The 224,467-nt window shown below is 71.7% G+C and carries 221 protein-coding genes, 1 tRNA gene, 5 pseudogenes and 1 riboswitch (2 of these 228 running past the window's edge); of the genes and pseudogenes, 99 read left to right on the top strand and 128 right to left on the bottom strand.

The annotated features are described in order from the left end of the window. Positions 1-2,370 carry the 5' portion of a putative bifunctional diguanylate cyclase/phosphodiesterase gene (locus tag AC3CF1_RS15950; RefSeq protein ID WP_354982863.1) on the bottom strand. The gene continues 159 nt to the left of window position 1, outside the view, so only the first 2,370 of its 2,529 coding nucleotides appear in the window; its start codon is at positions 2,368-2,370; the stop codon falls past the left edge of the window. Between the two features lie 733 nt (positions 2,371-3,103). Here AC3CF1_RS15950 and AC3CF1_RS15955 point away from each other — a divergent pair. Then, on the top strand, positions 3,104-3,457 hold the full coding sequence (locus AC3CF1_RS15955; RefSeq protein WP_488450737.1) for a hypothetical protein: 354 nt from the start codon (positions 3,104-3,106) through the stop codon (positions 3,455-3,457). Between the two features lie 285 nt (positions 3,458-3,742). On the opposite strand, the gene AC3CF1_RS15960 is transcribed toward AC3CF1_RS15955, so the two are convergent. After that, positions 3,743-3,826 (bottom strand) — tRNA-Tyr (locus tag AC3CF1_RS15960). A gap of 147 nt (positions 3,827-3,973) precedes the next feature. Here AC3CF1_RS15960 and AC3CF1_RS15965 point away from each other — a divergent pair. Continuing rightward, positions 3,974-4,468 (top strand): YajQ family cyclic di-GMP-binding protein, encoded by a 495-nt coding sequence (locus AC3CF1_RS15965; RefSeq protein WP_088950253.1) that lies wholly within the window; start codon positions 3,974-3,976, stop codon positions 4,466-4,468. A 165-nt stretch (positions 4,469-4,633) separates the two neighbouring features. Then, the gene (locus tag AC3CF1_RS15970) at positions 4,634-5,272 is read left to right on the top strand and encodes an SAM-dependent methyltransferase (RefSeq protein ID WP_488450738.1); all 639 of its coding nucleotides are present in this window, start codon (positions 4,634-4,636) and stop codon (positions 5,270-5,272) included. A gap of 99 nt (positions 5,273-5,371) precedes the next feature. On the opposite strand, the gene AC3CF1_RS15975 is transcribed toward AC3CF1_RS15970, so the two are convergent. From AC3CF1_RS15975 to AC3CF1_RS16020, 10 genes are all read right to left on the bottom strand, one after another. Further along, the gene (locus tag AC3CF1_RS15975; protein WP_355160219.1) at positions 5,372-5,635 is read right to left on the bottom strand and encodes a zinc finger domain-containing protein; all 264 of its coding nucleotides are present in this window, start codon (positions 5,633-5,635) and stop codon (positions 5,372-5,374) included. Positions 5,636-5,863: 228 nt separating this feature from the next. Next, positions 5,864-6,391 carry a dihydrofolate reductase family protein gene (locus AC3CF1_RS15980; RefSeq protein ID WP_088950256.1) on the bottom strand — a complete coding sequence of 176 codons (528 nt, stop codon included), beginning with the start codon at positions 6,389-6,391 and terminating at the stop codon, positions 5,864-5,866. 197 nt (positions 6,392-6,588) lie between these two features. After that, positions 6,589-7,848 (bottom strand): MFS transporter, encoded by a 1,260-nt coding sequence (locus AC3CF1_RS15985; RefSeq protein WP_488450739.1) that lies wholly within the window; start codon positions 7,846-7,848, stop codon positions 6,589-6,591. A gap of 147 nt (positions 7,849-7,995) precedes the next feature. Continuing rightward, positions 7,996-8,871 carry a zinc metalloprotease HtpX gene (gene htpX / locus AC3CF1_RS15990; RefSeq protein ID WP_328370095.1) on the bottom strand — a complete coding sequence of 292 codons (876 nt, stop codon included), beginning with the start codon at positions 8,869-8,871 and terminating at the stop codon, positions 7,996-7,998. A gap of 114 nt (positions 8,872-8,985) precedes the next feature. Beyond that, the gene (locus tag AC3CF1_RS15995) at positions 8,986-10,488 is read right to left on the bottom strand and encodes an NADH-quinone oxidoreductase subunit N (RefSeq protein WP_099848704.1); all 1,503 of its coding nucleotides are present in this window, start codon (positions 10,486-10,488) and stop codon (positions 8,986-8,988) included. 55 nt (positions 10,489-10,543) lie between these two features. Further along, entirely contained in the window at positions 10,544-12,052 is a 1,509-nt protein-coding gene (locus AC3CF1_RS16000; protein ID WP_488450740.1) for a complex I subunit 4 family protein, read from the bottom strand. Continuing rightward, positions 12,049-13,980 (bottom strand): NADH-quinone oxidoreductase subunit 5 family protein, encoded by a 1,932-nt coding sequence (locus tag AC3CF1_RS16005; RefSeq protein ID WP_488450741.1) that lies wholly within the window; start codon positions 13,978-13,980, stop codon positions 12,049-12,051. Before AC3CF1_RS16005 ends, AC3CF1_RS16000 begins: the two co-directional genes overlap by 4 nt. Next, positions 13,977-14,339, bottom strand: coding sequence for an NADH-quinone oxidoreductase subunit NuoK (gene nuoK, locus AC3CF1_RS16010; protein WP_488450742.1), 363 nt, complete (start codon positions 14,337-14,339; stop codon positions 13,977-13,979). Before nuoK ends, AC3CF1_RS16005 begins: the two co-directional genes overlap by 4 nt. Continuing rightward, the gene (locus AC3CF1_RS16015) at positions 14,336-14,902 is read right to left on the bottom strand and encodes an NADH-quinone oxidoreductase subunit J family protein (RefSeq protein ID WP_488450743.1); all 567 of its coding nucleotides are present in this window, start codon (positions 14,900-14,902) and stop codon (positions 14,336-14,338) included. The genes nuoK and AC3CF1_RS16015 overlap by 4 nt, the downstream gene beginning before the upstream one ends. Before the next feature lie 25 nt (positions 14,903-14,927). Next, on the bottom strand, positions 14,928-15,545 hold the full coding sequence (locus AC3CF1_RS16020; protein ID WP_099848712.1) for a NuoI/complex I 23 kDa subunit family protein: 618 nt from the start codon (positions 15,543-15,545) through the stop codon (positions 14,928-14,930). A gap of 95 nt (positions 15,546-15,640) precedes the next feature. On the opposite strand from AC3CF1_RS16020, the gene AC3CF1_RS16025 reads away from it, so the two are divergent. Further along, the gene (locus AC3CF1_RS16025) at positions 15,641-16,216 is read left to right on the top strand and encodes a Uma2 family endonuclease (RefSeq protein WP_354982836.1); all 576 of its coding nucleotides are present in this window, start codon (positions 15,641-15,643) and stop codon (positions 16,214-16,216) included. Here the strand turns inward: AC3CF1_RS16025 and AC3CF1_RS16030 are convergent. Beyond that, on the bottom strand, positions 16,197-16,625 hold the full coding sequence (locus AC3CF1_RS16030; protein ID WP_355162040.1) for an ester cyclase: 429 nt from the start codon (positions 16,623-16,625) through the stop codon (positions 16,197-16,199). The genes AC3CF1_RS16025 and AC3CF1_RS16030 overlap by 20 nt on opposite strands. Positions 16,626-16,714: 89 nt before the next feature. Between AC3CF1_RS16030 and AC3CF1_RS16035 the strand changes: the two genes are divergently transcribed. Then, on the top strand, positions 16,715-17,734 hold the full coding sequence (locus AC3CF1_RS16035) for a glutathione S-transferase family protein (protein WP_354982834.1): 1,020 nt from the start codon (positions 16,715-16,717) through the stop codon (positions 17,732-17,734). 9 nt (positions 17,735-17,743) lie between these two features. Here the strand turns inward: AC3CF1_RS16035 and AC3CF1_RS16040 are convergent, their stop codons facing one another. Both AC3CF1_RS16040 and AC3CF1_RS16045 read right to left on the bottom strand, forming a co-directional pair. Next, the gene (locus tag AC3CF1_RS16040) at positions 17,744-18,706 is read right to left on the bottom strand and encodes a complex I subunit 1/NuoH family protein (RefSeq protein WP_088950268.1); all 963 of its coding nucleotides are present in this window, start codon (positions 18,704-18,706) and stop codon (positions 17,744-17,746) included. Between the two features lie 242 nt (positions 18,707-18,948). Continuing rightward, positions 18,949-19,545, bottom strand: a pseudogene (locus AC3CF1_RS16045) (NADH-quinone oxidoreductase subunit C); the annotation flags it as partial. 106 nt (positions 19,546-19,651) lie between these two features. Between AC3CF1_RS16045 and AC3CF1_RS16050 the strand changes: the two are divergent. Beyond that, the gene (locus tag AC3CF1_RS16050; RefSeq protein ID WP_354982832.1) at positions 19,652-20,698 is read left to right on the top strand and encodes a glucose 1-dehydrogenase; all 1,047 of its coding nucleotides are present in this window, start codon (positions 19,652-19,654) and stop codon (positions 20,696-20,698) included. 16 nt (positions 20,699-20,714) lie between these two features. On the opposite strand, the gene AC3CF1_RS16055 is transcribed toward AC3CF1_RS16050, so the two are convergent. Both AC3CF1_RS16055 and AC3CF1_RS16060 read right to left on the bottom strand, forming a co-directional pair. Further along, positions 20,715-22,031 carry a DUF2252 domain-containing protein gene (locus AC3CF1_RS16055; protein ID WP_354982831.1) on the bottom strand — a complete coding sequence of 439 codons (1,317 nt, stop codon included), beginning with the start codon at positions 22,029-22,031 and terminating at the stop codon, positions 20,715-20,717. A 285-nt stretch (positions 22,032-22,316) separates the two neighbouring features. Further along, positions 22,317-22,898, bottom strand: coding sequence for an NADH-quinone oxidoreductase subunit B (locus tag AC3CF1_RS16060; protein WP_141911216.1), 582 nt, complete (start codon positions 22,896-22,898; stop codon positions 22,317-22,319). Positions 22,899-23,090: 192 nt separating this feature from the next. Here AC3CF1_RS16060 and AC3CF1_RS16065 point away from each other — a divergent pair, with 192 nt between their 5' ends. Next, a complete protein-coding gene (locus AC3CF1_RS16065) occupies positions 23,091-23,651 on the top strand; it encodes an RNA polymerase sigma factor (RefSeq protein WP_488450744.1) in 561 nt (186 codons plus the stop codon). After that, positions 23,644-24,852, top strand: a complete 1,209-nt coding sequence (locus AC3CF1_RS16070) for a hypothetical protein (RefSeq protein ID WP_354982829.1) — start codon at positions 23,644-23,646, stop codon at positions 24,850-24,852. Before AC3CF1_RS16065 ends, AC3CF1_RS16070 begins: the two co-directional genes overlap by 8 nt. Before the next feature lie 54 nt (positions 24,853-24,906). Here AC3CF1_RS16070 and AC3CF1_RS16075 read toward each other — a convergent pair whose 3' ends face one another. Together AC3CF1_RS16075 and AC3CF1_RS16080 are read right to left on the bottom strand one after the other, a co-directional pair. Then, positions 24,907-26,388, bottom strand: a complete 1,482-nt coding sequence (locus AC3CF1_RS16075) for a pyridoxal phosphate-dependent decarboxylase family protein (RefSeq protein ID WP_488450745.1) — start codon at positions 26,386-26,388, stop codon at positions 24,907-24,909. A gap of 27 nt (positions 26,389-26,415) precedes the next feature. Continuing rightward, positions 26,416-27,828 (bottom strand): MFS transporter, encoded by a 1,413-nt coding sequence (locus tag AC3CF1_RS16080; protein ID WP_355161497.1) that lies wholly within the window; start codon positions 27,826-27,828, stop codon positions 26,416-26,418. Between the two features lie 184 nt (positions 27,829-28,012). Between AC3CF1_RS16080 and AC3CF1_RS16085 the strand changes: the two genes are divergently transcribed. Both AC3CF1_RS16085 and AC3CF1_RS16090 read left to right on the top strand, forming a co-directional pair. Then, positions 28,013-28,576: a SigE family RNA polymerase sigma factor gene (locus AC3CF1_RS16085; protein ID WP_355161495.1), complete on the top strand. Its 564-nt coding sequence runs from the start codon at positions 28,013-28,015 to the stop codon at positions 28,574-28,576. After that, complete coding sequence (locus AC3CF1_RS16090) at positions 28,569-29,783, top strand: hypothetical protein (protein ID WP_488450746.1); 1,215 nt, start codon at positions 28,569-28,571, stop codon at positions 29,781-29,783. The genes AC3CF1_RS16085 and AC3CF1_RS16090 overlap by 8 nt, the downstream gene beginning before the upstream one ends. Positions 29,784-29,875: 92 nt before the next feature. On the opposite strand, the gene AC3CF1_RS16095 is transcribed toward AC3CF1_RS16090, so the two are convergent. Continuing rightward, positions 29,876-30,190: an MGMT family protein gene (locus tag AC3CF1_RS16095; RefSeq protein WP_141911225.1), complete on the bottom strand. Its 315-nt coding sequence runs from the start codon at positions 30,188-30,190 to the stop codon at positions 29,876-29,878. A gap of 13 nt (positions 30,191-30,203) precedes the next feature. On the opposite strand from AC3CF1_RS16095, the gene proB reads away from it, so the two are divergent. Both proB and AC3CF1_RS16105 read left to right on the top strand, forming a co-directional pair. After that, on the top strand, positions 30,204-31,361 hold the full coding sequence (gene proB / locus AC3CF1_RS16100) for a glutamate 5-kinase (protein ID WP_088950280.1): 1,158 nt from the start codon (positions 30,204-30,206) through the stop codon (positions 31,359-31,361). Positions 31,362-31,451: 90 nt separating this feature from the next. Continuing rightward, positions 31,452-32,693 (top strand): glutamate-5-semialdehyde dehydrogenase, encoded by a 1,242-nt coding sequence (locus tag AC3CF1_RS16105; RefSeq protein WP_488450747.1) that lies wholly within the window; start codon positions 31,452-31,454, stop codon positions 32,691-32,693. 56 nt (positions 32,694-32,749) lie between these two features. Here AC3CF1_RS16105 and AC3CF1_RS16110 read toward each other — a convergent pair whose 3' ends face one another. The 6 genes from AC3CF1_RS16110 to AC3CF1_RS16135 form a co-directional block, all read right to left on the bottom strand. Further along, positions 32,750-33,712, bottom strand: a complete 963-nt coding sequence (locus AC3CF1_RS16110; RefSeq protein ID WP_488452087.1) for a prenyltransferase/squalene oxidase repeat-containing protein — start codon at positions 33,710-33,712, stop codon at positions 32,750-32,752. Positions 33,713-33,749: 37 nt separating this feature from the next. Next, positions 33,750-34,931, bottom strand: coding sequence for an adenylyltransferase/sulfurtransferase MoeZ (gene moeZ / locus AC3CF1_RS16115; protein ID WP_088950282.1), 1,182 nt, complete (start codon positions 34,929-34,931; stop codon positions 33,750-33,752). A 123-nt stretch (positions 34,932-35,054) separates the two neighbouring features. Further along, positions 35,055-35,876 (bottom strand): DUF3152 domain-containing protein, encoded by an 822-nt coding sequence (locus AC3CF1_RS16120; protein WP_355161490.1) that lies wholly within the window; start codon positions 35,874-35,876, stop codon positions 35,055-35,057. A gap of 103 nt (positions 35,877-35,979) precedes the next feature. After that, entirely contained in the window at positions 35,980-36,834 is an 855-nt protein-coding gene (locus AC3CF1_RS16125; protein ID WP_354982822.1) for a DUF3152 domain-containing protein, read from the bottom strand. A gap of 5 nt (positions 36,835-36,839) precedes the next feature. Then, positions 36,840-37,814: an alpha/beta fold hydrolase gene (locus AC3CF1_RS16130; protein ID WP_354982821.1), complete on the bottom strand. Its 975-nt coding sequence runs from the start codon at positions 37,812-37,814 to the stop codon at positions 36,840-36,842. A 23-nt stretch (positions 37,815-37,837) separates the two neighbouring features. Next, on the bottom strand, positions 37,838-39,991 hold the full coding sequence (locus AC3CF1_RS16135) for a hypothetical protein (RefSeq protein WP_488452088.1): 2,154 nt from the start codon (positions 39,989-39,991) through the stop codon (positions 37,838-37,840). Positions 39,992-41,502: 1,511 nt separating this feature from the next. Between AC3CF1_RS16135 and AC3CF1_RS16140 the strand changes: the two genes are divergently transcribed. Then, a complete protein-coding gene (locus AC3CF1_RS16140; RefSeq protein WP_088950287.1) occupies positions 41,503-42,141 on the top strand; it encodes a TetR/AcrR family transcriptional regulator in 639 nt (212 codons plus the stop codon). Between the two features lie 64 nt (positions 42,142-42,205). Further along, positions 42,206-42,433 (top strand): DUF3107 domain-containing protein, encoded by a 228-nt coding sequence (locus tag AC3CF1_RS16145; RefSeq protein ID WP_088950288.1) that lies wholly within the window; start codon positions 42,206-42,208, stop codon positions 42,431-42,433. Here the strand turns inward: AC3CF1_RS16145 and AC3CF1_RS16150 are convergent. Then, positions 42,420-43,025, bottom strand: a complete 606-nt coding sequence (locus AC3CF1_RS16150) for a ferritin-like fold-containing protein (protein WP_488450748.1) — start codon at positions 43,023-43,025, stop codon at positions 42,420-42,422. The genes AC3CF1_RS16145 and AC3CF1_RS16150 overlap by 14 nt on opposite strands. Positions 43,026-43,112: 87 nt before the next feature. Here AC3CF1_RS16150 and AC3CF1_RS16155 point away from each other — a divergent pair. Next, positions 43,113-44,824 (top strand): annotated as a pseudogene (locus tag AC3CF1_RS16155) (DEAD/DEAH box helicase). An 86-nt stretch (positions 44,825-44,910) separates the two neighbouring features. Continuing rightward, a complete protein-coding gene (locus AC3CF1_RS16160; RefSeq protein WP_488450749.1) occupies positions 44,911-46,071 on the top strand; it encodes a class I SAM-dependent methyltransferase in 1,161 nt (386 codons plus the stop codon). Here the strand turns inward: AC3CF1_RS16160 and AC3CF1_RS16165 are convergent. Further along, on the bottom strand, positions 46,068-46,526 hold the full coding sequence (locus AC3CF1_RS16165) for a hypothetical protein (RefSeq protein WP_355162616.1): 459 nt from the start codon (positions 46,524-46,526) through the stop codon (positions 46,068-46,070). The genes AC3CF1_RS16160 and AC3CF1_RS16165 overlap by 4 nt on opposite strands. A gap of 244 nt (positions 46,527-46,770) precedes the next feature. Between AC3CF1_RS16165 and AC3CF1_RS16170 the strand changes: the two genes are divergently transcribed. Continuing rightward, entirely contained in the window at positions 46,771-47,187 is a 417-nt protein-coding gene (locus tag AC3CF1_RS16170; RefSeq protein WP_088950292.1) for a helix-turn-helix domain-containing protein, read from the top strand. Between the two features lie 28 nt (positions 47,188-47,215). Here AC3CF1_RS16170 and AC3CF1_RS16175 read toward each other — a convergent pair whose 3' ends face one another. The 9 genes and pseudogenes from AC3CF1_RS16175 to AC3CF1_RS16215 form a co-directional block, all read right to left on the bottom strand. Continuing rightward, positions 47,216-48,142 carry a hypothetical protein gene (locus AC3CF1_RS16175; protein ID WP_488450750.1) on the bottom strand — a complete coding sequence of 309 codons (927 nt, stop codon included), beginning with the start codon at positions 48,140-48,142 and terminating at the stop codon, positions 47,216-47,218. Between the two features lie 201 nt (positions 48,143-48,343). After that, on the bottom strand, positions 48,344-50,467 hold the full coding sequence (locus AC3CF1_RS16180) for a DEAD/DEAH box helicase (protein ID WP_488450751.1): 2,124 nt from the start codon (positions 50,465-50,467) through the stop codon (positions 48,344-48,346). A 154-nt stretch (positions 50,468-50,621) separates the two neighbouring features. Then, positions 50,622-51,368, bottom strand: a complete 747-nt coding sequence (locus tag AC3CF1_RS16185) for an SDR family NAD(P)-dependent oxidoreductase (RefSeq protein WP_488450752.1) — start codon at positions 51,366-51,368, stop codon at positions 50,622-50,624. 129 nt (positions 51,369-51,497) lie between these two features. Then, on the bottom strand, positions 51,498-52,601 hold the full coding sequence (locus AC3CF1_RS16190) for a branched-chain amino acid ABC transporter permease (protein WP_488450753.1): 1,104 nt from the start codon (positions 52,599-52,601) through the stop codon (positions 51,498-51,500). Continuing rightward, positions 52,598-53,488, bottom strand: a complete 891-nt coding sequence (locus tag AC3CF1_RS16195; protein ID WP_088950297.1) for a branched-chain amino acid ABC transporter permease — start codon at positions 53,486-53,488, stop codon at positions 52,598-52,600. Before AC3CF1_RS16195 ends, AC3CF1_RS16190 begins: the two co-directional genes overlap by 4 nt. Further along, positions 53,488-54,213 carry an ABC transporter ATP-binding protein gene (locus AC3CF1_RS16200; RefSeq protein WP_172862113.1) on the bottom strand — a complete coding sequence of 242 codons (726 nt, stop codon included), beginning with the start codon at positions 54,211-54,213 and terminating at the stop codon, positions 53,488-53,490. The genes AC3CF1_RS16195 and AC3CF1_RS16200 overlap by 1 nt, the downstream gene beginning before the upstream one ends. Then, complete coding sequence (locus tag AC3CF1_RS16205) at positions 54,213-54,956, bottom strand: ABC transporter ATP-binding protein (protein WP_088950298.1); 744 nt, start codon at positions 54,954-54,956, stop codon at positions 54,213-54,215. The genes AC3CF1_RS16200 and AC3CF1_RS16205 overlap by 1 nt, the downstream gene beginning before the upstream one ends. Before the next feature lie 3 nt (positions 54,957-54,959). Then, the gene (locus AC3CF1_RS16210) at positions 54,960-56,159 is read right to left on the bottom strand and encodes a substrate-binding domain-containing protein (protein ID WP_355161597.1); all 1,200 of its coding nucleotides are present in this window, start codon (positions 56,157-56,159) and stop codon (positions 54,960-54,962) included. A 443-nt stretch (positions 56,160-56,602) separates the two neighbouring features. Next, a pseudogene (locus tag AC3CF1_RS16215) lies at positions 56,603-57,726 on the bottom strand (glycerophosphodiester phosphodiesterase). Between the two features lie 141 nt (positions 57,727-57,867). Between AC3CF1_RS16215 and AC3CF1_RS16220 the strand changes: the two are divergent. After that, complete coding sequence (locus AC3CF1_RS16220) at positions 57,868-59,202, top strand: TrkH family potassium uptake protein (protein WP_088950301.1); 1,335 nt, start codon at positions 57,868-57,870, stop codon at positions 59,200-59,202. Between the two features lie 17 nt (positions 59,203-59,219). Then, positions 59,220-59,891, top strand: coding sequence for a potassium channel family protein (locus AC3CF1_RS16225; RefSeq protein ID WP_308159361.1), 672 nt, complete (start codon positions 59,220-59,222; stop codon positions 59,889-59,891). 41 nt (positions 59,892-59,932) lie between these two features. Here AC3CF1_RS16225 and AC3CF1_RS16230 read toward each other — a convergent pair whose 3' ends face one another. From AC3CF1_RS16230 to AC3CF1_RS16260, 7 genes are all read right to left on the bottom strand, one after another. Further along, positions 59,933-61,582 carry a protein kinase domain-containing protein gene (locus AC3CF1_RS16230; protein ID WP_488450754.1) on the bottom strand — a complete coding sequence of 550 codons (1,650 nt, stop codon included), beginning with the start codon at positions 61,580-61,582 and terminating at the stop codon, positions 59,933-59,935. A 71-nt stretch (positions 61,583-61,653) separates the two neighbouring features. After that, positions 61,654-63,216 carry a fused MFS/spermidine synthase gene (locus tag AC3CF1_RS16235; protein WP_488450755.1) on the bottom strand — a complete coding sequence of 521 codons (1,563 nt, stop codon included), beginning with the start codon at positions 63,214-63,216 and terminating at the stop codon, positions 61,654-61,656. 36 nt (positions 63,217-63,252) lie between these two features. Continuing rightward, positions 63,253-64,257 (bottom strand): coiled-coil domain-containing protein, encoded by a 1,005-nt coding sequence (locus tag AC3CF1_RS16240; RefSeq protein ID WP_088950304.1) that lies wholly within the window; start codon positions 64,255-64,257, stop codon positions 63,253-63,255. A 248-nt stretch (positions 64,258-64,505) separates the two neighbouring features. Continuing rightward, the gene (locus AC3CF1_RS16245) at positions 64,506-65,315 is read right to left on the bottom strand and encodes an inositol monophosphatase family protein (RefSeq protein WP_327646841.1); all 810 of its coding nucleotides are present in this window, start codon (positions 65,313-65,315) and stop codon (positions 64,506-64,508) included. Then, complete coding sequence (locus AC3CF1_RS16250) at positions 65,308-65,760, bottom strand: response regulator (RefSeq protein WP_088950306.1); 453 nt, start codon at positions 65,758-65,760, stop codon at positions 65,308-65,310. Before AC3CF1_RS16250 ends, AC3CF1_RS16245 begins: the two co-directional genes overlap by 8 nt. Next, positions 65,757-67,481, bottom strand: a complete 1,725-nt coding sequence (locus tag AC3CF1_RS16255; protein ID WP_354982807.1) for a sensor histidine kinase — start codon at positions 67,479-67,481, stop codon at positions 65,757-65,759. Before AC3CF1_RS16255 ends, AC3CF1_RS16250 begins: the two co-directional genes overlap by 4 nt. Further along, a complete protein-coding gene (locus AC3CF1_RS16260) occupies positions 67,478-68,722 on the bottom strand; it encodes a PP2C family protein-serine/threonine phosphatase (protein ID WP_488450756.1) in 1,245 nt (414 codons plus the stop codon). Before AC3CF1_RS16260 ends, AC3CF1_RS16255 begins: the two co-directional genes overlap by 4 nt. Before the next feature lie 245 nt (positions 68,723-68,967). Here AC3CF1_RS16260 and AC3CF1_RS16265 point away from each other — a divergent pair, with 245 nt between their 5' ends. Further along, a complete protein-coding gene (locus tag AC3CF1_RS16265) occupies positions 68,968-71,388 on the top strand; it encodes a M28 family peptidase (protein ID WP_488450757.1) in 2,421 nt (806 codons plus the stop codon). 52 nt (positions 71,389-71,440) lie between these two features. Here the strand turns inward: AC3CF1_RS16265 and AC3CF1_RS16270 are convergent, their stop codons facing one another. The 3 genes from AC3CF1_RS16270 to AC3CF1_RS16280 all read right to left on the bottom strand — a co-directional run bounded on the left by AC3CF1_RS16270 (position 71,441) and on the right by AC3CF1_RS16280 (position 74,267). After that, the gene (locus tag AC3CF1_RS16270) at positions 71,441-72,382 is read right to left on the bottom strand and encodes a threonine/serine dehydratase (RefSeq protein ID WP_488450758.1); all 942 of its coding nucleotides are present in this window, start codon (positions 72,380-72,382) and stop codon (positions 71,441-71,443) included. Positions 72,383-72,486: 104 nt separating this feature from the next. Then, positions 72,487-73,503, bottom strand: coding sequence for a hypothetical protein (locus AC3CF1_RS16275; protein WP_488452089.1), 1,017 nt, complete (start codon positions 73,501-73,503; stop codon positions 72,487-72,489). Positions 73,504-73,646: 143 nt separating this feature from the next. Continuing rightward, a complete protein-coding gene (locus AC3CF1_RS16280) occupies positions 73,647-74,267 on the bottom strand; it encodes a GNAT family N-acetyltransferase (RefSeq protein WP_488450759.1) in 621 nt (206 codons plus the stop codon). Positions 74,268-74,371: 104 nt separating this feature from the next. Between AC3CF1_RS16280 and AC3CF1_RS16285 the strand changes: the two genes are divergently transcribed. Then, positions 74,372-74,728: a hypothetical protein gene (locus tag AC3CF1_RS16285; protein ID WP_488450760.1), complete on the top strand. Its 357-nt coding sequence runs from the start codon at positions 74,372-74,374 to the stop codon at positions 74,726-74,728. A 228-nt stretch (positions 74,729-74,956) separates the two neighbouring features. On the opposite strand, the gene AC3CF1_RS16290 is transcribed toward AC3CF1_RS16285, so the two are convergent. After that, entirely contained in the window at positions 74,957-75,496 is a 540-nt protein-coding gene (locus AC3CF1_RS16290; RefSeq protein WP_488450761.1) for a GNAT family N-acetyltransferase, read from the bottom strand. Positions 75,497-75,794: 298 nt separating this feature from the next. Here AC3CF1_RS16290 and AC3CF1_RS16295 point away from each other — a divergent pair, with 298 nt between their 5' ends. From AC3CF1_RS16295 to AC3CF1_RS16345, 11 genes are all read left to right on the top strand, one after another. Beyond that, positions 75,795-76,268 carry a protease complex subunit PrcB family protein gene (locus AC3CF1_RS16295; protein WP_488450762.1) on the top strand — a complete coding sequence of 158 codons (474 nt, stop codon included), beginning with the start codon at positions 75,795-75,797 and terminating at the stop codon, positions 76,266-76,268. Between the two features lie 271 nt (positions 76,269-76,539). Continuing rightward, positions 76,540-76,809: a tyrosine-type recombinase/integrase gene (locus AC3CF1_RS16300; RefSeq protein WP_488452090.1), complete on the top strand. Its 270-nt coding sequence runs from the start codon at positions 76,540-76,542 to the stop codon at positions 76,807-76,809. A gap of 559 nt (positions 76,810-77,368) precedes the next feature. Beyond that, positions 77,369-77,995: a hypothetical protein gene (locus AC3CF1_RS16305; RefSeq protein ID WP_488450763.1), complete on the top strand. Its 627-nt coding sequence runs from the start codon at positions 77,369-77,371 to the stop codon at positions 77,993-77,995. Continuing rightward, positions 77,995-78,261, top strand: a complete 267-nt coding sequence (locus AC3CF1_RS16310; RefSeq protein ID WP_488450764.1) for a hypothetical protein — start codon at positions 77,995-77,997, stop codon at positions 78,259-78,261. Before AC3CF1_RS16305 ends, AC3CF1_RS16310 begins: the two co-directional genes overlap by 1 nt. Then, positions 78,258-78,467, top strand: a complete 210-nt coding sequence (locus tag AC3CF1_RS16315; protein WP_488450765.1) for a hypothetical protein — start codon at positions 78,258-78,260, stop codon at positions 78,465-78,467. Before AC3CF1_RS16310 ends, AC3CF1_RS16315 begins: the two co-directional genes overlap by 4 nt. After that, positions 78,464-79,423 carry an ABC transporter permease gene (locus AC3CF1_RS16320; protein WP_488450766.1) on the top strand — a complete coding sequence of 320 codons (960 nt, stop codon included), beginning with the start codon at positions 78,464-78,466 and terminating at the stop codon, positions 79,421-79,423. Before AC3CF1_RS16315 ends, AC3CF1_RS16320 begins: the two co-directional genes overlap by 4 nt. Further along, on the top strand, positions 79,420-79,617 hold the full coding sequence (locus AC3CF1_RS16325) for a hypothetical protein (RefSeq protein ID WP_488450767.1): 198 nt from the start codon (positions 79,420-79,422) through the stop codon (positions 79,615-79,617). The genes AC3CF1_RS16320 and AC3CF1_RS16325 overlap by 4 nt, the downstream gene beginning before the upstream one ends. After that, positions 79,614-79,778 carry a hypothetical protein gene (locus tag AC3CF1_RS16330; protein ID WP_488450768.1) on the top strand — a complete coding sequence of 55 codons (165 nt, stop codon included), beginning with the start codon at positions 79,614-79,616 and terminating at the stop codon, positions 79,776-79,778. The genes AC3CF1_RS16325 and AC3CF1_RS16330 overlap by 4 nt, the downstream gene beginning before the upstream one ends. Beyond that, positions 79,775-80,218, top strand: coding sequence for a DUF3307 domain-containing protein (locus AC3CF1_RS16335; protein ID WP_488450769.1), 444 nt, complete (start codon positions 79,775-79,777; stop codon positions 80,216-80,218). The genes AC3CF1_RS16330 and AC3CF1_RS16335 overlap by 4 nt, the downstream gene beginning before the upstream one ends. A gap of 18 nt (positions 80,219-80,236) precedes the next feature. Then, on the top strand, positions 80,237-80,407 hold the full coding sequence (locus tag AC3CF1_RS16340) for a hypothetical protein (RefSeq protein WP_488450770.1): 171 nt from the start codon (positions 80,237-80,239) through the stop codon (positions 80,405-80,407). 95 nt (positions 80,408-80,502) lie between these two features. Beyond that, entirely contained in the window at positions 80,503-82,242 is a 1,740-nt protein-coding gene (locus tag AC3CF1_RS16345; RefSeq protein ID WP_488450771.1) for a helicase HerA domain-containing protein, read from the top strand. Between the two features lie 413 nt (positions 82,243-82,655). Here AC3CF1_RS16345 and AC3CF1_RS16350 read toward each other — a convergent pair whose 3' ends face one another. From AC3CF1_RS16350 to AC3CF1_RS16385, 8 genes are all read right to left on the bottom strand, one after another. Beyond that, entirely contained in the window at positions 82,656-83,195 is a 540-nt protein-coding gene (locus AC3CF1_RS16350; RefSeq protein WP_488450772.1) for a hypothetical protein, read from the bottom strand. After that, positions 83,192-83,641, bottom strand: coding sequence for a hypothetical protein (locus AC3CF1_RS16355; protein ID WP_488450773.1), 450 nt, complete (start codon positions 83,639-83,641; stop codon positions 83,192-83,194). The genes AC3CF1_RS16350 and AC3CF1_RS16355 overlap by 4 nt, the downstream gene beginning before the upstream one ends. 134 nt (positions 83,642-83,775) lie before the next feature. Further along, complete coding sequence (locus tag AC3CF1_RS16360) at positions 83,776-84,081, bottom strand: hypothetical protein (RefSeq protein WP_488450774.1); 306 nt, start codon at positions 84,079-84,081, stop codon at positions 83,776-83,778. Next, positions 84,078-84,344 (bottom strand): hypothetical protein, encoded by a 267-nt coding sequence (locus tag AC3CF1_RS16365; protein ID WP_488450775.1) that lies wholly within the window; start codon positions 84,342-84,344, stop codon positions 84,078-84,080. Before AC3CF1_RS16365 ends, AC3CF1_RS16360 begins: the two co-directional genes overlap by 4 nt. Then, complete coding sequence (locus AC3CF1_RS16370) at positions 84,341-84,610, bottom strand: TubC N-terminal docking domain-related protein (protein WP_488450776.1); 270 nt, start codon at positions 84,608-84,610, stop codon at positions 84,341-84,343. Before AC3CF1_RS16370 ends, AC3CF1_RS16365 begins: the two co-directional genes overlap by 4 nt. Further along, positions 84,607-85,869, bottom strand: coding sequence for an AAA family ATPase (locus AC3CF1_RS16375; protein ID WP_488450777.1), 1,263 nt, complete (start codon positions 85,867-85,869; stop codon positions 84,607-84,609). The genes AC3CF1_RS16370 and AC3CF1_RS16375 overlap by 4 nt, the downstream gene beginning before the upstream one ends. Further along, the gene (locus tag AC3CF1_RS16380) at positions 85,866-86,288 is read right to left on the bottom strand and encodes a hypothetical protein (protein WP_488450778.1); all 423 of its coding nucleotides are present in this window, start codon (positions 86,286-86,288) and stop codon (positions 85,866-85,868) included. Before AC3CF1_RS16380 ends, AC3CF1_RS16375 begins: the two co-directional genes overlap by 4 nt. Then, a complete protein-coding gene (locus AC3CF1_RS16385) occupies positions 86,285-86,476 on the bottom strand; it encodes a helix-turn-helix transcriptional regulator (RefSeq protein ID WP_488450779.1) in 192 nt (63 codons plus the stop codon). The genes AC3CF1_RS16380 and AC3CF1_RS16385 overlap by 4 nt, the downstream gene beginning before the upstream one ends. Before the next feature lie 89 nt (positions 86,477-86,565). Between AC3CF1_RS16385 and AC3CF1_RS16390 the strand changes: the two genes are divergently transcribed. Beyond that, positions 86,566-87,027 carry a helix-turn-helix domain-containing protein gene (locus AC3CF1_RS16390; RefSeq protein ID WP_488450780.1) on the top strand — a complete coding sequence of 154 codons (462 nt, stop codon included), beginning with the start codon at positions 86,566-86,568 and terminating at the stop codon, positions 87,025-87,027. Beyond that, positions 87,014-88,168 carry a tyrosine-type recombinase/integrase gene (locus AC3CF1_RS16395; RefSeq protein ID WP_488450781.1) on the top strand — a complete coding sequence of 385 codons (1,155 nt, stop codon included), beginning with the start codon at positions 87,014-87,016 and terminating at the stop codon, positions 88,166-88,168. Before AC3CF1_RS16390 ends, AC3CF1_RS16395 begins: the two co-directional genes overlap by 14 nt. A 43-nt stretch (positions 88,169-88,211) precedes the next feature. On the opposite strand, the gene AC3CF1_RS16400 is transcribed toward AC3CF1_RS16395, so the two are convergent. The 3 genes from AC3CF1_RS16400 to AC3CF1_RS16410 all read right to left on the bottom strand — a co-directional run bounded on the left by AC3CF1_RS16400 (position 88,212) and on the right by AC3CF1_RS16410 (position 89,855). Further along, on the bottom strand, positions 88,212-88,466 hold the full coding sequence (locus tag AC3CF1_RS16400; RefSeq protein WP_007465523.1) for a Smr/MutS family protein: 255 nt from the start codon (positions 88,464-88,466) through the stop codon (positions 88,212-88,214). Positions 88,467-88,604: 138 nt separating this feature from the next. Further along, entirely contained in the window at positions 88,605-88,973 is a 369-nt protein-coding gene (locus tag AC3CF1_RS16405; protein WP_099848795.1) for a tetratricopeptide repeat protein, read from the bottom strand. Between the two features lie 111 nt (positions 88,974-89,084). After that, positions 89,085-89,855 (bottom strand): ROK family protein, encoded by a 771-nt coding sequence (locus tag AC3CF1_RS16410; protein WP_088950313.1) that lies wholly within the window; start codon positions 89,853-89,855, stop codon positions 89,085-89,087. A gap of 62 nt (positions 89,856-89,917) precedes the next feature. Here AC3CF1_RS16410 and AC3CF1_RS16415 point away from each other — a divergent pair, with 62 nt between their 5' ends. The 3 genes from AC3CF1_RS16415 (at position 89,918) to AC3CF1_RS16425 (ending at position 92,846) form a co-directional block, all read left to right on the top strand. Beyond that, on the top strand, positions 89,918-91,555 hold the full coding sequence (locus AC3CF1_RS16415; protein WP_088950314.1) for an ABC-F family ATP-binding cassette domain-containing protein: 1,638 nt from the start codon (positions 89,918-89,920) through the stop codon (positions 91,553-91,555). 38 nt (positions 91,556-91,593) lie between these two features. Then, entirely contained in the window at positions 91,594-91,902 is a 309-nt protein-coding gene (locus tag AC3CF1_RS16420) for a hypothetical protein (protein ID WP_088950315.1), read from the top strand. 218 nt (positions 91,903-92,120) lie between these two features. Beyond that, a complete protein-coding gene (locus AC3CF1_RS16425) occupies positions 92,121-92,846 on the top strand; it encodes a methyltransferase domain-containing protein (RefSeq protein WP_488450782.1) in 726 nt (241 codons plus the stop codon). 17 nt (positions 92,847-92,863) lie between these two features. Here the strand turns inward: AC3CF1_RS16425 and AC3CF1_RS16430 are convergent, their stop codons facing one another. After that, complete coding sequence (locus AC3CF1_RS16430; RefSeq protein ID WP_488450783.1) at positions 92,864-93,871, bottom strand: LacI family DNA-binding transcriptional regulator; 1,008 nt, start codon at positions 93,869-93,871, stop codon at positions 92,864-92,866. 146 nt (positions 93,872-94,017) lie between these two features. Between AC3CF1_RS16430 and arfA the strand changes: the two genes are divergently transcribed. The 5 genes from arfA to AC3CF1_RS16455 are packed head-to-tail and all read left to right on the top strand — an operon-like array spanning position 94,018 to position 99,788. Further along, complete coding sequence (gene arfA / locus AC3CF1_RS16435) at positions 94,018-95,532, top strand: arabinosylfuranosidase ArfA (protein WP_088950318.1); 1,515 nt, start codon at positions 94,018-94,020, stop codon at positions 95,530-95,532. 59 nt (positions 95,533-95,591) lie between these two features. Continuing rightward, positions 95,592-96,923 (top strand): ABC transporter substrate-binding protein, encoded by a 1,332-nt coding sequence (locus tag AC3CF1_RS16440; protein WP_088950319.1) that lies wholly within the window; start codon positions 95,592-95,594, stop codon positions 96,921-96,923. Positions 96,924-96,929: 6 nt separating this feature from the next. Further along, positions 96,930-97,895 carry a carbohydrate ABC transporter permease gene (locus tag AC3CF1_RS16445; RefSeq protein ID WP_354981695.1) on the top strand — a complete coding sequence of 322 codons (966 nt, stop codon included), beginning with the start codon at positions 96,930-96,932 and terminating at the stop codon, positions 97,893-97,895. A gap of 10 nt (positions 97,896-97,905) precedes the next feature. Beyond that, positions 97,906-98,763, top strand: coding sequence for a carbohydrate ABC transporter permease (locus tag AC3CF1_RS16450; protein ID WP_172862114.1), 858 nt, complete (start codon positions 97,906-97,908; stop codon positions 98,761-98,763). Next, complete coding sequence (locus AC3CF1_RS16455) at positions 98,760-99,788, top strand: glycoside hydrolase family 43 protein (protein WP_488450784.1); 1,029 nt, start codon at positions 98,760-98,762, stop codon at positions 99,786-99,788. The genes AC3CF1_RS16450 and AC3CF1_RS16455 overlap by 4 nt, the downstream gene beginning before the upstream one ends. A 50-nt stretch (positions 99,789-99,838) precedes the next feature. Here the strand turns inward: AC3CF1_RS16455 and AC3CF1_RS16460 are convergent, their stop codons facing one another. Further along, positions 99,839-101,335 (bottom strand): amino acid permease, encoded by a 1,497-nt coding sequence (locus tag AC3CF1_RS16460; RefSeq protein ID WP_488450785.1) that lies wholly within the window; start codon positions 101,333-101,335, stop codon positions 99,839-99,841. A gap of 206 nt (positions 101,336-101,541) precedes the next feature. Here AC3CF1_RS16460 and AC3CF1_RS16465 point away from each other — a divergent pair, with 206 nt between their 5' ends. Both AC3CF1_RS16465 and AC3CF1_RS16470 read left to right on the top strand, forming a co-directional pair. Then, positions 101,542-103,212 carry a glycoside hydrolase family 10-like protein gene (locus tag AC3CF1_RS16465; RefSeq protein WP_354981699.1) on the top strand — a complete coding sequence of 557 codons (1,671 nt, stop codon included), beginning with the start codon at positions 101,542-101,544 and terminating at the stop codon, positions 103,210-103,212. Between the two features lie 180 nt (positions 103,213-103,392). Then, on the top strand, positions 103,393-103,932 hold the full coding sequence (locus tag AC3CF1_RS16470) for a phospholipase (RefSeq protein WP_354981700.1): 540 nt from the start codon (positions 103,393-103,395) through the stop codon (positions 103,930-103,932). Positions 103,933-104,064: 132 nt separating this feature from the next. On the opposite strand, the gene AC3CF1_RS16475 is transcribed toward AC3CF1_RS16470, so the two are convergent. Beyond that, on the bottom strand, positions 104,065-106,905 hold the full coding sequence (locus tag AC3CF1_RS16475; protein WP_488450786.1) for an ATP-binding protein: 2,841 nt from the start codon (positions 106,903-106,905) through the stop codon (positions 104,065-104,067). Between the two features lie 152 nt (positions 106,906-107,057). Next, positions 107,058-107,273 (bottom strand): FmdB family zinc ribbon protein, encoded by a 216-nt coding sequence (locus tag AC3CF1_RS16480; RefSeq protein ID WP_088950326.1) that lies wholly within the window; start codon positions 107,271-107,273, stop codon positions 107,058-107,060. A gap of 55 nt (positions 107,274-107,328) precedes the next feature. Here AC3CF1_RS16480 and AC3CF1_RS16485 point away from each other — a divergent pair, with 55 nt between their 5' ends. The 3 genes from AC3CF1_RS16485 to AC3CF1_RS16495 all read left to right on the top strand — a co-directional run bounded on the left by AC3CF1_RS16485 (position 107,329) and on the right by AC3CF1_RS16495 (position 113,155). Further along, positions 107,329-108,690 carry a lytic transglycosylase domain-containing protein gene (locus AC3CF1_RS16485; protein WP_488450787.1) on the top strand — a complete coding sequence of 454 codons (1,362 nt, stop codon included), beginning with the start codon at positions 107,329-107,331 and terminating at the stop codon, positions 108,688-108,690. Between the two features lie 75 nt (positions 108,691-108,765). Next, positions 108,766-109,782: a GNAT family N-acetyltransferase gene (locus AC3CF1_RS16490; RefSeq protein WP_354981867.1), complete on the top strand. Its 1,017-nt coding sequence runs from the start codon at positions 108,766-108,768 to the stop codon at positions 109,780-109,782. 94 nt (positions 109,783-109,876) lie between these two features. Further along, the gene (locus AC3CF1_RS16495; RefSeq protein ID WP_488450788.1) at positions 109,877-113,155 is read left to right on the top strand and encodes a lamin tail domain-containing protein; all 3,279 of its coding nucleotides are present in this window, start codon (positions 109,877-109,879) and stop codon (positions 113,153-113,155) included. 59 nt (positions 113,156-113,214) lie between these two features. Here the strand turns inward: AC3CF1_RS16495 and AC3CF1_RS16500 are convergent, their stop codons facing one another. The 6 genes from AC3CF1_RS16500 to AC3CF1_RS16525 all read right to left on the bottom strand — a co-directional run bounded on the left by AC3CF1_RS16500 (position 113,215) and on the right by AC3CF1_RS16525 (position 120,023). Next, positions 113,215-113,736, bottom strand: a complete 522-nt coding sequence (locus AC3CF1_RS16500) for a helix-turn-helix transcriptional regulator (RefSeq protein WP_141911296.1) — start codon at positions 113,734-113,736, stop codon at positions 113,215-113,217. A 576-nt stretch (positions 113,737-114,312) separates the two neighbouring features. Further along, positions 114,313-115,296, bottom strand: coding sequence for a porphobilinogen synthase (gene hemB, locus AC3CF1_RS16505; protein ID WP_488450789.1), 984 nt, complete (start codon positions 115,294-115,296; stop codon positions 114,313-114,315). A gap of 20 nt (positions 115,297-115,316) precedes the next feature. Beyond that, positions 115,317-116,897 carry a bifunctional uroporphyrinogen-III C-methyltransferase/uroporphyrinogen-III synthase gene (locus AC3CF1_RS16510; RefSeq protein ID WP_141911299.1) on the bottom strand — a complete coding sequence of 527 codons (1,581 nt, stop codon included), beginning with the start codon at positions 116,895-116,897 and terminating at the stop codon, positions 115,317-115,319. Next, positions 116,894-117,862 carry a hydroxymethylbilane synthase gene (hemC, locus tag AC3CF1_RS16515; protein WP_355160101.1) on the bottom strand — a complete coding sequence of 323 codons (969 nt, stop codon included), beginning with the start codon at positions 117,860-117,862 and terminating at the stop codon, positions 116,894-116,896. Before hemC ends, AC3CF1_RS16510 begins: the two co-directional genes overlap by 4 nt. Continuing rightward, the gene (locus AC3CF1_RS16520) at positions 117,859-119,256 is read right to left on the bottom strand and encodes a glutamyl-tRNA reductase (protein ID WP_354981706.1); all 1,398 of its coding nucleotides are present in this window, start codon (positions 119,254-119,256) and stop codon (positions 117,859-117,861) included. Before AC3CF1_RS16520 ends, hemC begins: the two co-directional genes overlap by 4 nt. After that, complete coding sequence (locus tag AC3CF1_RS16525) at positions 119,253-120,023, bottom strand: redox-sensing transcriptional repressor Rex (RefSeq protein ID WP_088950335.1); 771 nt, start codon at positions 120,021-120,023, stop codon at positions 119,253-119,255. Before AC3CF1_RS16525 ends, AC3CF1_RS16520 begins: the two co-directional genes overlap by 4 nt. Before the next feature lie 372 nt (positions 120,024-120,395). Here AC3CF1_RS16525 and AC3CF1_RS16530 point away from each other — a divergent pair, with 372 nt between their 5' ends. After that, complete coding sequence (locus AC3CF1_RS16530; protein ID WP_099848826.1) at positions 120,396-121,700, top strand: sensor histidine kinase; 1,305 nt, start codon at positions 120,396-120,398, stop codon at positions 121,698-121,700. Positions 121,701-121,812: 112 nt separating this feature from the next. Then, positions 121,813-122,466 (top strand): response regulator transcription factor, encoded by a 654-nt coding sequence (locus tag AC3CF1_RS16535; protein WP_088950337.1) that lies wholly within the window; start codon positions 121,813-121,815, stop codon positions 122,464-122,466. On the opposite strand, the gene AC3CF1_RS16540 is transcribed toward AC3CF1_RS16535, so the two are convergent. Genes AC3CF1_RS16540 through AC3CF1_RS16550 form a run of 3 tightly spaced genes read right to left on the bottom strand, consistent with a single transcriptional unit; the run spans position 122,447 to position 123,575 of the window. Next, the gene (locus AC3CF1_RS16540) at positions 122,447-123,109 is read right to left on the bottom strand and encodes an HAD family hydrolase (RefSeq protein ID WP_354981707.1); all 663 of its coding nucleotides are present in this window, start codon (positions 123,107-123,109) and stop codon (positions 122,447-122,449) included. The genes AC3CF1_RS16535 and AC3CF1_RS16540 overlap by 20 nt on opposite strands. Positions 123,110-123,129: 20 nt before the next feature. Further along, a complete protein-coding gene (locus AC3CF1_RS16545) occupies positions 123,130-123,384 on the bottom strand; it encodes a glutaredoxin family protein (RefSeq protein WP_030329740.1) in 255 nt (84 codons plus the stop codon). Then, on the bottom strand, positions 123,357-123,575 hold the full coding sequence (locus AC3CF1_RS16550; protein ID WP_488450790.1) for an AMP-binding enzyme: 219 nt from the start codon (positions 123,573-123,575) through the stop codon (positions 123,357-123,359). Before AC3CF1_RS16550 ends, AC3CF1_RS16545 begins: the two co-directional genes overlap by 28 nt. A 571-nt stretch (positions 123,576-124,146) precedes the next feature. Here AC3CF1_RS16550 and AC3CF1_RS16555 point away from each other — a divergent pair. The 3 genes from AC3CF1_RS16555 (at position 124,147) to AC3CF1_RS16565 (ending at position 127,258) form a co-directional block, all read left to right on the top strand. Beyond that, complete coding sequence (locus AC3CF1_RS16555; protein ID WP_354981708.1) at positions 124,147-125,100, top strand: ECF subfamily RNA polymerase sigma factor, BldN family; 954 nt, start codon at positions 124,147-124,149, stop codon at positions 125,098-125,100. 281 nt (positions 125,101-125,381) lie between these two features. After that, positions 125,382-126,260: a DUF5667 domain-containing protein gene (locus AC3CF1_RS16560; protein WP_374224941.1), complete on the top strand. Its 879-nt coding sequence runs from the start codon at positions 125,382-125,384 to the stop codon at positions 126,258-126,260. A 128-nt stretch (positions 126,261-126,388) separates the two neighbouring features. Further along, on the top strand, positions 126,389-127,258 hold the full coding sequence (locus tag AC3CF1_RS16565) for an HAD family hydrolase (RefSeq protein WP_354981710.1): 870 nt from the start codon (positions 126,389-126,391) through the stop codon (positions 127,256-127,258). A gap of 1 nt (position 127,259) precedes the next feature. Here the strand turns inward: AC3CF1_RS16565 and AC3CF1_RS16570 are convergent, their stop codons facing one another. The 10 genes from AC3CF1_RS16570 to AC3CF1_RS16615 all read right to left on the bottom strand — a co-directional run bounded on the left by AC3CF1_RS16570 (position 127,260) and on the right by AC3CF1_RS16615 (position 137,188). After that, positions 127,260-128,117, bottom strand: a complete 858-nt coding sequence (locus tag AC3CF1_RS16570) for a lysophospholipid acyltransferase family protein (protein ID WP_088952038.1) — start codon at positions 128,115-128,117, stop codon at positions 127,260-127,262. Between the two features lie 296 nt (positions 128,118-128,413). Beyond that, complete coding sequence (locus tag AC3CF1_RS16575; protein ID WP_328369914.1) at positions 128,414-129,487, bottom strand: NAD-dependent epimerase/dehydratase family protein; 1,074 nt, start codon at positions 129,485-129,487, stop codon at positions 128,414-128,416. A 122-nt stretch (positions 129,488-129,609) separates the two neighbouring features. Continuing rightward, a complete protein-coding gene (locus AC3CF1_RS16580) occupies positions 129,610-129,711 on the bottom strand; it encodes a 30S ribosomal protein bS22 (RefSeq protein ID WP_007465623.1) in 102 nt (33 codons plus the stop codon). Between the two features lie 270 nt (positions 129,712-129,981). Continuing rightward, positions 129,982-130,191: a helix-turn-helix domain-containing protein gene (locus tag AC3CF1_RS16585; RefSeq protein WP_007465625.1), complete on the bottom strand. Its 210-nt coding sequence runs from the start codon at positions 130,189-130,191 to the stop codon at positions 129,982-129,984. A gap of 212 nt (positions 130,192-130,403) precedes the next feature. Continuing rightward, positions 130,404-131,588, bottom strand: coding sequence for an ABC transporter permease (locus tag AC3CF1_RS16590; RefSeq protein ID WP_088950342.1), 1,185 nt, complete (start codon positions 131,586-131,588; stop codon positions 130,404-130,406). Continuing rightward, positions 131,585-132,553, bottom strand: a complete 969-nt coding sequence (locus AC3CF1_RS16595; protein WP_488450791.1) for an ABC transporter ATP-binding protein — start codon at positions 132,551-132,553, stop codon at positions 131,585-131,587. The genes AC3CF1_RS16590 and AC3CF1_RS16595 overlap by 4 nt, the downstream gene beginning before the upstream one ends. Further along, a complete protein-coding gene (locus tag AC3CF1_RS16600; protein ID WP_488450792.1) occupies positions 132,550-133,941 on the bottom strand; it encodes an efflux RND transporter periplasmic adaptor subunit in 1,392 nt (463 codons plus the stop codon). The genes AC3CF1_RS16595 and AC3CF1_RS16600 overlap by 4 nt, the downstream gene beginning before the upstream one ends. Before the next feature lie 84 nt (positions 133,942-134,025). Further along, positions 134,026-135,318: a hypothetical protein gene (locus tag AC3CF1_RS16605; RefSeq protein WP_354981713.1), complete on the bottom strand. Its 1,293-nt coding sequence runs from the start codon at positions 135,316-135,318 to the stop codon at positions 134,026-134,028. A gap of 44 nt (positions 135,319-135,362) precedes the next feature. Then, a complete protein-coding gene (locus tag AC3CF1_RS16610; RefSeq protein WP_354981714.1) occupies positions 135,363-136,163 on the bottom strand; it encodes an alpha/beta fold hydrolase in 801 nt (266 codons plus the stop codon). A 104-nt stretch (positions 136,164-136,267) separates the two neighbouring features. Continuing rightward, complete coding sequence (locus tag AC3CF1_RS16615) at positions 136,268-137,188, bottom strand: proline dehydrogenase family protein (protein WP_088950347.1); 921 nt, start codon at positions 137,186-137,188, stop codon at positions 136,268-136,270. A 149-nt stretch (positions 137,189-137,337) separates the two neighbouring features. Between AC3CF1_RS16615 and AC3CF1_RS16620 the strand changes: the two genes are divergently transcribed. From AC3CF1_RS16620 to AC3CF1_RS16630, 3 genes are read left to right on the top strand one after another with little or no spacing between them, the layout of a single operon-like run. Further along, complete coding sequence (locus tag AC3CF1_RS16620; RefSeq protein WP_231927149.1) at positions 137,338-137,610, top strand: hypothetical protein; 273 nt, start codon at positions 137,338-137,340, stop codon at positions 137,608-137,610. Between the two features lies 1 nt (position 137,611). Further along, a complete protein-coding gene (locus tag AC3CF1_RS16625; protein ID WP_141911314.1) occupies positions 137,612-138,778 on the top strand; it encodes a glutathionylspermidine synthase family protein in 1,167 nt (388 codons plus the stop codon). Between the two features lie 19 nt (positions 138,779-138,797). Then, positions 138,798-139,385: a CGNR zinc finger domain-containing protein gene (locus tag AC3CF1_RS16630; RefSeq protein WP_088950349.1), complete on the top strand. Its 588-nt coding sequence runs from the start codon at positions 138,798-138,800 to the stop codon at positions 139,383-139,385. Between the two features lie 29 nt (positions 139,386-139,414). Here AC3CF1_RS16630 and AC3CF1_RS16635 read toward each other — a convergent pair whose 3' ends face one another. Beyond that, positions 139,415-140,221 (bottom strand): sugar phosphate isomerase/epimerase family protein, encoded by an 807-nt coding sequence (locus AC3CF1_RS16635; RefSeq protein WP_354981715.1) that lies wholly within the window; start codon positions 140,219-140,221, stop codon positions 139,415-139,417. Between the two features lie 75 nt (positions 140,222-140,296). Beyond that, positions 140,297-141,241, bottom strand: a complete 945-nt coding sequence (locus AC3CF1_RS16640) for a Ppx/GppA phosphatase family protein (RefSeq protein ID WP_088950351.1) — start codon at positions 141,239-141,241, stop codon at positions 140,297-140,299. 80 nt (positions 141,242-141,321) lie between these two features. On the opposite strand from AC3CF1_RS16640, the pseudogene AC3CF1_RS16645 reads away from it, so the two are divergent. From AC3CF1_RS16645 to AC3CF1_RS16655, 3 genes and pseudogenes are all read left to right on the top strand, one after another. Further along, positions 141,322-142,118, top strand: a pseudogene (locus AC3CF1_RS16645) (DUF3109 family protein). A 35-nt stretch (positions 142,119-142,153) separates the two neighbouring features. Continuing rightward, positions 142,154-142,354 (top strand): ribbon-helix-helix domain-containing protein, encoded by a 201-nt coding sequence (locus tag AC3CF1_RS16650; protein WP_145790112.1) that lies wholly within the window; start codon positions 142,154-142,156, stop codon positions 142,352-142,354. Beyond that, positions 142,354-142,737 (top strand): type II toxin-antitoxin system death-on-curing family toxin, encoded by a 384-nt coding sequence (locus tag AC3CF1_RS16655; protein WP_210791041.1) that lies wholly within the window; start codon positions 142,354-142,356, stop codon positions 142,735-142,737. The genes AC3CF1_RS16650 and AC3CF1_RS16655 overlap by 1 nt, the downstream gene beginning before the upstream one ends. A 15-nt stretch (positions 142,738-142,752) precedes the next feature. Here AC3CF1_RS16655 and AC3CF1_RS16660 read toward each other — a convergent pair whose 3' ends face one another. After that, positions 142,753-143,331, bottom strand: a complete 579-nt coding sequence (locus tag AC3CF1_RS16660) for a TetR/AcrR family transcriptional regulator (protein ID WP_112674345.1) — start codon at positions 143,329-143,331, stop codon at positions 142,753-142,755. A 527-nt stretch (positions 143,332-143,858) separates the two neighbouring features. Here AC3CF1_RS16660 and AC3CF1_RS16665 point away from each other — a divergent pair. Next, the gene (locus AC3CF1_RS16665) at positions 143,859-144,512 is read left to right on the top strand and encodes an NADPH-dependent F420 reductase (protein WP_355160109.1); all 654 of its coding nucleotides are present in this window, start codon (positions 143,859-143,861) and stop codon (positions 144,510-144,512) included. Between the two features lie 61 nt (positions 144,513-144,573). Here the strand turns inward: AC3CF1_RS16665 and AC3CF1_RS16670 are convergent, their stop codons facing one another. Both AC3CF1_RS16670 and AC3CF1_RS16675 read right to left on the bottom strand, forming a co-directional pair. Further along, on the bottom strand, positions 144,574-145,257 hold the full coding sequence (locus tag AC3CF1_RS16670; protein WP_030329696.1) for a response regulator transcription factor: 684 nt from the start codon (positions 145,255-145,257) through the stop codon (positions 144,574-144,576). A gap of 23 nt (positions 145,258-145,280) precedes the next feature. Then, positions 145,281-146,564 (bottom strand): sensor histidine kinase, encoded by a 1,284-nt coding sequence (locus tag AC3CF1_RS16675; protein WP_355160110.1) that lies wholly within the window; start codon positions 146,562-146,564, stop codon positions 145,281-145,283. A gap of 204 nt (positions 146,565-146,768) precedes the next feature. Between AC3CF1_RS16675 and phoU the strand changes: the two genes are divergently transcribed. Further along, complete coding sequence (gene phoU, locus AC3CF1_RS16680; RefSeq protein WP_088952041.1) at positions 146,769-147,422, top strand: phosphate signaling complex protein PhoU; 654 nt, start codon at positions 146,769-146,771, stop codon at positions 147,420-147,422. Positions 147,423-147,487: 65 nt separating this feature from the next. Here the strand turns inward: phoU and AC3CF1_RS16685 are convergent, their stop codons facing one another. Further along, on the bottom strand, positions 147,488-148,255 hold the full coding sequence (locus AC3CF1_RS16685) for a phosphoglyceromutase (RefSeq protein ID WP_141911319.1): 768 nt from the start codon (positions 148,253-148,255) through the stop codon (positions 147,488-147,490). A 152-nt stretch (positions 148,256-148,407) separates the two neighbouring features. Here AC3CF1_RS16685 and AC3CF1_RS16690 point away from each other — a divergent pair, with 152 nt between their 5' ends. Both AC3CF1_RS16690 and AC3CF1_RS16695 read left to right on the top strand, forming a co-directional pair. Continuing rightward, the gene (locus tag AC3CF1_RS16690) at positions 148,408-149,694 is read left to right on the top strand and encodes an MDR family MFS transporter (protein ID WP_488450793.1); all 1,287 of its coding nucleotides are present in this window, start codon (positions 148,408-148,410) and stop codon (positions 149,692-149,694) included. Positions 149,695-149,792: 98 nt separating this feature from the next. Beyond that, a complete protein-coding gene (locus AC3CF1_RS16695) occupies positions 149,793-151,088 on the top strand; it encodes an MFS transporter (RefSeq protein WP_488450794.1) in 1,296 nt (431 codons plus the stop codon). A gap of 372 nt (positions 151,089-151,460) precedes the next feature. Here AC3CF1_RS16695 and AC3CF1_RS16700 read toward each other — a convergent pair whose 3' ends face one another. The 3 genes from AC3CF1_RS16700 to mshA all read right to left on the bottom strand — a co-directional run bounded on the left by AC3CF1_RS16700 (position 151,461) and on the right by mshA (position 154,657). After that, on the bottom strand, positions 151,461-152,360 hold the full coding sequence (locus AC3CF1_RS16700; RefSeq protein ID WP_488452091.1) for a hypothetical protein: 900 nt from the start codon (positions 152,358-152,360) through the stop codon (positions 151,461-151,463). Between the two features lie 359 nt (positions 152,361-152,719). After that, complete coding sequence (locus AC3CF1_RS16705) at positions 152,720-153,235, bottom strand: type III secretion system chaperone family protein (protein WP_355163627.1); 516 nt, start codon at positions 153,233-153,235, stop codon at positions 152,720-152,722. 57 nt (positions 153,236-153,292) lie between these two features. Beyond that, on the bottom strand, positions 153,293-154,657 hold the full coding sequence (mshA, locus tag AC3CF1_RS16710; protein WP_488450795.1) for a D-inositol-3-phosphate glycosyltransferase: 1,365 nt from the start codon (positions 154,655-154,657) through the stop codon (positions 153,293-153,295). 203 nt (positions 154,658-154,860) lie between these two features. On the opposite strand from mshA, the gene AC3CF1_RS16715 reads away from it, so the two are divergent. Then, positions 154,861-155,628, top strand: coding sequence for an SDR family oxidoreductase (locus tag AC3CF1_RS16715; protein ID WP_355159701.1), 768 nt, complete (start codon positions 154,861-154,863; stop codon positions 155,626-155,628). 201 nt (positions 155,629-155,829) lie between these two features. Beyond that, a complete protein-coding gene (locus AC3CF1_RS16720) occupies positions 155,830-156,630 on the top strand; it encodes a class I SAM-dependent methyltransferase (protein ID WP_327646995.1) in 801 nt (266 codons plus the stop codon). Here AC3CF1_RS16720 and AC3CF1_RS16725 read toward each other — a convergent pair. Beyond that, a complete protein-coding gene (locus AC3CF1_RS16725; RefSeq protein ID WP_488450796.1) occupies positions 156,627-157,709 on the bottom strand; it encodes a UDP-N-acetylmuramate dehydrogenase in 1,083 nt (360 codons plus the stop codon). The two genes, AC3CF1_RS16720 and AC3CF1_RS16725, sit on opposite strands and share 4 nt — an antisense overlap. A 69-nt stretch (positions 157,710-157,778) precedes the next feature. Here AC3CF1_RS16725 and AC3CF1_RS16730 point away from each other — a divergent pair, with 69 nt between their 5' ends. The 6 genes from AC3CF1_RS16730 to AC3CF1_RS16755 all read left to right on the top strand — a co-directional run bounded on the left by AC3CF1_RS16730 (position 157,779) and on the right by AC3CF1_RS16755 (position 164,346). Beyond that, a complete protein-coding gene (locus AC3CF1_RS16730; protein ID WP_354981722.1) occupies positions 157,779-158,537 on the top strand; it encodes a maleylpyruvate isomerase family mycothiol-dependent enzyme in 759 nt (252 codons plus the stop codon). Between the two features lie 184 nt (positions 158,538-158,721). After that, positions 158,722-160,029, top strand: coding sequence for an ABC transporter substrate-binding protein (locus AC3CF1_RS16735; RefSeq protein WP_396683593.1), 1,308 nt, complete (start codon positions 158,722-158,724; stop codon positions 160,027-160,029). 69 nt (positions 160,030-160,098) lie between these two features. Next, on the top strand, positions 160,099-161,088 hold the full coding sequence (locus tag AC3CF1_RS16740) for a carbohydrate ABC transporter permease (protein WP_088950362.1): 990 nt from the start codon (positions 160,099-160,101) through the stop codon (positions 161,086-161,088). Then, entirely contained in the window at positions 161,085-161,918 is an 834-nt protein-coding gene (locus AC3CF1_RS16745) for a carbohydrate ABC transporter permease (RefSeq protein ID WP_355159705.1), read from the top strand. Before AC3CF1_RS16740 ends, AC3CF1_RS16745 begins: the two co-directional genes overlap by 4 nt. Continuing rightward, positions 161,915-163,318 carry a GH1 family beta-glucosidase gene (locus tag AC3CF1_RS16750; RefSeq protein ID WP_488450797.1) on the top strand — a complete coding sequence of 468 codons (1,404 nt, stop codon included), beginning with the start codon at positions 161,915-161,917 and terminating at the stop codon, positions 163,316-163,318. The genes AC3CF1_RS16745 and AC3CF1_RS16750 overlap by 4 nt, the downstream gene beginning before the upstream one ends. Before the next feature lie 20 nt (positions 163,319-163,338). Next, a complete protein-coding gene (locus tag AC3CF1_RS16755) occupies positions 163,339-164,346 on the top strand; it encodes a LacI family DNA-binding transcriptional regulator (RefSeq protein ID WP_488450798.1) in 1,008 nt (335 codons plus the stop codon). 139 nt (positions 164,347-164,485) lie between these two features. On the opposite strand, the gene AC3CF1_RS16760 is transcribed toward AC3CF1_RS16755, so the two are convergent. Continuing rightward, entirely contained in the window at positions 164,486-165,019 is a 534-nt protein-coding gene (locus AC3CF1_RS16760; protein WP_328369837.1) for a hypothetical protein, read from the bottom strand. 254 nt (positions 165,020-165,273) lie between these two features. Here AC3CF1_RS16760 and AC3CF1_RS16765 point away from each other — a divergent pair, with 254 nt between their 5' ends. Both AC3CF1_RS16765 and AC3CF1_RS16770 read left to right on the top strand, forming a co-directional pair. Continuing rightward, positions 165,274-165,687: a RidA family protein gene (locus AC3CF1_RS16765; protein ID WP_088950366.1), complete on the top strand. Its 414-nt coding sequence runs from the start codon at positions 165,274-165,276 to the stop codon at positions 165,685-165,687. Position 165,688: 1 nt separating this feature from the next. Continuing rightward, positions 165,689-166,585 carry a GNAT family N-acetyltransferase gene (locus tag AC3CF1_RS16770; protein WP_355159711.1) on the top strand — a complete coding sequence of 299 codons (897 nt, stop codon included), beginning with the start codon at positions 165,689-165,691 and terminating at the stop codon, positions 166,583-166,585. 27 nt (positions 166,586-166,612) lie between these two features. Here the strand turns inward: AC3CF1_RS16770 and AC3CF1_RS16775 are convergent, their stop codons facing one another. The 5 genes from AC3CF1_RS16775 to AC3CF1_RS16795 all read right to left on the bottom strand — a co-directional run bounded on the left by AC3CF1_RS16775 (position 166,613) and on the right by AC3CF1_RS16795 (position 170,533). Then, positions 166,613-167,197 carry a TetR/AcrR family transcriptional regulator gene (locus tag AC3CF1_RS16775; RefSeq protein ID WP_354981725.1) on the bottom strand — a complete coding sequence of 195 codons (585 nt, stop codon included), beginning with the start codon at positions 167,195-167,197 and terminating at the stop codon, positions 166,613-166,615. Positions 167,198-167,267: 70 nt separating this feature from the next. Continuing rightward, the gene (locus AC3CF1_RS16780; protein ID WP_088950368.1) at positions 167,268-167,996 is read right to left on the bottom strand and encodes an ABC transporter ATP-binding protein; all 729 of its coding nucleotides are present in this window, start codon (positions 167,994-167,996) and stop codon (positions 167,268-167,270) included. Beyond that, positions 167,993-169,123 (bottom strand): ABC transporter permease, encoded by a 1,131-nt coding sequence (locus AC3CF1_RS16785; protein WP_488450799.1) that lies wholly within the window; start codon positions 169,121-169,123, stop codon positions 167,993-167,995. Before AC3CF1_RS16785 ends, AC3CF1_RS16780 begins: the two co-directional genes overlap by 4 nt. A gap of 101 nt (positions 169,124-169,224) precedes the next feature. Then, the gene (locus AC3CF1_RS16790) at positions 169,225-169,740 is read right to left on the bottom strand and encodes an O-acetyl-ADP-ribose deacetylase (RefSeq protein ID WP_488450800.1); all 516 of its coding nucleotides are present in this window, start codon (positions 169,738-169,740) and stop codon (positions 169,225-169,227) included. A 1-nt stretch (position 169,741) separates the two neighbouring features. After that, positions 169,742-170,533: an EI24 domain-containing protein gene (locus AC3CF1_RS16795; protein WP_099848883.1), complete on the bottom strand. Its 792-nt coding sequence runs from the start codon at positions 170,531-170,533 to the stop codon at positions 169,742-169,744. 199 nt (positions 170,534-170,732) lie between these two features. On the opposite strand from AC3CF1_RS16795, the gene AC3CF1_RS16800 reads away from it, so the two are divergent. Genes AC3CF1_RS16800 through AC3CF1_RS16820 form a run of 5 tightly spaced genes read left to right on the top strand, consistent with a single transcriptional unit; the run spans position 170,733 to position 175,298 of the window. Further along, positions 170,733-171,641, top strand: a complete 909-nt coding sequence (locus AC3CF1_RS16800; RefSeq protein WP_488450801.1) for an ABC transporter ATP-binding protein — start codon at positions 170,733-170,735, stop codon at positions 171,639-171,641. An 11-nt stretch (positions 171,642-171,652) separates the two neighbouring features. Further along, positions 171,653-172,387: an ABC transporter permease gene (locus AC3CF1_RS16805; protein ID WP_354981728.1), complete on the top strand. Its 735-nt coding sequence runs from the start codon at positions 171,653-171,655 to the stop codon at positions 172,385-172,387. An 11-nt stretch (positions 172,388-172,398) separates the two neighbouring features. Then, entirely contained in the window at positions 172,399-173,667 is a 1,269-nt protein-coding gene (locus AC3CF1_RS16810; protein ID WP_172862115.1) for a sensor histidine kinase, read from the top strand. Next, on the top strand, positions 173,664-174,305 hold the full coding sequence (locus AC3CF1_RS16815) for a response regulator (protein WP_210791083.1): 642 nt from the start codon (positions 173,664-173,666) through the stop codon (positions 174,303-174,305). Before AC3CF1_RS16810 ends, AC3CF1_RS16815 begins: the two co-directional genes overlap by 4 nt. A gap of 24 nt (positions 174,306-174,329) precedes the next feature. Beyond that, positions 174,330-175,298, top strand: a complete 969-nt coding sequence (locus AC3CF1_RS16820) for a helix-turn-helix transcriptional regulator (protein WP_488450802.1) — start codon at positions 174,330-174,332, stop codon at positions 175,296-175,298. Here the strand turns inward: AC3CF1_RS16820 and AC3CF1_RS16825 are convergent. From AC3CF1_RS16825 to AC3CF1_RS16850, 6 genes are all read right to left on the bottom strand, one after another. Continuing rightward, positions 175,289-176,203: an SDR family oxidoreductase gene (locus tag AC3CF1_RS16825; protein ID WP_488450803.1), complete on the bottom strand. Its 915-nt coding sequence runs from the start codon at positions 176,201-176,203 to the stop codon at positions 175,289-175,291. The genes AC3CF1_RS16820 and AC3CF1_RS16825 overlap by 10 nt on opposite strands. 218 nt (positions 176,204-176,421) lie before the next feature. Further along, complete coding sequence (locus AC3CF1_RS16830; RefSeq protein WP_141911352.1) at positions 176,422-177,159, bottom strand: alanyl-tRNA editing protein; 738 nt, start codon at positions 177,157-177,159, stop codon at positions 176,422-176,424. Between the two features lie 11 nt (positions 177,160-177,170). After that, entirely contained in the window at positions 177,171-178,058 is an 888-nt protein-coding gene (locus AC3CF1_RS16835) for an alpha/beta fold hydrolase (RefSeq protein ID WP_088950379.1), read from the bottom strand. Further along, a complete protein-coding gene (locus AC3CF1_RS16840) occupies positions 178,055-178,369 on the bottom strand; it encodes a DUF2516 family protein (RefSeq protein WP_088950380.1) in 315 nt (104 codons plus the stop codon). Before AC3CF1_RS16840 ends, AC3CF1_RS16835 begins: the two co-directional genes overlap by 4 nt. Before the next feature lie 71 nt (positions 178,370-178,440). Next, the gene (locus AC3CF1_RS16845; RefSeq protein WP_488450804.1) at positions 178,441-179,181 is read right to left on the bottom strand and encodes a hypothetical protein; all 741 of its coding nucleotides are present in this window, start codon (positions 179,179-179,181) and stop codon (positions 178,441-178,443) included. Then, entirely contained in the window at positions 179,178-179,810 is a 633-nt protein-coding gene (locus AC3CF1_RS16850) for a helix-turn-helix domain-containing protein (protein ID WP_488450805.1), read from the bottom strand. Before AC3CF1_RS16850 ends, AC3CF1_RS16845 begins: the two co-directional genes overlap by 4 nt. 111 nt (positions 179,811-179,921) lie before the next feature. On the opposite strand from AC3CF1_RS16850, the gene AC3CF1_RS16855 reads away from it, so the two are divergent. Continuing rightward, entirely contained in the window at positions 179,922-180,719 is a 798-nt protein-coding gene (locus tag AC3CF1_RS16855; protein WP_354981731.1) for an alpha/beta fold hydrolase, read from the top strand. A gap of 7 nt (positions 180,720-180,726) precedes the next feature. On the opposite strand, the gene AC3CF1_RS16860 is transcribed toward AC3CF1_RS16855, so the two are convergent. The 4 genes from AC3CF1_RS16860 to AC3CF1_RS16875 all read right to left on the bottom strand — a co-directional run bounded on the left by AC3CF1_RS16860 (position 180,727) and on the right by AC3CF1_RS16875 (position 184,169). Then, the gene (locus AC3CF1_RS16860; RefSeq protein ID WP_488450806.1) at positions 180,727-181,686 is read right to left on the bottom strand and encodes an asparaginase; all 960 of its coding nucleotides are present in this window, start codon (positions 181,684-181,686) and stop codon (positions 180,727-180,729) included. A gap of 94 nt (positions 181,687-181,780) precedes the next feature. Further along, the gene (locus AC3CF1_RS16865) at positions 181,781-182,608 is read right to left on the bottom strand and encodes a beta-keto acid cleavage family enzyme (RefSeq protein WP_179781158.1); all 828 of its coding nucleotides are present in this window, start codon (positions 182,606-182,608) and stop codon (positions 181,781-181,783) included. Between the two features lie 23 nt (positions 182,609-182,631). Next, the gene (ygfZ, locus tag AC3CF1_RS16870; RefSeq protein ID WP_488450807.1) at positions 182,632-183,744 is read right to left on the bottom strand and encodes a CAF17-like 4Fe-4S cluster assembly/insertion protein YgfZ; all 1,113 of its coding nucleotides are present in this window, start codon (positions 183,742-183,744) and stop codon (positions 182,632-182,634) included. Further along, on the bottom strand, positions 183,741-184,169 hold the full coding sequence (locus tag AC3CF1_RS16875) for a Fur family transcriptional regulator (protein ID WP_088950387.1): 429 nt from the start codon (positions 184,167-184,169) through the stop codon (positions 183,741-183,743). Before AC3CF1_RS16875 ends, ygfZ begins: the two co-directional genes overlap by 4 nt. A 69-nt stretch (positions 184,170-184,238) precedes the next feature. Here AC3CF1_RS16875 and AC3CF1_RS16880 point away from each other — a divergent pair, with 69 nt between their 5' ends. Then, positions 184,239-185,117, top strand: a complete 879-nt coding sequence (locus AC3CF1_RS16880) for an aminotransferase class IV (RefSeq protein ID WP_488450808.1) — start codon at positions 184,239-184,241, stop codon at positions 185,115-185,117. Here AC3CF1_RS16880 and AC3CF1_RS16885 read toward each other — a convergent pair whose 3' ends face one another. Beyond that, a complete protein-coding gene (locus AC3CF1_RS16885; protein WP_099848910.1) occupies positions 185,118-185,705 on the bottom strand; it encodes a heme-binding beta-barrel domain-containing protein in 588 nt (195 codons plus the stop codon). A 55-nt stretch (positions 185,706-185,760) separates the two neighbouring features. Beyond that, a complete protein-coding gene (gene mtfM / locus AC3CF1_RS16890) occupies positions 185,761-185,865 on the bottom strand; it encodes a small membrane protein MtfM (protein ID WP_030327764.1) in 105 nt (34 codons plus the stop codon). Positions 185,866-185,877: 12 nt separating this feature from the next. Here mtfM and AC3CF1_RS16895 point away from each other — a divergent pair, with 12 nt between their 5' ends. The 3 genes and pseudogenes from AC3CF1_RS16895 to AC3CF1_RS16905 all read left to right on the top strand — a co-directional run bounded on the left by AC3CF1_RS16895 (position 185,878) and on the right by AC3CF1_RS16905 (position 188,762). Then, entirely contained in the window at positions 185,878-186,252 is a 375-nt protein-coding gene (locus AC3CF1_RS16895; protein WP_488450809.1) for a DsrE family protein, read from the top strand. Positions 186,253-186,331: 79 nt separating this feature from the next. After that, the gene (locus tag AC3CF1_RS16900; RefSeq protein WP_088950391.1) at positions 186,332-186,712 is read left to right on the top strand and encodes an SCP2 sterol-binding domain-containing protein; all 381 of its coding nucleotides are present in this window, start codon (positions 186,332-186,334) and stop codon (positions 186,710-186,712) included. After that, a pseudogene (locus AC3CF1_RS16905) lies at positions 186,709-188,762 on the top strand (amylo-alpha-1,6-glucosidase). Before AC3CF1_RS16900 ends, AC3CF1_RS16905 begins: the two are co-directional and overlap by 4 nt. 19 nt (positions 188,763-188,781) lie before the next feature. Here the strand turns inward: AC3CF1_RS16905 and AC3CF1_RS16910 are convergent. From AC3CF1_RS16910 to AC3CF1_RS16940, 7 genes are all read right to left on the bottom strand, one after another. Further along, positions 188,782-189,558 carry a hypothetical protein gene (locus tag AC3CF1_RS16910; RefSeq protein WP_488450810.1) on the bottom strand — a complete coding sequence of 259 codons (777 nt, stop codon included), beginning with the start codon at positions 189,556-189,558 and terminating at the stop codon, positions 188,782-188,784. Positions 189,559-189,683: 125 nt separating this feature from the next. Beyond that, positions 189,684-190,220 carry a winged helix-turn-helix domain-containing protein gene (locus tag AC3CF1_RS16915; protein WP_354981868.1) on the bottom strand — a complete coding sequence of 179 codons (537 nt, stop codon included), beginning with the start codon at positions 190,218-190,220 and terminating at the stop codon, positions 189,684-189,686. A gap of 196 nt (positions 190,221-190,416) precedes the next feature. After that, entirely contained in the window at positions 190,417-190,737 is a 321-nt protein-coding gene (locus AC3CF1_RS16920) for a DUF1416 domain-containing protein (protein WP_354981738.1), read from the bottom strand. A gap of 2 nt (positions 190,738-190,739) precedes the next feature. Further along, positions 190,740-191,588 (bottom strand): sulfurtransferase, encoded by an 849-nt coding sequence (locus AC3CF1_RS16925; RefSeq protein WP_088950396.1) that lies wholly within the window; start codon positions 191,586-191,588, stop codon positions 190,740-190,742. Between the two features lie 206 nt (positions 191,589-191,794). Beyond that, a complete protein-coding gene (locus AC3CF1_RS16930; protein ID WP_310503780.1) occupies positions 191,795-191,872 on the bottom strand; it encodes an Ms5788A family Cys-rich leader peptide in 78 nt (25 codons plus the stop codon). 92 nt (positions 191,873-191,964) lie between these two features. Next, a complete protein-coding gene (locus AC3CF1_RS16935) occupies positions 191,965-192,753 on the bottom strand; it encodes an LmeA family phospholipid-binding protein (RefSeq protein ID WP_210791439.1) in 789 nt (262 codons plus the stop codon). A 104-nt stretch (positions 192,754-192,857) separates the two neighbouring features. Continuing rightward, positions 192,858-193,916, bottom strand: a complete 1,059-nt coding sequence (locus AC3CF1_RS16940) for a hypothetical protein (RefSeq protein WP_210925485.1) — start codon at positions 193,914-193,916, stop codon at positions 192,858-192,860. A 243-nt stretch (positions 193,917-194,159) separates the two neighbouring features. On the opposite strand from AC3CF1_RS16940, the gene AC3CF1_RS16945 reads away from it, so the two are divergent. From AC3CF1_RS16945 to pstB, 7 genes are all read left to right on the top strand, one after another. Beyond that, positions 194,160-194,879 carry a winged helix-turn-helix transcriptional regulator gene (locus tag AC3CF1_RS16945; RefSeq protein ID WP_179781168.1) on the top strand — a complete coding sequence of 240 codons (720 nt, stop codon included), beginning with the start codon at positions 194,160-194,162 and terminating at the stop codon, positions 194,877-194,879. A gap of 150 nt (positions 194,880-195,029) precedes the next feature. Next, complete coding sequence (locus AC3CF1_RS16950) at positions 195,030-195,899, top strand: polysaccharide deacetylase family protein (protein ID WP_488450811.1); 870 nt, start codon at positions 195,030-195,032, stop codon at positions 195,897-195,899. A gap of 61 nt (positions 195,900-195,960) precedes the next feature. Then, positions 195,961-196,887 carry a mycothiol synthase gene (gene mshD, locus AC3CF1_RS16955; RefSeq protein ID WP_354981740.1) on the top strand — a complete coding sequence of 309 codons (927 nt, stop codon included), beginning with the start codon at positions 195,961-195,963 and terminating at the stop codon, positions 196,885-196,887. A gap of 273 nt (positions 196,888-197,160) precedes the next feature. Beyond that, complete coding sequence (pstS, locus tag AC3CF1_RS16960; RefSeq protein WP_488450812.1) at positions 197,161-198,267, top strand: phosphate ABC transporter substrate-binding protein PstS; 1,107 nt, start codon at positions 197,161-197,163, stop codon at positions 198,265-198,267. 39 nt (positions 198,268-198,306) lie between these two features. Continuing rightward, on the top strand, positions 198,307-199,398 hold the full coding sequence (pstC, locus tag AC3CF1_RS16965; protein ID WP_354981741.1) for a phosphate ABC transporter permease subunit PstC: 1,092 nt from the start codon (positions 198,307-198,309) through the stop codon (positions 199,396-199,398). After that, the gene (gene pstA / locus AC3CF1_RS16970) at positions 199,395-200,483 is read left to right on the top strand and encodes a phosphate ABC transporter permease PstA (protein ID WP_488450813.1); all 1,089 of its coding nucleotides are present in this window, start codon (positions 199,395-199,397) and stop codon (positions 200,481-200,483) included. The genes pstC and pstA overlap by 4 nt, the downstream gene beginning before the upstream one ends. Before the next feature lie 17 nt (positions 200,484-200,500). Continuing rightward, positions 200,501-201,277: a phosphate ABC transporter ATP-binding protein PstB gene (gene pstB / locus AC3CF1_RS16975; protein WP_099848932.1), complete on the top strand. Its 777-nt coding sequence runs from the start codon at positions 200,501-200,503 to the stop codon at positions 201,275-201,277. Positions 201,278-201,421: 144 nt separating this feature from the next. On the opposite strand, the gene AC3CF1_RS16980 is transcribed toward pstB, so the two are convergent. Beyond that, positions 201,422-202,255, bottom strand: coding sequence for an NUDIX hydrolase (locus AC3CF1_RS16980; RefSeq protein ID WP_354981743.1), 834 nt, complete (start codon positions 202,253-202,255; stop codon positions 201,422-201,424). Between the two features lie 137 nt (positions 202,256-202,392). Here AC3CF1_RS16980 and AC3CF1_RS16985 point away from each other — a divergent pair, with 137 nt between their 5' ends. Then, positions 202,393-203,361, top strand: a complete 969-nt coding sequence (locus AC3CF1_RS16985) for a Gfo/Idh/MocA family protein (protein WP_088950405.1) — start codon at positions 202,393-202,395, stop codon at positions 203,359-203,361. Positions 203,362-203,414: 53 nt separating this feature from the next. Here the strand turns inward: AC3CF1_RS16985 and AC3CF1_RS16990 are convergent, their stop codons facing one another. The 3 genes from AC3CF1_RS16990 to AC3CF1_RS17000 form a co-directional block, all read right to left on the bottom strand. Next, positions 203,415-204,422, bottom strand: a complete 1,008-nt coding sequence (locus tag AC3CF1_RS16990) for an inorganic phosphate transporter (RefSeq protein ID WP_088950406.1) — start codon at positions 204,420-204,422, stop codon at positions 203,415-203,417. 4 nt (positions 204,423-204,426) lie between these two features. Then, a complete protein-coding gene (locus AC3CF1_RS16995) occupies positions 204,427-205,053 on the bottom strand; it encodes a DUF47 domain-containing protein (RefSeq protein ID WP_053655020.1) in 627 nt (208 codons plus the stop codon). A gap of 128 nt (positions 205,054-205,181) precedes the next feature. Beyond that, on the bottom strand, positions 205,182-206,123 hold the full coding sequence (locus AC3CF1_RS17000) for a PPK2 family polyphosphate kinase (protein ID WP_099848938.1): 942 nt from the start codon (positions 206,121-206,123) through the stop codon (positions 205,182-205,184). A 134-nt stretch (positions 206,124-206,257) separates the two neighbouring features. On the opposite strand from AC3CF1_RS17000, the gene sigJ reads away from it, so the two are divergent. Continuing rightward, the gene (gene sigJ, locus AC3CF1_RS17005) at positions 206,258-207,220 is read left to right on the top strand and encodes an RNA polymerase sigma factor SigJ (protein ID WP_488450814.1); all 963 of its coding nucleotides are present in this window, start codon (positions 206,258-206,260) and stop codon (positions 207,218-207,220) included. 23 nt (positions 207,221-207,243) lie between these two features. Here sigJ and AC3CF1_RS17010 read toward each other — a convergent pair whose 3' ends face one another. Next, positions 207,244-207,750 (bottom strand): DUF402 domain-containing protein, encoded by a 507-nt coding sequence (locus tag AC3CF1_RS17010; RefSeq protein WP_088950409.1) that lies wholly within the window; start codon positions 207,748-207,750, stop codon positions 207,244-207,246. A 102-nt stretch (positions 207,751-207,852) separates the two neighbouring features. On the opposite strand from AC3CF1_RS17010, the gene AC3CF1_RS17015 reads away from it, so the two are divergent. Next, positions 207,853-210,057 (top strand): ATP-dependent DNA helicase, encoded by a 2,205-nt coding sequence (locus tag AC3CF1_RS17015; RefSeq protein WP_488450815.1) that lies wholly within the window; start codon positions 207,853-207,855, stop codon positions 210,055-210,057. Between the two features lie 107 nt (positions 210,058-210,164). Here the strand turns inward: AC3CF1_RS17015 and AC3CF1_RS17020 are convergent, their stop codons facing one another. Beyond that, positions 210,165-211,475, bottom strand: a complete 1,311-nt coding sequence (locus AC3CF1_RS17020) for an AI-2E family transporter (RefSeq protein ID WP_327647084.1) — start codon at positions 211,473-211,475, stop codon at positions 210,165-210,167. Positions 211,476-211,635: 160 nt separating this feature from the next. On the opposite strand from AC3CF1_RS17020, the gene AC3CF1_RS17025 reads away from it, so the two are divergent. Next, positions 211,636-211,974, top strand: a complete 339-nt coding sequence (locus AC3CF1_RS17025; protein ID WP_088950411.1) for a GroES family chaperonin — start codon at positions 211,636-211,638, stop codon at positions 211,972-211,974. A gap of 93 nt (positions 211,975-212,067) precedes the next feature. Beyond that, positions 212,068-212,235: a hypothetical protein gene (locus tag AC3CF1_RS17030; protein WP_172862117.1), complete on the top strand. Its 168-nt coding sequence runs from the start codon at positions 212,068-212,070 to the stop codon at positions 212,233-212,235. A 28-nt stretch (positions 212,236-212,263) separates the two neighbouring features. Here AC3CF1_RS17030 and AC3CF1_RS17035 read toward each other — a convergent pair whose 3' ends face one another. Further along, positions 212,264-213,742 (bottom strand): PrsW family intramembrane metalloprotease, encoded by a 1,479-nt coding sequence (locus AC3CF1_RS17035; RefSeq protein WP_488450816.1) that lies wholly within the window; start codon positions 213,740-213,742, stop codon positions 212,264-212,266. Positions 213,743-213,765: 23 nt separating this feature from the next. Further along, positions 213,766-213,886: riboswitch (SAM riboswitch) on the top strand. Positions 213,887-213,962: 76 nt separating this feature from the next. Between AC3CF1_RS17035 and AC3CF1_RS17040 the strand changes: the two genes are divergently transcribed. Continuing rightward, complete coding sequence (locus AC3CF1_RS17040; RefSeq protein ID WP_488452092.1) at positions 213,963-215,207, top strand: aminotransferase class V-fold PLP-dependent enzyme; 1,245 nt, start codon at positions 213,963-213,965, stop codon at positions 215,205-215,207. A 17-nt stretch (positions 215,208-215,224) separates the two neighbouring features. Here AC3CF1_RS17040 and AC3CF1_RS17045 read toward each other — a convergent pair whose 3' ends face one another. Next, on the bottom strand, positions 215,225-216,460 hold the full coding sequence (locus AC3CF1_RS17045; protein WP_141911408.1) for an FUSC family protein: 1,236 nt from the start codon (positions 216,458-216,460) through the stop codon (positions 215,225-215,227). Between the two features lie 106 nt (positions 216,461-216,566). On the opposite strand from AC3CF1_RS17045, the gene AC3CF1_RS17050 reads away from it, so the two are divergent. Next, positions 216,567-217,223, top strand: coding sequence for an HD domain-containing protein (locus AC3CF1_RS17050; protein WP_354981750.1), 657 nt, complete (start codon positions 216,567-216,569; stop codon positions 217,221-217,223). Here AC3CF1_RS17050 and AC3CF1_RS17055 read toward each other — a convergent pair. Next, complete coding sequence (locus AC3CF1_RS17055; RefSeq protein ID WP_488450817.1) at positions 217,195-217,479, bottom strand: DUF4031 domain-containing protein; 285 nt, start codon at positions 217,477-217,479, stop codon at positions 217,195-217,197. The genes AC3CF1_RS17050 and AC3CF1_RS17055 overlap by 29 nt on opposite strands. Before the next feature lie 68 nt (positions 217,480-217,547). On the opposite strand from AC3CF1_RS17055, the gene AC3CF1_RS17060 reads away from it, so the two are divergent. After that, positions 217,548-218,948: an FAD-binding oxidoreductase gene (locus AC3CF1_RS17060; protein WP_354981752.1), complete on the top strand. Its 1,401-nt coding sequence runs from the start codon at positions 217,548-217,550 to the stop codon at positions 218,946-218,948. Positions 218,949-218,960: 12 nt separating this feature from the next. Here the strand turns inward: AC3CF1_RS17060 and AC3CF1_RS17065 are convergent, their stop codons facing one another. After that, a complete protein-coding gene (locus tag AC3CF1_RS17065; protein ID WP_088950416.1) occupies positions 218,961-219,497 on the bottom strand; it encodes a hypothetical protein in 537 nt (178 codons plus the stop codon). Positions 219,498-219,585: 88 nt separating this feature from the next. Then, positions 219,586-221,403 carry a glycerol-3-phosphate dehydrogenase/oxidase gene (locus AC3CF1_RS17070; protein ID WP_354981870.1) on the bottom strand — a complete coding sequence of 606 codons (1,818 nt, stop codon included), beginning with the start codon at positions 221,401-221,403 and terminating at the stop codon, positions 219,586-219,588. Between the two features lie 161 nt (positions 221,404-221,564). Here AC3CF1_RS17070 and AC3CF1_RS17075 point away from each other — a divergent pair, with 161 nt between their 5' ends. Together AC3CF1_RS17075 and AC3CF1_RS17080 are read left to right on the top strand one after the other, a co-directional pair. Next, positions 221,565-224,147 carry a S8 family serine peptidase gene (locus tag AC3CF1_RS17075; protein WP_488450818.1) on the top strand — a complete coding sequence of 861 codons (2,583 nt, stop codon included), beginning with the start codon at positions 221,565-221,567 and terminating at the stop codon, positions 224,145-224,147. Positions 224,148-224,215: 68 nt separating this feature from the next. Continuing rightward, on the top strand, positions 224,216-224,467 hold the start of the coding sequence (locus AC3CF1_RS17080) for a GNAT family N-acetyltransferase (protein ID WP_488450819.1). The gene runs 684 nt beyond the window's last position; the window shows 252 of its 936 coding nt (coding positions 1-252); the start codon lies at positions 224,216-224,218; its stop codon lies off the right edge, out of view.

The following is a 224,467-nucleotide window of genomic DNA, read 5'->3' on the forward strand; positions in this document are numbered from 1 at the left end:
CAGCTCACTCTCCACACCCTCGGCCACCACCGCCAGGCCGAACTGCTGCGAGAGGGTCACCACGGCGTTGACGATCGCCAGGTCCCCCGGGTCGGTCGCCATGCCCTGCACGAAGGAGCGGTCCACCTTCACCTCGTGCACCGGCAGCCGACGCAGGTGCGCCAGGGACGAGTCACCCGTGCCGAAGTCGTCCACCGACAGCCGTACGCCGAGATCCCGCAGCCGACGCAGGGTGGGGATGGGCCGGTCCGTGCCGTCCAGCACGCCCGCCTCGGTGATCTCCAGGGTGAGCCGCTGCGCCGGCACCCCGTACTCGGTCAGCAGCTCCTCGACCCGGTCTGGGAAGTGCTGGTCGGTGAGCGTACGGGCCGCGAGGTTGACCGCGATGGGCAGCGGCTGGTCGGCCAGCGCCCAGTCCCGGCTGCGCCGAAGGCCTTCCCGGAGCACCACCTCGGTGAGCCGGCTCAACTGGCCGGTGTGCTCGGCCACCGCCACGAAGTCCTCGGGAGCGACAGTGCCATGCGCCGGGTGCTCCCAGCGGGCCAGACACTCCACACCCACCAGGCGCCGGTCCCGCAGAGTCACCTTGGGCTGGAAGTAGACCTCCAGCTCGTCGTCGTCCAGTGCTCGGCGCAGATCGCCGGCCAGACCCAGCCGGCGCAGCGATCGGGACTCCAGCGCCGGGTTGAACAGCTGCACGCTGCCCGGCACCGACTTGGCCGCGGTGGCGGCAAGGTCGACCCGCAGCAGCAGGGTCGCCGCATCGCTGCCGTGATCCGGGTGTACGGCCACCCCGACAGCGGTGTTGACGTCGAGGGTGAGCGCGTTGAAGACCATCTCGTCGCGGATCTGCTCACGCAACTGGCCGGCCAGCTCAAGTGCCGCCTCGGCGCTCTCCAACCGCAACGTCACCAGGAACTCGTCGCCGCTCGCGCGGCCGACCAGCGCCGACGACGGAGCATTGGCGCGCAACCGGTTGGCGACCTCGGCCAGGACCTTGTCCCCCGCGGCGTGGCCCAACGACTCGTTGACCTGCCGCAGCCCGTCCACGTCGAACAGCAGCAGCGCCACCACCTCGCCCGGTGCGCAGATCTTGACCGCCTCTTCCAGCGCGCCGGTGATTCGGCGCCGGTTGGGCAGCCGCGTCAAGGCATCGTGGTACGCGTCGTGTCGCAGTCGGTCGACCAGCCGGGAGTTTTCCAGGGCGACGGCCGCGTGCGCAGCCACCGTCTCGAACAACGGCACGTCCTTGCGAACGAAGTAGTTGCTGTCGCCGAGCCGGTTGGCCACCTCAAGGGTGCCGATGATGACCTGACCAGACCGCAGTGGCAGCACGATCACGTCCTTGACCCTCTGCCCGGCCAACTCGCCACGCAGGTCGGCGTCGGTGGTCATGCCACGCCCGACCGCGACGACGCGACCTTCGTCGCGAGCCCGCTTCCGCAGGACCGCCGGGGTCTTGGCGAGGTCGAGCAGACCGGGATCGTCATTGCGCGCAGTCAGCAGCACCTCCGGATGCCGGCCCTGAGCGGGCAACCAGAGCGTGGCGTACTCCGCCTGCATCAGCGCGCGCACCCGCAGCAGGAGCGCGTCCGCCAGGGTGCCGTCCTGGCCGCTCTCGACCACCGCCCGACTCAGCTCGTACATGTCGGCGAGGGTGCGGTGCTGTCGGAAGAACTGCGCGTACGCGCGGTAGACGATGGAGAGGGCGACGACGAGAGCCGCCAACAGCAGCAGCGACCACCAGGTGACCGCGATGAGAATGAGGACGACCAGACCGCTGGCGACGTTGATGGCAGCGGTGAGCAGTGCCGGCGGACACCGTCGGATGGCCTCCCAGCCCACCTGCCATCCCTGCAGGAGCGTGTGCACTCCGGCCACGGAGAGCAGGCTCACCACGTTGACCATGCTGGCCGCGACGAAAAGTATCAGCCAGGTGCCGGGGCCGATACCCTGCACGGACGGCAGGACCTGCAGCACCAGAACCGCCAGTGACGAGCCGGCAGCGGCTCGAGCGACGTTGAACCAGAACTTCGTCGCACCGAAGCGATGCCGCAGGTGCGTGATGACGGCCGCGAGGGTGTAGATGGTGACCACCGTCAGTGGCCGGACGAGGTAGAACGCCATCACCAACGGAATCTCGGTGAGGGTCACCCCGATCGACTGACGGCGAACGGTGAAGTTGAGCACCGGAAGGCCTGCGGCCACCATGCCGACCAGCAGGGCGGCTGCGAGCGGCCATTCCCCGAACGGCTCAGGAGCAACCAGGCCGACGACTGTGGAGCAGACGACGGCCAGCAGCGCCATTGGCCCGGTGATGAGCCAGGCACGCTCGGTGGAGCGGGGGCCCGCGCGGCCGCTACCCGCCATGCAAAGCCCCCTCACCGCCCCGCTGGTCTACATCGTCGAGATTGTGTTCCTCAGTGGGGTGCCGGCATGTTCCAGATGAAGTCCGCCGTGTGCATGTACCCGTCCCAAGGGCCACCGACGAAGACGCCGGCCGCGAGGGCGGAAAGCACCAAGAACGAGCCAAGCAGCCGGCCCAGCGTTCGACCAGACATTTTTGCTCCTGTCGGGGAAGTGTCACAGGGATGGTGGAGGTTCCACGATCGTGCCACACGGCCCGTATGCGGAGAAGCGCTCGGTGCGGGACCGGTCCGAGCGTTGACTAGGTCGCGCCCTTCGGACAGCCCGCTGTGTCGTGCAGTGCCAGATCAGGGCCCGTTCCGCGCGTCAGGCAATTCGGTCTGCGCTTGATACGACCATCAGCACATTTCACCCATGCTGCGGCGCACCACCTGGCTCGTTGCTTGTGATCACTCCCCGTGACCGACCGCCTCGCACCCCGGGCAGCCAAATACATCGACCACCATACCCGTTTACGCCTTGGACACAAGTGGCCTAGACGGACAAGCCACGCGCCGGACGCCGAGGGCGATAGCAGCCCCTCGGAGGGCTGCCGGCGGGATGACTCACCACGACAGTCATCGATGGACTACGCCCAGAGCCCGGGCCGACCTACCGCGAGCCGAATGCGTTGGTCTCGGGTGCCGGCGCGCCGATACTGTCCGGGCTCACCAAGAATCCGAGCGGCGAGGTCGACATGAACAGCGATGACGGTACGACGGTGCTGTGGCGCCCAACCGGGCCGAACGAGCTGGCTCTCGTCCGCGAGTCCGGATGGCGGGCGTGGCCGCCCCGTCTGCCGGATCAGCCGATCTTCTACCCGGTCCTGAACGAGGACTACGCGGTGATGATCGCCCGGGACTGGAACGTGCCCGCGTCGGGCGTCGGCTACGTGACCCACTTCCGGGTGGAGTCGGACTTCCTGAGCAGGTACCCGGTCCGCCAGGCCGGCGGGAAGACCATTCTGGAGCTGTGGGTGCCGGCCGAGGAGCTGGACGAGTTCAACGCCCACATCGTTGGACTGATCGAGGTCGTGCACGAGTTCCGGTAGCCGCCGACCGGCGGCCGGGATGGCCGCATCAGACGATCCCGACGACCTGGGGCCGGTTGAGGTGGACGAAACCGACCGGAGGCAGCACCGTGGCTGATGCCGGCGGCATCACCGGAGCTGGGCGGCGCAGATCGACCGCCGCGGCTCGTCGAGCGCCCAGACCGATCTCCCCGCCCACTATCTGCCACAACCACTTGTCAACGGCTGAACTCAGCCAGACTCGGCCGGACAAACGACAACGGCCCCTGATCAGCATCTCTGCTGGTCAGGGGCCGTGTCTGCACCTGGTGGCGGGTAGAGGATTCGAACCTCTGAAGCTTTCGCGACGGATTTACAGTCCGCTCCCATTGGCCGCTCGGGCAACCCGCCAGGGCACCCCACCGCGTCGTAACGCGGCGGCGGAAGCAAGGATAGCGGCTTCCCCCGGGACCTCCGCAACCGGGTACGGTCAGGGGGTCGTGCCGCTGGTCGGCGGCCGACGGCAAGCCCAGACCGCCGGACAGCAGGAGCAGAAACATGGCAGCGAACCCGTCGTTCGACATCGTGAGCAAGGTTGACCGCCAGGAGGTCGACAACGCCCTTCGACAGGCGGAGAAGGAGCTCGCGACGCGGTTCGACTTCCGCGGCACCGGTGCGGAGATCTCCTGGTCCGGCGAGGAGGCGATCGGTCTTCAGGCGGAGACCGAGGAGCGGGTCCTCGCCGCACTGGACGTGTTCAAGGAGAAGCTGGTCAAGCGGAACATTTCGCTGAAGTCGCTGGACGCTGGCGAGCCGCGCCCGTCCGGCAAGATTTTCAAGATCGACTGCAAGGTGATCCAGGGCATCGAGACGGACAAGGCCAAGGCGATCAGCAAGAAGATCCGCGACGAGGGCCCCAAGGGCGTGCAGGCGCAGATCCAGGGCGACCAGCTGCGGGTCACCGGCAAGAAGAGGGACGACCTCCAGGCCGTCATCTCGCTGCTCAAGGGCGAGGACTTCGGCGTCGCCCTCCAGTTCAACAACTACAGGTAAGGCGGCGACCGCCGGCCTGGTCAGCGGGTAGACCGTGCCAGTCACCTGGACGTACGCCGTCACTTCTAGTCGGTATCGGTCACTCGCGATCGGCTCCCGACGGCTTGGCCACGGCCCCGACAGGATCCCTGGCCGAGCCGTCAGTGCTCTGCCAAGCTGGCCCAGATGACCATCCAGACTCACTGGCAGGCATGGCATGAGCCGTACGCCGACGAAAACTCCCCGCTGTCTCGTCGGCTGCGGCTGGTCCAGCAGCACATTGTCTCGTGGCTTGATCAGCGCTTCGACGAACGGCTGACTGCGATAAGCGTGTGCGCGGGGCAGGGTCATGACCTTGTCGGCGTCCTCGCCTCAAGGGCTGATGCTCAGCGTGTACGCGGAACCCTGCTTGAGTTCGACTCGGGCAATGTGACTGCCGCTCAGGCCGCCGCCAATCAGGCCGGGATCTCCAACATCGTGATCAGGCAGGCTGACGCGGGCCAGCTCTCCGCGTATGCGGGGATCGTTCCGGCCGACCTGGTGCTTATGGTCGGGGTCTTCGGCAACGTCTCAGACGCAGACGTGGAGCGAACCGTTGCCGCCCTGCCGCGGCTGTGTGCCGAGGGTGCCACCGTGATCTGGACCAGGACCCGACGAGACCCGGACCTGACACCAGCTGTACGGGAGTGGCTCCGGGATGCCGGCTTCGTGGAGCAGGCATTCCACGCTCCAGAGGATGTGCAATTCTCGGTGGGCGTTCACCGGTTCGAAGGGTCTCCACAGCCCTTGGACCCTGCGGGAACCATCTTCACGTTCCGGCACTGACGCCAACTGGTCCCTGCCCTATATCTAGCTCTCTGGCCAGGCAACCGATACGCAGCCGACGGCGCCGCGATCCGTTCACCAGCGGGAGAGGGCTGGGTCCTACTGCCTGATGCGCTCCGGATGCACACCGTCGACCATGCCGTGCCCCGGCACCTGGATGCAGAGCGCCCCCGGCTCTGCCCCGCACACCGGGCAGCGCCGCCAATCCTCGATCGCGCCCGGATCGTGCCCCAGTTCACCAGCCATGCGGCTGATCTCCACCGCCGCCTGATGCAGATCGGGGTCCTGATGCCGGGTAGCGGCCCGATGGACCTTGCGCACCGCGCTCTTCGCGCGCTCTTCCATGGGATCGGGGTCGGGCATGGCAGCGTCGTTCCCGGGATACATGACCTGAAACGGATTCAGTTGCCGAGCGGCGGGGTTCAGCGGTCGGCCGTCGAACCACCCATGCAGGCATGAACCTCCGGGTCGGCATGGACTCACCCAGGCCGTCGTCAACCACCGGGTCGGCGTCGACCGCCCCAGCCCGGCGGCGGCTCGCTCCGCTCGTCAGGAGGGAGTCCATCGACGACAAGGCATGGACAGTCGGGTTCAGTAGACGACGCTGTACCAGTGCTCGGTCTCGCCGGGCAGTGGCACCAACCGCACCTTGGTGCCGCCCGGGTGGTCGAACATGCGCACCCCGTCGCCGAGCAGCACCGGGGCGAAGAACATCAGGATCTCGTCGAGCAGACCGGCCTCGATGCACTGCTTGGCGACATTCGCGCCGAGGATGTTGACGTACCGGTCGCCGGCGGCCTCCTTGGCCTGGGCGACGGCGGTGTGCAGGTCACCGACGAACGTGACGTCGGCGGGTGGCTCGGCCGGTGGTTGGTGGGTGAGGACGAACACCGGCCCGTGGTACTGGCCGCCGAACGCGCCTTCGCTGTCGGTGCCGCGGTTGGGGTCGTCGCCGCCGAAGGTGCCGTTGCCGGCCAGGATCGCGCCGACGCTGTGCAGCAGGCGCTCCGCCGTCGGGTTTTCGCCGCCGAGGTGGTCGGTCAGCCAGGACATGTCGCCGCCGGGGCCGGCGATGTAGCCGTCGAGTGACGCCGTCGCCGAATATAGAACCTTGGCCATGCGCCCAGGGTAGGCGGAACTCGGGTTCCTTGAAGTCGGGGTATCCGCCGCGCAGGAACGCCCCGACTTCAAGGAACCCGAGTGGATCAAGCCGGCCGGCAAACCGCGTGGATCAAGCCGGCCGGCAACCCGAGTGGATCAAGCCCGCAACGAATCCGCACGGAAGACGGGCCAGCACCGCACGGAAGACAGCGGGGTCAGACCGCCACGGGCTGTTCGGCGCGTACCGCCGTGTTTTCCGCACGGGCGATGGGCCCGGCGGGCAGCGCGGCGACCGCGGCCCCGACTGCGACGGCCGCTCCGGCGAAGAGGAACGCCCAGCTGACGCCGCCGGTGTGGTCCACGATCAGGCCGGCCACCGAGCCGCCGGCCGCGCTCGACGCGACCGCCACGGTGACCACCCAGGTGTACGCCTCGTTCAGCATCCCGGCCGGGGCGATCCGGCCGACCAGGGTGTTCTCCAGGGTCAGCGCGGGCGCGATGGCGGCCCCGCCGACGACCAACGCGACGCCCAGCGCCAGCGGGGTGGGCATCACCGCGAACACCACGAAGGTGCCGGCCACGGCGGAGAGCAGCAGGGCGAACTGGCGGGTCATGTTCGGTGCCGGCTTGCGGACGCCGAACCAGAACCCGCCGATGGCGCTGCCGACCCCCCAGACGGCGAGCAGAATTCCGGCCAGGCTCTCCGGGTCGTCGGTGGTGTGGCCGCTCGCGTACGCCGGGACGATCACCCCGGCGGCGCCGAACGCGATGCCGAGGCTGGCCACGCAGACCAGCAGGGCTGGGAATCCACCGACCCGCAGCGGCCCGAGCCCTCTGGCGTGGTGCTCCTTCGCGTGCGGGCGCCAGCCGCGCATCACCTCGCCGAGGGCCACGGCGGTCGTGCCGACCAGGGTGACCACTGCCGCGCCGATCAGCGCGGCTGCCGCGTCGGCGACCAGCACGAAGCCGGCGACGAGCAGCGGACCGAGCACGAAGACGATCTCGAACAGCGACGTCTCGGCGGCCAGCGCCGTGTTTCGCAGGGCGTACCGGCCGGAGCTGGGGCTGGTCAGGTCGTTCCAGGCGTTACGGATGGCGGCGGTGAGCGGCGGGTACGTGGCGCCGGCCACGGCACTGGCGAGGTAGATGGTGGGTAGGGCGTCGTCACCCGAGCGGCTGGCCAGCAGCAGCGCGATGAGCGCTACCGGGTGGGCCACGGCGGTGACCAGCAGGACGGGGGTGGGGCCGACCCGGTCGGCGACCCGCCCGGCCACGGGGCTGAGCGCGGCGCCGGCGACGGCGTAGATCCCGCCCGCGATGGCCGCCAGCGCGTACCGCCCGGTCACCTGCTCGACCACCAGGAGCAGCGCCAGTGGGGTCATGCCGATCCCGAGTCGCCCGATGATGCCGGTGATCAGCAGCATCGGTGCGCCGGGGATCCGCCACACACCCAGGTACTGATGCAGCGCGGCCACCGAAACCTCCGAAAATGTAATGAGCGTGAGCCGTTACGACCCTAACGCCGCCGTCGGACGGGACGACACCGGATATCAGCCTCGACACAGCGCTCCGCCCGTACCCGGCGTGACCGGGTACGGGCGGAGGCGTGAATCAGCAGCGGGTCAGCGCTGGAACTGCACCGGCCCCGCGTTGGCGGCCATCTGCTCCAGCCGGGCGACCCGGTCCTCCATCTTGGGGTGGGTGGAGAAGAGCGCCGCCATGCCGCCGCCCCGGAACGGGTTGGCGATCATGAGGTGCGCGGTGCTGGTGAGCTGGCCCTGGGCCGGCAACGGCCGGCGGCGGGCCACCGCGTCGATCTTGCGGAGCGCGCTGGCCAGGGCCAGCGGGTCTCGGCTCAACTCGGCACCCGAGGCGTCCGCCTGGAACTCACGGCTCCGGCTGATCGCCAACTGGATCACCGTGGCCGCGATCGGGCCGAGGATCAGGGTGAGCAGCAGCACAGCCGGGTTCGGCCGGTCCTCGTCGTCCCCGCCGCCCAGCGGGATGAAGAAGGCGAGGTTCGCCAGCAGGGTGATGATGCTGGCCAGACCCGCCGCCACGCTGGAGATCAGGATGTCCCGGTTGTAGACGTGTGACAGCTCGTGCCCGATCACACCGCGCAGCTCGCGGTAGTCGAGGATCTCGGTGATCCCCTGGGTCACGCACACCGCCGCGTGCTGCGGGTTACGACCCGTGGCGAACGCGTTGGGCTGCGAGGTTGGGCTCACGTAGAGGCGCGGCATCGGCTGCTTGGCGTCGGTAGCCAGCTCCCGCACCATCCGGTACAGCTCGGGGAACTGTGCCTCGGTGACTGGTTGCGCCCCCATCGAGCGCAGTGCGAGCTTGTCGGAGTAGAAGTAGGTGACGCCGTTCATGACCAGTGAGACGACGACAGCGATGACCAGACCGCCACTGCCGCCGAACCAGTAGCCCACCGCGAGGATCAGGGCGCTGAGCAGGCCAAGCAGCGCTGCGGTCTTCAGACGGTTGTGGTGCACGATGTCTCCTTCGGTGCACGGATCGCCGGGATCCGCTGACCGGTGTAACAACCCGGTACCCACCAACCATCCGTCTCAACGCTGAGAGTTCACTGAGACGAAGCGCAGGTCAGGTCAGCGGCCGGCCAGATCGAGCACCAACTGCGGGGCGACGCCGAGCACCACGGCGGCCACCGTCGCCACCGCCAGCACCACTGCCACCACACCCACCACGGGTACGGCAGCCGCACCGCCACCGGCTTGCGCCGCGGCCGGGCCGGGCGTCGTCGTCGCCGGCGCCCAGAGCGCGGCGGTCACCCGCAGGTAGTAGGCGAGCCCGATCACCGCGTTCAGCGCCACCACGAGCGCCAGCCAGGCCGCCCCACCGTCGAGCAGCGCCCGGACCACTGTCACCTTCGCGAACAGGCCGGCGAGCCCCGGCGGCAGGCCGGCCAGGCCCACCAGCGCGAGACCGAGCGCCGCGGCCCGCCAGGGGTGCCGGCGGGCCGCCCCACGGAGGTCGTCCAGCGTGCCGCCGTCCGCACCGGCCGGGCGCAGCGCGGTCACAGCGGCGAACGCGGCCAACTCCAACACCACGAAGAAGACGGCGTACGCCATCGCGGCGGCGTACGCGGCGGAGCGTGCCTCGTCGGTGCGGCCGGCGGCCAGCGCCAACGCCCCCAGCGGGGCGAGGATGTAGCCGGCCTGCGCGACGGACGACCAGGCCAGCAGCCGGACGGTACGCCGCTGGCGCAGCGCGACCAGGTTGCCGACGGTCATGGTGAGCACCGCGAGCAGGGCGAGCACCGGACCGGTCTGATCCGGCGGGAGTGCCCGCTGCACGACGGCGAGCAGTGCGACCAGGCCGCCCAGCTTCGACGCCGTCGACAGGTACGCGGCCACCGGCAGCGGCGCGCCGTCGTAGGTGGCCGGCGCCCACGCGTGGAACGGCACCGCCGCCACCTTGAAGGCCAGCCCGACCAGCAGCACCGCCACCGCGGCGGTGGTCAGCGGCAGGTCCCGCAACTCCGGCCGTTCGGCGAGCAACGCGCTGAGCCGGTCCAGGTGCAGCCCACCGGTCACCGCGTACAGCAGCGCCGCGCCGAGCAGGGTCAGCGTGGTCGCCACCACGCTGACCACGAAGAACGTCACCGCCGCCTCGGCGCTGGCGAGGCTCCCCCGACGCAGGCCCACCAGCACGTACAGCGGCAGGGTCAGCGTCTCCAGGGCGACGATCAGGGTGATCAGGTCGCCGGCCGCGCCGAGGACCACGCCGCCGGTCATCGAGCAGGCCAGCAGGAAGCAGTATTCCCCCACCGGTGACCGCCCCGCCCGCAACGCGGGTGCGGAGAGCCCGAGCACGCCCAGGGTGAGCAGGGCCACCACCGCGCCGACGAGGGCGGCCCGGCCGCCGAAGATCCAGGAGCAGTCCGCGCCGACACAGAACGTCCGGCGCTCCCCAGCCGCGCCGACCAGGGCGGCGCCGACGGCGGTGCCGAGCGCGCCCAGCGCGGCCACCACGATGGTGGCCCGTGGCCGGGCCAGCAGCAGATCGGTGAGGAGCACGAGCACTGCGGTGCCGGCGGCCAGGTAGGCCGGCAGCAGCGCGACGCTGTCCACGCTCTGCACCACGTTCATGTGAGCCTGCCTCTGTTCGCGACTGCGGGGCTCCGCTTCGCCGTACGCCTGGCGCTCACCGGGAGACCACCTCGATCAGGGCGTCGACGGGAGCCTCGGCGACGCCGAGGACCAGCGCCGGGGCCAGCCCGATGGCCAACGCGAGCAGCACCAGCGGCACCCACGCGGTCAGCTCCGCACCGGCCAGGCCGGGGCCGACCCGCCCCACGGCGGGGCTCGGACGGTTGTGGGTGACCTGGCGCAGCAACCGCAGGAAGTACGCCGCGGTGAGCGCGCCGCCGAACGCGGCCAGCACCCCGAGGGTGGTCCAGAGCGGGCCGCCCACCTGGACGGCCGCGATCACCGCGAACGCCTCACCCCAGAAACCGGCCAGCCCGGGCAGACCGAGCGACGCGACAGCCGCGAACGCCAGCAGACCGGCCAACCGGGGCGCGGTCTCCCGCAGCCCGGACAACTCGGCGAGGGTGCCCGTGCCGGTCCGGTCCTTCACAGCCCCGGCCAGGAAGAACAGCAGACCGGTGATCACCCCGTGCGCGATGTTGCCGATCAACGCCGCCTGGATGCCGATGGTGGTCAGCGTGGCGACGCCCAGCAGCACGAAGCCCATGTGCCCCACGCTGGAGTACGCGATCAGCCGCTTGACGTCGGACTGTGCCAGGCAGACCAGTGAGCCGACCAGGATCGCGGCCACGGCCAGCACGCCGAGCACCGGCGCCGCCCAGCGGGCGCCCTCCGGCGCCACCCCCACCGCCACCCGGATCAGACCGTAGGTGCCCATCTTCAACAGCACGCCGGCCAGCACCACACTGCCCACGGTTGGCGCCTGGGTGTGCGCGTCGGGCAGCCAGGAGTGCAACGGCCACAGCGGGCTCTTCACCGCGAAGGCCAACGCCAGCAGGGTGAACGCGGCCAACTGGGTGCCCCTGGACATCCCCGCCCCACCGGTCAGGGCCACCACGTCGGCGGTGCCGGCGGCGGCGACCACCACGTACACGCCGACCAGCAGCAACACCGAGCCGAACAGGGTGTAGAGCGCGAACTTGCGGGCCGCCCGACGCCGGTCCGCGCCACCCCAGCCGGCGATGATCGCGTACATCGGCAGCAGGACGACCTCGAAGAACAGGAAGAACAGCACCAGGTCCAGGGCGAGGAAGGTGCCCAGGATGCCCACCTCGACCACCAGCAGCAACGCGACCAACGCCCGGCCACTGCCGCCGTCCGGAACCCGCCACATCGTGTACGCGCAGCAGAGCAACGTGAGCAGCGCGGTCAACACCACCAGCGGCCACGAGATGCCGTCCACGCCGAGGTGGAAGCGCAACTCCAGGCCGGGCACCCAGGGCAGGTCCAGTTGGTGCCACGGGCGCACCGCCGGCGCCCCGGCCGACCAGGCGACCCAACCCCGACCGCCGAACACCAGCGGCACCGCGGCCAGCAGGGTCAGCGCCGCCGCGACAGTGCCGACCAGCCGGGCCGCCCGGTCCCGGGGAGTCGCCGCCACCGCGACCGCGCCGAGCGCCGGCACCGCCAGAACGGCGACCAGCAACACCTGCCCAAACGTCATAGCTTCACCCCGATCACGGCGGCGGCCAGCCCGATCAGCAGCGCGCCGGCCAGCACACCGGCGGCGGCCCGGGGCAACGCCGCTCGGTGCAGCGTGGCCAGCCCCGCGCCCAGACCGGACGCGGCCCGGCCGCTGCCTTCGACCGCGCCGTCCACCACCACCTCGTCGCCGGTGCGCGCTACGCGGGCCAGCGCGCGGACGGGACGTACGACAAGGGTGTGCTGGACGTCGTCGAGCCGGAACGCGCGGGCGAAGACCGGCCGCAGCGGGCCCAGCGCGACCGCCGGGTCGGCGGTCGGGTCCCGACGCCAGCCCAGCGTGACCAGCCCGGCGCCAACCAGCAGCAACGCGAGCGGCAACAGCATCCCCGGCCCCACGTGGACCAGGCCGTCCTCGGAGCCCGCCACCGGCACGGTCGGGAACCGCAGGCGGTCGGCGAACGGCCCGACGAACCCGGCCAGACCGAGCAGCGCGGCCGGCACGGCCAGCAGCAGCACCGGCCAGCGCAGCACCGCCGGCGGGTCGTGCGGGCGGACCAGCGGCAGGCGTGGTGTGCCGAAGAAGGCGCGCAGCAGCAGCCGGCCGGCGTACCAGGCGGTGATCGCCACGCCGAGCAGCCCGGCCATCCACACCAGCCAGCCCACCCACGACGGTGCCGGGCCGGTGCCCTCCAACGCGGCGGACTCGGCGACCGTCAACACGCCGTCCTTGCTCCAGAAACCGGCGAGCGGCGGCACCCCGGCCAGCGCACCCAGGCCCACCACGGTGCACCAGAACGTCACCGGCATGCTGCGCCGCAGCCCGCCCATCTCCGACATCAGGGTGGTGCCGACCGCGTGGATGACCACGCCGGCGGCGAGGAACAGCAGCGCCTTGAACGCGGCGTGGGTGAGCAGGTGGAACAGCGCCGCAGACGGAGAGCCGACCGCCAGCGCGCCGGTCATGTAACCCAACTGGGACACCGTCGACCAGGCCAGCACGCGCTTGATGTCGTCCTGGGCGGTGGCGGCGAGCGCGCCGAGCAGCAGGGTGATCGCGCCGACCACCCCGAGCACGGTCAGCGTCACCGGCGCGGCCGTGAACAGCGGGTAGAGGCGGGCCACGGCATACACACCGGCGGCGACCATCGTGGCGGCGTGGATCAGCGCCGAGATCGGCGTCGGACCGGCCATCGCGTCCGGCAGCCACGTGTGCAGCGGGAACTGCGCGCTCTTACCGGCGACACCGGCGAGCAGCAGCAGGCCGGCAGCGGTCAACGTCACGCCGGAGTGGTCGTGGGCGAGCACGTCGGCGATCCGGAAGCTGCCCGTCGACACGCCCAGCAGCGCGATGCCGAGCAGGAACCCGACGTCACCCACCCGGGTCACCAGGAACGCCTTCATCGCGGCGGCCGGCGCGCCGGGCAGTCGACGATCATGGGCGATGAGCAGGTACGAACAGAGGCCCATCACCTCCCAGCCGACCAGGAGCATGATCAGGTCGCCGGCGACCACCACCAGCAGCATCGCACCGGTGAAGAGGCTGATCTGGGCCGCGTACGGCGGGTAGCGGTGGTCGACGTCGATGTCGTCGTGCGGGCCGCGCCGCAGATAGCCGATCGAGTAGACCTGCACCGCCAGGGCGACCGCGGTGACCGCCACCGCGACCAGTGCGGCGGCGCCGTCCAGCCGTACGCCGAGGGTCACCATCAGCCCGCCGACGTCGACCCAGGTGGTCGACGTCTCCGTCGGCCCGTCGACAGTCAGCAGCAGCGCGACGGCCAACGCCAGCGCGACGGCCGCACCGGCGACCCCGAGCGCGACGGCCGCGCTGCGGGCCCGATCGCCGCCGGTCGCGCTGTTGCCCCGTGGGGCCGGTGGCAGCAGCAGGCCGAGCAGGCCGGCGGCCAGCGGTACGGCGGGCAGCAGCGCCCCGAGCAGCCCGGTCACCGGCGAGCCTCCGTGTCCAGGACGGCCGGCTCTCGCCCGTCGAAGGGCGGCGCCGGCTCGGTCAGCGGCACGTCATCCACCGCGACGGTGGCCCGCAACCGGTAGAGCTGGAGGACGATCGCCAGCCCCACGCCGATCTCGGCGGCGGCGAGGACGATGACGAACAACGCGAAGACCTGCCCCGAGTGCGGCAGCACGGCACGGGCGGTGGTGTCCGCGGTGACCAGGATCAGGTTGACCGCGTTGAGCATCAACTCGACCGACATCAGCACCAGCACCGCGTTGCGGCGGCGCAACACGCCGTAGACGCCGAGGCCGAACAGCAGCGCGGCGGTGACGTACGGGATGACCGGTCTCACCGGCGACCCCCGGGCTCGACGTCGACCCGGGCATCCGGTGCTGCCGTGGATTCGCGTTGCGGGTCGGGTCGGCCGATGTCCGGCCGGGACAGCACGATCGCGCCCACCAGCGCGGAGAGCAGCAGCACGGACAGCACCTCGAACGGCAGCACCCAGGACTGGAAGATCTGCTCCCCCAGCCTCTCCGCGGTGCCCGCAGCGGGAAGCGCGACGCTGCTCCAGCGGTACGCGTCGATCAGCAGGACGGTCAGCCCCAGCCCGGCGCCGCCACCGATCAGGGCGGCCGGCCAGCCAGGCCGGTCCAGGTCGTCGGAGGCACCGATCGGGGCCCGGGTCAGCATCACCGCGAACAGCAGCAGGACCACCACCGCGCCCACGTAGATCAGCACCTGCACCCAGGCCACCAGCTCGGCGCCGAGCACCAGGAAGTCACCGGCCAGCGCGCCCAGGCACACCACCAGGTAGAGCCCGGCCCGGACCAGGTGTTTCGTGGTCACCACCAGCACGCCGGCGCCAACCGCCACCGCGCCGAGGGCGAGCAGCAGCACATCCGCTCCGGTCACCGGGCCGCCTCTCCGGCTCGGGCGGTCACGACGCCGGGTCCTGATCGGCGTCGGATCGTACCGATGGAGGGGCCGGACGGGCGGCGGCCGCCTTGCGCGCGGCGGCGGTCTCCTCCTTGGCCGGCTCACCGTTCGGGTCGTGCGCGGGCGGCGGCGGAACCGTGGCCATCCACTGACCCAGGTGGTCCTTGTCGTGCAGCAGGTCCTTGATGTCGTACTCGGCGTACTCGAATTCCGGTGACCAGTAGAGCGCGTCGAACGGGCAGACCTCGATGCAGATGCCGCAGTACATGCAGAGCGAGAAGTCGATGTCGAACTTGTCGAGCACGTTGCGCTGGCGGGGGCGGGCGGCGCCGGGCACCGCCACCTCCTCCTTGTGCGAGTCGATGTAGATGCACCAGTCCGGACACTCGCGGGCGCAGAGCATGCAGACCGTGCAGTTCTCCTCGGACAACGCGATCACGCCACGCGAGCGGGGCGGCAGCTCAGGGGCGACGTCCGGGTACTGCTGGGTGGTCGTCCGGCTGGTCATCGTCTTGAGGGTGACCGCCAACCCCTTCACCAGGCCCGCGCCGGGCAGGCCACGCGCACCGGTGGCGCTGGCCGGGTCGCCGTGCTCGCTGGGGTCGCTCATGCCGACCATCCTGCCCTGTGGCCCCGGCGCGCGCGACCACCACCCACAGGTCCAGGGCGGTACCGTGGTCGCGGGGAGAACGAACGCACCTGGAAGGACCTGCCATGACCGCCGCGCTGCAGAGCGACTACCCGCCCGAGAGCGAGTGGACGACTGACGATCTGGATGCGCTGCCCGAGGATGGCCGCCGCCGGGAACTGCTCGATGGAGTGCTGCTGATGTCCCCCTCCCCCACCCGCACGCACCAAATCATCGCTGGGCTACTGATGGCCGAGCTGCACGCTGACTGCCCCGACGGCTATGACGTGACCCAGGGCGTCGAGGTGCGGATCAACCGCACCCGGTCCTTCATCCCCGACGTGCTGATCACCACGGCCACCGCAGCGGCTCGGGAGCCGTCGAAGTACGAGCCACACGAGGTGGTCCTTGCCGTCGAGATCGTCTCACCGAGCACCCGCTCCATCGACCGGGTGTTGAAGCCGGCGCTGTACGCCCAGGCCGGCATCCCGTTCTACTGGCGGATCGAGACGCAGGGTGGCGCGCTGGAGGTCGTCACCTACCGGATCGACGCGGTGAACGAGGTCTACAGCGAGACGGGGCGGTGGACGAAGTTCGTCGACACCGGCGAGCCCTTCCCGATCAACCTGGCGATCAGTCGGATCACGCCCCGGGTCCGCTGACGCCGGTCGGGGGCAGCATTTCGACTCCGAGTTGTTGGAGCAGTTGGAACAGCTCGTTGCAGCTCCACACCTCGACGATCCGGCCCGCCCCGTCGAAGCGCAGGAACGTCGCACCGGAGTAACTCACCACCTGCCCGGTGGGTGGCACCGGCCCGAACTGCCCGGCGTGCGTGCCGGCCGCCCGCCAGTGCACGGCCACCCGCTCGCCGGCCGCCACCACGTCCACGATCTTGTAGCGCAGGTCCGGGAAGGCCGCCCGCCGCTCGCGGTGCCAGGCCAGCGTCGCCTCCGGCCCGGTGCCGCCCAGCCCCGGGCAGTCGTCGGCGATCAACTCGTACGCGGACTCCTCCCGGCGCGCGTTCCACACGTCGGCGATGAACCGGCGGGCCGCGGCCTCCACATCCGTCATGCCGGCAGGGTAACCGGGTCCACTCCGCGTCGCTGAGCGGTAGATCCGTAAGGATGGGGTAGAGACACTGACCGGACCGGGAGGGTGACGTGGGCGAGGAAACAGGCGGGAAGTACGTCGAGCCGGGTGGCGAGTTCACCCGTGACCAGCGGTACATCGCCACTCGGATCACCGAGGACGGGCGGGACGGGTACCCGGTGGAGCCGGGCCGATACCGGTTGGCGGTGAGTCGGGCCTGCCCGTGGGCCAACCGCCTGATCATCGTGCGACGGCTGCTCGGCCTGGAGGACGCCATCTCGATGGCGGTGGCCGGCCCGACCCACGACGCCCGGAGCTGGACCTTCGACCTCGACCCGGACGGCCGGGACCCGGTGCTCGGCATCGAGCGCATCCAGGAGGCGTACTTCAAGCGCTTCCCCGGCTACGAGCGCGGCATCACCGTGCCGGCGATCGTGGACGTGCCGACCGGGCAGGTGGTGACCAACGACTACGCGCAGATGAGCCTCGACCTGTCGACGCAGTGGGGCGCGTACCACCGCGACGGCGCTCCGCAGCTCTACCCGGAGCACCTGCGGGCGCAGATCGACGAGGTCAACGCCGTGGTGTTCCGGGACGTCAACAACGGCGTCTACCGGTGCGGCTTCGCCGGCAACCAGGAGGCGTACGACAAGGCGTACCACCAGCTCTTCGACCGGCTGGACTGGTTGACCGAGCGGCTGACCGACCAGCGTTACCTGGTCGGTGACACCATCACCGAGGCCGACGTGCGGCTGTTCACCACCCTGGTCCGCTTCGACCCCGTCTACCACGGTCACTTCAAGTGCAACAGGCAGAAGCTGAGCGAGATGCCGGTGCTGTGGGCGTACGCACGGGACCTGTTCCAGACCCCCGGTTTCGGCGACACCATCGACTTCGACCACATCAAGCGGCACTACTACGAGGTGCACCGCGACATCAACCCGACCGGGATCGTGCCGCTCGGCCCCGACCTGTCGAACTGGCTCACCCCGCACGGCCGGGAAACGCTGGGTGGCCGCCCGTTCGGCGACGGCACCCCGCCCCCGCCGCCGGCCGAGCCCGTCGATCCCGCACACACCCCGCTGCGCTGAGCGGCGCTCCTACAGGGCGACGCGGACGGCTGCCGTGAGGACCAGTTGGGCGAGGGACGCTGGCACCAGCACCAGCCAGCAGAGCCGCTGGAGCTGGTCCTCGCGCAGCCGGGGGTAGGACACCCGGAGCCAGATGATCACGAAGGACACGGCGAAGACCTTCAGCAGCGTCCAGAGCCAACCCAACTGGTCGTCCGCGAACGGGCCCTGCCATCCGCCGAGGAACAGCACAGTGGTCAGCGCGGCGATCACCACGATGCCGACGTACTCGGCGAGCAGGAAGAACGCGAAACGCAGCCCGGTGTATTCGGTCATGTAACCGAAGACCAACTCCGAGTCGGCCACCGGCATGTCGAACGGCGGCCGACGGATCTCGGCCACCCCGGCGACGAAGAAGATGATCATTGCGGGCGCCTGCCAGAGCAGCCACCACGGTTGCCACGCCTCGACGATGCCCGACAGGCTGAGCGTGCCCGCCGCCATCGCCACCGACGCGGCGGCCAGCACCAGCGGCAGCTCGTAACCGAGCAGCTGTGCGGCACCGCGCAGCCCACCGAGCAGGCTGTATTTGTTGGCCGACGCCCACGCCGACATCAGCACCGCCACCACCCCGACACCGACCACGGCCAGCACGAAGAACAAGCCGATGTCCAGAGGTTGCCCGACCAGGTCGTTCGGGCCGAGCGGGATGACCAGCAGCACCAGCAGGTAGGGCACCAGGGCCACCACCGGGGCCAGCCGGAACACCGCCCGGTCCGCCTCGCGTGGGGTCACGTCCTCCTTCTGCACGAACTTGACCCCGTCCGCGACCAGCTGGGCCCAACCGTGGAAGCCGCCCGCGTACATCGGGCCGAGCCGGCCCTGCATGTGCGCCATCACCTTGTGCTCGGCCTGGCCCACCAGCAGCGGCAGGGTGAGGAACGCGACCAGCACGCCACCCACCCGCAGCACCAGCTCCACCCAGAGCGGCATCAGGTCGTACCCCCGTCGTCGTCGGTGCGCTCGGCGCGGGCCGGCGGGTCCGCGACCGGGCCGGGCGCCGGCTGGTCGGGTGAGCCCGGGCCGGCAGCGGGCGCAGGCTGCTCGGGCACGGCCGGGCCGTCGTCGGCCGCGGCAGACCGGGGAGTACGCGCCGGACGGGCCCCCGGAGCGGGCCGTGCCGGACGGTCACCGGCGGGTCTGGCCGGGGTGCCGCCACGCGGCCCCTCCCCCACACCACCCGCGCCGGCCGGGGTGGGGGTGGGGCCCCACTCACCCGGAGCCGGAACACCCGGCGGGCGGATCGGTCGACGCCCACCGCCGGCCTCCGACTCGCCCGGTTCCTTCGCGCCCGGCCAGGGCTTGGCCACCCGGGAAGCGAGCACGAACTCCTTGCGCAGCGGGTGACCCTCGAACTCCGGGGGCAGCAGCAGCGGACGCAGCTCGCCGTGGCCGGCGAAGTCGATGCCGAACATCTCGTGCGTCTCCCGCTCGTGCCAGGCGGCACCCGGGTAGACGTCCACCACCGAGGCGACAGTGGCCTCGGCACGCGGCAACTGGGTACGCAGCAGCACACCGTGCCGCAGCCGCGTCGACCAGAGATGCGCCACCACGTCGAAGCCCTCGGCCAACTCGTCGACGGCGGAGAGCCAGTCGAAGAAGTCGCAGGCCAGCTCGGTGTCGTCGCGGGCCGCGCGAACGGCGGCCAGCCAGCTCTCCGGTGGCACGTCGACGGTGGCCCGGGCGAACCGCTGCCCGCCGGAGACCGACGGGGTCGCCTCGACCGGCGCGAGCAGCGCCACCAGCCGAGCACCGAGGGCTTCGGGAGTCATGCCGCTGATCCTAGTGCCGACCGGGCCCGGGCTCTGGCCGCCGCCGATGCCAGATGATCTGCCGGCTTTGGGCGCGGCGCAGCCCCCGGCGGGGAAAGATGAGGGCGTGCGCGCTGTGACTGTGAAACCCGGGGTCGCCAACTCGCTGAACCTCGTCGAGGATCAGCCGGAGCCGGCTGCCGAGGAAGGCTCGGTCCTGGTCGAGGCGCTCGCGGTGGGGATCTGCGGCACCGACCACGAGATCATCGCCGGAGAGTACGGCGAGGCGCCACCGGGGCGGGACCACCTGGTCATCGGGCACGAGTCACTGGGCCGGGTGATCGAGGACCCGAGCGGCACCATGCAACCCGGCGACCTGGTGGCCGGCATCGTCCGGCATCCCGACCCGGTCCCCTGTCCCAACTGCGCGGTCGGCGAGTGGGACATGTGTCGCAACGGCCAGTACACCGAACACGGCATCAAGGCACTACCCGGGTTCGCCCGTGACCGCTGGCGGATCGAGCCTCAGTTCGCGGTCGCGCTCGACCCGACGCTTGCCCAGGTCGGCGTGCTGTTGGAACCGACCAGTGTGGTGGCGAAGGCCTGGGACCACATCGAGCGGATCGGGCACCGGGCCGAGTGGCAGCCGCAGACCGTCCTGGTGACCGGGGCCGGGCCGATCGGGCTGCTGGCCGCGTTGCTCGCCACCCAGCGCGGGCTCACCGTCCACGTGCTGGACCGGAACACCGACGGGCCGAAGCCGGAGCTGGTCGCCGGGCTCGGCGCCACCTACCACACGGTGCCGGTCAACGACCTGCCCTTCGAGCCGGACGTGGTGATCGAGTGCACCGGTGCGCCCACCGTGGTCCTCGACGTCATGTGCAAGGCGGGCCCCACCGGGATCGTCTGCCTGGCCGGAGTCTCCAGCGGGGGCCGGACCATCAACTTCGACGCCGGCGCACTCAACCGGGAGCTGGTGCTGGAGAACAACGTGGTGTTCGGCTCGGTGAACGCCAACCGGCGGCACTGGGACATGGCCGCGCAGGCGCTGGCCGGCGCCGACCAGGTCTGGCTCGAGTCGCTGATCACCCGTCGGGTGCCGGTGAACAGGTACGCCGACGCGTACACCCCAGGGCCGGACGACATCAAGGTGGTGCTGGAGTTCGCGTCCTGAGCGACGCCACGCCCGATCAGATGCCCGGCAGCCGGCCGTTGCGGAACAGGTCGACGAAGAGCTGGTGGTCCTGCCGGGCGCGCACCCCGTACGCGTGGGCGAAGTCCACCAGGTGGGCCACGAAGCCCGGCTCGTCGGCGTCCACCGCCGCGACGATCGCCTCCTCTGTGGAATAGTCCACCAGGTCGTGACTGGACTCGTCGTCGGCGACCGAGTGCATCCGGGCCACCGCCCGACCGAGGTCGATGAGCACCCCGGTCAGCTCCTCCGGCTCGTTCACGTCCGACCAGTCCAGGTCCGCGGCGTACGGGGAGACCTCGGCGACGAGCTGCCCCGCCCCGTCCAGCTCGGTGAAGCCCAGCCACGGGTCGGCGTGCGCCTGCAACGCCCGCTGCGACTCGGCGGTCCGGTGACCCTGGTGCTGGAAGTAGCCGCGGACCGACTCGTCGGTGACGTACCGCGCCACCGCCGGCACCTGCGCCTGCTTCATGTAGATGACGACGTCGTTCTCCAGGGCCTGGGTGTGCCCCTCCAGCAGCAGGTTGTACGACGGCAGCCCGGCCGAGCCGATGCCCACCCCCTTGCGCAGCACCACGTCCTTGATCCGCGCCGCCACCGGCCGAAGCTGCGTCGAAGCGTTCGGCAGGGTGCCCAGGTAGTCCTGGAAGGCGGCTCGGACCCGGTCCCGGGTGGCGTCGTCGATCTCGAAGACCCCGTCGCCGATGGAGAACCGTCGCTCGTAGTTGTCGATGGTGGTCTGCGCGGCCAGCAGGTCGACGCGGGTGTTGAGCCGGGCCTGCTGAAGCACCCGGCGCAGCACACCGTCGGCGTTCTCCAGGGTGATCGAGCCGATCGCGTCGTCCCCTCCGGCGGCGATCGCCCGCAGCTCGGTCAGGTACGACCGGGCGAAGCCGGCCACCAGATCGCCGATCGCCGTGTCGGAGAGCGCCTTGCCGTAGCCGAGCAGCGCCACGCTGGCCGCGAGCCGCCGCAGATCCCAGGTGAACGGCCCGACGTACGCCTCGTCGAAGTCGTTGACGTTGAACACCAGCTGCCCGGAGGCGTTCATGTAGGTGCCGAAGTTCTCCGCGTGCAGGTCACCGTGGATCCACACCCGGCTGGTCCGCCCGTCCAGGAACCGATCGTCGGCGAAGTCGCCGAGCTGGTCGGCGTAGAACAGCGCGGCGCTGCCCCGGTAGAAGGCGAACGGCGACGCCGCCATCTTGCGGAACTTACGGCGGAAGGCGGCCGGGTCGATCGCCATGGACGCACCGAACTCCTCGGTGAGCACGTCGACGATGTGGGCGGACCGCTGGTCCACTGAGCTGCTCATGAACCGCAGGCTAGCCCGGCCCGGCCACCCCGGACGTCGGACAACCGACTTGTCCCCTTCGACCGGAAGGCCGACAAGGGCAGCTGCGGGCAACCTCGTCACCGATGCTGGACCGACGCGAAGCAGCCGGCCCGATCGGCCCGGCCGCCATCACGGGAGGACCAGATACACGTGTTCAAAAAAACGGGGACCCTGCTCACAGACCACGCTGGCCGTCGCCGCCGACGGCTGAGCGGTCGCTCCCGGCCGCCGCTCGGGCTCGTCCTGGCTGTGGCCGGGCGGCCGTCAGGTGGCGGCGGGCGGGCGCACCGGCGCGGCGGTGAGGGAGTCGACGGAGCGTGGGGCCGCGGCTTCCCGGGGCGGCGCGTCCAGCGGCGCGGCCAGCACATCGCGTTGCGGCACACCGCCGATGCCCGACTGCTCGGCGGCGATCTTCTCCTGTAGGCGCAGGATGCCGTGCAGCAACGCCTCCGGCCGGGGCGGGCAGCCGGGCACGTAGACGTCGACCGGGATGAGCTGGTCGACACCCTTGGTCACCGAGTACGAGTCCCAGTAGGGGCCGCCGCAGTTGGAGCAGGCGCCGAACGAGATGACGTACTTCGGCTCGGGCATCTGGTCGTAGAGCCGCTTGATGGCCGGTGCCATCTTGTCGGTCACCGTGCCGGACACCACCATCAGGTCGGCCTGCCGGGGGCCGTGGGCGAACGGGATCACACCGAGCCGGATGAAGTCGTGCCGACCCATGCTGGTGGCGATGAACTCGATCGCGCAGCAGGCCAGACCGAAGTTGAACACCCAGAGCGAGTAGCGGCGCCCCCAGTTCAGCACGAACCGGATCGGCTCACCCAGCACTGCCGGTAGCTGCACGACCGCCCCCCTTCCGTCCCCCACCGGACAGTCAACCACAGCAGCTCCGAGCCTCGTTCGTGGCTCGTCCCGGGCACGCGTGTCCCGGACACGACAGCAACGCGAACAGCCCACCCCGCAACCTGCCAACGCGCCCGAGTGTGTGACCGATGCTGGCGACCACGCCGCCCGCGGCCACCACGGGGAGGACGAGTGCTTGTGACAAGAGAAGTGCAGGTGGGCGGACGGCCACCGGACCCCCCGGGCCGCTCCGCACCGGCGGCTGCCGAACTGGTCTTCGACGACTTCTACCACGCCCACTTCCGTGGGCTGGTCGTGCAGCTCACCGCCTACACCGGTGACCGCGGGCAGGCCCAGGACCTGGTCCAGGAGGCGTTCTGTCGGGCGTACGCCCGCTGGGACCGGCTGGCCGGATACGACGACCCGCTGGCCTGGGTACGCAAGGTCGCCTGGAACCTCGGCCACAACCGTTGGCGGCGACTGCGGACCGCCCAGGCGTGGCTGCTGCGGCAGCGGGAGACGCACGTCGCGGAGCCCAGCCCCGACCGGGTGGCCCTCGATACCGCGCTGGCGAAGTTGCCCCCGAAGCAGCGGCGGGCAGTCGTCCTGCACTACCTCGCCGACCTGTCGGTCGCCGAGATCGCCGCCCAGGAACGGGTCGCCGAGGGCACCGTCAAATCCTGGCTGCACCGGGGACGCACGGCGCTGGCGACGCACCTACGCGACACCTTCGAGGAGGTGCGAGATGTCTGAGCAGGAGACCCTCGGCCTCGCCGAGGAATTCGCCCACTACCGCCGTACCGTGCTGGACAAGGTCGAGGTGCCCGGTCCCGCCGCCGTCCGGCGGACGGTGCGAGGCCGCAACCGGCGCCGGTGGGGGGCCACCGCCACGACCGTGCTCGCGTTGCTCGGCGGCTCGGCCATCGGGTACGCGGCGATGAGCGGCCCGGACCACCGGCCGGGTCCGGTCGAGCCCACTCCGAGCGTGTCGGTGTCTCCCACGCCGAGCGGCCTGGCGAGCCCGACTCCCAGTCCTTCCGTGACCAGTGGCGGCCCCGCCTCCGCCGCGCCCGACGGCCGGATCAGCCGGGCACAGTTGCTCGGCGCGTCGGTGGCCCTGCCGGCGTGGCGGGCCGGGCCGAGCTGCCCGACGTCGCAGACGCGGCTCAGCGGTGAGGGCCGGGAGGGCGTCAACTGGCTCTCGGCGCTCGACCACGGTGACGTCGACGGGGACGGCGCCGTGGAGACCGTGGCGCTCGTGCAGTGCGTGCTCGGCACCGGCGGCCCGATGCAGGTGGTCGCCTTCGACCGGGACGAGACCGGGAAGGTGGTCACACTCGGCCGCGTGGTCGCGACCACCATCGACAAGCCGCAGTGGTTGTTCGCACTCGACGTGGTGGGCGACGGCACGGTCCGCGTGCAGGTCGGTGACATCGCTCCCGGGGGTGGCTGGGCCGCGAAGTGGTCACAACGGCAGTGGCGGGGCTACCGCTGGAAGGATGATGCGTTCACCCAGGTCTCCGGGCCGACGAGCTTCGGTCCGAACCCGAATCTGGCGGATGTCTCGGTCACCACCGGCGACCTCGTGCTGAGAGTTGCGGACGACGGTTCCCGGACGGGCACGGCCACGGTGCGGATCCGAAACCGGGGCACGGCGCCGGTCGCCCACGTGGTGCTGCGGTTGGGCGTGCCCGCGGTGGTGCGCGCGGACGTCGACGGGTGGGAAACGTGCTCGGGCGTCCCAGAGAGCATTGACCCGATCATCTGCCGTCTGGGTCAGCTCGCCGCCGGGGCGGAGATGCGGCTGGACCTGGACTTCCATGTCTTCGAAGGGATCAAGCTGAGCACGGACAAGGCGGACGTGGAGGTCCAGCCGATGGACGGCGAACGTGATGTCCTGCCGGACGTCAACAGAAGCGACAACCTGGTTCAGATGAAGATGATCTACGGCTGACGATCGCCGGCCGCGTCGTACACCGTGGGGGCGTACGACGCGGCCAGGCTCCGGTCACCAGGTGGGACGTTGCAGCAGCCCGACGAACTCGACCAGCAGCCGCTCCCGCAGCGCCGGCGGTGCGGCGTCGAGCAGCGTGTTGACCACCGCCATCCGCTCCGGCAGCGGCGCACCACCCGGCTCGCCGCCCATGCCCAGCCCGGCGGCCAGGCCCTCGACCAGCTCCGGGGTCAGCGCGTCCGGGGTGAGGGCGCCGACCAGGGCCGCCAGCTCGGCGGGCAGCCGCACCGGCCCCGCTGCCAGGGCCGCAGCCACCGCGTCGGCCAGGTCCGGGCCGAAGTCGCCGACGCGGGGCGCCACCGAGGCGGTCACCGTGAGGTGCACGCTCGCCGGCAGGCCCGCGTACGACAGCTGGGGTTGGGTGTGCCAGCCACGCGCGGTCAGCTCGTCCACCAGGACGAACAGGTCGGGGCCATCCTCGGTGGCGGTGAAGCACACCACCGTCGACTCCGGCTCGGCCATCAGCCGCAGCCCTTCGACGGCGCGGACCGCGTCGGCCAGGCCGACGACCGCGTCCCGGGTGACGGTGGCCAGTCGCAGGTAACCGTCGTCGCCGAGGTGCCGCACGGTGGCGTACGCGGCGGCGATCGGCCCGCCCGACCGGGTGGACGCGATCACCGGGTTGATCATCGTGTAGCCGGGCCAGTCGGCGTACGCGAAGTACTGCGGCGCTCGCAGCGAGGCGTCACGGTGCAGCAGCACCGACACGCCCTTCGGCGCGTACGCGTACTTGTGCAGGTCCACCGAGATGGACGTGACCCCGGGCACCGCGAAGTCGAACGCCGGCACCGGCTCACCGAGTCGGCGCAGGTACGGCAGGGTCCAGCCGCCGAAGCAGGCGTCCACGTGGCAGCGCACCCCGGCGTCGGCCGCGGCGGCGGCGATCTCCGCGACCGGGTCCACCACCCCGTGCGCGTACGACGGCGCGGAGCAGGCGACCAGCACCGTCTCCGGGCGGATGGCGGCGGCCATCGCGGCCGGGTCGGGACGCAGTGTGTCCAGGGAGACGGGCACGACGTCCATCGCCACCCGCAGGTAGTGCGCCGCCTTGGCGAACGCGGCGTGGGCGCTCGACGGCACCACGATCCGGGGCGCGGTGATCTCCGGGTGGGCGTCCCGGGCCGTCTTGACGGCGAGGATCAGCGACTCGGTGCCACCGCTGGTGACGCTGCCGACGACGTCCGGTGCGGTCGTGCCCGGGCCGGCGCCGAGCACCCGGCCGGCGGCGCCCACCAGCGAGTTCTCCATGGCCAGCAGGGACGGAAACGCGGTCGGGTCCAGCCCGTTGACGTGCGCGCTCTCCCGGTGTGCGGCGGCGGCCAGCTCGTCCAGCCCCGGCACGGCCGGGTCGTAGACGTACGCGAACAGCCGTCCACCGTGGGTCGGCCGGTCCCCGGCGCGCAACTGCCGAACCTCGTCGAGCGCGACCTCGGCCGCAACCCCGGCAGGCAACCCGGCCCTGGTCTCGTCGATCATGGGGTTATGGTGCCCTTCTCGTGACGGTCAATGGCTTTCGTCCCCCACCACAACTCCATGATCGACCCGATCGACCGGGGCGGCGAGTGCGGCGGTCAGCGCGGCGGGAGTCAGGGTGTATCGGCGTAGCAGGAGGATCGGGGGCGCTATCAGCAGAGCCGGGATCAGCGTGAAGCCGAGGAGGACGCCCAGCCGGGCCGAGTCCGACTGGGCAGCCGCCGAGCCGGTGTCGGACGAGACGTAGCCGGAGATCTGGAGCACCAGCCCGTAGATGCCCGGGCCGAGCGCCAGGCCAAACGTCTCCCCGGCGGTCCACAGGCCGGTGAAGACGCCCGCCTGCCGTCGACCGGTGCGCGCCGTGTCGTACGCGATGCAGTCCGGCAGCATCGCCAGCGCGAAGACCTGCTGCCCCGCGTACCCGACGCCGATCGCCGCGACCACCAGGTAGACCACGACCGCCGGCAGCACTGGCGCGGCGACCAGGGCCAGCGCCCCGGCGGCAAGGATGACCGAGGCGACGACCAGCGCGGTGCGCTTGCCCAGCCGGGCACCGACCCGGGTCCAGATCGGCATCACCAGCAGCGCCGGCCCGACGAAGCAGACGAAGAGCAGGGTCGGCCCGCTCCCGTCGTCGCGCAGGATCTGCCCCGCGAAGTAGTTGACCCCGGCCAGGATCGTCGCCACCCCGGCGGACTGCACCACGAAGCAGATCAGCAGAGCCCGGAACGGGCGGTTGGCGCCCGCCACGGCGAGTTGGGCGCGCAGCGTCGGCTCGCTGCCGCCCACGGTGCCGGTGGGCGCGGACCGGGTGCCGAGGAACGCGCCGAGAGCACCGACGGCGATCAGCGCCGCCACGAACAGGCCCATCCACCGGTGCCCGGCCACGCCGTCGCCGCCGGCGCTCACCACCAGCGGGGCGACTGCGCCGGACACCAGGATGGCCAGCGCCAGCACCGCGATCCGCCAGGTCATCAGGCGGGTGCGCTCGGCGTAGTCGTCGGTCAGCTCCGCCGGCATCGCCACGTACGGCACCTGGAAGAAGGCGAACGCGGTGGCGGTGGCGAGGAAGGCGAAGGCAACGTACGCGGCGGCGGCCGGACCGTTGCCGAACGGCGCGGCGAAGATCGAAGCGAACAGGACGGCGAGCGCGAGGCCGGCGATGAGCAGGTACGGCCGGCGGGCGCCCCAGCGCGACCGCGTCCGGTCGGAGATCCGCCCGGCGACCGGGTTGACCAGCACGTCCCATGCCTTGGGCAGCAGCACCAGCAGTGCGGCCATGCCGGCGGCCACGCCCAGCGTGTCGGTGAGGTACGGCAGCAGCAACAGACCGGGCACGGTGCCGAACGCGCCGGTCGCCAGTGAGCCGAGCGCGTAACCGGCGTGCACCGGTCGAGGCAGCGAGCCGGCGGCTGACGAGCCGGTGCCCGGCGGCGTTTTCATGGGGCCGAATGTTACTCACGTTATGCCGGACGTCACATCCCTCATCTGGCGATCAGGCCGCCGGGCCTGTTGCGGACATCCGTTCAGTCAGGTTGACGGCAGCGGGGCCCGCAACCGCCTCCCCACTCTCGGAGTGTTATCAGCGCCGACGGCAGACCAGCCCGGCGGCGACGGGGGAGGGGCAGTGACAGCGACGATGAGAGCCCGCGCCAATGAGCCACCGACAGTACGAACGGCCGGTGCGACGGTCGACGCGACGATCACGTTCGACGACTTCTACCACGCGCACTTCGGCAGCGTGACCGCCCAACTGTGCGCGTACACCGGGGATCTGGGGCATGCGCAGGACCTGGCCCAGGAGGCGTTCTACCGAGCGCTGGCCCGCTGGGACCGCCTGGTCCGGTACGACGACCCGGTTGCCTGGGTCCGGCGGGTCGCCTGGAACCTGGCGCGCAGCCGTTGGCGGCGGCTCCGGACCGCCCGTAACCACCTGTTGCGGCAGCGGCCCAGCGAGGCGGAGGTGGCCGGCCCGACCCCCGACCGGGTGGCGATCGACGCGGCACTGGCGCAACTGCCCGCCAACCACCGCCGAGCGGTCATCCTGCACTACCTGGCCGACCTGTCGGTGAGTCAGATCGCCGCCCAGGAAGGGGTGGCCGAGGGCACCGTGAAGTCCTGGTTGCACCGCGGCCGGACGGCCCTGGCCGGGCTGCTCGACGAGAACACCGAGGGGGTGCGCGATGTCTGACCTCGACCCACTGCTGCGCGAGCGGCTCTCCGCGTACCGCAATGACGTGGTCAGCCGGGTCACCGGCCCCGGCCCCGACCAGGCGCGGCACCTCCTGCGCCGACGCCGGCGGACGACGGCGGTGGCCGTGGCCGCCGCGGCGGTCGTCCTGGTGGTGGCCCCGGTCGTCGCCAACGCGGCGCTACGCGGTGACCGGAACCCGCCGGTGCCGGCGGAGTCCGTGCAACCGACGACCCCGCCGACCTCGGCACCGCCGACGCCAACACCGACCGGGTCGCCCACGCCGACGCCCACCACCAACGCCCCGACCGCCCCGGACGGGCGGATCAGCCGGGCGCAACTGCTCGCCACCCGGGTCGACCTGCCGAACTGGCAGCAGGGCGAGATGGAGGGCGGCTGCACCACCTCGAAGGTGCGGCTGCAGACCGACACGAAGAAGGTCTACGTGCCGGAGCTGACCGACGACGAGTTCGAGCACGGTGACGTCGACGGGGACGGCGCCGCCGAAACCATCGCCATCGTCGGCTGCCGGTACGGCGAGGTGTCGGCGAAGCAGGTGGTGGTCTTCGACCGGGACCGGGACGGCCGGATCGTCACGGTGGGTCGAGTGGTCCGGACCGGCGACGGTTTCGACGACATCCTCGCGATGGAGATCGATCAGAGCGGGTCGGTCAAGGTACGCGTGGCCGACATCGCGCTCTGCTGCAGCACACCCGAGTACCTGCGGCGGGAGCAGGTGCGGACGTACCGGTGGAACGGCGAGCGGTTCAGCCAGAACGACGGTCCCACGACATTCGGCAAGGATCCCCGGCTCACCGACCTGAGGATGAGCATGACCCACGAACTGGTCGACGTCCCCGGTACGGACACCCGGCGCAAACTCACCACCGTCTTCACGGTCACCAATGCCGGGCCGATCGACGCGCCCCAGGTCGCATTCGAGTCCATCGACGTCGGCGAACCGGCGGGGGGTGACTGGCCCCGGTGCGACCCGAATCCGTCGTCGCGGTACCTGCCGTCGTGCCTGCTGCCCGGGATACCGGCCGGCGAGTCGCGTCGCTACACGTTCGTCCAGCTGGTGCCGGGCAAGCCGGGGCCCGACGCGCGCACCCGGTACTTCGGCGTCTCCCACTACGACGCCCAGGACCGCTCGTGGCCCGATCTGAGGGAGGACGACAACAAGGTGAAGTTCCCGCTACCGCTCTGAAACAGCCGCGCAGCACCCCGTCCCGGCCGGACGGGGTGCTGTCGCGCTGGGCAGGTCCGCGCAGAGCGGCCATCACGCACGTTCCGTGTCGGTCACCCTTCGCGGTCCGGAGACCAACCGGCCGCCGCGATGTCCACGCGCTCGCCGCGCAGCGGCACCCCCTCGGCGCGCAGTCGGGCCCGCGCCTCTCGCTCGTGGCCCGGCGGCAGCCGGCCGGCGGAGGTCACCACCCGGTGCCAGGGCACCGAACCGCCGTGGCGGGCCATGATGTTGCCCACCAGCCGAGCCGAGGCACGGCCCGAGCGCTCGGCCAGGGCGTCGGCGACCCCGCCGTACGACATCACCCGGCCTTCCGGGATCCGCTCGACCAGGTCGAGCACCGCCTCGACGTACTCGTCAGGTGTCACAATCGGCCACCATATGGGAACGCCGCCGGGCGATGCGGCCGTGACCACGCAGAATGGGCGGGTGCGCGACGCAGTCACGACGGCCCGGCGGGTCGTCGTCAAGATCGGATCCTCCTCGTTGACCACCGCCACCGGCGGCCTGGCCGACGAGCGCGTCGACACGCTGGTCGACACCCTCGGTCGGCTCACCGCCGAAGGCCGCGAGGTGGTGCTGGTGTCCTCCGGCGCGATCGCCGCCGGCCTCGCCCCACTCGGCCTGATCCGACGCCCGCGCGACCTGGCCACCCAGCAGGCCGCCGCCAGCGTCGGGCAGGGCCTGCTGATCGGCCGGTACGCGGCCAGCTTCGCCCGGCACGGCCGCACTGTCGGGCAGGTGCTGCTCACCGTCGACGACGTGACCCGGCGCGCGCACTACCGCAACGCGTACCGGACCCTGCGCAAGCTGCTCGACCTGCGGGCGGTGCCGATCGTCAACGAGAACGACACGGTGGCCACCCAGGAGATCCGGTTCGGCGACAACGACCGGCTGGCCGCGCTGGTGGCCGCCCTGGTGCACGCCGACCTGCTGGTGCTCCTCTCCGACGTGGACGCGCTCTGGACCGGCGACCCCGCCAAGCCGCAGTCGACCCGGATCACCGAGGTCCACGGCGACGCGGATCTCGCCGGAATCACCATCGGCGGGGCCGGCCGGTCCGGTGTCGGCACCGGCGGCATGGTGACCAAGGTCGAGGCCGCCCGGATCGCCACCGGTTTCGGCATCCCGGTGGTGCTCACCGCCGCCGACCTGGCCGGTGCGGCGTTGGCCGGCGAGCCGGTCGGCACCCTGTTCCACCCGCAGCGGCAGCGCCCGACGGCCCGGCTGTTCTGGCTGGCCCACGCCACCTCGCCCCGAGGGCGGCTGCACCTCGACCCGGGTGCGGTGGCCGCCGTCGTCGGGCGGCGCAAGTCGCTGCTGCCCGCCGGCATCACCGCCGTGGACGGCACGTTCACCGCTGGTGACCCGGTGGATCTGGTGGACACCGCCGGCGCGCCGGTCGCCCGAGGGCTGGTCAACTACGACGCGGTGGAGCTGCCCGGGCTGCTCGGCCGCTCCACCTCCGAACTTGCCGCGGCGCTCGGCCCGGCGTACGAACGAGAGGTCGTCCACCGCGATGACCTGGTGCTGCTCTAAGGAGTCAACAGTGAGTGAGCGTCAGCGAACGAATCATCGGCTCAGGGCGGTGGTGCCTCAGGGCGGCACGGAGCGCAGCGGAGTGCCGGCATGAGCGTCAGCGAGCAGGCCCGACGGGCGCGGGTGGCGGCGGAGACGTTGGCCGTGGCCACGCGTACGGTCAAGGACGCCGCGCTGGTGGCGATGGCCGACGCGCTGGTGGCGCGTACCCCGGAGATCCTGACCGCCAACGAGACGGACCTGGCGGCCGGCCGGGAGGCCGGGCTGAGCGCGGCCGTGCTGGACCGGCTCGCCCTCGACGCGGGCCGGGTGGCCGGCATCGCCGACGCGCTGCGCCAGATGGCAGCGCTGCCCGATCCGGTCGGTGAGGTGGTCCGCGGCTCGACCCTGCCCAACGGGCTGGAGCTGCGCCAGATCCGGGTGCCGTTCGGGGTGGTCGGCATCATCTACGAGGCGCGACCCAACGTGACAGTGGACGCCGCCGGGATCTGCCTCAAGTCCGGCAACGCGGCGCTGCTGCGCGGGTCGTCCTCGGCGGCGCACTCCAACGCCGCGCTGGTCGCGGTGCTTCGGGACGCGGTCGCCGACGCCGGACTGCCGGCCGACGCGGTGCAGCTGCTCGACGCCAGGTCCCGCGACTCGGTCAAGGAGCTGATGCGCGCCCGGGGGCTCGTCGACGTGCTGATTCCGCGCGGGGGCGCGTCGCTGATCCGCACGGTGGTCGAGGAGTCGACCGTTCCGGTGATCGAGACCGGGGTGGGCAACTGTCACGTCTACGTCGACGCCGCCGCCGATGTGGCCAAGGCCGTCGCGGTGACGCTGAACGCCAAGACGCAACGCCTCTCCACCTGCAACACCGCCGAGTCACTGCTGGTGCACGCGAGCGTCGCCGACGCCTTCCTGCCGCCGATGCTGGCCGCTCTCGCGGAGGCCGGGGTGACAGTGCACGGCTCCCCCGAGGTGGCTGCCTACTCCGCCGCCGTGGTCCCGGCCACCGAGGAGGACTTCGCCACCGAATACCTGTCGGCCGACATCTCGGTCGCCGTGGTCGACTCGCTGGACGCGGCGGTCGCGCACATCCGCCGCTTCGGCACCGGGCACACCGAGGCGATCCTCACCGACTCGGCGAGCGCGGCCCGCGACTTCGTCGCCCGGGTGGACGCGGCGGCGGTGATGGTGAACGCCTCCACCCGGTTCACCGACGGGGGCGAGTTCGGGTTCGGCGCGGAGATCGGCATCTCCACCCAGAAGCTGCACGCCCGCGGCCCGATGGGTCTGCCCGAGCTGACCAGCACCAAGTACGTCGTCACCGGGGACGGGCACGTGCGCTGAGGCCTGCGTCAAGGTCCTCGGCCCGACCGAGGACCTTGGCAGGCTGTAGGCCGGCCTCAGCCCGACTGCGAGGCGGCTCCGGCCGTCGCGGGCCGGGCGGCCCGGATCGCGGACAACGTGGCGTGCACGTCGAACTGGTGGCCGTCGTCGCTCTCCCAGCCGCCGTCGCTGCGCTGCGTCTCGGTCAGCCGGCGCAACGCCCGCACCATGATCCAGTCCTGCGGGTCGATGCCGGCCCGGCGCAGCGTGGATGCCAACCACGCCACGTCCCCCGGGGACATCTTCGGCATCCGTTCGGCCAGCACCACCTGGATCCGCGCCGACTCCTGGAACATCTCCTGCCGGTGCAGCACGGCCGCGCTCAGCCAGCCGGCGGCGAGGTACGAGGGCCAGCTACCGTCCGGGCGCAGCCGCGCGGCGAGCGAGTGGGCCGCCGCCTGCACCACCCCGGCGTACGCCCCACCGACCCGATGGTCGAGCGGGCCCGACGCGCGGGCGTCCAGGCCGGCGACGGTGAGCCAGAAACCGGCGTTGGCCGTCTGGAGGAACCCGGCCTCCGGATCGCCGGGCCGGGCCCACTCCGGGGCCGAGTCGGCCAGCGACGCGTCCTCGTCCCAACTGCCGTCGGCCTGCTGTCGCGACGCCAGCCAGTCGAGCGCCCGGCGAGCGGCGGGGCGGCCGAGCGCACCCAGGTCGTCCAACTCGGCGAGCCGGAAACAGGTGGCGTCGATCGAGGCCATCGCACCGCCCCAGGTGGCCGGCCAACCGCCGTCGGGTGACTGGCCGATCTCGGCCGTCTCCAGCAGCTCGGGGGGCACGGCGGTGCCGTTGCGAAGCCAGGAGAGGCGGGCTCGTTCCACCGCGTCCCCATGCGCCACGACGAACCCGATCGCCGCTTCCAAGTCGACCACGGCGGGAACGCTACCTGCGCAGACGCGATCCCGCCTCAGAGAATCGGTTGGCCCGGAGTGGCTGCGTCGCTCCGGGTGCCAGGGCCGAGCGGCGTCACGTGCGTCGATTGCCGGGGCGGCGGTGTGGGCCACCCCGGCACATCGATCAGTACGCGGGCAGCGCCGGGTCGATCTGCTTGATCCAGGAGAGCACGCCGCCCTGCACGTGCACGGCGTCCCGGAAACCCGCCGCCTTGAGCGCGGCGAGCGCCTCCGCGGACCGGACGCCGGACTTGCAGTGCAGCACGATCTGCCGGTCCTGCGGCAGCTTCGCGAGGGCCTCGCCGGAGATGATGTCGCCCTTGGGGATCAGCGTGGAACCGGGGATGCGGACGATCTCGTACTCGGCCGGCTCCCGGACGTCGACCAGGAAGATGTCCTTGCCGGCGTCCTGCCACTCCTTGAGTTCGAGTGCCGTGATGGTCGCGTCGAGCGTCGCTTCCTGGGCCTCCTCGGAGACCGCGCCGCAGAAGTCCTCGTAGTCTTCCAGCAGGTCGGTGACCGTCGGGTTCTCGCCGCAGAGCGCGCAGTTCGGGTCCTTACGGACCTTGATCTTGCGGTATTCCATCTCCAGGGCGTCGTAGACCATCAGGCGGCCGACCAGCGGCTCACCGATGCCGGTGAGCAGCTTGATCGCCTCGTTCACCTGAATCGAGCCGATCGACGCGCAGAGCACACCGAGCACGCCACCCTCGGCGCAGGAGGGGACCATGCCGGGCGGCGGCGGCTCCGGGTAGAGGCAGCGGTAGCAGGGGCCGTGCTCGGCCCAGAACACCGACGCCTGGCCGTCGAAGCGGTAGATCGAGCCCCAGACGTACGGCTTGCCGAGCAGCACCGCCGCGTCGTTGACCATGTAGCGGGTGGCGAAGTTGTCGGTGCCGTCGACGATCAGGTCGTACTGCGCGAAGATCTCGCGGACGTTCTCCCGGTCCAGCGCGGTGTTGTGGATCTCCACGTTGACCAGCGGGTTGATCTCACGGATCGACGCGGCGGCGGACTCGGCCTTGGACCGGCCGATGTCGGACACGCCGTGGATGATCTGACGCTGGAGGTTGGACTCGTCGACGGTGTCGAAGTCGATGATGCCGAGGGTGCCGACCCCGGCCGCGGCGAGGTACATCAGGGCGGGTGACCCGAGGCCACCGGCGCCGACACAGAGCACCCGGGCGTTCTTCAGCCGCTTCTGCCCGGTCACCCCGACATCCGGGATGATCAGGTGGCGCGAGTAGCGGCGGATCTCGTCAACGGTCAGCTCGGCGGCGGGCTCGACGAGCGGGGGCAACGACACGGTGGACTCCCCGGGATCGGCGGTGTGAACCGCGCCATTGTTGCTCGCCGGAGCCCTGCTCGGCCATGAGGGACGACACGTGGTCCGCGATGCGGGAGCGGGAATAACCGACGAGCCGGTCGATCAGGGGACGATGTCACCCGCGTAGCGACGGCCCTCGAGGTAGGGCCAGGCGTTGGCGACGCAGCCGTTCAGGCCGTACGTCTGCTGCTGCATCACCGGCGCGGGCTCCCCCGGCCCGGGGCAGGCCTCATGCTCCTCGCCGAACTCGTGGCCCACCTCGTGGTTGATCACATAGGTGCGGTAGGTGTCCAGCGAGGCGCCGTAGTCGGGGACCGCCTCCATCCAGCGGGCCAGGTTGATGATGACCTGGCCGGGCAGGCGGCAGGAGGTGTAGCGCTCGGTGGTCAGCCCGCCCTCGGCGCACATCCGCTCGGACGTGACCGGGGTGGCCAGGTAGATGGTGAAGTCGGCGGCCCCCGCGTCGGCCACCCGTTGCACCCGCAGGTCGCCGGAGGCGATCCAACTGCGCGGGTCGCCCAGCACCTCGTCGACAGTGGCGGCGAACGCGTCGGCGTCCTGGCCGGTGCCACGTTCGACAGCGACCCGGTAACGGCGCAGCGGACCGTCCGCACCGTGCTCGGGTGTCTCGCCGTCGGCTGCGGTGAATCGTCCCGCTCCGACCGACGGATAGCTGGTGGGCACCGGGTGCGCGGGCACCCCGCCCCCGTGACCCATGCCGCCCTGGGTCGTGGCGGGAGTCTCGGCTGGCGGCTCGCCGGTGCGGTAGACCGTCACGCCGATCGCGGTGGCGAGGACGAGCAGGCCGAGCAGCAGGCTGCGGCGGCGGCGCCGGTGCATCCGCACGAGCGTGGGACGCACGTACGCCGGACGGCCCGACGGGTCGGGCGGCTGGGGTGGGCCGTAACGGGACGACGGCGTCATGACGTCGAGCCTGCCAGATTATTCGGGCATTTCTCCGAATTTGCCGCTATTGCCGCAAGACGCCTGATGGAGGGCTGGAAAGGTCGGCGTGTCGACCCGTCGGTCAGAGGGCAGGACCGGCGTAACGACGCCCGTCGAGGTACGGCCACTGGTTGACCCGGCACCCGTTGAGGAACAGCGTCTGCTGCATCATCACCGGCGCCGGCCTGCCCGCCCCCGGGCAGCGCTCGTGCCGATGCCCGAGCTGGTGACCCACCTCGTGGTTCACCACGTACGTCCGGTAGACCGCCAGCGGCACGCCAGCCGAGACGAAGTGCGGCACGGACAGCCGCCACCGATCCAGATTGATGATCACCTGGCCGGGCGCGCGGCAGGACGTGTACGGCCGACCCCCGACCCGGATGTCCACCCCACCGTCGGCGCACATCCGACCCGCCGTACGGGCGGTGGCCAGGTAGACGGTGAAGTCGCGAGGCGCGGCCCCGGGCACCTGCTGAAGCCGCAGCCTGCCGCTGTCGACCCAACTGCCCGGCCCGGCGAGCGCCGTCTGCACCGCCAGCGCGAACTCGGCAGCGTCCTCGTTGCTGCCCGACTCCACAGCGACCCGGTAACGCCGCAGCTCACCCGCCCGGCCCAGCACCGGGCCGGAGCGGGCGTCGTAGCCGAAACCCCCCGTGCCGGCACTCGGAACCGCACCGGGCGCCCGCAGCACCGGAGACGGGCTGGACGCAACCGCCTCGGAGGGCGACGGGCTGACCGACGGCGGCAGTGGCGCGGCCACCAGCGGCGGCAGCGAGGCGATCTCGTCGGCGGCCAACCGGTCGGCAGGGGGATGCCCACCCGGCCCCTCGGCGATCACTGTCACCACCGCGCCGACCGCCAACACCACCGCCACCAGTTGGGCGAACAGCGCGAAGCGTCGCTGACGGCGACCGGGGAGGGGGGCTGAGCTGGGCATCCACGTCAGCCTGCCAGATCAGGCCTCCTGGCGGTGTCCCCCGTTTCGGCGAGCAGGCCGACCACCGCCCGGGCAACCAGCCGGGGCACCTCCAACTGCGCCACATGACCGACACCGTCGAGCATCATCAGCCGGCTGTCCGGGATGACCCGGGCGGTCTGCGGCGCGACCCGCACATCGACCAGGCGATCCGCTCGGCCTCCCACCACCAGGGTCGGTGCGCGCACCGCCTCGGCGAGGCGCCACAGCGAACCCGGCCCGGGCAGGTACGCCCGCAGAAAGCTGGAGACCAGACCGCGGAACGTCCGGACGTACGCGGCGGCATAGTGCTCCGCCTCGTACCGGACCCGGATCTCCTCCAGCGCCTCGGCCCTCCGCTGCTCGCAGATGCGGCTCAGATCGGCGACACACGCCTCCAGCACCTGCTGGGCCATCACCTCGGGAGCGAGCTGGGTGAGGTGCCGGGCGACCAGCCGTTCGCCGCGCGGGATGGCGAGCACCGGCAGCATCCGCCCCTGCAACGAACGACGGAAGTCGAGGAACGGCAGCGCCGGGGAGATCAGGGTGAGCGTACGGACCAGGTCGGGCCGGAGCCCGGCCACCTGGACCGCGACCGTGCCGCCCAGCGAGTTGCCGAACAGGTGCACCGGGCCCCGACCGGAGTGCTCGATCCAGCGGACCACCAGATCAGCGAACGCCGGAATCGTGTAGCGGGGACCCGGCTCGCTACGGCCGAAGCCGGGCAGGTCGATGGCCTGACCATCGAGCCGGTCGGCGAGCAACCCGGCCAGGTCGGTCCAGTTCTGCGACGACCCGCCCAGCCCGTGCACGTACAGTGCCGGCTCCGCGCCGGCGGCGGTGGCCGGGGTGTCCCGTACGTAGGTGACCCGGCCGTCGAGGCGGACCTCCCTGCCCGGCCACGGTGGCGGGACATGGTGGTCGGGAAGCAGGTGGTCCGGCCAGAGGGTGGCGCGTCTCATCGTTCCAGTCTGCCTCGGACCACTCAGGACAGCAGCGCCTCCAGCCGACGGTTCACCGCCGCGAGGGTCGCCCGCACCACCGCCTGCCGGGGATCACCGGCGACCAGAGCGGAGCCGGCGAGCTGCTCGACCCAGCCCTCACAGACGAGCAGTGCCACCACGGTGGCCACCTCGCAGTTGCCGAACGGCACCACCGCCGCGTGCTCGACGAAGCAGCGCCCCCGCTCGGCGTTCTCGGCGCCGCGTAGCAACTCGTCCACCGCGGCGGCGGCCGCGACCGCGCAGAGCCGCAGCACGTAGCCGTCCACCGCCGGCCCGGTCGCGTACCCGGAGGCGCTGTCGCCCCCGGCCAGCAGCCGGACCTCCACGTTCGCGTCCAGGCCGAAGGTGCTGACCTGCACGTGGTCGATCACCACCCGGGGCCCCGGCGTGCCGCCGGTGTCCAGCGGTCGGGACGGCGCCGACTCCGTCGTGGTCACCTGACCACCGGAGTACGACGTACCGAGCGTCGCCGGGCTCCCGGTCGCGGCACCGGCCGGCGCGGCCGAGACCGATCCCGGCTCCTCGACCGTGGCGCGACCCCGGTGTGGGGCGTTCGACCGGCGGCGGCGCGAGATGTCGGTGGCGGGCCTCTGCTCAATGCCTGCCGGCATGGCCTCCACCCGAGCACCCGGCGGACGACCGCTCGTCGGCGTCTCGACCGCACGCACCTCACCGGTACGCGCTTCGGCGCCGGCATCGCGTGCGGTCACGCTCTGCTCCGGGGTACGCCGTTCGGCGGCCCGGGGTTCGGCAACGCGACGGCGAACCGGCGGCGGCGGCGTGCTGGGCAGACCGGGCACGTTCTGCGGGGCGGCGGCCAGCCCCATCCGATCCTGAAGCAGCCGGGCCACCTGTCGGCTCACCTCAGCCGGGTCGGCGCCGTCGGCCAGGTCGAGTCGGAGACTGTGCGCTCCCGCCGGGGTTCGACGCAGCGCAGCGTCGCGGACACCGGCCACCTCGCGGACGGCGTCCAGGATCGCGTTGACGTCGAACCCCTCGGGGCGCTCCCGCAACGGGGCTGGCTCGTCGTCCCGACGAAGGTGGGTGGCGATGCGGGCGAGTTCCGGAGTTTCGGCGGGTGGCTCCACAGCTGGCGGCTCCGGCACGACGGGCACGTCCGGTTCTGCGGGGACGCGCTGCGGCAGCACCACCGCTTTCGGGTCCGACTGCTGGGCGTCGTCGGCCGGTTCGGACGACGACGTCGGGTCGGGTGCGGACCGGCGAGCCGCATAGGGGGAGGCGGACACGGGTCCTGGCCGGTCGTGGGGCTCGGACCCGTTCGTGGCAGGGGGCGGAGTCGATCCCGTCGAGGACGACGTGAGGTCACCGGGTGACGGGGCGTTGGTCGGCGCGGTCGGGCGGTGCGAGTCGACGGGAGACGGGCCGGGCAGGTCTGGCGTCGCCGGGCGGAGCCGGAATGGCGCGGTGGCCGGTCGGATCTCGGGCCGTGGCATGCCCGGGGTCTCGCCGTCGTCACCCCCACGAGGCATGGACGACTGGATCGCCCCCCACGAGGGACGGTCGACGGGGGTGGCGGGGATGCGGCCCTCGGACCAGTCCGGCCGTTCTTCCCGCGCGGTGCTCACCGGGCTGGAGGGCGGCCCGCCAGCCCAGGTGGGGCGCTCGGCGACCAGGGGCGGGCCCGCCGGAGCCGGTGGCGCCTCGGCCAGTGCGGGAGGTGGCCCGGCTGGCGCCGGCGGTGGCGCGTCGACCGATGCCGCGCTGGCAGCCCAGGACGGCCGCGCCGGCGGCGCACTGGTCGGCGCGGGGTCGGAACCCCCGGCCCAGGACGGCCGCGCCGGCGGCGCACTGGTCGGCGCGGGGTCGGAACCCCCGGCCCAGGACGGCCGCGCCGGCGGCGCACTGGTCGGCTCGGACTCGGCCGCACCGCCAGCCCACGACGGGCGGACCGACGGCGTACCGGTCGGCGCGGGGTCGGAACCCCCGGCCCAGGACGGCCGCGCCGGCGGGCCACTGGTCGGCTCGGACTCGGCCGCACCGCCAGCCCACGACGGGCGGACCGACGGCGTACCGGTCGATGCCGGGTCGGAACCCCCGGCCCAGGACGGCCGCGCCGGCGGGCCACTGGTGGGCTCGGGATCGGCCGCACCGCCAGCCCAGGACGGCCGGTCGATCCGGGGCGTACGGCTGGCGCCGGACCCGGCCCAGGACGGCCGGTTGGCCGGCGGACCGCTGGTCGGCGTCGGGCCGCCTGCCCAGGCCGGGCGCTCCACGGCCGGTGGCGGCGTGCCCGGCGGGACCAGTGGCGGTGTGCCTGACGACGGCACGCCCGGCTCGCCGGTCGGGGGCTGGTCCGGGTCGACAGCCCGGAGCGGGCGATCGGTGGGCGGGACAGCGGGCGGGGCTGCCCAGGTCGGCCGGTTGGCCGGGGGCCCGCTGGTCGGTTCGGCCGGGCGCTCCGGCGCCGCCTCGGACGCGACGTCGCTCCGGACGGGGTCGTACCCGCGGGGCGGCTCGGCGCGGACCGGCTCGTACGGGCGGGGTGACTCGGCCCGCACCGGCTCGTACGGCTGGATGGGCTCGGCGACCCAACCCGGCGCGGACTCGTCGGTGGTCGGCGGACCAGCCGGCTCGTCGTCCGGACGGGACCAGGGCGGCGCCCAGCCACCGCCCCAGCTCGGGCGGTTCCAGCTCGGCCCCGACCAGTCCGGCTCGATGGCCGACGATTCCCCGGCCCGGTGCGCGTCACCCGGGCGGGGGCCTTCGGCGGCGCGAGCCGGCTCGGTCGCGTCGGCGTGCCCGGCCGGCCCCGGGGTGCGTCCCGGTGCTGCCTGGTGCTCCGGAGCGAGCGGGTCCCGCCGGTCGCGTGACCCGGCGGCCGGTGAATCCTCGGCGGCCAGCCGCTCGGCGTTGGGCGCGTGGAAGCCGGGCGGCACTTCGAAACCCGACGCGGCGGTGCCGACAGGCGGCACCTGGACCGCAGGCGGCGCGGAGGTGGGCAGGCCGGGCTCGGCCCAGCGCGCGCGGTGCGCGGCGGCCGGGTCGGCGGCGGAGCGGTCGGGCTCGTCGACCCCGTGCTCCACACGCGGGGCGGGACGTTGGGCGGGCACCACCAGTCGGTCGCTGGCCGGCTCGGGGCGGCCCTCGACGGGCAGCCCGGGGGGTGCGCTCACCGGCGTGGGACGTCCCACTGTCGGTTCGGGGCCGGGGCGACGGACGCCGTTGGCGTCATCGGGATGGTGCACACCGTTGGCGTTGTGGCCGTTGACCCGGGTCGGCGGATCGAGGTCACCCGGCAGCCCGGCCAGCGGCGACGGCAGGTCGCCATGCCTGGTGGAGGAGGTGCGCCAGCCGGACGCGGGGTCCGGCTGCCAACGCGGCGCCTGCTCCCGGGCATCCTCGTGATCGGCGGCTCGCGGCCACCCACCCGTCGGGGGTGCCCACCCGCTGACGGAACGGCTCGGGTCGTCGTGCTGACCCGCGCCGTCACCGTGCTCTCCCGGGGTAGCGGCTCCGGGTTGACCTGTTTCACTCACCGCGCGCTCCTTGGTCGCCCCCGCTGAGGCTACCGTGTGCCGAGAGTGGCGATAAGTTACAGCGGCGGGCCATTTCCACGACGGTGGTCGCGGGCCTCGCCCGGTCTGGGGGGAAAATGCCGGCTCGTACGGAGAACTCGGAGGAACCCATGACCGCTGCGGGCAACGGTGCACAGACCGCTGGACGACCCACCCGTCTGCCCCGCTCCGCGCGTCGTAAGCAGCTTCTCGCTGCGGCGCAGGAGGTGTTCGTCGCACAGGGTTACCACGCCGCCGCGATGGACGACATCGCCGAGCGGGCCGGGGTTTCGAAGCCCGTGCTCTACCAACACTTTCCCGGAAAGATGGATCTCTACCTGGCGCTGCTCGACACGCACTGTGACGCCATCGTCGCTCAGGTGCAGGACGCGATGCACGGCACCAGCGACAACAAGGAACGGGTCAGCGCGTCGGTGCGGGCGTACTTCGACTTCGTCGACCACGAGAGCGAGGCGTTCCGGCTCGTCTTCGAGTCGGACCTGCGCAACGACCCGGCGGTGCGGCAACGGGTGGAGCGGGTCGAGCAGGGCTGCATCGCGGCGATCACCGACACCATCATCTCGGACACCGGCGTGAGCCGGTCGCACGCCGAGTTGCTCGCCTCCGGGCTGGTCGGTGCCGCGGAGACGGCCGCGCAGTTCTGGCTGGCCGGTGGCCGGCAGGTGCCGAAGGCCGAGGCCGAGGCGCTGGTGGCCGCGCTGTCGTGGCGGGGCATCGCGAGCTTCCCGCTGCAAGGTGAGTCAGCCTGACCGCCGACCCCGTGATCGGATAGCCTTCGCAGGGCGGTTCTTTCGCCCCAGTTGAGGAGGCACAGTGGAGGTCAAGATCGGCGTGCAGTACGCGCCGCGTGAGCTGGTAGTAGACAGCGCGCAGTCGCCGGCCGAGATCGAGCAGATCGTGACCGACGCCTTCGCCGGTAACGGCGGCACGCTCTCCCTGACCGACGAGAAGGGCCGACGGGTCATCGTGCCGGTCGAGAAGGTCGCCTACGTCGAGATCGCCGAGGCGTCGTCCCGGGCGGTCGGTTTCACCGTCCGCTGACCGGTCCGGCCATCGCGGCAGGTCGGCATCGGCCCACCTGCCGCAGGCCGGCACCGGCTTCCCGGGCGGTCAGTTGTTCAGCCCGGCGGCGGCCATCCGCGCTGTGTGCGCGGCGGTGAGCCTGCCGAACACCCCCGGCACGTCGGCCCGGTCGCCCCGCGCGATCAGCGCGGTGAGTGCGACCCGCTCGGCGGCGAAAGCGACTCGCCTGGGACAACGCCTCGCCGAGCCGCCGCGCCCACATGGAGAGCCGGCCGGCCACCCGGGAGTCGTCGGCGACGGCCACCCGGATCTCCGCCGCGGCGAAGTCCGGGCAACGGGAGTCGTGAGGACGTCCAGCACCAGCCGCCCGGTCCGGTTCTTCCAGCGCGGGACCGGGGATGCTCGGCGTGACCACGAGCGCGGGCCAACGGCATCCCACGAGGCGGATAGGCGTGACGTAGGTCACAATTACTTGCCCCGCGTGGCGAGTGGCCGGGTGGGAATCGGGACGGGCGCATCCCTGTTCAGGTAGCATGGAGCAGTTGCCGTGGGCGCCGATCTGATCGAAGCTCAGCCCGCGGCGCGCGTGCGGCCCGGTCCGGCTCGGCATCTGCCGCCGACCGTGTGGCCCGCGTCATACCGAACGCGCCCTGAGGACATGACGGGCGCACCCACGAGAGGGCACCCCCACATCCACATGAGCGACCTGACTCAAGATTTGATGGACGGCCAGGAACTGGCCCCCACTGCCCCGGTTCGACCGGAGGCCCCCACGTTCGCCGCACTCGGCGCCCGCGCCGAGACCGTCGAGGCCCTGGCCGCGGCGGGAATCACCCGCGCCTTCGCCATCCAGGAATACGCGATCCCGATCGCGCTGCGCGGCGTCGACCTGATCGGTCAGGCGCCCACCGGCACCGGCAAGACCCTCGGCTTCGGCGTACCCCTGCTGGATCGCGTCTTCGCGCCGGGCGAGGGCAGCGACGGCGTCCCCCAGGCGCTGGTCGTCGTCCCCACCCGTGAGCTGGGCATCCAGGTCGCCAAGGACCTGGCCGCCGCCGGCCGGACGCGGGGCGTCCGGGTGCTGCCGATCTACGGCGGCGTCGCGTACGAGCCGCAGATCGACGCGCTGCGCAAGGGCGTCGAGATCCTGGTCGGCACCCGGGCCGGCTGATGGACCTGCAGAAGCAGAAGCACCTCCGTCTGGACCGGGTGCACGCGCTCGTCCTCGACGAGGCCGACCGGATGCTCGACCTGGGCTTCCTCGACGACGTCGAGAAGATCCTCGCGATGCTTCCGGAAGACCGGCAGACGATGCTCTTCTCGGCCACCATGCCGGACCCGATCGTCACCCTGTCCCGGCGCTTCCTGCGCCAGCCGATGACGATCCACGCCGGGCACACCGCCGAGACCGGCCCGTCGCCGCAGACCCAGCAGCTGGTCTACCGCACCCACTCGATGAACAAGGTCGAGGTGGTGGCGCGCATCCTCCAGGCGGAGGGGCGTGGGCTGACCATGATCTTCACCCGCACCAAGCGGGCCGCCGACCGCGTCGCCGAGGACCTCGACTTCCGCGGGTTCGCGGTCGCCGCGGTGCACGGTGACCTCGGCCAGGGTGCCCGCGAGCGGGCGCTGCGGGCCTTCCGGGCCGGCAAGATCGACATTCTGGTCGCCACCGACGTGGCGGCCCGAGGGCTGGACGTCACCGGCGTCACCCACGTCATCAACTACGACTGCCCCGAAGACCAGGACACCTACACCCACCGGATCGGTCGTACCGGCCGGGCCGGCGCGACGGGTGTCGCGGTGACCTTCGTCGACTGGGACGACATGCCGCGCTGGCGGATCATCGACAAGACCCTGGGTCTGGAGATGCCGGAGCCGCCGGAGACGTACCACACGTCGCCGCACCTCTACACCGACCTGCACATCCCGACCGAGGTCAGCGGCACCCTGCCGACGGCCGAGCGCACCCGCGCCGGGCTGTCCGCCGAGATCGAAGAGGACCTGGGCGGGACGACGCGCTCCCGTCGGGGCGACAGCGGTGGCGGCCGGAGCCCCCGACGCGGTGAGAGCCGTGGCGAGGGGCGAGGCGAGCGCCGTGGTCGGGGCGACAGCCGCCGCGACCGCTCCGACGCCGGCGCGCCGGCAGCGGCCGAAGCCGAGGCACCGGCGATCGCCGAGGCTGGCGACACCGCCGACGAAGGCACCCGTACCCCCCGCCGCCGGCGTCGCCGCCGGGCCGGCGAGACGGTCGTGGGCGAGCCGACCGCGGTGATCTCCGCCGATCCTGGCAGTGACGCCGAGCCGGCCGCCGCGTCCGACGGCGAACCGTCGAAGCCGCGCCGCCGCCGGCGCCGCCGTGGTGGCGGTTCCGGTGCGGGTACGCCGGCCGAGGCGACCGCGGACTGACCCACAGCCACACCTGACATCCCCCGCACCGCCTCGCGCGGTACGGGGGATGTTCCCTTCCCACCCCACCTGCCGAAGATGGAACGATGCCGGAACCACTGGATGTTGCCCTGACCGAGGTTCGGGCGCTGCTGCTCGACCCCGCGCTGACCCGGGCGGTCGCCGCCGGACGACGCCGTGGGCGCCATCCCGTGGTGGCTCGGGCCGAACTGCGGCCGGTGCGGCTCAAGGCCGGCCCGCGACTGCAGATCGCCACCTCCGACGGCACGCGCCCGTACACCCGCAACGTCGCCCCCGGTCCGGAGGCGATCCAGGCGATCGACGAGCTGCTGGCCGAACCGTTCGGCAACTGGCACGTGGAGACGGCCGACGCGACGCTCCAACTCCGGGTGACCAAGTCCGGCGAGGCGCAGGTGCACCGCGCCGCGACGTCCCGCCCGGCGGCCACACCGAGCGGGAACGACCGGACGAAGGAATACCTGCTCGACCCCGGTGACCCGATCTTCGCCGAGATCGGCGGCTCGGCGGCCAAACGCCGCCAGGTGGACGCGTTCCTGCGTGCCCTGGCCGCGACCCTGCCCGACGATCTGACCGGTTCGCTGCGGGTGGTCGATCTGGGCTGCGGCAACGCGTACCTCACGTTCGCCGCGTACCGCTACCTGGCAAGTCGAGGGCTCGACGTCCAACTGATCGGCGTGGACGTCCGGGAGGACCAGCGGCGCCGCAACACCGAGCTGGCGCAGCGGCTGGGCTGGGCCGACCAGATCAGCTTCGTCGCCGGCACGATCGCCGACGCCGTCGTCGACCCCGCACCCGACCTGGTGCTGGCGCTGCACGCCTGCGACACCGCCACGGACGAGGCGTTGGCCCGCGCGGTGCGCTGGGAGGCACGCTGGGTGCTGGCCGCGCCGTGCTGCCACCACGACCTGGCGAAGCAGCTCCGCGCCCACCCCACCCCGGCACCGTACGAGCTGCTGACCCGGCAGGGCATCCTGCGCGAGCGGTTCGCCGACGTGCTCACCGACGCGCTGCGCGCCGGGTTGTTGCGGGTGCACGGGTACCGGGCCGAGGTGGTGGAGTTCGTCGACTCCCAGCACACGCCACGCAACCTGCTGATCCGTGCCCGCCGCACCGGTAGCGAGGCCAGCGAACAGCAGAACGCGGAGTACCGCGAACTGGTGGACCAGTGGCAGGTCACACCCCGACTGGAGACCCTGCTCTCCGCCGCCGAGGAACCCGCCGCCTAGCGACGGCGATCGCTGCCGCCACTGCGGTCCCGGGCACCGTTGCGCTCGCCGGCGCCACGGCCGAGGACCGATATCCGGTCGCCGCCGTTGCGCTGGGTGGCCCGCTCACCGTCGCCCAGGGCGGTCGGGAAGGGCACGACCTTGCCGGCGCTCTCGGCGTTGCCGACGGCGGCGAAGGCGTTCCAGGAGATGTCCACCAGCAGCTTCTTGGTCTCGGCGTGCCGAATGGCAGCGCTGTGCTGCAACGCCATCCGGGCACCCAGCACCACCCCGACCAGCGTGGTGGTGATCGCGCCGGTGGCGGCCAGCACCTGGAGACCGGTCGCGGACCTGGTGCGGAGCACCAGAACCAGCAGCCATATCCAGAACGCGGCAGCGAAGACGCCGGCCTTGGCAACGAAGAACAGGCTCACCGCACCGGGCTGGTACGGCTGGGGGCGGCTCGGTTCGGCCATGGTGCTCCTCGGGCGGTGGTGCGGTCGGACGCGGCAGACGGGACCATGCCGGGACGGGCACCGAGCTTAGTGGAAGAACGATAGTGATCGCTTGATGCAAGTTTCCGTTGGCATCATGCTGTCGCGGAAAAGTCTCGTCCACGGGACAGATTGTGCGGTCAGTCAATTGTTTCCGGCTGTGGGCGTACTACCCTCGGAAAGGCGCATCGTCCCGGTGCTGCGGCAGGGGGAAAGACACACAGGGATGGGATCAGCCGAGGTATCACCGCAGATGGCCTTCGCCCGCTTCGTCCGGCGCGCCATCGATGACGCTCGTGACGAACGTGGCTGGACCGTGACCGATCTTGCCTCGCACACGGGCGTGGGACGCTCCACCGTGTTCCGCTGGTTGGCGGGTGACTGGCAGGATTATCCCGAGCTGGCCAAGGTGCGCGGCTTCTGCGCCGCACTGGACCTACCGGTCGCTGCCGCGTTCCGCGCGCTCGGGCTGCCCGACGCCGGCCCCACCCCCCGTCGACGCCATGACGACGGCCCCGTCGAAGCCGACGTCCGCGCCATCCTGGACCGGCTGGCCGACCCGACGGTTCCCGCCGAGGAGAAGCACCACATCCGCGACCTGCTCCGCTACCTGGCCCGCCGCCCCATCCGCCGAGCCGGCTAACCCCCCGGGGCGGGGGCCCGGGGGGGGGTTAGGGGACCGTGAGGGTGAACTCGGCGGTGTGGACTTCGGTCCCTACCTGGAAGTCCAGGTACAGGCGGTAGCGGCCGGGGCCGGGGGTGGTCAGCCAGAACTTGATCTGGCCGTCCACCAGCTCTGGTTCCGGGTGCACGTGCAGGTAGCCGAGGTCGCCCTCGCGCAACGCCACCAGATGCCCGTACGCCCCGAGGTACCGCTCCAGCGGGGCGGCGCCGCCAGCACCGTCGACCCGGAACGTCAGCGGCACTGTCGCTCCCGCCTGCGGGGTGCCCTGGTAGCCGACCGTGAACCGATCCACCGTCGTCGAGGTGGCCGGACCCGGCAGCGAACGGGGCTGGTAGTCACCGGGCACGACCAGGTCTGCGCCGAGGGTCACCGCGGTCTGCGCGCCGTTGTCGGCGACGACGGTGAAATCGGCGTACGCGCGCCAGACCCCGGACTGCGCGAGGGTCAACGGCACCGACCAGGTGCCGTCCGTCGCCATGGTCGGGTGCAGGTGCTGGTAACCGGTCAGGTCCCGGCGGACGACGATGAGGTGCATCGGCTTGTCGTGCACGACGGCGAAGCGGGTGACGGGCCGGCGCTGCACGTCGCGTACCTGGAAGCGGAGCTGACCGGGCCGGCCGGCCGCGAACTCGGTCGTCAGGGGCGCGAGGGTGAACCCGGCTGAGCTGACCGCCAGACCACCCGGCTCGGTGGCCGTGCTCTGATCGGTGCTCGCGGCGCTGCCGTGGTTGTGCGGCCCGGTCCCCGGTGGGTCGGTGTGTTCGGCGGCCAACGACGGGCTGCCGGTGGCGGTGCCTGTCGTGTTCATCCGGCCGAGGCCGAAACCGAGCAGCACCGCCAGCACCAGCCCACCGACCACCAGCGCCAGCCGGAGCGTGCTCCGGTCCGGCGCGGCGGAGACCTGGTCAGGCACCGCCGACACCCAGCACGTGGCCCGCCTCGGCGACGGCGGTCCTACCCGTGACGTCGTGCGCGCGGGTGACGGGCTGCTGGTCGGTCATACCGCCCACGGTACCGCCGCGTCGGGGCGGCCCAGGCCGACGCCCGGACGGCGTGGCGACGGTCGCATTCGACGCCCTCCGGGAACTTTCCCACCCGCCCCGCGCCCGGCGGGTCAACTGGCGACGGCGAGGGCGAGCGGGAGCACGTCAGGCGCGCCGGCCCGGCGCAGGGCCCGAGCGACCAGCGTCATCGTCCAACCCGAGTCGATCAGGTCGTCGACGAGCAGCACCGGGCCGTCCAGGCCCGTCAGGGTGTCCGCCAGGTCGGTCGGCACGGTGAAGGTGTCGTGCAGCGCGCGTACCCGTTGGGCGCTGTTGCCTCGTGGCCCGGCCGGACCGCCCGGACCGGCCGGGATGACCTCGCCGAGCAGCGGCAGCCGGCCCACGGCGGCGATCCGCTCGGCGAGCGACCCGACCAGTCGGGGCCGTCGCCGCGAACCGACCGCGACCACCCCCACCGGCCGGCGGGGCCACGGGTCGTCGCCGTGCGCCCACGCCTTCAACACCTCCACCACCGCGCCGACGACGTCGTCGGGCACCGGCGCGTCCGGTGCCTCCGGGCCGACGAGATCACGCAACCGGCCACCCCAACCGAGGTCCGAGAGGCGCCCGACGGCACGGCCCGGCAACGCCTGCTCCGCGGGGGCGATCCGGCCCTTGAGGGGTACGCCCACCGCGTCCAACCCGGTCGGCCAGAGCTTCTTCGGGGCGATCTCCACGCCGGGGCGGCCGAGGAAGGTCTGCGCGGCGGAGAGCGCGGCTGTCGACACGTCGGCGGAGAAGAGCGGGTCGGCGCACCTGTCGCACCGGCCGCAGTCGGTCGCCCCGGTGTCGTCCAGGCGTTCCCGTAGATACCGCATCCGGCAGTCGGACGTGGTCGCGTACTCCCGCATGGCCTGCTGCTCGACGGTGCGCGCCTCGGCGACGCGGCGCAACCGGGCCTCGTCGTAGACCCAGGGCTCGCCGGTGGCGAGCCATCCACCGCGCACCCGGCGGACCGCGCCGTCCACGTCGAGCACCTTGAGCATCAGCTCCAGGCGGGTACGGCGCAGGTCGACGAGCGGTTCGAGGGCCTGGGTGGAGAGCGGGCGGTCGGGGTGCAGGGCGGCCAGCACGGCGCGCACCTGCTGCTCGGGTGGGAACGCCAGCGAGGCGAAGTATCGCCAGATGGCTGCGTCCTCGACGCCGGGCAGCAGCAGCACCTCGGCGTGCTCGACGGCGCGGCCGGCGCGGCCGACCTGCTGGTAGTACGCGATCGGCGAGGGCGGCGCGCCGAGGTGGACGACGAAGCCCAGGTCAGGCTTGTCGAAGCCCATGCCGAGAGCGCTCGTCGCGACCAACGCCTTGATCTTGTTGTCGAGCAGGTCCTGCTCGGCGGCCCGCCGGTCGGCGTCGTCGGCCTGCCCGGTGTACGACGCCACCGGGTAACCCCGGGACCGCAGGAACTCGGCCGTCTCCCCCGCTGCCGCGACGGTCAGCGTGTAGACGATGCCCGAGCCGGGGAGCTGATCGAGGTGGTCGGCGAGCCAGGCCAGCCGGTGTGCCGGGCTGGGCAGGTCGAGGACCCCGAGGCGCAGCGACTCGCGGTCCAGGGTGCCGCGCAGGATGAGGGCGTCGCCCAACTGCTCCGCCACGTCCTGGGTGACCCGGGAGTTGGCGGTGGCGGTGGTCGCCAGCACAGGGGTGCGCTCGGGCAGCTCGGCGAGGAAGGTGCGCAGCCGCCGGTAGTCCGGCCGGAAGTCGTGCCCCCAGTCGGAAACGCAGTGTGCCTCGTCGACCACCAGCAGCCCGGTGGTGGCGGCCAGCTTCGGCAGCACCCCGTCGCGGAAGTCCGGGTTGTTTAGCCGTTCCGGGCTGATCAGCAGCACGTCCACGGCACCGGTCTGGATCTCCGCGGTGATCTCGTCCCACTCGTCGAGGTTCGCCGAGTTGATCGTGCGGGCCTTGATGCCCGCCCGGGCCGCCGCCTCGACCTGGTTACGCATCAGCGCCAGCAGCGGCGAGACGATGACGGTCGGGCCGTGCTCCCCGCGCTCGCGCAGCAGGGCGGTGGCCACGAAGTAGACCGCCGACTTGCCCCAACCGGTCCGCTGCACACAAAGCACCCGTCGCCGGTCGACGACCAGCGCCTCGATGGCCCGCCACTGGTCCTCACGCAGACGGGCGTGGTCACCGGCCAGCCGGCGCAGCACCGCCTCGGCCCGCTCCCGGATTGCCGCCCGCTCTGCTGTCTCCACCCGGCATTTCTACCAGCCCAAGTCGGATAACCCCCACGATCAGCGGGGCACAGTGGGCCCCGCCTCCACTGCCGCCGGCGTGTCCGTCGGCAGGACGGGCGGCGGCCACACGGGGGGCCGCCGCCCTTCAGTCGTTCATGGGCGCGCGCGTGCATCAGCGGCCGAGGACCGAGCCCCCGTTGACGCCGAGGACCTGACCGGTGACGTAACCGGCGGCCGGGCTGGCGAGATAGCGGACGGCCTCGGCGATGTCGTCCGGCAGGCCGGCCCGCCCGACCAGGGTCGCCGCGACCCGCTTCGCGTGCCCCTCGGCGGTCATCCGCTCGCCGAAGAACTCGGTCTCGGCGACATAACCGGGGCTCACCACGTTGACCGTGATCTGGTCCGGGCCGAGCTGAGCCGCCAGGTCGTACGCCCAGCCGTGCAGGGCCGCCTTCGCCGCCGAGTACGCCCCGCCGCCGCCGCGCTGGGCGGCGATCGAGCTGACCAGGATCACCCGCCCGTCGGGGCGACGCAGTGCCGGCCGCAACGCCTCGGTCAGCAGTACGGCGGTGAGCACGTTGGCCTCCAGGTTGGCCCGCCAGTGTGCGGCGGTCCCGGCCAGGGTGCCGGTGTCCCCGCCCAGGTAGCCGCCTGCGTTGTTGACCACCACGTCGACCGGCCGACCGTCGACCGCCGCGAGCACCCGGTCGAGCTGCTCCGGGTCGGTCAGGTCGGCGGTGACCGCGTTGACGGCGTCGGCCCGACCACACTCGGCGGAGATCCGCTCGGCGGCGGCCGACAGCACGTCCGACCGCCGCCCGACGATCAGAACGTCGTACCCGTCCCGAACGAGCGCCTCCGCAACGGCGGCCCCGATCCCGGTCCCACCCCCACTGACAACAGCAACCCGAGAGTCCATCTCCCCCGCCTCCCCCTCCGCGACAACACCCCGTCGATCATGAAGTTATCGCCATCCGCCACGGCGTGTCGTGGCTATAACTTCATGATCGACGGGGGCAGAAACGGGGTGGGGGGTGGGGGGTTGGGGTCAGCGTGGGGGGCGGAGGGTGCGGGTTAGGTGGGACAGGCGGGGGGCCAGGCTCGTCAGGCCTCCTGGGAAGAAGTAGACGGCCAGGATGAAGACCGTGCCCAGGACGAACAGCGGCTGGCTCAGCGGGTGGCTGAGGACGGCCGGGAGGTTGTCCACCGCGTCGCTCGTGCCGAACGCGGTGAGCCGGTGGTCCAGGTACATGTAGAGGACGCCGCCGAGCACCGGCCCCCACCGGGTGCCCGGCCCGCCGAGCACCACCATGACCAGCAGCGACAGGGTCAGCTCGGAGGACGTGATGTGCGGCGACGCGCCGCCGACGATGAGGACGTAGACCACCCCGCCCGCCGACGCCAGCCCGCCGGCGAGAGTGAACGCCACCAGCTTGTAGCGGTACGGGTCCAGCCCGAGCACACCGATCCGCCGCTCGTCGTCACTCAGCCCGGCGAGCACCCGACCGGTCGGGGAACCGCTCACCCGGTGCACCACGAAGACCACCAGCGTCAGGTACGCGAGCGCCAGCCAGTACAGGTTGACAGTGTTCGTCACCCCCACCAGCCCGGCGGGCAGCCCCGACACGTCCAGCGGCAGACCCTCCTCGCCACCGGTGAGCCCACCGAAGTCCCGGGCCACCAGGATCGCGCCGACCTGGGCGAAGGCCAACGTGACCATGGCGAACGCGATGCCCACGGTGCGCAGCGCCACCGCGCCGAGCAGCGCGGCGAGGATCGTCCCGCCAGTGATGGTCAGCAACGCCGCCTGCCACAGCGGCAGACCAGCCCGGGTGACGAGGATGTCGGTGCCGTACACACCGGCCGCGAAGTACAGCGCGTGCCCGAAGGAGAGCATGCCGGTCCGGCCGAAGAGCAGGTCGTACCCGGCCGCCAGACCGCCGAAGATCAGGCAGATGGCGAGCAGTTGCAGGGTGCCGGGCGAGTTGACCGGCCCCTCGAAGATCCCCGGCAGGGAGATCGTCGAGTACGGCAGGATCGCCAGCACGACCAGCGCGACCAGCGGCAGGAACGGGCGGACCCGGTGCCACCGCCCCCGCTGCGGGGTCAACTCGTCGGGCACCTGCGCGGGAGGCGCGTCGATCACCGTCATGCCGTTGCCACCTTTCCGGCGATGCCCTGCGGGCGCAGCAGCAGCACCACGGCCAGCAGCCCGACCACGCAGATGTCGCCCAGCCCGGACGTGCCGTAGTAGTTGACGAACTGCTGCACCAGACCGACCACGACCGCCGCGTACGCGGAGCCGACCACCGAGCCCATCCCGCCGATCACCACCACGATGAACGCGAAGATCAGCAGCGAGCTGCCCTGACCGGGCGAGACGGTGCCGAAGTAGACCCCGCCGAGCGCACCGGCGAGCGCGGCGGCCGCCCCACCGATCGCGAAGACCAGCGTGAACGCCTTGCGTACGTCGATGCCGAGGGCGGTCACCATCTCCCGGTTCTCCACCCCGGCCCGGATCACCAGGCCGTACCTTGTCCAGCGCAGGAACGCCAGGATCGCGCCGAGCACCAGCACCGCCGCGATGATCAGCAGCAGGCCGCCGTTGGGCACCTGCGCGCCGAGGATCCCGGTCACCTGCCGAGTCCAGTCGGGACGCGGGAACGGGCGTGCGTCCGCACCCCAGGTGGCCTGCAACAACGCCACCCCGGCCAGGGACAGGCCGACGGTCACCAGCACCTGCTCGATGGTGCGGGAGTAGAGCGGGCGGATCAGCACCAGCTCGACCAGGATCGCGACCAGCGTGCCGGCGGCCACCCCGAAGGCGACAGCGAGCACGAAGCCGAACCCGTCGGAGCCCGCGCCCGGCAGGTTGCCCGCCGCCCACCAGGTGCCGTACGCGCCCACGCCGAGGAACAGCCCGTGGGCGAAGTTGAGCACGTCGGCCAGACCGAAGACCAGGGACAGGCCCGACGCGACCAGGAAGTACAGCGCCGCCAGGCCCAGCCCGGTCAACGCCAACAGAATCACGGTCCCCATCAGTGGGACACCTCCGCCGAGCCGACACCCAGCAACGACTTCGTCAGCGCCGTCTCCAACAACAGCTCACGCGCGTCGCCGGTCCAGGCCACCTTGCCGGCGGCCAGCACCACCGCGTCGCGGGCCAGTCGGCGTACGACGGCCAGGTTCTGCTCGACGAGCAGCACCGGCACCGACTCCGCGACCCGTTCCAACACCTCGGCCACCTCGGTTACCACCTTCGGCGCCAACCCCTTGGTCGGCTCGTCGACCAGCAGCAGCCGGTTGTCGTTGAGCAGCACCCGCCCGATCGCGAGCATCTGCTGCTGCCCACCGGACAGCGAACCCGCCCGTTGCCGTCCGCGCCGGTCCAGCTCCGGGAAGAGCGCGAAAACCTTGTCGTACGCCGGGCTGGTGCCGCGTCGCTCGGCGAGCCGCAGGTTCTCGGCGACGGTGAGGCCGGCGAACACGCAGCGGTCCTCGGGCACGTAGCCGAGCCCACCGCGGACCAGCCGGTGCGTGCGCTGGGCCAGCAGGTTCTGCGCACCCATCCGGATCGTGCCGCGGACCTCCCCGGCGGGCGGGGTGAGGCCGACGATCGCGCGCAACGTGGTGGTCTTGCCGACGCCGTTGCGACCGAGCAGGACGGTCACGCCGGTCGGGGCGACCGCGAAGGACACCCCCTGGAGGATGTGCAGCCCGGAGATCCGGACCGACAGGTCCTCCACAGTGAGAACTGGTTCCATTAGAGCGACTCCCCCAGGTAGGCCTCTTGCACCGTGGGGTTCGCCATCACCGTCTCCGGCGTGTCGCAGGCCAGCAGCGCGCCGTGGTGCATGACGGCGATCCGGTCGGCCAGCTCCAGGATGACGTCCATGTGGTGCTCGACCATCAGCACCGCCCGGCCGCTGTCGCCGGTCAGCGACTTGATGACGGCCACCAGTTCGGGGATGTCCTCGGCGCTGACGCCGGCCATCGGTTCGTCCAGCAGCATCACCCGCGGTTCACCGGCGAGCAGCAGGGCGATCTCCAACTTGCGCTTCTCGCCGTGGGCCAGGGTGCCGGCGAGTGCCGTACCCCGGTGGGCGAGGCCGACCCGGTCGAGCGCCGCGTCGGCGGCGGCGGCGACCTCCCGGTCGGCCGCCGCCCGCCGCCACAGTGCCATCGAGCCCCCGCGGTGCGCCTGCACGGCGAGCCGGACGTTCTCCCGCACACTGAGCGAGCCGAAGACCGAGGACGCCTGGAAGGTACGGCCCAGTCCGAGGCGGGCCCGCCGGTGCGGCGGGAGCGCCCCGATGTCCTGACCGTCCAGAACTATCCGGCCCTCCGTGGCCCGGCGCAGGCCAGTGATCAGGTTGAACAGTGAGGTCTTGCCGGCGCCGTTCGGCCCGATCACGCCCAGGAACTCCCCGGGCGCGAGGTCGAGGTAGACGCTGTCGACGATGGCGACCTCACCGATCCGCCAGGTCAGACCGCGGGTGGCGAGCATGGGTCAGCCCTTCATCGCCACGGCCGGTGGCGCGGACTCGTCACCGGTGAGGCTCTTCTGCGCGGTGGCCGTGAACTCGGTGCCGCTGCCGGTCAGCTTGGCCTGGAACATCGGCTGGAGCAGCGCGTGGTCGGCGGCCCGGATGGTCATCTTGCCCTTGACCCCGTCGAAGCTCCAGCCCTCCAGGGCGGTGACCATCTTGTCGACGTCGTCCCCGCCCTCCTGCGCCGCGCGGACCACCATCTGGGCGGCGGCGAAGCCGTCCGGGTGGAACAGGTCGATGGTGGTGACCTTCGCCTTCAGGGCCTTGCTGGCCTCGGTGTCGCTCGCACCGTCGAAGTAGTGCGACAGGAAGGAGATCTTGGCGCCGGCGGTGCCGAAGGTCTGCCACGAGGCGCGGATGTCCAGGCCCGTGACGACAGTGGTGGACGAGAGCACGCCCTGCTGGTCGAGGGTCTGCCACATCGCCGGGGCGGTGGTGCCCGCCCAGGCCACGAACAGCAGGTCCGGCTTCGCCGCCTTGATCTGGCTGGCGAACGGGGTGAACTCGGTGGCGCTGGCCGGCGCCCGGACACTGCTCACGGTGGCGCCCGCGCTGCCGATGACGGCCTTCACGGCTGCCTCGTTGGCGTCACCGAACGCGCCGTCCTGGGCGAAGACCACGACCTTCTTGCCGGCCGGGTCGCCGATGAACGACTTGGCGGTCACCACGTCCTGGTAGGACTGCCGGCCGGAGCGGAACGTGTACTTGTTCGCGCCGGTCACCGCGTCGGTGGCGGCCGGGCCGGAGATGAACAGCACCTTGTTCTGCGCGGCGATCGGCGCGACCTGGAGCGCCACGCCCGAGGCGGTGGAACCGGCAATGATCTTCGTGCCCTTGCCGATCAGGTCCTTCGCCGCGGAGACCGCCTTGGCCGGGTCGCCCGCGTCGTCGACCTCGGTCAACTCGATCTTCCGGTCACCGACCTTGCCGGTGCCCTTGGTGGCGAAGTCCAGCCCCGCCTTGAAACCCTCGATGTACTGCTTTCCGTAGCTGGCCAGGGCACCCGACTGGGAGTACACCAGGCCGACCTTGACCGGCGCGGCGTTGTCGCCGCCGCCGGTGGCGGTGTCCTGCGGGCTACCACAGGCCGTGGCGGCCAGCGCCGCGGCCATCATCGTGGCGGCGGAGAGGAACACCCGCCGCGTCGTCCGGACCGTCATTGCGACTCCACATGAGGACTCGGAGGGAGAGAACTTCTTCGTGACGGCTCACGCTAGAAGTGACGTCACCCACGAGCTATGTGGCGGAAACACACAAGTAACAGGAATGAGGTGGCCGGGGGTTACAACGGGCCGCACGGTCACCAGAGAGCCGGCGCTCCCGGTGGCCTGAACCTCCACGGACCACCCGAGGTCTGTGTCGCCTCGCCCCATCTGCCCCGATCGGTCAACCACAGGGACCGTCATGAGTCGTCGCGCGCGGACACCGCCAACGACCGTCGAGCAGGCGAAGATCGCGTCAACTTCCCTGTTGTTGCTGTCTCAACCCGCCTCGGGGCAGCAACTTCGGTGAAGTTGCTGCCTCGTCCGGACCCCGGAGGTGTCGCTGGCCCGCCGTCCGGGTGGCGGACGGCGGGCCAGCGGGTGGGCCGACGGGCGGGGGGTCAGTTCCCGGCGAGGCCGGCTAGGGCGGCGACGGCCGTGTCCGGGTGGTCGCTGAAGACGCCGTCCAGGCCCAGGCCGAGGAAGAGCTCGTACTCGGCGGTGATGTCGCCGCGCGCGTTGGGGTCGGTGCCGATCCGGAAGTCCACCGGGAGGAACTGGTTCTCCGCGCGGAACGTCCAGGAGTGCACGAGCAGCCGCTCACGGTGCGCGTCGCGCACCACGTTGGTGGGGGCGAGCAGGGCGCCGGCAGCGTCCCGGGGCACGAGCAGGTTCTTGTTCGCCCCGATGCCGTCGGCGTACCCGGCGATCCACTTCAGCCCAGCGGGCGTGACGAGGTCCTGGTAGCCGCGGGTGTCACCGGCGACGGTGGAGTCGTACGGGCGGCCGGCGGCGTCGAGAAGTTGGACCAGCTTCACGTCGGTGATCCGGCTCAGCTTGCGCAGGTTGGCCGTCTCGAACGACTGGATGAAGACCGGCGAGTTCCTGCGGTCCAGCTTGTTCTGCCGCAGCACCCGCAGCAGCGGCTCCTCCAACGGCAGGCCGATCGACGTGAAGTAGGTCGGGTGCTTGGTCTCCGGGTAGATGCCGATGGTGCGGCCCCGTGTCCGCCCTTCGGTCCGGGCCAGGTCGATGACCTGGTGGAGGGTGGGCACCTCGAAGCGGCCGTCGAACGCGGTGTTCGCCACGCGGACCTGCGGCAGTCGTTCCTTGGCCCGCAGCGTCTTCAGCTCGGCCAGTGTGAAGTCCTCGGTGAACCAGCCGGTCACGGCGACACCGTCGATGGTCTTGGTCGCCTTGCGGGCCGCGAACTCCGGGTGCGTCGACACGTCGGTGGTGCCGGAGATCTCGTTCTCGTGCCGGGCGACCAGGACGCCGTCGGAGGTGGACACCAGGTCGGGCTCGATGTAGTCGGCGCCCATCCGGATCGCCAGCCGGTACGCCTCCGGGTGTGCTCCGGCCGGTAGCCGCTGGCACCTCGGTGACCGATCACGATCGGCCGGTCGTTCGCCCGGGTGCGGTCCGCGCCGGTCAAGGGCTCGGCGGCGGCGATGGTGGGCACGGCCATGGCGGCGGCGGCGAGCAGCACGCCGGCCAGGCCGAGGGTCGAAAGGGTACGTCGCAACGCCGTCTCCTGTCGTGGGGGTGAGCCGCTTCAGCAGACCGCCCCGGATTGGCCGGCAGTTGGTCGAGGGTTGGCCGGGAGGTGAATCTCCGGAATGAGCGTTCCCGCTCCGGGCGACGGGCGGGAAAGGAAGATTGTCTGGTGCGCCGGTTTTTCCGCAACCCCGTGCGGCTGGTGCCGCTGGGGTTCCTGGTGCCGATCCTGCTGGGCACCGGCCTGCTGATGACCCGCTGGTCGACCATCGAGCATCAGCGCCCGCCCCTGGTCACCGCGTTGTTCACCGCCACGTCGGCGGTGTCGGTGACGGGGATGGCGATCAACGACACCCCCAACTACTGGTCCGGCGCCGGCCTTGTGGTGATCACCGTGCTCACCCAGCTCGGTGGTCTCGGCATCCTCACTGCGGCGGCGCTGGTCATCCTGGTGGTCTCACGCCAACTCGGCCTGCGTAACCGGCTGCTGGTGCAGGCCGAGACGGCGGAGTTCGGCATCGGTGACGTGGGCCGGCTGCTGCGCCGGATCGCGATCACCGTCTTCGCCTGCGAGGCCGTGATGACGGCTGTGGTCGCCGGCCGCCTCTGGTGGGCGTACGACTATCCGCCCGGACGGGCCCTGTGGTCGGGCGTGTTCCACGCCGTCCAGGCGTTCAACAACGGTGGTTTCGCGCTCTACACCGAGGGTCTGCTGGCCTTCGACCGTGATCCGTGGGTGTCGCTGCCGCTGGCGTTCGGGGCCATCGTCGGCGGGCTGGGCTTTCCGGCCCTGTTCGAGGCCGCCCGGGAATGGCGCAAGCCGGCTGGCTGGGCGGTGGCCACCAAGCTGACCATCTGGGGCAGCGTGGTCCTGCTGCTGCTCGGCTTCGTCGGCCTGCTCGCCGCCGAGTGGACCAACGCCAGCACCATCGGCTCGTACGACGTCGGGGGCAAGGTGCTCGCGTCGTTCACCCAGATCGCGTTGAGCCGCACTGGGGGCTTCAACGTGCTGAACATCGCCGACCTCCAGGAGGAGAGCTACCCGCTGCTGATCGTGCTGATGTTCATCGGCGGTGGCAGCGCCAGCACGGCCGGCGGCATCAAGGTGTCCACGTTCTTCCTGCTCGCGTTCACCATCTGGGCCGAGTTGCGCGGCGAGCCCGACGTGACGGTCGGGCACCGCCGGGTGGCCACCGCAAGTCAGCGGCAGGCCGTGACGGTGGCCCTGCTCAGCGTCGCGCTGGTGACGGCCGGGACCATGCTCCTGCTGCTGCTCACCGAGGGCGTGCGGTTCGTCGCGGCCCTGTTCGAGGTCACCTCCGCGTTCAGCACCACCGGGCTCACCGTCGGTCTGGCCAGCGAGCTGCCGGCCAGCGGCCAGCTGGTGCTGACCGTGCTGATGTTCATCGGCCGGGTCGGGCCGCTCACCCTCGGGTCGGCGATCGCCCTGAACACCCGGCGCAGGCTCTACCGCTACCCCCAGGAACAACCCATTGTCGGCTAGGAGCGAGGAGGGTCGAGGTGTCGGCGAGACGATCGGACGGCGGCGGCGGCATCGTGGTGATCGGGTTGGGTCGCTTCGGCTGCCATCTGGCCGCGTCGCTCAACCGGATGGACCGCGAGGTGCTGGCCGTCGACCGCAACCCGGATCAGGTGCAGCGCTTCTCGGCGCAGCTCGACCGGGTGGTCCAGGCCGACGCGACGGAGGACGGTGCGCTGCGGCAGCTCGGAGTCACCAGCTTCGGCCGGGCGGTGGTGGCCATCGGGGCGTCGGTGGAGGCGAGCGTCCTCACCGTGCTGGCGTTGGTCGAGCTGGGTGTGCCGCAGATCTGGGCGCGTGCCACCTCGCAGAAACACGCCAAGATCCTGTCGTCGGTCGGCGCGCACCACGTGATCTTCCCGGAGGCGGAGACCGGCGAGCGGGTGGCGCACCTGATCGTCAGCCGGCTGCTCGACTTCATCGAGTTCGACGACGACTTCGCCATCGCCACCGTCCGGGTGCCGGAGTCGCTCGTCGGGCGCACCCTGCTCGACCTGCGCCCGGAGGAGCGTTCCGGGGTCCGGGTGATCGGCGCGAAGGCACCTGGTGAGCGTTTCCGGTACGCCTCGGACGACACAGCGCTGGCGCAGGGTGGGCTGCTGGTCGTGGAGGGTGGGATCGACCAGGTGCAACGGTTCGCAGGGCGACGCTGACCGTCACTTCTTACCGCCAGGCCCCTTCCCCTTGCCCTTTGTCACTTTCCCGCTTTTCCCGGGCCACCACCCGGCCCTTTGCCCTTGCCGGGCTTCTCAGGCTTGGCCTTGGGGCCACCCGAACCCGGGCCGCCGCCAGCTGTCGCCGCCTTCGGCGGGGCCTTGGGTGGTGTCTTCGTCGTGGTGGCGGCTGTGCGCGCCGGGGCGGTGGACGGCGTGCTGCCGGCCACCCCGGAGACGCGTACGCCGCAGGCCACGTCGCCGAGCCGGAACTCGACCGGCAGCTGGTTCGCCCCGCTGTACGTGCCGGTGAGGTTGAGCTTCTCGGCCGCGCCGGGCGCCAGCGTGGTGCGCTCGGCCACTGGCCGGACCAGCACCGTGTTCCCCTGCTGCTGCACCGGCGCGGGCTCCGCCTTCGTAACGGTCTGCTGACCGGGGAAGGTGAAACTCATCGCCCAGTCCCGCAGCTCACTCTCACCGGTGTTGGTCAACGTCAGCTCGGCGGCGAAGTCGGTGCCGGAGTCCGTGCGCAGCGCGTACGCCACCTCGCACGGCACCTTCTCCGGCAGGCCCATCCGGGCCTCGGTGGTCGGCCGGCCCTCGCCGCTGGCCGGGGTACGCGAGGTGAACCCCCACATCACGCCGGTGACCGCGATCAGCCCGACGGCAGCCACCCCGGCCTCCACCCGCCGACGACGGCTCACCCGCTGGCGGACCCTCTGGTCCCGTTGGCGGGTACGGGAGATCGGCAACGCGTCGGTCTCCGCCGACCAGGGCAGGATCGTGGTGCCCGCGCTGGCGAGCGCGGCCGGGTCCAGCGGCCCTCCGGCCGGGGAGACCGGCACCGCCGCCAGCATCCCGGCCGCGTCGGCGAGGGTCCTGGCCACCTCGGCGGTCGCCGGCCGGTCCGCGGGTTGCTTGGCAAGGCAGCGCCGCACCAGGTCGGTCACCTCGTCGGGCAGCCCCGGCACCTCCGGCATCGGATCCGGGTCGGTGTACATGTGCGCCCGCAACATCTGGGTCGTGGTGTTGGCCTGCCACGGCAGCCGGCCGGTGAGCATCCGGTAGAGCAGCAGCCCTACGGCGTACACGTCGGTGGCCGGGGAGACCTGACCGTTGTCCAGCCGTTCCGGGGCGAGGTACGCGGGGGTGCCCAGCAGTGTGCCGTCCGGCCCCTTCTCGCTCTCCCCCACCAGCGCGGAGATGCCGAAGTCGACAACCTTGACCCCGGTCGACGTGAGCATCACGTTGCCCGGTGTCACGTCACGGTGCACCACACCGCGGGCGTGCGCGGTGGCCAGCGCCGAGCTGACCTCCGCGCCGATGGTCATGGCCTCCCGCCAGGGAAGCTGGCTCTCCCGGCCCAGCCGACTGGCCAGGGAGGTGCCGTCGATCAGTTCCATCACCACGTACGGCACGGTCAGCCCGACCTGCTCGGACTCGCCGTAGTCGTACACATTGGTGATGTTGGGGTGGCAGAGCCGCGCGGCGGCCTGCGCCTCGATCCGGATCCGGTGGCGGAAGGCCCGGTCGCTGGCCAACCGGGAGGCCAGCACCTTCACCGCGACCTGGCGGCCGAGCACCTCGTCGTACCCGCGCCAGACCACCGACATGCCGCCCGCGCCAAGCTGCTCGATCAGCCGGTATCGCTGATCGAGCAGTTGCGCACCGTTCCGGTCCCCACCACCCATGGTGTGCGTTGTTGCCCACAACCAACCGACCTACACCCGGAGGATCGGAATCGGTCAGGATTGTCACTCGTTCAGGCGGTCGCCAGCAGTTGGTCCACCGGGGCGAAATCGTCGGTCAACACCATCGCCCCACCGACGAAATCCGTCAGCTCCGCGCCGGACAGCAGGCTGACCTTGGGGTCCACCTCGCTCAGTCGGGTGCGGACGGCGTCCAGCGGCAGCGGCGCGTCGGAGCCGACGATGACGAAGTTGGAACCCTGCTCCTCGGCGAGCGCCTCCGGCGGCGCGATCAACGCGACGTGCCGGAACTCGGCCGCCACGGTGGCCAGCTCGGCGCGGATGAACCGCAGCGGTGGATAGTCGATGACGTTCTGCACGTACACGCCGCCGGGGCGGGTGACCCGCCGGACCTCGGCGGCCATCTCCCGGGTGGCCAGGTGCCAGGGCACCACCAGGTGACCGAACGCGTCACCGACCACCAGGTCGCGGCTGTCCGTCGGCTCGCCGACGACCAGCATGCGGGCGTCGCCCACCACCGTGCGCAGCTGCGGCCCCGGGCGTACGCCCAGCTCCCGCTCGCCCAGCTCGACCAGCCCGCCGTCGATCTCGAACACCACGTTCTCGGTGCCCGGCCGGGTCGCGGTCAGGTAGGTCGGCACGGTGAACCCGCCGCCGCCCAGGTGCAGCGCGTCCAGCCGCTGACCGGCCGGCGCGGCGACGTCGGCGACGGCGCCGATCCACTTCGTGTACGCGTACTCCAGGTGCTTCGGGTCGGCGAGGTCCACGTACGAGTGGTGGGCCGAGTTGAGCAGCAGCGTCCGTCCGGTGGGCCGGTCCGGGTCGGCGGTGACCCGGGCGCAGTGGTAGGCCGTCTCGATGTCGCACGGGTTCGGCGCCACGGTGGTCAGCCCTGCCCCGACCAGGCCGAGCACGGCCAGCGCGGCCCGGGTCCGGGCCGGACCGGGCAGCTCGGTGGGCTCCTGCCGGCGCAGGTACCAGCCGAGGCCGAGGCCGACCAGCCCGAGCGCGACCGCGAGGGTCAGCAGGATGACGGTGCTGCGCAGCGCTGCGACCAGCACGAAGCCGGTGAGCAGGGTGGCGGTGATGCCGCCCAGCGTGCCGATCCCGGAGAGTCGACCGACCACCTGGCCGGTGCGGCGCAGGTCGGCGAGCTGGAGCTTCACGACCAGCGGGGTGACGGCCGCCAGCAACGCGGCCGGCACGAACACGGCCAGCGCCACCAGCAGCAGGATCGCGCTGGCCGCGCCGCCCCGCAGCACCTCACCGGCGTACCGGACGACGGGCAGGGTGATGGCGGTGGCGATGCCGGCCAGCACCAGCGCCGGTGCCAGCAGGCCACGCGGGTTGCGCCGGTCCGCCAGCCAACCACCGGACCAGGCCCCGTACGCGATAGCGGCCAACGCGATGCCGATCACCGAGCTGGTCACCTGGAGGGTCACCCCGACGTAGGGGCCGACCAGGCGCAACGCGACGGTTTCCAGCACCAGCACGGCGCCGCTGGAGAAGAAGACCAGGAAGGCGGCCAGGCCGTTGGGCAGCGCCCGGCCGATGACCGCAACGGGCGGGGCCGAGGACGCCTGCGGGGCCGCTACGTCGGACGGTGGGGTGCTCATCGTCGCGATGGTACGCAGCGAAGCTGGTGCTCCGGGTCAGTACATCGAGAGATGAACATGGTTCGTGTGGGATGCGGCGGGGCTGCCACTGCCGCTGTACGAACGCCACCCCGTGCCGGGGTGCCAGATCTGCCTGTACCAGATCACGTAGAGCACGCCGAGACGGTCGGCGTTTCGCACGTGCCAGGCGGCGAGGCTGTCGCCGTACGCCTTGTCGCCGCCGGTCGCGTTGCGATCCTCGAAGCCGTTCGTGGCGGCCGCGAAGTCGCAGGCACGCCCCTTCGGGTGCTCGCCGCCGCCGCCCTCACGCTTACAGGAGACGTGCCGCTTGTAGCCGGCCGCCTGGGTCTGCTTGAGCGCGTTCAGGGTGCGCGGGGTGATGCAGCCGGAGGTGGTCGGGTCCTTCACCGAGCACGACTCCGACGGCCAGGACCCGTCCGAGTTGCGGGGTGCCGGCTTCGCCGAGGTGGAACTGCCGCCGCTGAACCCGTTGCTGCTGCCCGAGCTGACCTCGGCGAGCGCCGCCTCGGCCTCCTTCTTCTTCTTCGCCATCACGGCGAGCTGCTTCTGCTGCTCACGGACCTCGGCGTCGATGGCGATCTTGGCCTGCTGCGCCTGCTCCCGAGTCTCGACGAGGTCACGCAGCCGCTTGCTGTCGCGCTGGGCCATCATGTCGAGGTCGCTGACACGTTCCAGGAACGCCTGCGGCGTGCTGGTGTTGAGCAGCATGGTCGCCGGGGTGAGCCGGCCGACCCGGTACGACTGGGCGGCCACCTCGCCGACCTGGGCGCTCAGCCCGACCAGTCGACCCTCGACCGCCGCCAACTCACCGGTCAACGCCGTCTGGCGACGCTTGGAGTTGTCCAGTTTGGCCTTCGCCTCAATGTGCCCCTTGGCGGTCAGCTCCAACGCGTCCTGCAGCTTCTTGCTGCCCCCCTCGCCGGGCTCCGCGTACGCGGGCACGGCGGCACCGCCGAGCACGAGCGCGACGGCGGCGAGCAGAGCGAACAGAGTGCGGCGACCGAGCCGCGGGCGGAGCATGGTCCTGGGCACGAAAGCGTCCTTCCGTCGACCGCCGGCCCCCGGTGAACCACTGCGCGGCGGCGTCCCCGCCGGCGCCGGTCGGCGGCCTGCTGGCGGAGACCGCCGGTCACGATACCGGACTGCGCGCTGCTGACCATCCCCCTGACCGCCGGGCCGCCCAGATGTCGACAGAGCGTTCCAGTGCCATCGCGCAGAGCGTCCAGAAGCCTCGCGCAGAGCGTCCAGGAGCCCGCGCAGCGCCCGGATCAGGGGCTGAGCAGGGCGTCGCGTACCTCGTTCCAGATCTGCTCGTTGGCCGCGACGAGCAGCCCGCGGCCGTCGTCGGAGGGGTGGTAGTCGGCGCCGTCGAACCTGCGGGCGACGCCACCGGCCGCGCGGACCAGCAGGGTGCCCGGGGCGTGGTCCCACGGCAGGGTGCGCCAGAAGAGGACGAACTGCTGCTCACCGGTGAGGATGTCCAGATATTCGCGGCCGGCGCAGTGCTGGCCGGGCAACAGCTCACCGAGGTGTCGACCGCCGGCGCGGACCCGGTCCCGGATCTCCGGGGGCAGGAACTTTGTCATCGCCGCGCCCCGCAGCTCGCCGAGCGGCGGCAGCGAGGCGGTGGTGTCGACCGGTCGGCCGTTGAGCAGGGTGCCGTCGTCCGCCGAGCCCACGGCGAGGGTGTCGGCGAGCGGGTCGAGGATCCAGCCGGCGTTCGGCCGGCCGTCGGTCAGCAGCGACACCATCAGGGCGAACGGCCGGCGACCCGCGGCGAAGTTGGCGGTGCCGTCGACCGGGTCGACCAACCAGACGTCCCCGCCGTCGCCCAGGTGGCGCAGCAGCGCCGGGTCGTCGGCGACGCCCTCCTCGCCGACCACCATCGAGCCCGGACGCAGTCGACGCAACCCCGCCGACAGCAGCTCCTCGGCCCGCTGGTCGGCGACGGTGACCACCTCACCGTGCGCCTTCTCCGAAACGTCCGCGTCGTCGAGCTTGCGGAACAGTGGCAGCACGACCTGGTCGGCGGCCTCCCGGAGCAGGTCGCCAACGTCGTCGAGCAGGGTGTCAGCCACGCGGCGGCAACTTGACCACGCTGACGAAGAACTCGTCGATCTGGCGGACCACCGAGATGAAGCGCTCGAAGTCCACCGGCTTGGTCACGTAGGCGTTGGCGTGCAGCTGGTAGCTGCGCAGGATGTCCTCGTCGGCTTGCGAGGTGGTGAGCACCACGACCGGGATCCGGCGCAGTTCCTCGTCCTTCTTGATCTCTTCCAGCACCTCCCGGCCGTCGCGGCGGGGCAGGTTGAGGTCGAGCAGGATCAGGTCGGGGGCCACCGCGTCGGCGTACTGGCCTTCCCGCCGCAGGTAGGCGAGCGCCTCGGCACCGTCGGAGACGACGGTCAGCCGGTTACGCAGCTTGTGCTCCTCGAACGCCTCCTGGGTCATCAACACGTCACCCGGGTCGTCCTCCACGAGCAGGACCTCGATCGGGCTCTTGCCATCCGCCGGCGCGGTCATCCCACCGTCTCCCTCATGTCACCCGTTCTACCGCTTTCCGGCGCCCCGTCGGCCAGGTCCGGCTGGTCCGACCCTCCGGACTGCTCCGCCGAGTCTGCCGGATCCTCGTTCGAGGCCGTCGTGTCGCCCGCCGGCGGCGCCTCGGCCGAGTCGACAGCGGCAGCCGCCTGCACGTCCGCCGGGAGCGCCGGCAGGGTGAAGCGGATCGCGGTGCCCTCCGGTACGTCGGTGTCCACCCACACCCGGCCACCGTGGTATTCGACGATCTTCTTGACGATGGCCAGCCCGATCCCGGTGCCCGGGTACGCGTCCTTCGAGTGCAGCCGCTGGAAGATCACGAAGATCTTGTCGGCGAACTCCGGCTCGATCCCGATGCCGTTGTCCTGACAGGTGATCTCCCACTCGGCGCCCACCAACCGGGCCGAGATGTGCACCTTGGGCGGGACGTCCGCGCGCCGGAACTTGATCGAGTTGCTGACCAGGTTGGCCAGCAGGTTGGTGAGCAGCGGTTCCTCACCCGAGATCACCGGCAGGTCCGTCCAGGTCAGCTCGGCGTCGGCATACTGACGCGCGGCCTCGGTCTGGCCGGCCACGTCGCCCATCACCTTGTTGAGGTCGACCTCGACGAAACCGGTGGTGAGCCGGCCGATCCGGGAGAACGCGAGCAGGTCGTTGATCAGGCGCTGCATGCGTTGCGCGCCGTCCACCGCGAAGGCGATGTACTGGTCGGCCCGTTCGTCGAGCTGCCCGGCATAGCGGCGCTGGAGCAACTGGCAGAAGCTGGCCACCTTGCGCAGCGGCTCCTGGAGGTCGTGCGAGGCCACGTACGCGAACTGCTCCAGGTCACGGTTGGACCGGGTCAGCTCCTCGGCCTGCTTCTGGAGCTGGCTGTTGACCCACTCGATGCGCTCGCGGGCAGCCCGCACCTCGGCAAGGTCGGCGGCGATCTTCTGACGCATCGCGTCCACGTCCTCGCCGAGCCGGATGAACTCCGGCGGGCCGACGGTGGCGATGCGGTGCTGGTAGTCGCCCTCGGCGACCTCGCGGACCTGGATGGCCAGGGCGGTCAGTGGCCGGACCACCATCCGGTCCAGCGAGAGCAGCAGGACGGCACCGGCCACCACCACCACCAGGGCGGCGACGATCAGCAGGACGACCAGCACGTTGCTGCTGGTGCGTACGTTCCTGGCGGTCTGTTCCCGGGCGGCCAGGACCTCCTCCTGGAGGTCGTTGACCGCCGTGCGCACGTCGTCGAACTGCTGCCGGGCCTGCTCGGTGACCAGTGCCTGGCCCGCGCTGGTGCCGCTGCGCTCGGTGGTGGTGATCACCGGCTCGGCGACCGACTGCCGCCACTGCGCGATGCGGTCCTCGACGGTCCGCAGCTCCTGGCTGATCTGCGGATAGTTGTCGAGCAGCCCTCGCATCGAGGCGGTGACGCTCTTCTCCTGGTCGAGCCCCTCCCGATAGGGGATCAGGTCGTCCTGGTCACCGCTGACCGCGTAGCCGCGGATCGCCGTCTCCTGGTCGAGCAGCGCGTTGAGCAGCTCCTGGGACTGCACCCGCAACGGGCCGGTCTCGTTCAGGACGGCGTCGATCTGGGTGCGGTTGCGGGCGGCCATCGCCGCCTCCGCGCCGGCCAGGGCGATCAACAGGAAGCCCACGACGGTGAGCAGGCTGATGACCCGGCGGCGCAGACTCCAGCCGCCGACCACCGGCTTCACCGGCCACCACCCCGGCTGACCAGCAGCATGGCCACGTCGTCGGCGAGCGCGCCACCGTTGAGCCGCTCGGCCCGGCCGACCAGCCAGGCCGGCAGCTCGGGCAGCGACACCGACCGGTTGGCCGGCTCGTCGAGCAGCCCGGTCAGCCCCGGCACGTCGAGGCGTTCGTTGCCCGCTCCCACCCGCCCCTCGATGAGGCCGTCGGTGTACATCAGCAGGGACCAGTCATCGGTGTCGAACTCCAGGTCGTAGGCGATCGGCCGGCGGGGTCGTACGCCCAGCAGTCGGCCGCCGGGCGCGGGCACCGGGGCGACCCGGCCGCCGGAGAGCAGCAGCGGCGGCGGGTGCCCGGCGAGTCGGACGGTGGCCCGGTTGGCGTCCAGGTCCAGTCGGGTGGTGGCCACCGTCGCGAAGATCTCCTGGAGGCGGCGCTCACTCATCAGGACCTGCTCCAGTGCGGGCAGCACCTCGTCGTCCGGCACTCCGGCGAGCACCAGGGCCCGCCAGGCCACCCGCAGTTCCACGCCGAGCGCGGCCTCGTCCACCCCGTGCCCGCAGACGTCACCGACGATCAGGTCGATGCGGTCCGGGCGGGTCTGCACCACGTCGAAGAAGTCCCCGCCGATCAACGCGGCGTGCCGGCCGGGGCGGTAGAAGGTGTGCACCGCCACCTGGTCGGTCGTCATGAGCGGCTGGGGCAGCAGGCCGCGTTCGAGTCGCGCCGACTCGGCCTGACGCAACTCGACCTCGCGCAGCCGTCGGGCGTTCTCGTCGGCGCGCTTACGCTCAACGGCGTAGCGCAGCGCCCGGGTCAGCAGCACCCCGTCGACCTGACCCTTGACCAGGTAGTCCTGTGCGCCCTCGGCGACCGCCACGACACCCAGGTGCTCGTCCGAACGGCCGGTCAGCACGCAGACCGCGGCGCCGCTGGACATCTCCAGCACCTGGCGCAGCCCGTCCAACCCCTGCGCGTCGGGCAGGCCCAGGTCGAGCAGGACGCAGTCGACGTCGGCGATCCGCTGCCGCGCCTCCCGCAGGCTGGTGGCGACCATCAGGTCGATCATCGAGTTCGTCTCGGCGAGCAGCTCGCCGACCAGGAAGGCGTCGCCCTCGTCGTCCTCCACCAGCAGCACCCGCAACCGCTCGCCAGGTGGCAGGTTGGCGTGCCGCGCCAGACCGCCGTGCGGGTACGGCACTACTGGGGAACCGGTCAGACCGGCTCCCCGGGTCGGCCGGGTCACCGCCGCGAGGCGCGGGAGTTCGCTGGTGATGTCGGGCTCCTTCCGAGTGCCCTGCTGATCCTGTATTAGACAACGGTCGCACACAACACGATGACTCCGGCGGGGGCGGGGGCGGTCCGCATCACTGCCCGTCGGATGACAAACCGGGCGGGCGGTCGATGGGGGGCCTACCGGCCGTCCCATCGGTGACCGCTGACGGGCAGGATGGTGCCACCCCAGGCCCCACCACCCCCCGAGGAGTTCCCGTGGGCGCACCCACCACCCCGGCCACGACGGGCACGCCGGCCCGTCCGGCTCCAGGCGTACCCCCTGCCGACCGGGCCCTGACGCGACCTCGCCGGCGGCTCCTGGCCGCCGCTGCGGCTCTGGTCGCGCTGGCCGCCGTCGGCGCCGGCAGCCTGCTCGACCTGCGCACCCCGGCGCCGAAGCTGGCGGATGCGCCGGCGGGTGAGTTCAGCGCCAGCCGGGCGTACGAGGACGTCCAGGTGATCGCCGCCCGGACGCACGTCGCCGGCAGCCCGGCCAACGACCAGGTCCGCGCGCACCTTGAGCAGCAGTTGCGCGGCCTGGGCCTGGAAACCGAGGTGCAGGACACCGTGGCACCGGAGGCCGGCCAGCTCAGCGGGGCGGCGGGCGGGGCGACAGTGGCCCGCGTACGCAACGTGGTGGCCCGGCTGCCCGGCACCGACTCGACCGGTCGGGTCTTCCTGGCCGCCCACTACGACTCGGTGCAGACCGGGCCGGGTGGCAACGACGACGCCGCCGGCACCTCGGCCATCCTGGAGGTGGCCCGCGCGCTGACCACCGGCCCCCGGCCACGCAACGACATCGTCTTCGTGCTCACCGACGCCGAGGAGGCGTGCCTGTGCGGCGCTGCGGCGTTCGCCAGCAGTCACCCGCTGGCCGCCGACGGCGGGGTCGTGCTCAACCTGGAGGCGCGGGGCTCCACCGGGCCGGTGATCATGTTCGAGACGTCCCGGAACAACGCGAAACTGGTGGACATCTTCGGCCGGGCCGCACCGCACCCGGTCGGCACCTCGTTCGCGGTGGAGATCTACCGGGCGCTGCCCAACGACACCGACTTCACCGCTTTCCTGGACCAGAAGTTCATCGGGCTCAACTCGGCGTACATCGACGGTGGCGCGATCTACCACACACCGTTGGACACGCCGGAGGCCATGGACCGGGGCAGCCTCCAACAGCACGGTGACAACGCGCTGGGCCTGGCCCGGGAGTTCGGCGCGACCGACCTGACCGAGCTGCGCTCCGGGCACGACGCGACCTACTTCCCGGTCCCCGGCGGCCTCGTCCGCTACCCGGGCACACTCACCCTGCCGCTGGCCCTGCTCGCGGTGGCGGCGGTCGCCGCGCTGGGCTGGCTGACCCGTCGGCAGGGCCGGGCCAGCGTCGGCCGGCTCGCCGCCGGCTTCGGGCTGGCCCTGGTGCCGATCGTGGTCGCGCCGATCGCCGCCCAACTGCTCTGGCTGGCGATCACCGCGATCCGACCGGGGTACGCGGAGCTGCTCGACCCGTACCGGCCGATCTGGTACCGCCTGGCCGTCGTGGCGCTCGCCGCCGCCATCCTGTTCGCCTGGTACGCGCTGACCCGCCGCCGGATCGGCCCGGCCGCACTCGCGGTCGGCGGGCTGGCCTGGCTGGCGCTGCTCGGAGTGCTGCTCGCCGTGGCGGTGCCCGGCGGGGCGTACCTCACCACAGTGCCGGCGCTGGCCGGCGCCCTCGGTGGGCTGGTCGCGCTGCGTACCCGGCAGACCGGGCCGTGGCCGGTGGTGGCCGTGACCGCCGCCGCGGCCGTCGGTGTGGTCATCCTGCTGCCCACCGTGGTGCTGCTCTTCCCCGCGCTGGGGATGGGCATGGGCGGGGTTGCCGCGCTGGTCGCGGTGCTGCTCGGCCTGACCGCCCTGCCGGTGGTCGACCTCCTGCACCCGCAGGCCGGCGGCCAACGCGGCCTGCTGGCACTGCGGGCCCGACGGCTCGGCGTGCTCCCGGCCGCCGCTACGGCCGTAGCGGCGGTGGTGCTCGCCGGGGTCGGGCTGGGCGTCGACCGCTTCGACGCCGACCATCCCGCGCCCACCCACCTGATGTACGCCATGGACGCCGGCACCGGCCAGGCCCGCTGGCTCAGCCACGAGAGTGACCCGCAGTCGTGGACGGACGGCTACGTGGACGGGACGGCCGACGTCGGCGACGACTTCCCCGGGCTCGGCGACGGTGAGCTGCGGGCCGGGCCGGCGCAGCCGGCGAACCTGCCGGCCCCGAAGCTGGACGTGGTGGCCGACGCCACGGCTGGTGGAGAACGCACGCTGCGTCTGCGGCTCACCCCGCAGCGGGCCGCCCGGCTCGCCACCCTGCACGTCGACACGTCGACCGCCACCGTGCTGCGGGCCGAGGTCGCCGGGCGACCGGTGCCGGTGGAGCCCCGCGAGGGCAAGTGGGGCTTCGGGCTGGTGTTCCACGCCCCGCCCACCGAGGGCATCGAGGTCACGTTGACAGTGCGGCCCATCGCCGGGCAGGTGGCGTTGCGGGCCATGGACGCCAGTGACGGGTTGGACGCGCTGCCCGGCTTCCGCGCCCGGCCGCCGGCCGTCGGCGTCGTCGGGTCGCACAGCTCCGAGATGCTGGCGGTCGCCCGCACCTATCCGATCTGACCCGAAGCGGCCCGGCGGAGTTCCTCGTCCGCCGGGCCGCCGCTCTTCGGCGTCAGTGCGGCGCGGCCGGGCCCAGGTCGCTGGGGTCGGTGTTGCCGCCGCAGACGATCACTGCCACCCGCTCCCCCGCCTGCGGCACGTACGCGCCGCCGACCAGCGCGGCCAGCGCGGTGGCGCCACCGAACTCGGCGGCGACCCTCAGCTCCGACCAGAGCAGCCGACGCGCCCGCACCAGATCCTCGTCGCTGACCAGCACGGACACCACGCCGGTCCGGCTGGCGGTGTCGAACGCGATGTCGCCGATCCGCCGGGCACCCAGTGAGTCCGTGGCGATGCCGCCCACCTCGATGTCGACCGGTCCACCCGCCTTCAGCGCGGAGTGCAGGGTGGGGATCTGCTCGGGCTCGACCGCGACGACACGTACCGCCCCGTCGAACCAACTGGCGATGCCGGACACCAACCCGCCGCCGCCGACCGCCACCAGCACGGTGTCGATCCCGTCCACCTGCCGTTCCAGCTCGCGGCCGACGGTGCCCTGACCGGCCACCACCTCCGGCTGGTCGTACGCGTGCACGACCAATGCGCCGGTCTCGTCCGCCCGCTGGGTGCTCGCGGCCAACGCCTCGGCGTAGTGCTGGCCCACCTGCCGCACCTGGGCGCCCAGCCCGGCCAACCGCTGCACCTTCACCGGCGAGGAGGTCACCGGCACGAACACCTCCGCCGGCACGCCCAGCGACCGGGCCGCGTACGCAACCGCGAGGCCATGGTTTCCGCCGGACGCGGCGATCACCCCCGTCAGCGGCAGCGGCCCCTGGAGCATCCGGTTGAACGCGCCGCGCGGCTTGAACGAGCCGGTGTGCTGGTGCAACTCCAACTTGAGGCTGAGCTGACCGGACACACCCAGGTCGGCGCCGTCGACGGTGATGACCGGGGTTTCCCGCACCCGCCCCTGCACCAGCGCGGCCGCCGCCTCGACGTCGTTTCTGTTCACCATGGGAAACGCCCTTCACTACGACCGTCGTCGGTGAGCCATCCTATGGAGCTTCGCCGGCCATCCTTCGCCGATGCCCTCTGCGACAGTGGCGGGATCCGCCCACGTCAGCGCGGTGGATGGTCACCGCGGTCGGCGGCGCGGCGCAGCCGGCGGTGTTCGGCGGTCACCACCCCCAGCAGGGCCAGGTCGAGCGCGACCACGGCAACCGCACCGAACTGGTTGACAGTGAAGTTGAAAACCTGCCCGAACAGCAGGTTGACCAGCAGCGCGAGCTTGAAGAACCGGAACGCCTCGGGCCGGTTCGGGCGTAGCAGCCACGCCGCCCGCAGGCTGAGCACCGCCGTGACCAGAGCAGTGGCGGTGACACCCACCACCGCGCCCCACTCGCGCTCCTGGTCCAGCTCTCCGGTCACACCGTCCAGCAGCACCGCCACCATGATCAGCACCGGCTCCACCACCAGGTAGACCAGCACCAGCCAGACCAGCCAGCGCTGCCTGGTCGCCCAGACGGCGAGATGCCGGAATCGGTCCGCCGCGCGCTGCCAGAACCGGACCGGGGACGGTTCCCGCCGAGGCACCGTGTCCAGCAACTGCTCCATGGCCGCCTCGGTGGCCGGCCCGGCACCCCGCACGAGACGCCGTACGTCCGCCCGGCGCCGGTCGGTCAGCCCGGCGGGCAGACCGCTGAGCACCATGTCCAGCGCGTTGGCGGTGCGCTCGGCCGAGGTCAGCCGGGACCGGCCGGTACGTCCGCGTACCGCCTGGGTGAGCAGGACGAGCAGGGCGAACGCGACGTAGATGATGGCGGCGGCCGGGGCGTAGAAGTAGTCGGTGCCGGTGGTGACGAACTTGCCCACCTCGTCGATGAACAGCCCGAACCCGATGCCACCGACCACCGCCCCGGCTGTACGCGGCCATTCGCCGAGGAAGACCAGCGGGATCCCCAGGCCGACCGCGAGCAGCAGGCCGCCCCAGAGCACATGCGCGATGTGCAGCCCACCGCCGCCGAGCTGCGGATAGTTGGTGGCCTCCAGGTACGCCCGCAAGGCCAGCACGGTGACCACGCCGGAGAGCACGAACGCCTGGAGGTGGGACGCCGCCTCAACCGCACGGGTCGGCAGCCTGCGGGCCAGCCACCCAAATCCGGGGCGGCGACGCGCCGGTCCACTTGACGTGCCCCGAAACCTGGTAGCCACGCGGATCCCTGCCCTCGTTACTGCTCGTCGCCGCCATCATCTCGCTCGGATGACCGAGACCGCAGTCGCTAACTCACTCTCTTACCGAGGGAAAGACCGGCGGCGGTGTAGCCGTGCCGGCTGTAGAAGCGCACGGCATCGACGTTGCGGTGGTGGATGCCGGCCGACAAATACGTGATCCCCCGGCCGCTTGCCCACCGCTCGGCCGCCGTCAGCAACGCTGATCCCACGCCAAGTCCTCTGGCATCGGGCAGCACAACCGTGTGCACCTGGGCCGACGGCTCGGGACGCAGGATCTGATGCTCGGGCGGATCGGAATGCCGCAGCACCTCGACCATCCCGACGACCTGGCCGTCACGAGCCTCAGCAACGAGGACGCCATCTTGTCCGGCCTCGTCGGCCAGCATCGCGGTGAAGTGGCGCACTACGGCGTCACGTTGCGGAACGCGGTAAATGGCGGCGTCGAGAGCAAGGTGCGCCTGAGCGTTGGACAGGCGCAACTCCACCAGCGAAGCAACGTCCGCCAAGCGCGCCGGCCGAACCGTCAGCGGTGACTCCTGCATCATCCCGATCCTAGGACCGACGCGGCCACTCAGGCGTCCCAGCCACGATCGCCAGGACTGGAAATGGCGCGTCGAACAGCCCGGGAAATGATCGAGTCCGATCATCACGCAATGGAGCTGGGCCATCCGGCAGCGCCCGCAGCGCTGGTCCCGCCGCCCCGCCGGCCACGGCTCTCGCCCGGAAGCTCTGGCGGGCTGACGTCGCTGTTGCGACAGCGGATACTCCAGCGATGACTCTGTCGGCGCCACGCACCGACCTCGCCAACGACAAGGCCGACGCGCGCTCCTCGTTCCTGGTGCTGATCAGCTGGTACGGAGCAGTCGTCGTGACGTTCGGTCTGTTCCTCGGCACGCTCTCCGACTCGGTCCCGGCGGACTGCGGCGAGGTGTGCGACTCCGAACGATCGGACATGCTGATGTTCGGGCTCTACGTAGCCCTGCCGGCGATGTTTCTCGCGCTGCTGGTCAGCCTGGTGACGCTCGCAGTGCTCATGTCCCGCACCCGGATCCGCTCGTCGGCCCTGGTGGGCACCCTGTCCGCAGTGCTTCCGCTGGTCATGTGCGGTCTCCTCACCGCCAGCCTCTGACCGCGCTGACCGACCGCTGCGGCGTCACACGAGGCGCTGAATGCGGACCTTTGGACGCTCGTTTCTCAGGTGGCCGTGCTTGTGCTGGCGAACCTGCTCGTCCCAGACCGGCATCGCCGGCAGTCTGTGTCCGGTCTCGGGACCTGCGTGATACTCACCGATCGTTAGTGGAGATGAGCGTGATGGAACCTCACTGGGCTCCGCCTAGCAGTTTGCTCCAGCACCAGCTCAAGCAGATGGCGTGACCGGGGACCGCAGGCCGAGCCACTGCTCGGCGTTCCATGCCTGGAACCGCTCTACCTCCGTGAACCCCAGCTTTGCAGCAAGGCGCATCGAGCCGACGTTGGCGGTCTGGGTGGCGAGCACCACCGGCTCGCCGGGAAGGACGCCGTCGAACCAGTCGAGTGCCGCCCCGCACGCCTCGGCGGCGTACCCGAATCCCCACGCCTGCGGCAGGAACAGATAACCGAGGTCGGCCTTTCCCATGGCAGCTGGGCGACGGTTCCCCGTTGCTCTCCTGAGCAGGATCTGGCCGATCATCGCACCGTCGAGATCAACGACGAAGCTCCCGGGCCATCGTTCGGGCACCCCGGGCACCTCGCGCTCAAGCTCGCCACGCGGGCGGGGACCGCCGAGGTAGATGTTCACCTCTGGCGACGCCAGCAGCTCGATGAAAGCCGCACGGTCCCGGGCCTCGGGCTCACGGAGCACGAGCCTCTCAGTCCTGATCGGGGCAGGCGGCCAATCGACGGCTCCCAGGTCTGCCATGGGCGCAGACTAATTGTCTCTTGGGTAGTTCTCTAGCCGGACGTGTTACCCATGTCCCGAGACTGGCCTGTCATGCAGGTCCTGAGACCCGACATCGCCGGCAGCCGGGCTTGTCGGGCTCCAGTTGATCCGTTACACATCAGCAGACTTGAAGGGTGACAGTCGGCTGAACCTTCGTAGCGGTGGCGCAGCGGGTCACCAGCTGAGAGGTCCGAGCCGCCCGGAGTCGGCTGAGCGGTTGATGCGCAGACGCCGAAGCATGCCAGATAATCATGCCTGACGATCCGGGCGGGGGGTCATGCGACGACTGCTGGGCATGGCCCTGGTGATGGTCATCTCGATGGCGGGGTGCACGGGATCCGACGGCGAGGCCGGCGAGCCCGTCGGGTTCCGCGCGCTGGCGGATGACGACGTCTCCGACGACCACGTGGCAGGGCTGTTCGTGGTGCGGACGCAGCCCGAGTGGGAGCAGCGCTGGCAGGGGTTGATGGCCATGCGGGGGCAGCCGCCAGCACCGCCGGCCGTCGACTGGACGACCGAGATGGTGATCTTCTACGTGCTCGGCACCAAACCCAGCGGCGGCTACTCCGTCAGGATTGACGAGATCTCGAAGCGGGATGGTCGGTTGACGGTACGCGTCGAGGAGTCACGGCCCGGCCGGTCGTGCGGCGCAGCCGCCGTGCTGACCAACCCGTTCCATGCCGTGACCACCCCGGCCAGTGACGCCTCCGTCGAGGTCGATCTTGACTCCAACTCCCACCGCTGCAAGTGAGGCGCGGGGCCGGCGCGGACCGGCCGCTTCGTGCACCAGGCATCGCCGGCAGCCGGCATGTCCTGTCACGGGACCCATTCGACACGCCGTCCCACCAGAGGCTTGACGGTGCCCTAACCTGCCGGCGTGAACGTCTACGAAGACACCGTCGTCGGTAAGCCATGATGCTGGTACGCGCGTCCGGCCACCTGGTCACCCTCGAAGGCGTCGGAGTCTTCGTCGCTGAACAGGACAGCTAAAGAGGTTCAACTCCGGTGTCTGGAAGCCCGCGATCCGGACGACCGGCATCCCCAATGACCGACATAACGGGATGCACGTCCTGCGGCACACCTACGCCTCGGTCCTCCTGGATGCCGGGGAAAGCATCAAGGCTCTGTCGGCCTACCTGGGCCACGCGGACCCGGGCTTCACCCTCCGGACCTACACCCACCTACTGCCGGCCAGCGAGGATCGCACCCGCCGGGCCATCGACAAGGCACTCAGTGGGCAACAGGTCGGTGAAGACGCGCCGCAAGCCCTTGACGGCCTGGACACGGCATGATCATGGTTCATCGGCCCTGGCAGCGGCTTGCTATGCAGGTCAGCGACTATGCCGCTCCTACTTCCAGCGGAAGTAAAGCCCGATCTTGCCTGACCAGCAGAAAGGGCCGGAACACCGGCCCTGACCTGCGGTTTTACGTCTCTTGTTGTCCCGGGCAGTCCCTGCCCGTCCCGGTGGTCAGTGCCCCACATGTGCCCCAAACTCAGGGTGACTCTTCCCCTGCGTTGATCACGGCAGGTCGTTGGGGCATCTTCGCGCCCGGCACCCGCAGGTACCAGCGAATGAAGTCCCGGATGAGGGATGACCGGTCGGCACCCTGCCTGCTCGCCGCTGCGCCGAACCGCTCCCAGACGTCAGCGTCCACGCGGATTGGTCGCGTCGGTGTGCCTCTCGTGGGTGCCACGTCATGTCTCCAAGTCATCGAAGTTGACCTGAGGTTAGTCCCTTGCGGTGTAGCTACACAAGCCGCTAGGGTGTAGCTACACCTAACCCAATAAGGCGGCCCCCGGCAGCGTTCGCAGCGCTAACCGAGGGCCTTGATCGCCCCAGGAGGCGACCCGTGAAGATTCTTGCATCCGCGTCCGTCCCGCCGGCCAACCGGCTCATCGACGCCGACACGACCAACCTGACCGCGATCCAGCGTCCGGCCGACATCCGCCTCCCGATGAACACGGCGTACGCCGGGCGCGTCGAGGCGGACGACCTGGCGCTGATCCAGGCCGCGCTGGCCGCCAACCCGACCGCCGTCCGCGAGCTGGCGAACGCGATCCGCGCCGAGCAGGCCGCAGAGGACCGGTACGCCGAGGGCTACGCCGATGGGCTCCAGCGGGCGCTGGCCGCCCGGCCCCCTGCGTGCCCGTCGTACTGCACCGAGGACCACCGGGGGTTCGTCGACATGGTCGACGGCTTCTCCGTCGGCCTGGGCCACGAGGTCGTCGTGCTGGACTCCACCGCCGACGACCCGGCCACGACCGTGCAGTCGGCCACGGCGCGGGTGCTGGTGGAGTCGACCAGCGAGCGCGGCGAGGTCGTCACCCCGACCCGCGTGGTGCTCTCGATCGCTGAGGGCACCGACGGGCACTACCCGGGCAGTGAAGGCGTCCAGGGGTGGTCCGGCACACCCGCCGAGGTCGAGCAGCTGGCGCACGCGCTGCTGTCCGCCGCCCGCATCGCCCGTCACGCCTGATGGCCACCGCCGAGCACCCGGAGTGGTGCGTGCCGTCGCTGCACGTCGACGGCTACCACCGAGCCGAGCCGCTGCGCATCCGTCAGGGCCTGTTCGCGGTGTTGCAGCAGCACCCGACCCAGCCGCCGCGCATCTCCCTTGAGTGCTGGGAGGGCGAGGGCGACCGCGAGCCGTCCCAGCGGATCCTGCTCGACATTCCCGACGGGGCGGCGCTCGCCGACGCCCTGATCATGATCACTGACCGCCTGTGGGGTGAGAAGCCGTGAACGAGTACGAGCTGCTGTTGCTGATCGTGGGTGGCGGCCTGGCCGTCCCCGCCGCTGTCGGGCTGATCGCCCGGCACCTCGTCCACCGTCACGCCGACCAGTACGGCCAGGCGCACGCCGCCAAGGGGCAGCTTGAGGTGGCCACCGCCGAGGCTGCCCGCCGTGCCGCCGTGCGGCGCCTGCTCGACAGGGAGATGGCCCGATGACCGCCCCCGCCGTGAACGGCACGAAGTACCCGCAGCCCGTCGAGGCCCTGCTGCCGGAGGCTCGGAAGATCCTCAAGGAGTTGGGCGAGGTGCCGGCCCGCAACGAGCTGATGCGCCGGTTCCGGATCGGTGCCCCGAAGGCGCAGGAGCTGCGCGACCTGCTGATCGCCGAGAGGGCCCGCGAGATCATGGCCCGAGACACCACGACCTACAACCTGGCCCGGGGCGGCACCGGCGGCGCATCCGACGCCGACCTGATCGCCGCAGCCCGGCGGGTCGAGGCGGACCCGACCGCCTCGGACTACCTCCGGAGTGAGGCGCACGACCTGCTCCAGCGTCACGCTGAGCCGGCCGTCGACCCGTGGGACTACGCCGAACCGATCGGCCCGGACCCGCAGCCAGCCCCGGTCGTACCCGAGTCCGTGCCGCTGGTCGCACCGGATCCGACCCCCGTCGTTACGCCGGTGGTTGCCGAGCCGGTCGCGCCGGTCAGTCACCCGGGCACGGAGGCCGAGTCCAAGCCGCGCCGGCCGCTCGCGGTGTGGCCCGTGATCCTGCTGGCGCTGCCGGCGTTCGTGGCCATCTGGTCCGGGTGGGTGGAACTCGGCGAACTCGCCGGGTTCGGCGTCGTGCACCCGCTCCCGGGGATCTGGGACGACTTCTCCCTCAACTCGGCCATCACCCTGCCGATCGGGGTGGAGACGTACAGCGCGTACGCCTCATACGTGTGGCTGTCCGGGCGGGCATCGGCCCGGCTGCTGCGCTTCGCGAAGTGGTCGGCCATCGCCTCGCTGCTCGTCGGCGCGCTCGGCCAGGTCGCCTACCACCTGCTCGCGGCGGCCGGCGTGACGTCGGCCCCGTGGCAGATCACCACCGCGGTTGCCTGCCTGCCGGTGGCCGTGTTCGGCATGGGTGCCGGTCTGGCGCACCTCGTGCGAGAGGACGCCAAGCGATGAGCTGGGAGGACCGGACGCCGGACGAGAAGAAGAAGGCCCGCACCGAGGCCCGCCGCTACAGGGCCACCGACGACAACCACACCTACGAGGTCGTCACCAGCAAGGGCACGCGGCTGATCGCCAGCGGCATCAACTCCGCGAGGGCCCTCGCCGGCAAGGACGGCACCTACAAGCGCAAGGGAGACGCCCGATGAAGCGCGGGCCGGGCCTGTTCCTGGTCATGGCGATCGTGCTCGTCGGCCTGGCCGTGGTGGTCGACGGCCTCTCCCGGGTGACGTGCGTATGCGCCGCGATCACCTGCCTGCTCGCCTGGGTCAAGCCCAGCAGCACCAACCGGAAGGACGGCAAGCGATGACCGGGACGTTCGCGGCGGTGTTCGTCGCCCTCTACGCCGCTCACCAGGTGGCCGACCACTGGATCCAGACCCAGCACCAGGCCGACCACAAGGGCCGCAACGGCTGGGTGGGCCGGTGGAACTGCGCCAAGCACGTCGCCACCTACGGCGCGACGCAGCTGGTCGCCCTGGCCCTGCTCGCCGCGGTCACCGGGTGGCGGCCGGCGCTGGTCCCGGTGGTGCTCGGCATGGCCGTCAACCTGGCCACCCACTACATCGCCGACCGGCGGACCCCGCTGTTCCGGCTGGCCCTGGCCACCGGCTCGGCGGTGTTCTGGAAGCTCGGCACCCCGCGAGCTGACCGGGACGACAACCCGTCGCTTGGCACCGGCGCGTACGCCCTCGACCAGTCCTGGCACATCGGCTGGCTGTTCATCGCCGCCCTCATCATCGCCGCCTGAGCGGAAGGGACCAATCCAATGCAGGTATCACGAGACATCCTCACCGCCGGCCTGAAGCGCGCCTACGTCTACCAGGTCGGGGACAAGTTCGAGGGAATCTGCACCGGCTGCGGCTGGAGCGTCACGAAGATCGGGCTGGCCCCGGCACTCGTGGCCACCAGCGGGCACGCCGGGAAGTGCCGGGCCTGATGGCCGAGAACTGACCCACCACGAGCGCGGGGCCCGGCCCAACCTTCCCAAGCCCGGCCGGGCCCCGCTTCCCCCACGAAGGAGGAAAGATCAGCATGGCAGATGACATCGAACGCCTGGTCCGCCGGCTACACCGCCGGCGGATCGCTCTGCGCCTGACCTACCGCTACCTCGCCGGCCGGCCGCTGTCCGGGCGCGACGGCTACCCGTACCGCCACCGCGGTGCCGGCCGGCTCGCCGGCTGGCAGCGGCAGGCGTTCCGCCTCGGGATGCCCACCGCCGCCGGGGTGGCCGTTGCCCTGCCCGAGCAAACCCTGACCGGCGCGTCCCTGCTCGGCCTCGCCGCCGCGTGGCGTGGCCGGCAGCGTCTCGTGCAGCGCCGGTTTCACCGCGAGTACATCGCGCCGACCCTCGCCGCGATCATCCCGCCGCTCGGGCTACAGACCGGCGTGCAGCTGCACGTAGACCCGACGCTCGGCAACCTCACCCCACGGCTGGCAAAGCCGCTCTCACCGGCCGAGGAAGCCCTCAGGCTGTTCTACGGCGAGCGGATCGAACCGGTGCTCCGCTGGCTGCCCGAACGGGCACAGCGCGGCGCGTGGGCCATCCAGCGGCAGGCCCAGCCGCTCACCCGCCGCCTGGAGGTGTTCCGCCGCCCCGGCGAGGAACTGGGCCCGCGTATCGAGGTGCTGATCGACTCCCCGTACCTGACGAAGGAACAGCGACAGTTGGTGTCGTCCATCATCGGCAGCAAGATCCCCGTCTCTGACCTGGTCGAGTCGTGGCACCAGATCGGCCCGAAGGTCCGCGCCCGGTGGACGGTGCGCAAGCGCCCCCCGGCGAAGGTCGGGCACGACCAGGTCGCCGCGCACTTCCCGAAGTTGCCCGACTGGGAGTTCTACATCGGGCAGGGCTCCGGTGACGTGCCGGTCGTCATCTCCCTGCGGGAAGACTCGCCGCACATCGCCGTCAGCGCCGGCTCCGGCGCCGGTAAGTCGGTGCTGGCCCAACTGATCGCCGTGCAGGTGCTCGCCCGGCGCGGGCGGACGACCATCCTCGACCGGAAGGGCTCGCACCGGTGGGCGCTCGGGCAGCCCGGCGTCGACTACTGCTCGCGGCCGGAGCAGATGCACAACGCGATCCTGCGCCTGGCCGCCCTGGCGGACGAGCGGAACACCCTCGCCATGCACGAGGAAGAGGACTGGGATCCCGGCCCGCGAGAGCTGGTCATCTGCGAGGAGCTCAACGCCACCATCGGCCAGCTGGCGAACTACTGGATCGAGGTGCGGGAGAAGGGAGAGCCGAAGCGGTCGCCGGCCATCGCCGCACTGGCCGATCTGCTGTTCATGGGCCGCTCGGCGAAGGTGAACGTTCTGGCCATCGCGCAGATGCTCACCGCGCGGGCGATCGGTGGCCCGGAAGCCCGAGAGAACTTCGGCATCCGGTGCCTGGCCCGGTACACGGCGAACAACTGGAAGATGCTCGTTCCCGAAGCGTCGATGCCGCGGGCATCCCGGACGCTGGGCCGGTGGCAGATCGTCATCGGTGGACAAGCCACAGAGGTTCAGGTGGCCTACCTGACGACCGCACAGGCACGCGCCCTCGCCACGTCCCCGGCAGACCCTGATAAGCCGCTGACCAGCGATGTCCCCGGGGACGGGGACATGATGACCTTGCGGGACGCCATCGACGCCGGGGTGCTCCCCTGGTCGTACGAGGCAGCCAAGAAGCGGATGCAGCGGCGAGTCGGGAAGGTGCCCGAGGCGCGAGGCAGCCGGGGCAACGCCGACCTGTACGCCCGAACCGACCTCACCGAGTGGGCCGGCAGCAAGTAACCCAGCACGACGAATGGCCCGCCAGGCGCAATCCTGGCGGGCCGTTCGCTGTCTGTGATGAGGGTGGGGGCCGTCCCCTCCCCCGGCTATCGAGCGGGACCGCCGGGGAAGGCTGCCGGAAGTCCGCCGGGTTCAAACATTCCTTGGTACAAACGCAGAGTGACCGAGAGTGACCCAGCCGGGAAATCTCAGGGGTCCGCACTGCGAGCCCCCTCTCCGGCGGTCCTGCTCCGAGGGGGTGGGGAGGGGTCTGGCCCCTCACCCTCGGTCTGCGCCCACCCTCGGTGCTCACTGTGAGTGAGGGTGGCCCGGACGGCGGCGCAGGTCGGTCAACGCTGCGAGGTGAGCCACCAGCTCGCGACCTTCGCTCCCGCTGGTGCGGGTGACGTTGACGCCGCCGTCCGGGCCTGTGCTCACGCGGCGGCGTTGCCCTCGGGCTGTTGCGCCTGCGTGCGGATCGACCGGGCTCGGTCGACGATGGCGGCCAGGTGCTCGTCGTCGAGGCTGGCCAGGTTGGTCGCGGCCCGTTCGGTGAACTGCTCGCGCAGCTCGGCGTCGGGGTCGCGCTTCACGTCCATGCCGCTGGCCCAGCGGTGAACGCGCTGCACGGCGGCACTCAGCCCGGGGTGGTCGATGCGGGCGTCCGGGTCGTCGCCGTACTCCTCGAACATCTGGAGCACCACCGCCCGGTCGGGCTCGGACGCCGCGGCGTGCCGCACCCCGTAGGGCAGCTTGAGCAGCAACTGCGGGTCGAGGCCGCTCGCGGTGAACGGCGGCACGTCGGCCTTGCCGCCCGCGAACAGCTTCGGCGCCGGGCTCTCGGTGCTGGCCGCCTGGTGCGCGGTCGGGCTGAGTGCGGCCACGTCGTCAACGATCGGGTTGACCGCGAACGGGTCGATGCTGACGCGCGTACGCCGGTCGAAGTTGGACAGGCTTTCGTATGGCTCGGTCATCGGACGGTCGCCTTCCTGTGGTTGGTGTTGCGGACCAGCGGCGCGGGTTGCGGCGCTGCGGCGTAGGTGGCGGGGTCGGTGGGCTCGATGTAGCCGAGGGACAGGAGGTTGTCGTACTCGGCCTGGTTGACCCACTTCGGCAGGGCGGCGCCCTGGTAGGCGTAGACGACCTGCCCGTCGGGTCGGCGCAGCTGCACCAGCGCCGCGGTGATGAGCATGTCGGGCATGTCGACGACAGCCGGTGGGCGCGTCGGCTCGGCCGGCGGCGTCTGGTCGACCAGCTGGATGAGGTCGTTTGCGATGAGGTGGTTGAACTCTTCGGGGCCGACCCAGTTGGGCACGGGTTCCCCGCGGTACAGGTACTTGAGTGCCCCGTCGGGTCGGGTGACGCCGATCAGGTGGCCGGTGACGACCATGTCGGGCATCTGGGTGGTCGAGGTGGTCATGGTGGCTCCCTTGTGTGTGCCCCGGCCGCGACTGGTGCCGCGACAGGTACGGGGCTTGGTTCGTCGGGTGGTGCCCGTACCCCTCGACGGGGCCGGATCTTGGCTCAGATTTGCTCTCAGCGGGCCGGTGCTGGTCACGCGGGCATCCCTCGGTACGGGTCGTCGCGGATCTGGTAACTGCCGCCGGTCCGCTGGGCCAGGTCGGTAACCGCTTCGGCCACTTCGGACGCGAACGCCTCGCGGGTCTGGTGCGGCGCGCGGAGGAATACCAGCGCCGAGGTCCGGCCGGCACGGCGTAGGCGGGCGAGCATCGGGCATGTGTCGTCGTGCCGAACGTCGACCTGAGCGGTGCGCCGGTTGACGTTGACCACGCTGCGGCAGTCGGGGCACCGGTTGGCCTTGCGGAGGTCGCGCACGTCGGCGCCGGTGAGCTTCTTCATCGGGTGGCCTCCCGGATGGCTCGTGCCGCGCCTGCTCCGGCTTCCTCCTCGGTGTGCCCGTAGGCGAACACCCGCCCGGAGGCGTCCGGCTCGACGTTTGCGCCGGGCGTGTAGGGGCCGGCCAGGGTTACCGGCAGCAGGTCAACATTCGGGTCGTCGTCGGCGACGTACCAGGCGACGACGCGATCTACCTCGATGGAGGACTGAGCCGATTCGGTGGTGGCCAGGAACAGGGGGTACGGCTGGGGGATGAACGTGGTCATGACACTCCCTCGGGTCGGCTGGGCGCGTGCGGATCGCATCGCCAGCCGCAGGCGTAGAGACGGGCAGGGCTGGCACCGCAAGGCGTGACGCCCGCGTTGCAGGGCTTCCGGTTGGTCAGGTGCGCAATCACGGTTGGCTTGCTGGCGAGCAGCGCGCGGGCCAGGTCGCCGGCCTCTTGCGGCCCTCGGATCACCAGCCGGTCGCCGTCGACCTGAACGCGCAGCCCGGCGGCGCGGGCGTCGTGGATGAGACGGGCGACGGTCATGCGGACCACTCCTGTTCCGGTGACTCTGCGTCAAGGGGCAGGGTTGGCTCGTCCGCCAGTCCGGACAGTGGGGACACCAGTCCGGCCACTCCGGACAGGCCCTGGTGTGTGTCCGGAGTGGCCGGACTGTGGCCGGACTGTCCGGACTGGGTGCGCAGCTTCCACACGCTGCGTGACGGGAAACCGACCCGTTCGGTGTCGACTCCGGCCCGGTCACGGGAGCGTCGGAGGGTCCGCTCGTTGATCCCGTCGCGCTTCGCGGCCTTCTGGATGTCGTCGAACCCGGCCTCACCGCCCTGGTCGGCGAGGTAGCCACGAAGCCACTCGGCGGCGTCGTTGCGGTCGCTGCGGTCGTCGGCCGACTCCTGTGATGCGTGGAGCAGGTCGGCAGCGGTGTAGCCCACCGGCCCCTCGTCCCACTCGACCCGGGCGCACCCGTGCTCCGGACTGTCGAGCAGGCGGTAGGCCAGGCTCGCCGGGATGGCCGTGATGTTCGCCTTGGTGCACGCCACGATCACCCGGTGCTCGTCCTCGGGGTCACGGGCGAAGGTGAACCCGAGCCGGGCGGCACCGATGATGCCGATGGACCCGCCGCCCCGATAGAGCGCGTTGTTGCCGCCACCCTTGGTGTTGTGGCGGATCAGCTTGATCGCGGCGCCCGTTTCCTCGGCCATCTTCGCCAGCGGGGCAAGCGCCCGGCGCACGTCCTGGTCGCGGTGACTGTTGACGTCACCACCGAGGTACGCCATGAGCGGGTCGATGATGACCAGCGCGGCCCCGACCTGCTCGACGGCGGCACGGATGCGGCCGATGTCGCCGGGCAGGGCCGGCATCCGCTCGTACAGTTCGCCGGCCTCGTCGTCCCAGCTGGTGATGCCGGTCAGGGCGACAACCCGATCCAGGTCGGCGCCGGCCGCTTCCAGTCGTGGGCGGATGGTGTCGCCGAGGCCGTCCTCTGCGGAGAGCAGCACGACGCCGGCAGGGGTGCATCCGGGTTGACCGTCGGGCCACGGCTTACCGGCCGTGATGCGTGCGGCGAGGTCGGCGGTGGCGGTGCTCTTCCCGAGGCCGGGGTCGCCGTCGATGACGTGGAGCTTCCCGCGGGCGATGTAGCCGGGCCAGAGCCAGTCGATGTGCTCGCGCTTCACGTCCGACAGCCGCACCAGCTTGACCCGGGACTTCGGCTGCTCGCCGGTCGCTGACGCGTACGCCGCGTACAGATCCGGCTCGGCGTCGGGGTCGTACGGGTTGTCGGTCACGCTGCTACCCCTGCCGGCTCGGTGATGATCTGCCCGGGGCCGAGGCGCACGCCGCCGCCGCCGGGGACCGCAACGGGTGGCCAGTCGGGGTCGTCGAACTTGAGCCCGGGGGGCGGGTTGCTGCCGGGCATGGACGCGATGCGCTCGGCGACCCGCTGCTCGTACGTCTTGCGGGCGAACGGCTTCCAGGTGGCTTCCGTCTCGCACATCTCGTTGCGCTCGAACACTCGGCCAGCGGTGAACGCGTACCTGATGGCGCGCTCCATCTCGGCGAAGCGACGGGCGCTGCAACCGCCGGGCGGACACCAGCCGGCGAGGGGCTGGCGAATGTCGGCGGCGTGCGTAGACTGGCTACTGGTCTTGCCGACCTGCTCTGCCGCCGCCCCGTTGCCCGCGGGGCGGCTGTGTGTCTGGGTCATGCGACCTTCGCCCCCGCCTGTCGGTCGAGGTACTTCTCGACGTCAGCCCACCGGTAGCGGATGCGCCCGCCGACCTTCGCCCAGCGCGGGCCGGTCTTCAGGTACCGCCACTGGCGGAGGGTCTTCTCGGCCACGCCCAGGTAGGCCGCGACCTCTCGCGGGTCTGCCAGCGGTTTCCGCTCGGTCATCTTTCGTTCCTCTCAGGCACAAACAAGGACCTGTGAGGACTATGCGGGACGGTATGGCTTGTGTCAAGCCGGTCCGCTATGGTTCCCGCATGGAACAAACCGCAGAACCTGCGCGCCCGACATCAGTGATCGCCAGTCGCATCCGGGCTCTTCGCCAGCGCCACGGGTGGACCGCCGACCAGCTTGCCGAGCGCATGACGGACGCTGGAGTGCCGTGGACGCGCATCGTGGTGACGAAGATGGAGACCGGGCGGCGCCCGTCCGTGAGCGTTGAGGAATGGCTCGCGCTCGCGCTGGTGCTTGACGTCGCGCCAGTGCACCTCCTCGTGCCCACTGACGACGAAGCCCGCGCATACGCGGTCAGCCCTTCGAGGCCGCCTATCGGGGCGTGGGAGGCCCGAGAATGGATCCGGGGACGCGTACCGCTAGAGACGCTTGGGCAAGACCCGCGGGTCTACTTCAGCGAGGTGCCAGCGGGTGAGTTCCGGATCGACCAGCAGGTAAGCGATCGGGTCGCCGACAGGCACCGGGGCACCGATGGCGAGCGTTGAGAAACGCGTCAGGGAGCGCACGAAGCGCGGCGGGACAGGGGTCGAACTCAACACGACGTACCTGGTCCGCTGGCGGGACGAGGCCGGCCAGCAGCGGAAGAAGTCGTTCACCCGGAAGGTAGACGCCGACCGGTTCCGCAGCGAGGTCGAGCACAAGCTGAACACCGGCAGCTACGTCGACCCGAAGGTCGGCAGGCAGACCTTCCAGGTGTACGCGGAGGCGTGGCGGGCGGCGCAGCCTCACCGGCACAACACAGCGGTGCGCACTCGCTCGCAGCTGGAGAAGCACGTCTACCCGGTGTTCGGGTCACGTCCACTCGCGGCGATCCGTCCCAGCGAGCTACAGGCGTTCGTGACCGGGCTGTCGGCAACCCTCGCCCCGGGGTCGGTCCGTGTCGTCTACTCGACCGTCCGCGCCATCTTCGCCTCGGCGCTCCATGACCGGATCATCGTTCACGACCCGGCACCACCGGCTCGCAGCGGACGGAAGGGCGTGCGTCTGCCCGAGCGTCCGCGAACCCAGGTGGTGCCGCTGACGGTCGAGCAGGTCGAGGCGATCCTCGCGGCACTGCCGCCGGCGTACGCCGCCACCGGCGTACTAGCGGCCGGGGCAGGGCCCCGGCAGGGTGAGGTGTTGGGGCTGCGGGCCGAGGACGTCGACCAGGAGGCGCGCACGATCAAGATTGACCGGCAGGTCCAGCCGGGCCCAGACGGCACGGTCGAGGAATGCGCCCTGAAGAACGGGCCGAGCTACCGGACGGTGCCCGTCGGCCAGGTGGTGCTCGACGCGCTGGCGCCACACCTCGACGACACCAAGCCGGGCCAGTGGTTGTTCCGTGGCAAGGACGGGAAGCCCCTGCACCGGTCGCGGTACAACGAGTCGATCTGGCGGCCAGCGGTGAAGGCGGCTGGCGTCGAGGGTGCGACGTTCCACGATCTGCGGCACTTCTACGCCTCGGCATTGATCCGAGGCGGCCTGTCGGTCAAGGTGGTGTCATCGCGTCTCGGGCACGGCAACGCCGCCGAGACGCTCAATACCTACAGTCACCTTTGGCCGGACGACGAGGACCGGACGAGGCAGGCAATCGACGACGTACTACAGGGCCATGTGCCCCACATGCGCCCCAACGACGGGAAGTGATCTAAGGTGCCGCAGGTCAGGGCCAGTTTCATACCGGGTGGCGCTATTTCCAGCGGAAGTGCACGAAGAGCCTGCCGAAGTTCTTCGAATCCTTCTCCACGCGGTGGTAGAGCTGCTTGACGTCCTTCTGGTCGAGGAACCGCAGCACGCGTTTCTTGAGCTGACCGGACCCCTTGCCGGGGATGATCTCGACGAGGGTGGCCTTCTTCGCCACCGCCTCGTCCATGATTCCGCGCAACGCGCGGTCGATGTCCTGGCCCTTGTTGAAGATCTCGTGCAGGTCCAGCTTGAGCTTCATGCCGCAGTCCCCGGCCGGTCAGGTCCCATGTCCGCCATCCTAGGGCCCGTTTCACGAGGACCGGCCGGCCCGCGGCGGGCCCGGAACGACGGAGGGGCGGCCCCGGAGGACCGCCCCTGCCACGTCACCGTTCCACGCTCAGCGTGTGCCGCCCACCCGGGTCTCCACCCGCTCCAGCGCGATCCGGTAGTCGTCGTTGGTCGCGTACATCGCCGCGGCGATCCGCAGGTGCCGCAGCGCGTCGTTGTGCCGGTTCAGCCGCTCCAGCGTCCGACCGAGCACGTGGTGCGAGTAGTGGTCACTCGGGTCCCGGTCGACCAGCTCCCGCAGGTGCTCCTCGGCGCGGTTGAGCTGCGCCGACTGGAAGTACGCCCGGGCCAGCAACTGCCGTACGGCCGTGTTGCCGGGTTCGGCGTCGATGATCGGCTCCAGCAGTCGGGCCGCTCCGCTCGGGTCACCGGTTTCGAAGAACATGGTCGCCCGCCGGTAGTCCGCCAGAAGATCCATCTGCCCACCCCCTCGGGTCGCACCGTCACCTGTTCCGACGCTGGCACAACACCGGGCGTTTGGCGACTGTTCCCGGCAGTCGCGATCGGGTCAGTTGCGGCACCGAGAAGGTCAGGTGCGGGCGTCCCGGCGGCCGACGGAGAGCTCCCACGCGCGGACACCGCCGACGATCCCGGCGGTGTTCGGCACCACCACCACGTCGTCGCCCATCCGGGCCAGCTGCTCGGGTCGGATCAGCCGGGAGTTGCCCCCGCCCAGGTAGAGGCGGTCCCAGCGGAACACCGGGCGGAGCCCGTCGACCACCTGCCGGATCCGCCGGGACCAGAAGGCGTCGCCGAGCCGCCGGCGTTCCGGCTCACCCACGTACGTGTCGTAGGTGGTGCCCCACCGCACCGGCGCGTGTGACAGCTCCAGGTGCGGTGCGAGCACCCCGCCGTCGAAGAGCGCGCTGCCCAGCCCGGTGCCCAGGGTCAGCACCAGCTCGCAGCCGGTGCCGGCGACCACCCCGGCGCCGTGCACCTCGGCGTCGTTGAGCACCAGCGCCGGCACCCCGAACGCGTCGGCCAGCGCGCCCCGCGCGTCCCAGCCGGACCACTCGGCGAGCAGATCCGGGTCGACGCGGCTGCGGGGGCCGCTGCGGGTCACGTAGTGCGGCGTGGCGACCACCACCCCGTGCCGGATCATGCCGGGTACGCCGACGGTCAGGCGGTCCGCCGTTGGCAGGCGCCCGCCCAGATCGAGCAGGGTTCGGACGAAGAGCTCAGGCGGCAACGGGTACGGCGTGGGCACCCGCAACGGCCGGGCCCGCATCGTTCCCGCCTCGTCGAGCACGGAGGCCTTGATGCCTCCGCCGCCGCAGTCGATCGCGAGTGTGGTCACCACGTCGTTGAGTCTGCCCGCTGCCGGCCGCTCGTATGCGCGGGGCCGGATAGGCTGCCGTCCTGATGAGCGCCACGATGATCGTCAAGGACCTGGCAGCCGGGCACGGCGACCGCCCGCTTTTCGCCGGATTGGACCTGGTGGTCGCCCCCGGTGACGTGATCGGCCTGGTCGGGCCGAACGGGGCCGGCAAGTCGACGCTGCTGCGTACCCTCGCCGGGTTGCTGCCGGTCGAGGCCGGCAGCGTACGACTCAGCCCGCCCTCCGCGAGCGTCGGGCACCTGCCACAGGAGCCGGAACGGCGGCCGGGCGAGACAGTACGGGACTTCCTGGCCCGGCGGACCGGGGTGACCGCCGCGCAGGCGGCGTTGGACGCGGCGACCGAGGCGTTGACCGCCGGGGCGGCGGGTGCTGACGACGCGTACGCCGACGCGTTGGAGCGCTGGCTCGCCCTCGGCGGCGCGGACCTGGACGAGCGCGCCGAGCAGGTGAGCGCCGACCTGGGGCTCGCGGTCGACCTGGACCACCCGACGACCGGGTTGTCCGGCGGTCAGGCGGCCCGGGCCGGGCTGGCGTCGCTGCTGCTCAGCCGCTACGACGTGTTCCTGCTCGACGAGCCGACCAACGACCTGGACCTGGCCGGGTTGGAGCGCCTGGAGGAGTTCGTCACGGGGCTGCGCGCCGGCACGGTGCTGGTCAGCCACGACCGCGAGTTCCTCACCCGCACGGTGACCCGGATTCTGGAGTTGGACCTGCCCCAGCAGCAGGTGCACCACTACGGCGGTGGCTACGCGGCCTACCTGGAGGAGCGCGAGGTGGCGCGCCGACACGCCCGCGCGGACTTCGAGGAGTACGCCGACACCAAGGCCGGCCTGGAGGCGCGGGCCCGCACCCAGCGTGGGTGGATGGAGAAGGGCGTGAAGAACGCCCGCCGCAAGGCCACCGACAACGACAAGATCGGCCGCAAGTTCCGCAGTGAGTCGAGCGAGAAGCAGGCCGCCAAGGCCAAGCAGACCGAGCGGCTGATCGAACGGCTCGACGTGGTCGAGGAGCCGCGCAAGGAATGGGAGCTGCGGATGGAGATCGCCGCCGCCCCCCGCGCCGGCGCCGTCGTGGCCACGCTGCGAGGCGCTGTGGTACGCCGAGGCGGGTTCACCCTCGGCCCGGTCGACCTCCAGATCGACTGGGCGGACAGGGTGGCGGTGACCGGGGCGAACGGCTCGGGCAAGTCCACCCTGCTGGCGGCGCTGCTGGGGCGGCTGCCGCTGGACGCTGGCACCGCCACACTCGGGCCCGGGGTGGTGATCGGCGAGGTGGACCAGGCCCGAGGGTTGTTCCTCGGCGACGCGCCGCTGATCGACGCGTTCCACGCGGCCGTACCCCACATGTCGCCGGCGGACGCGCGGACCCTGTTGGCCAAGTTCGGGCTGCGTTCGGCGCACGTGCCGCGACCGGCGGCCACCCTCTCCCCCGGCGAGCGGACCCGGGCGGCGCTGGCCCTGCTCCAGGGTCGCGGGGTCAACCTGCTGGTGCTCGACGAGCCCACCAACCACCTGGATCTTCCCGCCATCGAGCAGCTTGAGTCGGCGCTGGCCAGCTACCCCGGAACGCTGCTGCTGGTCACTCACGACCGGCGGATGCTGGCCGCGATCGAGACGAACCGGCGGCTCCGCGTCGACGGCGGGCGGATCGCCGAGGATTGATCCGTGCCGGCGGGCCAGCGCGGGGTGAGAATGACGCCATGCTCAAGTGGGAGTACGCCCTGCTGGTCCGCCGCCGCCAGGCCGCGACCAACGACCTCGGCTGGGAGGTCGTCTTCGTCTGGTACGGCCCGGACGGCTCGATGGTCGACGTGACGCCGTACGGCGACACCGCCCTGGCCCACCTGAACCGGGCCGGTGACCAGGGCTGGGAGTTGGTCGCGATGAGCGAGGACCCGTCCCTGCCCGGCAACAACGAGCTGCACCGCTATCACCTCAAGCGGCCGAAGCCCGCCGAGCCGCCGCCCCGCCAACGGATGCGCGGCGGTCGCCGTACCCTTTCGGGCTGACCCGAGCCGGCTGGCCGGCTCGGCCCGTGCCGGCGGTGGCTCCTTCGAGCGTGATGCCACACAGTCATCTTGATGCCTGTGTGGCATCACGACGGTTGCCGTCCTGCCCCGCATCCTGCGACACGCCCATGGCCCGCCGCGCCGGGGCAGGCGACGACGCGGACGAGCGGGGCATACCGGGCGCGATTGCGGGTATCGCGCGGCGGGAGGTGGCCCGAATGGTCGCTTTGGCACTGACTCCGCCCTCGGCCGACCGGCTGCGGGCGATCGACGATTCCCTCGCCCAGGCATGGGCGGACCAGGCTCGACACGACGACCGGCTGCGGGGCCTCGCCGTGGAGGTGCGGTTCGACCGGGGGGTGGCCCATCTCAGCGGGGACGTCGCCGAGCCGAGCCAGTTACGGCTGGTACGGGACCTGGTGGGCCGGCTGGCCGGCGTCTACGGCATCTGGTGCCGGGTCGGCATCGGGGGGAAGGCGCCGGTGGTCGTGGACCTCGGTTGCGGGCCGACCAAGCAGTGGTCGAGCAACCTGGGGCTGGACATCTATCCGGCGCCGGGGGTGAACGCGGTCGCGGACCTGTCCGGCTCGCTGCCACTCGCGGACAACTCGGTGGACGTCCTGTTCGCGGTGCACATCCTGGAGCACCTGATCGACTTCCTGCCGCTGGTGGACGAGTGTCACCGGGTGCTGCGGCCGGGTGGCGTGCTGCACGTGATGAGTCCCTGGTGGGGGCACGTGAACGCGGTGGCCGACCCGACACACGTCCGACTGATGGACGTGCAGACGTTCAAGGGGATCTGCCAGGGTCGCCCACCGGGCACCCCACGGTGGTATCCCCTGCACGCAGGCTGCGACGGCGCCTCGATCTTCGCCGACCTGACTCCGCTACCACCGGACGCCGACACCGCCCCGAAGTCCCACCTGGCCCGCTTCTTCGACTGACCGGCCCGGTGACCGGCTTACGGGGTCCGGGTGGATTCGCGGAATTCCAGGCGGTAGGGGGCGGAGACCTCCTTCGCCGGGGCGGTGCGGTCGCCGTCCAGGCGGTTGGCGAGGAGTTCGACCGCCAGTTGGGCGATCTTCTCCTTGTCCGGGGCGACGGTGCTCAGGGTGGGGATGGAGAACCGGCCGTCCTCGATGTCGTCGAAGCCGACCACCGCCACGTCCTCGGGCACCCGCAGACCCGCCTCGTGCAGGGCGCGTAGGGCACCCAGGGCGAGCGTGTCGTTGAAGCAGAAGACGGCGTCGGGGCGAACGCCGGAGGTGAGCAGGCCCTGCATGGCGGCCGCGCCGTCGGCGCGGTGCCAGGCCGACGCGGGCGCCACCAGCGTTTCGTCGTAGTCGAGCCCGGCGGCGCGCAGCGCGTCGGCGTAGCCGGCCAGGCGCAGCCGGGCGCTGGCGCCCTCGTCGGTGCGCTGGGAGCCGATGGCGGCGATCCGGCGGTGGCCGAGCTGGATCAGGTGAGCGGTGATCTCCCGGGCCGCGGTCACGTTGTCGATCACCACTCGGTCGGCGGGGCCGTGTTCGACCCGCTCGCCGAGCAGCACCATGGGTGTGCCGTCCAGGCCGGTCAGGTCCTCGGCGGTCAGCGCCAACGGGCTGAAGATGAGCCCGTCGATCAGGTGGTCGGTGATGCCGGAGGCGACCACCCGTTCCTGCTCGCGCCGACCACCGGTCTGGTCGATCAGCACCGTCCAGCCGTAGGCGGCGGCAGCGTTGACCACGTAGCGGGCCAGCTCGGCGAAGTACGGGATGTCCAGTTCCGGAACGGCCAGCGCGATCACGCCGGTGCGGCCCTTGCGCAGGTGGCGGGCCGAGAGGTTGGGCCGGTAGTTGAGTTCGGCGATCGCCTCCTCGACGCGGGCACGGGTGTCCGGCCGAACGTGCACGTAGCCGTTGACGACGTTGGAGACGGTCTTCACCGACACCCCGGCCCGTTCAGCCACGTCCTTGAGCCTGTGTCGCACTCCGCAACCTCCCCGATGTAACCCAGCGCACCATACCTCGTCATCAGCTCTTTACAACGTTGCCTACAACGTTGTAGAAACGATGGACACCGGGTGAACGGTGACCGCGCTCACCCGGCATCGGCACGAGGAAAGGTGGCACCCCCTTGCGGACCGCGCAGCTGACGATCGACCCGGCCTTCTCCATCGGCCCGGCCGACCGACGCCTCTTCGGCTCATTCGTCGAGCACATGGGGCGGTGCGTCTACGGCGGCATCTACGAGCCCGGCCACCCCAGCGCCGACTCCCGGGGCCTGCGCCGCGACGTGCTGGACCTGACCCGTGAGCTGGGCGTCTCGGTGGTCCGCTATCCGGGCGGCAACTTCGTCTCCGGCTACCGCTGGGAGGACGGGGTCGGCCCCGTCGGCAACCGGCCCCGCCGACTCGACCTGGCCTGGAAGACGATCGAGACCAACGCGTTCGGGCTGGACGAGTTCATGACCTGGGCCGCCGAGGCCGGCGTCGAACCGATGATGGCGGTCAACCTCGGCACGCGCGGGGTCCAGGAGGCACTGGACCTGCTGGAGTACGCCAACCACCCGGGCGGCACGGAGCTCTCCGACCTGCGGCGCAAGCACGGCGCCGAGGACCCGTACGGGGTGCGGCTGTGGTGCCTGGGCAACGAGATGGACGGCCCGTGGCAGGTCGGCCACAAGACCGCCGACGAGTACGGCCGCGTCGCCGCCGAGGCCGCCCGCGCGATGAAGATGATCGACCCGTCGATCAGCCTGATCGCCTGCGGCAGCTCCAACCGGCGGATGCCCACCTTCGCCTCCTGGGAGGCGACGGTGCTGGAGCACACCTACGAGCACGTCGACTACATCTCGGCGCACACCTACTACGACCCGTCCGACGGCGACCAGGCCAGCATCCTGGCCTCGGCCGTCGACATGGACAACTTCATCACCGAGGTCGTCGCGACCGCCGACCACGTGGCCGCCAAGCAGCGGCACAAGCGCAAGCTGAAGATCTCCTTCGACGAGTGGAACGTCTGGTACGAGTCCCGCCTCCAGGCCGACCTGGACCGGCGCGGCTGGGTCGAGGCTCCGGCGCTGATCGAGGACGACTTCACAGCGGTCGACGCGGTGGTCGTCGGCGACCTGCTGATCACCCTGCTGCGCCACGCGGACCGGGTCGGGGTGGCCGCGCAGGCCCAGCTCGCCAACGTGATCGCGCCGATCCGCACCCGCAACGGCGGCCCGGCCTGGCGGCAGAGCATCTTCCACCCGTTCGCGCTGACCGCCCGGTACGCCCGGGGCACCGTGCTGCGCACCGACCCGGTGTCGCCGCGCTACGACACGAAGAAGTACGGGGACGTGCCGGTGCTCGACACCGTCGCCGTGCACGACGAGGAGACCGGTGAGTTGACCGTCTTCGCGGTCAACCGGGGCTCCACCGATCTCCCGCTGGAGATCGATCTGCGCGGGCTGCCGGGTATGTCCGGCCTGTCCTTCCAGAGCATCGCTGCCGGGTCTGACCCGTCGGCGACGAACACCGAGGCCGACCCCGACCGGGTGACGCCTCGGGACCTTCCCACCCCCACCCCCGACGGCGGCCGGTGCACAGTGCGCCTGCCCGCCGTGTCCTGGAGCGTGCTCCGCTTCGGCCCGGCCAACGCGTAGGTGTCACACCGGTTCTGAGCAGGCACAATTCATCCGTCCCCCACAAGGAGAGATAAAGCATGATCCAGAACGACATGAGCCGGCGTCGCCTGCTCGGCCTCGGTCTCGGACTCGGCGCCGCGGCCTCGCTGACCCTCGCGGGCTGCGGTGGCGGCGACGACAGCGCCTCCGGCCCGGCCGCGGGCAACGGGGGCAAGGAGTACACCGGCCCCAAGGTGGACCTGAAGCTGTGGAACGGCTTCACCGGCGGTGACGGCGAGATCTTCAAGACGCTGGTCAACCAGTTCAACACCGAGCACAAGAACATCGCCGTGTCGGTGGCCACGTACCAGTGGGAGGACTACTACAACAAGCTCCCCGGCGCGGCCTCCAGCGGCAACGGCCCGGACATCGCGGTCATGCACATGGACCAGCTCGCCACCTTCGCCGCCCGCGGCGTGATCACCGAACTGGACGACGTCGCCAAGAACCTGGAGCTCGCCGAGGGCGACTTCGCCCCCACCGTGTGGAAGGGCGGGCTCTACAACAACAAGCGGTACGGCATCCCGCTGGACATGCACCCGCTGGGCTTCTACTACAACAAGTCCGTCATGCAGAAGGCCGGCCTGGACCCGAACAAGCCGCCGACGACGAAGGACGACTACGTCGCCGCGCTGACCGAGCTGAAGAAGGCCGGCATCCAGGGCTTCTGGGTCAGCCCGTTCCAGTTCACCGGCGGCATGACCTTCTACTCGCTGCTCAACCAGTGGGGCGCCACCCTGTTCGACGCCGAGGTCGCCAAGGCCACCTTCAACTCGGACCCGGCGGTCGAGGCGTGCACCTGGCTGGTCGACATGATCAAGCAGGGCTTCTCTCCGGCCAACGTCGGTCAGGACGCCGACTACCTGTCGTTCAAGAGCGGCAAGAACGCCTTCACCTGGAACGGCATCTGGCAGATCAACGATCTGAAGAAGAGCCCCGAGGTGCAGTGGGGCGTCGCCCCGCTCCCCCAGATCGGCAGCAAGCCGGCGGCCTGGGCCAACTCGCACAACTTCACCATCGTGAAGCAGCGGGCCAACGACGCCAACAAGGTCTCCGGCGCCAAGGTCTTCATCAACTGGCTCAGCGAGCACTCGCTGGACTGGGCGAAGGGCGGCCAGATCCCGGCCCGTAAGGCCGTCCGCGAGGGCGCCGAGTTCAAGGCGCTGCCGGAGATCTCGTCGCTCGCCCCCGAGCTGGAGTACGCGGCGTTCCCGCCGGCGGCCCCGGGCCTCGGCGAGGTCATGACCACCTTCTACAACTCCTTCAACGAGGCCGCGCTGGGCAAGAAGTCGCCCAAGCAGGCGCTGGACGACGGTGTGGCGAAGGCCAACAAGCAGCTCGAGGACAACCGCAAGAAGTACGGGAGCTGATACCCCGTGGCGGACGTGATCGAGGTCGGGGCGGCGCGCGGTGACGCGCCGCCCCCGGCGGCCAGGGCAGCCCGCCGGGCCGCCTCGGCGGGTCGGACCGGACGGGCGACGCCATATCTGTTCCTCGCCCCCTACCTGGTCCTGTTCGGGGTGTTCGGCCTGCTGCCGATCGTCCTCGGCCTCTGGCTGAGCGTGCACCAGTGGGACTTCCAGCTGCCCAACCGGCCGTTCGTCGGGTTGGACAACTACAAACAGCTCTTCTCCAGCGACTCCGCCGTCTACGGCGACTGGTGGCAGAGCATCCGGGCCACCGCGATCTTCACTGTGCTGTCGGTGCCGCTGCTGGTGGTCGTACCGCTGGGGTTGGCACTGCTGCTCAACCGGTCCTTCCCGGGCCGGACGTTCTTCCGGGCGATCTACTTCGCTCCGTACGTGCTGGGTGTCGCGGTGATCGGCCTGCTCTGGCGGTTCCTGCTCGACGCCAACCTGGGCCTGGTCAACCGGCTCCTCGGCGTGGTCGGGTTGCCGTCGGACACCCCCTGGGTGACCAACATGCCGTGGGCGTGGATCTCGCTGGTCGGGGTGACCGTCTGGTGGACCTCCGGCTTCAACGCGGTGATCTACCTGGCCGGCCTCCAGGACATCTCGCCGGAGCTGTACGAGGCGGCCCGGATGGACGGCGCGAACGCGTGGCAGCGGTTCCGCAACGTCACACTGCCCGGGCTACGGCCGGTGCTGCTCTTCGTGATCACGACGACAGTGCTCGCCTCGGCGAACATGTTCGGCCAGTCGTTCCTGATCACCCAGGGGACGCCCGGCACGGAGACCCGCACTGTGGTGTGGTTCATCGTCGAGGAGGGCCTGCGCAACAACAACGCCGGTCGGGCCGCCGCGATGAGCATCGTGTTCGCCCTGCTGCTGGCGGTCGTGAGCATCGCCAACTTCCGCCTCTTCCGCTACAAGGAAGACTGAGGGGACCGCCATGACGACGCCCACGCCGACCACCGACGGCTCCGCACCGGGGCTGCGCCGGGTCGGGCTCTACGCCACCCTGGTCGCACTGGCCCTGATCTTCCTGGTCCCGCTGGTGTGGATGGTCATCACCTCACTGAAGACCTACACGGCCGCCCAGCAGATCCCACCGAGCTGGCTGCCGAACCCGCTCGCCGGTTACGGCTACGAGCAGATCCTCAACAACTCGGCGAACCCGGTGCTGCGCTGGTTCCTCAACAGCATGGTGGCCGCCACGCTGCACTCGGCGTTGGTGCTGGTGACCGCCTCGATGGCCGCGTACTCCCTGGCCCGGCTGAAGTTCCGGGGTCGTGGGGTGACCTTCGCACTGATCGTCGGGACGCTGTTCATCCCGCCGACCTCGCTGATCATCCCGAACTTCCTGATCGTCGACCAGCTGAACTGGATCGACACCCTCGCCGTGGTCGTGGTGCCCGGCGCGGCCAGCGCGTTCGGGGTGTTCTTCCTGCGGCAGTTCTTCCTCTCCCTGCCGAACGAGCTGGAGGAGGCCGCCACGCTGGACGGCGCCAACCAGTGGCAGATCTTCTACAAGGTGGTGCTGCCGCTGTCCAGGCCGGCGCTGGCCACCCTGGCCGTGCTGTCGTTCCTCACCAACTGGAACGACTTCCTCTGGCCGATCTTCGTGCTGTTCAGCCCGGAGAATCTCACCCTGCCGCCGGGCCTGGGCCTGCTCCAGGGCTCGTACGTCACCGACTACCCGGTGATCATGGCGGGCGCGGTGCTGGCCAGCCTGCCGGTACTGATCCTCTTCGTGCTGGCCCAGCGGCACATCATCCAGGGTGTCTCCCGCAGCGGTCTGAAGGGATGAGGCGTACGACCGCCCGGCGACGTGGCGCGGCGGCGATCGTTCTCGCCGCCGCGTTGCTCGTCGCGGGCTGCTCCGACGGCACCGAACCCACCCCCACCACGAGCAGCGGGAGCGACTCCAGCGTGTTCACCAACCCGGTCGTGAAGACCGACGCCCCGGACCCGCAGGCGATCCAGGTGGGCGACACCTGGTACCTGTTCCACACGAACTCCGGCGGCCGCAACGTCCCGGTGCTCACCTCGACCGACCTGGTCGACTGGACCGAGGCCGGGGATGCCCTGCCGACGCTGCCGGACTGGGCGGACGCCGGCAAGACCTGGGCGCCCGAGGCGATCCAGCTCGCACCGGAGGTGTTCCTGCTCTACTACACGGTCGCCGGCCGGGAGTCCGGGCGGCAGTGCGTCGGGCGGGCGGTGGCCAGCGCGCCGCAGGGACCGTACTCCGACGACGCGGCCGGCCCGCTGATCTGCCAGGCCGACCTGGGCGGTGCGATCGACGCCAGCCCGTACCGGGACACCGACGGCAGACTGTGGCTGCTGTGGAAGAACGACGGCAACGCGATCGGGGTGGACACCTGGCTCTGGTCGCAGCGCCTCGCCGACGACGGCCTGACCCTGGTCGGTGAGCCGACGAAGCTGCTGAAGCAGACCGAGCCGTGGGAGGGCACCCTGATCGAGGGGCCGTTCTTCCACCGCCAGGACGGTCGGCTGCTGCTCTTCTTCGCCGCCAACGCGTACGACCGGGCGGAGTACGCCGAGGGCTACGCGGTCTGCGAGGGCCCGACCGGCCCGTGCGTGAAGGCAGGCGAGAACCCGATCCTGAAGAGCAACGAGGCGGCCTCGGGCCCCGGCCACGGGTCGATGGTGGTCAAGGACGGGCGAACCTGGCTGCTGTACCACGCCTGGCCGCCGGGCCAGGAGGGCAGCACCGACCCGGGGCGGCAGGTGTGGCTCGACGAGGTGACCTGGGCCGACGGCAAGCCGGTCGTCAAGGGCCCGACGGCCACGCCGCAGCCCCGCCCCTGAGCTGGCCGTGCGGAAGGGTCCCGAAGCTGGGGCCCTTCCGCACGTGTCGGTCAGGCGGTCGGCTCGCGCGGGCCCGGGGCAACCGCCGGCTCGTGCTGGGCCAGCCGGTTGCGGCGGTGGCCGTAGCCGAAGTAGATGACCGCGCCGAGCAGCATCCAGGCCAGGAACCGCAGCCAGGTCTCCACCGACAGGTTGAGCATCAGGTAGAAGCAGGCCAACGCGGAGACGATCGGCAGCACCGGGGAGAACGGCACCCGGAACGGCCGCTCCAGGTCGGGGCGCTTGCGACGCAAGATCGGCACCGCGACCGACACGAGCACGAACGCGCAGAGCGCGCCGATGCTGACCAGGTCGGCCAACGCGGACAGCGGCAGGAAACCGGCCAGCAACGCGACCGCCACCGTCATGATCGCGGAGATCCGGTACGGGGTGCCCCAGCGCGGATGCACCTTCGCGATCGAGGGCGGGATCAGCCCGTCCCGGGCGATGGCGAACCCGATCCGGCCCATCGCCACCAGGTCGACGAGGATGACGCTGGTCAGGCCGGCGACCGCAGCGATGGAGACCAGCACCGCCGCCCAGCCCGCGCCGACCGACTCGAACGCCGACGCGATGGGGGCACCCCGGTCGATCTCGGTGTAGGGCACCATCCCGACCACCACCAGCGAGACACCGATGTAGAGCACTGTGGAGATCAGCAGCGTGCCGAGCAGACCCAGGGTGAGGTCCCGCTTGGGCTTCCGGGTCTCCTCACCCAGGTTGGCCACGGCCTCGAAGCCGGTGTACGCGAAGAAGACCACCGCGGCGGCGCTGAGCACCCCCACGAAGCCGAAGACCGACGGCTCCAGCCCGAAGAGCGCCTGCGTGACCGGCTGCTTGATGCCGTCGTCGCCGCTGCCGGCGGGCTCGGCCGGTGGGATGAACGGGGTGAGGTTGGCGGCCTTGACGAAGAACAGGCCGGCGACCACCACGAAGACGCAGATGGCCACCTTGACCAGCACCAGCAGGTTGGTGATCCGGGCGGACTCCCGGATTCCGACGATCGCGACGATGCCGAGGATCAGCACGATGGCGATGGCGCCGATGTTGACAGTGCTGCCCTCCTCGCCGAACCAGCGGGTCGGCAGGTCGAGCAGTTCGGCCAGGTAGCCGGACCAGCCTCGGGCCACCACGGCGGCGCCGAGCGCGAACTCCAGCAGCAGGTCCCAGCCGATGATCCAGGCGACGATCTCGCCCATGGTGGCGTACGCGTAGGTGTAGGCGCTGCCGGCGGTCGGCACGCTGGAGGCCAGCTCGGCGTAGCAGAGCGCGGCCAGCAGGGCGACCACGCCGGCTATGGCGAAGGAGATCACCACGCCCGGGCCGGCGCTGTCGCGGGCCTCGATTCCGGTGAGGGTGAAGATGCCGGTGCCGATCACGATGCCGATGCCGAAGCCGGTGAGGTCGATCGCACCGAGCCGCCTCTTCAGCCCCAGCTGGCCGTCGCTGCCGTCCGCCTCACCTTGAGCTATCACGTCCTTGATCGGTTTTGTGCGCAGCACGGACATGCGCTCACCCCTCCCACCACCGTGCGACCACCCCCGTGGCGGCCGGTGACCGGCGTTGCTACCCAGCGACGGGAATGGTCAACCACGAGCCCTTGCGGTAACGGCCCGACTGTGAAAATTTCCTACCAGCGGTAGATAGCCGTCGGCGAATCTTGCCGAGGGTGCCGCGCTCATCACACGGGAGCCCCAACGGAGGGACACACCGCATGAAGCCAACTCGCCTCGCAGCCGCCGGGCTGATCACCACCCTGCTCGGCAGCCTCGTCGCCGCCGCCCCCGCGAACGCGGCGCCCGACACAGCCAGCGCCACCAGCACCTCCAGCACCAGTTGCACCACCGACCCCGCCACACCGAAGCGGCAGTTCCGGGCCATGTGGATCTCGTCGGTGGTCAACATCGACTGGCCCAGCAAGGCGTCCCAGACCAGCCCGGACCGGGTCGCCGCCCAGCAGGCCGAATATCGGGAACTGCTCGACCTCGCCGAGCGGCTGAACCACAACGCCGTCGTGGTGCAGGTCCGGCCGACCGCCGACGCGCTCTGGCCGTCGCCGTACGAGCCCTGGTCGGAATACCTGACCGGCACCCGTGGGCAGGACCCGGGCTGGGACCCGCTCGCGTTCCTGGTCGACGAGTCGCACAAGCGCAACCTGGAATTCCACGCGTGGTTCAACCCGTACCGCGTCTCCATGCCGGCCCCCGGCGGCGCCGGCGCGGACCTCAACCTGCTCGCCCCCGGCCACCCGGCCCGGCAGCACCCCGACTGGACCTTCGCCTACCCGCCGGCCGGCGTGGCCGGCAGCCGGCTCTACTACAACCCCGGAGTTCCCGAGGTACGTGAGTTCGTGCAGACCGCGATGATGGACGCGGTCAGCCGGTACGACGTCGACGGCGTGCACTTCGACGACTACTTCTACCCCTACCCCAGCGGCAGCTACCAGGTGCCCGACGACGCCGCCTTCGCCGCACACAACCGGGGCTTCACCGACCGGGCGGACTGGCGGCGGGACAACATCAACCTGCTGATCCAGGAGATGAACGGCAAGATCAAGGCGGCGAAGCCGTGGGTGAAGTTCGGGGTCAGCCCGTTCGGCATCTGGCGCAACCAGACCGCCGACCCGCTCGGCTCGGACACCACCGGCAGCCAGTCGTACGACATCATCTCCGCCGACACCCGCAAGTGGGTCAAGCAGGAGTGGATCGACTACGTGGTGCCGCAGCTCTACTGGTACATCGGCCAGTACCCGGCCGCCGACTACGCGCGACTCGTGCCGTGGTGGGCCGAAACGGTGCGCGGCACCCGGGTGCAGCTCTACATCGGGCAGGCCGACTACAAGAGCGGCGACCCCGCGTACGGGCCGTTCTGGCAGAACCCGCGCGAGCTGTCCGACCACCTGACGCTCAACCGGTCGTACCCGGAGGTGCAGGGCAACGTGCACTTCTCCGCCGTCCAGGTGCGGGCCAACCGCCTCGGCGCCACCGACATCTACGCGGCCGAGCACTACTCCCGGCCCGCGCTGGTGCCGGCCATGACGCACCTGCCGGCCAAGCCACTGCTCTTCCCGGTGGTCACCAAGGCGGCCCGACAGGCCGACGGCGGAGTACGGCTGACCTGGCGCCAGCCGGCGGACGGCGCCGGGCCGTTCGGCACCGCCACCTCGTACGCGATCTACCGTTTCGACGGCACCACAGTGCCCGGCCGGTGTGCCACGGCGGACGCCGCGCACCTGGTCGACACCGTCCGGGCCACGCCCGGAGGCGCACAGTCCTGGGTGGACACCTCGGCCGTGCCCGGTAAGCGCTACACCTACCAGGTGACCGCGCTGGACCGGTCGGCCAACGAGAGCCCGGCCAGCCCGCCGGCATTCGTCCTGCGCTGACCCGTTCTCCCGAATGCCCCGGGCGCCTCGCGCGCCCGGGGCATTCGTCTGTTTGAACGCATGTCACCAATAGTTGGCGAGGCACATACCGAGCAGTTGATCAGTTGATCGAAACTGATCGACATCCGGTGACCCGCCGGTAACTTCCGTCCCACCCGCCCACCCCCGCGGAGGTAACCCGTGCCCCGACGTCTCGCCACCCTGTTCGCCTCCGGCGCGCTCGCGCTGCTCGCCACCCTCGCCATCGCCTCCCCCGCCGCCGCCGTCACTCCCGCAGAGAAGCTGTCCGTGCTGTCCAGTTGGACGCAGACCAGCGCGTCCAGCTACAACGCCTGGAACAGCGCCCGGGTCAACCGGGCCCCCTGGGCCGAGTACAACTTCAACTGGTCCACCGACTACTGCTCGTCCAGCCCGGACAACCCGCTCGGGTTCACCTTCAACCTGGGCTGCTACCGGCACGACTTCGGCTACCGCAACTACAAGGCGGTCGGCCAGTTCCCCGCCAACAAGTCCCGACTGGACAGCGCCTTCTACGAGGACCTGAAGCGCGTCTGCACCACGTACAACGCAGTCGTCCGACCCGCCTGCTACAGCCTCGCCTGGACCTACTACCAGGCGGTCAGCGTCTTCGGTTCCGTGGCGGCCGTACAGCAGGCCGACATCGACCGCGCCGCAAAAATGAAGGCCAAGGCCGAAGCCGCAGCCGCCGCCCGCGCCTAACCCCAACCCCACCCCACCCCCTTCGCCCGTTGATCATGAAGTTATTGCCCGTCCGCCCGGCGTGTCGCAGCAATAACTTCATGGTCAACGACGGCGGGTGAGGGTGGGCCGCAGTGGGTGGGGTCGGGTTGGTTAGGCGCGTTCGGTTCGGGTTGCCGGGTGGCGGTCCGGGTCGGCGGGTCGACGGGGGGTTGGCTGGGACAGGCCGGTGCTGAAGCGGGTCGAGTCGGCCGCCAGGTCCGGGTGTTCCACGTCGAGGGCCAGCGCCGCCGCCTCGTCCAGCCCCAACTCGGCACCCTCGCCGTACGCGTCGTCGAAGGCCGCGTCGCCCAGCACCGTACGCAGCTGCGCCTGCTGCTCCGCCCAGTAACCGCCGTAGATGCCCGGGGTCGCCCGCATGCTCGCCCGGGTGGCCTGCGCCGCCCCGAACAGGCGAGCCGCGGTCAACCGGTCCCCGCCGATGGCGCAGCGCACCGCGACCGCGTTCAACGTGTCGCACGCCCGGCCGTGGTAGCCGTGACCCATCCGGGAACGCAGCGCCACCAGCAGGTGCTCGTGTGCGGCGACGATGTCGCCCCGGGCCAGCGCGACCATCCCGAGCAGCATGTCCACCGAACGCCGACCCCGCTCCACAGGCCGGGCCGCCTCCACCGGGCGGACCGCCCCGAGCAGGTCGGCCGCCTCCTCCAGGGCGCCCCGCCGCCACAGCAGCTCGGCCAGGCTGAACACCGCGAACAGCGCTTCGCCGACCACGTCCTGCCCGTGCGCCCAGTCGATGACCTCCCGGCACACCCGCTCGGCCTCGACGAACTGCCCCATGTCCACCAGCGGCGCGGCCCTGCCGGCGAGCACCCGGGCCAGCAACCCGGCGTCACCGGCCTGACGGGCTGCTGCCTCCGCGCGCTGGGAGTAGCGCAGCTCCTCCGCGAACTCGCCGTCGGCGCCGGCGTGCAGCGAGTGCATGTGGTACGCCGCCGCCAGCTCCGCCTCCGGGATCCGCTCGCCCGTTTCGGCGATCCGCCCGTACAGCCGGAACAACCACAGCCGCCCCTCCCGGGCCAGGCCCCGCTCCAGCCACCACTGGTCCAGGCCACCAGCCAGACCCAGACCGGCACGGGCACTGCCACCGGTGGCGCACCATCGCAGCGCGGCGCGCAACTCCCCGGCCAACGGGTCCAGGGCGTACAACGACAACGTGACGGGCCGGCCGTCCTGGCCCAGGTGTGCCTGGCTCAGCGCATGCGCCGACCAGGCCACGTGCCGGTTCCGGGCGGCCTGCTCCTCACCCGCCTCGGCCAACCGCCGCGCCGCGTACGCCCGGATGGGGTCGAGCATCCGGTAGGTGCTGCCCGCCGCACGCGGCTCGGCCAGCACCATCGATTTGTCCACCAGCACCGACAGCGGGTCCAGCGGGTCGTCGCCCAGCAGCCACTCCACCGTGCCGAGGTCAACCGGCCCGGCGAAGACCGCCAGCCAGCGCAGCAGGCGGGCGGCCCGGGGCCCCAGCGTCCGGTACGACCAGGTGACGGTGGCCTGCATGGTCAGGTGCCGCTCGGTGGCCGAGCGATGCACCGCCCTGGTCGCCGGGCTTGGCGGTGTCGCGCCGGCCGCCGCCGCGACCAGGTCCACGGTGTCCTGCTGGTTGCCGGACCAGCCCCGCTCCACCGGCGGCGGCTCCGGGTCGTCCCGGCCGGCGTCCAAGGTGCCGAGCACGTCGTCCAGTCGCTCGGCGAGCTGGCCGACGGAGAGCACCCGCAGTCGGGCTGCGGCCAACTCGATGGCGAGCGGCAACCCGTCGAGCCGCTGCACCACCCGACGCAGATCCGCCGACTCGGCCGGATCCGGCTGCCGACCGCCGCGTGCCGCCGCCGTCCGGTCCAGCAGGAGCGCCACCGCGTCGCTCTCCGCGCCGTCCGGCCGTGGGTCGACCGAGAGCGGCGGGATCCGCCAGACCACCTCGCCCGGCAGGCTGAACGACTCCCGACTGGTGGCCAGCACCCGCACGCCGCTCCCACCGGACAGCAGCCGCGCGATCACCTCCGCGCAGGCGGCCGGTTGGGTGTCGCAGGTGTCCAGTACGACCAGCATGCGGCGGTTGGCCGCGTACTCGACCAGGGTGTCCAGCATCGGCCGGCCCGGCTCGGGGCGCAGGCCGAGCACCGCGGCGATCGCGAACGCCACCAGCCCCGGGTCGGTCACCGCGGCGATGTCGACGAACCAGACCCCGTCCGGGTACGCCTCGACGACGCCGCTGGCCAGCTCCACAGCGAGGCGGGTCTTGCCCGCGCCGCCCGCCCCCAGCACGGTGACCAAGCGGTGTTGTCGCACCAACAGGCCCAGCTCGACGCGCTCGGTCTGCCGACCGACGAACGACGTCACCTGGGTCGGCAGGTTGTGCGGCACCGTGTCGGCGGTGCGGGGCCGGGGGAACTGCCGCTCCAGGCCCGGTGCGATGAGTTGGAACAGCCGCTCCCGGTCGTCGAAGCCGCGCAACCGGTGCAGGCCCAGGTCGAGCAGGGTCGCACCGGGCGGCAACGGCTCGGCCCGACGGGCGGTGGACGCCGAGCAGAGCACCTGCCCACCGTGGGCGGCGGCGGCCACCCGGGCGGCCCGGTGCACCTCGGGGCTGGCGTACTCACCGTCGCGCGGCTCGGCGTAACCGGTGTGCAGGCCCATCCGCACCCTGGGTGCGGCTTCCGCTGTGGGCCAGTCGTGGTTGGACAATGCTCGTTGGGCGGTCAGGCAGGCGGTCAGCGCCGAGGCCGGGTCCTCGAAGGCGAGGAAGAACGAGTCGCCCTCGGTCAGCAGCTCCGCGCCCCCCGTGCTGGCCAGCGTCCGGCGCAGCAACCGCCGATGCTCAGCGAGCACCGGTCGGTAGTCCGGACCGAGCAGTTGGGCCAGCCGGGTCGAGCCCTCGATATCGGTGAACACGAAAGTCACCCAACCGCTCGGGAGCTGGATCCGTGGCGACATGCGTGGAACCTCCGCCCGTGACGTCGGATTCATGCTGCCTGAATCCGAGCGATCACGCATCGTGAGAACGGCCGGGCAGGTGCCGCCTCAAGGTGCCACTCGGACCCGCTCCCGGCAAGGACTGTCCACCAGGCGGCGGAGAACTGCCCCGATCAGCAGCCGCAGGCGCCACCGCAGCAGCCACCACCGGCGGGTGCCGGAGCACCACCGGCGGAACCACCCCGGCCGGTGACCGCGACGGCGGAAAGCAGCTTGACCGTGTCGGCGTGTCCCTGTGGGCAGGTGGCCGGCTCACCGGCCGCAGCCATCGAACGGTTGACCTCGAAGGTGTCTCCGCAGGCGCGGCAGCGGAACTCGTACCGGGGCATGGCACCCAGGGTACGTGGATCTGGCATTCGGCGGGGCATGGGTGATACTCGAAGGGTGGTGGACGGTGAGGACGACACGCGTGTGCAACCGTTACGACCGGCCGCGCCGTTGGACGGCCCACTGGAGGGCTCGGGGGCCGCGCCCGATCCGGTGCGCGCGGTGCCCCGTCCCCGCAGGCCATGGCTGAGCGGACGGTCCGGGGCTGGGCCGACCACACCAGCGGCCACACCCGCACCGACCGCCCCCGACCCGGCCGCGAAGGTCGAGGCCACCACGGTCGCGGACCCGAAGACCGCGGACCCGAAGACGGCGGACCCGAGGACTGCGGACCCGAAGACAGCGGACGCCACGGTGGAGGACGCGAAGGCGGACGCCGTGGCCGACGATGCGAAGGCCACCGCGGATCCGGCGAAGACCATGGTGGACGGCGTACCCGTCGTGCCGGCGTCCGGTCCCGCCCGGCGGCGGCGGGTGCCGTTCGCGCACGCAATACGGCTGGAGCCACGCCGGGCAGCGGCCTCCGCGGCCCACGCGACCCGCGCCTGGGCTCGTCGGCCGAGCGGTCGACTCACCCTGCCCGGTGTGTTCCTGCTGGCGCTGGTGGCCGCGACCGCGGCGGCCGGTGCGCTGCTCGTGCCGGCCACCATCCGCGCGCCACGCCCGGTCGCGGCCGACTCCTCCGCCACGCCGGCCGTACCGCCAGCGGCCCCGTCCGGCTTCCCCACCGGCCCGCTGCCCGCCGGGCCGGTGCCGACCGGCCCGCTGCCCAGCGGTGGGCTGCCCGGTGGCGGCCTCCCCGGCAGTGGGCTGCCGACCGGGCCCGCCATCGGGCCGGTGGTCGGGGGTCGACCCTCGGACGCTCTGGCCGGTTGGGCTCAGCAGGTCGGCGCCAAGGTCGGTGTCCCCGCGACCGCCATGCAGGCGTACGGGTACGCCGAACTGGTGCTCGCCCAGACCAACCGCAGCTGCGCGTTGAGCTGGACCACGCTGGCCGCGATCGGCAAGGTCGAGTCGGGGCACGGCTCGGCCAACGGCGCGCGGCTGGGACCGGACGGCATGGCGCTGCCGAAGATCATCGGGCTGCCTCTGGACGGCAAGGACGGCCGGATGCGGATCATCGACACCGATCGTGGGGCGCTCGACGGAGACCCGGTCCTCGACAAGGCGATCGGGCCGATGCAGTTCATCCCGACCACCTGGCAGGAGATCGGCGCGGACGCCGACAACGACGGCAAGAAGGACCCGCACGACCTGGACGACGCCGCCCTGGCAGCGGGAAACTACCTCTGCAAGGGTGGCCGAAACCTGAGCATTCCGGGCGACTGGTGGAACGCGATTCTCTCCTACAACGACGTGCGGCGCTACGCCCAGGACGTCTTCGACACCGCGAACCAGTACGGACGGGCCAGCCGCTAGTGAAGTGATCGTCTCGATACGTTGGAGAACTGGACACTTCCCCCCGGCCTCTGTTAGCGGCAAGCTAGACGGGTGATGGTGCGCGAGTGGGACCCCAGGACCGCGTCGTCCGCCGAGATCGCTTCGCTGCTGGCGACGCTGAACGCGGTCCTGGCGGCCGATCTGCCGCAGGACCCGCCGTGGCGGGAGACCTCGCTGCGGGAATACCTCGCCGAGGTGATGCCCGGCGAGCGGCGGATCTCCTGGATCGCCCAGGCTGAGCCGACCGACCCCGGCGACCCGGGCGCGGTGCTCGGCCAGGTGCACGTGCTGCTCCTCGGTGACATCGGCGTGCTCGAGGTGCTGGTGCACCCGTCCGTGCGGCGCAGCGGTCTCGGTCGTGACCTGGTGTTGCGCGCCGCCCGCCGGGTCTACCAGGAGGGCTTCCAGTCGATCGGGGTGGAGGTGGTCGGCGACACGCCGGCGGTGGCCTTCTACGAGTCGCTCGGCTTCGCCCGGGAATACGTGGAGACCCGCAGCGTGCTCGACCTGACCGCTGTCGACTGGGCCGAGCTGGCCGAGATGGCGACCGGCATCGGGGCGGGTTACCACCTCGAGTTCTTCCCCGGCGGGCCACCGGATGACCTGATCGAGGCGTACGCGCGGGCGAAGGCCGAGGTGCGCGACGTCGACGACGGTGAGCTGCGCCCCAGCTCCTACGATCCGGAGCGGCTGCGCGACAGCCTCGACACCCTGCACCGGCGGGGCATGAAGCCGTACATCGTGCTCGCCCGGCACGAGCAGAGCGGCGAGGTGGCCGGCCTGACCGAGGTGGTGGTCCCGGCGCAGCACCCGACCCGTGCCGACCAGTACGACACGATCGTCGCGCAGGACCACCGGGGCTACGGCATCGACCGGGCGATCAAGGCTCGGATGCTGTTGGAGCTGCGCTCCGCCGAGCCGGAGCTGATCGAGGTGCAGACCTGGAACGCGCAGGCCAACGAGGCGATGTTGAAGGTCAACGCGGAGTTGGGTTACCGGTCCGACCGGGACTGGTGCGAATACAGCGTGGACGTCGCTGAGCTGGTGCACCGCCTCGACCCACCCCGCTGAGGGAATTCACGAAACTGTCCACTTGGGGATGGACGGCGGACAGCCGCGCGCCTTAACGTGCGTTCGACCCCCATCCACCCATCGTGGAGGCCCTATGCGCCCGCGCCGCTCAATCGCCGCGCTCGCGACCGCCACCGCCGCCGTGACCATCACGGCGCTCGGCGTCGCACCCACCGCGGCCAGCGCCGCGCCCACCGACCTGTTCATCTCGGAGTACGTCGAAGGCTCGTCGAACAACAAGGCGATCGAGCTGTTCAACGGCACCGGCGCCGCCGTGGACCTGACGGCCGGCGGCTACCAGTTGCAGCTCTACTTCAACGGCTCCACCACGGCCACCACGATCGCGCTGACCGGGAGCGTGGCCGCTGGTGACGCGTTCGTGTTCGCGAGCGCCTCCGCCGGGGCCGCCATCCTCGCCCAGGCCGACCAGACCAGCGGGGCGAGCCTGTTCAACGGTGACGACGCGATCGTGCTGCGCCGGGGCACCACAGTGCTCGACTCGATCGGTCAGGTCGGGGTCGACCCGGGCACCGAGTGGGGGGCCGGCACGACCAGCACCGCCGACAACACCCTGCGCCGGCTGCCGACCGTGGCCGCCGGCGACACGGACCCGTCGGACGCGTTCGACCCGGCCGCGCAGTGGGCGGGCTTCCCGGTCGACACCTTCGACGGGCTCGGCGCGCACACAGTCGACGGCGGGGGCCCGGTCGACGTGCCGGCCACGCTGACCTGTGGGGGGCCGTTGGTCACCGCGGCGGGCACGGCCGCGACGCGCGAGGTCACCGCCACCGACCCCGATGACACGGTCGTCGATCTGGCGGTGACGGGGGTCAGCCCGACCCCGACGAGCGGCTCGATCACCCGCACCGCGTTCACCCCCGCGGAGGGGTTGGGCGGCACCGCCCGCGCGACGGTCGGCACCAGCGCCGACCTGACCGCCGGGGCGTACACCGTCACCCTGACCGCGACCGACGCGGACGGTGGCACCGCCAGCTGCGCGCTGGTCGTGCAGGTGACCCGGGAGCTGACCGTCGGCGAGGTGCAGGGTCCGACCACCGACGCCGAGTCCGGTCCGGCCGACCGGTCGCCGCTCGCACCGGCGAGCGGCAACGGCACGAGCAGCACGATGTACGACGTCCGCGGCGTGATCACCCAGTTGACCCTGGCGCGGACCTCGGCAGGGGCGGAGCAGCACGGCTTCTTCCTCCAAAGCCGCACGGGCGACACCGACGGAGACCCGACCAGTTCGGACGGCATCTTCGTGTTCATGGGCACGTTCACCTCACTGGTGGGCGGTTATGTCCCGACGGTCGGCGACGAGGTCGTGCTGCGGGCCCGGGTGTCGGAATACTTCGGCTTCACCCAGCTCTCCGGCGCCTCACTGGTCCGCCGGATCGCTGGCGGGCTGGCCGTGGACACGGCGGTCGAGGTCACCGACGCGGTGCCACCGGCCGAGGTGACCGATGCGCAGCGTTTCTGGGAGCGGCACGAGGGCGCCCGGATGCGGGTACGCGCGGGCAGCGGCGCGGTGAGCGGACGGGACGTCTTCTCGTCCACTGCCGACGCCGAGCTGTGGGTGGTGGACCGGGACGATCCACTGCTGGACCGCGCCGACCCGTACACCCGGCGGGTCTTCCGTGATTCGCACCCGCTGGACAACGACCCGACCCGCCGTTTCGACGACGGCAACGGCCAGCGGACGCTGCTCGGCAGCATGGGTGTGAAGGCCACCGCCGGGGACAGCGCCGCGCTGCTCCCGCCGGCGCACACCTTCGACACGCTGCGCGCGGACGCGGTGGGCGGGGTCTACTACTCGTTCGAGAAGTACGGCGTCCAGGTCGAGCGGGCGGAGTTCGACGCCGGGGCCGACCCGTCGAAGAACAACCCGCCCAAGCCGGCCGACCGGTCGCACGAGGTGGCCGTCGCCACCTACAACGTGGAGAACCTGTACGACTACCGGGACGACCCGTTCGACGGCTGTGACTTCACCGGCAATGCCGGCTGCCCGGGCGTCAACCCGCCGTTCGACTACGTGCCGAGCAGTGAGGCGGACTACCGGCAGCAGCTCGCTGCTCTCGCCGACCAGATCGTCAAGGATCTGCACGCACCGGACCTGATCCTGGTTCAGGAGGCCGAGGACCAGGACATCTGCACGGTCTCCGGCACCACGTTGAGCTGCGGCGACACCGACAACGCGGACGGCGCTCCGGACAGCATCCAGGAGTTGGCGCTCACGGTGGCGGCAGCCGGTGGGCCGGCGTACGCCGCTGCCTATGACCGGACCGGCGCGGACGCCCGCGGGATCACCGCCGCCTTCCTGTACCGCACGGACCGGTTGTCGCTGGCGGCCGCGACGGCGGACGACCCGCTGCTGGGTTCGGCACCGACCGTCCAGTACCGCTCTGCGGGGTTGCCGGCCAACGCGGACGTGCAGAACCCGAAGGCCCTCAACGCGGTGCTGCCGTCGGACGTGGACACGTCGACCGGTCGGGACGGCAGCAACGTCTTCACCCGCGCTCCCCAGTTGGGCAAGTTCACAGTGGCCGCCGCACCCGGCTCGACGGAGCGGTTCACCCTGTACGCGCTCAGCAACCACTACTCCTCGGGCCCGGACAGCCGGGTCGGACAGCGGCGGGAGCAGGCGCGCTACGGCGCGGCGATCGTCACCGCGATCGAGGCGGCCGACCAGGCCGCCCGGGTGGTCTACGGAGGGGACCTGAACGTCTTCCCCCGCCCGGACGATCCCATCGCGACCGGCAACCAGCCCACTCCCTCGGACCAGCTCGCACCGCTCTACGAGGCGGGCCTGCACAACCTGTGGGACAACCTGGTGGCAGACGTGCCGGCGTCGGCATACTCGTACAGCTTCGAGGGGCAGGCGCAGACGCTCGACCACCTGTTCGTCAACGACGCGCTCTACGGCGACCTGGTGCAGGTGCGGGCCGCGCACATCAACGCCGACTGGCCGGCGGAGTTCACCGGCGACGGGTCGCGGGGTTCCAGCGACCACGACCCGCAGGTGGCCCGGTTCCGGTCCCGGGCGTCGTTGACCGTCGCCGACACGGCGGTGGTCGAGGGCAACCAGGGCACCAGGCAGCTCACCTTCACCGCCACGGTGTCCCGGCCGCTGTCCCAGCCGGTGCTGCTCTGCGCCACGACGGTCGGCCTCACGGCGCAGGGTGGTGCGGACTTCGACCCGTACGCCGGTTGCAAGGTGTTGGCGGCCGGCCAGACGTCGGTGGCGTTCCCGGTGTCGGTGCGCGGTGACCGTAAGCGAGAGGCGGACGAGAAGCTGACACTGCTGGTGGCCGGGGTCCCTGGTCTCCGGCTGGCCGACCCGCTCGCCGTCGGCACGATCACCAACGACGACTGACGTCACGTTTTCCCGGCGGGGCCCGCAGATCCGTTCCGGATCGGCGGGCCTTGCTGGTGTCAGGGTGAGACCACCCCGCGCGGGGGCCACGGCGGTCGGGGCAGGTGCCGGTGTTGAGCCACACGCACCTCCCACTGGCTTCGGCGCCGCATCGCGTCCCGAACTGCCCGGTTGCGGTAGAACGTCTCGGGCGGGCGGGCCAGCCCGTAGATGTCCGCCCACCATTCGCCCGGCTCAGGGTCGAGAATGGTGTCGAGGTGCGACGGGTAGCGACGCTCCGCGCCGTTGTACGTGTCCTGCCAGTCCTGCATCGGTTTGAGCACCCGCCCGAACTCGTCCACCACGGCCAGCCGGCAGCCGAGCACACCGATGATGCGCCGGAGCAGGACGATGCTCGGCACCATGCGGCCGGCCTCGATCCGGCCGATGGTGGCATGGTGCACACCCGCCCACCGGGCCAGTTCGCGCTGGCTCAGGTCGGCGCGACGGCGGACCGCCCGGACGATACCGGCGGCAGGCCAGGGCGCGTCGGAAGGCTCGCTGAGCAGGACCGGCTCGGCTGAGGCTGACGAATCACTCATGCCGTCACCGTCTCGCCTGGTGGAGCCGGCCGCAATCCCGCTTACCGTGCCTGTGGATAACCAGCTGACCTGTGGACATCGTCCACGGCCCGGCGGATCACTTTCCGTGCTCGCGGCACCAATTGCACCGCCACTACAGCGCGTTACGGGGCTTTACGCTGCTCCGTCGAGCAGCCAGACCAGGCCCAGACACGCCACCGGGCTGACCAGGGGAATCCCCATCCTCGCCAGCAGACACACCACCCCCCGCCCGCCCCCTTTGCTCTGCAGCTCAATATGCACCGAGAGCGGAGGGTGAGCGTCGCCGTCGTGGGTGCAGAGCAAAGGCGGGAGGGGAGGTGGTGGTGGCGGCTCGTCAGATGGTTACGCTCCGCTAGCCGTTGTTGCCGGCAGGACCGCAGGCCGCAGGCCGGTCGATCCACAGGCCGGTCGATCCACGAGCCGGTATGGCCGAGAAGCTCAACCGCGCCGCCCGCCGGCGGGACACGCGGTCAGGACGCGCCGGCCGTGCGCAAGCCGGTGCCGCGCCCGCCCCCACACGCTAGGAAGACAGCGCAGTCAGAGTTGAACCTGGGGTCAGTAGCGCTGGCGCAGCAGCCCGGCGGCCTCGACCGCCCAGTAGGTGAGGATGACCTGCGCGCCGGCCCGCTTGATCGAGGTGAGCGTCTCCAACATCACGCGCTCCCGGTCGATCCAGCCGTTCGCGGCAGCAGCCTCGACCATCGCGTACTCACCGGAGACCTGGTAGGCGGCGACCGGGACGTCCACCGCGGCCCGCACCGCCGACACCACGTCGAGGTAGGGCAGCGCCGGCTTGACCATCACCAGGTCGGCGCCCTCGGCGACGTCCAGCGCCACCTCACGCAGCGACTCGCGCAGGTTGGCCGGGTCCTGCTGGTAGGTGCGTCGGTCGCCCTCCAGCGCCGACTCCACCGCCTCGCGGAACGGGCCGTAGAAGGCGGAGGCGTACTTCACGGCGTACGCCAGCACGGCGACATCCTGGTGCCCGGCGGCGTCGAGCGCCCGACGCACCACGCCGACCTGGCCGTCCATCATCCCGGACGGCCCGACCATGCCGGCCCCGGCGGCGGCCTGGGCCACCGCCATCTCGGCGTACGCGGCCAGGGTGGAGTCGTTGTCCACCTCGCCGTCGGGGGTGAGCAGGCCGCAGTGCCCGTGCGAGGTGAACTCGTCCAGGCACAGGTCGCTCATCACCACCGTGTCGTCACCCACCTCGGCCACCACGTCGCGGATGGCGACGTTGAGGATGCCGTTCGGGTCGATGCCGCCGGAGCCGGTCGGGTCCCGCCGTTCCGGCACACCGAAGAGCATGATCCCGCCGACGCCGGCCTGGACCGCCTCGGCCGCCGCCTTGCGCAGCGAGTCCCGGGAGTGCTGGAGCACCCCCGGGAGCGACCCGATGGCCCGCGGCTCGGGCAGCCCTTCCTTGACGAACATCGGCACGACCAGCTCGGCCGGGTCGACTCGGGTCTCCGACACCAGCCGGCGGACCGCCGGGGTGCGGCGCAGCCGGCGGGGCCGGATCTCGGGGTACGACATGGAAGGGCCTCCTCGAACGACTACCGGAAGCGCAGAGCGGTCGGGCCCTGCACCTTCGAGCCGCGGCGCTGCTTGGCCGGCATGGCGGCCAGCTTCTCGCGCAGCTCGACGGCGTAGGCGGCGAGCGCCTCCACCAGGTCGGGCACCGAGGCGTGTGGCGGCTGGACGTCGACCCGCAGGCCGAACTCCGTCGCGGTCTCCGCCGTCTTGGGCCCAATGACGGCAACAACGGTCCGGGCGTGCGGCTTCCCGGCGATGCCGACCAGGTTGCGCACGGTGGAGGACGAGGTGAAGAGCACCGCGTCGAACCCGCCCGACTTGATGGCGTCCCGGATCTCGGCGGGCGGCGGCGCGGCGCGCACCGTCCGGTACGCGGTCACGTCGTCGACCTCCCAGCCGCGCTCGGTGAGCCCGGCGGCGAGCGTCTCGGTGGCGATGTCGGCGCGCGGCAGCAGCACCCGGCCCACCGGGTCGAGGATCTCGTCGTGCGGGGAGAACTCGGCCAGCAGCCCCTCGGAGGACTGCTCCCCGGTGGGGATCAGCTCCGGCTGGATGCCGAACGCGCGGACCGCGTCCGCCGTCGCCTCACCGATGCAGGCGATCTTGACGCCACCGAAGTGCCGGGCGTCCAGACCGTGCTCGGCGAACTTCTCCCAGACCGCGCGGACCGCGTTCACCGAGGTGAAGATCACCCAGGCGTACCGGCCGTCGACCAGGCCCTTGACCGCACGCTCCATCTGCGCCGGGGTACGCGGCGGCTCGACCGCGATGGTCGGCACCTCACACGGGATCGCCCCGTACGCGCGCAGTCGGGCGCTCATCACGCCGGCCTGCTCCTTGGTGCGGGGTACGAGCACCTTCCAGCCGTACAGCGGGCGGTTCTCCCACCAGCTCAGCTTGTCGCGCTGACCCACCCCGACACCGACGGTGAGGACCACCCGGCCGGTGAAGCCGAGCGCGGCGGCCACGAAGCTGTCCACTGTCGACGTGGTCGTGTACTGGGTCTCGCCGGTGCCGTCGCCGGTCACGCCGACGCCGGTGGTGCCGTCGACCCCGGCGGCGAGCAACCCGTCCCGGACGGCGGCGAGGTCACCGGCGTCCACGGCGAGCGCGAGCGAACCCCGGCCGACGGCCGTGGCCAGCGCCTCGAAGTCCAGTGCGCTGACGTCCTCGACGTCGGCAGCCGTCCGCACACCCGGCAGCGGCACACCGGCGTAGGTGGCCACACCCTCGGCCTGGCCGACGCCGGGCACCACCTCGAAGTGAGCGGCGGTGCGGGCGACGGCCTGCACCTCCTTGACCACCGAGTCGTGGCCGAACGGGTCGCCGGCGACGAGGTGCACCGCGTTCAACCCGGAACGGGCCGCGGAGATCAGCACCTTCGCCACGTCCCCGGGCGCGCCCTCGGCCGGCGTGAACTCGGCATCGTCCCTGGCATCGGCACGAACGACGGCGAGCAACGACTCCGGGACTCCCCGGTCGTAGATCACCTGGTCGGCGTCGACCAGGGCGTCGTGTGCCCGACGGGTCAGCAGACCTGGGTCACCGGGGCCAGCCCCGACGAACGCGATACGGCCGACGGGCTTACGGGTGCGGGTCATTCTGTGCTCCCAAATTGCTGGGTCCCCGGGCCGGTGTGTCCTTCGTGGCCGAGGATCGAGTCGGCGCCGAGGTCGAGGAGTTCGGCGGCGAGTGCCTTACCGATCTCCGCCGCGTCGGCGGGCGTTCCGGTGCGGGACAGCCGGAGGTCACGAGTGCCGTCCGGACTGATCACCGCCCCGCGCAGGTAGATCTCATCGCCGTCGTCACCTTCGGCGAGTTCGGCGTAGGCGGCGACGGGTGCACTGCACCCGGCCTCCAGTGTCGCCAGCAACGCGCGTTCCGCGGTGACCGCGGCGCGCGACGGTGCGTGGTCGAGCAGCGCGAGCAGCCCGACCAGGTCCTGGTCATCGACCCGGCACTCGACCGCCAGCGCACCCTGGGCGGGTGCGGGCAGCATGAGCATCGGGTCGAGGGTCTCGGTGATCGTGTCGGTCCGACCGATCCGGGCCAGCCCGGCCCGAGCCAGCACGACCGCGTCGAGGTCGGCCTCGGGGCCGAGCACCCGCGCCAGGCGGGTGTCGATGTTGCCGCGGATCGGGGTGACCTCCAGTTGCAGCCCGAGGGCGTGCAGCTGGGCGATGCGGCGCAGCGCGCCGGTGCCCACTGTGGCACCGGGCGGCAGCTCGGCGAGCGTCCGCCCGCCCTGGGCGATCAGCGCGTCGCGCGGGTCCTGTCGGGCCGGCACCGCCGCGATGTGCAGCCCGGCGGCGGCGGCCGTGGGCAGATCCTTGTAGGAGTGCACCGCGAAGTCGATCGTCCCGGCGGTCAGCGCGTCGCGCAGCGCGGAGACGAACACCCCGACGCCGAGCCGGTGCACCGGCGCGTTGGAGCGGTCGCCAGCGGTGATCACCTCCACCAGTTCGACCGGGCGGCCGGTGGCGGCGGTCAACGCCTCGGCGATCTGGCTGGACTGTGCCATCGCCAGGGCGCTGCCCCGGGTGCCGAGGCGCAGGGGGGCGGTCATCGCGCACCTCCGGTGGGCGGGGTCGGCTCGGCGGCGTCGGCTCCGGACACCGGGTCGGTGCCGAGCAGTGCCGCGCCGAGGTCGGGGGTCAGCACGTCCGGGACGGTGTCCACCGGAGAGGTCTGCGGGACCTCGAGATCGAACAGCTCACGCAGCAGGGCCGCGTACTGGTCGCCGCCGGGCTCCGCGGCCAACTGGCGCACCTTGACGGTGGGCTGGTGTAGCAGTCGCTGCACCACCCGGTGCACGGTGCGGGCCACCTCGGCCCGCAGGTCGTCGCCGAGGTCGGGGCGGCGCTGGGCGAGCCGGCGCAGCTCGGCGGTGACCACGTCGTCGGCCCGGCCGCGCAGCGCGGCCACGGTGGGTGCCACGTCGGCGCCGCGCAGCCAGGTGAGGAAGCCCTCCACCTCGGCCAGCACGATCCGTTCGACGGCGGCGGCGTCGGCAGCCGCCGGACCGTCGGCGAGCAGCGCCGCCATCCGGTCGATGTCGATCACCTCGACGCCGGGCAGCTCGGCGACACCATCCTCGACGTCGCGCGGGACGGCCAGGTCGAGCAGGACCAGCGGGCCCCGGGCCGGGTCCCGCTCGGCCAGCGCCGCGCTGACCACCGGACGGGTGAGGACCGGTTCGGTGGACGCGGTGGCGGCCACTACGATGTCCACTGTGGAGAGGGTGTTGGCCAGCTCGGTCATCGGCGCCGCACTCGCCCCGTACGACTCGGCGAGCCGGACGGCCCGGTCGGCGCCCCGGTTGCTGACGGTGAGGGGCCCGGCGCCCAGCCGGGACAGCGTGGCCACCCCGAGCGAGCCCATCGCGCCGGCACCGACCACCAGGGCCGGGTGGCCGGCGAGGTCGCCGTCGAGGTGCCCGGCGGCGAGCTCCAGCGCGGCGGTGACGACGCTCTGGCCGGCCCGGTCGATGCCGGTCTCGGCGTGGGCCCGCTTGCCGACCCGCAACGCCTGCTGCATCAGCTCGTGCAGCAGCCGGCCGGCCGAGTCGGCGCCGGTGGCCCAGTGGTATGCGTCGCGCAGCTGCCCGAGGATCTGCGCCTCACCGACGACCATCGAGTCCAGGCCGGTGGCGACCCGGAAGACGTGGTCGACGGCGGCGGTGTCGTAGTGCACGTACAGGTGGCTGGCGAGCGCCGCCGGCGGGCTGCCGGCCTGCTCGGCCAGGACGGCGCAGACGTCGCCGAGCCCGCCGTGGAAACCGGACACGGCGGCGTAGACCTCCACCCGGTTGCAGGTGGAGACGATCACCGCCTCGGCCACGTACGGCTGGGCGATCAGGCGGTCCAGGGTGCGGGTCAGGTCGGCGGGGGGCACAGCCAGCTGCTCCAGCGTGGCGACCGGGGCGGTCCGATAGGACGCGCCGACGACGAGCAGTTTCACGTGCCGATCGCCTCCTGGGTGTCGGTGGCCGCGAACCCGCCCGGCAGGGCGGTGAGAGCGGACCCGCCGGTGGCGGGCAGCGCGGTCAGCGATGCCTTGCGGTGCTCGTGGAAGGACAGAATCTGCAGCTCGATAGCGAGGTCGACCTTGCGTAGGTCGACCCCCTCCGGAACCGAGAGTACGCACGGTGCGAAGTTGAGGATGCTCGTCACGCCGACGGCGACCAGTTGGTCGGCGACCTGCTGGGCGGCTGCGGCCGGGGTGGCGATCACGCCGATCGCCAGGGATTCCTCCGCAGCGACCGTCGGCAGGTCGTCGACATGCCGGACAACCAGGCCGTTGATCTCCTCACCGACCCGGGAGGGATCGGCGTCGAGCAGTGCGGCGATCCGGAAACCCCGGCTGGCGAAGCCGTCGTAGCCCGCCAGGGCGTGACCGAGATTACCCACGCCGACCAGGGCGACCGCCCGGCGTTGAGTGAGCCCGAGCACAAACTCGATCTGCTCGATCAGCAGCGCGACGTCGTAGCCGACGCCCCGGGTGCCGTACGAGCCGAGGTGGGAGAGGTCCTTGCGGAGCTTGGCGGAGTTGACACCGGCGGCGGCGGAGAGGCCCTCGCTGGAGACAGTCTCGTGCCCGGTGTCGGCGAGGTTGTGCAGCGCGCGCAGGTACTCCGGGAGCCGAGCGACGGTCGCCTCGGGCAGATCCGGTAGCGCCGGTACGGCACCGGCGCGGCCGGGCGCGCCTGGGTGACGGTGCTGACTCATGAGACTCCGTGCGGTGCGATCCTCGGCCAACTCCGCTGGTCGGCCGCTTATGGACTCCCGCTGGCGACCGAGATTGCCGGCTGTGCTAGCAGGGCGCGTCGGAGTCACAGAGTAGGCGCTTGTGAAGACGTGCACAAATCGCGATCTTGCCGCTGCGCCACGCAACCTCACCAGCACCTCCATTCCGCAAGATCGATCCGACGGGCCTCCGCTCACGCCACCCGGGCGATTATTGCTCAATCCCGACTTCTCTGACCAATCCCGCGCCGAGCCTCACAGGGACCGTCCCCCCAGGTGGTAGGGGCAGCACTACGGGGGAGAGGCAGGGCTTCGGGATGGGGACCCGAAGCCCGAATGCCTAGCCTTTTGGGCATGACCGCCGTTGCCGCCACCAGCGACCAACCGACGCTGGCACCGAGCATCCCCCGCCAACTCTTCGTCGACTCCGGGTACGTGCTGCTCGGCCTGCCCCTGGCGGTGGCCAGCTTCGTGGTCCTCATCGTCGGCACCGCGGTCGGCATCGGCCTGGTGGTGACGGTGGTCGGCCTGCCGATCCTCAGCGGCACCCTGTACGCCGCCCGTGGGCTCGCCGACATCGAGCGGCTGCGGCTGCCCGCGGTGCTCCGGCAGCCCCGGATCCGGCCGCACTACCGGCTCCCCGAGGCGGGCGCGAACGCCTGGCGGCGGATCTTCGTGCCGATGCGGGACGCCCAGTCCTGGCTCGACCTGGCGCACGGCATCCTGCGGCTGATCGCGGCGGCCGGCACCTTCGTGGTGGCCCTGGTCTGGTGGGCCGGAGCGATCGCCGGCTCGCTGTACTGGGCCTACGACTGGGCCCTTCCCCGAGCCGACGGCGAGGGTGACAAGGACCTGGCCCAACTGCTCGGCCTGGGCGACTCGACCACCGCCCGAATCGGCCTGAACACCGCGATCGGGGTGTTCTTCCTGATCACCCTGCCGATCGTGATCCGGGGTTGCGCGCTTCTCCAGGCCAGCTTCGCCAAGGCCATGCTGACCGGGGTGGCCGAGATGCGCGACCGGATCACAGTGCTGGAGGAGCAGAAACGGGCCGCCGTATCCGCCGAGGCGTCCGCGCTGCGCCGGTTGGAACGCGACATCCACGACGGCCCCCAGCAGCGCCTGGTGCGCCTGGCGATGGACCTCAGCCGGGCCCGGATGCAGCTCGCGTCCGACCCGGAGGCGGCCGGCCGGACCATCGACGAGGCGGTCACCCAGACCCGGGACACGCTGGCCGAGCTGCGGGCGCTGTCCCGGGGCATCGCCCCGCCGATCCTGGTCGACCGGGGCCTGCCCAGCGCCCTGGCCGCGATCGCCGCGCGTGGGCTGATCCCGATCGAGCTCCAGGTGGATCCGCAGCTCGGCACGCCGGGCGGGCGGCTCGACCCGGCGGTGGAGAACACCGCGTACTTCGTGGTGTCCGAGGCGCTGACCAACGTCGCCAAGCACGCCCGGGCCACCGAGGCCGTGGTGGCCGTCGCCCGGCAGGGCGCCCACCTCCAGGTGCGGGTGGGCGACGACGGTCAGGGCGGCGCACACCTGGCCAAGGGGCACGGGCTGGCTGGCATCGCCGACCGGGTCCGGGCCGCCGGCGGTGAACTGGTGGTGGTCAGCCCGGCCGGCGGCCCCACCGAGATCCGCGCTGAGCTTCCCCTGTGAGCGCGAGGAGTGAGCCGGGTTTGCGAGCCCCGCAGTCGCGAACGAAGGAGATGCTGTGATCAGTCCCGCGCCGCGCCCCCACCACGGGCCGGACGTGGTAGACAACACAGCCATGCGCATCGTGATCGCGGACGACGCCGTCCTGCTCCGGGAGGGGCTGGTCCGGCTGCTCACCGAGAGCGGCCACCAGGTGGTGGCCGCCGTCGGCGACGGCGACGCGCTGGTCGAGGCGGTGGTGGAGCACCGCCCGGACGTGTCGATAGTCGACGTCCGGATGCCGCCGTCGCACACCGACGAGGGGCTGCGGGCAGCGGTGGAGGCACGCCGGTTGGTGCCGCGTACCCCGATCCTGGTGCTCTCCCAGTACGTCGAGGTCTCGTACGCCGATGATCTGCTCGCCACCACCGGCGGTGCCGGCGGCGGGATCGGCTACCTGCTCAAGGACCGGGTGGCCGCGATCGACGAGTTCCTGGACGCGCTGCGCAGGGTGGCGGCCGGCGGCACGGTGCTCGACCCGGAGGTGGTCGGTCAGCTCTTCGCCCGGCGCCGCCGCGACGACCCGCTGAGCGAGCTGACCCCCCGCGAACGCGAGGTGCTCGCCCTGATGGCTGAGGGCCGCTCGAACACCGCCATCGCCCGTTCCCTGGTGGTCAGCGACGGCGCGGTGGAGAAGCACGTGCGCAACATCTTCACAAAGCTCACCCTGCCGCCCGACACCGAACAGCACCGGCGGGTGCTGGCCGTCCTCACCTACCTGCGGAACTGATCTCCCGGGCCAGGGTCACCGCGTCGGTGAGCGTGTCGGCCACCGGGTGACCGGAGTCACGCAGCCGTGCCGGGTCGGTGAACCCGCCGGTGTAGAGCACCGCACGGCCGCCCACCGCGAGGGCCGCGTCCGCGTCGTCGATGGAGTCACCGATCAGCACCACCGAGGCGCCGTCCACGCCCAGCTCGGTGAGGTGCAGCTGGAGCGACTCGGCCTTACGGCCGCCGCCGACCGTGGCCCGCAGCCCGTCGACCCGGGCGAAGTGGCCGGTCAGCCCGTACGTGTGCACGGTCGGCACCAGCTCCTCGTGGAACCACATGGAGAGCAGGCTCTGGCCGCCCGGCCAGGCGGCCATCGCGGTGCGCGCGTCGGCGGCCAGCTCACAGGTGGTCAACCCGGTGCGGTACGCGTCGTGGAAGATCCGGTCCAGTCGGCCGAACTCGTCGTCGTCGACGGCCTGGCCGAGCACCTCGGCGTAGTACTCGGCGATCGGTCGGCGGAACCGCACCCGGTGCTCGTCAAGGGTGACCGTCGGCCCGCCCAGGCTCGCGAACACGACGTTGGTGGCGGACACCACCAGGCTGAGGTCGTTGAGCAGGGTCCCGTTCCAGTCCCACACGAGGTGGGGGCGCGCAGGGGTCATCAGAGCACCTTAGGCACCGCTCAGAGCTGCGGGGTGGTCAGGTCCCGCAGCAGCCGGTCCTCCTCGACCCGCCAGTAGCCGTGCTCCTTGCCGTCGAGCATCACCACGGGCAGCCGGTCCCCGTACTCCCGCTCCAGCCCCTCGTCGCCGGTGACGTCCCACTCGACCCACTTGTCGCCGGTGACCGCCACCACCCGGTCGAGCGCGGCCTTGGCGTCGTCGCACAGGTGGCAGCCGGGTCGGGTGATCAGGGCGAGCCGGGCGTCAGTGGCCATCGGTTACCTCCGTGCGGGTGTCGGCGGGTGCGGGTGGGTCGGCTGGCGTCGCCGGCCGGATGGACCTTTTTACCTTGCCGAGCACGGCGGCAGGGCGCCGGCACCACGTACGCCCGCACAGTCTCGCCGGTCCTCGGGTGCGGCACACCCCGTACCGCCGACTCGGGCACCCCGGGGTGCCCGGTGAGCACCTGATGACCGGTGACCTACGGCGAAGCGCGCCGCGGCCGCGGGCTCCACCGGCGCCGCACTGCGAAAGTCCCATGAGCGGGACTCACCTGTGTGCCGTCGGCGGGCCGGCCAGGTCCTGTCGATGGGACGGGCGGCACCGTCCACAGACGCCTCGGCAGGCGGGCGCGCCACCCGGCGCGCCGGCCCAGCTGAACGGGCAATCAGCCCCCGACCAGGTGATCCATCCTGGAACACCGCGCCGACGCAAAGTCAAACGCACACGACGGACAACCGGTCCGCCATCGGTGCGGCGGAGGGGGAAATACTTCCGCCTTGTGTAACGGACTTGCCACGCGCGGGTGACGTTGGCCCTATCATCACTCGGGTCGGCTCACCCCATTTGCCGTGAGTCGACACCCCTCAGCCCGAGGAGGCCCCCGTGCCTGTGAGCGCATTGGACCAGCACCTCCAGGGGAATTGCCGCCCGCCGGCAACTCCCATGACCGTCCTGCCCGACCGGGATCCCGGTCGGCCCGTCCCGATGACCTACAGACCGGCCCGTCCGGTGGCCAACGGGACGGGGGCAGCCCGGTGACCACCTTCGGTTACGCGGAACGCCCGCTCGGCCTGACCGGTCAGCCGGCCCGCTCCCACGTCAACGAGCGGCCGATGGCCCGTTCCCCGCTGGACGAGTCAAACGGCACCGCCGTGCGGGGCGACGGCGCGGCGCATCGGACACGCAGCCGGCCACACCACAACGAACCGACGCCACGGCCCGCGGTGCCGGGCGGAAACGGTGGACCGCCCGGGGGTCGCGTCGCCGTACCGCCCCGGCCGTTGCCAGCGCAGGGTCGACGGGTCAGCGACACACCAGCGGTGACCACCGACCCGGCGGCGGGTGAGACAGCGGTGATCCCGGCAGTGCCGGCCACCACCGCCACCACCCCGACCGGCTTCCCGAGCCGCCCGGACCCGTCCGACCCGGCCACCGAGGTCTGGACGCTGATCGAGCGGGCCCAGGCCGGCGAGTCCGAGGCGTTCGGTCTGATCTACGACCGGTACGTGGACACCGTGTTCCGGTTCGTCTACTTCCGGGTCGGCAACCGGCAACTCGCCGAGGACCTCACCTCGGACACCTTCCTGCGCGCGCTCAAGCGGATCGGCAGCTTCACCTGGCAGGGCCGCGACCTCGGCGCCTGGCTGGTGACGATCGCCCGCAACCTGGTCGCGGACCACTTCAAGTCGGGCCGCTACCGGCTGGAGGTCACCACCGGCGACGTGCTCGACGCCGACCGGGAGGACCGGGGCCCGGAGGGCAGCCCGGAGGCCGCGGTGGTGGAGCACATCACCAACGTCGCGCTGCTCACCGCCGTGAAACAGCTCAACCCGGAGCAGCAGGAGTGCATCGTGCTCCGCTTCCTCCAGGGCTTCTCGGTCGCCGAGACGGCCCGTGCGATGGGCAAGAACGAGGGCGCCATCAAAGCCCTCCAGTACCGGGCGGTTCGCGCCCTGGCCCGCCTCCTTCCCGACGGCTTCCAGCCGTAGATTGTTTCGGCGGGGCCGATGGACGCCGATCAACGTCCTTGCAGGTCAGAGTCGGTCCCGCCCGGTGACGACGATCACTTTCTGTAATTTCCGGCCCGCCAGGCCCGTAACCCGTGCCCGGTCCGCCGCGTTTCTCCGGGTGCGACCGGTGGATGTCCTGGCAGGCCCGGGACACCGAGGTCCGACCGGCACGCCGGCGGCACCTCACCTCCGTGGTGTCACACTGCCGCCCGGTCGCTGGCAACGACCGCGGCCGACCGGCCGTGACCAGCGAGAGGGAGGTGCCTGCGGTGGACAACATCCTCTTCTCCCGCCGGCGCGCCGAGCGCTTCGCGCAGCTTCTCGACGAGGCCAACGGCGCTCGACGACACCACGTGCGATCCCGGGTGGACGGTCAACTCGCGCCGCTCGTCGCGGTGGGTCAGCAGCTCACCGTCGACCCTCCGGCTGTCGAGGTGAACCCGGACTTCCGTACCGGCCTGCGGGCAATGCTGCTCGCGACCGCCGAACGCGAAGGACTGGGCACCGCACCGGCGGCCAGCGAACCAACCACCACGACGACGACCCGCGGGCGGCTGCTTCCGGCTGTCACCGCTCGGCGGGCCCGAGCCCGGGGCGCGATCCTGATCGGCATCGCGGCCGGCGCCATCGCGGTCTCCGGCATCTCCGCCGCCAGCGAGAACGCCGTGCCCGGCGACGCGCTCTACGGCATGAAGCGCTCGACCGAACGCGCGCAACTCGCCCTGGCCAGCTCGGACATCAGCCGCGGCCAGCTCTTCCTGGACTTCGCCCGGACCCGGGTCGGTGAGGCCGCCAAGCTGCGCGGCGACCGGATCGGCTACAGCGCGGTCCTCGACGACATGGACGCCGACACCCGGCAGGGCGTACGCCTGCTGACCGCCGCCGCCGTGCAGCGGGCCGAGCCGGGCAGCCTGGACACACTCAACACCTTCGTCTCGGGGCAACGCCGGGCGGTGAGTGGCCTGCTCGACGGGGGCACCCGCGCCGACCGGGCCCGGACCCAGCGGTCGCTGGTCCTCCTGGACACCATCCGGGAACGTTCGGATGCACTGCGTGCGGCAATCGCCTGCGGCCTCCCGGCCCCGACCGCCAGCGACACCCTCGGCCCTAACCCGAGCGCCTGCCCCGGGGCGCGCTGACCCGCACCCCCTATACCGCAGGTCCGACCGGCCGCGCCACAGTTCGTTCTGTGCTCGGCCGGTCGACCGTATCCGGCGGCTACCCTTCGCTGGGAGGCATCCGTCGTGCCGGTGAGGAAGGGAGTCGCGTGGCGCGCAGCCGTAAGGTGACGGTCAGCACCGACGCCGAGGGGCACACTGCGGGCTGGGCGGAGACCGACCTGGCCCCGGCCACCGCACCGGATTCGACGGCCGCGGCGTTCTTCGACGTGGACAACACCATGATGCAGGGCGCCTCGATCTACTGGTTCGCCCGTGGGCTCGCCTCCCGCAACTACGTCACCACCTCCGACCTGGCCCGGTTCGCCTGGCAGCAGCTCCGGTTCCGGCTGCTGGCCCGGGAGCACGCCGGTGACATGTCGCTGGCCAAGGAGGCCGCGCTGGCCTTCGTCCAGGGCTGGCGGGTCGACGAGGTGGAGCACCTCGCCGAGGAGATCTTCGACGAGATGATGGCTCCCCGGATCTGGGCCGGCACCCACCAGCTCGCCCGAGGTCACCTGGGCGCCGGCCAGCGGGTGTGGCTGGTCAGCGCGGCCCCGGTGGAGATCGGCCGGGTGATCGCCGCACGGCTCGGCCTGACCGGTGCCATCGGCACGGTGGCCGAGATCGCCGACGGGGCGTACACCGGGCGGTTGGTGGGTGACCTGATGCACGGGCCGGCGAAGGCCGAGGCGGTCACCCAGCTCGCCGCTGTGGAAGGGCTCGACCTGACCCGCTGCGCGGCCTACAGCGACTCGGCCAACGACCTGCCGCTGCTCCGTGCGGTGGGCAGGGCGGTGGCCGTCAACCCGGACGGCAGCCTGCTGCGGCAGGCCCGCCAGCACGGCTGGGAGGTACGGGACTTCCGCACCGGCCGGCGCGCGGTCAAGATCGCCGTGCCGTCGACCGCGGCGGCCGGTCTGGTCGCCGGCGCGGTCACCGCCGGCCTGGCGTTGCAGCGCCGTCGCCGCGCCGACTGACTCAGGGGCCGAACGGGTCGGGCCGTCGCTCCAGCAACGTGTGCAGGGTCTGCTGGATGGTCTCCCGCACCTGGTCGGCGAGGTTGAACACCACCAGCGGGTCGTCCGCCGAGTCGGTCAGGTGGGCCGTCGGGATGGGCGGGCAGAACTCGATCAGCCACTTGCTGGGCAGCGGCACCATGCCCAGCGGACCGAGCCACGGGAAGGTCGGCGTGACCGGGAAGTAGGGCAGCTTGAGCAGCCGGGCCAGGGGCTTGATGTCGGCGAGCATCGGGTAGATCTCCTCGCCACCGACGATGGCGACCGGCACGATCGGGGTGCCCGTGCGCAGCGCCGCCGAGACGAAACCGCCCCGCCCGAACCGTTGCAGCTTGTACCGGTCGGCGTAGAGCTTGCCGATCCCCTTGAAGCCCTCCGGGAACACACCGACCAGGTCTCCCCCACCGAGCAGCCGCTCGGCGTCCGGGTTGCAGGCCACAGTGCCGCCGGTCTTGCGGGCGAGCTCGGACACCACCGGCATCCGGAAGACCAGGTCGGCGCCGAGCAGCCGTAGGTAGCGGTGGGCAGGGTGCTTGTCGTGCAGCGCAGCCGAGAGGATCAACGCGTCCAGCGCCACCGTGCCCGAGTGGTTGCCGACCACCAGTGCGGGCCCGTCGACCGGCACGTGCTCCACCCCACTGACCTCGGTGCGGAACCAGTCCCGGTAGAGCAGCCTCAGCAGCGGGTGGAAGACCGCGTCGGTCAACTCCGGGTCGAAGCCGAACTCGTCGACCTCGTAGTCGCCGGCGAGCCGTCGACGCAGGAACGCCAGGCCGTTGGCGACCTTGCGGTCCCAGTGGTCCCCAGGCCGGTCCGCCACGGCCGGCGGTGTGCCACCCGGCGTGGATGCGACGACCGGGCGCCGCGTCCGCGCCGACGGGCTCGTCGGTGGCCGCGGTGTCGACCTCGTCGGCCGGCGTGGGCGTCGGTGTCGGGGCGACCTGCGCCGCCGGCCGATGACCGTTGCGCCGCGCCGGGTCCGCGTCCGTTGCTGGCGACTGCTGGGGTACGTCGAAGCGCCCGACCCCCTGCGGGTCACGCCCCTCTGCCGGCCCGGTCATGACGCCACCTCGGTTCGCGACTGCGCGGCTCGTACAACCGGCTGACTCCTCGCGCTCATGGCCGCTCCTGAACCGCGGAGCGGACCTGCCGGATGCCGTCCAGGACGAGTTGCTCGGCAACGGCCAACTGACCCCGGGTGACCACGACCCCGCCCTGGTGGGCGCGGATGAAATCCTCGAACGCCTTGGCGGTGGAGCGGGGCGTGAAGCCGTACTCCTGCTCAAGCCGGCTGGTGTCGACCACCCGGCCGTGCACGAAGAGGTCGACCTGGTCCAGGCCGTAACGGCCGAAGCCCATGGTGCGGGCCAGCGCGGCGGCACCGGAGAGGCCCGGTTCCAACACCGGCACGGCCACCCGTCCGGCTCGCCGGATCGCCTGGGACAGCGACAACACCCCTGGGCCGGCGACGTTGTACGTGCCCGGGTGATCTTCCACGATCGACCGGTGCAGCACCTCCAACGCGTCGTCGAAGTGCAGGAACTGCAGACGGGGGTCACGGCCGAAGACGGTCGGCACGAAGGGCTGCGCGAAGTAGCGGGTCAACGTGGTGTCGGCGGTCGAGCCGATGAACGGCGCGAAGCGCAGCACCGTCGCGGTGACGTCGGACCGACGGCGCCGGAAACCACGGACGTAGCCTTCAAGGTCGAGGATGTCGCGGCCGAACCCGCCGCGCGGGACCTCGCGTGGCTCGGTCTCCTCGGTGAAGACCGCCGGGTCCCGGAACGACACCCCGTACGCGGCGGTGGACGAGCGGACCACGATCTTGCGCAGCCGGGGTGCCCGTTGGCACGCGGCCAGCAGGTGCATGGTGCCGATGACGTTCTGGTCCTTCATGGCCGACCGGCCACCGTGCTGCGGGTCGGGAGAGCTGACCAGTGCGAGGTGCACCACCGCGTCGACGTCCAGGTCGGCGAGGAGCCCACCGAGCGCATCGTTGTCGACGCGGATCCGTTCGACCCGGTCGAGCAGGTCGGTGAACTCGGTGCCCGAGTCCGGTGCGTCCACGCCGATGACCCGCTCGATCCGCGGGTCGGCGGCGAGTCGGGCCGCCACGTGGGCACCCAGATAGCGGCCGACCCCGGTGACGACGACGACCCCCGGAGCACCTGAGGTGCCACCGGGGGTCATCTGACGCACCTACCCCGGCAGGATGGACCGAGCCGGGACGACCACGGCCTGATCACCTGAGCCTCCGGGGGTCGACAGTTTGGCAAGTGACGCCGAACGCCGGGCTCTGAGCCCGGCGGCGATCACTTGCCGAGACGGCGACGCTGGACGCGGGTCTTGCGCAGCAGCTTGCGGTGCTTCTTCTTAGCCATGCGCTTACGGCGCTTCTTGACCACCGAGCCCATACGACAGCCTTTCGATACAACGTTCGGGGCGGACCGGATGACACCACGCAGGTGGCGACGGCGACCGCTTGCGGACAACGGACCGGACCAGTCTGGGCGGCGGGGCGCACCGGTGGGGTCTCGGTCGGGCTCCAGGGTAGCCGGAGAGCGTCAGCCGGACCAACGCGCCCCCGTCGGGGCCACCTTTCGCTCGCGACTGGGGGGCTCGCAAGCTCACTCCTCACGCTCACCGATGCCGGTCACGTGGCATCTGGAGGGCGGAACGGTGGCTCAGGCGGTTTCCTGAAATGCACCCCGAAGATATTCGTGCACCGCATGCTCGGGCACCCGGAATGAGCGGCCGACCCGGACGGCGGTGAGCTCACCGCTGTGCACCAGTCGATAGACCGTCATCTTCGACACCCGCATGACCGTCGCCACCTCAGCGACGGTCAGGAACTTGACCTCCGACAGCCGTCCGTCGGACTGCGACCCGGCCATGGCTCACCGACCCATCCCATGCCCGGCGCGTGCCAACCCGACGGATGCTCCGGGCCGGGCCGGCGACGCGCGTGTTACCAGTACGGTAGCGGGGCGGTTGTGACCGGCGCGATCCCTTCGTACAACTGATCATGCTTCGATCGCTGGTTCACCCGATCCGTGCTCCCGGTATCTGCCCGCCTGCGACCGCCGTCCCGTTGCTCCGACCCTGCTCATTCGGCGCGGAGCGCGACCACCGGGTCGAGCCGGCCGGCGCGCTGCGCGGGCACGACCCCGAAGACGATGCCCACCACCGCCGAGACGCCGAAGGCGAGCGCCAACGACCACCAGGTGATCGCGGCGGGGATCGGCGACAGCGCGTTGACCAGCAGGGCGGTCCCCACGCCCAGCGCCATCCCGGTCAGCCCACCGATCGTGGTGAGCAGCACCGCTTCGAGCAGGAACTGCACCCCGATGTCGCGCGGGCGCGCGCCGACGGCCTTGCGGAGCCCGATCTCCCGGGTCCGCTCCCGGACGCTGACCAGCATGATGTTGGAGACACCGACGCCGCCGACGAGCAACGAGATGCCGGCGATGGCGGCCAGGACGCCGGTGAGGACGCCGAGGATGTCGCCGAGCACACCGAGGATCTGCTGCTGGGTGACCGCGCTGAACTCGGTGTCGGGGTGGCGGCGGTTGAGTTCGGCGACGATCCGTTCGCCCAGTTCGTCGATGCGCTCCCGGTCGGGTGCCTTCACCGCGATGCCGTCCACCCGCTGGGTGCCCCACAGTCGCTGTGCGGCGGTCACCGGTACGTGCACCTCGTCGTCCCGGTCGACACCGAGGCTCTGCCCCAGTGGCGCGAAGACGCCGATCACCCGGAACCGCACCCCGGCGAGCGCCACCTGCTGGCCGAGCGGGTCCCGGTCGGGGAAGAGCGCGCGGGCCACCGAGTCGCCGAGCACCGCCACCCGCCGACTGGTGTCCACGTCGGTGCCGGTGAGGTAGCGGCCCCGGGCCAGCGACCGGGTGAACACCGCCGGGGTGGTCTCCAGCACCCCCTGCACTGTCGTGAAGTCCGAGCGGGCGCCGGCTCGCGCGGTCGCACCGGAGGCGACGGTGACCGCCACCCGGTCCGGGTCGCCGACCACCCTGGTGACGGCGTCCACGTCCTTGAGGGTCAGCGGCGAGACCACCGGCGCGTTGCCCACCTCGATCCGGCCGGGGACGACCAGCAGCAGGTTGGAGCCGAGGCCCTCGACCTGTTGCTCCACCTTCTGCTTGGTGCCGGTGCCGATGGCCACCAGCAGGACCACCGAGGCCACCCCGATGATCACCCCGAGCATGGTCAGCGCGCTGCGCAGCCGGTTGGCCCGTAGGGCGTCCAGTGCCACCCGCCACGCCTCGGCGACCCTCACGTCGCACCTCCGGACCGCTGGACACCGGGCTCGCCCGGGTCGGCCCCGCGCGGAAGGCGCCCGGTGGCTCCGGCGGCGCCACCGGAGCCACCGGACGGGTGCCCCGGACCGCTTCCGGACGCGGACCGGGGCTCCGCGCTGGGAGCGGGGACCAGTGTCGCAGGTCGACCGTGATCAACGGACGGCGGTCGATCATGGTCGGAGTGCGGGTCGTCGCCGTCCGCGTCCGCCGGGCGTACGGCCGCGGCGCCGTCGGCCGCGGCGCCGTCGGCCGCGGCGCTGTCCGCCACGACCGCGCCGTCGCGCATCGTGATCCGGCGACGCGCCCGCGCCGCCACCTCCTGATCGTGGGTGACCATCACCAGCGCCACGCCGGACTCCGCGTTCAGTCGCTCCAACAGCTCCAGCACCGCCGCGCCGGTGACGCTGTCCAGGTTGCCGGTGGGCTCGTCGGCCAACAGCACCGTCGGTTCGGTGACCAGCGCGCGGGCGATCGCGACCCGTTGCTGCTCACCGCCGGACATCTGGTTGGGCCGGTGGTCCAGTCGGTGCCCGAGGCCGACACGGCCGAGCATCGCCGCCGCCCGCTCGCGGCGCTGCCGGGCCGACACCCCCCGGTAGACCAGCGGCAGGGCCACGTTCTCCACCGCCGAGGTACGCGGCAGCAGGTGGAACGCCTGGAAGACGAACCCGATCGTCTCGTTGCGCAGGGTCGCCATCTCCGGCGGGGCCAGCGCGTTGACGTCCCGCCCGCCGATCACCAGACGGCCACCGGTCGGCCGGTCCAGCCCACCGAGCAGGTGCATGAGCGTGGACTTGCCCGAGCCGGACGGGCCGACCAGGGCCACGTAGTCCCCCGGTTGCACGACCAGCGACACCCCGCGCAACGCCTCCACGGACACCCCGTCGAGGTGGTACGTCCGGGACACGTCCACCGCCTCGATCGCCGGCGGGACGCCGGTCACCGCACCTCCTGGCCGTCGCGCACCTGGTCGGTGCCGCGCACCACGATCCGGTCACCGGGTTGGACGCCGTTGAGGATCTGCACCAGATCCGACCCCTGGACGCCCACGGTCACCGCCGCCCGGCCGGCCCTGCCCTCGCGGACCACCCAGACCGCGTCCCGGCCGTCGGCGGAGAACACCGCAGAGGCGGGAACGGTCACCGCGTCGGCTGCCTCGCGGACCCGCAGGTGGACGATCGCGTTCATGCCCGGGCGGGGCGTGGGGGCCGGCTCGTCCTCGGCGAGCTTCCCGGCGCCCAGTGCGAGGCGCACCCGGTAGCTGACCCCGCCCTGCGCGGAGCTGGTGGGCAGCACGTCGACCGAGCGGACGGTGGCGTCGTAGCTGGCGCCGGTGACGGCGTCCAGCTCGACAGTGGCCGTCACACCGGCCTTGACCAGCAGCACGTCGGTCTCGTCCACCTCGGCGAGCAGCCCCAACTGCCCGGTGTCGACCACGGTCAGCACCTGCGTACCGGCGGTGACCCGGCCGCCGACCGCGACCGCGTCGTCCACCCCGGCCGGCGGTCCACCCTGGCTGGGGGCCAGCACCGACGGGTCGAGGCCGGCGGCCTGAGCGCCACCGGCCTGCTCCAACAGCCCGGCGAGGCCTCCGGTCCCGCCGCCGCTGGCGCGGGTGCCGCCGGGTTGCACCACACCGGCGATCGGAGCGCGCAGGGTCAGCGCGTCGACTGTCGACTTCGCCAGGTCGTACCCCTGCTGTGCCTGGAGCCGCTGCGCCGCGGACAGCGCGCCGACGGCGGAGTTCAGCCCGCTGATCCCCCGCTGCACCGCGCGGACGGCCTGGTCGGCGCTCCGGGCGGCGGCAGCGTACTGCCGCTGGGCGGACGTCACCTGGGTCAGCAGCGCGTTCTTCAGCTGCGGGTCGGCGATCTTCTCGGCGGCCTTCCGGGCGGCGTCGAACGCCTCGTTCGCGGCCTTGTCGGTGTCGCGCCGGCTGCCGGTCAGGTCACCCGTCGAGACACCCCGCCCGGCGCGCTTCGCCGCGTCCAACGCCTCCTTCGCCTGCCGCAGCCGCTGCTGGGCGGAGGGCGAGTCGACCACGGCGAGAACCTGGCCACGCTTCACCGACTGTCCCGGTTGGACACGCAGGCTGGACAGGGTGCCGTCGGCGGGAGCGGTCAGGGTGGCGGCGGCCCGGGCCGTCACCGTCGCGGGCGCGTCGATGACCTCGCTGACCGGGTTGCGGGCGGCCGAGGCGAGCGCGACAGGCGGCTGGTCGTCACCGCACGAGGCGGCGGTGGTGGCGGTGAGGACGGCGACGGCGGTCAGGGCGATGAGCAGGCGGGGCCGCGTGGTGCTGGCGGGCCGCGGCAACTGAGGGCGGCGCACCCATCGATGGTACGACCAGCCGTCCCGCTGACCGCGAGCCGCTCGGTCACTCCCGCCCGAAGGCCCTGGACGACGAGGTGTCGGTCAGGCGGTGGCGGCGCGGACGTACGCGACGCACTCGTCGTGCAGCGTCGACCACTGCTCGCCGAACGCCTGCTCGGCGGCCTCGTCGAGGGTCTTGCGGTCGTGCACGACGATCTTGAAGAAGGACAGCAGCCGCTGCGGCCCGTACCGGTCGACGAGGTGTCGGACGGCCAGGTAGCCAACCCCGTAGCTGCCGCCGACCCGCTCGGCGGAGGCGTCGTCGGCGGGGTTGATGCCCTCCAACTTGCCGTCCCAACCGCCCCGGACCAGCTTGCGGACCTCGGCGATCCCCTCGTACCGGTCGACCGCCTGGCCGCCAGCGCCGGCGAACTCGGCCAGCCCCTCCACCAGCCACCAGGTCGCCTTGCCCGGGTAGCCACGCTCGGGCAGTGAGGCCGCGTGGGTCAACTCGTGCCGGAGCAGGTCGTCGGTGCCGCTGCTGGACAGCCCGTCGGCGTTGAGCACCACCTCGTGATGGCCGCCGCCCACTGTCACCGCGTAACCGCCGGTCCATTCTGGCCGGTCGCCGCCGTACCAGCGTTTCCACTCGTTCCGGCCGGCGTAGAAGATCCGGTAGCGGTCCGGCGGCGACGCCCCGGGCGCCACGTACCCGTCGGCGACCTTTGCCGCCGCCTCGGCCTGGGCGAGCAGGCCGGGCAGCTTGCCGCGCAGCGCTGGCGTGGTGGCGACGATGGTCCGCGCGCCGATCGCCACGGCGAGGTCGCTGATCTCCCATGGTCGGGTGCCGGTCTCCGTCGACCTGGATTCCTCCATGGCGACCAACCGGGGCTGGTCGCCGTTCTCCCGCCAGCGGGTGCCGATCAGCACCGGGCTGGGCTGGCAGTTCGGTGCGACGAAGCAGTACTGGAAACGCACCAGGAGCCGCCACTCGCCCGGCTTGTCGGTGATCGGCGCGGGCAGACCGCTCGGCTCGGCCCGCCAGACGGTGACCTTCAGCCCGCGTAGCGCGGCGAAGCGACGGCGCAGGTCACTGTGCGCGGCAGGGTCGGCGACGGCGAGGAAGGCGGCACGGTCGCCGCCGAGCAGGGCCGTGGACTGCCGTTGGAGCTGGGCGGTCATCTGGTCGGCCAGCCCTCGGGCCACCGCGGTGGCGGGATCGTCGGCCGTCGAGACGCCGGCCCGGCTGATCGTGGAGCGGATGCCGTTCTCCCGGATCACTCCGACGACGAGCAGCGCCGGCAGGCCACAGCCCAGCAGCAGGAAGACCACCACGAGCACCGTCCACAGCGGCCAGAGCCGCCGTGGTGCTGGCTGCTGCACCCCGTCAGTCACCCGCCGAAGGGTACGACCAATTGCTGAGAGGGGCGAGGCCGACCCTAGGCACCGGTGCACACCGCCAGGAAGCCGAGCAGCTCCTCGGCGGTGCGCTGCGGCCGGTCGGCGTGCGGGTAGTGGCCGGACTCCTCGATCATCCGGGCCTCGGCGGTGCGGAAGAGCCGGCGGGTGGCCCGGGCCTCCGCGCCCGGGTCGGGGAAGTCCGGATCCTTGGAACCCATCAGCACCAGCACGGGTTGCCGGACCTGGTGGGCGCGGGCCGTCCAGTGCGGCTCGGCCGGCGCGATCACGCCGCGCGTCGCGGCCATCCGGCCGGGTTCACGCAGGTTGGCCACCATCGACCGGCGGTACGCGACGTCGTCGGCGGGCCGGTGCACCGGGAAGAGCCTGTTGTGGAACATCCCGAACAGTCGAGGGCTGCGCAGCACTGCGGCCTGCGTCAACCGCAGCAGCGGGTTGAGCTTCGGCTGACCGACGAACGCGCCGATCTGCACGATGCCGGAGACCAGCTCGGGGGCGTCGGTGGCGGCGAAGACCACCGCCGCGGCGCCGGACGAGCTGCCGACCAGCACGGCCGGCCCGGCATCGAGGTCGCGAACCACGGCCAGCAGGTCGGCGCCGACCTCGGCCGGTGCGTACGTGGGCCAGCCGGCACTGGACTCCCCGTGCCCCCGGACGTCGACCGAGGCGACCCGGTAACCGGCTGCCACCAGCAGTGGCGTGAGGTGCCGGAAGCTCGCCCGGTTCTCCCCCATGCCGTGCACGAGGACGACCAGCGGGCCCTGCCCGTGCGCCTCGTACGCGATGTGTCCGCCGTCGCGCCGCACCTGGCCACTTGTCACAGCTCAGAAGCTAAGGCTCCTGGTCAAGCGCGTCACCCGGATCGCGCGAAACGGGCCGGCTGCGACCTCGGGGCGTCACCGCCGGCCCGTCGACCGATGTCGGGTTACTTCTTGGAGATCAGGGCGCGGCCGAAGAAGACCAGGTTGGCCGGGCGCTCGGCGAGCCGGCGCATCAGGTAGCCGTACCACTCGTCGCCGTACGGGACGTAGGTCCGCACTGTGTAACCCTCGCCCGCGAGGCGCGCCTGCTCCTCGGGGCGGATGCCGTAGAGCATCTGGAACTCGAAGCGCTCCGGCCCCCGGTCGAACCACCGGGCCCGGTCCTCACCGATCGCGATCATCCGAGGGTCGTGGGTGGCCAGCATCGGGTAGCCGTCGCCGGACATCAGGATGTTCATGCAGCGCACGTACGACTTGTCCACCTCACGGGCCGACTGGTACGCCACCGACTCCGGCTCCTTGTAGGCGCCCTTGCACAGCCGCACCCGCGACCCGGCCGAGGACAGCTCCCGGCAGTCCGACTCGGTCCGGCGCAGGTACGCCTGGAGCACCGCGCCGGTCGACGGGAAGTCCTTGCGCAGCCTGCCCAGCACCTCCAGCGTCGAGTCGGTGGTGGTGTGGTCCTCCATGTCCAGGGTGACAGTGGTGCCCGCCGCGTCGGCCGCCGCGCAGATCGCCCGCGCGTTGTCGTACGCCAACTGCTCGTCGAACATCTGGCCGAGCGCGGACAGCTTCACACTCACCTCGGCGGCCGGGGTCAGCCCCGCGGCGGCGAGCATCTTCAGCAGCTTCAGGTATTCGTCGCGGGTGGCGACGGCCTGCTCGGGGGTGACGGTGTCCTCACCGAGGTGGTCGAGGGTGACCGCGAGACCGTCGTCGACGAGCCCGCGGGTCGCGCGCAACGCGTCGTCGGTGGCAGCGCCGGCGACGAACCGGCGGACGACGTCCCGGGTGTACGGGGCAGTCGCGACGAGCCGCTCGACCTGGGATGACCGGGAGGCGGCGAGGATGACGGAACGGAGCATGAGCCGAGCGTAACGCCCCTGCCAGGGCCCCCGCCGAGGGGCGGCGGTGCGGCCCGGCCGGATGCCGGGAAGGGCCCGTTCCACAACAAAGTCCCTCCTGACCCAGGGGCGGGACGGCGGCGGTGGCGCCGATCGGCTACAACGATGCCGTGGACCAACGCCCCCGCCGCCGGCTCCGGTCGGCCTCCGTGCAGCTCGGCGCGCTCACCGCTCTCGCGCTCGCCCTTTCCGGCTGCAACATGACCTCGGACGACGACGATGACGACGACTGCGCCCTCGGGCCCGTCGGCGGCGGCGACACCGTCGCGCTGGCGATGCGGGTCCCCGACTCCGCCGCCGGTCGTGCCGCCCCGGAGCCGACCACCGCAGCTCTGCCCGATCGCGGCGGGTTCGGCACCCACCTCGCCTCCTGCGGCGGCTGACATGCGCCGTGTGACGGTCACACCCCGACCCGACTGGGACACCACGATCCGGGAGCAGGGGCTGGTCTACGTCGACACCGAGCTGCCGGACGGCGGGATCATGTCGTACTGGGACGAGACCGCCGCGTACGCCTTCGACCTGGACGAGGTGCTGCGCCTGGAGGAAGCCACCGAGGAGCTGCACCGGATGTCCGTGGCCGCCGCCGAGCACGTGGTGACCCACCGCCGGTACGCCGAGTTCGGCATCCCGGAGTGGGCAGCCGACGCGGTGGCCCGGTCGCTGCGCGAGGCGCCACCCACCCTCTACGGGCGCTTCGACCTGGCGTACGACGGCACCTGGCCACCGAAGATGCTGGAATACAACGCGGACACCCCTACCGCGCTGGTCGAGGCGAGCATCATCCAGTGGTACTGGCTGGAGGAGACCCGACCGGAGCTGGATCAGTGGAACAGCCTGCACGAGCGGCTGGTCGGCGCCTGGGCCAAGATCGGGGCCGGGTTGCACGAGCGCCGGGTGCACGTGCTCTGGTCGAACGAGGAGGAGTCCGGCGAGGACCACATGACCGCCGGCTACCTCGCCGAGACCGCCCGACAGGCCGGCCTCGACGTCGAGCTGCTCCCGATCCAGAAGATCGGCTGGGACGGCCGGCGTTTCGTCGACGCCGACGACCTTCCGGTGACCACGTGCTTCAAGCTCTACCCGTGGGAGTGGATGCTGGCCGAGCCGTACGGGCCGGCGGCGCTGGCCCCGGGCACCCCGACCACCTGGATCGAGCCGGCCTGGAAGCTGCTGCTGTCCAACAAGGCGCTGCTCGCCGTCCTGTGGGAGCTGTACCCCGACCACGAGTACCTGCTCCCGGCGTACCTCGACTCGCCGCGCGGCATGTCCGAGTACGTGGCCAAGCCCCTGCTCGGCCGGGAGGGCGGCTCGGTACGCATCGTCACCGCCGACGAGGAGATCACCAACCCGGGGATCTACGGCGACGAGGGCTGGTGCTACCAGGAGTTCCGGGCGCTGCCGCAGTTCGAGGGCAACCGGATGGTGCTGGGCAGTTGGATCGTCGACGGCGAATCGGCCGGGGTGGGGGTGCGGGAGAGCGCCAGCCTGATCACCGACGGCTACGCGCGGTTCCTGCCGCACTACATCGACGCGCCGCGCACCCCGTGAGTCGTCTACCGTTGGGGGCGTGAACTTCGACGCGTACGCCCGGACCGGTGTTGACCTGGTCAACGCCCGCCTGGACGACCTCGACGACCTGCGGGCCCTCTTCCCCGACGACAACGCCTGGATGCGCGACGAGGTCGCGGACCGGGACGTCGCGATTTTCCGACGGGCCCAGAAGCGGTTGCGCGACGTCTTCGAGTACGGCACCTCCGGGCGTGACGGCCAGGCGGTCACCGAGCTGAACGCGCTGCTGGAGGCGTTTCCGGTGCAGCCGCGCATCTCGGGGCACGACTCCAGCGACTGGCACATGCACGTCACCAGCCGGGGCGCCTCGGTCAGTGCCGAATACCTGGCCGGCGCGGTCTGGGGGCTGTCGGTCTGGCTCTGCGAGTACGGCAGCGCCCGGTTCGGGGTCTGCGCCGACGAGCGGTGCGGCAACGTCTACCTGGACACGTCGTCCAACTGCTGCCGGCGGTTCTGCTCGGAGCGGTGCGCCACCCGCTCGCACGTGGCGGCGCACCGGGCCCGCAAGCGGGCGGCGATCGGCGAGCAGGTGACGGTCGCCGCGCAGCCGACCGCCGGCGTCGACTCGCTCTCGCCGGTCAGCTGACACCGCCCCGCCCTGTTCGGGCGGACGGGTCAGACGTCGACAGGTGACGGCGCGGTCAGGTGCTGGCGGGCGAACTCCAGCGCGGCGCGCAGGTCGGCCTCGCGCACCGCGCGGCTCTTCGCGCCCCGGGTGGCGACCTCCACTGCCACCGACCCGGTGAAGCCACGCCCGGCCAGCGAGGAGAGCAGCTCGCCGCACGGTTGGGTGCCACGACCGGGCACCAGGTGCTCGTCGCGGCCCTCACCGGTGCCGTCGCCGAGGTGCACGTGCGCCAGGCCGGCGCCCATCCGGTCGGCCATCTCCAGCGGGTCGCTGTGCGAGGCCGCGCAGTGCGACAGATCCAGGGTGTACGACGGGTAGCCGGTGTCGGTGGGATCCCAACCCGGGACGTACGGGACGAACTGCCGGCCTGCCATCCGCACCGGGTACATGTTCTCCACGGCGAGGCGCAGCCCGGGGAACCGGTCCCCGGCGGTGGCCAACCCCTCGGTGAAGTTGCGCGCGTAGTCCCGCTGCCAGGTGAACGGTGGGTGCACCACGACGGTCGGCGCCTCCAGCGTCTCGGCCAGCTCGGCGGCCCTGCGCAGCCGCTCCCACGGGTCCGGGCTCCACACCCGCTGGGTGACCAGCAGGCAGGGCGCGTGCACCGAGAGCACCGGCACGCCGTAGTGCTCCGAGAGGCCGCGCAGCGCGCCAACGTCCTGGCTGACCACGTCGGTCCAGACCATCACCTCGACGCCGTCGTAGCCGAGTGCCGCAGCCAGTTGGAACGCCGCCGCGGTCGGCTCGGGAAAGACCGACGAGCTGGACAGGAGCACGGGAACGCGGGAAGTCACATCAACCAGCGTAGCCCGGCAGCGCCCGGGACATCGTGACGAGCGCCGGCAAACCGACCGAAACCGGGAGCCCGCTCAGATCGGTTCGAGTTGATCCAGCCGACGGAGGATGACCCCCTCGCGCAGCGCCCACGGACAGATGTCCAGCGAGTCCAGATCCAGGCGGCGCATCACCGCCTCGGCGACCACCGCGCCGGCCAGCAACTGGTGGGCCCGCCCCGCACTGACACCCTCCAGCTCCATGAGCTGCGCCGGTGGGATGTGCCGAATGAACCCGATGACCTGCCGCAACCCGGCGCGGGTCAGGCTGCGACGCACCCAGAGCCCGGAACCGGACGGTGCCGCCCCGGCCAGTCGGGCCAGGGTGCGGAACGTCTTCGAGGTGGCCACCGTCCGATCCCAGCCGACCTCGGTCATCTGGTCGACCACCTTGTCCAGCCGGCCGTCCACGTACTCGCGGAGCTTCTCGACGGCCTCCGCCGACGGCGGGGCCGCGCTGGCCGGGTCGACCCGCAGTCGCTCCCGGGTCAGCCGGCCGGCGCCGAGCGGCAGCGAGACCGCGGCGGCAGGGTCCTCGTCGATCCCGGCGGCGATCTCCAGGGAGCCACCGCCGATGTCCAGCACCAGCAGCCGACCAGCCGACCAGCCGAACCACCGCCGCACGGCCAGGAACGTCATCCGCGCCTCGTCCGCGCCGGAGAGCACCGCCAGCCGTACGCCGGTCTCGTCCCGGACCCGGGCCAGCACGTCGGCCGCGTTGGTGGCGTCGCGCACCGCGGACGTGGCGAACGCGATGAGGTCGTCGGCCTCCAGCCCGGCGGCCGCCGCCTTCGCCATGCCGACGGCCTTGACCAGCCCGTCGGCGCCCGCCTCGGTCAGCGCACCGTCGGGGCCGATCTGCTCGGCCAGCCGGAGCACCACCTTCTCGGAGTGCGCCGGCCACGGGTGCGCGCCGTGGTGCGCGTCAACCACGAGGAGGTGCACCGTGTTGGATCCAACGTCGAGGACACCCAGTCGCATGGTGAAGACCCTAGGCGCAACACGTTTGCGCGGCTCGCCGGCCTGCGGACGTCACCGCGCGTACGCTGGGCCGGGTGACGATGGAGCTCCGTGTGCTGGTGGACGACCCGGGCGATCCGCGCAGTCGCGAGGTGCCACTGGATTTTCCCGGGAGTGGATCGAGTTCGCCGACCCGGCTGACGAGACGCACCTGATCCGGGCCGACCTGACCTGGCTGCTCTCCCGCTGGACCTGCATCTTCGGCAAGGGCTGCCACGGCATCATCGCCGGTCGGGCCTCCGACGGTTGCTGCTCGCACGGGGCGTTCTTCACCGACTCGGACGACGAGAAGCGGGTCCGCAACGCCGTCAAGCGGCTCACCCCGGAGACCTGGCAGCACTTCCGGCGCGGGTTCAAGAACTGGACCGACGAGGACACCATCGACGGCAAGAACCCGGCCCGCCGCACCGCCACGCAGGGCGCCGAGGGCCCGTGCGTGTTCCTCAACGACGCCGACTTCGCTGGCGGCGGTGGCTGCGCCCTGCACGGCCAGGCGTTGCGCGACGGCGTGCACCCGTTGGAATACAAGCCGGACGTCTGTTGGCAGTTGCCGATCCGCCGCGATCAGGACTGGGTCAAGCGCCCCGACAACTCCAAGGTGCTGGTCTCCACCCTGTCCGAGTTCGACCGGCGGGGCTGGGGAGCCGGCGGGCACGATCTGGACTGGTGGTGCACCTCCTCCACGGACGCGCACGTCGGCGCCGAGCCGATGTACCTGTCGTACGGGCCGGAGCTGACCGCGCTGATCGGCGCTGCCGCGTACGAGCGGCTGGCCGAGCTGTGCGCGGCCCGGACGAAGCAGGGCATGGTCGCCCCGCACCCCGCCGACCAGATTTAGCAGATCTTGGTAGCAGAGTTGCTACCATTTTCGGCATGGCCATGACGCTGCGACTTGACGACGACCGTGAACGGCGACTCCGTCTCGTCGCGGACGAAGAGGCACGGTCGATGCACGCCGTCGTCGTCACCGCGATCGACGACTACCTGGCCCGGCGGAACGCCAAGGAGTTCGGCGACCTCGCCGACGAGATCATCGAGCGTCACGCCACGCTGCTCGCTCGCTTGGCGGAGTGATGACGGAGATCCGTTACCCCACGCTCGCTGACGTGGCGGGCATCGCCCGCAAGATCGGCGTTGGGATCAGGGACGCCGGCCTCGTCGAGTCGGCTGTGGCCCGGCCGCAGACGAGCGTGTTCGGGGAAGACGCCTACCCCGACCTGTGGACCAAGGCTGCCGCACTGCTGCACTCACTGGTCAACAACCACCCGTTCGTGGACGGCAACAAGCGGATCGGCTGGATCGTGGCGATCACCTTCCTGCTCCAGAATCACGCCGTCACCATCGCTCAGCTCGACGAGGTCGACCAGGACATCGCGTACGACCTGGTCATCAGCGTGACGGAAAGCCGGCTGACCGAGGTGGCCGAGATCGCCGCCGCGCTGCGCAAGCTGTTCTGAGCGCTCGGCGGCCGGTCAGCGCAGGGCGTCGTCGACCAGAGTGCGGGCGCTACGCCGAGCCGCCTCGGCGATCGCCGGGTCGCCGTCCAGCACACCGCTGGCGAGCCCGCCGTCCAGCAACAGGGTGAGCTGCCGGGCGAGCAGTTCCGGTTCGGCAGCGCCGGCCTGCCGGGCCAACTCAGTCACCCAGGCGCGGACCACGGTCTTGTGCTCGACTGTCCGGGCGTGCACCGGCCCGCCCGCAGGTGACTCGGCGGCGGTGTTGATGAACGCGCAGCCGTGGTAACCATCCCGGCGACAGGCTCCGACCAGCGCGTCGAACATCCCGACCAACTGGTCGCGCGGCTCGTCGCCGGCGTCCCGGGCCGCCGCCCGCAACGCGCCGAACCACGCCTGGTCAACCCGATCGAGGTACGCCAGCACGAGATCGTCCTTACGCGGGAAGTGCTTGTAGAGCGTCGCTTTCGCCACGCCCGACTCGGCGATCACCGTGTCCACGCCGACGCCGCGCGGCCCGTGCGCGTAGAACAGCCGGAACGCGGTGTCCAGGATCCGGTCCCGGGCCGAGCCGGCCGGGGTGCGGGGCGCGGGCATCGGCACTCCCTCGATCTGCTGGTGGCGGCACAGATCCTACAGACGGTTCCGTCTGCAAATCCCACCGCGTCAACGGCCGGCACCGCTTGGGCGTGGCTCGCCTGACCTCCCACCGCCTTTGGCGCGTCCACTGTCCGGTCCTGGGGGCACCCCCCGCGACCCCTGTAGAGCTGCCCCAGATATGGGGCGGACCCTTCAAAGCGGGCGGCAGCACGGGCAGCACGGGCAGCACGGGCAGCACGGGCAGCGCGGGCAGCACGGGCAGCACGGGCAGCGCGGGCAGCGCGGGCAGCGCGGGCAGCGCGGGCAGCGCGGGCAGCGCGATTCCAGTCCGCCTGGAGCCACACGCCTGACCGCCCCACATCTGGGGCAGCTCTACAGGTTGCGCAGGGCACACCCAGCCCCGCCCTGGCACGTGACCTTGACGCGCACGACGCTTTCACGGGGCAGTAGTAGACAGACCTGTCTGTTAGTCTGCCGACACTCAGCACGAGTCCACCCGGCACACCGACGGAGGATCGATCGACATGCGTATCGCAGTTCTCGGAACCGGCTCGGTCGGGCAGGCGATCGCCGCTCGCACCGCGGAGTTGGGCCATCAGGTCACCATCGGCACCCGCGATGTCGCGGCCACCCGGGCCGGCGATTACGCCGCTTGGTCAGCGCAGCACCCCGAGGTCGGCCTGGCCACCCTGGCCGAAGCCGCCAGCGCCGCCGAGCTGGTGGTGAACGCCACAAACGGCAACGGCTCGCTCCCCGCGCTGACAGCGGCCGGCGCACCGAACCTGGCCGGCAAGGTGCTGCTCGACATCGCCAACCCGCTCGACTTCGGCGCGGGCTTCCCGCCCACCCTGTCGGTGCACAACACCGACTCCCTCGCCGAACGCATCCAGCGCGAGTTTCCACAGACCTTGGTGGTCAAGTCGCTCAACACGCTGACCGCCGAGCTGATGGTGCATCCGCGTCAGCTCGCCGACGGCGAGCACAGCGTGTTCGTCTCCGGTGACGACGCGGAGGCCAAGCGGATCGTCACCGGGCTGCTCATCAGCTTCGGGCACACCGACGTGATCGACCTCGGCGACCTCTCCACCGCGCGGGGCACCGAGATGCTGCTGCCGCTCTGGTTGCGGCTCTACGGCCGGCTCGACACCGCCATCTTCAACCTCAAGCTCGTCCGCTGACCGAGCGCCAACAGCCCGAAGGGGGCCTGCGTCGAACGCAGACCCCCTTCGGGTACGCCGATCACGGCTCGAACTTGTAGCCCAGACCCCGCACGGTGACGATGAAGCGCGGCGCGGACGGCTCCGGCTCGATCTTGGAGCGCAGGCGCTTGACGTGCACGTCCAACGTCTTGGTGTCACCGACGTAGTCGGCCCCCCAGACCCGGTCGATGAGCTGGCCACGGGTCAGCACCCGGCCCGCGTTGCGCAGCAGCAGCTCCAGCAGCTCGAACTCCTTCAACGGCAGCTGCACAGCGCCGCCGTCGACGGTCACCACGTGCCGCTCGATGTCCATCCGCACCGGCCCGGCGGCCAGCGTCGGGGCACCCGCCTCGGCCACCTCCGGGCTCTGCCGGCGCAGCACCGCGCGGATCCGGGCGACCAGTTCCCGCGGCGAGTACGGCTTGGTGACGTAGTCGTCGGCGCCGATCTCCAGCCCGACCACCTTGTCGATCTCGCTGTCCCGGGCGGTGACCATGATGATCGGCACGGCCGAGCGCTGCCGCAGTTGCCGGCAGACCTCGGTCCCCGACATCTCGGGCAACATCAGGTCGAGCAGCACGATGTCGGCGCCGGTCCGGTCGAACTCGGTGAGGGCGTCGGTTCCGGTCGCGGCGACCGAAACCTCGAAACCCTCCTTACGGAGCATGTACGACAAGGCGTCGGAGAACGACTCCTCGTCCTCGACCACGAGAACGCGGCTCAACGGGGATTTCCTTTCCATTGCTGTCAGACCTGCCGTAGCCCAGCCGGACCGGTCTCGATCCCAACCGGCGGCAGTGTCGCCAGGAGGTCGTCCGGTGGACTGGCAGGCAGCCGGAGGGTGAACGTCGATCCACCACCAAGAGTGCTCGACACCTCGACCCGTCCGCCATGGTTGCTCGCGATGTGTTTCACGATCGCCAGCCCGAGCCCGGTGCCGCCGGTGGCACGTGAGCGGGCCTGGTCGGCCCGGTAGAACCGTTCGAAGATCCGGTCCACGTCGGTGGGCGCGATGCCGATGCCCTGGTCAGCGACGGCGATCTCGACGTGCTCGTCGTCGCCGCGCAGGGTGACCCGCACCGCGGTGTCCGCGCCGGAGTAGTTGATGGCGTTCTCCACGAGGTTCGCCACCGCCGTGGCGAGTTGCGAGTCGCTGCCGTACGCGGTGAGACCCCGCTGACCGTCCACGGTCACCTCGACACCTCGGGCGGAGGCGGTGGTGCGGGTCCGATCGACGACCTCGGCGATCACCCAGTCCAGCGCGACCGGCTCCGGTGGCGGCTGCGGTTCGGCGCCCTGCAACCGGGTCAACTCCAACAACTCCTGCACCAGCCGGCCCAGCCGGGTCGACTCGTGCTGGATCCGTTCGGCGAACCGGCGGGCGGCCACCAGGTCCTCGGAGAGGTCGGGCGCCGCCGCGTCGGCCGGTTCGGTCGCGTCCAGCAGGGCCTCGGCCAGCAGTTGAAGCGCGCCGATCGGGGTCTTCAGCTCGTGGCTCACGTTGGCAACGAAGTCGCGTCGCACCCGGGTCAGCCGGTGCGACTCGGTCACGTCGACCGCCTCGACGGCGATGAAGCCGTTGCCCAGACCCATCGCCCGCAGGTGCACGCCGAGCGGGTTCTCGCCCGCGCTGTCGCGACCTCGGGGCAGGTCAAGCTCGATCTCGCGCCGCACGCCGGTGCGTCGCACCTGACCGGCAAGGGTACGGATCAGCGGGTGCGCGGCTATCGAGCCGGGGCTGCTGCCGGCACGCAGAAGCCCCATCGCGCGGGCGGCCGGGTTGATCAGCACGGGCTCGTCGTCGTTGTCGAGTACCACGACACCGGCCCGGAGCGAGTCGATCGTCCGGCGGCCGAGCCCGGTCTGCTGCTCGTCGGCTATCGCGGGCCTCCCCCTGCTCCAGCGGGAGCTCGCGCTGCCCGTCGACGTGGAGCGGCCGTCCCGCGCGGGCAGGAACCGGGGCAGCAGGAAACCGGCGGCCAACCCGGCCACCAACGCCACGGCGACCACGACCGCCACTGCCCACTCCACCCGGCGATCGTAGGGTCATTGTTAACCTGGCTACCACACAGATCGGGACGAACCACCCTCACTTTCAGAACTGTTCACCCACGCGTCTGGCGTCGTTCACCGTGGTTCATCCGGGGTCCGTCCGAGCGCCCTACCGTTGGCGTCGCACCTGCTCAACCCCCTGCGCCGGCACCCGTCGGCGGCGACCGACCACAGGACGTGATGATGCGCGACGAGTTCCGGGCCGACCTCCAGATCGTCAGCCAACTGCTGGTGGACATGGCGGAGGGCGTCCGCGCCGCCATGCGCCAGGCCACCCGGGCCCTGCTCACCGCCGACCGGCAGGCCGCCGAGACGGTCATCGAGCGGGACGCCGAGATCGACGACCTCTACCGGCACGTCGAGGAGCGGGTCTGTGACCTGCTCGCCCGACAGGCGCCGGTCGCCTCCGACCTCCGGGCGATGATCACCGCGCTGCACGTGGCCGCTGATCTCGAACGGATGGGCGACCTGGCCGAGCACGTGGCGAAGACCGCGCTGCGTCGGCACCCCTCCCCGGCCGTCCCGGCCGAGCTACGGACGGTCTTCACCGAGATGTCCGAGATCGCCGACCGGATGGCGGTGAAGATCGGCTCGGTGCTGGCGAAGCCCGACGTCGACCTCGCCAGCGAGCTGGACGGCGACGACGACGCCATGGACGAGCTGCACAAGAACCTGTTCGCGGTGCTCCTCGGCGACGACTGGCCGTACGGGGTGGAGACCGCGATCGACGCCACCCTGCTGGGTCGCTTCTACGAGCGCTTCGCCGACCACGCGGTCAACGCCGGCGAGCACGTGATCTACCTGATCACCGGGCAGAGCGCGCCCACCAGCAACTGACGTACGAGACGAGAAAGGGCCCCCGGTCATCGCTTCGCGCGTGACAGGGGGCCCTTTCCGACAGTTCAGCGGCCCTGGTTGGCCACCGCCGCGGCGGCTGCCTTCGCGGCGGTCGGGTCGAGGTAGGTGCCACCCAGCGTGAGCGGGCGCAGCTGCGGGTCCAGGTCGTAGCGCAGCGGGATGCCCGTCGGGATGTTGAGCTTGGCGATCGCCTCGTCGGAGATCTGGTCGAGGTGCTTGACCAGGGCACGCAGCGAGTTGCCGTGCGCGGCCACCAGCACCGTCCGGCCGGCCAGGATGTCCGGCACGATCGAGTCGTACCAGTAGGGCAGCATCCGGTCGACGACGTCCTTGAGGCACTCCGTGCGCGGCATCAGCTCGGTGGGCAGCAGCGCGTAGCGGGGGTCACCCACCTGCGACCACTCGTCGTCGTCCGCGATCGGCGGCGGCGGCGTGTCGTACGACCGGCGCCAGAGCATGAACTGCTCCTCGCCGTACTCGTCGAGGGTCTGCTTCTTGTTCTTGCCCTGCAGGGCGCCGTAGTGCCGCTCGTTGAGCCGCCACGACCGGCGCACCGCGATCCAGTGCCGGTCGGCGGCGTTGAGCGCCAGCTCGGCGGTGCGGATCGCACGGCGCATGACGCTGGTGTGCACGACATCCGGCAGCAGGCTGTGCTCGCGCATCAGCTCACCGCCGCGCCTCGCCTCGCCCTCGCCCTTCTCGGTCAGGTCGACGTCCACCCAACCGGTGAAGAGGTTCTTGGCATTCCAGTCGCTCTCACCGTGTCGCAGCAGGACCAGCGTCCCGACGGTGGGCCCTTCGCTCGCAGTCATGCGGATCATCCTGCCTCAACCGACGAGGGGACACGCGGGCAGCCGTCGTGACGACCACCACGTGAAAATCCGGGTGACCAGCGGCTCGGCCCGCCACTAGGGTTGTAAGGCGCGACAGTCATATCGGTCATTACTTGCAAGCGGGGCGCCATATGCGGACGATGCGGAGCTGGTTCCGGGACACCACCGGCGGCCTGCCCACCACCTTCTGGTACCTGTGGTCGGGCACCCTGATCAACCGGCTCGGCTCGTTCGTCCTCGTGTTCCTCGCCATCTACCTGACCCAGGAACGCGGCTTCTCGGCCTCGCAGGCCGGGCTGGTGATCGGTCTGTGGGGCGTCGGCGGCGCGTTCGGCACCACCGCCGGCGGCACTCTCGCGGACCGGTGGGGCCGGCGACCGACGTTGCTCACCGCACACGTGGGCGCCGCCGCGATGATGCTCGGCCTCGGCCTGGCCCGGGACCTCTGGGCGGTGGCGCTGGGCGCCCTGCTGCTCGGCATGTTCGCCGAGGCGGCCCGACCCGCGTTCGGCGCGATGATGATCGACGTGGTGCCGGCGAAGGACCGGCTGCGGGCGTTCTCGCTCAACTACTGGGCGATCAACCTGGGCTTCGCCTGCGCCGCCGTCCTCGCCGGTCTCGCCGCGCAGGCGGACTACCTGCTGTTGTTCGTGGTCGACGCGGCCACCATGCTGATCACCGCGCTGATCATCTTCAGCCGAGTGCCGGAGACCCGACAGGCCCGTTCGGTCACCGCCACCGCAACCACCACGGCTCCGCGCGGCGCCCTGCGCACGATCCTCACCGACCGGGTCTACCTCGGCTTCGTGGCACTCAACCTGTTCGCAGCGCTGGTCTTCCTCCAGCACATCTCGATGCTGCCGATCGCGATGGGCGACGACGGCCTGAGCCCGGCCACCTACGGCTCGGTGATCGCGCTGAACGGCATCCTGATCGTGGTCGGCCAGCTCTTCGTGCCCCGACTGATCCGGGGTCGGAGCCGCTCACACGTGCTCGCGCTGGCATCCGTGGTGATGGGCGTCGGGTTCGGGCTGACCGCGTTCGCCGGCACCGCCTGGTTCTACGGGCTGACCGTGCTGATCTGGACGGTGGGCGAGATGCTGAACTCGCCGTCCAACTCCACGCTGATCGCTGAGCTCTCCCCCGCCGAGCTGCGCGGCCGCTACCAGGGCGTCTTCTCCCTCTCCTGGCAGATCGCCGGGGCCAGCGCGCCGATCCTGGGCGGCCTGGTGCGCGAGCACATCGGCAACGACGCGCTCTGGTACGCCTGTGCCGCGCTCGGCGTCGTGACCGCGGTGGCCCACCTGGTGTCGGGGCCGGCCCGGGAGCGGCGTGCCGCCGCGCTGCGCCGCTCCGGCGAGGCGCTGACACCGGTCACCGCCACCCGGGGGTCCCAGCCCGCCGAGGCCGCCGTCTGACGACACGCCCGAGGTTCGGTATTCAACTGGCGCGAGGCGGGCCGGGTTTTCTACCGTGCAGGTGAAACGGTTAAGAAACTGAACTGTAGGGAGGTCGGTTGTACGCCGCGCGGCGCTGGTGGCACGACACCGCAGGCGGACTCCCCGCCACCTTCTGGTACCTCTGGGCCGGACTGTTGATCAACCGGGCCGGCGCCTTCGCCATGCTGTTCCTCTCGCTGTACCTCACCGACGTACGCGGGGCGAGCGTCGGGCTGGCCGGCACTGTCGTCGGCGCGTACGGGGCCGGTGGAGCGGCCGGAGTGCTGCTCGGCGGGGTGCTCGCCGACCGGTGGGGTCGCCGGGCGACGCTGCTCGCCGCGCACCTGGCAACGGCCGCCCTGATGGTGGCGCTCGCCTTCAGCCGACCCCTTCTCCTGATCGCGGTGCTCGCCGCGCTCGTCGGCGTGGTCCACTCGATGCCCAGCCCGGCGTTCGTCGCGGCGATCGTCGACGTGGTGCCCGCCGAACGCCGCTCACGCGCCTTCAACCTCCAGTTCTGGGCGTTCAACCTGGGCATGGCTGTCGCCTCGTTGCTCGCCGGGGTGCTGGCCGAGGCGAGCTTCACCGCGCTGTTCCTGGTCGACGCCGGTGCCACTCTGACCGCCGCCGCCGTGATCGGCTGGAAGGTGCCGGAAACCCTGCGGCTGGCCAAGCCCACAGCCGACCGTCCGCCGGCCGCTCGTCCAGCCACCAGGTCCGCCCGGCCCCGCGGGCCGGGGCTGCACACCGCGCTGACCGACCGCACGTTCCTGGTCTTCGTCGGGCTCACCTTCGTGCTGGCCGTACTCACCACGCAGACGTCCACGATCATGCCCTTGGCCATGCGGGCGGACGGCCTGGGCCCGTCGGCGTACGGGGTGGTGGTGGCACTCGGCGGCGCGCTGATCGTGATCGGGCAACTGTTCGTGCCCCGGCTGATCGACCGGCACCGCAAGGACGTCGTGCTGGCCGCCTCCACCGCACTGCTGGCGCTCGGCTTCGGGGTGCTCGCCCTCGCCGACGAACTGGCCGTCTACCTGGGTGCAGCGGTGGTCTGGACGGTCGGCTCGATGCTCGCCGCCCCGCCCAACGCGCAGATCAACGCCGACCTGGCACCGCCGCAGTTGCGCGCGCGCTACCAGTCGGTCTTCTACCTGACGTTCCCGGCAGCCGCCTTCATCGCTCCCACCCTCGGCGGAGTGAGCCTTCAGCACCTCGGCGATCTGCACTGGCTGATCGTGGGTGGGGTGGGCCTGCTGGCCGCGCTCGGGCATCTGCTGGCCGGGCCACCGCGGGAACGACACGTCGCCGCGCTGCGTCAGGCCGCCCAGCCGGAACCGACAACAACCGCAGACCGCGTGCCAACGGCGTAATCGGCATTCCACGGCAAAGCGCCCACCGTGACCCGAAAGTCATGGTGGGCGCCCGCCGGTGGGGCCGGCGGCGGCGGGCAGACACTCACCCCCGTAAGCGTCGCCCGCTCACGCCGCCGGTCCAAACAGGTGGTCACCGTCCCCCAACGGTTGTCCACCCGTCCCCTCGCACCTCGCCTGGTGCGCGGATCTGATCGATCCGCCGCTCCCCCGAACGTTTCCAAGCGTGGTGCGGTGCAATAAAGCTAGTTCGCCCGGATTCTGGATTCAACCCAGATCGGCTGTCTCGCCCGTCACAACTGGCGAGTATCCGCTGTTCCGGCCTCGGTCATTGGCAACAGCCGCGTACCCGGCAGCCATTCCCGCAAACGCCTAACCGTCTTCCCGATCGGGTGACTCGGTCCGGAAGAAGTTGCTCTGCCGGCCGTCGCGCATCTGTTCCTGATAAATCAGGTTCAGCTTGCGCAGGTCGAAAGTATAAAACCAGTCATCCCAGGTGATTTCCCGAATCCGGCTGCTTTCCCGGTATCCGGGGATGTTGAAGGTCAACACACCCGCTCGACCATCCCGCTCGGTGCCGGCGATGGTCGCCGGCTTTGCCCCGCGTTCCCGGGCCCAGCGCTGGATCACCTCGTGGTTGGCGGTGATCAGGCTCCGCCCGGGCCGCTCCGGCCGATCCGTCAACGACGAGATCACCTGTGAGCTGCGGACCGATCGTCCGGTTCCCCGTCCGGTTCGGATCCCGCCGGCTGCCGCGCCGCCACCGGCCGGCGCGGTGCGCTTGGCAGGTGCCGCACGCTTTGCCGTTGTGCGCTTGGCGGGCGCCGACCGCTTCGCCGTCGTGCGCTTGGCGGGCGCCGCCCGCTTCGCCGTCGTGCGCTTCGCCGCTGCCGTACGCTTCGCCGCCGGCCGCGCCGGTGCCTTCTTTGCCGGCGCCTTGCGGGCTGGCGCCGTACGGGCCGTCGCCGTCCTGCGCGCGGCCGTCGACGTCGCCGCCGTCGTCTTCTTGGCGGCTGTCGTCTTCTTCGCCGCGGCTGTCGTCTTCTTCGCCGCCGTCGTCCGCTTGGCCGCCGTCGACTTGCGGGCTGCGGTCGTCTTCTTCGCCGCGGCCCGCTTCGCCGGTGCGCTCTTGTTCGCCGGCGCGGCCTTCGCCCGGCTCGGCGCCGCCCTGGCCGCCGACTTCTTGGTGGCGGCGGCACGACCCGCCGACGCCCTGGTGCCGGTGGCCCGACCCGACGGGCCGGTGCTGCTCCGACCCGCGCCGGCCCGCATCGAGCGCACCAACTGTTTCACCAGGTCGGGCTTACGCAGCGCGGAGATCCCGGAGACCCCGCGTTTGCGCAGTTGCCCTCGGATGTCGTCCACCCGCATCCGGGAGATCTCCGACTCGGAGACTCCCGGGGTACCCGGCGTCTGGTTGCCGGCCTGTCGCTTCGTCCTGGTCGCAGTCGCGCCGCGACCTGAGCTGTTCCGCTGAGCCATGGGATGCTCCGCTCCTTGGCACTCCGTCCTCGGCGCGCGGGGGTCCCTTGCCGCACCGCGCGGTGCGGCATACCCGTCAGGAGCAGTCCGAACCACCCTGATGTCGGAGGCGCGGGAGGCGCGGGCGCCGAGCGCGGTGCAGCTGTGTGTCAGGCCGGGTCGGGGCCGGAGCCGGAGGGCTCGAAGAGATGGGCGAACGCGGCCAGGTTGGCGGTCGACTCGCCGCGCTTGACCCGCCACTCGTACTCCCGCCGGATCGAACTGCCGAAGCCGATCTCCAGCATCGTGTCGAACGACTCGTCGGAGTAGGTGAGCACGGAACCGAGCAGCCGGTCCAACTCGTCGGCGTCCACGCCGGCCGGGTTGACCCGACCGGTCAGGTACACGTCGCCGACCGCGTCGGTGGAGAAGGAGACGCCGTACATGCGCGCGTTGCGCTGCAACAGCCAGGCCCACAGCTCCTCGCGGCGCTCGTCCGGCTGACGCATCACGAACGCCTCGATGCGCAGCGCGTGCTCGCCGACGATCAGATTGCAGATCGTCTTGAGCTTGTGGGTGCCCGGCAGGGTCACCGCGTACGCGCCGGGGCCGGTCGACTCCCAGACCAGGTCACGCTCGGCACAGACCGACTCGATCAGGGTCGCAAGATCGCTCTTCGGGCTCACCGGACCCACTCTACGACCGACCCGGCCGACGCACCGGTTGGCGACCGGTGTACCCGGTCACCAGGAGCAGGACAGCGCCGGATCACCGGCCAGGTCCGCCGCGAGTCGGGCGCGGTGCCCGGCGATCGCCTCGCCGTACACGCCGAGCAGGCCGGTGACCGTGCGGTCCCAGGAGAACTGCCGGGCGTGCTGCTCGGCACCGCGGGCCAGCACCGCCCGGAGTGCCCGGTCCGGCAGCAGGCGGCCCAGCGCACGTGCCCAGTCGACCGGGTCGTGGCCGTCGATCAGTACGCCGCTCACGTGATCCCGTACGGCGGTGACCAGTCCTCCGACGGCGGCGGCCAGCACCGGCGTACCGCAGGCCTGTGCCTCCAGGGCGACCAGCCCGAACGATTCGTTGTGCGACGGCACGGCGACCAGATCGGCGGCCCGGTACAGCGCGGGCAGATCGTCGCCGGTGAGCGGGGGCAGGAACCGCACCCCGTCGGTGACGCCGAGCGTGCCGGCCAGCTCGATCAGGGCGGTCGGCCGGTCCAGGCCACTGCCGCTGGGCCCGCCGCAGATCACCACTGTCACCTGGTCGGCCAGTGCCGGGTCGCGCTCCCACAGCGCGGCGATCGCGCGGATCAGCACGTCGGGGGCCTTGAGCGGTTGGATCCGACCGACGAAGGCGACGACGTACCCCTCGGCCGGCAGCCCCAGCCGGCGGCGAGCCTCGCGGGCAGCCGCGGACCGCTCGCCCGGCGCGGGCCGGAACCGGCCCAGGTCGACACCCGGCTGTACGACGGACACGCGGGCGGGGTCGGCGTCGTACCGATCGAGGAGGTCGCTGGCCTCGACCCGGGTGTTGGCGACCAGCCGGTCCGCCTCGGCGACCACCTGCTCCTCGCCGATCACCCGAGCCTTCGGCTCTGGTCGGTCACCGGCGGCGAGCTGGGCGTTCTTGACCTTCGCGAGGGTGTGCGCGGTGTGCACCAGCGGCACACCCCACCGCTCCTTGGCCAGCCAGCCGACCTGGCCGGAAAGCCAGTAGTGGGAGTGGATCAGGTCGTAGTGCCCGGGCGGGCGGGACGCCTCGGCGCGCAGCACCCCGGCCGTGAAGGCGCAGAGCTGGCCGGGCAGTTCCTCCTTGGTGAGGCCCTCCAGGGGCCCGGAGGTGATGTGCCGGACCTGCACGCCGGGCGCCATCTCGACAACCGGGGGGAGGTCGCCGGAGGTGGCCCGGGTGAAGATCTCCACCTCGACGTTGGCCTCGGCGAGCCGCCGGGCGACTTCGAGGATGTAGACGTTCATTCCGCCGGCGTCGCCCGTGCCGGGCTGGTGCAGGGGGGAGGTGTGTACCGACAGGGTGGCGATGCGGCGAGGCCGGGGCCACGGTTGGGCACCTCGCTGACGCCCGACACCGGTGTGCATTTCCGCCACATCCGCTCCTTTGCCACGGTTGATGCCGTCCGCACGACCGGCGCTTCTCGGTCAACCTGTACGCCGGATGTCATCTTCCCCATCGGGCTTCGGAAATTCCCGGCACGGCCCCCATGGGTGACGGACCTCATCACCGGGACGCCGTCAATGGCTGGCCCCGCGCCCGGTCGGGGCGGGTCGTGCGGCCGGGGGACAATGTCGAAATGACCTCTGTCGCCATCGTCACCGGAGCATCCAGCGGGATCGGCGCGGCCACCGCCCGTCGGCTCGCCGCCGAGGGCTTTTACGTGCTCGCCGCCGCCCGCCGCGCCGAACGCCTCGCCGATCTGGTCGCCGAGATCACCGCCGCCGGTGGGCAGGCCACTGCGGTGACCTGCGACATCACCTCGGACGAGTCGGTGGCCGCGCTGGCCGAGGCCGCCGCCCAGGCACCCGGGCCGGTCACCCTGCTGGTCAACAACGCCGGCGGGGCACGTGGACTGGACCCGGTGGAGTCCGGCTCGGTCGCCGACTGGCAGTGGATGTACGACGTCAACGTGCTCGGCACGCTGCGGGTCACCCAGGCGCTGCTGCCCGCGCTGGAGGCCTCCGGTTCCGGCACCATCGTGGTGGTCTCCTCCACCGCGGGCCTGACCGTCTACGAAGGTGGGGGCGGCTACACGGCGGCGAAGCACGCGCAGACCGCCATCGCCGGCACCCTCCGCCTGGAGCTGTGCGGCCGCCCGCTGCGGGTGATCGAAATCGACCCGGGCATGGTGAAGACCGACGAGTTCGGGCTGGTCCGCTTCGAGGGTGACGCGGAACGGGCGGCCGCCGTCTACGCCGGGGTGCCGGGGCCGCTGGTCGCCGAGGACGTCGCCGACTGCATCGCCTGGTGCGCCACCCGCCCGGAGCACGTCAACATCGACCGGCTGGTGGTCCGGCCACGGGCGCAGGCCGCGCAGCACAAGGTGCACCGAGTCAGCCAGTGAGGCGCGAGGAGTGAGCCGGGTTTGCGAGCCCCGCAGTCGCGAACACCAGCGGTCCAGTGAGGCGCGAGGAGTGAGCCGGGTTTGCGAGCCCCGCAGTCGCGAACACCAGCGGTCCAGTGAGGCGCGAGGAGTGAGCCGGGTTTGCGAGCCCCGCAGTCGCGAACACCAGCGGTCCAGTGAGGCGCGAGGAGTGAGCCGGGTATGAGCGGCGCGGCGCGGCGTCGGCCGCTCGGCGTGGTCACCCGGGGCACGACCAACCCGAATCGACTGCGTCGGGTGGACAACTGGATCGTCGCCACCTGTGCCGACCGGCTGTCGGCGGCGGCCGACCCTCTGGTGGTCGACCTCGGCTACGGCGCCACCCCGGTGACCGCTGTGGAGTTGCGCGCTCGACTCGCGGCGGGGGTGCGTCCGGACGTACGGCTGGTCGGGTTGGAGATCGACCCGGCCCGGGTGGCCGCGGCGGCGCCGGCCGCCGACCCACCCGGCCTCACGTTCGCCCGGGGTGGGTTCGAGCTGGCCGGGCTCCGGCCGGTGCTGGTCCGCGCGTTCAACGTGCTCCGACAGTACGACGAGAGCGAGGTCCCGGACGCCTGGCGGACGATGACCGCCGCGCTCGCCCCGGGTGGGGCGCTCGTCGAGGGCACGTGCGACGAGCTGGGCCGCCTCGCCAGTTGGCTGCTGATCGACGCCCACGGCCCCCGGACGCTGACTCTCGCGGCGAAGCTCACCACGCTGGGCAGCCCCGCGGAGCTGGCCGAGCGGTTACCCAAGGCGCTGATCCACCGCAACGTTCCCGGTGAGCCGGTGCACGATCTGATCCGCGCGCTGGACGACGCCTGGCAGGCCGCCGCCCCGTACGCCACCTTCGGCCCCCGCCAACGCTGGCTCAGAGCGGTGAGCCGGCTCCGCGAGACCGGCTGGCCCGTCCTCGACGGCCCCAGCCGCTGGCGTCAGGGTGAGTTGACCCTCCCCTGGCCCCTCCCGGCGCGAGTCGGTTAGAGGGTGCAGTTCACCAGGACTGGTTCGGGGTGGAGGGTTACGCCGAAGCGGGCGTGGACCTGGTCGCGGATGTCGCGGGCCAGGGCCAGCAGGTCGGCGGTGTGGGCGGTGCCGCTGCGGTTGGTGAGGGCGAGCGTGTGCTTGCTGGAGATGGCCGTCCCGCCCGGGCCGGGGTGACCCTTGGTGAAGCCGGCCTTGTCGATCAGCCAGGCCGCACTGACCTTGACCATGCCGTCGGCTCCCGGCCAGGCGGGCGGGTCACCGATGTCGGCGGCGCGTTCCCGGAGCAGCTCGTACGTCGCCCCGTCGAGCACCGGATTGGTGAAGAAGGAGCCGACGGAGCGGGTGTCCGGGTCGGTGGCGTCGAGCACCATGCCCTTGCCGGCACGCAGCCGCAGCACCGTCGCCCGGGCGTCCGCCAGCGGCACCTGGTCGCCGACCTCGACACCGAGCGCCCTGGCGAGCTCGGCGTAGCGCACCGGCCCGGAGAGCGGGGACCGGGTGAGCCGGAAGTCGACGGAGAGCACGACCCAGCGGTCCGCGTACTTGAAGATGCTGCCTCGGTAGGCGAACCCGCAGTCGGCGGCGGGGATGATCTGGCGGGTGCCCTCGACCCGGTCGTACACCTCGACGCCGGTGATCGTCTCGGCGACCTCCTGGCCGTACGCGCCGACGTTCTGGATCGGGGTTGCCCCGGTCGAGCCGGGGATGCCGGAGAGGCACTCCAGACCGGCCCAGCCGTTGGCGACCGTGGCGGCGACCAGGTCGTCCCACGGTTCGCCGGCCTCGACCCGTACGGTGACCGACCCGGCGTCCTCCGCGACGACGCGCAGGCCCCGGGAGCGCACCAGGACGACGGTGCCGGGGAAGCCGGAATCACCGATCACCAGGTTGCTGCCACCGGCCAGGACCAGGACCTGCTCGTCCGCGTCCCGGACCGCGCGGATGATCTCTTCGGCACTGCCGGCGGCGACGATGCGCGCGGCCGACCCACCCATCCCTAGAGTCGTGTAGCTGGCCAGTGGACCAGGGATGGCACGATCGGCTGCGGTTGTCGGCTGGGCGGAGGCGTCTGGCACGCCCTTCACCTTAGGCTGAGTAGTAGCCGTGGCACCCACTGGTCGCCCGGCACCCCCGGGAGGATGGCGATGAGCAGACTGCAGGGCAGCAAGGATTTTTGGATCGGGGCGCTCCGGGCGGAGGGTCCGGCATTCGCGGCGGCGGTGGCCGAGGCGCCGCCGGAGACACCGGTGCTGTCCTGTCCGGGCTGGACGGTCAACGACCTGACACTGCACCTCGCTGGCATCTATAACTGGGTGTCGTCGTTCGTCGGCTCCGGCGCGACCGCGCAGCCGGCCCGCCGCGAGCCGCTCGAGGCGGACCCGGGCGTGAGCCCGCTCCAGCTCTGGCAGCAGGGGTACGACCGGCTGTTGACCGTCCTCGACGGCGTCGACCCGGAGGCACCGGCGTGGAACTGGGCGCCGCAGCCGAAGAAGGCCGGCTTCTGGCCGCGTCGGATGGCTCACGAGACGGCGGTGCACCGCTGGGACGCCCAGCTCGCCATCGGGGCCGGTGACCCGGTCGAGGCGAAGCTGGCGGCCGACGGGGTGAGCGAGGTTCTGGACACCTGGCTGCCGGCGGGCCGGCGGCACGTGCCGGGCGACTGGCACGGGGTGGTGCAGCTTTCCGCGACCGACGCGGCCCAGGAGTGGTATCTGCGGCTGCGCGGCGAGGGGGTGGCGCTGCTCGACACCGCGACCATCTTCGACCACGACGACCACCATGCCCGGGCGCAGGTCAGCGGCAACGCGAGCGACCTGCTGCTGGCGCTCTGGGGTCGGGTGAGCTTCGAGACGCTGGATGTCGCCGGCGACCGGGGCCTGCTGGAGGGCCTGCGCCCCGACTGAGCGGGCCTCGTCGACGAGGGCGTCTCCCATTGACGGGGGGCGCCCTCGAACTCGTCGTGGGTCACGTCGGGATATCAAAGAGAGCGCTCTCTTGACAGGGCCGGACACGTCCCAGCACCCTGTCCGTGAGAGCGCTCTCTTAACCATCTGCCACCACCGACCACCTTGAGAGAGGTCGAAACCCATGGCTGTCTTCCCGCGCCGCCGGCTCGCCGCGGTAGCCCTCGCCGCGACCACCGCCCTGCTCGTCACCGCCGGCTGCGGTGGCGGCGACGAGCAGAGCGGGGACGGGCCCGTCACCCTGACCGTCGACGTCTTCGGTCAGTTCGGTTACGAGCAGCTCTACCAGGAGTACATGACCGCGAATCCCGACGTGAAGATCGTCGAGCGCGGCACCGGCACCAACCTCGACGAATACTCACCGAAGCTCACCCAGTGGCTCGCCGCCGGCCGGGGCGCCGGCGACGTGGTGGCCATCGAGGAAGGGCTGATGGTCGAGTACAAGGCCAACCCCGGCAACTTCGTCAACCTGCTGGACCACGGCGCCGCCGACCTCAAGGGCAACTTCCTCGAATGGAAGTGGAACGCCGGCCTGACCGCCGACGGCAAGCAGCTCATCGGCCTCGGCACCGACGTCGGCGGCATCGCCATGTGCTACCGCAAGGACCTCTTCGAGAAGGCCGGCCTCCCCACCGAGCGCGACGAGGTTTCCAAGCTCTGGCCCACCTGGCCGGACTACATCGCCACCGGTGAGAAGTTCGCCGCGGCCAAGACCGGGGCGTCCTTCCTCGACGCGGCCACCAACACGTTCAACACGATCCTGCTGCAGACCGCCGGCAACAGCAGCGGCTACAGCTACTACGACACCAGCGAGAAGCTGGTCGTCGACAGCAACCCGGCCGTGCGACAGGCCTACGACACCACCATGGACATCATCGACTCGGGCCTCTCCGGCAAGTACGGCTCCTGGTCGGAGGAGTGGGTGTCCGCCTTCAAGCAGTCGAAGTTCGCCACCATCGCCTGCCCCGCCTGGATGACCGGCGTCATCGAGGCCAACGCGGGCCCGACCGCCCAGGGCAAGTGGGACATCGCACGGGTGCCCGGCAACGGCGGCAACTGGGGCGGGTCGCACCTCGCCGTGCCGAAGCAGAGCAAGCACCAGGCCAAGGCGATCGAGCTGGCCAAGTTCCTCACCAGCGCCAAGGGTCAGATCGGCGCGTTCAAGGCCAAGGGCCCGCTGCCCTCGTCCCCGCAGGCGCTCGACGACCCGGCGATCACCGGCGCGACCAACACGTACTTCTCCGGGGCGCCCGTCGGCTCGATCTTCGGCACCGGCGCGAAGAGCCTCAAGCCGGTCTACATGGGCCCGAAGAACCAGGCCGTCCGCACCGAGGTGGAGAACGCCGTGCGGACCGTGGAGCTGGGCCAGCGCAGCGCCGCGCAGGGCTGGACGGACGCGGTGACCAACGCCAAGAAGGCCGCCGCCAAGTAGCCCGAGCGATCGTGCGGGCGGGCCCCGGTCCCCGGAGTCCCGCCCGCACGGCGAAAGGAGTCCCCGGGCATGACCGCCCAGCTCGAAGCCCGCCCGCCGGTCGCACCGGCACCCCCGCGTCCGACAGGTCGCTTCAGCCGGCTCGACACCCGGTTCTCGCCGTACCTCTACATCGCCCCGTTCTTCCTGATCTTCGCGATCTTCGGGGCCTACCCGCTGGCGTACACCTTCTGGGTCTCGCTGCACGACTGGGACCTGCTCGGCACCGACCACCCGTTCGTCGGCGCCGAGAACTACACGCGGCTGCTCGCCGACACCGACTTCTGGCACGCGCTGGTGAACACGCTGGGCATCTTCGTGATCTCCACCGTCCCACAGCTGCTCGCCGCGCTCTGGCTGGCCAATCTGCTCAACCGGGGCCTGCGGGCGCGTACCGGCTGGCGGATGGCGGTGCTCGTCCCCAACGTGACCTCCACCGCCGCCGTGGCGATCGTGTTCGGAGTGCTCTTCGGCCGCGAGTTCGGCATGATCAACTGGCTGCTCGACCTGGTCGGGATGGACCCCATCGGCTGGAAGTCCAACCGGTTCGCCTCCTGGGTGGCCATCTCCGCCATGGTCGACTGGCGGTGGACCGGCTACAACGCGCTGATCCTGCTGGCCGCCATGCAGGCCATCCCCAGGGACCTGTACGAGGCCGCGGCGATCGACGGCGCCAACCGGGCGCGGCAGTTCTGGTCGGTCACCGTGCCACTGCTCAAGCCGACGATCATCTTCTGCACCATCATCGCCACCATCGGCGGGTTGCAGCTCTTCACCGAGCCCCGGATGTTCCACTCCGGCACCAACCCGATCCGCGGCGGGCCGCTGCGCGAGTCGCAGACCCTGACCATGTACATGTTCGAGAACGCCTTCGCCCCGCACTACAACTTCGGCTACGGCTCGGCGGTCGCCTGGCTGCTCTTCGCGCTCATCGCGATCGTCGCGGTGGTCAATGTGCTGATCCTGCGCCGCCTCGGCGGCGGATCGCGCCCCGACGCACGGAAGGGATCGGCGCGATGAGCCGGCTCTGGCGGGCCAGCCCGCTCACCTACCTGGCCCTGGTCGTCGCGGCCGGCCTGTCGATCTTCCCGATCTGGTGGATGATCGTCGTCGCCAGCCGCTCCAACGACGCGATGGGCCAACTGCCACCCCCGGTCACCCCCGGCGGCAACCTGGGCGCGAACATCTCCCGGCTGTTCGACAACACCGACGCGTACTTCGCCGCCGGCCTGATCAACTCGACGATCGTGGCCACCACGGTCACCGTGTCCGTGGTGTTCTTCTCCAGCCTGGCCGGGTTCGCCTTCGCCAAGCTGCGGTTCCGCGGCCGCAACGCGCTGCTGCTGGTCATCATCGCGACGATGATGGTGCCGACCCAGCTCGGCGTGATCCCGCTCTACCTGCTGATGACCCGGCTGCAGTGGAACGACCGGCTGCCCGCGGTGATCGTGCCGGTGCTGGTCACCGGGTTCGGGGTGTTCATGATGCGGCAGTACGCCGGCCAGGCCATCAGCGACGAACTGATCGAAGCCGCCCGGATGGACGGCTGCGGCACCGCCCGGATCTGGTGGCACGTCGTCGTGCCCGCGCTGCGCCCCGCCGCCGCCGTGCTCGGCCTGCTCACGTTCATGACCACCTGGAACGACTTCCTGTGGCCGTACGCTGTGCTGAACGATCCGGCGAATCCCACAGTGCAGCTCTCCCTGCGGGCTCTGTCGGACGGTTACTACCAGGACATGTCGCAGGTGTTCACCGGGACAGCGATCGCGACGCTGCCCCTGCTACTGGTCTTCGTGTTGTTCGGCCGGCAGATCATCGGCGGGATCATGGAAGGTGCGGTCAAGGCGTGAGCGAGCGAACCAGCAGGCACAGCGACGAACTCCGTTTTCCCGACCATTTCCTCTGGGGGGCGGCCACCGCCGCGTACCAGATCGAGGGCGCGGCCCGCGACGACGGTCGCGGTCCGTCCATCTGGGACACCTTCAGCCGTACGCCGGGCAAGGTGTACCAGGGCCACACCGGCGACGTCGCCTGCGACCACTACCACCGGTACGCCGACGACGTGGCGCTGATGGCCGAGCTGGGCCTGCGGGCGTACCGTTTCTCGGTCGCCTGGCCCCGCATCCAGCCCGACGGCAGCGGCCCGGCCAACCCGCGTGGGCTGGACTTCTACGACCGCCTCACCGACGCGCTGCTCGACCGGGGAATCGACCCGATCGTCACCCTCTACCACTGGGACCTGCCGCAGGCCCTGGGCGACCGTGGTGGCTGGACCAACCGGGACACCGCCGAGCACTTCGCCACCTACGCCACCGCCGTGTACGCCCGCCTCGGCGACCGGATCGACGTGTGGACCACGCTCAACGAGCCGTGGTGCTCGGCCTACCTCGGCTACGGCAACGGGGTGCACGCCCCGGGCGAGCAGGACCCGGGAGCGGCCTTCACCGCCGTACACCATCTGCTGCTGGGCCACGGCCTGGCGGCGCGGGCGCTGCGGTCAGCCGGCGCGAGCAGCGTCGGCATCACCGTCAACCCGGCCGACGTGCGACCGGCCGACCCGGAGAGCGCGGCGGACGCCGCCGCGGTGCGCCTGGTCGACGGCCTGCACAACCGGATCTTCCTCGACCCGCTGCTGGCTGGCGGCTACCCGGACGACGTCCGCGAGCACGTGGCGCGGATCATCGAGCCGACGTTCATCCGCGACGGTGACGAGAAGCTGATCGCCGCGCCGATCGACCTGCTGGGGATCAACTACTACGCGCCCGGTTACGTGGCCGGCCGACCCGACGGCGCCGGCAACGACGCCTACCCGGGCACCGAGGGCGCCGTGCACTTCGTGCCGCCGACCGGGCCACTGACCGACATGGGCTGGATGATCGAGCCGGCCGGGCTGACCCGCTTGCTGGAACGGATCGCCACCGACTACCCCGGTGTGCCCCTGCTGATCACCGAGAACGGTGGGGCGTTCCCTGACAAGCCGGGCGCCGACTCGCCCGACGGGCCGACGCAGGTCATGGACACCGATCGCATCGCCTACCTCGACGGGCACCTGCGCGCGGCGCACGAGGCGATCTCCCGGGGCGTGGACCTGCGCGGTTATCTCGTATGGTCATTGCTGGACAACTTCGAGTGGGCGGAGGGTTACCGCAAGCGGTTCGGGATCGTGCACGTCGACTACCTGACCCAGCGGCGCACACCGAAGGCCAGCGCCCGGTGGTACCAGGAGGTGATCTCCCGGAACGGGCTGTGACAAGCGGGGGGAAGGGCGCGATGACGACGGCGCAGCGGCCGACGCTCGAAGCGGTGGCGGCGCGGGCCGGGGTGTCCCGCGCCACCGTGTCGCGGGTGGTCAACGGTTCCACCACTGTCGCGGAGCCGATCCGGGAGGCGGTCACCCGGGCCGTCGCCGAGCTGGGGTACGTGCCCAACCTGGCCGCCCGCAGCCTGGTCACCCAGCGCACCGACTCGATCGCCCTGGTCATGCCGGAGGCGGCCACCCGGGTCTTCTCCGACGACCAGGTCTTCCCCGGCATCATCCGTGGCGTCAGCCAGGAGCTGGAGGCGGCCGACAAGCAACTGGTGCTGATGCTCGCCGGTTCGCCGGCCGGGCATCAGCGGGTCGAGCGGTACACCACCGGTCGGCACGTCGACGGGGTGCTGTTCGCCTCGCTGCACGGCGCCGACCCGTTGCCCGGCACACTGGCGCGGCTCGGCATCCCGGTGGTGGTCAGCGGTCGGCCGCTCGGCGACGTGCCCGTGCCGTACGTCGACGTGGACCACGTGGCCGGGGTGACCACAGCCGTCCGACACATGATCGACATCGGTCGGCGGCGGATCGCCACCATCGCCGGCCCACAGGACATGGTCGCCGGGATCGAGCGACTCAGCGGTTACCGCAGCGCGGTCGCCGACGCGGGGCTGCCCGAGCTGATCGCCGTCGGCGACTTCACCCGCGAGTCCGGTGCGGCGGCGATGCGTCGCCTGCTCACCGAACACCCCGACCTGGACGGCGTCTTCGCCGCCTCCGACCTGATGGCGCACGCCGCCCTGCGGACGCTGCGCGAAGCCGGCCGGCGGGTGCCCGACGACGTCGCGGTGGTCGGCTTCGACGACATCGAGACGGCCGCGTACACCGAGCCACCGCTGACCACCGTCCGGCAGCCGATCGTGGAACTCGGCCGCCGGATGACCCGCCAACTGCTCCGGCTGGCCGCCGGGGAGGAGATCGAGCAGGCGGTCATGTTGCCGACCGAGCTGGTGGTCCGCGAGTCGGCCTGATCTGCGGCCCGGCACTAACGGCCGGTGAGCGCGAGCAGAAACACGCATGGCCGCGTACCAAGACCTGGCACGCTGCCATGGGTGTGACGTGCGTCTGCAGATGTGCCGGCAGCCGCTTTCAGGACGGCTGCCGGTCAGCTCACGGCTTGACGGTCAACTGGAGCAGGGTGGTCGGCTCCTCGCCGCCGTCGCCGATCCCGAACTGGGTGCTGCCGTTCGGGTCCAGGTCCTTCGTGGTCCTCGTGCCGGCGTCGGTGGTGACGGTCGCCGTCCCGTTGTGCCCGGTGGTCGAGGTCTGCCCGTCGCCGCGGATCTCGTAGACGCCGGGCACCTTGAGATCAAGCCGGCCGGTGGCCGCGAGAGCCTTGAAGCAGACCAGGCCATCGCTCGCCTGGCCGATCGGCTCGGTCGTCCACACCTTGATCACGCCGATGTTGTTGCTGACGGGGGTGCCGCAGTCGGCCAGCACGATGTGACCGTCACCAGAGATCAGCTCGATGTTCTGTGCGGCCAGAATGGCCGCCGCACCTGGGTACTTGAAATCCTCCACGATGGAGCCGCCGTTGGTATCCGTCGGGGAGTCATCGTTTGCCGCGAGCGCAACGCCGGCGAAGGTCGCCGCCACCGCGGCCCCTACCACACCGACCACCGCAGCCTTGGACAGCACACGCATGCCTTACCTCTTCCTCACTCCAAATCCCAGCCGTCAACGCGGCGAGTCGTTTGCCCCCGTGCAGTGACGAACCCAGCCCGGGCAGAATACTGAAGGAATCGATGTATGTCTGCCCCCGGCCCGAGCAGAGCGAAGGAGGGCTCCGCGCACCCGGGCACAGCTGCGGATCAGCAGCCCGTCGTTCCCGTGAGGTCGCTGCCGCACCGGCGGATAATGCGTCGCCCGGGTCCGTGATCGTCGCTAGCCTCGCCGGCATGCCGGATCCTGTCGCGTTGCTGCACGTCCCCGCCCTGTCCGACGTCGCCGAGTACGCGTACGCGGCCATCGTCGAGCCGCCCGCCCGGCTGGTCTTCACCGCCGGGGCGTGCCCGCTGGACGCCGAGGGACGCACCGTCGCGCCGGGCGACCACGCCGCGCAGGCCCGGCAGGTGATGGCGAACCTGGAGACCGCCCTCGCGGCGGCCGGCGCCACGCCCACCGACGTCGTCAAGACCACCGTCTACGTGGCGTCGTCGCAGCAGAAGGACCTGGTGACCGTCTGGGAGGTGGTGCGGGACTTCTTCGGCGACCACGACCCACCCAGCACCCTGCTCGGGGTCGCCGTGCTCGGCTACACCGACCAGCTCGTCGAGGTCGAGGCCGTCGCCGCCGTACGGACGGAGGCCTGACATGCGCATTCGTGTGGCGCGACCCGAGGACGCCCCGGCCGTGGTGGCCCTGCGGGCGACTGTCTACCCGTACCTGGTGCGCGGTGTCGAGTCGACCCGGAAGATGATCGCCGAACCGCCGCCCGGGGAAGACTGGACCGCGTTCGTGGCCGAGGTCGACGAGCGGGTGGTCGGTTGGGTGTCCGCCGAACGCATCGGCACCACTTCGGCGGCGGACGTCGGTGGCATCAACCTGCTGCACGTGCACCCCGAACACCGGCGGCACGGCATCGGCACCGCCCTGCTGACCGCCGCGACCGACTTCCTCCGCCCGTTGGGAATCCGCCGGGTGCGTGCCATGGCACAGCCCGACGCGCTGCCGTACGCCCGGCGGCACGGCTACGAGCCCAGCCGGGAGGTGCGCTACTCCGCGCTCGACCTGAATCCGGCACCCGCGCTGCCCGACCCGCCTCCGGGGGTGCGGCTGCTTTCGATCGCCGACCTGGACCCGCACCTCCTGTACACGGCGGACGTGGCCTCGGCGGCGGACGAACCGGGGGACGTGCCGGTCGACGCGAAGAGCTACGAGAGCTGGCAGTACGACGTGTGGGACAACCTCGGGCTGGACAAGGCGTCCAGCATGGCGGCGGAGGTCGGTGGTGAGGTGGTCGCGTTCAGCCTGGTGAAGCGGGACGGGGACCGGATGTGGTCGGACTACACCGGCAGCATCCCGACGTACCGGGGCCGAGGGCTGGCGCGGCTGGCCAAGGTGGCCGCGCTGCACCGGGCCGCCGCGAACGGCGTACGGGTCGCGTACACCTCGAACGACGAGGCGAACGCGCCGATGCTGGCGATCAACGCCCGGCTGGGCTACCGGCCGGTGACGTCCCAGTGGTCCTGCCTGGCCGACCTGAGCTGATCGTCGTCGCCCGGCCGGGCCGAACCCTCAGCCGCTGTCGAGATCGAGGTACGGGCTGAGAAGTTCGCGGGCGAGGCCGGTTGCGGTCCGCAGGGGAAGCCCTCCCTCGATCATCCGGCTCAGGGCGTAGACGATCGACTGGACCAGTTCTGCCATGCGGGCCGGGTCCGACGAGCCGTGGTCCGTGAGCGCGGCCCGCAGCGGGGCTTCCAGGCTGTCGTGCATGAGCCGACTGGACGAGGCGAGCGTCTCGCTGCTGCCGGCCGATGCCAGCGCACGGGCCAGTGCGTGATCGCCTCGGGCAACCAGTTGCAGGTTGGCTTCCACGTACGCCTGGATCTTCGGCCCGGGGGTGGCGGCCTCGTCCATGTGCTTCTCGACGTACGCCGACCAGCGGGGGAACGTGTCGATGACGAGTGCGTCGAACATGTCGGCGCGGGACTTGAAGTACGAGTAGACGCTGGATCGGGCGAGGCCGGCATGCTGGGCGACCTCGGCCAGCCCGGGGATCTGCTCGGGGTGTTTCGACAGCAGGGCGCGGGCCGCGTCGAGCAGCGCGGCGCGTTGGGAGGCCCGGTGCTCAGCGACAGTCGCGGCCTGGATCTTCGGCACGCCGCCCCCCTTGTTCCGGACGGACGTGGCCGGCCTGGTCGTGCGCCGCGCCCGCACCCTGCCGTCGTGGCTAGCTGCTGGCCGCGAGCTTGCCGTCGACCATCTCGTAGACGGTGTCACAGTATTCCAGCACATCGTGGTCGTGAGTGACCATGACCACCGCGACCGACCGCTGCCGGGCCTCGTGGGCCAGCAGCCGCACGATGTCGTGGCTGCGCGCCCGGTCCAGCGCTGCTGTCGGTTCGTCGACCAGCAGCACGCTGGGCTCGGTGACCAGCGCTCGGGCGATCCCGACCCGTTGGCGTTCGCCACCCGACAGTTGGTGCGGGCGCCGGTCGGCCTTGTCGGTCATGCCGACGTCGGCGAGCAGCTCCAGCGGGTCTCGGCCGGACCGCGTCGACCGTGGTCCCAGGCGCAGGGGCAGCCGCAACTGGTCGACGGCGGTCAGCGCGGGCAGCAGGTTGCCCGACTGGAACACGAAGCCCACATGTTGGCGGCGCAGGGCGGTCCGTGTGCGGCGGCTCGGCACTGTCATGTCCTGACCGGCCACGGTGACGGTCCCCTGGTCGGGCCGGGCCAGGCCGCCGGCGACGGCCAGCAGACTGGACTTGCCAGCACCGGACGGGCCGACGATCGCGGCGAGCTCACCGGGTCGCACCGTCAGGTCGACGTCGTCGAGCGCCTGCACGGTCTCGGCGGCGTCGCCGTGCCGCAGGGACACCGCACGCATCACCAGGCCGAGCCGCTCGGACGAGTCAGCGGGTGCGGTCGAAGCGGTCGGAGCGGGACTGCTGCTCATCGGTTTCCTCCCAGAGCGGTGGCCGGGTCGACTGAGGTGATGCGGATGACCGCCGCGGCGGCTCCCACCAGGCCGAGGACGACGAGGCCGATCGCGGCGGCGGAGATGCTCGGCATGCTCAACGCGAACGGGACACCGCTGCCGGTGATGAAGGCACCGAGCGCCAGCCCCAGCCCCACGCCGACGAGGACAGCGACCGCCAACAGGACGAACGCCTGCGTCAACGCGTCGCGCAGCACCCAGCCGGTCGAGGCGCCCAGCGCCCGCAGGACGGCCACCTCGGGCTTACGTTGGATCGCCCACACCGCGAAGAACGCTCCGGCCACCAGCGCCGAGATCGCGTACAGGAATCCCTGAATCAGCTGCAGCGTCGTCGTCTCGGCCGTGTATCCGGGCGAAGCCCCGTAGGACTCCTTCAGGGTCAGGCTCTCGGTTCCGGTGGCGGCGTCGCCCGCAGTCAGATCGACGGACTTCCCGTCGTCCGAGCGGACCGCAACCGCCGTGATCTCCGTTGCGGCCCTTGACGGCAGATCCGCGTCGGGGGCGGTGCCGGATTTGATCGCCTGCCACGCCGCCAACGGCACGTACGCCACGTCCACGTGCCCGAAGGTGTCCTGTTGCTCGGTGACACCGACGACCCGCAGCCGCGTACCGACCCGATCCACGGTGACCGTGTCGCCCATCCGCAGCCCCGCGTCCAGCGCCGTGGGACTCACCACGATCCCGTCCGCCGTGCCCAACCGCTCACCCTGGCTGACCGGGGGCGACAGGAACGAGTCGGGTTGCACTCCGAACAGCGCGAGGTCGACCTCAGTTCCCCGATCGGTACGAGTGTTCACCAGCGTGTTTCCGAACGGCGCCGCGTCCGCGACGCCCGGCTGGGCACCCCAGCTGTCGACCGCCGACATGTCCACGACGCTTCGTGAGAACGCGGAGTCCCGCTGGACGCCGTGCGCGAAGGCGAACGACGTGACCGGCAGGTTCTGCAACCCGGAAACGCCGTCGCGCACCAGGCCGACCGACAGCCCCGACAGCATCACCATCAACACGGCGATCAGCGCGATCACGGCGCCCATCAGAGCGAACCGCAACCGGGCGAAGCTCAGCTCACGAATTGCGAGGAACATCAGCGCCCGCCCTCGTGGATTGTCGACATCATGTCGGCATCTTATCAACACGCTGTCGGCAAAGCGTCGCCTGCTGGAGGCACGGTGACCGGGCGTACCGCTCAGGCGTCGTCGAAGACCCGGCGGGCCGCGGCATGGCTCGCCGCCCCGAACAGCACCAGGCGGGCCTCGACGACGGTGGCGGGCGTGGCCGGGCGCAGCACCGTCAGGGCCTGCCGGACCGCGTCGTCGATCGGCCAGCCGTAGATGCCGGCGGAGATCAGCGGAAAGGCCACGGTTGTCGCGCCCAGCTCGTCGGCCACGCGGAGACTGTTGGCGTAGCAGTCGCGCAGCAGCGCCGACCGGTCTTCGCTGGTGGACCAGACCGGCCCGACGGTGTGGATCACCCAGCGTGCCGGCAGCTCCCCCGCGGTGGTCGCCACCGCCTGGCCAGTGGGCAGACCCCTGCCGTAGCGGGATGCCCGCAGCGCCCGGCACTCGGCCAGGATGGCCGGCCCGCCACGTCGGTGGATGGCGCCATCGACCCCGCCCCCACCGAGCAGGGACGAGTTGGCGGCGTTCACGATGGCGTCGACCTGCTGCGTGGTGATGTCCCCCTCGACCAGGGTGATCTCCATCTCAGTCCTTCTCGATGGACTGGCCGAGCGATCGGCGGGCCAGCAGAGTGGCGCCGGCGACCGCCGCCGGCATGATCAACACTGCGCCGAGCGGGATGAGGAAGCAGAGGAAGACGGCCACCCCGAAGCCGAGCGCGGTGGGTCGGTCGGCCTTCAGGATCGTCCGGCGCTGCGGCAGCCGCATACCGCGCCGGTAGAACGGCGCCCCGACCAGCTCCACGGCGAGGAACCAACCGCCCACTGCCGCGCCGATCACCGGGACGACCGTCTGGCCGACCACGGGGATGAAGCCCGCGAGGAACAGCGGAATCCCGACCAGCGCGGTGAGCGCCACCAGTCGTACCGAGTCGGCGAGGCTGCGCCGCAACGACGACCAGAAGGGCACGTCCACCGCGCCCGGCGTGCCGCCGTACCGCTGCTCGACCTGCTCGGAGATCTTCTCGTAGAACGGGTCGCCGATGACCAGGGTGACCGCGGTGAAGGTGAGCACGCCGAGCAGGCCGCCGAGCCCCAGGAAGGCCAGCCCGGCGATCACCCGGACCAGGCTGCGGGTGGTGCTCGACCAGTCGTCGGCGAACGGGGTGACCAGCGCGGCGAGATCGTCCACGAAGTACACCAGGGTGGCGAGCGCGGCCAGGAAGAACGCGCCGGAGATCAGCGCCGGCACGACCCCGAGCAGCATCAACCCCGGGCTGCGGACATAGAGACCCAGCCCCCGCACGAGCAGCCCCGCCCCGGCGAGGAAACGGCCGACGACTCCGGTGACCGGGCTGGCGACTCTGCTGACATCCACGATCGAGCAGCCTATCGACCGATGATCCGGTCCGCCGGGTGGAGCCGTACCAGCGACTGTTCGCGTCCACATCAACCGGTTGGCGGACGGGAGTGATCCACCGGGAACGCCGACGAACATCGCCGACCAGTCGATTCGCCGGCGGGTCACCCCGACAACCCTTGAGGGGGTACGAAGCCAGCGGCGAAAGGGCGGCACGATGTCGGTCATCGAGGTGACCCACCTGAGTAAGCGGTACGGCGATCTGGTGGCCGTCCAGGACGTGTCGTTCACGGTGGAGGCCGGCGAGATCTTCGGCGTGCTCGGCCCGAACGGCGCCGGCAAGACCACCACCGTCGAGTGTGTCGCCGGGCTGCGTGTCCCCGACGGGGGCGGGGTGTCGGTCCTCGGGCTCGACCCCCGCCGGGACGCGGCGCAGCTCCGGCAGCGGGTCGGGGTGCAACTCCAGGAGAGCCAACTGCCGGACCGGCTGCGGGTGGCGGAGGCGCTGGAGCTGTACGCCTCGTTCTACCGCAACCCGGCCGACCCGGCCGCTCTGATCGACAAGCTGGGCCTCGGCGAGAAACGGAACACTGCGTACAAGAAGCTCTCCGGCGGTCAGAAGCAGCGACTCTCCATCGCGTTGGCCCTGGTCGGCAACCCGGAGATCGCGATCCTCGACGAGCTGACCACCGGGCTGGACCCGCAGGCACGCCGGGACACCTGGGGTCTCATCGAACAGGTCCGGGACAGCGGAGTGACGATCGTGCTGGTCACCCACTTCATGGAGGAAGCGGAGCGGCTCTGCGACCGGGTCGCGGTGATCGACCGGGGGCGCGTCGTCGCCCTGGACAGCCCTGCGGGCCTGGTGTCGGCGGTGGCTCCGGAGCAGCGGATCCGGTTCCGGCCGTCGGCCCCGATCGACGACAGGCTCCTCACCGACCTGCCCGAGGTTTCCGCCGTGCAGCGCACCGGCAGCCAGGTGGTGGTGACCGGCACCGGTGACCTGCTGCACGCCGTCACCTCGGTCCTCGCCCGCCACCAGATCGTCGCCGCCGACCTGCGGCTGGAGCAGTCCACCCTCGACGACGCCTTCGTCGAGCTGACCGGGCACCGGCCCGTCGACTGAAAGGGGCAAGCATGCACGCCTTCCGTCAGATCCTGAGGATCGAGGCGCGGCTCTACCTGCGGGACGTACCGACACTGCTCACCACTATCGGGCTGCCCACAGTGATCCTGGTGGTGCTCGGGTTGGTCCCCTCGCTCCGCAAGCCGGATCCGACCTTCGACGGGCAGACCTTCGTCAGCTACTTCGCACCGTCGCTGCTGGTGGTCACCCTCGCCATGGTCGGGGTGAACACGCTGCCCACGGTGCTGGCCACCTACCGGGAACGCGGCGTGCTGCGTCGGCTGGCGACCACTCCGGCGCATCCGGCCGCTCTGCTCGCCGCGCAACTGGTGCTGGCCCTGGCCGGGATCCTGGCCAGCGCGCTGCTGCTCATCGTCGTCGGCCGGTTGGCGTTCGGGGTGCCGTTCCCTCGGCACCCGCTCGGCTTCACCCTGGCGTTCGTCCTCGGCACGGCGGCGCTGCTGGCGCTCGGCCTGCTGGTCGCCGCCGTGGCCCGCACGACGAAGGCGGCGCAGGCCCTGGCCGTGCCGCTGTTCCTGGTCACCATGTTCTTCGGCGGGGTCTACCTGCCCCGGTTCCTGCTTCCGGACGCCGTGGCGCGGATCGGCGACTACACGCCGCCCGGGGTGCAGGCGCTCCTCGACGCCTGGACCGGCACGTCGCCGCAGCCGCTGCACCTGGCGATAATGGCGGTGATCGCCGTGGCGGCCGGCGCCAGCGCGGCGAAACTGTTCCGCTGGGAGTGAGCGGAGATGCGATGACCAGCAGCGGTGGGCACGACCGTCTGACCAGTTGGCGAGAGCGCGAGGCTGCCCTCTATCGCGTGTTCCCGTATGGCGGGCTGGCTCTGGGCACCCTGCTGGCCCTCGTCGCACCGGCGCCCGCCAGCCCCGGGGCGGTGCCGACCCTCGCTGTGGCCGTGGCGGCCGGATGCTGGGTCGCCTGGTTCGTGACCCTGCACCCCGGCTGGCAAAGTCGGCGCAGGCCGATGGCGGTCTACTACGCCGGGCTGCTCACGTTCGCCGCCGCTCTCGTGGCCGCCAGTCCGTGGTACGGCTTCTTCGCCTGGATCGGTTACATCCACGCCTTCCCGGTGCTGCCCGGGCGTTGGCGGGTCGCCGGGATGGTGACCACGGCGGCCCTCGTCGCCACGTCTCAGGGCGGTGGTCTGTCGGTGGTGGTGTCGCACTGGCTGCTCTGGCTGGTGCTGGTGCTCTTCAACCTGCTGGTGGCCGGCTCGGTGAGCTGGTTCGCGATGATCGCCGAACAGGAGGACGTCAAACGTCGGCGGTTGATGGCGGAACTCGGCGAGGCCAACCGTCAACTCACCGAGACGGTCCAGGAGAACGCCGGGTTGCACGCCCAACTGCTCACCCAGGCACGGGAGGCCGGCGTGCTGGACGAGCGGCAGCGGATGGCGCGGGAGATCCACGACACCCTGGCCCAGGGGTTGACCGGCATCATCACCCAACTGGAGGCGGCCGAGCAGACCCGCGACCGCTCCGCCGACTGGCGGCGGCACGTCGACAACGCGCTCGCACTGGCGCGGGAGAGCCTCACCGAGGCCCGCCGCTCGGTGCGGGCCGTCCGCCCGGAGACGTTGGAGACAGCCCGGCTGCCGGACGCGCTCGTCGAGCTGGGCGGGCGCTGGTCGGCTCTGAACGGGGTACGGGCCGAGGTCGCCACCACCGGTACGCCCCGCCCCCTGCATCCGGAGGTCGAGGTGACCCTGCTCCGGGCCGCCCAGGAGGCGCTGGCCAACGTGGCCCGGCACGCTGCCGCGTCACGGGTCGGGCTGACCCTGTCGTACATGACGGACGTGGTCACCCTCGATGTGCGTGACGACGGGACGGGCTTCGACGTCACCGGGCAGCCGGCGCCCCGCGAGCCGGGCGGCGGGTACGGGCTGACCGCGATGCGGCAGCGGGTGACCCGGGTGGGTGGCGAGTTGGCCGTCGAATCCGAACCGGGAGGCGGCACCGCCATTTCGGCGTCCGTCCCCGCGCTGCCGGGAGGTGCCGGTTGACCGCCCCGATACGGCTGCTGATCGTCGACGACCATCCGGTGGTGCGCGACGGGTTGCGGGGGATGTTCACCGGCGACCCCGGCTTCGAGGTGGTCGGCGAGGCCGCGGACGGCGCGGAGGCGGTGGCCCTGGTCGCGACGGTGCGGCCGGACGTGGTGCTGATGGACCTGCGGATGCCTGGAATGAACGGGGTGACCGCCATCGGCAGGCTGGCCCGCTCCGGCAGCACCGCCAGGGTGCTGGTGCTCACCACGTACGACACGGACGCCGACGTGCTGCCCGCCATCGAGGCCGGTGCCACCGGCTATCTGCTCAAGGACACGCCCCGCGAGGAACTGGTCCGCGCTGTACGGGCCGCCGCCCGGGGCGAGTCGGTGCTCGCACCGAGCGTCGCCGGGCGGTTGATGGGCCGGCTGCGTGCACCGGTCGAGGAGCCGCTCAGCCAGCGTGAGCTGGAGGTGCTCACCCTGGTGGCCCGTGGTGCCTCCAACCGGGAGGCGGCGGCTCGGCTGTTCATCAGCGAGGCCACCGTCAAGACTCACCTGCTGCACGTGTACGCCAAGCTCGGGGTCAACGACCGGGCCGCCGCGGTGGCCACCGCGTACGACAGGGGGTTGCTGACCCCCGGCGGGAGGTGAGTGAGGGCCGGGCAGGATGGGCGGGTGCGCGCGTCCCGGCTGATCTCGCTGCTTCTGTTGTTGCAGGCGCGCGGGTCGATGACGGCGGGTGAGCTGGCGCGGGAGCTGGAGGTTTCCGAGCGGACCGTCTACCGGGACGTGTTGGCGCTCTCCGCCGCCGGGGTGCCGGTCTACGCCGACCGGGGCCGCGCCGGCGGGTACCGGTTGCTCGGCGGTTACCGCACCCGACTGACCGGGCTGACCCGGGACGAGGCGGAGGCGCTCTTCCTCTCCGGGCTGCCCGGCCCCGCTGGCGACATGGGGCTCGCCGACGCGGTCGCCGCCGCCGAGTTGAAGGTGCTCGCCGCCCTGCCGCCGGCCCTGCGCGACGCCCCGGCCCGTGCCGGGCAGCGGTTCCATCTGGACGTGCCGGGTTGGTTCCGGGAGACCGCGCCGCCGCCGTGGCTGACCGAGCTGGCCCGGGCGGTCTGGCGCGACCGGGTGGTGGAACTGCGCTACCGGCGCGGTGACCGGGAGGTGGCCCGGCGGGTCCAGCCGTACGGGCTGGTGCTCAAGAGTGGTGTCTGGTATCTGGTCGGCCGGGTCGACGACGACACCCGCACCTATCGGGTGGACCGGGTCACCGGGGTCGAGGTGGGCGAGGAGAGCTTCGAGCGGGATGAGGGCTTCGACCTGGCCGGGCACTGGCGCGAGCAGGCCGGGTCGTTTCTGCGGACCGTGCTGCGGGCCGAGGTCACCATCCGGCTCAGCCCGGCCGGTCTGCGCCAGCTCCGGCACCTGGTGGATGCCCCCTTCGTGTACGACGAGCTGGTCGCCGCCGCCGGAGCACCCGACGGGCAGGGCTGGGTGGTGGGCCAGCTGCCCGTCGAGTCCGTCGAGGTCGCCTACCACCAACTGCTGGGGCTCGGCCCCGAGGTGGAGGTCCTCGGCCCACCCGAGCTGCGGCGGTTGTTCACCGACGCGGCCGACCGGCTGCGGGCGCTCTACCGGTAGCCGGTGACGTCCGAGGGCTTGCCCGCGTCGACCACCTCGACGATGTACCGGAACCCCTCCGGCCGACTGCCGTCGAGGTCGGTGAATCCGTACACCTTGGACAGTGTTCCGGCGTCCACGGACTGGCCGTTCCAACGGGCCTTCTCCTCGTCGGCGGCGAGCGCCGCCACCGCGCGGCCGACGAAGGCCGGGGTCTCCGAGATGAGGAAGTTCGGGTCGGTGGCGGCGCCGTCGCGCCAGTTGTCCTCGGTCACTCCGAAGTGCTCCAGCATCGCCTCGGAGCGGATCCAGCCGGGGGTGAGCGCCACCGCCGTGCAGCCGTGCGGCTTCAGCTCATGCGCCTGGCTGAAGGCGAGCCGGTTGACCGACACCTTGGCCAGGTCGTAGAAGACGGAGAGCCGGTAGTTGTCGTCGTTGTACGCCTTGGTGCCGTCGCCCATCTCCACCAGCAGCCCACCCGGCTTGCGGATCAGCAGCGGCAGGGCGAAGTGGCTGGTGATGATGTGGGTGTCGATGGCCAGTCGCAGGGTCCGGAAGCCCGCGTCCAGCGGCTGCTCCCAGACCGGCTTGTCCCAGGTGACCAGCGGGTCACCGCCCCAGATGTCGTTGACCAGCACGTCGAGTTGGCCCTGCTCGGCGTCGATCCGGGCGACGAGGTCGCGGACCTGCTCGGGCACCAGGTGGTCGACCTGGACGGCGATGCCCGTGCCCCCGGCCCCGGTGACCAGCTCGGCGGTCTCCTCGATGGTCTCCGGCCGGTCCATCTCCGAGCGACCGGTGCGGCTGCTGCGACCGGTGGCATACACGGTGGCGCCAGCGGCGCCGAGCTGGACAGCGATCTGCCGACCCGCGCCCCGGGTGGCACCGGCGACGAGCGCGATCTTTCCTGCGAGCGGTTGTGTCATACCTGCGAGGTTGTCAGCGATACCTGACAACCGGCGTCCGAATTTCCGGACCGCTCCGATGAACCGGGGAGGGGAGACCTCGGCGCTCCCTGTAGAGCTGCCCCACAAACGGGGCAGCACTCGCCGTCCGCACCGCGCCCCATATTTGGGGCAGCTCTACAGGGCCACTGCAGGTATCCCGCCGCCCGACGACCTCTACCGGTCCAGCCCGAGCCGTCTCAGTCCACCAACCGGACGCGGACCCGGCGGTTGGCGCGGCCCTTGCTCTCCACCTTCACGACCTGCACCTTGCCGATCTGGGCGGTGGACGCGACGTGGGTGCCGCCGTCGGCCTGCACGTCCAGGCCGACGATGTCGACGATCCGGACCTCCTGCTCATCCGGCGGGATGAGGTTGGACTGGGTACGGATGATGTCCGGCAGGGCAAGCGCCTCGGTGCGCGGCAGCACTCGCGTGGCGACCGAGCGGTCGGCGGCCACCTCGGCGTTGACCAGCTCCTCGATCCGACTCTTGAAGTCGGGCGGGACCTCGGGGAGGTTGAAGTCCATCCGAGCCTCGCCCGGTTCCATCGAGTTGCCGGTCACGAGCGCGCCGAAGTCGCGGAACACCACACCGCAGAGCACGTGCAGCCCGGAGTGGGTACGCATCAGCCGGGTGCGGCGCTCGTCCTCCACCGCGCCGACGACCTCGGTGCCGGCCGGGGGCAGCGGGTCACCCTCGGCGGGGATCAGGTACGGGTCGTCGCCCTTGCGGGTGCCGACGATCCGGGTCTGCACGCCCTGCCACAGCAGCACGCCGTGGTCCGGCGGTTGGCCACCGCCGCCCGGGTAGAACGCCGAGCGGTCCAGCACGATGCCCTGCTCGGCGTCGGCGTGCAGGACCGTGCACGTCCACTCACGCAGGGTCGGGTCAGCTAGGTCGAGCCGGTGCGTCCGGCCATGTTGTGTGACGCCCATGACAGGGCACGTTACTCGTTGAGGAAGCCGGCGATGCGGTCCCGCAGGTCGGCGCGTTCCGACCAGAGGACGCCGGGCCGGTCGTACACGTGCAGGGTGGCCTGGGGCAGCGCGGCGGCGAGTCGCTCGGCGACCTCGACCGGGTGCAGGTCGTCGCCCGCGTTGGCGATCACCAGCGCTGGCGCGGTCACCGCCGCGAGGGCGGTGGTGTCGCGCAACGGCGTCTGCTCGGCGAGGCCCGCCAGGCCGGCGGCCAGACCGTCGCGGAGCAGCTGGTCGAGCCGTTGCCGCAGGTACGCCCAGCCGGCGGGAGTGTTACGCACCGCAGGAGGCAGCTCCAGGGTGACGACGTCGGCGACCGCCGAGGCGTCCCCGCTCTCCACCGCCTCCAGCAGGTCCGTGATGCGTTCCTGCGCGACCGGGCCACGCGGCCGGTCGAGCACCGCGGGTAGGAAGAAGACCAGCTTCTCGAAACGGTCCGGGCTCTCCACGAGCAGCCGGCAGAGGGCACCGGCGCCGAGGCTCGCGCCGAACGCCCGACTGGCCCCGCCGAGGTCCGCGATCGCCCGCAGGTCCCGGGCGAGGTCCAGATAGTTCCACGGCCCGTCCGGGGCCTCGGAACGGCCATGCCCACGGAACTGGAAGAACACCTTGCGGCCGGTCACCCCACTGCCGAACGGGCGGGTGGTGGCGATGCCGTTGCCCAGCCCGTGCGCGAACACGGTCACCGGGTCACCGGTGCCGGTGACCAGCCGCTCCAGCCGTACGCCGTGCGGGGTGGCGACCAGGTCGGTGTCCGGCTCCGGCAGCGCCGGGCGGCCGGTACGCGGCCCACCCGGACCGGGCCCCCAGGTGCGGGGGCCGCTGTCCGGTGGGGGTGGCCAGCGGAAACCTCTCACCAGAACCCTTTGCCGTCGCTGAGGTCGCGAAGGCCGACCCGAACGTCGAGCAGGTAGATGAGACCGGCGGCGATGCCGATCAGTCCGAAGAGGCTGATCGGCCCGAAGCCGAGCAGGGTCAGCACGAGACAGACCGCCAGGATGGCGATCCAGCCACCCTTGGGAAGTGTCCCGATGGCGGGGAAGGCGTCGGAGCGCTGGGTGATCGCGTGGACCAGGGCGACGCCCTGGACGATCAGCGCGAAGACGAGCAGGATCAGCTCGATCACGTAGCGGACTTCGAACGCGAAGATCGGCGCGGCGTTGGCCATGCCGGCAAGCTTATGTCGAGGACCCCGGCTACGTCCGACAAGGACGCCGCCGGGGTCGTCGACATGGCGAACTACTCGGCCGCCGGGCGGGTCCGCTTGGTGGCCCGGGGCAGCTTCGCCGACGGGGTCGCGGCCGGCTTGGCGGCCTTCGGTGCACGGGCCGCCTTCTTGACGGCGGCCGGCTTGGCCTCGGCGATCTCGGCCACGTCGGCCGGGGTCGGCACGTCGGCCGGGGCCGGGGCGGCGGGAGCCGAGGTCGTGGCGGCGGAAGCCGGGGCGGCGGCGGTGGTCGCCGGCACGCCCTCGGTGGCCTCGATGTCGGCGTTGACCGTCTCGGCGGCCTCCAGCACACCGGCACCGACGACGCGCTCACCACGGGCGACCAGCGCACCGTACGCGGCGAAGGCCCGCTCCTGGGCGGCCTGGGCGCCCGCGTACACCATGATGGCGTTGCGGGTCGCGGCAGCGCGCAGCTTATCGAGGTCGGTGACCTCGCGCAGCTTCGCCAGGTCGGCGGCCTCGCGCAGCTTGGCCAGCTCGGCCGAGTCGCGCAGCTTGGCCAGGTCCAGTTCGGCCTGCGCCCGCTCGCGCAGCGTGCCGGCGGTCTCGTTGGCGGTACGCAGGGTCTCGGTGGCCTTCTGGCGCAGCTCGTAACCGGTCAGCACGGCCCGACCGCCCAGGTCGGCGACGACCCGGGTGCTGAGGACGCCGACAACTGCCGGCAGCTTGCGCAACTGCTCGATGGCCAGCTCACCGGCGCCAGCGGCGGCGTAGATCGGGGCGGGGATGCGGTTGGTCTTCGGCTCGCTCATGACGTCTCCTCTTCGGCCGCCGTGGCGGCCTCGCGGACCGCCGGACCGGCGGCCTTCTTCTCGGGGGTGTTGGTGCTGCCCGGGGCGGGTGCGGTGCCCGTCTCGGTGACGGCGACCGACTCGAGTACGGCCTCGGTCGGGGTGCCGCCTGCGGTGGTGGGGCCGGTGGCGGCCAGATTGGCCACGTCGGCGGGCTGATCGCCGACATCGGTCGGGGTGGTCGCCCCGGCCGTGCCGCCGGTGGACCCGGTGCCGCTGCCCTCGGCGGGGGCCTGGGCGTCGGCCAGCCGGGTGTTCTCCCGGCGGAACGTCTCGTAGATCTGGGTGAGTGACTGCTTCTGGGCCATCGTCAGGTCGGCATCAACGGCGATGGCCGCGAGCACACCGTGGCCTTCCTTGTCGTCGAGCAGCCCGGCGCGCAGGTACATCGCCGGGGTGGAGACCCGCAGCGCGCTCGCCAGTTGCTGAAGCACCTCGGCGCTGGGCTTGCGCAGGCCGCGCTCGATCTGACTGAGGTACGGGTTGCTGACCCCCGCCTGGTCGGCGAGCTGACGGAGCGAGATCTTGGCGTTCCGCCGAAGATCGCGGATGAACCCGCCGACGTCGGGAAGGTCCTTCGGTGTGGCCATGACCGCGACGTTAACCGGCCGCGCTAGCTCCTGCAAGCAAAACGCTAGCCACAGTTAGCAAGGTCTCAGCGGTCGTTTGCGCCCCGCTCCCCCGATCCGTACGGTCCGTCCGTGCACAAGATCACAGTCAATGGAGCAAGCATCGCGTACGACGAGGCGGGCACCGGTTCGCCCGTCGTACTGCTGCACGCTGGCATCGCCGACCGGCGGATGTGGCGAGGGCAGCTTCCCGCGCTCGCCGCCCGCCACCGGGTGATCGTCCCGGACCTGCGCGGCTACGGGGACTCGGAGCTGCCGCCGACCCCGTTCGCGCACCACGACGACGTGGCCGGGCTGCTGGACGCGCTCGGCCTGCCCCGCGCCGCCCTGGTCGGCTGCTCCTTCGGCGGGGCGGTCGCCATCGACACCGCACTGGCCCACCCCGACCGGGTGAGCGCGCTCGCGCTGTTCGACACGGCGGTCTCCGGCAACGAGTGGTCCGAGGAGGCGAACGACCTCTGGGACGACCTGGTCGGCGAGGTCGACCCCGACGACTTCGCCGCGGGCGCTGCCGGTGAGGTGCGGTTCTGGGTGGTCGGCCCGGGCCGCCAGCCGCAGGACGTCGACCCCGCGCTCCTCGCGTTCGCGCAGGAGATGGACCAGCGTGCGCTCGCCGCCGAGTTGGCGCTGGGTGCGGTCGAGGTGGGAGAGCTGACGCCGCCGGCGATCGGTCGCCTCGGCGAGCTGACAGTGCCCGTCCTGGTCACCGCCGGCGCCGCCGACGTACCGGACATCAGCCGGCTCGCCGACCGGATCGCCGCCGAGGTCCCCGGCGCGGTACGGCTGCCGGACGTGCCGGACGCCGCACACCTGTTGCCGCTGGAGCGTCCGGAGCCGGTCAACGCCGCACTGCTCGACTTCCTGAGCTAGACGACAGTCACCAGAGCGGGCGGACCGCGCCGACCGGGACACCGCCGCCGAAGAGCGGCACCTCGGCGTACTCGGTCAGCACCGGGGCGTCCACACCGAGCCGGCGCAGCGCGGAGACCAGCACCGGCATCCGGGCCCGGTCGGCGCCGTCGTCGATCTTCAGTGCGACGGCGCCGACACCCGGCAGGGCCACCGCGATCACACCCTCGGCACCGACCTTGGCCAGCAGGCCCGGAACGCCGCGCATCAACCGGGTGTCATCGGCCTGGGTGCCACCGACGATCTCCGGGTACGCGCGCATCGCGTCGGCCACCGCACGCGGCACCGAGCCGGGCTCGGCGTCGACCAGCCGGAGGAACGCCCCCGCCAGGCCGGTGAGCGACACCGCGAGCACCGGGGCGCCGCAACCGTCCACGCCCACCGCCGCCGCCTGCTCGCCGGTGAACTCCTCGATGGCCGCCCGCAACCGCTGCTGCAACGGGTGCTCCGGCCGCCAGTAACCATCCAGCGGCCAACCGGCGACCTCGCAGGTCAGCAGCATCCCGCTGTGCTTGCCGGAGCAGTTCATCTGCACCCGGTTCGGGCCGCCCCCGGCGCGCAGCACGGCCTCCCGGGCCGCCACACCCACCGGCAGGTCGGGCGGGCAGTGCAGGGCCGAGGCGTCCAACCCGGCCCGCTGGAGCAACGCACCGACCCGGGCCAGGTGGAAATCCTCACCGGCGTGACTCGCCGAGACCAGCGCCACGTCGGCCGGGTCGGTCAACGGCAGGCCGGCACGCAGCATCCCGATCGCCTGCATCGGCTTGCTGGCCGAGCGGGGGAAGATCGGCGACGTCACGTCCCCGGCGGACGCCACCGCCGCACCGGCGGCGTCCAGCACCACCACCGAGCCTCGGTGCGCCCCCTCCACGAACCCGGAACGGACCACCTCGGCGAGTGGAGAGCCACCCTCGTACGTCTTCGTCACGCGCTGGACGGTACCGACGGTGCCGGGGTGCCCGTCGGCGGGGTGACCAGGTGGTCCTCCGCCCGGGTGACAGGAGCGTGGGACCGGCCCGGCCTTACAGCCCGAGCAGCTCGCGAGCCTCGGCGGTGGTCAGCGGCGGGCGTTGAGCGAGCTGGGCGAAGCCCACCGCGCGGGCGACCAGTTGCATGTTGGACTCCACCGGACGGCCCTTGGCGTACGTCACCGTGTCCTCCATACCGACCCGCAGGTGCCCGCCGGTCGACAGGGAGGCCAGCAGCACCGGAATCGTGCTGCGGCCGACCCCGGTGGCCGAGAACGTGGTGCCCTCGGGCAGGTCCCGCAGCATCCGGTGCGCCGCGACCAGCGTCTCGGTGGTGCCCGGCATACCGCCCGGCACGCCCATCACGAAGTCGACGTGCACGTGCCCGCCGGCCGGCAGGCCGTACCTGCCGAGCAACCGCTGCAACGCGGACAGGTGGCCGAGGTCGAAGATCTCGTACTCCGGCACGATCCCGCGTTCCTGCATCCGGGTGTGCAGGTCGACGATGAACTCCCAGCGGTTGAGGAAGACGTCGTCGCCGAAGTTGACGGTGCCCATCGTGCACGAGGCCATGTCCGGCCTGGCGTCGAGGACGGCCAGCCGAGCGGCCTCCGGATCGGTCACCGCGCCGCCGGAGGAGAGCTGCACGATCAGGTCCGTGCTCTCCCGCAGCGCCGCCACCGTGTCGGCCAGGCGCACCGGGTCGAGGCTCGGCCGCGCCTCGTCATCGCGGATGTGGACGTGGATCACGGCAGCGCCGAGCGCCTCGCACTCCTTGGCGGTGAGCAGCAACTCGTCGAGGGTCACCGGCAGCGCCGGCACCTCTGCCTTGGCCGACTCAGCGCCGGTGGGGGCCACCGTGATCAACGTCCCTGTCGTCATGCCGGCGATCCTAGACGGCCCGCTCAGGACGGGTCGATCGCCGCCGCGGTCTCCCCGATCATCAGCGCGGCGTCGTCGGAGACGTTCCGCTTGATCACGGCGAGGGCGACCTGACCCAGCTCGTGGTGCAGCACCGCGGTGCCGACGAAGCCGACCGCCCGGCCGTCGAGGGTCACCGGCGTACCGGCCGCCGGCGGCTGGTCGGTGGTCACCCCGTCCAGGTGCAGGAGTACGAGGCGACGCGGCGGCCGACCCATGTTGTGCACCCGGGCCACCGTCTCCTGCCCCCGGTAGCAACCCTTGTCCAGGTGCACCGCCGGGCCGATCAGGTCCACCTCGGCCGGGATGGTGCGGTGGTCGGTGTCCACCCCGACCCGGGGCTGGCGCGCGGCCACCCGGATCGCCTCGTACGCCCAGAGCCCCGCGACCGGCACGCCCGCACCGCGCAGCTCCGCCACGACCTGGTCCATCGCCGAGCGGGGCACCAGCAGGTCCACCCCGAGTGGGCCGCGGCGGGCCCAGCCGCCGATCGGCAGCGGTCGTACGTCGTACCGCGCGCTCGCCCGGAGTGGCACGGCACCGTGCGGGAACTTCGGGCCCGGCACCGCGACCTGGTCCGGCGCGGCGAGCCCGGTCACGCCGAGCGTGCTCAGCGCCTCCGTCGCCGCCGGCCCGACCAGCGACAACAGTGCCCGCTCGGCGGTCGCGTCGCGCGGCTCGACCTTGCTGAAGAACCGCATCTTGTTCAGGTAGGCCAGCAGACCCTCGGTGGCCCCCGGCTCGGTGTCCAACCAGGTGGTCTCGCCGTCCTCCGCGACCATGGCGTGCTGCTCGATGTGGCCGTGCGGGGACAGCACCAGCAGTTCGGTGCCCTCATCGGCGGCCAGTGCGCTCAGGTGCTGCGAGGTGACAGTGTGCAGCCAGCTGGCCCGCTCTTCCCCGGGCACCGCGATGATCCCCCGGTGCGACCGGTCGACCAGACCGACCTCGGTGTCGAGGGTGCGCTGCTCACGCAGCGGGTCGCCGTAGTGTGCGGCCACCCCCCGCACCCCGGCCGCGACATGCGCCGGATCCGGCTGGTCACGGCTGGCCTCGTCGATGCCCTCGACGGCCACCGCGCCCGCGATGTCGATCATTTGTCGTCCCCGTTCTCGCAGCGTACGCAGACGCCGAAAAGTGACACGTGCCCGATATCCACCCGGAACCCCCGCTGCGTGGCCAACTGGTCGGCGAGCGGGCGCAGCAGCTCCGGATCGATCTCGTCGATCGCGCCGCACTCCCTGCAGACCAGGTGGACGTGTTGGTGCTCACCGGCCGCGTGATAGGTCGGTGAGCCGTGCGACAGGTGCGTGTGGGTGACCAGGCCGAGCCGTTCCAACAGCTCAAGCGTGCGGTAGATGGTGGTGATGTTGACGCCGGCCGCGACCTCCCGGACGGCGGTGTGCACCTGCTCCGGGCTGGCGTGCCCCAGATCGAGCACCGCCTGGAGGACGAGCTGCCGTTGGGCCGTCAGCCGCAGCCCACGGGCCCGCAGCATTTCCGCGAGGGAGGATTCGGACACCGTCCGATCATAGTTCGGCCACCAGGCTGCTCCTCACATCGCGATCGACCGCCACTACGCTCGACGGTCATGGTGAAGTCGTCCAGCGGGGAGGACGCGGCCGGCCCGACCGCGCGGATCGCCGTGCTCGGGCGCGGCTTGATTCCGACCGGCGACCCCGTGCTCCGCGGCGACGACCTCGGCGTCCTGCACGGCGACGGCATCTTCGAAACCATGCACCTGCGGCACGGCCGGCCGTGGCTGCGCGACGAGCACCTGGCCCGCCTGGTCGCGGCGGCCTTGGCCATCGACCTGCCCCTACCCCCCACCGCAGCGTTGACCGACCTGCTCGACGAGGTACGCGCAGACTGGCCGACGCCCGTGGAAGGGGCGCTCCGGCTGGTCTGCACGCGGGGCCCGGAGGCCGGCGGCCCCCCAACGGTCTACGCCACGCTGGCCGAGGTGCCGGCGCCTTCCCGGGCAGCCCGGCGGAACGGGATCAATGTGGCCACCCTGCCGCTGGGGGTGCCCGCCGACACTCGCCCGGGGCTGAGCTGGCTGCCGGCCGGGATCAAATCCACGTCGTACGCGGTCAGCAGCGCCGCCCGCCGCTGGGCCGGCCGGGCCGGCGTGGACGACGTGCTGTGGGTCTCCTCCGACGGCTACGCGCTGGAGGGCCCCACGGCCAACGTGGTGTGGCTCACCGACGACACGCTCTGCACGGTGCCGACCGCGACCACCGGCATCCTCGCCGGCACGACCGTCGCCTGGTTGCTCGCCCACGCCGCCGAGCTGGGCCTGGGCGCCGCCGAGCGGCTGGCCACGGTGGCCGAGCTGCACGCCGCGGACGGCCTGTGGTTCACCTCGTCGCTACGCGGAGCCGCCGAGGTGCACACGCTGGACGGGGTGCGTCGGGCTCGCTGCCCGCGCACCCCCGCCCTGCACGCCCTGCTGGGTTTCCCGGTCTAGTCAGCCGCCGACCCGGACGAGCCGGGCGGAGAGGTGCGGGCTGAGACCGTGGCCCATGGCGGCCATCTCCTGGGCGTAGAGCAGCGCACCCTCGACGATGCCGAAGAGTCGCTTCCCACCGGTGACCTCCTTGGCGGTCGGAGTCCGGACCACCGCGTCGGTGGCGAACTCGACCTGGGTGCCGGTGCGCTTGCCCAGGTGCAACTCCATCACCCCGGTCGGGGTGCTCAGCAGCGCCTCCAGCTCGTCGGTCGCGCGCCCGTCCACCAGCACCGGCCGCCACCAGCCGATCTCACGACCGGCCGGCCGGACCGGCTTGCTCTGCTCGTCCAGGATCCAGGCGCGGGACTCGTAGTGCAGGAACGGTCGGCCGTCGTGGCTGATCCGGATCTCCTGCGCGTAGTCGAAGTCCTCGATGGTGGGGAAACCACCCTTGCCCCGGCCGCGCCACAGCCCGATGTAGGGCAGCAGGCCATCCAGCGCGGGGTGCAGCTTCGGCCCGACCCGCAGGTCGTGGCTCTCCTCGAACGGGTACTCCTCGACCGGCGGCGCGTTCAGCCACGGCGGCTGCAGCGGGTTCTCGCTCACAGGGCCACCTTCGTTCGCGACTGCGGGGCTCGCAGACCCGGCTCACTCCTCGCGCTCACCAGCGTCCTCTCGAAATGCGTACGGCAAGGTAGACCAGGCCACCGGCGAGCCCGCCCAGGCCAGCGACCAACAGGCTGACAAACCCGATCTCGGTAACCATCCCGGCCATCCTATGCTGGGCCACATGGCCCGCACTCTCGTCGTCAAGGCCACCGCAGGGGCGGACGCCCCGGAGCGGTGCGCGCAGGCATTCACTGTCGCCGCGACGGCTGTCGCGGCCGGGGTGGACGTGTCGCTCTGGCTGACCGGTGAATCGACCTGGTTCGCGCTGCCCGGTCGCGCCCAACAGTTCGAGCTGCCGCACTCCGCACCGCTGGCCGAGTTGCTGCACGTCATCCTGACCAGTGGCCGGGTGACTGCCTGCACCCAGTGCGCCGCCCGCCGGGAGATCGGCCCGGACGACGTGTTGCCCGGGGTGCGGATCGCGGGCGCCGCGGTTTTCGTCGAGGAGACGTTGGCCGAGGGCGCGCAGGCACTCGTCTACTGACCATCCGACCCGGTGGGGCTGATCCGGGCGGAGTGCCGATACCGACCCGACATCTCGGACCGCTGCCTACGATTCGGATGTGACCGAGGCGGCGGAGAGGTTCTTCGAATCACTGCCGGCGCGCGCCCCGGACGTCCTGGGCGGCCTGGCCGACGGAACCCTGCAGATCGACCTCGGCAGCGACCACCGGACCGAGCACTGGCTGGTCCGGATGCGGCCCGGATCGGTGCAGGTCAGCCGCGAGCGCGGGCCGGCCGACGCCATCTGGTTCAGCAGCGCCGCCCTCTTCGATCGACTGATCACCGGCGAGGCGCAGGGTGTCGCGGCGGTGCTACGCAACGAGAGCACGTTCAGCGGAAACGTGGTGCTCTTCCTCGCCTTCCGTCGGTTCTTCCCCGACCCACCCGGCACCCGCGACCCCCGCGAGGTGGCCCGCCGGGCGGCCAGGCGACCGACGTGAAGGAACTCGTCAGCATTCTGGACGGCAACACCTTCCTGGTCAGCGACCGGCGGGGGGACATCGAGCCGTCCTACGACTTCCCCACCGGGCTGTTCTCCTTCGACACCCGGTTCCTGTCCAAGTGGGTGCTCACCCTGGACGGCCAGCGGCTGCACGCCCTCTCCGTCGACGACACCCAGTCGTACCGCACCAAGTTCTTCCTCGCCCCCGGCGAACCCACGCACTACCTGGACGCCAAGGCGTCGGTGATCCGCAGCCGGGCCATCGTGGGCAGCTTCGCGGAGGAACTGACCGTCCTCAACCACACCGAGGCGGACGTCGAGTTCACCGTCCGGATCGACATCGCGGCCGACTTCGCCGACCTGTTCGAGATCAAGCACCGCCGGCAGAAACAGGGGCGCACCACTGTCACGGTCGCGGAGAACGAGTTGCGGCTGACGTACCGCCGGGAGGCGTTCCACCGGGAGACGACGGTCAGCACCAGTACGCCGGGGCAGGTCGACACCACCGGGATGACCTTCCGGATCCGGATAGCCCGCAACGGCAGGTGGACCACCCGGCTGCGCGTGTCCAGCGTCGTCTTCGGGGCGCGCGGTGAGGACATCCGCGCGACCCTCCCCTACGGCGGCAGCCGCAGCGCGGACGCCATCCGGGCCGAGCAGCAGGAACTGATCGACCGGGCGCCGAAGCTCGGCTGCGACTGCCAGCCACTGGCCGGGGCGTACCGGCGCAGCCTCAACGACCTGGCCGCCCTGCGCTACGAGTCGATCGCCCTGGGCGTGCGGCTGATCGCCGCCGGACTGCCCTGGTTCATGACTCTGTTCGGCCGGGACAGCATCATCACCTCGTTGCAGGTGCTGCCGTTCCTGCCGGAGCTGGTCCCCCCGACCATCCTGATGCTGGCCGGACTACAGGGGCACCGGGTGGACGACTTCCGGGACGAGGAGCCCGGCAAGATCCTGCACGAGCTGCGGTACGGCGAGACCGCCGGCTTCGAGGAGCAGCCGCACTCGCCGTACTACGGGTCGGCCGACTCGACACCACTGTTCATCATCCTGCTCGACGAGTACGAGCGGTGGACCGGTGACGCCACACTCGTCCGCAAGCTGGAACCGCAGGTCCGCGCGGCGTTGCAGTGGATCGACACGTACGGGGACCTGCTCGGCACCGGCTACCTCTGGTACCAGACCCGCAACCCGGAGACCGGTCTGCAGAACCAGTGCTGGAAGGACTCCTGGGACGCCATCTCGTACGCCGACGGCGAGATGCCCGGCTTCCCCCGAGCGACCTGCGAACTTCAGGGGTACGCGTACGACGCGAAGATCCGGGCCGCCCGGCTGGCCCGGACCTTCTGGAACGACCCGGCGTACGCCGACCGGCTGGAGCGGGAGGCCGCCGACCTCAAGCGGCGGTTCGACCGTGACTTCTGGATCGCCGACCGCGAGTACTACGCGCTCGCGCTGGACGCCGACGGGCGGCAGGTGGACGCGCTCACCTCGAACATCGGGCACCTGCTGTGGAGCGGCATCGTGGACGAGTCCCGCGCCGGCAAGGTGGTCGAGCACCTGCTCGGGCCGCGCCTGTTCTCCGGGTGGGGGTGCGGACGCTCGCCGAGGACGAGGGACGGTACAACCCGATCGGGTACCACGTCGGCACTGTGTGGCCGTTCGACAACTCGATCATCGCCTGGGGGCTGTGGCGGTACGGCTTCCGGAATGAGGCCGGGCTGATCTGCGACACGATGCTGGCCGCGTCCCGATACTTCGAGGGGCGGCTGCCGGAGGCGTTCGCCGGCTACGCCCGCGACCTCACCGACTACCCGGTGGAGTACCCGACCGCGTGCAGCCCGCAGGCCTGGTCGACCGGCACTCCCCTGCTGCTGCTCCGGGTGATGCTGGGCCTGGAGCCGCAGGGCGAGCACCTGATCATCGACCCGGCGGTTCCACCGGGCATGGGCCGGGTCGAGCTGCTGGACATCCCCGGGCGGTGGGGGAAGGTCGACGCGTTGGGTCGCAGCCGTGACCCGGAGGATCAGCCAGGCGGCGGCTGATCCGAGCAAACCGCCCGGCTCAACCCGGGCAGCCGACGGTGGCGGCCAACCGGGTCGCGTCCTGGTCGAACTCGGCCAGCACGGTGACCGGGCCGGTGCGGTACGCGTACACCGGGGGTTGGTCCAGCAGTGGGGCGTTGCCGGCCAGCGCGGCGAGCGCGGCTGTCGGCGCGGCCGGCCCGGGGCCCTCAGCGGAACGGACGGTGTGGGCCGACCCGCCACCCGGGCAGGGTGCGGCGACCAGCTCCGGCGCGGCGTCGGCCGGGCGGTCGAGCGCCCGCAGCGCCGCGGTCAGGGCGGCGGCCTCGGGGCCGGCGGTGGCGGCGACCGGTGTGTAGCCGGAGCCGACCGGCCGGCAACCGGTGTCGACGACCACTCGCACCCGGCCGTCCGCGGTTGGCCGTCCCTGGACGGCCACGAACTCTCCGGCGTCGGCGTACAGCTCGATGCCGTTCAGCCCGGGGCCCACTCCGGCCCGCCAGCTCGCTGGCAGGCGCTCGGCGATCCCCTCCAGCACGGTCTGCTCGGAGCCGGTGGGCGCGAGCACCCCGACGTCACGCCGCAGCCTCGCCCCGTCGGCGAACGGGGTGACCCGGCAACCCTCCGCGATCCGAGCCGGGCCCAGCTCCAGCAGACCGGCCGCACCGGCCGCCCGGGCCAGCTCGCCGATCGCCCGGTCGACCACCGGGCCGGCCTGGTCGAGGGACCGCTGCTCGCGCACGGTCGGTGGGTCGTCGCGGACCGACGTCCAGGTGAGCAGGGCCAGCAACACGGCCCAGGCCGCTGTCGCGGCCACCAACACACGCCGCCACGACCGGGCAGGAGGCGGCGCGGTGGGACCGGCCGAAGGAGCCCAACCCGTCTGGACAGCACCGTTCACCCGGCCATGGTGTCACGGGTGTGCCGCCGGCCCACCGGCGGTCAGGTCGAGCGGGGTGGTGGATCGAGCCGGTAGCCGATCCCCTGGACGGTGTGCACCTGCGGCCCTCCCGGGAGACCACGCAGTTTGTGCCGGAGCTGCTTGACGGCGGAGTGCAGGATGGCGCTGCCCCGGTACGGGCCGCCCCACACGGCGGCGAAGAGCTGTTCGTAGCTCCACACCACCAGCGGTGGGCCGATGAGCAGGGCGAGCAGTTCCCGTTCGGTGGGGGTGAGCGGGATCGGGTCCCCGCGCCAGGTGACCCGATGTCCTGCCCGGTCAACGACCAGCTCACCCCACCTGACCAGGCCCTGCGGCACGCCGGGCGGCACGATCGCGGGACGGCCCGGAGCGGCGGGCGGCACTGTCGCGGGGAGGGCCGGCGGCGAGGCGGTCGGCGACGACAACAGCTCGCGCAGCTCGGTCAGGTCGGCGCAGCTGAGCACCGGGCCGAGCCCGTCGAGTTGACGCAGCACCCGCTCCCGCATCGACATGTCCGCGCTGACGCAGACGACGATCGGAACCTCTTCGCCGGACATGCCACCCTCACCCGTGATTTCCACCAGTAGATAGTGACGTATGCCGATTGATTTCGCGGCCCGTCCCGGCGGGACGGCGGTGACCTCCGAGGACCCGTGACCGGCTGTCGCCCACACCACCGGCGCATCGCCGAACACACGACCGGGGCCGACCACCCCAGGAGGGTGACCGGCCCCGGTCGATCAGAGCAGTGGGTCAGGCGACGGTGACGCCAACCTCGTTGACGCCACGGCCAGCGGTGACGGCGGTGTCGCCGTTGCCGTGCCGGGACAGCGCCCGAAGCGTCCAGGAGCCGGGCGCGGCGAAGAACCGGAACTGGCCGGCTGGCGAGGTCACCACCTCGGCGGTGAACTCACCGGTCGAGTCGAGCAGCCGGACGTACGCGCCCGGCACCGGCTCGTCCTCGGCGGAGCGGACGATCCCGGTGATGACGGTTTCCTTCTCCAGGTCCAGACTGGCCGGCAACGGTGCGGCCTGGTCCGGTGCGGCGCAACCCGCGGCGATGGGGAGCGTCATGATCAGGCCTCCCCGGGTTCGTCACCGAGCGCGACCGGCACGCCGACCAGCGAGCCGTACTCGGTCCAGGAACCGTCGTAGTTCTTGACGTTGCGGTGGCCCAGCAGCTCCTGGAGCACGAACCAGGTGTGCGAGGAGCGCTCGCCGATCCTGCAGTAGGCGATGGTCTCCTTGCCGTCGTCGAGCCCCGCGTCGCCGTAGATCTTGCGCAGCTCGTCGTCGGACCGGAAGGTGCCGTCCTCGTTGGCCGCCTTCGACCACGGGACGCTGATCGCGGTGGGGATGTGCCCGGCCCGCTGCGCCTGCTCCTGCGGCAGGTGGGCGGGGGCGAGCAGCCGGCCGGCGAACTCGTCGGGGCTGCGCACGTCGACCAGGTTCTTGGTGCCGATCGCGGCCACGACCTCGTCTCGGAAGGCCCGGATCGACGTGTCCGGCTCCTGCGCGACGTACTGCGTCGCCGGGCGGGCCACCGAGTCGGTGACCAGCGGGCGGGCATCCAGCTCCCACTTCTTGCGACCGCCGTCGAGCAGCTTCACGTCGCCGTGGCCGTAGAGCTTGAAGTACCAGTAGGCGTAGGCGGCGAACCAGTTGTTGTTGCCGCCGTAGAGGATGACGGTGTCGTCGTTGCTGATGCCCCGCTCGGAGAGCAACGCCTCGAACTGCGTCTTGTTGACGAAGTCCCGGCGGACCTGGTCCTGCAGGTCGGTCTTCCAGTCAATCTTGATGGCGCCGGCGATGTGGCCGGTGTCGTAGGCCGAGGTGTCCTCGTCGACCTCGACGAAGACGACGCCCGGGGCGTCGAGGTTCTTCTCGGCCCATTCGGCCGAAACGAGTGCGGTGTCGCGACTCATCGAATCACTCCCTGGTGAGGATGGATGGTGAGCCAACGCGCGAGCATTGATGGGTGTAACTGTCGCACCACGCGCGGGACCCAGCGGAAGGACGGGATCACGGGTTCGTGCGACGGCGCCGCTGCCGGGCATTCGGTGGGATCACCGGAGGGTGCGAGAACCCTGTGCCGGTGGCCGCCGTCAGGCGGCCGGAGACAGCCCCGCCGTCAGATGACGGGGCGACACAGGCAGGTGGCCACGCGGCACAGGTCGACCGCGCGCCGTTTGGTGAGGTGGGTCCCCATGGCCAGGGAGCCTACCAGCCAGTGACGGGGCTGCCACTGAGCCGACCACCATCCGGGAATCGACCGGATCACCGGCCGGATGGGGTTCCGACTCAGCTGACGGAATTGATCGGTACGTTCTTCGCGTCGGCGGTGACCGCCAACCCTTCCGGCAGCGGCCGGACCTCCCGGACGGCGAGTTGGAACGGCAGGTCGGGCAGGGGCACGTCGATGGAGATGTCCTTGGCGAAGTTGTTCAGCAGGCCGCGCGCCAGAGGCAGGTTCGGCAGACCCGTGGCGTCCAGGTCGTTGAAACGCAGGGCGACGGCGCCGTTGTCTGCGACGGTGACGTCGGCGGTGCCGCTGATCGTGATCTTCCGACCGAGGATGTCGGCCGGACCCGTGACGGCGAGCTTGCCGTTCTGCTCGCCAAGCGTGAGCCCCGGACGCTTCAGCAGCGCGGCGAGGCTGTCGTAGCTGATCGTGCCGGTGCCGTTGACCGTGTCCGCCACGATGTCACCCTGGCCGGTGCGCAGAGTGTCCAGTGAGGCCCGGACGTTGCGGGCGTCCACGTCCAGCACCGACAGCCGCACGACGTCGCCCTCGACCGGCGCCTGCACGTCCCGAAGGTTGATGGTGATCCGCTGGTAGCGGCCATCGAGCACCTGGGTGAGGAACGGCGTGCCGCCCACCTCCACATCGGGCTCGGCGGATTGCGCGCCCTGCTTGGTGATCTCCTGGCGGACCCGGTCGGCGATCATCCGCTCGGCGACCCCGACCGCCACCCGGTCGGCGACGACCAGCAACCCCGCCACCACCAGGAGCAGGACGAACAGGCCGATGAGCAGCTTGCGGCCGCGCCGTCGGGGCCGCGCCCCGTCCGCCGGATAGTCCTCCGCCACGCCGCCTCCTGTCTCCACCCGCCGCACCGCGACGGGTCGTCCACACCGGTGCCGCTGCGCGGCGCACCCGTAGGTACCCGACCGGCTCCAGGCTCAACCGTGACTCAGAGGAAGAGCATGCACATCGCGTACGCGGCCGGCGCCGCCAGGGCGAAGCCGCCGAGCGGACCCTGCATGTGCCGGGCCACCCACATGGTGGGCGGTTCTCCGGCCATCAGCCGGCCCGCCTCGGCGTACCCGACGGCGAGGTCGGAGAGCACGGCGGCGACCGCCGCGACCAGGCCGATCACGGCGGCCCGGGTCGGCGTGAAGGGCGCCACCAGGTAGCTGCCGAGAAGTGCGCTGGTCAGCGTGCCGACCATCGCGCCGGCCACCACGCCAGCCGCGCCCCTGGGCACCTGCGGGGCCAGCCGGGGCCAGGGCAGTACGGCGTCGGTGAGCCGGGCGACGGTCAGCGCGACGCCGCTCGCCGTCAGGCAGACGGTGATCGCCTGGGTGCCGGCCGGGATCCGGCTGAGCACGATCAGGGTGCCGAAGGCCACCACTCCGACCACGATGAGCAGCGTGGCGCCGAGGGAGTCGGTGACCCGGACCCGGTCCACGCGACGGACCAGCTGGCCGAGCACCGCGGCGAGGAAGCCGCCGGCGGCCAGGTAGCCCAGCGGCGCCAGACCGGCGACGTCGGTCTGCACCGCGGCGATGTCGGCGAGTGCGGCGACAACGACGCTGATCCCGGCGACCACCAGCATCGCGGGAGGGCGCATGGCGATCGTCCAGGCGAGCACGAAGAGCAACTGGACGCCGAAGATGATGAAGGCGAACGGCAGCCGGTGACCGGGCCCGGACGTCTGCGCGCCGAGCACCAGGCCGACGCCGAGCAGCGCGGCGAAGCCGGCGATGGTCAACGCGAGCTGACGGTGCACCTCGACCGGGGGTATGACCTCCTCTTCCGGCTCGTCGATCTCGTCTTCGGATCGGCGCGCCGGTTCGCCGGAGCGACGGGCCCGGCGAGGCCCACTTCGTTCGCGGCGATCGCCGTCGGTGGTGGCCGGACCGGTGCGCGGCGCGGGCGGGTTGCCGCGCGTCGCTGCGGCGGCCGGGCCCGGGTGGGGCCCGGCGGGCCACGATTCGCGGCCGGCCTCGGGCGAGGTGGAGGGAAACACGACCCGATCGTGCCAGACCGGCGGCCGGACACGACGGTCACGGGTTTCGGCAACGTTAAAATCTGCTCCACGATCAGGGGCAAGGTAGACAAACGGGAAATGGCCAGACGGCGCGGCCGAGGCGATCGGTTACGCTCAACCCCGTTACCCCGCCCGTCAGCGACGCCGGGACCACGCAATTTCTCAGCACACTCCCCCGCGAGTGTGTCTGGTCGCGTGCGGCCGAGCGCCGCCGGGACGGAGGTGATCGTGGAGATCCTGCTGCTGGTGACCGCGCGCGCAGGCGAACCGTCGGCTGTGCTGCCGGCACTCGACCTGTTGCCGCACTCGGTCCGCACCGCGCCGCGTGACGTCCGCACCCTGGTCGCGGGCCCCAGCCCCGACGCGGTGCTGGTGGACGCCAGGTCGGAGTTGAGCGAGGCCCGGGCGACCTGCCGGATGTTGCACGCCACCGGGCTCGGCGTGCCGCTGGTCGCGGTGGTGACCGAGGCCGGCCTGATCGCACTGAACGCCGACTGGGGCGTCGACGACGTCATCCTCGCCTCGGCCGGCCCCGCCGAGGTGGAGGCACGGCTGCGGCTCGCGGTCGGCCGCCTGAGCAACGCGACCGCCGGCGCCGGCGGCTCGATCCGGGCCGGTGAGCTGACCATCGACCCCGACACGTACGCGGCCAAGCTCAAGGGCCGCCCTCTCGACCTCACCTACAAGGAGTTCGAGCTGCTGAAGTTCCTGGCCCAGCACCCGGGGCGGGTGTTCACCAGGGACCAGCTCCTGCGGGAGGTGTGGGGCTACGACTACTTCGGCGGCACCCGCACTGTGGACGTGCACGTCCGGCGACTGCGCGCCAAGCTCGGCTCGGAGTACGAGTCGATGATCGGCACCGTCCGCCAGGTCGGCTACAAGTTCGTCGTCCCGCCGTCACGGTCCCTGCCCGAGGCGGAGCACGCGCCCCTGCCCGTCTGATCGACGAGTCACTCAGCTTTCCTATATGCCCTTTTTGCGCGGCTTGGCGGTTCTATTCTGACTGCCGGGTTTGTCGGAGAAAGGGGCGACGGTGCGCGCAGTGACCACGGGGGCGACGGGTCGGCCTGGCCGGCAAACCGGGCGGAAGCCATGACGCGGGTCAGTTCGACCGCGCGGGCGACGGGAATCGTGACGCTCGTGTTGGCGGCGCTGCTCGGCTCGGCGTACGCGCTGGGCCGCAGCCTCGTCGTCGACCCGACCCCCCGGCATCCCACCGATGTCACCGCGCACGCCGACGGGCCGCACTACGCCGACCAGCCCAGCGACGGCGAGCCGGGCGACGTCCCGAACCCCGGCCCCAGCAACGGCCCCACCGAGGCCGGCCAGGACGGGTCGGAGCGGGACGGCGGCGGCGACAAGCTGTTCGGCGCGCACGCCACCACCGGCTCCCCACGGCTCGCGCTGACCTTCGACGACGGGCCCGACCCGCGGTACACCCCGCAGGTCCTCGCCATGCTGCGCGAATTCGATGTGAAGGCGACGTTCTGCGTGGTCGGCGAGAACGCTCAGAACCACCCCGACCTGGTCCAGGCGATCGTGGGCGACGGCCACACCCTGTGCAACCACTCCTGGCACCACGACGTCGGCCTGGGCGCCCGGTCGGCCGACGCGATCCGGGCCGATCTCCTGCGCACGAACGAGGCGATCAGGGCGGCCGTGCCGAACGCGCCGATCGTCTGGTACCGGCAGCCGGGCGGCGCCTGGACGTACCCGGTGGTGTCGGTGGCGCGCCAGCTCGGCATGACCCCGCTGCACTGGTCGGTCGACCCGTCGGACTGGGATCTACCCGGTGCCGCCAAGATCACCGCGACGGTGCTGAGCCAGGCCGAACCGGGCTCGGTGGTGCTGCTGCACGACGCCGGCGGGGACCGGCAGGGCACCGTGGACGCGTTGCGCCGGATCCTGCCCGACCTGACCGCGCGGTTCGACCTGGAGGCCCTGCCCACCGACCCGACCTGAGTCACAGCTTTCGCTCGGCGACGGACCGGGCGTCACGACACGCAACGGATACGGTGACGGGATGAGCAGCGCGGAGCCGACCAGCGACCAGGTGACCCGGACCGACCGACTGGCACCGGCGGACATCGCCGACGTGCTGGCCCTCGCCAGCTCCGCGGGCGACACCGACGGCGCCGACCCGCTCGACGAGCACGTCCTGCTCCGACTGCGCGACCCGGACGCCCCGGCCGTGCACCTGATCGCCCGCGCCGACGACGGAACCCTGACCGGGTACGCGCACCTGGACACGACCGACCCCGTCGGTGGCATCGGCGTCGAGCTGGTGGTGCACCCCGCGTACCGGCGGCGAGGCACCGGCCGCGCACTGGCCCGGGGCGTGCTCGCCTCGGCCACCGGGCCACTGCGGGCGTGGGCGCACGGCGACCACCCGTCCGCCGCCGCGCTCGGCGTCGATCTCGGGTTCACCCGGGCGCGGGTGCTCTGGCAGTTGCGTCGGCCACTGGCCGCCCCGCTCGGCGAGCCGCGCCTGCCCGACGGGGTGGCGCTGCGCGCGTTCCAACCCGGTGCGGACGACGCGACCTGGCTCAGTCTCAACGCGCGCGCCTTCGCCGAGCACCCCGAGCAGGGCCGGTGGACCTCGGACGACCTGGCGGCCCGCCTTGCCGAGCCGTGGTTCGACCCGGCCGGCTTCCTGCTCGCCGAGGAGACCTCGACCGGGCGGCTGCTCGGCTTCCACTGGACCAAGGTGCACGAGCGCCCCGGTTCGGCCCGGATCGGCGAGGTGTACGTCCTGGGAGTGGAGCCGACCGCCCACGGCGGTGGGCTCGGCCGGGCGCTGACCACCGCCGGGCTGGCGTACCTGCGGGACAAGCGCGGCCTGGACCGGGTGATGCTCTACGTGGACGAGTCGAACACCGGGGCGGTGGCGCTCTACGAACGGCTGGGTTTCGCCCGCTGGTCCGCGCACATCAACTATCACCTGGGCTGACCGCGGTCACCGGAGGGTAACGACCGGGCGTCGGCGGCATAACGCCGAACCGGAAATATACCCATAGTTCCGACAGGTGTACCCCGGTTCACTTAACGGACAACTCACCCTCAGCAAGCGGTCACCTCCGGGGCCGTACGTGTTCACCCTGCGTTCACTTGTGACCGGCGAACCGGCTACCTGGCACTTCTAACTTTCGTGTCAGCCGGTCAGTGCCGGTCCTCGGCCCCCGGGATCGGGGCGCCAAGTCAGACGCGAAGGGAAACCCCTCAGGTGAAGCTCCAGCGGTACGGCACTATTGCCTGCCTCGCCCTTGCCGCGACGCTCGGCCTCAGTGCATGCGGCTCGGACAACAACGAGCCCGCCTCCGGCGCCAGCGCTTCGGGCTCGACCGCCGCGGTCGACTGCGCTACCGGAACGCTGAACGCCCAGGGCTCGTCGGCGCAGAAGAACGCCATGGCCGAGTGGATCAAGGCGTACCAGCAGAAGTGCCAGGGCACCACGATCAACTACGAGCCCACCGGCTCGGGCGCCGGCATCCAGGCGTTCATCGCCGGCACCGCCGACTTCGCCGGCTCCGACTCCGCGCTCAAGCCGGAGGAGCAGCCGCAGGCCGACGCCAAGTGCGTCGGTGGCAAGGCCATCCACCTGCCGATGGTGATCGGCCCGGTTGCCGTCGCCTACAACGTCAGCGGCGTGGACAACCTCCAGCTCAAGCCGGCCACCCTGGCGAAGATCTTCGCCGGCAAGGTCACCAAGTGGGACGACGCGGCGATCAAGGGCGACAACCCGGACGCCAAGCTCCCGTCGACCACCATCCAGACCGTCCACCGCTCGGACGAGTCGGGCACCACCGACAACTTCACCAACTACCTGTCGAAGACCGCTGAGACCGACTGGACCCTCGGCAAGGCCAAGGCGTGGAAGGCCCCGGGCGGCACCGGCGCCAAGGGTTCGGACGGCGTGGCCAGCTCGGTCAAGGGCGCCGACGGCTCCATCGGCTACATGGAGTGGTCGTTCGCCGAGAACGCCGGCCTGAGGATGGCCAAGATCGGTAACGGCGCGGGCGAGTTCGCCGCGCTGACCGCCGAGGCGGCCGGCAAGACCATCGCCGGCGCGGCGATCGACGGCCAGGGCGACGACCTCAAGCTGAAGATCGACTACAACACCAAGGAGGCCGGGGCCTACCCCATCGTCCTGGCGACGTACGAGATCGTCTGCAGCAAGGGCCTCGCGGCCGACAAGTTGAAGCTGGTCAAGGGTCTGCTGGGCTACGCCGCCAGCGCCGAGGGCCAGACCTCGCTGACTGACCTGGGCTACGCCCCGCTGCCCGAGACGGTCCGCACCAAGGTCGAGACCGCGGTCAAGAACCTCTCCTGACCCGACCCCACCACCTCCGCAACCGAATCGAGCGAGCAGATGGGTGAAACCCCTCACCGCTCGGCCGACGCCGGCACCGGCGGGACGCGCGTGACCCAGAGTCACGAGTGGCCCGCCGGTGCCTCGGCGCGTGTGGCCGAGGCACCAGTCAGCACCCGTTCCCCGGGCGGCACCGGACTGGGCGGCGGCGGCGCACTGCCGCGCAGCCGCAAGTTCGGCGCCGAGCGGGCCTTCCGCGGTCTCACACTGGCCGCCGGCACCGCCGTTCTGGTCATCATCGCCGCCATCGCGATCTTCCTGGTCGCCAAGGCGGTGCCGGCCCTCCGCGCCAACACCGAGAACTTCTGGTCCTACGAGGGCTGGTCTCCCAACGAGACGCAGCCGAAGTTCGGCATCGGCACACTCGCCTTCGGCACCGTGCTCAGCTCGGCGCTGGCGCTGCTCATGGCGGTGCCGGTGGCGTTGGGCATCGCGCTCTACCTCTCGCACTACGCACCCCGCCGGCTGGGCACCGCGCTCGGCTTCCTGGTCGACCTCCTCGCCGCCGTGCCGAGCGTGGTGTTCGGCCTCTGGGGGCGGGACATCTTCATCAACCCGGTCCGGGACTTCTCCGTCTGGCTGAACGAGTACTTCGGCTGGATCCCGATCTTCGGCGGTGACGGCCCGTTCGGTAAGTCGATCATGCTGGGTGCCCTGGTACTCGCGATCATGGTGCTGCCGATCATCACCTCGCTCTCCCGCGAGGTGTTCCTCCAGACGCCGACCGCGAACGAGGAGGCCGCCCTCGCCCTGGGCGCCACCCGCTGGGAGATGCTCCGCACCGCGGTCCTGCCCTACGGCCGCCCGGGCATCATCGCCGCGGTGATGCTCGGCCTCGGCCGGGCGCTCGGCGAGACCATCGCCCTGGCGCTGACCCTCGGCATCACCTTCGGCATCTCGTTCAACCTGATCCAGAACGGCGGCAACACCATCGCCGCCAACATCGCCAACGCGTTCGGCGAGGCGAACGAGACCGGCCGGGGCGCGCTCATCGCCTCCGGTCTGGTGCTGTTCACCATCACGCTGATCGTCAACATCACGGCGCGGGCGATCATCTACCGCCGCCGGGAGTTCACGGAGTCGGCCGCATGACCACAACCGTCACCTCCCACCGCACCCGGCCGCCGGCCCAGCCCGCCTCGCTGCGGGCCAGGCGGCTACCCCGGTACGCCGCCCCGGCCATCGCCGTGGCAGCCCTGGTGCTCTCCGCCGTGATCGTCTACGGCACCGACATCGGCGGCCCGGTCCTCGTGGTCGTCCTCGGCGCGATCCTCTACCTGGTTGGGCTCTTCGCCGCCGCCAACACGGTCGAGGGGCGCCGGTCGGCGCGCAACCGCACCTGGAGCGCACTGATCCACTCCGCCTTCGTGCTGGCGGTGCTGCCGCTCGTCTCGGTGGTCTGGACGCTGGTCAGCAAGGGCGCCGAGCGGTTCGACGCCAACTTCTTCCAGACCTCGATGAACAACATCGGGGCCCGGGACGCCAACGGCGGCGCGTACCACGCCATCGTCGGCACGCTGGAGCAGGTCGGCATCGCCACAGTGATCACCGTCCCGCTCGGCGTCCTCTGCGCGATCTACATCGTCGAGTACGGCCGGGGCAAGTTCGCCTTCGCGATCCGGTTCTTCGTGGACGTGATGACCGGCATCCCGTCGATCGTCTCCGGCCTCTTCGTGCTGGCGTTCTGGGTGCTGGTCGTGTCGCCGTGGTTCAACGACGGCCGGCCGAGCTTCTCCGGCTTCGCCGCCGCGCTCGCGCTGAGCGTGCTCATGCTGCCCACCATCGTCCGGTCGACCGAGGAGATGCTCCGCCTCGTCCCGGCGCCACTGCGCGAGGGCGCGTACGCGCTCGGCGTACCCAAATGGAAGACCATCCTGCGCGTGGTGGTGCCGACGGCACTGCCCGGCATCGTCACCGGCGTCATGCTCGCCATCGCCCGCGCTGCCGGCGAGACCGCGCCCGTGCTGCTGGTCGCCGGCGGCGGCGCCGCGATCAACACGAATCCCTTCGAGAACAACCAGTCGTCGCTGTCCCTCTTCGTCTACCAGCAGGCCGGTGACGCGTCGAAGTACGCACCGGCACGGGCGTGGACCGCGGCACTCACCCTGGTCGCCCTCGTTCTCATCCTGACGATCGCGGCGAAGCTGCTGGCCCGTCGCAACCGGCTCAGCCGATGAACCCCGGAGGTACCACCATGGCCAAGCGCGTCTCAGCCTCGAACGTCACCGCGTACTACGGCGGGTTCAAGGCGATCGAGAACATCAACCTGACCGTCGAGCCGAAGACGGTCACCGCCCTCATCGGGCCGTCCGGTTGCGGCAAGTCCACGTTCCTGCGGTCGATCAACCGCATGCACGAGGTGCTGCCGGGTGCCCGGGTCGAGGGCAGCCTGACCATCGACGACCAGGACATCTACGACCGGGACGTGGACGTCACCGCGGTCCGGCGCACGATCGGCATGGTCTTCCAGCGGCCGAACCCGTTCCCCACCATGAGCATCTTCGAGAACGTGGTGGCCGGGCTGAAGCTCAACGGGGTCCGCAAGAAGTCGATCCTGGAGGACGCGGCCGAGAAGGCGCTGCGCTCGGCGAACCTGTGGGACGAGGTCAAGGACCGGCTGGGTAAGCCCGGCGCGGGCCTCTCCGGCGGTCAGCAGCAGCGGCTCTGCATCGCCCGGACCATCGCGGTCGAGCCGCAGGTCGTCCTGATGGACGAGCCGTGCTCGGCCCTGGACCCGATCTCCACGCTGGCAATCGAGGACCTGATGTTCCAGCTCAAGGACAAGTTCACGATCATCATCGTGACGCACAACATGCAGCAGGCCGCGCGGGTGTCGGACCGGACGGCCTTCTTCTCGATCGAGAAGACCGGCGACCCGGGTCGGCTGATCGAGTACGACAACACCCAGAAGATCTTCAGCAACCCGAGCGTGAAGAAGACCGAGGACTACATCACGGGCCGCTTCGGCTGAGCCGCATACCCCTACCCAGACCGCGGCCAAGATCCGCGCAACTACCCGGATACTGCTGCCTCCCGCACGCCCGAGGCAGCAGTATCCCTGAAGTTGCGCGGATCTTGACGGTGCGCGTCGGACACGCGCGCCGCCGGCAGCGGGTCAGCTCAGGACGAAGCGGGGTTCGCCGTTCGGGGGCAGGTCCAGGCGCGGGGTGACCGGGGTGGCCGCGTCCCGTTCCGCCGCCGCTCGCGCCACTCCGGCCAGGTCGCCGGCCGCCGCAACCTGCGCCAGCGTGACCAGGGTCGGCGGCAGCATGGTCAGTTCCCCGGCCTGGGCCCGGGCCAGCGCGTCCGCCGGCCGGATCCACAGGGTGTGGTCGGCCTCGCCGGAGACGTCGCGGGTCCGCTGCCCCGCCGGCAGCAGGGCGACGAAGAAGTACGTGTCGAAACGGCGCGGCTCGAACTCGGGAGTGATCCACCGGCTCCACGGCAACAGCAGGTCCGACCGCAGGGTGAGTTGACGCTCGGCGAGCAGCGCGGCGAAGCCCAGCCGGCGCCCCTCCAGGTCCTGCCGGGCGGCCTCCCAGTCGTCGCCGCTGACGTCGCCCACCACGGTCTCGCGGTCCGGGCCGGCGAGCAGCACGCCCGCCTCCTCGAAGACCTCCCGGGCGGCGGCGCAGACCACCGCCTGGGCGGCGTCCGGGGCCACCCCGAGTCGCCCGGCCCACTCAGTGGGTGCCGGTCCGGCCCAGTCCAGGTGTGCCTCGGAGTCGGAGCGGTCCACCCCGCCGCCGGGGAAGGCGTACATCCCGCCGAAGGTCATGGCGGCGACCCGGCGGATGACGTACACCTCGAAGTCGGCGTCGGTCGGACGCAGCAGCAACACGGTGGCCGCGACCCGCGGCGTCGCCGGGGTGCCACCCTCGGCCTGGAACCGGCGGGCGTGCTCGACCAGTGCGGCCGGGGCGGCGAAGCCAGCGCTGTCGATCGTCATGCCGCGAGCCTAGTTCCCCGACCGGCGGGGCTGGTTGGTGTGCCAGGCACCGCGATGCGGCAGAGGTTTGGCGGACGCGCCATCGGTCATCGGGCCGGGCGGCGGGTGGTTCACCTGGCTGGGCTAGCGTGCCCGACATGACTCGTTGGGGCATCCTGGCCACCGGCCACATCGCCAGCCGTTTCGCCGAAGACCTCCGGCTGGTGCCGGACGCCGAGCTTGTCGCGGTCGGCTCCCGCGCCGCGGAGAGCGCGCAGCGCTTCGCCGACACCTACGGCGCGAAGCGCGCGTACGGCTCCTGGGTGGAGCTGGCCGCCGACCCGGAGATCGACGCGATCTACGTGGCTACCCCGCACTCCGCGCACTACGAGGCGGCTATGACCTGCCTGACCGCCGGGCGCGCGGTGTTGTTGGAGAAGCCGTTCACCCTCGACCTGGCCACCAGCACCGAGCTGGTGGACACCGCCCGCGCCTCCGGGGTCTTCCTGATGGAGGCCATGTGGATGCGGCTGAATCCGATGATCCTGCGGGTGGTCGAGCTGATCGCGGACGGGGCGATCGGCACGGTGACCGGCGTCCGGGCCGACTTCGGGGTGGCCGGACCGTTCCCGCCGGAGCACCGGATGCGCAACGCGGCGCTGGGCGGGGGCGCCCTGCTCGACCTGGGGATCTACCCGATCAGCCTGGCCCACCTGCTGCTGGGCGTGCCGCAGCACATCCGCTCCTGGGCGCAGCTCGGCCCGGAGGGGACGGACGAGAACACCGGCATGCTGTTCGGCTATGACACCGGAGCCTTGGCGACCCTGAGCTGCGGCATGGTCGGGTTGAGCGGGCAGACTGCCTCGATCACCGGCACCATTGGGCGGATCGACCTGCCGGAGCCGTTCTTCCGGCCCGGTTCCGTGACAGTGCACCGGGCCGGCGCGGAGCCGGAGACGATCGTCGCCGACGGGGCCGGCAACGGCTACCAGTACGAGGCGATCGAGGTGCAGCGCTGCCTGGCCGCCGGCCTGACCGAGAGCCCGGTGGTGCCGCATTCCACGACCCTTGAGGTGATGGCGCTGCTGGACACGGTCCGCGAGCAGATCGGCGTGCGCTACGTCTGACGGAACGGGCCCCTTGTTGACGCGCGAGGCGTCGACAAGGGGCCCGGGCCGGGTCAGCCGAAGAGCGGCCGGACCAGCAGGTAGGTGACGCACGCGATCAGCGCGGCGGCCGGGAACGTGACGATCCAGGCGAGCACGATGTTGCCGGCGACGTTCCAGCGGACCGCGGAGAGCCGCTTGGTCGCGCCCACACCCATGATCGCCGAGGTGATGGTGTGGGTGGTCGAGATCGGGGCCTTCAGCACCAGGGCGTTGAAGTAGAGCACCGCGCTCGCCACCGTCTCGGCGGCGAAGCCCTCCGGCGGACCCAGGTCGATGATCTTACGACCGAGGGTGCGGATGATCCGCCAACCGCCGGCGTAGGTACCCAGGGCGAGCATCGTGGCCGAGGTCCAGAACACCCAGCCGGGGATGTGCGTCTTGTCGTCCTGGAAACCGCCCGTGTACAGGGCGAGAACCACGATGCCCATGGTCTTCGCGGCGTCCTGCATGCCGTGACCGACCGACATGGCGGCTGCCGAGACGGTCTGGGCCCACCGGAAGCCACGGTTGAGCTTGCCCGGCTGCCCCTTGCGGAACAGCCAGAGGATGGCCAGCATCAGCACGTAGCCGAGGGTGAGACCGACGATCGGCGACAGGATCATCGGCAGGATGACCTTCTCGCCGATGGTGACCCACTGCACGATGCCGCCGGTGGACAGCAGGGTCGCGCCGACCAGACCGCCGAAGAGCGCGTGCGAGGACGACGAGGGCAGACCGAAGTACCAGGTGATCAGGTTCCAGGCGATGGCGCCGAGCACACCGGCGAAGACCACACCGAGGCTGGCAACCCCGGTGGGGAGCGTGACCAGACCGTCGCCGACGGTCTTGGCCACCCCGGCGCCGAAGTGCGCGCCGACGAAGTTGCCGACCGCGGCGAGGCCGAGGGCGATCCGGGGTGTCAGCGCCCGGGTGGAGACGCTTGTTGCGATCGCGTTGGCGGCGTCGTGGAAGCCGTTGGTGTAGTCGAACGCCAGGGCCACCGCGATCACCGCCAGCACGGCGATGAGTTCAGGGGACACCGGCTCAGGACTCCTTGACGGCGATGGTCTCGACGGTGTTCGCCACGTGCTCGAAGGCGTCGCAGGCGGCCTCCAGCTCGTCGGCGACCTCCTTCATCTTCAGCACCGTCAACGCGTCGTACTCGCCGGAGAAGAGGCGGACGAGCAGCTGCCGGTTGATCCGGTCGCCCTCGTTCTCCAGCCGGTTGCACTCGATCCAGTAGTCCTCAAGATCCTTCATCGACTTCAGCCGGGGCATCGCGTCGGCGGTCAGCTTGGCCTGCTGGTCGAGCACGTTCACCATCTCGTGCAGCTCACGGGGCAGCGCCGGCAGCTCGGTCAGCCCGTACAGGTAGAGCAGGTCACCGACGGCCTCCAGGTGGTCCATCACGTCGTCCAGCAGCGAGCCGAGCCGGTAGATGTCCTCCCGGTCGAACGGCGTGATGAAGGTCGAGTTGATCTTCTTGTACAGGTCGTGGGTGATCTGGTCGCTGTCGTGCTCGACCTCGGTCAGCCGCTCGCTCACGGACTGCACGTCGACACCGGGCAGGGCCAGCTCGTTGAGCAGCGCGGTGCCCCGGACCAGGTTCTGCGCGGCCCTGGTGAAGAGCTCGTAGAAGGCGCCCTCGGTGGGGCGGAAGGAAAACTTCACAGCACAGACCTCGTCGCGTCGGTGGAAGGGTGGCGGCGCCCGAAGAGCGTCCGCTCGGTGAATGCTAGGAGCCGACAGAACCGCGAATTCGCCGGCCCACCCCTGGCCAAGCGTCATTCACCGCTCGTTCACCTGCTGTTCATCTCGGCCGTCCCACCCGCACCCGGTCCCCCAGCAAGCAACCGTTCCCGCTCTTGAGCCACGTCGAAATCGGCAGCCGGATACCCCAGATCAAGCGTGTCGAACGTCTCACGCAGCAGATGGGCCACCGCCCAGTCCCGATACCACTTGCGGTCCGCCGGCACCACGAACCAGGGCGCGGCGTCCGTCGCGCACCGGCTGAGGGCCTCGGCGTACGCGGCCTGGTAGTCGTCCCAGTGCCCCCGGGAGTCGATGTCGGAGGGGTTGTACTTCCAGTGCTTCTGCGGGTCGGTGAGCCGTTCCAGCAGGCGGTTGCCCTGCTCCTCGTACGAGATGTGCAGCATCACCTTGACCACTGTCATCCCACCCTCGGTCAGCTCCCGCTCGAACGAGTTGATCGCGTCATAGCGGGCCCGCCAGGTCGCCTCCGGCACCAGCCCGCCGACCCGGGCGATCAACACGTCCTCGTAGTGCGAGCGGTTGAACATCCCCACGTACCCCGCCGGCGGCAGCTCCCTCCGGATCCGCCAGAGGAAGTCGTGCCGCAACTCCTGCCGGGTCGGCGGCCCGAACGAGCGGATGTGCAGACCCAGCGGGTTCATCGCACCGGCCACCCGCTTGATCGTGCCGTCCTTGCCACCGCAGTCCATCGCCTGGAGCACCAGCAGCACCCGGTGCGCTGGCTGCTCCGACCCGGTCTTGGCCATCGCGAAGAGCATCTCCTGCTGCCGGCCCAACTCTCCGCCGACCAGCTCCACCTGCTCTCGCGCCCAGGCCTTACGGCGCTCACCGCGACCGACAGTCTCCGGCAGGCCGGGCGTGGAACGGGGGTCGATCGCGCCGAGATCCACCGGTGCGGTGACCCGCAGCAGCTCCCGCACGGAGCCGCCGGCCGGTGCCACGATCTGCCCTTGCTGGGGTGCGCTCATCCACGGATCATCGCCCACCCCCAGGCCTTCCGCCCGTCGAGGGCCACCCCTCGGGTGACGGGCGGGGCTGCCAGCGCGTGCGGTCGACGGGAGGATGTAGGCCAGGACGGTGCCGACCGGGAGGGTGGTGGGTCGTGCGGGACCTGGCGACGGAGTTCGAGGCCGAGCGGGGCCGGCTGCTCGTGGTGGCCCACCGGATGCTGGGCAGCCGCAGCGAGGCGGAGGACGCGGTGCAGGAAACCTGGCTGCGCTACGCCGGGGCGCTCGCCGACCCGACGGCCCGCGCCGAGATCCGTGAACTGTCCGCGTGGCTGACCACCACCTGCGCCCGGATCTGCCTGGACGTGCTCCGCTCGGCCCGGGTGCGGCGGGAGGCGTACCCCGGGCAGTGGCTGCCGGAACCGGTGGTGAGCGCGGTGGGCGGCCCGTCGTCGGACGCGTACGCCGCGGACCCGGCGGAACGGGCGGTCCGCACCGACCAGGTCGGCGCGGCGTTGCTGGTGGTGCTGGAACGACTCGCGCCGGAGCAGCGGGTCGCTCTCGTGCTGCACGACGTGTTCGCGGTGCCGTTCGCCCGGGTCGCCGACGCGCTCGGCACCACCGAGGTGGCCGCCCGTCAGCTCGCCTCCCGCGCACGGCGGGCAATCACCTCGTCGGACGTCCCCCGGCACACCGCCGACCTGGCCGAGCAGCGCCGGGTGCTCGAAGCGTTCGTCGCCGCCACCGAGTCCGGCGAGCTGGACCAGCTGCTCCGGGTGCTCGCGCCGGAGGTGGTCTTCGTCGGCGACTCCGGCGGGCACTTCCCCGCGGCCCGGCAGCCGGTGCTCGGCGCGGCGGCGGTGGGTCGCTTCACGCTCGGCCTGTTCGGCCGTGCCGGCCGGTACGCCGACCGCGTGCGGTCCCGACCGGTTCTGGTCGACGGCGCGCTCGGCCTGCAGATGGAGACGGTGCACAGCGACGGGCGGCCGATCCGCCTGGTCACCGCGTTCGCCGTGGACCAGGGCCGGATCACCGCCATCTACAACCAGCTCAACCCCGAGAAACTGACCGGCCTGGTGCCGTTGGGCGACGACGACGCCTGGCCGCCGCGCTGGTGAGCCGACCGAGCGGGGGTGCGGCCTCAGACCACGAGGGCCAACCACTTGCGGTACGCGGTGGCGAACGGCTCGGTGCCGTCGCCGAGGGACCCGAGCAGCCGCTGGGCCGCGGCTTCGGCCTCGGCCACCACGTCGTCCGGGTAACCGAACCGGGCCCGGTGCTCGGCGAACTCGTCCTCGTCGAGCAGCTCCACCAGGCCGGTGGCCCGACGCCGGACCACGTCGAGGTCCAGGTCGATGATGTGCACGACGTCGTCGGATTCCCAGTGGGCCGGCGTGGTGATGTCGCAGTAGACCTCGCTGGTGCGGGGCGGCGGGTTGAACATGGCCGTCCACCAGGCGCGATGTGGCACCAGCAGCACGAACGGGATCTTCTCCACCGATGGCCGGCCGTGGTAGACCGAGGCGGTGCCCTCGGGCACGCCGAGCCAGATGCCGAGATCGTCCTCGGTGAGCCGACGGGCCGGGTAGTCGCGGTGGGCGCTGCCGTCGTACTTGCGGTAGATCACTCGGACCATGTCGCTCGGCATGATTCGCACCCTAACCGATACTGCCCACGCGTCGTAGCGCGGCGGTAACCGGACGGCACGGACCGGACCGGCCGGTCGTGCCGGCATCTCGCCACGCGGCGGATGGGCGCGGCCGGTGTCGGCGGCGACGGGTACCGTCGCACGGTGACTCCGCCCCGCACCGCCACCGGTTCCGCCACCCCGTCGGCCCGCGGCAAGGGCCGCCGGCGGGGTGCCCGGCCCAGCGGCACGGAGCTGCTGGCGGCTGCGGTCGGCGCGGTGCCCGGCGGCGCGGAACGCCCCGGCCAGCAGCAGATGACCGAAGCGATCGAGGAGTGCGTGGCCGGCGGCGAGCATCTGCTCGTGCAGGCCGGCACCGGCACCGGCAAGTCGCTGGCCTACCTCGCGCCGGCGCTCACCGTGGACGGCCCGGTGGTGGTTTCCACCGCCACCCTGGCGTTGCAGTCCCAGCTGGTCGACCACGACCTGCCCCGGCTGGCCGACGCGGTCGAGCCGGTGCTGGGGCGTCGGCCCACCTTCGCGGTGCTCAAGGGTCGCCACCACTACCTCTGCCTCGCCCGACTGGACAACTCCACCGAGGAGGAGCCGGAAGACACCCTCTTCGACGCCCCGGCGGCCCGCCCCGGCGGTGGGACGAAGTGGCTCGGTGAGGCGGGCCGGCTGGGCAAGCAGATCGAGCGGCTGCGTGACTGGGCCGAGAAGACCGCCACCGGCGACCGCGACGAGCTGGACCCAGGCGTCGACGACCAGGCCTGGCGGCTGGTGTCCATGCCGGCCCGCGAGTGCGTCGGCGCGACCCGGTGCCCGTTCGGGCAGGAGTGCTTCGCCGAGGCGTCCCGGGCCCGTGCCCGCGAGGCCGACATCGTGGTGACCAACCACAGCCTGCTCGCTGTCGACATGCTCGCCGACCGGCACATCGTGCCACCGCACAAGCTGCTCATCGTCGACGAGGCGCACGAGTTGGCCGACCGGGTCTCCTCCGCGGCCCAGGCGGAGCTGGTGCCCGAGCTGATCGACCGGACGACCCGGCGGGCCCGTACGCTGCTGCGGCCGGAGACCGCCGAGGCGCTCACCGCTGCCGGTGACGCCCTCGCGGTCGGGCTGGCCGAGGCGCCGGCCGGGCGACTCACCGCCGGGCTGCCGACGCCCCTTCGGGAGGCGTGCACGCTGCTCGACGCGGCGACCCGCTCCGCCCTGGACGCGATCGGCGACGTCAAGTCCGACGATCCCGACCCGGTGCGCAAGCAGCAGGCCAAGGCCGCACTGGACGAGCTCTCCACCACCGCGCAGCGGCTGCTGGAGGAGGGCGACCACGACGTGGCCTGGGTGGAGAAGAACGACAGCGGCAGCCGCCGGGCGCTGGTCGTCGCGCCGCTCTCGGTGGCCGGCACCCTCGCCACCCACCTGTACGACGAACGCACAGTCGTCGCCACCTCGGCGACCCTGGCGCTGGGCGGCCGGTTCGACACGGTGGCCCGCGCCCTCGGGCTGGATGCGCCGCCGCCCGCCCCGCCGACTCCCGCCGCGGCCGCGCTGGCCGCCCGCACCGGCCCGGGCCGTCCGGCCGCCGAGGCGCCGGGCCGTCGCCTCGCTGGAGACGTCACCCTCGGTGCCGTCGTACCGGCCACCGAGGGCCCCGGTTGGCGGTCACTCGACGTCGGGTCGCCGTTCGACTACGCCCGGCAGGGCATCCTGTACGTCGCCGCGCACCTGCCCCGCCCCAGCGTCTCCGGGCTGCCCGAGGCTGCCGGGGAGGAGTTGCTCGGGCTCGTCGAAGCACTCGGTGGTCGTACTCTCGGGCTCTTCTCCTCCCGGCGGGCCGCGCAGCAGGCGGCGGAGCTGCTGCGCGCGCGGACCGACCTGCCGGTGCTGCTCCAGGGCGAGGAGGCCCTGCCCCTGCTGGTCCGCCGGTTCCGGGAGGAGCGGGCGAGCTGCTTGTTCGGGGTGATGTCGCTGTGGCAGGGGGTGGACGTGCCGGGTGACGCCTGTCAGCTCGTCGTCATCGACCGGCTGCCCTTCCCCCGTCCGGACGAGCCGCTGGCCGCCGCCCGCGCGGCGGCTGTGGACGCCGGCGGCGGGTCCGGCTTCTCCGCCGTCAGCGTGCCGATCGCGGCGGTCCGGCTGGCTCAGGGTGTGGGCCGGCTGATCCGGGCGACCGGCGACCGGGGCGTGGTCGCGGTGCTCGACTCCCGACTGGAGACGGCCCGGGGCTACGGGCCGTTCCTGCGCCGCTCGCTGCCGCCTTTCTGGTACACGACCCGCCCCGAGGTGGCCCGCGGCGCCCTGGAACGCCTCGCCAAGTCCTGAGCCCGCGTCGACAAGATCGCGCTGCAACACGAAACAGTGGCCTCCCCGAGCGGGGAGACCACTGTTTCCATGATCGTGCGCGATCTTGTCGCCGGCGGCCTGGGAGGTCAGGGTGCCTGGGAGGCGACGACCACGGCGTCGGGTGGGGTGTCCGGGACCCTTCGGGCGGCGAGCCGGCGGACCGCGGTGTTCAGCACCGCGATGAGCGGCACGGAGACCAGGGCGCCGGTGATGCCGGCGAGTACGACACCGGCGGCGATACCGATGATCACGGCGAGCGGGTGGAGAGCAACCGCCCGGCCCATGATCAGCGGCTGGAGCACGTGCCCCTCGATCTGCTGCACACCGATCACCGCACCCAGGATGATCAACGCGGTGACCGGGCCGCTGTCGACCAGCGCCACCAACACCGCCACGCCACCGGAGAGCGCCGCACCGACGATCGGGATGAACGCGCCGAGGAAGACCAGCGCAGCCAGTGGGAAGGCGAACGGAACGTCGAAGATGACCAGGAAGATGCCGATGCCGACCGCGTCGATGAAGGCGACCAGCACTGTCGCGCGGACGTAGGCGCCGAGCGTGTGCCAGGAAGCGCGGCCCGCGTCGTCGACCTTCCACCGAGCGGCGACCGGCAGGAGCCGGACCAGGAAACGCCAGATCCGGTTGCCGTCGCGCAGGAAGAAGAACGTCGCGAAGAGCACCAGCAGCGTGCCGGTCAGCACCTCCGCCAGCGTCGCGGCCGTGCTCAGCGCGCCGCTGGTGAACTTCGAGGTGTTGTCGTTGATCCAGGCCTGCGCCTCGTCGATGTAGCGGTCGAGTTGGCCGTCGGAGAGGTGCAGCGGGCCCGTCTTCAGCCAGTCCTGGATCTGCCGCACGCCCTCCGAGGACTTCTCGCTGAGCTCCGGCACACCGCGGATGAACTCGTTTACCACCAGCGTCAGCGTGCCGATCACCGCGGCCAGGCCGCCGACCAGCACCACCGCCGTCGCCAGCGACCGCGGCAGTCGGGCCCGCAGCAGCCACCCCACCGCCGGCGCGAGCAGCGCGGAGAGCAGCAGAGCGATGGCCAACGGGATGATCACGATCTTGATCGTGCCGACGATCCGGAGCAGGGCCCAGGCCACCACGCCGATCACGATCAGGCGCCAGCACCACGCGGCGGCGATCCGCAGTCCGTGCGGGACGTCGGCGTCATCCCGGCTGGAGGTCGAGCTGTGTAGGTCCACCGGAGGTTCCGCGCCGAAGACCGAGGCGCTCGGCGGCGCGGTCGGCCCCGGAACGGCCGGCGACGCCACCCGGGCGGCGTCCGACACGCCGCTCAACTCCTCGCTCGTGCTGCCCTCGTCGGAGCGCGCCGACTCCTGTCGTGACTGGTAGGCGCGGCGCAGCCGCCCGCGTACCCGCTCGAAGCGGCTCAAGCGCACCTCCTGGCAGAAGAAATCGGTCCGCCCACGGCGACAGGTCGGACAGCATACGTCCGTTGCCGACACCGTAGGGCAGTTCCGCCACACATTGCCCCCGCCACCACAGGCGTAACCACCGGCGGCCGGCCGTCGGCCACACGGTAGCGTCTGCGGCGTGACCGTCGACAACGATCTCGACGCTGGCCTGCCGATCCGCCTGCTGCACGACCGGGTGCTGGTGCGGATGGAGGGCAGCGAGGGCGAACGTCGCTCCACCGCGGGCATCGTCATCCCGGCGACCGCCCAGGTCGGCAAGCGCCTCGCCTGGGCCACCGCCGTGGGGGTGGGCCCGAACGTCCGCGCCATCGTCTCCGGCGACCGGGTGCTCTTCGACCCGGACGACCGCTCCGAGGTCGAGCTGCACGGCCGCGGGTACGTACTGCTGCGCGAGCGGGACGTGCACGCCGTGGCCGCCGAGCGGATCGAGAACGACCCCACCGGCCTCTACCTCTGACGCACCTCCCCGGGCCACCACGCCCCGCCGCGCGCCGTTTGCCCGGCCGCACGACGGGAAGCCATCCGGCGACCGTGGCCCTGGGGAGGGACGATGCCGGTATTCGTTAAGAAGTTGTTGACCTGGGGCAGCGTCGCGTTCCTGATCTACTTCGTGGCCTTCCGGCCGGACGGCGCCGCACAGATGTTCAAGGCGATCGGGGCAGCGCTGATCGCGATGTTCCAGGGTTTCGGTGACTTCCTCACCACCCTGATGACCTGAGCTGGGCCGCCGGCCGGGGCACCGGCCGTCAGGGGTGATTCGGCGGCCAGGGCGCGGGCGGTCGCAGGGCGGGCCAGCCGGACGGGGCGTAGCCCACCGGAGGCGCAGCAGGGGCCAGCACCACCGGAATCGGCACCACCGGCTCGTCCGGCGCGTCCACCGGGCGCTGCGTACCGTCCGGGAAGCGCAGGTGGTAGCGGCTGCCGTCCCAGACCCCGGTCGGGGCCTGCGGGTCCCGGCCGACGAAGAACGACCGGTACGCGGTGATCGCGTCCAGCAACTCCCGCTCCTCTCGCGCGCTCCGGTCCTGGTCGGCGGGCTTGCGGTCCAGGCCGCGCAGCGTGCCGTCGCGCAGCAGGGCCAGCCGGGTGGCGGCGGACTGGTAGCCGCGCATGGCGCGCACCCCGGCGTCGCCGGCGACCCGCTTGGCCCATCTGCGGGCCGCGTGCCGGCGGCCGAGGCTGCTCAGCGAGGCCACCTCGGGCGGGCTCAGCCAGCCGGCGCGTACGTAGTCCGGCAGGGTCCGCTCGGTGAGCCGCCCCTCCCAGGCGCGCAGCCACACCGCCAGCCCCACCATCCCGAAGAACACCGGCACCATCAGGCCCAGGAAGCCGTACAGCATGATCAACGCCTGGCCGGTGGCCTGGGTCAGCGTGGGCAGCAGGTTCCACGTGCCGTGCAACATCATCGCCAGCAGCAGGCCGCCGATCGGGGCGAGCACCCGGACCCGCCGGTCGGCCGTCCGCGCCGCGATGCCCAGCCCCACACCGGTCATCGAGGTGAAGAGCGGGTGGGCGAACCCGAACAGCAGGATCCGCAAGATGAAGATCGCGATGACCTGCTGGATGCCGGTGGCCGGGCCGTACCGGTCGACACCGGACGCGTAGCCCAACCCGCCCAGGTAGAGGATGTTCTCCACCATGGCGAAGCCGACCGCGGACAGCCCGCAGTAGACCAGGCCGTCGGTGATCCCGGACCACTCGCGGCGGCGGAACACCAGCAGCAGGATCGGGCCGAGCGCCTTGGTCAGCTCCTCGATGAACGGCGCCACCAGCACCCCGGTGAGCGCGGACGGCAGACCCCAGTCCTCGAAGCGGTTGGCCGCGAAGTCGTTCACGGTGAGCGAGGCGGCGGTGGAGACGAACGCTCCCCAGGCGAAGCAGAAGATCAGATATTTCAGCGGCTCCGGTTCGTACCGGTCCAGCCAGAGGAAGCAGGCGACCAGCACCGGCACCGGCAGGATGGCGGCGGCCACCCCGATCAGCAGGGCCTGTATGCCGAGCGACTGGCCGAGCGTGAAGACCATGAACACCGCGCAGGCGGCGATGAGCAGCACCACCCCGGCCAGCGCCAGGAACCGTCGCCAGCCCAGTCGGCGCAGCGGCATCCGGGGTGCCTCGCCGACGGACGGGGCCGCTGGCGCGGGCGACGACGGCAGGGGTGAACCGGGCGGGGTGTCGGCCATGCGGTCAGCGTAGCGATCTGCCGCCGGCTGGTCCGGTCGCATCGGCAGCCGCTATGCTGCCGGCAGGTCACGAGCGCCAGCGTCAAGCCCCGGCTTGCTGGCCGGCAACCCTCGTCGAGTTCGCGGTGGGGTGCCCCGGGTGATGACCGGGCCCAGCCCGATCGGTGTGCTGGGCAAGCGCGGACCCCGTCCCGATGCCGCACCCGGGGTCCCTGACCCCGGAGGTTCCGGCGTGTCCGTCACCCTTGTCTCCTCGCTGCCCATCCGCGTCGACGCCGCGCCCCGGTCGGCCTCGTCGCGACCGCTGGACGTCCTCGGCGTACCGGGCGAGATCAACCTGGACTACGCGGCCAGCGCACCATGCGCGCGGGCCGCCGCCGACACGGTGGCCGAGCTGCTGCCCTGGTACGCGAGCGTGCATCGTGGGGCGGGAGCGCTGTCCCGGCGCTGCACCCTCGCCTACGAGCAGGCCCGCCAGACGGTCGGTGACTTCTTCGGCGGCCGTGCCGACGACCACGTGATCTTCACCCGAAACACGACCGACGCGCTCAACCTGCTGGCGCGGGCCCTGCCGGCCGGCACAACAGTGGTCACCTTCGCGGGCGAGCACCACGCCAACCTGCTGCCCTGGCCGCGCGGCTCGGTGCGGCTGCCGGTGCCCACCGACCCCGACGCGGCAGTACGCGACCTCGCCGCCGCCCTCACCGAGCTGCGCCGGGGCAGCAACCCGGCGCTGCCGGTGCTGGTCGCGGTGACCGGTGCCAGCAACGTGACAGGTGAGCTGTGGCCGGTCGCCGAGCTGGCCCGGGTGGCACACCGGCACGGCGCCCGGATCGTGCTGGACGCCGCGCAACTCGCCCCGCACGTCCCGGTCGACCTGCTCGCGCTCGACGTCGACTATCTGGCCGTGTCCGGCCACAAGCTGTACGCGCCGTTCGGTGCGGGTGTGCTCATCGGCCGGGCGGACTGGCTGGACGACGCCCCGCCGTACCTGCCCGGTGGTGGTGCCACCAGCCACGTCGGGCCGGCGACCCACGACGTGACCTGGGCGACCGGGCCGGCCCGGCATGAGGGCGGCACCCCGAACCTGCTCGGCGCGGCGGCGCTGGCAGCCGTGTGTGCGGCGCTCGACGACGCCGACCGGGCCGAACTGGCCGCACACGAGCAGGCGCTGCTGGCCCGACTGCGCTCCGGCATCGCCGCCCTGCCGCACGTCGTGGAGCTGCGCACCTTCGGCCCGGACGCGCCCCGGGTCGGGATCGTCTCGTTCGTGGTGGCCGGCTGGGAATCCAGCGACGTGGCCGCGCGACTGGCGGCCGAGCACCACATCGGCGTACGGGACGGCTTGTTCTGCGCTCACCCGCTGGCCCGGCGGCTGCTCACCGAGGCGGCGGGGCGTACCGGTCGGCGGGACCTGCCGCCCACCGCGCTGCGTGCCAGCATCGGCCTGGGCAGCACGGCGGCCCAGGTGGACCGGCTGCTCGCCGCGCTCGCCGAGCTGGGCTGAGCCTCCGCGCGCCTCGCTCAGCCGACCGGCGGGGCGGTGGGTGGTTTCGGCGCCTCGCCCGGCTCGGCGGGCTCTCCGACGGGGCGCTCCTGCTCACCGAAGGCGGTGCGGATCCACCGGTTCGCCTCCTCCTGTTCGATTCCGGAGGCCACCAGCAGGTCGCTCGCGGTGGTCCGGATCTGGGCGACCACCACACTGCCCGAGAAGCCGACCCCGTCGCCGTACGCTCGGCCGGCCTCGCTGACGGCCCGCAGCGACCGCTCGCGGGCCTTCTCCGGTTCCTCGCCGGCGGCGAACTCGTGTTTGAGCAGCCGGACCGACTCGGCGAGGTGGTTGATCGCGTCCGGCATCGGATCGGGCACCGGTTCCTCGTCCTCGACCAGGGTCACGGACCTGCGGATCAGCGTGCCGCTGTTGCGCATCGCCCGGTCGATCGGGTCGGCCGCCTCCGCGTAGTGGGTCAACTCGTCGCGACGGTGCCAGCGGGCCGGGGACAGGGTGGCTGTCTCCTTCGCGCCCTCGATCGCCTCCCCCAGCGTGGCCAGTTCCTCCTTGTTGTTACGCAGCCGGTCCAGTGCCCGCTGGATGCCGGCGCGGTCCCGGCTGCGTAGCCCGTCGGCGGTGGCGTCGAGTTGGGCGGCGAGCAGGTCCAGCGCCGGCCGGGCAGCCCGGTTGATCACCCGGAGCGGATTCAGTGGCAGCAGCACAGCCGTGACCAGCAGCGCGATCCCACCGCCGAGGAACGCGTCGACGAAGCGGGGGATCTCCAGGTTCTGGGTCGACGGGCTCAGCGTGACGATCAGCACCGCCGTGGCCGCCGCCTGGATGACGATGGCGACGCTCGCCCCGGCGAAGATCGTGAGCAGGATCGCCACCGTGACCACCAGGCCGAGCTGCCACGCCCCGGTGCCGAGAAAGTAGATCAACAGGTCGCCGACGCCCACCCCGACGCCCACCCCGACGATCAACTCCACGGTCCGGCGGAATCGCTGGCCGACCGACGCGGCCAGGGTGCCGACAGCGGAGATCGGCGCGAACACCGGTTGCGGGTTGCCGAGCAGCCGGTGCGAGACGAAGTACGCCAGCCCGGCAGCCAGCCCGGCCTGCACGGCGAGCCCGCCGGCCATCCGCACCCGGTGCAGCCGGTCGTGCAGGGTGGCCCGGCCGCGATGGCGCAGCTCCTCGGTGGCCTCGGCGATCCGGGCACCGTCGATGTCCACCAGCCCCTTGCGCAGCGCGGTACGTCGCACCATCGGAGGTCGCTTGTCCCGGGCCACGGCCATGGGCGCGACTACCCGTGGTGGGCCCGCTGAATCCTCCCTTCTCGCACGTCATGGGCGGATGCGGCAGACTCGGGCGGTGGTTGATCTGCTGGATCGTTGGCGAATCGCGGCCCGGGGCGCCGGTGCGGGTTCGGGCCCGACGTCGACCAGAGCCGGGGAGCAGTTGCTCGCCCGGTGGGGGGAACCGCACCGGCACTATCACACGGTGGCCCACCTGACGGCGGTGCTCGACGTGGTGGACGAGCACGCCGACCTGGCCGGCCGGCCCGACGTGGTCCGGTTGGCGGCCTGGTTCCACGACGCCGTCTACGACCCGCGGGCCGCCGGCGACGCCAACGAACGCGACAGTGCCGCGCTGGCCGAGAGCGTGCTCGCCGGGCTCGGGGTGCCGGCGCCCATGGCCGCGGAGGTGCGCCGGCTGGTATTGCTCACCGCAGGGCATACCTTGGCACCGGGCGACCCGGACGGCGCCCTGCTGTGTGACGCGGACCTCGCCGTGCTGGCCGCCCCGCCGGCTGACTACGACAGGTACGCGGCAGCCATCCGGCGGGAGTACGCGCACGTGCCGGAGCCGGCCTTCCGGGCCGGGCGGGCCGCTGTGTTGACCGGCCTGCTGGCGCTGCCCGCGCTGTTCCGGCTGCCGCCGCTTGCCGCCCGATGGGAGGAGCCCGCCCGGGACAACGTGCGCCGCGAGCTGGCCGCGCTCAGCGAGGGGTCGACGGGCGCGGGCTGACCAGGTGTTTCGGGCGACGCAGTCCCGCGCAGCGGAGCAACCGGACCAGCTCCCGGCTCGGCACCACCTGGGCACCGAGCCACACCGCCACCGCGAACCGGTCGGCCGGAATGTCGTAGTGGTCCCGGTCGAAGCCGCGTCGGGGCGCGCCGAGTGTCTCGGCGAAGGCGTGCAGCTCGGCGTACGAGACGTCGCTGATCAGGTGCGACCAGAGCCGACCGCGCCACGGCCAGGCAGGCCGGTCCAGGTAGAGCATGGTGCCCAAGCTATCCCGCTCAGTTGATCATGTTGATGATCGCCCGCCGGCGACCTAGCCTCGGCTGCATGGCCCCCACCAATCTCCTCGACGACCTGCGCGACGCGCTCGGTGGCGACGCCGTGCTCACCGACCCGGACCTGCTGCGGATGCACCAGCGGGACGAGGCCGACCTGTGCGCCGCCGGCACCCCGATCGTGGTGACCCGTCCACGCAGCACCGAACAGGTGGTCGCCGTGGTCCGGGCAGCGGCGCGGCACGGCGTACCCGTGGTGCCGCAGGGTGCGCGGACCGGGTTGGCCGGCGCGGCGAACGCGGTGGACGGCGCGGTGGTGTTGAGCACCGTGGCGATGGACGAGATCCGGGAGATCGACCCGGTGAGCCGGATCGCTGTGGTCCAACCCGGGGTGGTCAACGCGGCGCTGGCCGGGGCGGTGGCGAAGCAGGGCCTCTGGTATCCGCCGGATCCCGGCTCCTGGGAGTCGTCGACGATCGGCGGCAACGTGGCCACCAACGCCGGTGGCATGTGCTGTGTGAAGTACGGCGTGACCACCGAGTACGTCCTCGGCCTGGAGGTGGTGCTCGCCTCCGGTGAGGTGCTGCGCACCGGCCGGCGTACGGCCAAGGGGGTGGCCGGGTACGACCTGACCCGGCTCTTCGTCGGCTCGGAGGGCACCCTCGGGGTGATCACCGAGGTGACCGTGGCGTTGCGGCCCGCGCCGGCCGAGTCGCTGACCCTGGTGGCGGTCTTTCCGTCCACGGCGGCGGCCGGCGCCGCAGTGGCCGAGATCGCGGCCCGCGGGCTCACGCCCAGCCTGTTGGAACTGCTCGACCAGACCCACCTGCGGGCGATCGAGGCGTACCAGCCGATGGGGCTGCGGACCGACGCGCAGGCCCTGCTGCTGGCCTCCGTGGACACCGGCAGCCGAGCCGCCGACGACCTGGGCGCCCTGGCCGCTGTGTGCGAGGCGGCCGGCGCCGACGAGGTCTACGCGGCCACCGACGCGGTGGAGGCGGCGGCGCTGCTCCAGGCCCGCCGGCTGGCCCACCCCGCCATGGAGAAGTTCGCCGCCGACGCCTACCCGGGTGGCAACGGCGGTCTGGTGATCGACGACGTGGCGGTGCCGCGCGGTTCGCTTGCCGCGCTGCTGGACGGGGTGGCCCGGATCGCGGCGGAGTGCGAGGTGCCGATCGGTGTGGTGGGGCACGCCGGGGACGGCAACATGCACCCGAACATCGTGGTCGACCGGGCCGATCCGGCGAGTGTGGAGCGGGGCCGGCGGGCGTTCGACGAGATCATGCGGCTCGGCCTGGACCTCGGCGGCACGTGCACCGGCGAGCACGGGGTGGGGCTGCTCAAGCGGGACTGGCTTGCCCGGGAGATCGGGCCGGTCGGCGTCCGGGTGCACCAGGCGATCAAGTCGGCGCTCGACCCGGCTGGTCTGCTCAACCCGGGCAAGGTGCTCTGACCTGGCTGAAGGTCAGCCCTTGACCTCGGCCGGGGTCGCCTGGGTGAGCAGCAGCAGGATCTCCCCGGCGACCGGCGTGCGCTCCTCACCAGGGCAGTCCTGCGAGGTGATCAGCCCGGTCGAGGTGAGCAGGCTGGACGTCAACGCGTCGATGCAGGTGGTCCGGTACCTCCGAGCCTGATCGGTCTCGGCGGCCAACTTCGGGTTGGCGAGCAGCACCTGGAGCCGTTCGGTCAACTCCGGTGCGAGGGTGCCCCGGGAGGTGACCCCGTCGCCGGCGCAGTCGAGGCACTGCCACGCGCCGTTGCGCTCGACGCTCAGGGTGCGCATCGGCCCGTCTTCGCCGAGCCGCTGGAGCAGGCTGACCTGACCGGCGGCGACGGTGGTCGGGATCTCCAGCTGAGATCCGCCCCCCGCAACCGGGGCGGATGGCTGCGCCAGAGTCGTACCCGGCTTGTCCCGGTCGAACAGCGAGCACCCGGTCAGGGCACCGACGAGCGCGACGGCGAGGAGGGGTAGGAGCAGACGAGGGTGCGCGCGGGGTAGCACGCGCGGAAACCTACCCCACCGTAGGTAGCGACCGAAACCACCATCCGGGTCGGTATCGATGGTTACCCATTGGTAACGTCGCAATTCGTCATCGAGCGGACGGACGCAGCTCCGCCTGATCGTCGTCGCCGCCACGGTCGGCGGCATAACCCCGCACGTCCGGAGCGCCGAGCCGGGCGGCGTCCGCCGCAGCGTCGTCCGGCATCAACTGGGACTGCCGCTCCGCCTCCACACGGGCACGGTAGTGATCCACCTCGCGGGCCCGGGTCGCCTCGTCCCAGCCGAGCACCGCGCCCATCAGCTCGGCGGTGTGCTCCGCGGACTCCAGCCCTCGGTGGCTGGTCTCGAACGAGATCCGGGTCCGCCGGGTCAGCACGTCCTCCAGGTGCAGCGCACCCTCGGCCCGCGCCGCGTACGCGACCTCCGCCGCCAGATACTCCGGAGCACCCGCCAGCGGAGACGCGAGCAACGGGTCGGCGTCGACCAGAGCCAGCAGGTCCAGGGTGAGGGTGCCGTACCGCTCCAGCAGGTGCTCCACCACACCCACCGGCACGCCGTGCCTGCGGGCCAGGTCGGCCCGGTCCCTCCACATCGCCGGGTAACCGTCGGCACCCAGCAGAGGCAGATCGGCGGTACGCGACGAGCGCGCGCCACCGAGCCGGCGGGCCGCCCGGTCGACCACGTCGGAGGCCATCACCCGGTACGTCGTGTACTTGCCACCGGCGACCAGCAACAGCCCGAGCATGGGCTCGAAGACCGCGTGTTCACGGGAGAGCTTCGACGTCGAGTCGGCCTCGCCTGCCAGCAACGGCCGCAGCCCCGCGTACACCCCCTCGATGTCGGCGGTGGTCAACGGCCGGTCCAGCACGGTGTTGACCTGCTGCAACAGGTAGTCGATGTCGCGGGCCGAGGCGGCCGGGTGGGACCGGTCCAGCCGCCAGTCGGTGTCCGTCGTGCCGATGATCCAGTGCCCGCCCCACGGGATGACGAAGAGCACCGAACTCGCCGTGCGCAGGATGAGCCCCGCCTCGCCGGTGATCGCCGAGCGGGGCACCACCAGGTGCACCCCCTTCGAGGCGCGCACCCGGACGCCGGGCCGCAGGCCCACGTCGTTGAGCATCCGCGACATGTCGTCGCTCCAGACACCGGTGGCGGCGATGACCGTACGGGCGTGCACCTCGAACTCCGCGTCCGGCGAACCGGCCGGCGCCTCCAGGTCACGGACGCGGACACCGGTCACCTCACGCGCCTGCCGGATCAGCCCGACGGCGCGGGCGCTGCTCACGACCGTGGCACCGAGGCTGGCGGCGGTGCGGGCGAGGGTCACCACCAGGCGGGCGTCGTCGACCTGCCCGTCGTAATAGCGGATCGCCCCGGCCAGCGTGTCGGGCCGAAGACTCGGGAAGACCCGCCGGGCCCCCTCGCGGGTCAGGTGCCGGTGCAGTGGCATGCCCCGGCCACCGCCGAAGATCCCGGCGAAGGCGTCGTAGGCGGCCACACCCGCGCCGTAGTAGGAGCGGCGGAAGATGCGGGCCGGCAGGTCTCGCAGCCCTCGCCCGGCGGGCAGGGGCACCAGGATCGGCACCGGACGCACCAGGTGCGGCGCGAGCCGGGTGGCGAGCAGGCCGCGCTCGGTGAGCGCCTCGTGCACCAGGTGGAACTCCAACTGCTCCAGGTAGCGCAGGCCACCGTGGATGAGTTTGCTCGACCGGCTGGAGGTGCCCGCCGCGAGGTCACGCGCCTCGACGAGGGCCACCTTGAGGCCCCGGGACGCCGCGTCCAGAGCGGCACCGGCACCGGTCACCCCGCCCCCGATGACCAGGACGTCGAAGCGCTCGGCGCGCAGTCGACGCAGGTCGGACACACGGCGGACCGGCGAGAGCTGGCCGGCGACGGATCGGGAGATGTTGGGGTCACGCACAGGTCCACGGTAACCGCCATGCCAGCGTGCCGGCATTCGCCGCCCGCCCGGCTGACGGAAACTGTCCAGCACCGGCACGGTTCTCCGATCGACCCGCAACACGACGGTCGGATGGAAACCGCTCGCCGTGGTCGTAAGGTTCTCGGATGCAAGGTCACCCCGCGCAACCCGGATTCAGCGACCGCAGCTCCCCGTGGTCGGTGGTCGCAGCCGTGCTGGTCGGCTGCTGGACGGTCGCGGTCACCGCAGCCACCCAGACCGGCGGCTGGGTCACCGATCAGGTGCTGCTGGGCTTCGGGCTGGACCGCGTCGGCTGGCTCTGGCCGGTCCTCGGCCTGACCACAGTCGTGCTGGTGGGCACACCCGCCCTGCTGCTGGCCGTGCTGCCCCGGTCGGCTGCGGTCCGGGCCACCGGGAAAGCCTGGCTGATCGGGGGTCTCGCCCTCGGCGTGCTCACGCTGCTGCGGGTCGTGCCGCCGGTGCACCACGAGGCGTACCTCGCCGGGCTGGCCGGCGTCGCGCTGCTCAGCGCGCTCGCCGCGCGCTGGTCGGCGCGACGATCGTCCGGCCCGGATGTCGACACCGCGCCCGCCGCCGCACAGCGGGTCGGCGAGCGCACCGAGCAACGCGACGCCACCGATGGTGCGGCGCTGAACGACGATGCCGCCGCCCGAGCCGAGGCCGTCGCAGGCCCGGGGTCGAGCGCCGACGCCGCCGGGAGTCCGAACCCGGTCGGACGTCAGCGTGGATCGCATCGGACCGGACCGGTGCCTCTGCTCGCGGTCGCCGCCGGGCTGGCGCTGCTGCTGCCGTGGGCCTGGCTGGGCGCGCTCGGCGGGCTCCTGGAAACCGCGCTCGCGCTGTTGGCGGCAGCCGCGCTGGGGGTGCTGGCCGCGACACTGTTGGACGCCACCTTCTGGGCCCGGTTCGCTGTTGGCCGACCGCCGCGGCCGGCCCGGCTCGTCCTGCTGGGAGGTCTGGTCGCCGGGGTGGCGCTGCTGCTGCTCGCGGCCGGCACCGGCCAGTCCGGCGCGCAGTTGCCCGCGCTGCTGACCCTTCCGCCGGTGGGTTTCGCACTGGCCGCGCTGTGGGCCGCGGCCTGGCGACCCAGCACCGACCCGGCCGTCGCCGCACGCGCCGGCCGGACTGCGACCGGCTGGCTCGTGGGCCTGGCCGCACTCGGCCCGCTGGCCTTCACCGACCCGGAAGAGATCACCCTGCTGCTGGTCGGCACCCGGGACATCCCGTTCTGGGTTGCGGTCGCCGCCGGCGCCGGGCTCGCCGTCGCGGTCCTGGTCGCCATCGGGTACGCGGTGCTGCTCGCCCGGCCGACGGCACGCACCCCGAGTCGCCGGTCGGCAGCGGTGGCAGCCGTGGTGCTGCTGGTGGCGTTCGGCGTGGTCGACCTGGGTCCGGGCCAACCGGGCCTGCACGGCGAGCGACTGTTCGTGGTGCTGCGGGCGCAGGCCGACCTGAGTGGACTGCCGGCCGGCGCTGCGGGTCGGGCCGGGAGGGACGCCCGCGCGACGGAGGTCTACCGACGGCTGGTGACGACCGCCGAGCAGAGCCAGGCCGACCTGCTCCGGGGGTTGCGTCGACTGCGACTCGACCCGGTGTCGTACTACCTGGTCAACGCGGTGGAGGTCGACGGCGGTCCGGCGGTGCGGGCGTGGCTCGCCCGCCGACCGGAGGTGGCCCGGGTGCTGGTCAGCCAACGTCTGCGGCCGCTGCCGGCCCCGGCGGGGCAGAGCCGCGGCACCGCGCCAAGGCCCACCGGCCCGGAGTGGAACATCCGCCAGATCGGCGCGGACCGGGTGTGGTCCCAGCTCGGGGTGACGGGCACGGGCATCGTGGTGGGCAGCTCGGATTCGGGGGTGGACGGCGCCCATCCGGCGCTGCGCGCCGGGTTCCGGGGCGGAGACGATTCCTGGTACGACCCGTGGGACGACACCCGCAGCCCGACCGACCAGGGTGGGCACGGCACCCACACGGTGGGCAGTGCGGTGGGGCGCGACGGCATCGGGGTGGCGCCTGACGCGCAGTGGGTGGGCTGCGTCAACCTGGACCGCAACCTCGGCAGCCCTGCGTACTACCTGGACTGCCTCCAGTTCATGCTGGCGCCCTTCCCGACCGGCGGCGACCCGTTGACCGACGGCCGTCCGGAGCGCGCCCCGCAGGTGCTCACCAACTCCTGGGGTTGCCCGCCCATCGAGGGTTGCGATCCCGGCGTACTGCGGCCGGCCACCGCCGCGCTGGACGCCGCCGGGATCTTCGTGGTCGCCGCCGCCGGCAACACCGGGCCGTGGTGCGCGTCGATCGACGACCCACCGGCGCCGTACGCGGACGTGCTGACCGTGGGTGCGGTGGACGCGCAGCGCCGGGTCGCCGAGTTCTCCTCGCGCGGGCCGGTGCCGGGTGCGAGCAAGCCGGACGTGCTGGCACCGGGTGTGGGTGTGGTGTCGGCCATGCCTGGCGGCACGTACGCCGCGCTGGATGGCACGTCGATGGCGACCCCGCAGGTGGCCGGGGTGGTCGCGCTGATGTGGTCGGCGAACCCGGCGCTGGTCGGCGACGTGGCCCGGACCCGGCAGATCCTGCGGGACACCGCCACGGCGGCCACGCCCACCTACCGCTCCGACAACCCGTCCGACACCTGTGGTGCTCCGTCGAACGTCACGGGTGCCGGTGAGGTGGACGCGTACGCCGCCGTGCGCGCCGCCCAGCAATAGGCAGGTTTCCTTCCGGATCCGACGGGCGGGAGCGCGGGCCGCCACACGGTGTTCTAGGGTCGGCGACCATGGACGCCGAGATCACCGTCACCGAGCTGACCCGCGACCTGGCCGACACAGTGGTGCGGCTCTGCGAACAGGCTCTCGACCTGCCCGAGGACGCCACCGAGGCCGCCGCCATCGTGGACGTGCTCTGGCCCCGGGCCGCCGCCGACCGGCCGGTGGTCGGGCTGGGCGCGTACCGGGGTGCGGACCTGGTCGGGGTGCTGTTCTGCTCGGTGTCGTCGGCCGAGCCGGGCATCGGGCACGTGGACCTGGTC

It is taken from the genome of Micromonospora sp. MGP-C2, assembly GCF_057766525.1.

Coding starts and splice junctions, on each gene's coding strand:
- AC3CF1_RS16290 (WP_488450761.1), bottom strand. CDS start 75,496: ATGGCAGACCTGGGAGCCGTCGATTGGCCGCCTGCCCCGATCAGGACT.
- AC3CF1_RS16360 (WP_488450774.1), bottom strand. CDS start 84,081: ATGAAGAAGCTCACCGGCGCCGACGTGCGCGACCTCCGCAAGGCCAAC.
- AC3CF1_RS16415 (WP_088950314.1), top strand. CDS start 89,918: ATGAGCGCCACGATGATCGTCAAGGACCTGGCAGCCGGGCACGGCGAC.
- AC3CF1_RS16540 (WP_354981707.1), bottom strand. CDS start 123,109: ATGACCCCTGCGCGCCCCCACCTCGTGTGGGACTGGAACGGGACCCTG.
- AC3CF1_RS16700 (WP_488452091.1), bottom strand. CDS start 152,360: ATGCGGGCCGGCGCGGGTCGGAGCAGCACCGGCCCGTCGGGTCGGGCC.
- AC3CF1_RS16055 (WP_354982831.1), bottom strand. CDS start 22,031: ATGAGCAGCTCAGTGGACCAGCGGTCCGCCCACATCGTCGACGTGCTC.
- AC3CF1_RS16070 (WP_354982829.1), top strand. CDS start 23,644: ATGTCTGAGCAGGAGACCCTCGGCCTCGCCGAGGAATTCGCCCACTAC.
- AC3CF1_RS16980 (WP_354981743.1), bottom strand. CDS start 202,255: ATGACGATCGACAGCGCTGGCTTCGCCGCCCCGGCCGCACTGGTCGAG.
- AC3CF1_RS16080 (WP_355161497.1), bottom strand. CDS start 27,828: ATGAAAACGCCGCCGGGCACCGGCTCGTCAGCCGCCGGCTCGCTGCCT.
- AC3CF1_RS16170 (WP_088950292.1), top strand. CDS start 46,771: ATGGGATCAGCCGAGGTATCACCGCAGATGGCCTTCGCCCGCTTCGTC.
- AC3CF1_RS16655 (WP_210791041.1), top strand. CDS start 142,354: ATGACGGAGATCCGTTACCCCACGCTCGCTGACGTGGCGGGCATCGCC.
- pstC (WP_354981741.1), top strand. CDS start 198,307: ATGGGTGAAACCCCTCACCGCTCGGCCGACGCCGGCACCGGCGGGACG.
- AC3CF1_RS16510 (WP_141911299.1), bottom strand. CDS start 116,897: ATGACCCGCACCCGTAAGCCCGTCGGCCGTATCGCGTTCGTCGGGGCT.
- AC3CF1_RS16800 (WP_488450801.1), top strand. CDS start 170,733: ATGTCGGTCATCGAGGTGACCCACCTGAGTAAGCGGTACGGCGATCTG.
- AC3CF1_RS17060 (WP_354981752.1), top strand. CDS start 217,548: ATGGCCCCCACCAATCTCCTCGACGACCTGCGCGACGCGCTCGGTGGC.
- AC3CF1_RS16250 (WP_088950306.1), bottom strand. CDS start 65,760: ATGACCGCGCCGGCGGATGGCAAGAGCCCGATCGAGGTCCTGCTCGTG.
- mtfM (WP_030327764.1), bottom strand. CDS start 185,865: ATGGTTACCGAGATCGGGTTTGTCAGCCTGTTGGTCGCTGGCCTGGGC.
- AC3CF1_RS16490 (WP_354981867.1), top strand. CDS start 108,766: ATGGTGCGCGAGTGGGACCCCAGGACCGCGTCGTCCGCCGAGATCGCT.
- AC3CF1_RS16120 (WP_355161490.1), bottom strand. CDS start 35,876: ATGACGCCGTCGTCCCGTTACGGCCCACCCCAGCCGCCCGACCCGTCG.
- AC3CF1_RS16395 (WP_488450781.1), top strand. CDS start 87,014: ATGGCGAGCGTTGAGAAACGCGTCAGGGAGCGCACGAAGCGCGGCGGG.
- AC3CF1_RS16765 (WP_088950366.1), top strand. CDS start 165,274: ATGCCGGATCCTGTCGCGTTGCTGCACGTCCCCGCCCTGTCCGACGTC.
- AC3CF1_RS17055 (WP_488450817.1), bottom strand. CDS start 217,479: ATGCTCTACCTGGACCGGCCTGCCTGGCCGTGGCGCGGTCGGCTCTGG.
- AC3CF1_RS16200 (WP_172862113.1), bottom strand. CDS start 54,213: ATGGAACCAGTTCTCACTGTGGAGGACCTGTCGGTCCGGATCTCCGGG.
- AC3CF1_RS16165 (WP_355162616.1), bottom strand. CDS start 46,526: ATGGCCGAACCGAGCCGCCCCCAGCCGTACCAGCCCGGTGCGGTGAGC.
- AC3CF1_RS16340 (WP_488450770.1), top strand. CDS start 80,237: ATGCAGGTATCACGAGACATCCTCACCGCCGGCCTGAAGCGCGCCTAC.
- AC3CF1_RS16755 (WP_488450798.1), top strand. CDS start 163,339: ATGACGACGGCGCAGCGGCCGACGCTCGAAGCGGTGGCGGCGCGGGCC.
- AC3CF1_RS16000 (WP_488450740.1), bottom strand. CDS start 12,052: ATGACGTTTGGGCAGGTGTTGCTGGTCGCCGTTCTGGCGGTGCCGGCG.
- AC3CF1_RS16915 (WP_354981868.1), bottom strand. CDS start 190,220: ATGTCCGGCGAAGAGGTTCCGATCGTCGTCTGCGTCAGCGCGGACATG.
- AC3CF1_RS16525 (WP_088950335.1), bottom strand. CDS start 120,023: ATGAGTCAGCACCGTCACCCAGGCGCGCCCGGCCGCGCCGGTGCCGTA.
- AC3CF1_RS16895 (WP_488450809.1), top strand. CDS start 185,878: ATGCTGGGCCACATGGCCCGCACTCTCGTCGTCAAGGCCACCGCAGGG.
- mshD (WP_354981740.1), top strand. CDS start 195,961: ATGAGCAGCGCGGAGCCGACCAGCGACCAGGTGACCCGGACCGACCGA.
- AC3CF1_RS16185 (WP_488450752.1), bottom strand. CDS start 51,368: ATGGACTCTCGGGTTGCTGTTGTCAGTGGGGGTGGGACCGGGATCGGG.
- AC3CF1_RS16690 (WP_488450793.1), top strand. CDS start 148,408: ATGCGGACGATGCGGAGCTGGTTCCGGGACACCACCGGCGGCCTGCCC.
- AC3CF1_RS16460 (WP_488450785.1), bottom strand. CDS start 101,335: ATGTCCGTGCTGCGCACAAAACCGATCAAGGACGTGATAGCTCAAGGT.
- pstA (WP_488450813.1), top strand. CDS start 199,395: ATGACCACAACCGTCACCTCCCACCGCACCCGGCCGCCGGCCCAGCCC.
- AC3CF1_RS16865 (WP_179781158.1), bottom strand. CDS start 182,608: ATGACGACAGGGACGTTGATCACGGTGGCCCCCACCGGCGCTGAGTCG.
- AC3CF1_RS16105 (WP_488450747.1), top strand. CDS start 31,452: ATGAGCGTCAGCGAGCAGGCCCGACGGGCGCGGGTGGCGGCGGAGACG.
- AC3CF1_RS16985 (WP_088950405.1), top strand. CDS start 202,393: ATGACTCGTTGGGGCATCCTGGCCACCGGCCACATCGCCAGCCGTTTC.
- AC3CF1_RS16160 (WP_488450749.1), top strand. CDS start 44,911: ATGCCGGAACCACTGGATGTTGCCCTGACCGAGGTTCGGGCGCTGCTG.
- AC3CF1_RS15995 (WP_099848704.1), bottom strand. CDS start 10,488: ATGAACGTGGTGCAGAGCGTGGACAGCGTCGCGCTGCTGCCGGCCTAC.
- AC3CF1_RS16580 (WP_007465623.1), bottom strand. CDS start 129,711: ATGGGCTCGGTGGTCAAGAAGCGCCGTAAGCGCATGGCTAAGAAGAAG.
- AC3CF1_RS16025 (WP_354982836.1), top strand. CDS start 15,641: ATGACCGCCGCGCTGCAGAGCGACTACCCGCCCGAGAGCGAGTGGACG.
- AC3CF1_RS15955 (WP_488450737.1), top strand. CDS start 3,104: ATGAACAGCGATGACGGTACGACGGTGCTGTGGCGCCCAACCGGGCCG.
- AC3CF1_RS16660 (WP_112674345.1), bottom strand. CDS start 143,331: ATGCCCGCGCCCCGCACCCCGGCCGGCTCGGCCCGGGACCGGATCCTG.
- AC3CF1_RS16325 (WP_488450767.1), top strand. CDS start 79,420: ATGAGCTGGGAGGACCGGACGCCGGACGAGAAGAAGAAGGCCCGCACC.
- AC3CF1_RS16830 (WP_141911352.1), bottom strand. CDS start 177,159: ATGGGCGTCACACAACATGGCCGGACGCACCGGCTCGACCTAGCTGAC.
- AC3CF1_RS16780 (WP_088950368.1), bottom strand. CDS start 167,996: ATGAGCAGCAGTCCCGCTCCGACCGCTTCGACCGCACCCGCTGACTCG.
- AC3CF1_RS16480 (WP_088950326.1), bottom strand. CDS start 107,273: ATGCCCCGGTACGAGTTCCGCTGCCGCGCCTGCGGAGACACCTTCGAG.
- AC3CF1_RS16825 (WP_488450803.1), bottom strand. CDS start 176,203: ATGACACAACCGCTCGCAGGAAAGATCGCGCTCGTCGCCGGTGCCACC.
- AC3CF1_RS16685 (WP_141911319.1), bottom strand. CDS start 148,255: ATGACTGCGAGCGAAGGGCCCACCGTCGGGACGCTGGTCCTGCTGCGA.
- AC3CF1_RS16240 (WP_088950304.1), bottom strand. CDS start 64,257: ATGCTCCGCCCGCGGCTCGGTCGCCGCACTCTGTTCGCTCTGCTCGCC.
- AC3CF1_RS16650 (WP_145790112.1), top strand. CDS start 142,154: ATGGCCATGACGCTGCGACTTGACGACGACCGTGAACGGCGACTCCGT.
- AC3CF1_RS16030 (WP_355162040.1), bottom strand. CDS start 16,625: ATGACGGATGTGGAGGCCGCGGCCCGCCGGTTCATCGCCGACGTGTGG.
- AC3CF1_RS16925 (WP_088950396.1), bottom strand. CDS start 191,588: ATGAGTCGCGACACCGCACTCGTTTCGGCCGAATGGGCCGAGAAGAAC.
- AC3CF1_RS16195 (WP_088950297.1), bottom strand. CDS start 53,488: ATGGGGACCGTGATTCTGTTGGCGTTGACCGGGCTGGGCCTGGCGGCG.
- pstB (WP_099848932.1), top strand. CDS start 200,501: ATGGCCAAGCGCGTCTCAGCCTCGAACGTCACCGCGTACTACGGCGGG.
- AC3CF1_RS16310 (WP_488450764.1), top strand. CDS start 77,995: ATGGCCACCGCCGAGCACCCGGAGTGGTGCGTGCCGTCGCTGCACGTC.
- AC3CF1_RS16545 (WP_030329740.1), bottom strand. CDS start 123,384: ATGGCCACTGACGCCCGGCTCGCCCTGATCACCCGACCCGGCTGCCAC.
- AC3CF1_RS17015 (WP_488450815.1), top strand. CDS start 207,853: ATGGGCGCGGCCGGTGTCGGCGGCGACGGGTACCGTCGCACGGTGACT.
- hemB (WP_488450789.1), bottom strand. CDS start 115,296: ATGTCGTACCCCGAGATCCGGCCCCGCCGGCTGCGCCGCACCCCGGCG.
- phoU (WP_088952041.1), top strand. CDS start 146,769: ATGCGCGACGAGTTCCGGGCCGACCTCCAGATCGTCAGCCAACTGCTG.
- AC3CF1_RS16720 (WP_327646995.1), top strand. CDS start 155,830: ATGAGCGGCGCGGCGCGGCGTCGGCCGCTCGGCGTGGTCACCCGGGGC.
- AC3CF1_RS16390 (WP_488450780.1), top strand. CDS start 86,566: ATGGAACAAACCGCAGAACCTGCGCGCCCGACATCAGTGATCGCCAGT.
- AC3CF1_RS16355 (WP_488450773.1), bottom strand. CDS start 83,641: ATGACCACCTCGACCACCCAGATGCCCGACATGGTCGTCACCGGCCAC.
- AC3CF1_RS16495 (WP_488450788.1), top strand. CDS start 109,877: ATGCGCCCGCGCCGCTCAATCGCCGCGCTCGCGACCGCCACCGCCGCC.
- AC3CF1_RS16785 (WP_488450799.1), bottom strand. CDS start 169,123: ATGTTCCTCGCAATTCGTGAGCTGAGCTTCGCCCGGTTGCGGTTCGCT.
- AC3CF1_RS16285 (WP_488450760.1), top strand. CDS start 74,372: ATGACTCTGTCGGCGCCACGCACCGACCTCGCCAACGACAAGGCCGAC.
- AC3CF1_RS16350 (WP_488450772.1), bottom strand. CDS start 83,195: ATGACCGAGCCATACGAAAGCCTGTCCAACTTCGACCGGCGTACGCGC.
- AC3CF1_RS16535 (WP_088950337.1), top strand. CDS start 121,813: ATGCGCATCGTGATCGCGGACGACGCCGTCCTGCTCCGGGAGGGGCTG.
- AC3CF1_RS16270 (WP_488450758.1), bottom strand. CDS start 72,382: ATGGTGAACAGAAACGACGTCGAGGCGGCGGCCGCGCTGGTGCAGGGG.
- AC3CF1_RS16230 (WP_488450754.1), bottom strand. CDS start 61,582: ATGGGTGGTGGGGACCGGAACGGTGCGCAACTGCTCGATCAGCGATAC.
- AC3CF1_RS16400 (WP_007465523.1), bottom strand. CDS start 88,466: ATGAAGCTCAAGCTGGACCTGCACGAGATCTTCAACAAGGGCCAGGAC.
- AC3CF1_RS16575 (WP_328369914.1), bottom strand. CDS start 129,487: ATGACCCCCGGTGGCACCTCAGGTGCTCCGGGGGTCGTCGTCGTCACC.
- AC3CF1_RS16125 (WP_354982822.1), bottom strand. CDS start 36,834: ATGCCCAGCTCAGCCCCCCTCCCCGGTCGCCGTCAGCGACGCTTCGCG.
- AC3CF1_RS16760 (WP_328369837.1), bottom strand. CDS start 165,019: ATGCGTGTGCTGTCCAAGGCTGCGGTGGTCGGTGTGGTAGGGGCCGCG.
- AC3CF1_RS16665 (WP_355160109.1), top strand. CDS start 143,859: ATGCGTATCGCAGTTCTCGGAACCGGCTCGGTCGGGCAGGCGATCGCC.
- AC3CF1_RS16475 (WP_488450786.1), bottom strand. CDS start 106,905: ATGTCGCCACGGATCCAGCTCCCGAGCGGTTGGGTGACTTTCGTGTTC.
- AC3CF1_RS16150 (WP_488450748.1), bottom strand. CDS start 43,025: ATGCCGAGCCGGACCGGGCCGCACGCGCGCCGCGGGCTGAGCTTCGAT.
- AC3CF1_RS16920 (WP_354981738.1), bottom strand. CDS start 190,737: ATGACGCTCCCCATCGCCGCGGGTTGCGCCGCACCGGACCAGGCCGCA.
- AC3CF1_RS16380 (WP_488450778.1), bottom strand. CDS start 86,288: ATGACCCAGACACACAGCCGCCCCGCGGGCAACGGGGCGGCGGCAGAG.
- AC3CF1_RS16930 (WP_310503780.1), bottom strand. CDS start 191,872: ATGGGGACCCACCTCACCAAACGGCGCGCGGTCGACCTGTGCCGCGTG.
- AC3CF1_RS16640 (WP_088950351.1), bottom strand. CDS start 141,241: ATGCGACTGGGTGTCCTCGACGTTGGATCCAACACGGTGCACCTCCTC.
- AC3CF1_RS16455 (WP_488450784.1), top strand. CDS start 98,760: ATGAGGCGTACGACCGCCCGGCGACGTGGCGCGGCGGCGATCGTTCTC.
- AC3CF1_RS17075 (WP_488450818.1), top strand. CDS start 221,565: ATGCAAGGTCACCCCGCGCAACCCGGATTCAGCGACCGCAGCTCCCCG.
- AC3CF1_RS16335 (WP_488450769.1), top strand. CDS start 79,775: ATGACCGGGACGTTCGCGGCGGTGTTCGTCGCCCTCTACGCCGCTCAC.
- proB (WP_088950280.1), top strand. CDS start 30,204: ATGGGAACGCCGCCGGGCGATGCGGCCGTGACCACGCAGAATGGGCGG.
- AC3CF1_RS16370 (WP_488450776.1), bottom strand. CDS start 84,610: ATGACCGTCGCCCGTCTCATCCACGACGCCCGCGCCGCCGGGCTGCGC.
- AC3CF1_RS16845 (WP_488450804.1), bottom strand. CDS start 179,181: ATGAGCGAGCCGAAGACCAACCGCATCCCCGCCCCGATCTACGCCGCC.
- AC3CF1_RS16140 (WP_088950287.1), top strand. CDS start 41,503: ATGACCGCTGCGGGCAACGGTGCACAGACCGCTGGACGACCCACCCGT.
- AC3CF1_RS16770 (WP_355159711.1), top strand. CDS start 165,689: ATGCGCATTCGTGTGGCGCGACCCGAGGACGCCCCGGCCGTGGTGGCC.
- AC3CF1_RS16740 (WP_088950362.1), top strand. CDS start 160,099: ATGACCGCCCAGCTCGAAGCCCGCCCGCCGGTCGCACCGGCACCCCCG.
- AC3CF1_RS16735 (WP_396683593.1), top strand. CDS start 158,722: ATGGCTGTCTTCCCGCGCCGCCGGCTCGCCGCGGTAGCCCTCGCCGCG.
- AC3CF1_RS16840 (WP_088950380.1), bottom strand. CDS start 178,369: ATGGCCAACGCCGCGCCGATCTTCGCGTTCGAAGTCCGCTACGTGATC.
- AC3CF1_RS16385 (WP_488450779.1), bottom strand. CDS start 86,476: ATGACCGAGCGGAAACCGCTGGCAGACCCGCGAGAGGTCGCGGCCTAC.
- AC3CF1_RS16295 (WP_488450762.1), top strand. CDS start 75,795: ATGCGACGACTGCTGGGCATGGCCCTGGTGATGGTCATCTCGATGGCG.
- AC3CF1_RS16730 (WP_354981722.1), top strand. CDS start 157,779: ATGAGCAGACTGCAGGGCAGCAAGGATTTTTGGATCGGGGCGCTCCGG.
- AC3CF1_RS16235 (WP_488450755.1), bottom strand. CDS start 63,216: ATGAGCACCCCACCGTCCGACGTAGCGGCCCCGCAGGCGTCCTCGGCC.
- AC3CF1_RS16425 (WP_488450782.1), top strand. CDS start 92,121: ATGGTCGCTTTGGCACTGACTCCGCCCTCGGCCGACCGGCTGCGGGCG.
- hemC (WP_355160101.1), bottom strand. CDS start 117,862: ATGACCGCCCCCCTGCGCCTCGGCACCCGGGGCAGCGCCCTGGCGATG.
- AC3CF1_RS16020 (WP_099848712.1), bottom strand. CDS start 15,545: ATGGTCGGCATGAGCGACCCCAGCGAGCACGGCGACCCGGCCAGCGCC.
- AC3CF1_RS17035 (WP_488450816.1), bottom strand. CDS start 213,742: ATGCGACCGGACCAGCCGGCGGCAGATCGCTACGCTGACCGCATGGCC.
- AC3CF1_RS16420 (WP_088950315.1), top strand. CDS start 91,594: ATGCTCAAGTGGGAGTACGCCCTGCTGGTCCGCCGCCGCCAGGCCGCG.
- AC3CF1_RS15975 (WP_355160219.1), bottom strand. CDS start 5,635: ATGCCCGACCCCGATCCCATGGAAGAGCGCGCGAAGAGCGCGGTGCGC.
- AC3CF1_RS17030 (WP_172862117.1), top strand. CDS start 212,068: ATGCCGGTATTCGTTAAGAAGTTGTTGACCTGGGGCAGCGTCGCGTTC.
- AC3CF1_RS16210 (WP_355161597.1), bottom strand. CDS start 56,159: ATGACGGTCCGGACGACGCGGCGGGTGTTCCTCTCCGCCGCCACGATG.
- AC3CF1_RS16190 (WP_488450753.1), bottom strand. CDS start 52,601: ATGACGGTGATCGACGCGCCTCCCGCGCAGGTGCCCGACGAGTTGACC.
- AC3CF1_RS16615 (WP_088950347.1), bottom strand. CDS start 137,188: ATGCTCCGTTCCGTCATCCTCGCCGCCTCCCGGTCATCCCAGGTCGAG.
- AC3CF1_RS16715 (WP_355159701.1), top strand. CDS start 154,861: ATGACCTCTGTCGCCATCGTCACCGGAGCATCCAGCGGGATCGGCGCG.
- AC3CF1_RS16450 (WP_172862114.1), top strand. CDS start 97,906: ATGACGACGCCCACGCCGACCACCGACGGCTCCGCACCGGGGCTGCGC.
- AC3CF1_RS16790 (WP_488450800.1), bottom strand. CDS start 169,740: ATGGAGATCACCCTGGTCGAGGGGGACATCACCACGCAGCAGGTCGAC.
- AC3CF1_RS16405 (WP_099848795.1), bottom strand. CDS start 88,973: ATGGATCTTCTGGCGGACTACCGGCGGGCGACCATGTTCTTCGAAACC.
- AC3CF1_RS16880 (WP_488450808.1), top strand. CDS start 184,239: ATGGTGAAGTCGTCCAGCGGGGAGGACGCGGCCGGCCCGACCGCGCGG.
- AC3CF1_RS16330 (WP_488450768.1), top strand. CDS start 79,614: ATGAAGCGCGGGCCGGGCCTGTTCCTGGTCATGGCGATCGTGCTCGTC.
- AC3CF1_RS16320 (WP_488450766.1), top strand. CDS start 78,464: ATGACCGCCCCCGCCGTGAACGGCACGAAGTACCCGCAGCCCGTCGAG.
- AC3CF1_RS17010 (WP_088950409.1), bottom strand. CDS start 207,750: ATGCCGAGCGACATGGTCCGAGTGATCTACCGCAAGTACGACGGCAGC.
- AC3CF1_RS16625 (WP_141911314.1), top strand. CDS start 137,612: ATGCGCCGTGTGACGGTCACACCCCGACCCGACTGGGACACCACGATC.
- AC3CF1_RS16585 (WP_007465625.1), bottom strand. CDS start 130,191: ATGGCCGGGTCGCAGTCCGACGGACGGCTGTCGGAGGTCAAGTTCCTG.
- AC3CF1_RS16075 (WP_488450745.1), bottom strand. CDS start 26,388: ATGATCGACGAGACCAGGGCCGGGTTGCCTGCCGGGGTTGCGGCCGAG.
- AC3CF1_RS16465 (WP_354981699.1), top strand. CDS start 101,542: ATGAAGCCAACTCGCCTCGCAGCCGCCGGGCTGATCACCACCCTGCTC.
- AC3CF1_RS15980 (WP_088950256.1), bottom strand. CDS start 6,391: ATGGCCAAGGTTCTATATTCGGCGACGGCGTCACTCGACGGCTACATC.
- AC3CF1_RS16950 (WP_488450811.1), top strand. CDS start 195,030: ATGACGCGGGTCAGTTCGACCGCGCGGGCGACGGGAATCGTGACGCTC.
- AC3CF1_RS16345 (WP_488450771.1), top strand. CDS start 80,503: ATGGCAGATGACATCGAACGCCTGGTCCGCCGGCTACACCGCCGGCGG.
- AC3CF1_RS16090 (WP_488450746.1), top strand. CDS start 28,569: ATGTCTGACCTCGACCCACTGCTGCGCGAGCGGCTCTCCGCGTACCGC.
- AC3CF1_RS16530 (WP_099848826.1), top strand. CDS start 120,396: ATGACCGCCGTTGCCGCCACCAGCGACCAACCGACGCTGGCACCGAGC.
- AC3CF1_RS16205 (WP_088950298.1), bottom strand. CDS start 54,956: ATGCTCGCCACCCGCGGTCTGACCTGGCGGATCGGTGAGGTCGCCATC.
- AC3CF1_RS16850 (WP_488450805.1), bottom strand. CDS start 179,810: ATGGCCACACCGAAGGACCTTCCCGACGTCGGCGGGTTCATCCGCGAT.
- AC3CF1_RS16280 (WP_488450759.1), bottom strand. CDS start 74,267: ATGGCCCAGCTCCATTGCGTGATGATCGGACTCGATCATTTCCCGGGC.
- AC3CF1_RS16440 (WP_088950319.1), top strand. CDS start 95,592: ATGATCCAGAACGACATGAGCCGGCGTCGCCTGCTCGGCCTCGGTCTC.
- AC3CF1_RS16365 (WP_488450775.1), bottom strand. CDS start 84,344: ATGACCACGTTCATCCCCCAGCCGTACCCCCTGTTCCTGGCCACCACC.
- AC3CF1_RS15965 (WP_088950253.1), top strand. CDS start 3,974: ATGGCAGCGAACCCGTCGTTCGACATCGTGAGCAAGGTTGACCGCCAG.
- AC3CF1_RS16745 (WP_355159705.1), top strand. CDS start 161,085: ATGAGCCGGCTCTGGCGGGCCAGCCCGCTCACCTACCTGGCCCTGGTC.
- AC3CF1_RS16810 (WP_172862115.1), top strand. CDS start 172,399: ATGACCAGCAGCGGTGGGCACGACCGTCTGACCAGTTGGCGAGAGCGC.
- AC3CF1_RS16805 (WP_354981728.1), top strand. CDS start 171,653: ATGCACGCCTTCCGTCAGATCCTGAGGATCGAGGCGCGGCTCTACCTG.
- AC3CF1_RS15970 (WP_488450738.1), top strand. CDS start 4,634: ATGACCATCCAGACTCACTGGCAGGCATGGCATGAGCCGTACGCCGAC.
- AC3CF1_RS17045 (WP_141911408.1), bottom strand. CDS start 216,460: ATGGTGCGACGTACCGCGCTGCGCAAGGGGCTGGTGGACATCGACGGT.
- AC3CF1_RS16130 (WP_354982821.1), bottom strand. CDS start 37,814: ATGAGACGCGCCACCCTCTGGCCGGACCACCTGCTTCCCGACCACCAT.
- ygfZ (WP_488450807.1), bottom strand. CDS start 183,744: ATGATCGACATCGCGGGCGCGGTGGCCGTCGAGGGCATCGACGAGGCC.
- AC3CF1_RS16500 (WP_141911296.1), bottom strand. CDS start 113,736: ATGAGTGATTCGTCAGCCTCAGCCGAGCCGGTCCTGCTCAGCGAGCCT.
- AC3CF1_RS16040 (WP_088950268.1), bottom strand. CDS start 18,706: ATGCCGCTCTGGGTGGAGCTGGTGCTGCGGGTGGGTGGCGTGCTGGTC.
- AC3CF1_RS17000 (WP_099848938.1), bottom strand. CDS start 206,123: ATGAGCGCACCCCAGCAAGGGCAGATCGTGGCACCGGCCGGCGGCTCC.